At 34.9% G+C, this 230,686-nt stretch carries 237 protein-coding genes and 1 pseudogene (1 of these 238 cut by a window edge); 141 read left to right on the plus strand and 97 right to left on the minus strand.

The window, feature by feature from the left end:
* The 7 genes from BUE24_RS12460 to BUE24_RS12490 all read left to right on the plus strand — a co-directional run.
* Positions 1 to 2,480, plus strand: the 3' portion of a protein-coding gene (locus BUE24_RS12460) for a TonB-dependent receptor (RefSeq protein ID WP_073316356.1). 277 nt of this gene lie to the left of the window's left edge; only the last 2,480 of its 2,757 coding nucleotides appear in the window; the start codon falls outside the window, past its left edge; it ends in the stop codon at positions 2,478 to 2,480.
* Positions 2,481 to 2,492: 12 nt separating this feature from the next.
* The gene (locus BUE24_RS12465; RefSeq protein WP_084549510.1) at positions 2,493 to 3,677 is read left to right on the plus strand and encodes a DUF4249 domain-containing protein; all 1,185 of its coding nucleotides are present in this window, start codon (positions 2,493 to 2,495) and stop codon (positions 3,675 to 3,677) included.
* A 64-nt stretch (positions 3,678 to 3,741) separates the two neighbouring features.
* Positions 3,742 to 4,869, plus strand: a complete 1,128-nt coding sequence (locus BUE24_RS12470) for a DUF4249 domain-containing protein (RefSeq protein WP_073316357.1) — start codon at positions 3,742 to 3,744, stop codon at positions 4,867 to 4,869.
* A gap of 16 nt (positions 4,870 to 4,885) precedes the next feature.
* Entirely contained in the window at positions 4,886 to 6,073 is a 1,188-nt protein-coding gene (locus BUE24_RS12475; RefSeq protein WP_170864597.1) for a DUF4249 domain-containing protein, read from the plus strand.
* Positions 6,074 to 6,089: 16 nt separating this feature from the next.
* Entirely contained in the window at positions 6,090 to 7,262 is a 1,173-nt protein-coding gene (locus tag BUE24_RS12480) for a DUF4249 domain-containing protein (RefSeq protein WP_073316359.1), read from the plus strand.
* Between the two features lie 12 nt (positions 7,263 to 7,274).
* Positions 7,275 to 9,017, plus strand: a complete 1,743-nt coding sequence (locus BUE24_RS12485) for a hypothetical protein (protein ID WP_073316360.1) — start codon at positions 7,275 to 7,277, stop codon at positions 9,015 to 9,017.
* A 74-nt stretch (positions 9,018 to 9,091) separates the two neighbouring features.
* Positions 9,092 to 10,630: a YifB family Mg chelatase-like AAA ATPase gene (locus tag BUE24_RS12490; protein WP_073316361.1), complete on the plus strand. Its 1,539-nt coding sequence runs from the start codon at positions 9,092 to 9,094 to the stop codon at positions 10,628 to 10,630.
* Between the two features lie 60 nt (positions 10,631 to 10,690).
* On the opposite strand, the gene BUE24_RS12495 is transcribed toward BUE24_RS12490, so the two are convergent.
* Positions 10,691 to 11,014, minus strand: coding sequence for a winged helix-turn-helix transcriptional regulator (locus BUE24_RS12495; RefSeq protein WP_073316362.1), 324 nt, complete (start codon positions 11,012 to 11,014; stop codon positions 10,691 to 10,693).
* Positions 11,015 to 11,125: 111 nt separating this feature from the next.
* On the opposite strand from BUE24_RS12495, the gene BUE24_RS12500 reads away from it, so the two are divergent.
* From BUE24_RS12500 to BUE24_RS12575, 15 genes are all read left to right on the plus strand, one after another.
* Complete coding sequence (locus tag BUE24_RS12500) at positions 11,126 to 12,007, plus strand: SDR family oxidoreductase (protein ID WP_073316363.1); 882 nt, start codon at positions 11,126 to 11,128, stop codon at positions 12,005 to 12,007.
* A 392-nt stretch (positions 12,008 to 12,399) separates the two neighbouring features.
* Positions 12,400 to 13,551, plus strand: a complete 1,152-nt coding sequence (locus tag BUE24_RS12505; protein ID WP_073316364.1) for a DUF2891 domain-containing protein — start codon at positions 12,400 to 12,402, stop codon at positions 13,549 to 13,551.
* The gene (locus BUE24_RS12510; protein ID WP_073316365.1) at positions 13,552 to 14,775 is read left to right on the plus strand and encodes an Nramp family divalent metal transporter; all 1,224 of its coding nucleotides are present in this window, start codon (positions 13,552 to 13,554) and stop codon (positions 14,773 to 14,775) included. It begins immediately after the preceding gene.
* A 24-nt stretch (positions 14,776 to 14,799) separates the two neighbouring features.
* Positions 14,800 to 15,531, plus strand: a complete 732-nt coding sequence (gene pxpA / locus BUE24_RS12515; RefSeq protein WP_073316366.1) for a 5-oxoprolinase subunit PxpA — start codon at positions 14,800 to 14,802, stop codon at positions 15,529 to 15,531.
* Between the two features lie 5 nt (positions 15,532 to 15,536).
* Positions 15,537 to 16,262, plus strand: a complete 726-nt coding sequence (gene pxpB / locus BUE24_RS12520) for a 5-oxoprolinase subunit PxpB (RefSeq protein WP_073316367.1) — start codon at positions 15,537 to 15,539, stop codon at positions 16,260 to 16,262.
* Entirely contained in the window at positions 16,259 to 17,116 is an 858-nt protein-coding gene (locus BUE24_RS12525) for a 5-oxoprolinase subunit C family protein (protein WP_073316368.1), read from the plus strand. Before pxpB ends, BUE24_RS12525 begins: the two co-directional genes overlap by 4 nt.
* Before the next feature lie 219 nt (positions 17,117 to 17,335).
* On the plus strand, positions 17,336 to 17,725 hold the full coding sequence (locus BUE24_RS12530; RefSeq protein WP_073316369.1) for a hypothetical protein: 390 nt from the start codon (positions 17,336 to 17,338) through the stop codon (positions 17,723 to 17,725).
* 665 nt (positions 17,726 to 18,390) lie between these two features.
* A complete protein-coding gene (locus tag BUE24_RS12540) occupies positions 18,391 to 19,173 on the plus strand; it encodes a sensor histidine kinase (protein WP_073316371.1) in 783 nt (260 codons plus the stop codon).
* Positions 19,174 to 19,190: 17 nt separating this feature from the next.
* A complete protein-coding gene (locus BUE24_RS12545) occupies positions 19,191 to 19,838 on the plus strand; it encodes a response regulator (RefSeq protein WP_073316372.1) in 648 nt (215 codons plus the stop codon).
* Between the two features lie 554 nt (positions 19,839 to 20,392).
* On the plus strand, positions 20,393 to 22,069 hold the full coding sequence (gene ilvD / locus BUE24_RS12550; RefSeq protein ID WP_073316373.1) for a dihydroxy-acid dehydratase: 1,677 nt from the start codon (positions 20,393 to 20,395) through the stop codon (positions 22,067 to 22,069).
* Positions 22,070 to 22,082: 13 nt separating this feature from the next.
* Positions 22,083 to 23,816, plus strand: a complete 1,734-nt coding sequence (gene ilvB, locus BUE24_RS12555) for a biosynthetic-type acetolactate synthase large subunit (RefSeq protein ID WP_073316374.1) — start codon at positions 22,083 to 22,085, stop codon at positions 23,814 to 23,816.
* A gap of 2 nt (positions 23,817 to 23,818) precedes the next feature.
* Positions 23,819 to 24,361, plus strand: a complete 543-nt coding sequence (gene ilvN / locus BUE24_RS12560; protein WP_073316375.1) for an acetolactate synthase small subunit — start codon at positions 23,819 to 23,821, stop codon at positions 24,359 to 24,361.
* 65 nt (positions 24,362 to 24,426) lie between these two features.
* Positions 24,427 to 25,911 (plus strand): ketol-acid reductoisomerase, encoded by a 1,485-nt coding sequence (gene ilvC, locus BUE24_RS12565; RefSeq protein WP_073316376.1) that lies wholly within the window; start codon positions 24,427 to 24,429, stop codon positions 25,909 to 25,911.
* A 117-nt stretch (positions 25,912 to 26,028) separates the two neighbouring features.
* Positions 26,029 to 27,294 (plus strand): threonine ammonia-lyase, encoded by a 1,266-nt coding sequence (gene ilvA, locus BUE24_RS12570; RefSeq protein WP_073316377.1) that lies wholly within the window; start codon positions 26,029 to 26,031, stop codon positions 27,292 to 27,294.
* Between the two features lie 198 nt (positions 27,295 to 27,492).
* Positions 27,493 to 28,050, plus strand: coding sequence for a hypothetical protein (locus tag BUE24_RS12575; RefSeq protein WP_073316378.1), 558 nt, complete (start codon positions 27,493 to 27,495; stop codon positions 28,048 to 28,050).
* A 182-nt stretch (positions 28,051 to 28,232) separates the two neighbouring features.
* Here the strand turns inward: BUE24_RS12575 and BUE24_RS12580 are convergent, their stop codons facing one another.
* From BUE24_RS12580 to BUE24_RS12645, 14 genes are all read right to left on the minus strand, one after another.
* A complete protein-coding gene (locus BUE24_RS12580; protein ID WP_073316379.1) occupies positions 28,233 to 28,919 on the minus strand; it encodes a bifunctional 4-hydroxy-2-oxoglutarate aldolase/2-dehydro-3-deoxy-phosphogluconate aldolase in 687 nt (228 codons plus the stop codon).
* Positions 28,920 to 29,924, minus strand: coding sequence for a sugar kinase (locus BUE24_RS12585; RefSeq protein WP_073316380.1), 1,005 nt, complete (start codon positions 29,922 to 29,924; stop codon positions 28,920 to 28,922). It lies immediately after the preceding gene.
* 38 nt (positions 29,925 to 29,962) lie between these two features.
* Positions 29,963 to 30,724 carry an SDR family NAD(P)-dependent oxidoreductase gene (locus BUE24_RS12590; RefSeq protein WP_073316381.1) on the minus strand — a complete coding sequence of 254 codons (762 nt, stop codon included), beginning with the start codon at positions 30,722 to 30,724 and terminating at the stop codon, positions 29,963 to 29,965.
* Between the two features lie 24 nt (positions 30,725 to 30,748).
* The gene (locus BUE24_RS12595) at positions 30,749 to 32,017 is read right to left on the minus strand and encodes an MFS transporter (RefSeq protein WP_073316382.1); all 1,269 of its coding nucleotides are present in this window, start codon (positions 32,015 to 32,017) and stop codon (positions 30,749 to 30,751) included.
* A 166-nt stretch (positions 32,018 to 32,183) separates the two neighbouring features.
* Entirely contained in the window at positions 32,184 to 32,882 is a 699-nt protein-coding gene (locus BUE24_RS12600) for a FadR/GntR family transcriptional regulator (protein WP_073316383.1), read from the minus strand.
* Positions 32,883 to 33,102: 220 nt separating this feature from the next.
* Positions 33,103 to 34,005 (minus strand): polysaccharide lyase family 7 protein, encoded by a 903-nt coding sequence (locus BUE24_RS12605; protein WP_073316384.1) that lies wholly within the window; start codon positions 34,003 to 34,005, stop codon positions 33,103 to 33,105.
* A gap of 8 nt (positions 34,006 to 34,013) precedes the next feature.
* Positions 34,014 to 35,021: a PKD domain-containing protein gene (locus BUE24_RS12610; protein ID WP_084549515.1), complete on the minus strand. Its 1,008-nt coding sequence runs from the start codon at positions 35,019 to 35,021 to the stop codon at positions 34,014 to 34,016.
* 17 nt (positions 35,022 to 35,038) lie between these two features.
* On the minus strand, positions 35,039 to 36,472 hold the full coding sequence (locus BUE24_RS12615) for a RagB/SusD family nutrient uptake outer membrane protein (RefSeq protein WP_073316620.1): 1,434 nt from the start codon (positions 36,470 to 36,472) through the stop codon (positions 35,039 to 35,041).
* 19 nt (positions 36,473 to 36,491) lie between these two features.
* On the minus strand, positions 36,492 to 39,608 hold the full coding sequence (locus tag BUE24_RS12620) for a SusC/RagA family TonB-linked outer membrane protein (RefSeq protein ID WP_073316385.1): 3,117 nt from the start codon (positions 39,606 to 39,608) through the stop codon (positions 36,492 to 36,494).
* A 492-nt stretch (positions 39,609 to 40,100) separates the two neighbouring features.
* Positions 40,101 to 40,448, minus strand: coding sequence for a cupin domain-containing protein (locus BUE24_RS12625; RefSeq protein WP_073316386.1), 348 nt, complete (start codon positions 40,446 to 40,448; stop codon positions 40,101 to 40,103).
* Positions 40,449 to 40,465: 17 nt separating this feature from the next.
* The gene (locus BUE24_RS12630) at positions 40,466 to 42,733 is read right to left on the minus strand and encodes a heparinase II/III domain-containing protein (protein WP_073316387.1); all 2,268 of its coding nucleotides are present in this window, start codon (positions 42,731 to 42,733) and stop codon (positions 40,466 to 40,468) included.
* Positions 42,734 to 42,751: 18 nt separating this feature from the next.
* Positions 42,752 to 45,085, minus strand: coding sequence for a chondroitinase-B domain-containing protein (locus BUE24_RS12635; RefSeq protein WP_073316388.1), 2,334 nt, complete (start codon positions 45,083 to 45,085; stop codon positions 42,752 to 42,754).
* 172 nt (positions 45,086 to 45,257) lie between these two features.
* On the minus strand, positions 45,258 to 45,971 hold the full coding sequence (locus BUE24_RS12640; protein ID WP_073316389.1) for a FadR/GntR family transcriptional regulator: 714 nt from the start codon (positions 45,969 to 45,971) through the stop codon (positions 45,258 to 45,260).
* A gap of 175 nt (positions 45,972 to 46,146) precedes the next feature.
* Positions 46,147 to 47,427, minus strand: coding sequence for a polysaccharide lyase family 7 protein (locus BUE24_RS12645; protein WP_073316390.1), 1,281 nt, complete (start codon positions 47,425 to 47,427; stop codon positions 46,147 to 46,149).
* A gap of 908 nt (positions 47,428 to 48,335) precedes the next feature.
* Here BUE24_RS12645 and BUE24_RS12650 point away from each other — a divergent pair.
* From BUE24_RS12650 to BUE24_RS12710, 14 genes and pseudogenes are all read left to right on the plus strand, one after another.
* On the plus strand, positions 48,336 to 48,977 hold the full coding sequence (locus BUE24_RS12650; protein WP_073316391.1) for a GNAT family N-acetyltransferase: 642 nt from the start codon (positions 48,336 to 48,338) through the stop codon (positions 48,975 to 48,977).
* Positions 48,965 to 50,155 carry an argininosuccinate synthase gene (locus BUE24_RS12655; protein ID WP_073316392.1) on the plus strand — a complete coding sequence of 397 codons (1,191 nt, stop codon included), beginning with the start codon at positions 48,965 to 48,967 and terminating at the stop codon, positions 50,153 to 50,155. Before BUE24_RS12650 ends, BUE24_RS12655 begins: the two co-directional genes overlap by 13 nt.
* Positions 50,152 to 51,129 (plus strand): N-acetyl-gamma-glutamyl-phosphate reductase, encoded by a 978-nt coding sequence (argC, locus tag BUE24_RS12660; protein WP_073316393.1) that lies wholly within the window; start codon positions 50,152 to 50,154, stop codon positions 51,127 to 51,129. The genes BUE24_RS12655 and argC overlap by 4 nt, the downstream gene beginning before the upstream one ends.
* 2 nt (positions 51,130 to 51,131) lie before the next feature.
* Complete coding sequence (gene proC / locus BUE24_RS12665) at positions 51,132 to 51,926, plus strand: pyrroline-5-carboxylate reductase (RefSeq protein WP_073316394.1); 795 nt, start codon at positions 51,132 to 51,134, stop codon at positions 51,924 to 51,926.
* Positions 51,927 to 51,949: 23 nt separating this feature from the next.
* On the plus strand, positions 51,950 to 53,089 hold the full coding sequence (locus tag BUE24_RS12670) for an aspartate aminotransferase family protein (protein WP_073316395.1): 1,140 nt from the start codon (positions 51,950 to 51,952) through the stop codon (positions 53,087 to 53,089).
* A 2-nt stretch (positions 53,090 to 53,091) separates the two neighbouring features.
* Entirely contained in the window at positions 53,092 to 54,288 is a 1,197-nt protein-coding gene (locus tag BUE24_RS12675; RefSeq protein WP_073316396.1) for a glutamate-5-semialdehyde dehydrogenase, read from the plus strand.
* On the plus strand, positions 54,266 to 55,060 hold the full coding sequence (proB, locus tag BUE24_RS12680) for a glutamate 5-kinase (RefSeq protein WP_073316397.1): 795 nt from the start codon (positions 54,266 to 54,268) through the stop codon (positions 55,058 to 55,060). Before BUE24_RS12675 ends, proB begins: the two co-directional genes overlap by 23 nt.
* Positions 55,053 to 56,009, plus strand: a complete 957-nt coding sequence (locus tag BUE24_RS12685) for an N-acetylornithine carbamoyltransferase (protein ID WP_073316398.1) — start codon at positions 55,053 to 55,055, stop codon at positions 56,007 to 56,009. Before proB ends, BUE24_RS12685 begins: the two co-directional genes overlap by 8 nt.
* The gene (gene argB / locus BUE24_RS12690) at positions 56,006 to 56,782 is read left to right on the plus strand and encodes an acetylglutamate kinase (RefSeq protein WP_073316399.1); all 777 of its coding nucleotides are present in this window, start codon (positions 56,006 to 56,008) and stop codon (positions 56,780 to 56,782) included. Before BUE24_RS12685 ends, argB begins: the two co-directional genes overlap by 4 nt.
* A 31-nt stretch (positions 56,783 to 56,813) precedes the next feature.
* Entirely contained in the window at positions 56,814 to 57,917 is a 1,104-nt protein-coding gene (locus BUE24_RS12695) for a M20 family metallo-hydrolase (RefSeq protein WP_073316400.1), read from the plus strand.
* An 11-nt stretch (positions 57,918 to 57,928) separates the two neighbouring features.
* A complete protein-coding gene (gene argH, locus BUE24_RS12700; protein WP_073316401.1) occupies positions 57,929 to 59,206 on the plus strand; it encodes an argininosuccinate lyase in 1,278 nt (425 codons plus the stop codon).
* 157 nt (positions 59,207 to 59,363) lie between these two features.
* Positions 59,364 to 59,501 (plus strand): annotated as a pseudogene (locus BUE24_RS23725) (sugar porter family MFS transporter); the annotation flags it as partial.
* 127 nt (positions 59,502 to 59,628) lie between these two features.
* A complete protein-coding gene (locus BUE24_RS12705) occupies positions 59,629 to 60,516 on the plus strand; it encodes a carbohydrate kinase family protein (RefSeq protein ID WP_073316402.1) in 888 nt (295 codons plus the stop codon).
* A gap of 35 nt (positions 60,517 to 60,551) precedes the next feature.
* Positions 60,552 to 61,454: a hydroxypyruvate isomerase family protein gene (locus tag BUE24_RS12710; protein WP_073316403.1), complete on the plus strand. Its 903-nt coding sequence runs from the start codon at positions 60,552 to 60,554 to the stop codon at positions 61,452 to 61,454.
* Between the two features lie 3 nt (positions 61,455 to 61,457).
* On the opposite strand, the gene BUE24_RS12715 is transcribed toward BUE24_RS12710, so the two are convergent.
* Complete coding sequence (locus tag BUE24_RS12715; RefSeq protein ID WP_073316404.1) at positions 61,458 to 61,814, minus strand: hypothetical protein; 357 nt, start codon at positions 61,812 to 61,814, stop codon at positions 61,458 to 61,460.
* A gap of 213 nt (positions 61,815 to 62,027) precedes the next feature.
* On the opposite strand from BUE24_RS12715, the gene BUE24_RS12720 reads away from it, so the two are divergent.
* The 10 genes from BUE24_RS12720 (at position 62,028) to BUE24_RS12765 (ending at position 71,974) form a co-directional block, all read left to right on the plus strand.
* On the plus strand, positions 62,028 to 62,447 hold the full coding sequence (locus BUE24_RS12720; protein WP_073316405.1) for a transposase-like zinc-binding domain-containing protein: 420 nt from the start codon (positions 62,028 to 62,030) through the stop codon (positions 62,445 to 62,447).
* Positions 62,448 to 62,557: 110 nt separating this feature from the next.
* Positions 62,558 to 63,790: a hypothetical protein gene (locus BUE24_RS12725; RefSeq protein ID WP_073316406.1), complete on the plus strand. Its 1,233-nt coding sequence runs from the start codon at positions 62,558 to 62,560 to the stop codon at positions 63,788 to 63,790.
* 12 nt (positions 63,791 to 63,802) lie between these two features.
* The gene (locus BUE24_RS12730; RefSeq protein WP_073316407.1) at positions 63,803 to 64,060 is read left to right on the plus strand and encodes a DUF4212 domain-containing protein; all 258 of its coding nucleotides are present in this window, start codon (positions 63,803 to 63,805) and stop codon (positions 64,058 to 64,060) included.
* A 30-nt stretch (positions 64,061 to 64,090) separates the two neighbouring features.
* Positions 64,091 to 65,863, plus strand: a complete 1,773-nt coding sequence (locus BUE24_RS12735; protein WP_073316408.1) for a sodium:solute symporter family protein — start codon at positions 64,091 to 64,093, stop codon at positions 65,861 to 65,863.
* 66 nt (positions 65,864 to 65,929) lie between these two features.
* Entirely contained in the window at positions 65,930 to 66,136 is a 207-nt protein-coding gene (locus BUE24_RS12740; RefSeq protein WP_244548142.1) for a hypothetical protein, read from the plus strand.
* Positions 66,129 to 68,813: a sensor histidine kinase gene (locus tag BUE24_RS12745; RefSeq protein ID WP_073316410.1), complete on the plus strand. Its 2,685-nt coding sequence runs from the start codon at positions 66,129 to 66,131 to the stop codon at positions 68,811 to 68,813. The genes BUE24_RS12740 and BUE24_RS12745 overlap by 8 nt, the downstream gene beginning before the upstream one ends.
* 27 nt (positions 68,814 to 68,840) lie before the next feature.
* Complete coding sequence (locus BUE24_RS12750; RefSeq protein ID WP_073316411.1) at positions 68,841 to 69,203, plus strand: response regulator transcription factor; 363 nt, start codon at positions 68,841 to 68,843, stop codon at positions 69,201 to 69,203.
* Positions 69,204 to 69,499: 296 nt separating this feature from the next.
* A complete protein-coding gene (gene acs / locus BUE24_RS12760) occupies positions 69,500 to 71,407 on the plus strand; it encodes an acetate--CoA ligase (RefSeq protein WP_073316413.1) in 1,908 nt (635 codons plus the stop codon).
* A 47-nt stretch (positions 71,408 to 71,454) separates the two neighbouring features.
* On the plus strand, positions 71,455 to 71,652 hold the full coding sequence (locus BUE24_RS24155; protein WP_211483318.1) for a GNAT family N-acetyltransferase: 198 nt from the start codon (positions 71,455 to 71,457) through the stop codon (positions 71,650 to 71,652).
* The gene (locus BUE24_RS12765; RefSeq protein WP_342039430.1) at positions 71,645 to 71,974 is read left to right on the plus strand and encodes a GNAT family N-acetyltransferase; all 330 of its coding nucleotides are present in this window, start codon (positions 71,645 to 71,647) and stop codon (positions 71,972 to 71,974) included. Before BUE24_RS24155 ends, BUE24_RS12765 begins: the two co-directional genes overlap by 8 nt.
* 99 nt (positions 71,975 to 72,073) lie before the next feature.
* On the opposite strand, the gene BUE24_RS12770 is transcribed toward BUE24_RS12765, so the two are convergent.
* Entirely contained in the window at positions 72,074 to 72,457 is a 384-nt protein-coding gene (locus BUE24_RS12770; RefSeq protein WP_073316414.1) for a hypothetical protein, read from the minus strand.
* A gap of 685 nt (positions 72,458 to 73,142) precedes the next feature.
* Here BUE24_RS12770 and BUE24_RS12775 point away from each other — a divergent pair.
* From BUE24_RS12775 to BUE24_RS12815, 9 genes are all read left to right on the plus strand, one after another.
* Positions 73,143 to 74,363, plus strand: coding sequence for a S8 family serine peptidase (locus BUE24_RS12775; RefSeq protein WP_073316415.1), 1,221 nt, complete (start codon positions 73,143 to 73,145; stop codon positions 74,361 to 74,363).
* Between the two features lie 167 nt (positions 74,364 to 74,530).
* A complete protein-coding gene (locus BUE24_RS12780) occupies positions 74,531 to 75,295 on the plus strand; it encodes a cyclase family protein (protein WP_073316416.1) in 765 nt (254 codons plus the stop codon).
* A gap of 34 nt (positions 75,296 to 75,329) precedes the next feature.
* The gene (locus tag BUE24_RS12785; protein WP_073316417.1) at positions 75,330 to 75,824 is read left to right on the plus strand and encodes a DUF1648 domain-containing protein; all 495 of its coding nucleotides are present in this window, start codon (positions 75,330 to 75,332) and stop codon (positions 75,822 to 75,824) included.
* A 5-nt stretch (positions 75,825 to 75,829) separates the two neighbouring features.
* Positions 75,830 to 76,309 (plus strand): DinB family protein, encoded by a 480-nt coding sequence (locus tag BUE24_RS12790; protein WP_073316418.1) that lies wholly within the window; start codon positions 75,830 to 75,832, stop codon positions 76,307 to 76,309.
* A 22-nt stretch (positions 76,310 to 76,331) separates the two neighbouring features.
* Positions 76,332 to 76,517, plus strand: coding sequence for a hypothetical protein (locus tag BUE24_RS12795; protein WP_073316419.1), 186 nt, complete (start codon positions 76,332 to 76,334; stop codon positions 76,515 to 76,517).
* The gene (locus tag BUE24_RS12800; protein WP_139241990.1) at positions 76,514 to 77,311 is read left to right on the plus strand and encodes a leucine-rich repeat domain-containing protein; all 798 of its coding nucleotides are present in this window, start codon (positions 76,514 to 76,516) and stop codon (positions 77,309 to 77,311) included. The genes BUE24_RS12795 and BUE24_RS12800 overlap by 4 nt, the downstream gene beginning before the upstream one ends.
* A gap of 74 nt (positions 77,312 to 77,385) precedes the next feature.
* Complete coding sequence (locus tag BUE24_RS12805; RefSeq protein ID WP_073316421.1) at positions 77,386 to 77,862, plus strand: SRPBCC family protein; 477 nt, start codon at positions 77,386 to 77,388, stop codon at positions 77,860 to 77,862.
* A gap of 25 nt (positions 77,863 to 77,887) precedes the next feature.
* Positions 77,888 to 78,412 (plus strand): DinB family protein, encoded by a 525-nt coding sequence (locus BUE24_RS12810; protein WP_073316422.1) that lies wholly within the window; start codon positions 77,888 to 77,890, stop codon positions 78,410 to 78,412.
* An 8-nt stretch (positions 78,413 to 78,420) separates the two neighbouring features.
* Positions 78,421 to 78,924, plus strand: a complete 504-nt coding sequence (locus BUE24_RS12815; protein WP_073316423.1) for a hypothetical protein — start codon at positions 78,421 to 78,423, stop codon at positions 78,922 to 78,924.
* A gap of 84 nt (positions 78,925 to 79,008) precedes the next feature.
* On the opposite strand, the gene BUE24_RS12820 is transcribed toward BUE24_RS12815, so the two are convergent.
* From BUE24_RS12820 to BUE24_RS12835, 4 genes are read right to left on the minus strand one after another with little or no spacing between them, the layout of a single operon-like run.
* Positions 79,009 to 79,356, minus strand: a complete 348-nt coding sequence (locus tag BUE24_RS12820) for a hypothetical protein (RefSeq protein WP_073316424.1) — start codon at positions 79,354 to 79,356, stop codon at positions 79,009 to 79,011.
* A complete protein-coding gene (locus tag BUE24_RS12825; RefSeq protein WP_084549517.1) occupies positions 79,353 to 79,919 on the minus strand; it encodes an RNA polymerase sigma factor in 567 nt (188 codons plus the stop codon). Before BUE24_RS12825 ends, BUE24_RS12820 begins: the two co-directional genes overlap by 4 nt.
* Positions 79,909 to 80,238 (minus strand): hypothetical protein, encoded by a 330-nt coding sequence (locus BUE24_RS12830; protein ID WP_073316425.1) that lies wholly within the window; start codon positions 80,236 to 80,238, stop codon positions 79,909 to 79,911. The genes BUE24_RS12825 and BUE24_RS12830 overlap by 11 nt, the downstream gene beginning before the upstream one ends.
* A 19-nt stretch (positions 80,239 to 80,257) precedes the next feature.
* Positions 80,258 to 81,358, minus strand: coding sequence for a serine hydrolase domain-containing protein (locus BUE24_RS12835; protein WP_084549519.1), 1,101 nt, complete (start codon positions 81,356 to 81,358; stop codon positions 80,258 to 80,260).
* Between the two features lie 279 nt (positions 81,359 to 81,637).
* On the opposite strand from BUE24_RS12835, the gene BUE24_RS12840 reads away from it, so the two are divergent.
* From BUE24_RS12840 to BUE24_RS12855, 4 genes are all read left to right on the plus strand, one after another.
* Entirely contained in the window at positions 81,638 to 82,492 is an 855-nt protein-coding gene (locus BUE24_RS12840; RefSeq protein WP_073316426.1) for a helix-turn-helix domain-containing protein, read from the plus strand.
* A 94-nt stretch (positions 82,493 to 82,586) separates the two neighbouring features.
* Positions 82,587 to 82,781, plus strand: coding sequence for a hypothetical protein (locus tag BUE24_RS12845; RefSeq protein WP_073316427.1), 195 nt, complete (start codon positions 82,587 to 82,589; stop codon positions 82,779 to 82,781).
* Between the two features lie 25 nt (positions 82,782 to 82,806).
* On the plus strand, positions 82,807 to 83,301 hold the full coding sequence (locus BUE24_RS12850; RefSeq protein ID WP_073316428.1) for an anthrone oxygenase family protein: 495 nt from the start codon (positions 82,807 to 82,809) through the stop codon (positions 83,299 to 83,301).
* Positions 83,302 to 83,321: 20 nt separating this feature from the next.
* On the plus strand, positions 83,322 to 84,164 hold the full coding sequence (locus BUE24_RS12855; RefSeq protein WP_073316429.1) for an NmrA family NAD(P)-binding protein: 843 nt from the start codon (positions 83,322 to 83,324) through the stop codon (positions 84,162 to 84,164).
* A gap of 96 nt (positions 84,165 to 84,260) precedes the next feature.
* On the opposite strand, the gene BUE24_RS12860 is transcribed toward BUE24_RS12855, so the two are convergent.
* From BUE24_RS12860 to BUE24_RS12880, 5 genes are all read right to left on the minus strand, one after another.
* Complete coding sequence (locus tag BUE24_RS12860) at positions 84,261 to 85,802, minus strand: acyl-CoA carboxylase subunit beta (RefSeq protein ID WP_073316430.1); 1,542 nt, start codon at positions 85,800 to 85,802, stop codon at positions 84,261 to 84,263.
* A gap of 3 nt (positions 85,803 to 85,805) precedes the next feature.
* Positions 85,806 to 87,248 carry an acetyl-CoA carboxylase biotin carboxylase subunit gene (gene accC, locus BUE24_RS12865; RefSeq protein ID WP_073316626.1) on the minus strand — a complete coding sequence of 481 codons (1,443 nt, stop codon included), beginning with the start codon at positions 87,246 to 87,248 and terminating at the stop codon, positions 85,806 to 85,808.
* A 4-nt stretch (positions 87,249 to 87,252) separates the two neighbouring features.
* On the minus strand, positions 87,253 to 87,738 hold the full coding sequence (locus BUE24_RS12870) for an acyl-CoA carboxylase biotin carboxyl carrier protein subunit (RefSeq protein WP_073316431.1): 486 nt from the start codon (positions 87,736 to 87,738) through the stop codon (positions 87,253 to 87,255).
* A 90-nt stretch (positions 87,739 to 87,828) separates the two neighbouring features.
* Positions 87,829 to 88,497, minus strand: a complete 669-nt coding sequence (locus tag BUE24_RS12875) for a 3'-5' exonuclease (protein ID WP_073316432.1) — start codon at positions 88,495 to 88,497, stop codon at positions 87,829 to 87,831.
* Between the two features lie 2 nt (positions 88,498 to 88,499).
* Positions 88,500 to 90,413: a DUF294 nucleotidyltransferase-like domain-containing protein gene (locus BUE24_RS12880; protein ID WP_073316433.1), complete on the minus strand. Its 1,914-nt coding sequence runs from the start codon at positions 90,411 to 90,413 to the stop codon at positions 88,500 to 88,502.
* Positions 90,414 to 90,570: 157 nt separating this feature from the next.
* Between BUE24_RS12880 and BUE24_RS12885 the strand changes: the two genes are divergently transcribed.
* Together BUE24_RS12885 and BUE24_RS12890 are read left to right on the plus strand one after the other, a co-directional pair.
* The gene (locus BUE24_RS12885) at positions 90,571 to 91,170 is read left to right on the plus strand and encodes a LysE family translocator (protein ID WP_073316434.1); all 600 of its coding nucleotides are present in this window, start codon (positions 90,571 to 90,573) and stop codon (positions 91,168 to 91,170) included.
* A 56-nt stretch (positions 91,171 to 91,226) separates the two neighbouring features.
* Positions 91,227 to 91,727 carry a DUF1761 domain-containing protein gene (locus BUE24_RS12890; protein WP_073316435.1) on the plus strand — a complete coding sequence of 167 codons (501 nt, stop codon included), beginning with the start codon at positions 91,227 to 91,229 and terminating at the stop codon, positions 91,725 to 91,727.
* A 46-nt stretch (positions 91,728 to 91,773) separates the two neighbouring features.
* On the opposite strand, the gene BUE24_RS12895 is transcribed toward BUE24_RS12890, so the two are convergent.
* Positions 91,774 to 92,787, minus strand: a complete 1,014-nt coding sequence (locus BUE24_RS12895; protein WP_073316436.1) for a metal-dependent hydrolase — start codon at positions 92,785 to 92,787, stop codon at positions 91,774 to 91,776.
* A gap of 7 nt (positions 92,788 to 92,794) precedes the next feature.
* Positions 92,795 to 93,976, minus strand: coding sequence for a hypothetical protein (locus tag BUE24_RS12900; protein WP_244548144.1), 1,182 nt, complete (start codon positions 93,974 to 93,976; stop codon positions 92,795 to 92,797).
* A 285-nt stretch (positions 93,977 to 94,261) separates the two neighbouring features.
* On the opposite strand from BUE24_RS12900, the gene BUE24_RS12905 reads away from it, so the two are divergent.
* The 4 genes from BUE24_RS12905 to BUE24_RS12920 all read left to right on the plus strand — a co-directional run bounded on the left by BUE24_RS12905 (position 94,262) and on the right by BUE24_RS12920 (position 99,772).
* Positions 94,262 to 94,666 carry a response regulator gene (locus tag BUE24_RS12905; RefSeq protein ID WP_073316438.1) on the plus strand — a complete coding sequence of 135 codons (405 nt, stop codon included), beginning with the start codon at positions 94,262 to 94,264 and terminating at the stop codon, positions 94,664 to 94,666.
* Positions 94,666 to 95,106 carry a response regulator gene (locus BUE24_RS12910; protein ID WP_073316439.1) on the plus strand — a complete coding sequence of 147 codons (441 nt, stop codon included), beginning with the start codon at positions 94,666 to 94,668 and terminating at the stop codon, positions 95,104 to 95,106. The genes BUE24_RS12905 and BUE24_RS12910 overlap by 1 nt, the downstream gene beginning before the upstream one ends.
* A 134-nt stretch (positions 95,107 to 95,240) precedes the next feature.
* Positions 95,241 to 97,952, plus strand: a complete 2,712-nt coding sequence (locus tag BUE24_RS12915) for a TonB-dependent receptor (protein WP_084549521.1) — start codon at positions 95,241 to 95,243, stop codon at positions 97,950 to 97,952.
* A complete protein-coding gene (locus BUE24_RS12920) occupies positions 97,949 to 99,772 on the plus strand; it encodes a YfiR/HmsC family protein (RefSeq protein WP_084549523.1) in 1,824 nt (607 codons plus the stop codon). The genes BUE24_RS12915 and BUE24_RS12920 overlap by 4 nt, the downstream gene beginning before the upstream one ends.
* A gap of 32 nt (positions 99,773 to 99,804) precedes the next feature.
* Here the strand turns inward: BUE24_RS12920 and BUE24_RS12925 are convergent, their stop codons facing one another.
* The 8 genes from BUE24_RS12925 to BUE24_RS12960 are packed head-to-tail and all read right to left on the minus strand — an operon-like array spanning position 99,805 to position 107,968.
* A complete protein-coding gene (locus BUE24_RS12925) occupies positions 99,805 to 100,614 on the minus strand; it encodes a 3-keto-disaccharide hydrolase (RefSeq protein ID WP_073316441.1) in 810 nt (269 codons plus the stop codon).
* A 22-nt stretch (positions 100,615 to 100,636) separates the two neighbouring features.
* The gene (locus BUE24_RS12930) at positions 100,637 to 101,689 is read right to left on the minus strand and encodes a sugar phosphate isomerase/epimerase family protein (RefSeq protein WP_073316630.1); all 1,053 of its coding nucleotides are present in this window, start codon (positions 101,687 to 101,689) and stop codon (positions 100,637 to 100,639) included.
* Positions 101,690 to 101,693: 4 nt separating this feature from the next.
* Positions 101,694 to 102,839 carry a Gfo/Idh/MocA family protein gene (locus tag BUE24_RS12935; RefSeq protein WP_073316442.1) on the minus strand — a complete coding sequence of 382 codons (1,146 nt, stop codon included), beginning with the start codon at positions 102,837 to 102,839 and terminating at the stop codon, positions 101,694 to 101,696.
* A 4-nt stretch (positions 102,840 to 102,843) separates the two neighbouring features.
* A complete protein-coding gene (locus BUE24_RS12940; protein WP_073316443.1) occupies positions 102,844 to 104,073 on the minus strand; it encodes a nucleoside permease in 1,230 nt (409 codons plus the stop codon).
* A 4-nt stretch (positions 104,074 to 104,077) separates the two neighbouring features.
* Positions 104,078 to 105,076: a sugar phosphate isomerase/epimerase family protein gene (locus tag BUE24_RS12945; protein WP_073316444.1), complete on the minus strand. Its 999-nt coding sequence runs from the start codon at positions 105,074 to 105,076 to the stop codon at positions 104,078 to 104,080.
* Positions 105,077 to 105,103: 27 nt separating this feature from the next.
* Positions 105,104 to 105,742, minus strand: coding sequence for a gluconate 2-dehydrogenase subunit 3 family protein (locus tag BUE24_RS12950; RefSeq protein WP_073316445.1), 639 nt, complete (start codon positions 105,740 to 105,742; stop codon positions 105,104 to 105,106).
* Between the two features lie 10 nt (positions 105,743 to 105,752).
* Positions 105,753 to 107,444 carry a GMC oxidoreductase gene (locus BUE24_RS12955; RefSeq protein WP_073316446.1) on the minus strand — a complete coding sequence of 564 codons (1,692 nt, stop codon included), beginning with the start codon at positions 107,442 to 107,444 and terminating at the stop codon, positions 105,753 to 105,755.
* Between the two features lie 32 nt (positions 107,445 to 107,476).
* Positions 107,477 to 107,968 (minus strand): c-type cytochrome, encoded by a 492-nt coding sequence (locus BUE24_RS12960; protein ID WP_073316447.1) that lies wholly within the window; start codon positions 107,966 to 107,968, stop codon positions 107,477 to 107,479.
* 223 nt (positions 107,969 to 108,191) lie between these two features.
* Between BUE24_RS12960 and BUE24_RS12965 the strand changes: the two genes are divergently transcribed.
* The 6 genes from BUE24_RS12965 to BUE24_RS12990 all read left to right on the plus strand — a co-directional run bounded on the left by BUE24_RS12965 (position 108,192) and on the right by BUE24_RS12990 (position 117,044).
* Positions 108,192 to 109,076 (plus strand): AraC family transcriptional regulator, encoded by an 885-nt coding sequence (locus tag BUE24_RS12965; RefSeq protein WP_073316448.1) that lies wholly within the window; start codon positions 108,192 to 108,194, stop codon positions 109,074 to 109,076.
* 52 nt (positions 109,077 to 109,128) lie between these two features.
* Positions 109,129 to 109,545 carry an HYC_CC_PP family protein gene (locus tag BUE24_RS12970; RefSeq protein WP_073316449.1) on the plus strand — a complete coding sequence of 139 codons (417 nt, stop codon included), beginning with the start codon at positions 109,129 to 109,131 and terminating at the stop codon, positions 109,543 to 109,545.
* Between the two features lie 91 nt (positions 109,546 to 109,636).
* Entirely contained in the window at positions 109,637 to 113,383 is a 3,747-nt protein-coding gene (locus tag BUE24_RS12975) for an efflux RND transporter permease subunit (protein WP_073316632.1), read from the plus strand.
* On the plus strand, positions 113,380 to 114,618 hold the full coding sequence (locus tag BUE24_RS12980; protein WP_073316450.1) for a TolC family protein: 1,239 nt from the start codon (positions 113,380 to 113,382) through the stop codon (positions 114,616 to 114,618). The genes BUE24_RS12975 and BUE24_RS12980 overlap by 4 nt, the downstream gene beginning before the upstream one ends.
* A gap of 9 nt (positions 114,619 to 114,627) precedes the next feature.
* A complete protein-coding gene (locus BUE24_RS12985; protein WP_073316451.1) occupies positions 114,628 to 115,341 on the plus strand; it encodes a heavy metal translocating P-type ATPase in 714 nt (237 codons plus the stop codon).
* A gap of 2 nt (positions 115,342 to 115,343) precedes the next feature.
* Positions 115,344 to 117,044: an efflux RND transporter periplasmic adaptor subunit gene (locus BUE24_RS12990; RefSeq protein WP_073316452.1), complete on the plus strand. Its 1,701-nt coding sequence runs from the start codon at positions 115,344 to 115,346 to the stop codon at positions 117,042 to 117,044.
* Between the two features lie 20 nt (positions 117,045 to 117,064).
* Here the strand turns inward: BUE24_RS12990 and BUE24_RS12995 are convergent, their stop codons facing one another.
* Positions 117,065 to 117,496 carry a hypothetical protein gene (locus BUE24_RS12995; protein WP_073316453.1) on the minus strand — a complete coding sequence of 144 codons (432 nt, stop codon included), beginning with the start codon at positions 117,494 to 117,496 and terminating at the stop codon, positions 117,065 to 117,067.
* Positions 117,497 to 117,789: 293 nt separating this feature from the next.
* On the opposite strand from BUE24_RS12995, the gene BUE24_RS13000 reads away from it, so the two are divergent.
* The 5 genes from BUE24_RS13000 (at position 117,790) to BUE24_RS13020 (ending at position 122,657) form a co-directional block, all read left to right on the plus strand.
* Positions 117,790 to 118,248 (plus strand): COG2426 family protein, encoded by a 459-nt coding sequence (locus BUE24_RS13000; RefSeq protein WP_073316454.1) that lies wholly within the window; start codon positions 117,790 to 117,792, stop codon positions 118,246 to 118,248.
* 283 nt (positions 118,249 to 118,531) lie between these two features.
* The gene (locus BUE24_RS13005; protein WP_139241991.1) at positions 118,532 to 119,134 is read left to right on the plus strand and encodes a hypothetical protein; all 603 of its coding nucleotides are present in this window, start codon (positions 118,532 to 118,534) and stop codon (positions 119,132 to 119,134) included.
* 215 nt (positions 119,135 to 119,349) lie between these two features.
* Positions 119,350 to 119,964, plus strand: coding sequence for a hypothetical protein (locus BUE24_RS13010; protein ID WP_073316456.1), 615 nt, complete (start codon positions 119,350 to 119,352; stop codon positions 119,962 to 119,964).
* Between the two features lie 48 nt (positions 119,965 to 120,012).
* Positions 120,013 to 120,501, plus strand: coding sequence for a (2Fe-2S)-binding protein (locus BUE24_RS13015; RefSeq protein WP_073316457.1), 489 nt, complete (start codon positions 120,013 to 120,015; stop codon positions 120,499 to 120,501).
* A gap of 5 nt (positions 120,502 to 120,506) precedes the next feature.
* Positions 120,507 to 122,657 carry a xanthine dehydrogenase family protein molybdopterin-binding subunit gene (locus BUE24_RS13020; RefSeq protein ID WP_073316458.1) on the plus strand — a complete coding sequence of 717 codons (2,151 nt, stop codon included), beginning with the start codon at positions 120,507 to 120,509 and terminating at the stop codon, positions 122,655 to 122,657.
* A gap of 46 nt (positions 122,658 to 122,703) precedes the next feature.
* On the opposite strand, the gene BUE24_RS13025 is transcribed toward BUE24_RS13020, so the two are convergent.
* Together BUE24_RS13025 and BUE24_RS13030 are read right to left on the minus strand one after the other, a co-directional pair.
* Positions 122,704 to 123,546, minus strand: coding sequence for a helix-turn-helix domain-containing protein (locus BUE24_RS13025; RefSeq protein WP_073316459.1), 843 nt, complete (start codon positions 123,544 to 123,546; stop codon positions 122,704 to 122,706).
* A 144-nt stretch (positions 123,547 to 123,690) separates the two neighbouring features.
* Positions 123,691 to 124,092 carry a hypothetical protein gene (locus BUE24_RS13030; RefSeq protein WP_073316460.1) on the minus strand — a complete coding sequence of 134 codons (402 nt, stop codon included), beginning with the start codon at positions 124,090 to 124,092 and terminating at the stop codon, positions 123,691 to 123,693.
* A gap of 952 nt (positions 124,093 to 125,044) precedes the next feature.
* On the opposite strand from BUE24_RS13030, the gene BUE24_RS13035 reads away from it, so the two are divergent.
* The 10 genes from BUE24_RS13035 (at position 125,045) to BUE24_RS13080 (ending at position 132,614) form a co-directional block, all read left to right on the plus strand.
* Positions 125,045 to 126,496 carry an arginine decarboxylase gene (locus BUE24_RS13035; protein WP_073316461.1) on the plus strand — a complete coding sequence of 484 codons (1,452 nt, stop codon included), beginning with the start codon at positions 125,045 to 125,047 and terminating at the stop codon, positions 126,494 to 126,496.
* Between the two features lie 24 nt (positions 126,497 to 126,520).
* Positions 126,521 to 127,465: an agmatinase gene (speB, locus tag BUE24_RS13040; RefSeq protein ID WP_073316462.1), complete on the plus strand. Its 945-nt coding sequence runs from the start codon at positions 126,521 to 126,523 to the stop codon at positions 127,463 to 127,465.
* Complete coding sequence (locus tag BUE24_RS13045) at positions 127,455 to 128,429, plus strand: deoxyhypusine synthase family protein (RefSeq protein WP_073316463.1); 975 nt, start codon at positions 127,455 to 127,457, stop codon at positions 128,427 to 128,429. Before speB ends, BUE24_RS13045 begins: the two co-directional genes overlap by 11 nt.
* A gap of 26 nt (positions 128,430 to 128,455) precedes the next feature.
* Positions 128,456 to 128,737: a hypothetical protein gene (locus BUE24_RS13050; RefSeq protein ID WP_073316646.1), complete on the plus strand. Its 282-nt coding sequence runs from the start codon at positions 128,456 to 128,458 to the stop codon at positions 128,735 to 128,737.
* Positions 128,738 to 128,749: 12 nt separating this feature from the next.
* Positions 128,750 to 129,166, plus strand: coding sequence for a VOC family protein (locus BUE24_RS13055; protein ID WP_073316464.1), 417 nt, complete (start codon positions 128,750 to 128,752; stop codon positions 129,164 to 129,166).
* A gap of 4 nt (positions 129,167 to 129,170) precedes the next feature.
* Positions 129,171 to 129,950 carry an RMD1 family protein gene (locus BUE24_RS13060; RefSeq protein WP_073316465.1) on the plus strand — a complete coding sequence of 260 codons (780 nt, stop codon included), beginning with the start codon at positions 129,171 to 129,173 and terminating at the stop codon, positions 129,948 to 129,950.
* Between the two features lie 15 nt (positions 129,951 to 129,965).
* Positions 129,966 to 131,354 carry a 30S ribosomal protein S6--L-glutamate ligase gene (rimK, locus tag BUE24_RS13065; protein ID WP_244548145.1) on the plus strand — a complete coding sequence of 463 codons (1,389 nt, stop codon included), beginning with the start codon at positions 129,966 to 129,968 and terminating at the stop codon, positions 131,352 to 131,354.
* Between the two features lie 48 nt (positions 131,355 to 131,402).
* Positions 131,403 to 131,819, plus strand: a complete 417-nt coding sequence (locus tag BUE24_RS13070; RefSeq protein ID WP_139241992.1) for an NUDIX hydrolase — start codon at positions 131,403 to 131,405, stop codon at positions 131,817 to 131,819.
* A gap of 5 nt (positions 131,820 to 131,824) precedes the next feature.
* The gene (locus BUE24_RS13075) at positions 131,825 to 132,082 is read left to right on the plus strand and encodes a hypothetical protein (protein WP_073316467.1); all 258 of its coding nucleotides are present in this window, start codon (positions 131,825 to 131,827) and stop codon (positions 132,080 to 132,082) included.
* A 178-nt stretch (positions 132,083 to 132,260) separates the two neighbouring features.
* A complete protein-coding gene (locus BUE24_RS13080) occupies positions 132,261 to 132,614 on the plus strand; it encodes a hypothetical protein (RefSeq protein WP_073316468.1) in 354 nt (117 codons plus the stop codon).
* 165 nt (positions 132,615 to 132,779) lie between these two features.
* Here BUE24_RS13080 and BUE24_RS13085 read toward each other — a convergent pair whose 3' ends face one another.
* From BUE24_RS13085 to BUE24_RS13110, 6 genes are read right to left on the minus strand one after another with little or no spacing between them, the layout of a single operon-like run.
* On the minus strand, positions 132,780 to 133,625 hold the full coding sequence (locus BUE24_RS13085) for a hypothetical protein (RefSeq protein WP_073316469.1): 846 nt from the start codon (positions 133,623 to 133,625) through the stop codon (positions 132,780 to 132,782).
* Positions 133,625 to 134,149, minus strand: a complete 525-nt coding sequence (locus BUE24_RS13090) for a hypothetical protein (RefSeq protein WP_073316470.1) — start codon at positions 134,147 to 134,149, stop codon at positions 133,625 to 133,627. The genes BUE24_RS13085 and BUE24_RS13090 overlap by 1 nt, the downstream gene beginning before the upstream one ends.
* A gap of 17 nt (positions 134,150 to 134,166) precedes the next feature.
* Entirely contained in the window at positions 134,167 to 135,276 is a 1,110-nt protein-coding gene (locus BUE24_RS13095; protein ID WP_073316471.1) for a glycosyltransferase family 4 protein, read from the minus strand.
* Positions 135,276 to 135,674: a hypothetical protein gene (locus tag BUE24_RS13100; protein ID WP_073316472.1), complete on the minus strand. Its 399-nt coding sequence runs from the start codon at positions 135,672 to 135,674 to the stop codon at positions 135,276 to 135,278. Before BUE24_RS13100 ends, BUE24_RS13095 begins: the two co-directional genes overlap by 1 nt.
* Before the next feature lie 11 nt (positions 135,675 to 135,685).
* A complete protein-coding gene (locus BUE24_RS13105; protein WP_073316473.1) occupies positions 135,686 to 136,594 on the minus strand; it encodes a hypothetical protein in 909 nt (302 codons plus the stop codon).
* Positions 136,575 to 137,741, minus strand: a complete 1,167-nt coding sequence (locus BUE24_RS13110) for a glycosyltransferase family 4 protein (RefSeq protein WP_073316474.1) — start codon at positions 137,739 to 137,741, stop codon at positions 136,575 to 136,577. Before BUE24_RS13110 ends, BUE24_RS13105 begins: the two co-directional genes overlap by 20 nt.
* A 247-nt stretch (positions 137,742 to 137,988) precedes the next feature.
* Here BUE24_RS13110 and BUE24_RS13115 point away from each other — a divergent pair, with 247 nt between their 5' ends.
* The gene (locus BUE24_RS13115; RefSeq protein WP_073316475.1) at positions 137,989 to 138,966 is read left to right on the plus strand and encodes an NAD(P)H-dependent flavin oxidoreductase; all 978 of its coding nucleotides are present in this window, start codon (positions 137,989 to 137,991) and stop codon (positions 138,964 to 138,966) included.
* Positions 138,967 to 139,185: 219 nt separating this feature from the next.
* On the opposite strand, the gene BUE24_RS13120 is transcribed toward BUE24_RS13115, so the two are convergent.
* The 4 genes from BUE24_RS13120 to BUE24_RS13135 form a co-directional block, all read right to left on the minus strand.
* Positions 139,186 to 139,509: a hypothetical protein gene (locus tag BUE24_RS13120; protein ID WP_073316649.1), complete on the minus strand. Its 324-nt coding sequence runs from the start codon at positions 139,507 to 139,509 to the stop codon at positions 139,186 to 139,188.
* 4 nt (positions 139,510 to 139,513) lie between these two features.
* Positions 139,514 to 139,954 carry an SRPBCC family protein gene (locus BUE24_RS13125; RefSeq protein ID WP_073316476.1) on the minus strand — a complete coding sequence of 147 codons (441 nt, stop codon included), beginning with the start codon at positions 139,952 to 139,954 and terminating at the stop codon, positions 139,514 to 139,516.
* Between the two features lie 85 nt (positions 139,955 to 140,039).
* Positions 140,040 to 141,128, minus strand: coding sequence for a helix-turn-helix domain-containing protein (locus tag BUE24_RS13130; protein WP_073316477.1), 1,089 nt, complete (start codon positions 141,126 to 141,128; stop codon positions 140,040 to 140,042).
* Between the two features lie 223 nt (positions 141,129 to 141,351).
* Entirely contained in the window at positions 141,352 to 141,852 is a 501-nt protein-coding gene (locus BUE24_RS13135) for a hypothetical protein (protein WP_073316478.1), read from the minus strand.
* 417 nt (positions 141,853 to 142,269) lie between these two features.
* On the opposite strand from BUE24_RS13135, the gene BUE24_RS13145 reads away from it, so the two are divergent.
* The 9 genes from BUE24_RS13145 (at position 142,270) to BUE24_RS13185 (ending at position 151,763) form a co-directional block, all read left to right on the plus strand.
* On the plus strand, positions 142,270 to 145,311 hold the full coding sequence (locus tag BUE24_RS13145) for a leucine-rich repeat protein (protein ID WP_073316480.1): 3,042 nt from the start codon (positions 142,270 to 142,272) through the stop codon (positions 145,309 to 145,311).
* A gap of 169 nt (positions 145,312 to 145,480) precedes the next feature.
* The gene (locus BUE24_RS13150) at positions 145,481 to 146,182 is read left to right on the plus strand and encodes a hypothetical protein (RefSeq protein WP_073316481.1); all 702 of its coding nucleotides are present in this window, start codon (positions 145,481 to 145,483) and stop codon (positions 146,180 to 146,182) included.
* A 1,898-nt stretch (positions 146,183 to 148,080) separates the two neighbouring features.
* The gene (locus tag BUE24_RS13160; RefSeq protein ID WP_073316483.1) at positions 148,081 to 148,275 is read left to right on the plus strand and encodes a cold-shock protein; all 195 of its coding nucleotides are present in this window, start codon (positions 148,081 to 148,083) and stop codon (positions 148,273 to 148,275) included.
* Between the two features lie 195 nt (positions 148,276 to 148,470).
* Positions 148,471 to 148,803: a hypothetical protein gene (locus tag BUE24_RS13165; RefSeq protein ID WP_073316484.1), complete on the plus strand. Its 333-nt coding sequence runs from the start codon at positions 148,471 to 148,473 to the stop codon at positions 148,801 to 148,803.
* A gap of 72 nt (positions 148,804 to 148,875) precedes the next feature.
* Positions 148,876 to 149,442: a helix-turn-helix domain-containing protein gene (locus tag BUE24_RS13170; protein WP_244548146.1), complete on the plus strand. Its 567-nt coding sequence runs from the start codon at positions 148,876 to 148,878 to the stop codon at positions 149,440 to 149,442.
* 368 nt (positions 149,443 to 149,810) lie between these two features.
* Complete coding sequence (locus BUE24_RS13175) at positions 149,811 to 150,161, plus strand: cupin domain-containing protein (protein ID WP_073316486.1); 351 nt, start codon at positions 149,811 to 149,813, stop codon at positions 150,159 to 150,161.
* 18 nt (positions 150,162 to 150,179) lie between these two features.
* On the plus strand, positions 150,180 to 150,347 hold the full coding sequence (locus BUE24_RS23960; protein ID WP_170864598.1) for a hypothetical protein: 168 nt from the start codon (positions 150,180 to 150,182) through the stop codon (positions 150,345 to 150,347).
* Between the two features lie 48 nt (positions 150,348 to 150,395).
* Positions 150,396 to 151,442, plus strand: a complete 1,047-nt coding sequence (locus tag BUE24_RS13180) for a beta-1,6-N-acetylglucosaminyltransferase (RefSeq protein WP_073316487.1) — start codon at positions 150,396 to 150,398, stop codon at positions 151,440 to 151,442.
* Positions 151,443 to 151,451: 9 nt separating this feature from the next.
* Positions 151,452 to 151,763, plus strand: a complete 312-nt coding sequence (locus BUE24_RS13185) for a co-chaperone GroES (protein WP_084549524.1) — start codon at positions 151,452 to 151,454, stop codon at positions 151,761 to 151,763.
* A gap of 71 nt (positions 151,764 to 151,834) precedes the next feature.
* Here the strand turns inward: BUE24_RS13185 and BUE24_RS13190 are convergent, their stop codons facing one another.
* The 12 genes from BUE24_RS13190 to BUE24_RS13245 form a co-directional block, all read right to left on the minus strand.
* On the minus strand, positions 151,835 to 153,628 hold the full coding sequence (locus BUE24_RS13190) for an alanine racemase (RefSeq protein WP_073316488.1): 1,794 nt from the start codon (positions 153,626 to 153,628) through the stop codon (positions 151,835 to 151,837).
* Positions 153,610 to 154,701 (minus strand): N-acetyltransferase DgcN family protein, encoded by a 1,092-nt coding sequence (locus BUE24_RS13195; RefSeq protein WP_073316489.1) that lies wholly within the window; start codon positions 154,699 to 154,701, stop codon positions 153,610 to 153,612. Before BUE24_RS13195 ends, BUE24_RS13190 begins: the two co-directional genes overlap by 19 nt.
* Positions 154,702 to 154,743: 42 nt before the next feature.
* Positions 154,744 to 154,926 carry a hypothetical protein gene (locus tag BUE24_RS13200; protein ID WP_073316490.1) on the minus strand — a complete coding sequence of 61 codons (183 nt, stop codon included), beginning with the start codon at positions 154,924 to 154,926 and terminating at the stop codon, positions 154,744 to 154,746.
* A gap of 1,041 nt (positions 154,927 to 155,967) precedes the next feature.
* Positions 155,968 to 156,393, minus strand: a complete 426-nt coding sequence (locus BUE24_RS13205) for an SRPBCC family protein (RefSeq protein ID WP_073316491.1) — start codon at positions 156,391 to 156,393, stop codon at positions 155,968 to 155,970.
* A gap of 210 nt (positions 156,394 to 156,603) precedes the next feature.
* Complete coding sequence (locus BUE24_RS13210; RefSeq protein WP_084549526.1) at positions 156,604 to 158,013, minus strand: serine hydrolase domain-containing protein; 1,410 nt, start codon at positions 158,011 to 158,013, stop codon at positions 156,604 to 156,606.
* A gap of 49 nt (positions 158,014 to 158,062) precedes the next feature.
* The gene (locus BUE24_RS13215; RefSeq protein WP_244548147.1) at positions 158,063 to 158,854 is read right to left on the minus strand and encodes an AraC family transcriptional regulator; all 792 of its coding nucleotides are present in this window, start codon (positions 158,852 to 158,854) and stop codon (positions 158,063 to 158,065) included.
* A 289-nt stretch (positions 158,855 to 159,143) separates the two neighbouring features.
* On the minus strand, positions 159,144 to 159,818 hold the full coding sequence (locus BUE24_RS13220) for a ZIP family metal transporter (RefSeq protein ID WP_073316493.1): 675 nt from the start codon (positions 159,816 to 159,818) through the stop codon (positions 159,144 to 159,146).
* 41 nt (positions 159,819 to 159,859) lie between these two features.
* Positions 159,860 to 160,243 carry a nuclear transport factor 2 family protein gene (locus BUE24_RS13225; RefSeq protein ID WP_073316494.1) on the minus strand — a complete coding sequence of 128 codons (384 nt, stop codon included), beginning with the start codon at positions 160,241 to 160,243 and terminating at the stop codon, positions 159,860 to 159,862.
* Positions 160,244 to 160,318: 75 nt separating this feature from the next.
* The gene (locus BUE24_RS13230; protein WP_073316495.1) at positions 160,319 to 161,398 is read right to left on the minus strand and encodes a zinc-dependent alcohol dehydrogenase; all 1,080 of its coding nucleotides are present in this window, start codon (positions 161,396 to 161,398) and stop codon (positions 160,319 to 160,321) included.
* A gap of 199 nt (positions 161,399 to 161,597) precedes the next feature.
* Positions 161,598 to 162,173: a Crp/Fnr family transcriptional regulator gene (locus BUE24_RS13235; protein ID WP_073316496.1), complete on the minus strand. Its 576-nt coding sequence runs from the start codon at positions 162,171 to 162,173 to the stop codon at positions 161,598 to 161,600.
* Positions 162,174 to 162,323: 150 nt separating this feature from the next.
* Positions 162,324 to 163,127: a tetratricopeptide repeat protein gene (locus BUE24_RS13240; RefSeq protein ID WP_073316497.1), complete on the minus strand. Its 804-nt coding sequence runs from the start codon at positions 163,125 to 163,127 to the stop codon at positions 162,324 to 162,326.
* Positions 163,128 to 163,132: 5 nt separating this feature from the next.
* Positions 163,133 to 163,630, minus strand: a complete 498-nt coding sequence (locus tag BUE24_RS13245; RefSeq protein WP_073316498.1) for a hypothetical protein — start codon at positions 163,628 to 163,630, stop codon at positions 163,133 to 163,135.
* Between the two features lie 561 nt (positions 163,631 to 164,191).
* Here BUE24_RS13245 and BUE24_RS13250 point away from each other — a divergent pair.
* From BUE24_RS13250 to BUE24_RS13270, 5 genes are all read left to right on the plus strand, one after another.
* Positions 164,192 to 164,698: a hypothetical protein gene (locus BUE24_RS13250; RefSeq protein ID WP_073316499.1), complete on the plus strand. Its 507-nt coding sequence runs from the start codon at positions 164,192 to 164,194 to the stop codon at positions 164,696 to 164,698.
* 19 nt (positions 164,699 to 164,717) lie between these two features.
* On the plus strand, positions 164,718 to 165,005 hold the full coding sequence (locus tag BUE24_RS13255; protein ID WP_073316500.1) for a hypothetical protein: 288 nt from the start codon (positions 164,718 to 164,720) through the stop codon (positions 165,003 to 165,005).
* 2 nt (positions 165,006 to 165,007) lie between these two features.
* The gene (locus BUE24_RS13260; RefSeq protein WP_139241993.1) at positions 165,008 to 165,562 is read left to right on the plus strand and encodes a hypothetical protein; all 555 of its coding nucleotides are present in this window, start codon (positions 165,008 to 165,010) and stop codon (positions 165,560 to 165,562) included.
* A 50-nt stretch (positions 165,563 to 165,612) separates the two neighbouring features.
* Positions 165,613 to 166,038, plus strand: a complete 426-nt coding sequence (locus BUE24_RS13265; RefSeq protein ID WP_139241994.1) for a hypothetical protein — start codon at positions 165,613 to 165,615, stop codon at positions 166,036 to 166,038.
* 98 nt (positions 166,039 to 166,136) lie between these two features.
* Positions 166,137 to 166,343 carry a hypothetical protein gene (locus BUE24_RS13270; protein ID WP_073316503.1) on the plus strand — a complete coding sequence of 69 codons (207 nt, stop codon included), beginning with the start codon at positions 166,137 to 166,139 and terminating at the stop codon, positions 166,341 to 166,343.
* 365 nt (positions 166,344 to 166,708) lie between these two features.
* On the opposite strand, the gene BUE24_RS13275 is transcribed toward BUE24_RS13270, so the two are convergent.
* Positions 166,709 to 167,047, minus strand: a complete 339-nt coding sequence (locus tag BUE24_RS13275) for a winged helix-turn-helix transcriptional regulator (RefSeq protein WP_073316504.1) — start codon at positions 167,045 to 167,047, stop codon at positions 166,709 to 166,711.
* Positions 167,048 to 167,183: 136 nt separating this feature from the next.
* Between BUE24_RS13275 and BUE24_RS13280 the strand changes: the two genes are divergently transcribed.
* The 3 genes from BUE24_RS13280 to BUE24_RS13290 are packed head-to-tail and all read left to right on the plus strand — an operon-like array spanning position 167,184 to position 169,189.
* Entirely contained in the window at positions 167,184 to 168,056 is an 873-nt protein-coding gene (locus BUE24_RS13280; RefSeq protein ID WP_073316505.1) for an SDR family oxidoreductase, read from the plus strand.
* A 55-nt stretch (positions 168,057 to 168,111) separates the two neighbouring features.
* Positions 168,112 to 168,444: an SDR family oxidoreductase gene (locus BUE24_RS13285; RefSeq protein ID WP_280174032.1), complete on the plus strand. Its 333-nt coding sequence runs from the start codon at positions 168,112 to 168,114 to the stop codon at positions 168,442 to 168,444.
* Between the two features lie 10 nt (positions 168,445 to 168,454).
* Positions 168,455 to 169,189 carry a hypothetical protein gene (locus BUE24_RS13290; RefSeq protein WP_073316507.1) on the plus strand — a complete coding sequence of 245 codons (735 nt, stop codon included), beginning with the start codon at positions 168,455 to 168,457 and terminating at the stop codon, positions 169,187 to 169,189.
* 293 nt (positions 169,190 to 169,482) lie between these two features.
* Here the strand turns inward: BUE24_RS13290 and BUE24_RS13295 are convergent, their stop codons facing one another.
* From BUE24_RS13295 to BUE24_RS13310, 3 genes are all read right to left on the minus strand, one after another.
* Positions 169,483 to 170,058: a hypothetical protein gene (locus tag BUE24_RS13295; protein WP_073316508.1), complete on the minus strand. Its 576-nt coding sequence runs from the start codon at positions 170,056 to 170,058 to the stop codon at positions 169,483 to 169,485.
* A 93-nt stretch (positions 170,059 to 170,151) separates the two neighbouring features.
* Positions 170,152 to 170,559 carry a lipocalin family protein gene (locus BUE24_RS13300; protein ID WP_073316509.1) on the minus strand — a complete coding sequence of 136 codons (408 nt, stop codon included), beginning with the start codon at positions 170,557 to 170,559 and terminating at the stop codon, positions 170,152 to 170,154.
* 231 nt (positions 170,560 to 170,790) lie between these two features.
* Positions 170,791 to 171,657 (minus strand): AraC family transcriptional regulator, encoded by an 867-nt coding sequence (locus BUE24_RS13310; protein ID WP_073316511.1) that lies wholly within the window; start codon positions 171,655 to 171,657, stop codon positions 170,791 to 170,793.
* Positions 171,658 to 172,121: 464 nt separating this feature from the next.
* On the opposite strand from BUE24_RS13310, the gene BUE24_RS13315 reads away from it, so the two are divergent.
* The 7 genes from BUE24_RS13315 to BUE24_RS13350 all read left to right on the plus strand — a co-directional run bounded on the left by BUE24_RS13315 (position 172,122) and on the right by BUE24_RS13350 (position 183,608).
* Complete coding sequence (locus BUE24_RS13315) at positions 172,122 to 173,258, plus strand: hypothetical protein (RefSeq protein WP_139241995.1); 1,137 nt, start codon at positions 172,122 to 172,124, stop codon at positions 173,256 to 173,258.
* Between the two features lie 703 nt (positions 173,259 to 173,961).
* Entirely contained in the window at positions 173,962 to 175,419 is a 1,458-nt protein-coding gene (locus BUE24_RS13325) for a CotH kinase family protein (protein WP_073316654.1), read from the plus strand.
* Between the two features lie 183 nt (positions 175,420 to 175,602).
* The gene (locus tag BUE24_RS13330; RefSeq protein WP_139241996.1) at positions 175,603 to 176,175 is read left to right on the plus strand and encodes a hypothetical protein; all 573 of its coding nucleotides are present in this window, start codon (positions 175,603 to 175,605) and stop codon (positions 176,173 to 176,175) included.
* Between the two features lie 49 nt (positions 176,176 to 176,224).
* Positions 176,225 to 177,448 carry a Pycsar system effector family protein gene (locus BUE24_RS13335; protein ID WP_073316515.1) on the plus strand — a complete coding sequence of 408 codons (1,224 nt, stop codon included), beginning with the start codon at positions 176,225 to 176,227 and terminating at the stop codon, positions 177,446 to 177,448.
* Between the two features lie 9 nt (positions 177,449 to 177,457).
* Positions 177,458 to 178,987: a GH3 family acyl-acid amido synthetase gene (locus BUE24_RS13340; RefSeq protein WP_073316516.1), complete on the plus strand. Its 1,530-nt coding sequence runs from the start codon at positions 177,458 to 177,460 to the stop codon at positions 178,985 to 178,987.
* 12 nt (positions 178,988 to 178,999) lie between these two features.
* Positions 179,000 to 182,707 carry a metallophosphoesterase gene (locus BUE24_RS13345; RefSeq protein WP_073316517.1) on the plus strand — a complete coding sequence of 1,236 codons (3,708 nt, stop codon included), beginning with the start codon at positions 179,000 to 179,002 and terminating at the stop codon, positions 182,705 to 182,707.
* 4 nt (positions 182,708 to 182,711) lie between these two features.
* Positions 182,712 to 183,608, plus strand: coding sequence for a DUF6268 family outer membrane beta-barrel protein (locus tag BUE24_RS13350; RefSeq protein ID WP_073316657.1), 897 nt, complete (start codon positions 182,712 to 182,714; stop codon positions 183,606 to 183,608).
* Positions 183,609 to 183,635: 27 nt separating this feature from the next.
* Here BUE24_RS13350 and BUE24_RS13355 read toward each other — a convergent pair whose 3' ends face one another.
* On the minus strand, positions 183,636 to 184,271 hold the full coding sequence (locus BUE24_RS13355; protein ID WP_073316659.1) for an SDR family oxidoreductase: 636 nt from the start codon (positions 184,269 to 184,271) through the stop codon (positions 183,636 to 183,638).
* A gap of 210 nt (positions 184,272 to 184,481) precedes the next feature.
* Here BUE24_RS13355 and BUE24_RS13360 point away from each other — a divergent pair, with 210 nt between their 5' ends.
* Positions 184,482 to 185,222, plus strand: a complete 741-nt coding sequence (locus tag BUE24_RS13360) for an SDR family oxidoreductase (RefSeq protein ID WP_073316661.1) — start codon at positions 184,482 to 184,484, stop codon at positions 185,220 to 185,222.
* A gap of 39 nt (positions 185,223 to 185,261) precedes the next feature.
* The gene (locus BUE24_RS13365; RefSeq protein WP_073316518.1) at positions 185,262 to 186,656 is read left to right on the plus strand and encodes an NAD-dependent succinate-semialdehyde dehydrogenase; all 1,395 of its coding nucleotides are present in this window, start codon (positions 185,262 to 185,264) and stop codon (positions 186,654 to 186,656) included.
* 132 nt (positions 186,657 to 186,788) lie between these two features.
* Here BUE24_RS13365 and BUE24_RS13370 read toward each other — a convergent pair whose 3' ends face one another.
* The 3 genes from BUE24_RS13370 to cls all read right to left on the minus strand — a co-directional run bounded on the left by BUE24_RS13370 (position 186,789) and on the right by cls (position 189,697).
* The gene (locus BUE24_RS13370; protein ID WP_170864599.1) at positions 186,789 to 187,382 is read right to left on the minus strand and encodes a porin family protein; all 594 of its coding nucleotides are present in this window, start codon (positions 187,380 to 187,382) and stop codon (positions 186,789 to 186,791) included.
* A gap of 141 nt (positions 187,383 to 187,523) precedes the next feature.
* Positions 187,524 to 188,129 (minus strand): porin family protein, encoded by a 606-nt coding sequence (locus tag BUE24_RS13375; RefSeq protein ID WP_073316520.1) that lies wholly within the window; start codon positions 188,127 to 188,129, stop codon positions 187,524 to 187,526.
* A gap of 146 nt (positions 188,130 to 188,275) precedes the next feature.
* Complete coding sequence (gene cls / locus BUE24_RS13380; protein WP_073316521.1) at positions 188,276 to 189,697, minus strand: cardiolipin synthase; 1,422 nt, start codon at positions 189,695 to 189,697, stop codon at positions 188,276 to 188,278.
* Positions 189,698 to 189,790: 93 nt separating this feature from the next.
* On the opposite strand from cls, the gene BUE24_RS13385 reads away from it, so the two are divergent.
* The gene (locus BUE24_RS13385; protein WP_073316522.1) at positions 189,791 to 190,201 is read left to right on the plus strand and encodes an arsenate reductase family protein; all 411 of its coding nucleotides are present in this window, start codon (positions 189,791 to 189,793) and stop codon (positions 190,199 to 190,201) included.
* Between the two features lie 11 nt (positions 190,202 to 190,212).
* Here the strand turns inward: BUE24_RS13385 and BUE24_RS24385 are convergent, their stop codons facing one another.
* The 5 genes from BUE24_RS24385 to BUE24_RS13405 form a co-directional block, all read right to left on the minus strand.
* Positions 190,213 to 190,341, minus strand: a complete 129-nt coding sequence (locus tag BUE24_RS24385) for a hypothetical protein (protein ID WP_280174031.1) — start codon at positions 190,339 to 190,341, stop codon at positions 190,213 to 190,215.
* Positions 190,338 to 191,441: an AI-2E family transporter gene (locus BUE24_RS13390; RefSeq protein ID WP_073316523.1), complete on the minus strand. Its 1,104-nt coding sequence runs from the start codon at positions 191,439 to 191,441 to the stop codon at positions 190,338 to 190,340. Before BUE24_RS13390 ends, BUE24_RS24385 begins: the two co-directional genes overlap by 4 nt.
* A gap of 24 nt (positions 191,442 to 191,465) precedes the next feature.
* Complete coding sequence (locus tag BUE24_RS13395; protein ID WP_073316524.1) at positions 191,466 to 191,798, minus strand: hypothetical protein; 333 nt, start codon at positions 191,796 to 191,798, stop codon at positions 191,466 to 191,468.
* Between the two features lie 248 nt (positions 191,799 to 192,046).
* The gene (locus BUE24_RS13400; protein WP_073316525.1) at positions 192,047 to 192,229 is read right to left on the minus strand and encodes a hypothetical protein; all 183 of its coding nucleotides are present in this window, start codon (positions 192,227 to 192,229) and stop codon (positions 192,047 to 192,049) included.
* Positions 192,230 to 192,252: 23 nt separating this feature from the next.
* Positions 192,253 to 192,417, minus strand: coding sequence for a DUF1328 domain-containing protein (locus BUE24_RS13405; RefSeq protein ID WP_073316526.1), 165 nt, complete (start codon positions 192,415 to 192,417; stop codon positions 192,253 to 192,255).
* Positions 192,418 to 192,622: 205 nt separating this feature from the next.
* Between BUE24_RS13405 and BUE24_RS13410 the strand changes: the two genes are divergently transcribed.
* The 3 genes from BUE24_RS13410 to BUE24_RS13420 all read left to right on the plus strand — a co-directional run bounded on the left by BUE24_RS13410 (position 192,623) and on the right by BUE24_RS13420 (position 195,280).
* Positions 192,623 to 193,666: a helix-turn-helix domain-containing protein gene (locus BUE24_RS13410; protein WP_073316527.1), complete on the plus strand. Its 1,044-nt coding sequence runs from the start codon at positions 192,623 to 192,625 to the stop codon at positions 193,664 to 193,666.
* A 168-nt stretch (positions 193,667 to 193,834) separates the two neighbouring features.
* Positions 193,835 to 194,848, plus strand: a complete 1,014-nt coding sequence (locus tag BUE24_RS13415) for an AraC family transcriptional regulator (RefSeq protein WP_073316528.1) — start codon at positions 193,835 to 193,837, stop codon at positions 194,846 to 194,848.
* A gap of 129 nt (positions 194,849 to 194,977) precedes the next feature.
* A complete protein-coding gene (locus BUE24_RS13420; protein WP_073316529.1) occupies positions 194,978 to 195,280 on the plus strand; it encodes a hypothetical protein in 303 nt (100 codons plus the stop codon).
* 17 nt (positions 195,281 to 195,297) lie between these two features.
* Here BUE24_RS13420 and BUE24_RS13425 read toward each other — a convergent pair whose 3' ends face one another.
* Complete coding sequence (locus BUE24_RS13425) at positions 195,298 to 195,999, minus strand: SOS response-associated peptidase (protein WP_073316530.1); 702 nt, start codon at positions 195,997 to 195,999, stop codon at positions 195,298 to 195,300.
* Positions 196,000 to 196,238: 239 nt separating this feature from the next.
* On the opposite strand from BUE24_RS13425, the gene BUE24_RS13430 reads away from it, so the two are divergent.
* The 3 genes from BUE24_RS13430 to BUE24_RS13440 all read left to right on the plus strand — a co-directional run bounded on the left by BUE24_RS13430 (position 196,239) and on the right by BUE24_RS13440 (position 199,172).
* Positions 196,239 to 197,273, plus strand: a complete 1,035-nt coding sequence (locus BUE24_RS13430; protein WP_073316531.1) for a helix-turn-helix transcriptional regulator — start codon at positions 196,239 to 196,241, stop codon at positions 197,271 to 197,273.
* 131 nt (positions 197,274 to 197,404) lie between these two features.
* On the plus strand, positions 197,405 to 197,989 hold the full coding sequence (locus tag BUE24_RS13435; protein ID WP_073316532.1) for a DUF3332 domain-containing protein: 585 nt from the start codon (positions 197,405 to 197,407) through the stop codon (positions 197,987 to 197,989).
* 88 nt (positions 197,990 to 198,077) lie between these two features.
* Complete coding sequence (locus tag BUE24_RS13440) at positions 198,078 to 199,172, plus strand: DUF748 domain-containing protein (protein WP_073316533.1); 1,095 nt, start codon at positions 198,078 to 198,080, stop codon at positions 199,170 to 199,172.
* A gap of 110 nt (positions 199,173 to 199,282) precedes the next feature.
* Here the strand turns inward: BUE24_RS13440 and BUE24_RS13445 are convergent, their stop codons facing one another.
* Positions 199,283 to 199,732, minus strand: coding sequence for a ferritin-like domain-containing protein (locus tag BUE24_RS13445; protein WP_073316534.1), 450 nt, complete (start codon positions 199,730 to 199,732; stop codon positions 199,283 to 199,285).
* Positions 199,733 to 200,137: 405 nt separating this feature from the next.
* Between BUE24_RS13445 and BUE24_RS13450 the strand changes: the two genes are divergently transcribed.
* From BUE24_RS13450 to BUE24_RS13460, 3 genes are read left to right on the plus strand one after another with little or no spacing between them, the layout of a single operon-like run.
* Entirely contained in the window at positions 200,138 to 200,347 is a 210-nt protein-coding gene (locus BUE24_RS13450; RefSeq protein WP_073316535.1) for a hypervirulence associated TUDOR domain-containing protein, read from the plus strand.
* A gap of 27 nt (positions 200,348 to 200,374) precedes the next feature.
* Positions 200,375 to 200,605 (plus strand): hypothetical protein, encoded by a 231-nt coding sequence (locus BUE24_RS13455; protein ID WP_073316536.1) that lies wholly within the window; start codon positions 200,375 to 200,377, stop codon positions 200,603 to 200,605.
* A gap of 57 nt (positions 200,606 to 200,662) precedes the next feature.
* The gene (locus BUE24_RS13460) at positions 200,663 to 201,148 is read left to right on the plus strand and encodes a hypothetical protein (protein WP_073316537.1); all 486 of its coding nucleotides are present in this window, start codon (positions 200,663 to 200,665) and stop codon (positions 201,146 to 201,148) included.
* A gap of 150 nt (positions 201,149 to 201,298) precedes the next feature.
* On the opposite strand, the gene BUE24_RS13465 is transcribed toward BUE24_RS13460, so the two are convergent.
* From BUE24_RS13465 to BUE24_RS13485, 5 genes are all read right to left on the minus strand, one after another.
* Entirely contained in the window at positions 201,299 to 201,628 is a 330-nt protein-coding gene (locus BUE24_RS13465; RefSeq protein WP_073316538.1) for a four-helix bundle copper-binding protein, read from the minus strand.
* 159 nt (positions 201,629 to 201,787) lie between these two features.
* On the minus strand, positions 201,788 to 202,687 hold the full coding sequence (locus BUE24_RS13470; RefSeq protein WP_073316539.1) for a mechanosensitive ion channel family protein: 900 nt from the start codon (positions 202,685 to 202,687) through the stop codon (positions 201,788 to 201,790).
* A gap of 110 nt (positions 202,688 to 202,797) precedes the next feature.
* Positions 202,798 to 203,904, minus strand: coding sequence for a DNA topoisomerase IB (locus BUE24_RS13475; RefSeq protein ID WP_342039429.1), 1,107 nt, complete (start codon positions 203,902 to 203,904; stop codon positions 202,798 to 202,800).
* A 16-nt stretch (positions 203,905 to 203,920) separates the two neighbouring features.
* The gene (locus tag BUE24_RS13480) at positions 203,921 to 204,355 is read right to left on the minus strand and encodes a hemerythrin domain-containing protein (protein ID WP_073316540.1); all 435 of its coding nucleotides are present in this window, start codon (positions 204,353 to 204,355) and stop codon (positions 203,921 to 203,923) included.
* 96 nt (positions 204,356 to 204,451) lie between these two features.
* Positions 204,452 to 205,027, minus strand: a complete 576-nt coding sequence (locus tag BUE24_RS13485) for a hypothetical protein (protein ID WP_073316541.1) — start codon at positions 205,025 to 205,027, stop codon at positions 204,452 to 204,454.
* Between the two features lie 304 nt (positions 205,028 to 205,331).
* Here BUE24_RS13485 and BUE24_RS13490 point away from each other — a divergent pair, with 304 nt between their 5' ends.
* From BUE24_RS13490 to BUE24_RS13515, 6 genes are all read left to right on the plus strand, one after another.
* The gene (locus BUE24_RS13490) at positions 205,332 to 206,051 is read left to right on the plus strand and encodes a flavodoxin family protein (protein WP_139241998.1); all 720 of its coding nucleotides are present in this window, start codon (positions 205,332 to 205,334) and stop codon (positions 206,049 to 206,051) included.
* Positions 206,052 to 206,229: 178 nt separating this feature from the next.
* Positions 206,230 to 207,345 carry a DUF2254 domain-containing protein gene (locus tag BUE24_RS13495; RefSeq protein ID WP_280174033.1) on the plus strand — a complete coding sequence of 372 codons (1,116 nt, stop codon included), beginning with the start codon at positions 206,230 to 206,232 and terminating at the stop codon, positions 207,343 to 207,345.
* Positions 207,346 to 207,363: 18 nt separating this feature from the next.
* A complete protein-coding gene (locus BUE24_RS13500; RefSeq protein ID WP_073316543.1) occupies positions 207,364 to 207,966 on the plus strand; it encodes a DUF2652 domain-containing protein in 603 nt (200 codons plus the stop codon).
* A gap of 158 nt (positions 207,967 to 208,124) precedes the next feature.
* A complete protein-coding gene (locus BUE24_RS13505) occupies positions 208,125 to 208,631 on the plus strand; it encodes a Dps family protein (protein ID WP_073316544.1) in 507 nt (168 codons plus the stop codon).
* Between the two features lie 34 nt (positions 208,632 to 208,665).
* Positions 208,666 to 209,133 (plus strand): hypothetical protein, encoded by a 468-nt coding sequence (locus BUE24_RS13510; protein WP_073316545.1) that lies wholly within the window; start codon positions 208,666 to 208,668, stop codon positions 209,131 to 209,133.
* Positions 209,134 to 209,332: 199 nt separating this feature from the next.
* A complete protein-coding gene (locus BUE24_RS13515; RefSeq protein WP_073316547.1) occupies positions 209,333 to 210,397 on the plus strand; it encodes a helix-turn-helix domain-containing protein in 1,065 nt (354 codons plus the stop codon).
* A 1-nt stretch (position 210,398) separates the two neighbouring features.
* Here the strand turns inward: BUE24_RS13515 and BUE24_RS24260 are convergent, their stop codons facing one another.
* From BUE24_RS24260 to BUE24_RS13530, 3 genes are read right to left on the minus strand one after another with little or no spacing between them, the layout of a single operon-like run.
* Complete coding sequence (locus tag BUE24_RS24260) at positions 210,399 to 210,602, minus strand: DUF6327 family protein (protein WP_073316549.1); 204 nt, start codon at positions 210,600 to 210,602, stop codon at positions 210,399 to 210,401.
* A 7-nt stretch (positions 210,603 to 210,609) separates the two neighbouring features.
* Complete coding sequence (locus tag BUE24_RS13525; protein ID WP_073316550.1) at positions 210,610 to 210,957, minus strand: hypothetical protein; 348 nt, start codon at positions 210,955 to 210,957, stop codon at positions 210,610 to 210,612.
* Positions 210,957 to 211,289, minus strand: coding sequence for a YtxH domain-containing protein (locus BUE24_RS13530; protein ID WP_073316552.1), 333 nt, complete (start codon positions 211,287 to 211,289; stop codon positions 210,957 to 210,959). The genes BUE24_RS13525 and BUE24_RS13530 overlap by 1 nt, the downstream gene beginning before the upstream one ends.
* A gap of 182 nt (positions 211,290 to 211,471) precedes the next feature.
* Between BUE24_RS13530 and BUE24_RS13535 the strand changes: the two genes are divergently transcribed.
* The 8 genes from BUE24_RS13535 to BUE24_RS13565 all read left to right on the plus strand — a co-directional run bounded on the left by BUE24_RS13535 (position 211,472) and on the right by BUE24_RS13565 (position 217,686).
* Positions 211,472 to 212,833: an NAD-dependent succinate-semialdehyde dehydrogenase gene (locus BUE24_RS13535; RefSeq protein ID WP_073316554.1), complete on the plus strand. Its 1,362-nt coding sequence runs from the start codon at positions 211,472 to 211,474 to the stop codon at positions 212,831 to 212,833.
* A gap of 23 nt (positions 212,834 to 212,856) precedes the next feature.
* Positions 212,857 to 213,009, plus strand: coding sequence for a hypothetical protein (locus tag BUE24_RS23965; RefSeq protein WP_170864600.1), 153 nt, complete (start codon positions 212,857 to 212,859; stop codon positions 213,007 to 213,009).
* Positions 213,010 to 213,093: 84 nt separating this feature from the next.
* Positions 213,094 to 213,768, plus strand: a complete 675-nt coding sequence (locus BUE24_RS13540) for a head GIN domain-containing protein (protein WP_073316556.1) — start codon at positions 213,094 to 213,096, stop codon at positions 213,766 to 213,768.
* 129 nt (positions 213,769 to 213,897) lie between these two features.
* Entirely contained in the window at positions 213,898 to 214,362 is a 465-nt protein-coding gene (locus tag BUE24_RS13545) for a hypothetical protein (RefSeq protein WP_073316558.1), read from the plus strand.
* 15 nt (positions 214,363 to 214,377) lie between these two features.
* Entirely contained in the window at positions 214,378 to 216,117 is a 1,740-nt protein-coding gene (locus BUE24_RS13550) for a thiamine pyrophosphate-dependent enzyme (protein ID WP_073316560.1), read from the plus strand.
* A gap of 39 nt (positions 216,118 to 216,156) precedes the next feature.
* Positions 216,157 to 217,014 carry a mechanosensitive ion channel family protein gene (locus tag BUE24_RS13555; protein WP_073316562.1) on the plus strand — a complete coding sequence of 286 codons (858 nt, stop codon included), beginning with the start codon at positions 216,157 to 216,159 and terminating at the stop codon, positions 217,012 to 217,014.
* Positions 217,015 to 217,052: 38 nt separating this feature from the next.
* Positions 217,053 to 217,295 carry a DUF7218 family protein gene (locus BUE24_RS13560; protein WP_073316564.1) on the plus strand — a complete coding sequence of 81 codons (243 nt, stop codon included), beginning with the start codon at positions 217,053 to 217,055 and terminating at the stop codon, positions 217,293 to 217,295.
* A 7-nt stretch (positions 217,296 to 217,302) separates the two neighbouring features.
* Entirely contained in the window at positions 217,303 to 217,686 is a 384-nt protein-coding gene (locus BUE24_RS13565; RefSeq protein ID WP_073316566.1) for a DoxX family protein, read from the plus strand.
* Here the strand turns inward: BUE24_RS13565 and BUE24_RS13570 are convergent.
* Genes BUE24_RS13570 through BUE24_RS13585 form a run of 4 tightly spaced genes read right to left on the minus strand, consistent with a single transcriptional unit; the run spans position 217,683 to position 222,506 of the window.
* Positions 217,683 to 218,276, minus strand: coding sequence for a biliverdin-producing heme oxygenase (locus BUE24_RS13570; protein WP_073316568.1), 594 nt, complete (start codon positions 218,274 to 218,276; stop codon positions 217,683 to 217,685). The genes BUE24_RS13565 and BUE24_RS13570 overlap by 4 nt on opposite strands.
* A 9-nt stretch (positions 218,277 to 218,285) precedes the next feature.
* The gene (locus tag BUE24_RS13575; protein WP_073316570.1) at positions 218,286 to 218,696 is read right to left on the minus strand and encodes a response regulator; all 411 of its coding nucleotides are present in this window, start codon (positions 218,694 to 218,696) and stop codon (positions 218,286 to 218,288) included.
* Positions 218,689 to 220,893, minus strand: a complete 2,205-nt coding sequence (locus tag BUE24_RS13580) for an ATP-binding protein (RefSeq protein WP_073316572.1) — start codon at positions 220,891 to 220,893, stop codon at positions 218,689 to 218,691. The genes BUE24_RS13575 and BUE24_RS13580 overlap by 8 nt, the downstream gene beginning before the upstream one ends.
* 50 nt (positions 220,894 to 220,943) lie before the next feature.
* Positions 220,944 to 222,506: a PAS domain-containing sensor histidine kinase gene (locus BUE24_RS13585; protein WP_073316574.1), complete on the minus strand. Its 1,563-nt coding sequence runs from the start codon at positions 222,504 to 222,506 to the stop codon at positions 220,944 to 220,946.
* Between the two features lie 109 nt (positions 222,507 to 222,615).
* Here BUE24_RS13585 and BUE24_RS13590 point away from each other — a divergent pair, with 109 nt between their 5' ends.
* The 4 genes from BUE24_RS13590 (at position 222,616) to BUE24_RS13600 (ending at position 225,142) form a co-directional block, all read left to right on the plus strand.
* Positions 222,616 to 223,338 carry an AraC family transcriptional regulator gene (locus BUE24_RS13590; RefSeq protein ID WP_244548148.1) on the plus strand — a complete coding sequence of 241 codons (723 nt, stop codon included), beginning with the start codon at positions 222,616 to 222,618 and terminating at the stop codon, positions 223,336 to 223,338.
* A gap of 11 nt (positions 223,339 to 223,349) precedes the next feature.
* Positions 223,350 to 223,796: a response regulator gene (locus BUE24_RS13595; protein WP_073316576.1), complete on the plus strand. Its 447-nt coding sequence runs from the start codon at positions 223,350 to 223,352 to the stop codon at positions 223,794 to 223,796.
* Between the two features lie 123 nt (positions 223,797 to 223,919).
* Positions 223,920 to 224,078: a hypothetical protein gene (locus BUE24_RS23970; RefSeq protein WP_170864601.1), complete on the plus strand. Its 159-nt coding sequence runs from the start codon at positions 223,920 to 223,922 to the stop codon at positions 224,076 to 224,078.
* 47 nt (positions 224,079 to 224,125) lie between these two features.
* On the plus strand, positions 224,126 to 225,142 hold the full coding sequence (locus BUE24_RS13600) for a helix-turn-helix domain-containing protein (RefSeq protein WP_073316578.1): 1,017 nt from the start codon (positions 224,126 to 224,128) through the stop codon (positions 225,140 to 225,142).
* Between the two features lie 95 nt (positions 225,143 to 225,237).
* Here the strand turns inward: BUE24_RS13600 and BUE24_RS13605 are convergent, their stop codons facing one another.
* The 9 genes from BUE24_RS13605 to BUE24_RS13645 form a co-directional block, all read right to left on the minus strand.
* Positions 225,238 to 225,600, minus strand: coding sequence for a DoxX family protein (locus BUE24_RS13605; RefSeq protein WP_073316579.1), 363 nt, complete (start codon positions 225,598 to 225,600; stop codon positions 225,238 to 225,240).
* Positions 225,597 to 225,875: a hypothetical protein gene (locus tag BUE24_RS13610; protein ID WP_073316581.1), complete on the minus strand. Its 279-nt coding sequence runs from the start codon at positions 225,873 to 225,875 to the stop codon at positions 225,597 to 225,599. The genes BUE24_RS13605 and BUE24_RS13610 overlap by 4 nt, the downstream gene beginning before the upstream one ends.
* A gap of 33 nt (positions 225,876 to 225,908) precedes the next feature.
* The gene (locus BUE24_RS13615; RefSeq protein WP_073316583.1) at positions 225,909 to 226,211 is read right to left on the minus strand and encodes an HPF/RaiA family ribosome-associated protein; all 303 of its coding nucleotides are present in this window, start codon (positions 226,209 to 226,211) and stop codon (positions 225,909 to 225,911) included.
* A 33-nt stretch (positions 226,212 to 226,244) separates the two neighbouring features.
* On the minus strand, positions 226,245 to 227,087 hold the full coding sequence (locus BUE24_RS13620; RefSeq protein WP_073316585.1) for a formate/nitrite transporter family protein: 843 nt from the start codon (positions 227,085 to 227,087) through the stop codon (positions 226,245 to 226,247).
* Positions 227,088 to 227,155: 68 nt separating this feature from the next.
* Positions 227,156 to 227,548 carry a hypothetical protein gene (locus BUE24_RS13625; protein WP_073316587.1) on the minus strand — a complete coding sequence of 131 codons (393 nt, stop codon included), beginning with the start codon at positions 227,546 to 227,548 and terminating at the stop codon, positions 227,156 to 227,158.
* A 70-nt stretch (positions 227,549 to 227,618) separates the two neighbouring features.
* Positions 227,619 to 228,290 carry a nitroreductase family protein gene (locus BUE24_RS13630; protein WP_073316589.1) on the minus strand — a complete coding sequence of 224 codons (672 nt, stop codon included), beginning with the start codon at positions 228,288 to 228,290 and terminating at the stop codon, positions 227,619 to 227,621.
* Between the two features lie 303 nt (positions 228,291 to 228,593).
* Positions 228,594 to 229,157: a type 1 glutamine amidotransferase domain-containing protein gene (locus BUE24_RS13635; RefSeq protein ID WP_073316591.1), complete on the minus strand. Its 564-nt coding sequence runs from the start codon at positions 229,155 to 229,157 to the stop codon at positions 228,594 to 228,596.
* A 189-nt stretch (positions 229,158 to 229,346) separates the two neighbouring features.
* The gene (locus BUE24_RS13640) at positions 229,347 to 229,538 is read right to left on the minus strand and encodes a hypothetical protein (RefSeq protein WP_073316593.1); all 192 of its coding nucleotides are present in this window, start codon (positions 229,536 to 229,538) and stop codon (positions 229,347 to 229,349) included.
* Between the two features lie 201 nt (positions 229,539 to 229,739).
* Positions 229,740 to 230,096 carry a hypothetical protein gene (locus BUE24_RS13645; RefSeq protein ID WP_084549537.1) on the minus strand — a complete coding sequence of 119 codons (357 nt, stop codon included), beginning with the start codon at positions 230,094 to 230,096 and terminating at the stop codon, positions 229,740 to 229,742.
* Between the last annotated feature and the right edge of the window lie 590 nt (positions 230,097 to 230,686).

Here is a 230,686-nt window from a genome sequence, read left to right on the forward strand (position 1 = left end):
TACTGATTAGGAACAATGTCATTTATGATGAATTACCCGAAAATTTCTTTGGTAGAGAAAAAGTAGTAGAAAATACGGTTACTAAAAGGAAAAAGAATATCAACCCTTCATTTTATGTGGAGCAAAAATCTTCAACCAGAACAGAAACATTTAGAATTGGTAAAGAAGATATCAATAGTACAAGAGAACGGTATTCTTTAAGTGGATATGTTACCAATTTTAGAACTGGTAGACCTATTGGCAATTTGGCGATAGTAGTTTCAGGGACAAGTATTGGAACACAGACCGACAAGAATGGTTTCTATCAAATAGATTTACCCCCAGGACAAAGTATTTTGGAGACCAGTTCTGTGGGTATACAAGACTCAAGAAAACGAGTTATTATTTATAACGATGGGGAATTGGATTTTGAGCTAGACGAAAGTTTAGAGCAATTGGATGAGGTGATTCTTGAAGGAAAAGTGAGTAAAAATGTTACGGAAACTATTACTGGAGCAGAAAAAATAGATGTTGAAGAATCCAAGAACATTCCATTGGTGTTGGGAGAGCGAGATGTATTTAAGGTAGCAACAGCTTTGCCTGGAATTTCTACTGCTGGTGAAGGTTCTGCTGGATTTAACGTAAGAGGAGGTAAGTCTGATCAAAACCTTATATTGGTAGATGATGCAGTAATCTATAGCCCACAACACTTTTTTGGAATCTTCTCGGCACTTAATCCTTTTTCTATAGAGGATGTAACAGTGTATAAAGGAAGTATTCCTGCTGAGTATGGTGGTCGATTATCTTCGGTTTTTGATATTAAATTAAAAGATGGAGATACCAAAAAATTTGGAGGAGAAGCATCTATAGGGCCTGTTACCGGTAATGTCGTTCTTGACATCCCTGTGATCAAAGACAAATCAGCGCTACAAATTGGAGGTAGAGGAGCCTATGCCAATTACATATTAAGATCTTTGGACGACGAATCTTTAAAAGATAGTGAAGCTTCGTTCTATGATGCGAATGTAAAATATACACATCGATTTAATGATAATAATAAGCTTAGCGCTACGGGGTATATCAGTAGAGACGATTTTAGTATTACCTCAGATTCATTGTATATCTATAACAATAGACTATTATCGTTGAAATGGGATCACACCTTTAATGATAATAATAAAGGTAGTCTGGTTCTTTATAATAGTGAGTATAAGTTCAATATTGAGTTTGATGGCGGAGCAAATAACAACTTCGATTTGGGATTCTCTGTACAGGAAACAGAAGCCAAACTCAAAATGAATCATGCTTTCAATGATAAATATAGTCTGGATTATGGAGTGTCTAGTAAGTTGTATTCCATCGAACCAGGAAGAATAGACCCTTTTGATGAACAGTCTATTGTGACCCCATTAGCTATTCCCGAAGAACGGGCATTAGAATCTGCAGCATTTATTTCCGGTAAGTTGGATTTTACTGAAAAGTTTTCTGTAGATGCGGGATTCCGATTCTCTGTCTTTAACGCGCTGGGAGAAGGAGTGCAACGTATATATGAAGATGGTAGACCTAGGAGTGAAGCCACTTTATTAGAAACGCAGGAGTTTGATAAAAATGAAGTCATTGAAACCTACACCGGACCCGAAGCAAGACTGTCTTTGAGATATCTATTAAGACCTGATCTGTCGATAAAAGCAAGTTTTAATAATACGTTTCAATACATACATCGTTTATCCAATAATACGACCGTATCTCCTATCGATACCTGGAAACTTTCAGATCTAAATATAGAACCACAACAGGCAAATCAATATTCTTTAGGACTCTACAAGAATTTTGAAGATGATTTGTACGAGTTAAGTATCGAAGGGTTCTATAAAGAGTCAGAAAATATTCTAGATTTTAAAACAGGAGCACAGATTTTATTGAATGAAACTATAGAGGCTGAAGTATTGCAAGGAGAGGGCGAGGCCTACGGAGTAGAGTTTCTCTTGAAAAAAACCAAAGGAAAATTAAATGGATGGTTAGGGTACACGTACTCTCGTTCGTTTATCAAGTTGGATAGCCCATTCCCAGAAGAACGGGTAAATAACGGAGACTTCTTTCCTTCCAACTTTGATAAGCCTCATGATTTTAGTATGGTGGCCAACTATAAGTTTACCAAACGATTTAGTCTTTCTGCCAATTTTGTATATCAAACAGGAAGACCGGTTACATTTCCGGTAGGGAATTTCTTTTTTAATGGATCGGAAACCGTAGTGTTTAGTGATCGTAATAGATTTAGAATTCCAGATTTTTATCGTCTGGATTTAGGATTTAATATTGAAGGAAATCATAAAAAGAAAAAATTAGCGCATAGTTTCTGGACCATATCGATTTATAATGTGCTGGGGCGTAACAATCCATTCTCGGTATTTTTTGTTACCGAAGATGGAGAAGTAAAATCCTTGCAAAGTTCAATATTCTCGATACCGGTACCATCGATAACTTACAACTTCAAATTCTGATATTTTTTTGATATGATGGTTAAAAAAATATATCGATTGCTATTGCTGTCCGGGCTTGCCTTGGTATGTAATAACTGTGTCGAAGAATTTGATTTTGGAACACAAAACTTTGAGGATATCTTGGTGGTTGATGCCAGGATAACTGATGAGTTGAAGTTCCAGAAGGTAGCTCTCTCCAGAACTTTTCGACTGGAGAATGAGGGGCCTGCACCCGAGATCGGTGCTTCGGTTAGTGTTACCGATGATCGACAAAACGTATTTCAATTCTCAGAAACAACAGAAGGACAATACATTTCTAATGAAGCTTTTGCTGCAGAGTCAGGAGTGAATTATCAACTTCAAATTACTACACTAAATGGAAAATCATATGCGTCTAGAGCGGTTACTTTACCGCAACCTACGCCGATTGATGAATTGTATGTAGAACGTATCATAAATGATGATGGAGAAGAAGGTGTAGGTTTTTTTGTCGATAGTTTTGATCCTACCGGTAATGCATTCTTTTATCGATATGAATATGAAGAAACCTATCAGATTATACCCCCTTTTTGGTTTGATTTGGATATAAAGGTGATTTCAAGAGACCCTCCAGAAATAGATGTAGTTTCAAGAGAAAGAGAAGAAAGAATATGCTATAAAAATGAATTTTCAAATCGGATAATTATCAATGAAACTACTAGTTTGTCAGAAAATAGGGTAGAACGTTTTATGGTTCAATTTTTAGCCTCTTCAGATTTAAAACTACGAGATCGGTACAGTATTCTGGTAAAGCAATTCGTACAAACACCAGAGGCGCATGAGTTTTTTGATACGTTAAGTAATTTTTCGGATTTAGAGAGTTTGTTTTCGCAATTACAACCGGGCTTTATAGTAGGGAATATATTATCGGTAGAAAATCCGAATGAAAACGTATTAGGTTTTTTTGAGTTGACTCCGATATCCGAAAAGAGAGTTTTTGTCAATAGGAGAGATTTTTTTCCAGAATCAACAAAACCAGATTATCCTGCAAATTGTTCATTTTTTGAAGAATCTGAAGATGAACCATTAAAAGTAATAGATGCAGTAGAAAATAGAGGTTTGAAGCTTATTTCTGTAGGAGCTGGATTTATTTATGATCAATACACATTTACTTTTAAAATTTGTAGCGACTGTAATGTATTAGGAAGTAATGTAAGACCTGATTTTTGGGTGGATTAATGTTTTATGTTTTAAAGTGATATCGAAACAATTTACATATCGTTTGTTAATTCTTACTGTAGTTATGCAAGTGAGCAATAGTTGCGTAGAAGAATTTGAATTCGGTACCCAGAATTTTGAAGATGTTTTGGTGGTGGATTCCAGAATCACAGACGAGCTAAAACCTCAAGAAGTTGGTCTTTCTCGAACATTTCGTTTAGAAAATGAAGAGCCTCAACCCGAACCTGGTGCCACAGTTAGTATTGTTGATGATCAACAAAATGTGTATTCCTTTTCAGAAACAGAAGCAGGAAACTATGTGTCTGATATTGCATTTAGAGCAATGCCCGACGTAAGCTATCAGCTTCAAATCACCACAGATGGTGGAGAATCCTACACCTCCAAACAAGTTCGTCTTCCACAGACTACTCAAATTGATGATTTGTATGCAGAGCCTATTGTTAATGATGATGGTGAAGAAGGCATCGGGATTTTTGTAGATACTTTTGACCCGTCTGGAAATGCTGATTTTTATCGGTATGAGTATGAAGAAACCTTTCAAATTATTGCTCCTTTTTGGAGTAATCAGGATATTAACGTGATTTCTAGAACTCCTCCTGTGTACGAAGTTGTGCAAAGAGAAAGAGAAGAGCGAGTATGCTATAAATCGGAGTTTTCTAATAGAATTATTTTAAACGAAACTACCGGGCTGAATGAAAATAATGTAGAACGCTTTATGGTAAATTTTGTTCCTACCTCAGATTTTAAAATCAGGGATAGGTATAGTATTTTAGTAAAGCAATTTGTGCAGTCCCAGGAGGCTTACGAATTCTTTGAATTGTTAAAAGATTTTTCGGATTTAGAGAGTTTACTATCTCAAATTCAGCCTGGTTTTGTAACAGGAAATTTAACTTCAGTGAATAGACCTGATGATAAGGTATTAGGCTTTTTTGAAGTAACCTCCGTTTCAGAAAAAAGAATTTTTATCAACAGAAGAGAATTGTTTCCTAGAGCAGACCGCCCTGCTTTTCCTTTAAATTGTACGCTTACAAGAATAGATAATGATAATCCCCAACGTATTGTGGATGCTGTAGAGCTTAGAGGTTTGAAGCTAGTTCAGGTAGGAACGAATGGTGTTGTGCTAGTTTTTAAAAGTTGTAGTGATTGCACGGTTTTAGGGAGTAATATAAGACCTGATTTTTGGGAGGATTAAAAGTGTCGTATTTGAAGTGATATCAAGAAAATATACATATCGATTATTGATTCTTACTGGGATAGTTCAGGTAAGCGGGGGCTGCGTAGAAGAGTTTGAGTTTGGCACGCAAAATTTTGAAGATATTTTGGTGGTTGAATCCACAATCACAAACGAACTAAAATCACAAAAAGTATCTATTTCCAGGACTTTTCGCTTAGAGAATGAGGGCCCGGTACCAGAACAAAATGCTAGAGTATCTATTTTGGATAATCAAGGAACAACATATACATTTGTAGAAGAAAATCCTGGAGTGTATTTGTCTTCAAGTACTTTTACGGCAGAATCAGGGAGGTCCTATCAATTGCAAATTACTACGCAAGACGAGAAATCGTATGCATCTCAATTCGTTACTTTACCGCAAGTAACCCAAATAGACAATATCAAGGCAGAGCGTGTTATTAATGACCAGGGGGTGGCAGGAGTTGGAATCCTGGTAGATAGTTTTGATCCAACAGGTAATGCAAATTTCTATCGCTATGAGTTTGAAGAAACGTATCAAATTATACCTCCTTTCTTTTCTTGTATACAATTAGCAATTATCTCAAATGACCCTCCAGTGATAGATATAGCTCCTCGTACACGAGAAGAACGGGTTTGTTACAGAACTGATATCTCTAATTCTATTATCCTGAATACGACAGGAACGCTGGCCGAGAGTAATGTAAAAGACTTTGTGGTTCGTTTTATACCTCCCGATGATGCGGTGCTTCGTAATCGATATAGTATTTTAGTGAAACAGTTTGTACAATCTGCAGAAGCGTATGAGTTTTATGAAACCTTGAGTAATTTTTCAGATTCTGAAAGCCTGTTTACTCAAATTCAGCCAGGATTTATAGAAGGTAATGTGCAATCAGTGGATAATCCAGATGAGAGTGTTTTAGGTTTTTTTGAAGCTGCTTCGGTATCCACGGCAAGAGTTTTTGTGAATCTGAAGGATGTATTACCAGGAGTGTTTCGTCCCGATTTTCAAGTAAGATGTGCTTTATTAAATCAACGAGGGGTAACAGATAACGAAATAAGAGAAATAATTAGATTGGTCGAAGGAGGATTTAGGTTGTTTACTTTTGATGCTACAACAAACGTATATTCCTTAGCGACACCTATATGCACAGATTGTAATGTGTTAGGTACAAATGTTCGTCCCGATTTTTGGGAGGATTAATTTTATGCAGACAATAATGATATTAAAAAGAAAAATAACTTGGTTTTTGGTCTTCATAAGTTTTGGTCTTATGATTGGTAGTTGTGTAGAAGAGTTCGAATTCGGGACTCAAAATTTTGAAGATATCTTGGTGATCGAATCAACAATTACCAACGAGGACAAAGCTCAAGAAGTGTTCTTGTCCAGAACTTTTCGTTTGGAAAGTAATGAACCTGTTCCAGAACAAAATGCAACGGTTACAGTAACTGATGATCAGCAGACTTCCTATACTTTTGTTGAGGAAAGTCCAGGAAGATATGTATCCTCTTCTACATTTGCTGCCATTGCTGGCCGAAATTATCAATTGCAAGTTACAACAGCTGATGGTAGGTCATATGCTTCCCGTTCTGCAACTTTACCACAAACTTCGCAAATTGATAATTTGTTTGCAGAACGTGTTGTTACAGATCAGGGGGTAGAAGGTATTGGTATTCTTGTGGATAGTTTTGATCCTACCGGAAATGCTAATTTTTATCGTTATGAATTTGAAGAGACGTATCAGATCATACCTCCATTTTGGTCAGAGATAGAGTTAGGTATTATTTCTTCGAATCCTCCGGAAGCAGAACTTGTGGCTAGATCAAGAGAAGAACGTGTTTGTTATCGCACACAGTTTTCTAATAATATTATTTTAACCACAACAAGTACATTGGCCGAAAATAGAGTAAGCGGTTTTAGAGTGCATTTTATAGAGCCCGATAATACCGTGCTAAGAAATAGATACAGCATCTTGGTAAGACAGTTTGTCCAGTCTGCGGAGGCGAATCAATTTTTTAATACGCTTAAGGAGTTTTCGGATTCCGAAAGTTTGTTTTCTCAAGTGCAGCCTGGTTTTGTTAGTGGTAATATACTTTCAGTAAACGATCCCGACGAAAATGTTTTAGGTTTTTTTGATGTAGCATCGGTGTCATCGGCAAGAATATTTGTTGAGTTGAAAGATTTTTTCCCGGATGCATTTCGCCCGGATTTTCCAATAGAGTGTATTTCAAATACTGAAACTGATTTAGGAGAGGTTATTCGTAGAGTAGAAGGCGGGTTTAGAGTTTTTGCTTTTGATCCTGATTCAGGTGAATACTTTTTGACTACACAGATTTGTACAGATTGTAATGTTTTAGGAACCAACGTTCGTCCAGATTTTTGGGTGGATTAAAATTTATATTAAATGACTAGAGTTATTGTTTTATTAATTTTCATGGCGTCTTTGTTTGTTCAACAAACAATATATGGTCAATCTTCAGATAATGCGTATCAATCTATCCCAGAGGAACGCGTTTTTGTACATCATAATACTGCTTTTCTTTTTACTGGAGAGTATCTGTATTACAAGGTGTATTGCTTGGATTCCAAATCTAAAAAGCTTAGCAATCTTAGTAAGATGGGGTACGTTGAATTAGTAAATGAAAAGAAGAATGTCATTTTTAGACATAAAATCAAACTAGAAAAAGGACAGGGACAAGGGGATTTCTTTATCCCGGTTTCTTTACCATCTGGTAACTACAAGTTGATTGGGTATACGCAATGGATGAAAAATTTTGGAGTAAGTGTATTCTATCAGGGAGATATAGCGATTGTCAATCCTTATCAAGGCGATCAAAAAGCGGTTTTGGCGGATACTATTTCTGGGCTGGTAACATCTAATAAAGAATCTCTTATACCTAAAAACACGACCGGTTTGGAGTTGGTTACCAACAAAAACGCATTCAATAAAAGGGAGCAGGTGAGTTTGCTAATAAAAAGAAAGAACGGAATGCTGTCTAACGGGAGTTATTCTCTTTCTGTTAGAAAATTAGACACCATTGTTATTCCAAAAAAGAATACAGCATTGGATACTTATCAGGAGTTGTCTAATAATGTTTCCTTAAAAGATGGTTCAGGAGCAATTGTTCTTCCAGAGTTAAGGGGAGAACTAATATGTGGTAGTATTACAGCAAAAGAAGCGAATCACTCTGTAGAAAATCAGAAAATTGGATTTTCTGTTCCTGGTCAAGACTATGATATCAAGGTAACTACAACAGATAAAGATGGAAATTTTTGTTTCAATTTGGATAAACAATATGCAGAGGATAACGGATACATCCAGGTGTTGGGGAATGAAAAACAGTATGATATTAAACTGCAACCCGCTACTTCTTTGGACTACAAAGATTTGAAGTTTGACCGTTTTCAAATCACTAAGGAAATGAAAGATATGATTGTAAAACGTAGTGTTTATAATCAAATCCGAAATAGGTATTTTAGTGTGAAGCCTGATACCTTATATCCTGCCAAAGAAATCGCTCCATTTTATGGTAGTGATGTAGATGTTTATGATCTTGACGCCTATACCCGTTTTCCAACGATTAGAGAAACGTTTGTTGAAGTTGTAGAAAATGTATGGATAAAGAAAATCAACGATGAAAAGTATGTGTTTCAAGTTCGATATAAGCATCCTCCGTATAATGAACCAGAACACTTGCCGTTGGTAATTATGGATGGGATGTTAATCCAGGATCATACAGATTTAGTAGAATTGGATGCTAGAAGAGTGAAAAGAATTTCTGTTTCAAGGGATAAGCATTATCTAGGATCATTACTTTTTCAGGGAATCGTAGATATTGAAACAGAAAAGGGAGATTATTACCAATCCATGTCCAAAAGTTATATACAAAAGGTACCTCTTTTTAAACCGTTACAAAAGAAAAAGTACTTTCAACAAGCCTATAATAATGGCGTGCAGGATAGTCGCACTCGTATTCCAGATTTTAGGAATCAACTCTTATGGCATCCAGAAATAGCACTTCAGGAAGAAGAAACTAAGATCGATTTCTTTACTTCTAATAATACTGGAACTTTCGAAGTTGTCTTAGAAGGGTATTCTGATCAGGGGATACCAGTTTCAGTGAGAGAACGGTTTACCGTTCAATAACGGTAGCGAATTTCACAGTTCCGTTTTTTGAAACTGTCGCGTACTAGTTTTGCTGAAAAGCAAACTATGTACATATGCTGATTAAAGTTTTTGGAAGCGCCGTTTTTGGAGTAGAAGCTACTACGGTTACCGTTGAGGTAAATATTGATAAAGGTATTGGCTATCATTTGGTCGGGTTACCGGATAATGCCATTCGGGAAAGCAGTTATCGTATTGCAGCAGCACTTCAGAATACAGGCTTCAGACTCCCAGGTAAAAAAATCACCATCAATATGGCTCCGGCAGACCTTAGAAAAGAAGGATCAGCTTACGATTTAACTTTGGCGATAGGGATTTTGGCAGCAAGTGATCAGATCAAAGGTGATCGGGTTGCTGATTATATGATTATGGGGGAGCTTTCTCTGGATGGAAATTTACAACCCATCAAAGGTGCTTTGTCCATCGCTATAAAGGCGCGAGAAGAAGGTTTTAAAGGTTTTATTTTACCAAAACAAAATGCAAAGGAGGCAGCTGTGGTTGATAATCTAATGGTCTATGGTGTAGAAAACATAAAGGATGTTATTCGCTTTTTTAATGATGAAGGGGAATTAGAGCCGACTCAACTCGATACAAGAGACGAGTTTTATGCAGCTCTAGACAATCCTGAATATGATTTTGCCGATGTGAAAGGTCAAGAGAGTATCAAACGATGCATGGAGATCGCTGCAGCCGGAGGGCATAATATTATTTTGGTAGGACCACCTGGCAGTGGTAAAACTATGTTGAGTAAACGATTGCCGAGTATTTTGCCTCCGATGTCCTTGCAAGAAGCGCTAGAAACTACCAAAATCCATAGTGTAGCGGGACGTATAAAAGACAATATTGGATTAATGGCACAACGACCCTTTAGGAGTCCTCATCACACTATTTCTGACGTTGCACTGGTAGGAGGTGGGGCTTATCCACAACCTGGTGAAATTTCGTTGTCTCATAATGGTGTTCTTTTTCTCGACGAACTTCCGGAGTTTAAAAGAAGCGTGTTGGAGGTAATGCGCCAACCTTTAGAAGATCGTGAAGTAACTATATCCAGAGCAAAATTTACAGTTACTTATCCGTCCAGTTTTATGTTGGTCGCTAGCATGAATCCAAGTCCTGGGGGGTATTTTAATGATCCCGATTCTCCGGTAACCTCTTCTCCAGCAGAAATGCAACGTTATCTTAGTAAGATTTCTGGTCCATTGTTGGATCGGATAGATATACATATAGAAGTAACTCCTGTTCCTTTTGGTAAATTGAGTGAAGAGAGAAAGGGAGAGCGTAGTATAGAGATTAGAAAAAGAGTTATCGTAGCTAGAGGAATCCAAAGTCAGCGATTTTCCGAGATGAAAGGGATCCATTACAATGCGCAAATGGGGGTAAGGCAAATAAGAGAGTTTTGCAAGTTAAATGCTTCTTCGAAAGACTTGCTGAAAACAGCTATGGAAAGACTTCATCTATCAGCTAGAGCTTATGATAGAATCTTAAAGGTGTCTAGAACAATTGCAGACCTAGAAACGTCTAGAGATATCCAGGAGCATCATATTTCTGAAGCTATCCAATATAGGAGTCTGGACCGCGATGGATGGTTAGGGTAGCTTTTATCCACGATTTGAGGGTGCTTAGTCACTTACTAAAAACTATTGATTCCTGTTTTATCAATTGGTGTCATTTGAAAACTTTTTGATTTCTTCAATGATCGGGAATACTTTTTTCCCTTTTTCCGAAGCATAATATTCAACTCTTGGAGGAATCTCTTTATAAGCTTTTCTGACTATTATTTGATATTCTACCAATGCTTTTAATTCTTGGATTAGCATTTTTTCACTTATTTCAGGAATTAGTCTTTTTAACTCACCAAATCGCCTTTTATCTTCTCCAATTTCATTAATAATTCGCAACCTCCACTTTCCACCAATTATTTTTAAAGTATTACTAACTGGACATTCTTCTAAATTATTTTTATTTTTTTTTGCTTTCAAAACCCCTTTAAATTTAAATTATTTACTTTTTGGTAAGTATTATACTTCAAAGTAAGTACTATAATTTTGGTATGCTAATTTATAATTTTGTATTGAATAAAAACAATAATTATGAATTCAAAAAAAATATTTGTTAGTGGGGTGTCTGGATTTCAAGGAAGGGCGATTACTCAACTGCTGCTGGAGAAAGGGTATAACGTATCTGCTTTAGTGCGAAATTTAGAAAGTAGCAATATTGATAATAGGGTAGAGGCTATTCTCGGAAAGTTCGAAAACATAGATGAGGTATCATCTGCGTTAAGAGATGTAAACGGAGCTGTATTTACATTGCCATTGCTTTTTGATATGGATGAGGCGGTGTCAATAACCAAAAATTTTATCGAAGCTGCCAAAAAAGAAAGTGTGCCTTTGATTGTATTTAATACCAGTTTTGATTTACCAAAAGAGAAAGTAGGTATGCTGGGTGTTGATATCAAAGTGATCTTAAAAAAAGAGTTTGATCAATCCGGGTTAAATGTAATAACAATAAGTCCTGATATTTACTTGGACAATATAGCAGCTCCTTGGTCCATACCTTTGATTGTTGAGAAAGGAATCCTTCCTTACCCTATTAAAAAAGGACAAAAAGTACCATGGATTAGTCATGTAGATCTTGCAAAATATGTAGTTGCAGCAATTGAAAATCCGGAATTAAAGGGGCGAACACTTTTTGTTGGGGGAAATCTTCTTACTGGAGAACAAATAGCAGAGGCTATTGGTGCCAAAATTGATAAACCTGTACACTTTGTTAGTCTATCTCCTGATGAGTTCGAGCAAAACCTTAGTCCTAATTTTGGTTCATTGGCTGCAAAGGAAATTTCAAATTTATATCGTTTTTTAGACAGTAATATCGATAGGATCGTTGCCAAAGATTATGAGGTTTCTCGAGAATTACTTAACGTAGCGCCACAATCATTAGCGGAGTGGATCGAAACCATTCAATGGAATTACTAAAAATAATTAGAGCAGTGATATGTGAAGTTCATCTTGGCTATCTTTATTAAGATAGTCAAGAGAGCACATTATAGATTAAAGCGATTTTGTTTAACTCTCCTAAAGGGTCAAACAAAACTTACTTTATTATGTTTATTGTAATTCCACTCAATACCAGTATTCACGTGGACAACTTCTGGGATAAGTCTTTTGTTTATTAATGATCCGGCTTCCCCAGTTGCCTCTTTTCAGTAGAAGTACCCAGGAATATTATATTTCAGAAGCTATCCAATATAGGAGTCTGGACCGAGATGGTTGGTTAGGATAGATTTTATGAACTATTTAGGGTTGTTATTAACAATCTGATTCGTAACCTTTTCAAAAATGATATTTTTAGAAATAAATGTTCTCCTATGTTACGAATTTCAAAATGGTATCCAATGCTTTTTGTGATTTTAATACTTGCGTCTACGAGTTGCAAAAATGAAAACACACCAAACAATGAATCATCTGATAAGACAGAAGCTATTCCAAAAGAAGATGCAAATCCGATTCAAGCACCATTAGAGCTTACCTTGGATCAAGCAAATACACTTGCAAATTTACCGTTGGATTGCATACAAGTAGAGTATCCGAATAAGCTAAATCAAACCCTGGGCAGTAAAGAAAATTTAGGGGAGCCTAAAGCATTACATCCAGCTTTCTACGGTTGTTTTGATTGGCATTCTTCGGTTCATGGACATTGGTCTTTGGTGAAATTACTGAAAAAATTTCCTGACCTAGAAAAAAGAGAAGAAGCTATTGCAAAATTGCAACAGAATATTTCGAAAGAAAATATCGCTGCAGAAATAGCTTATTTCATGGATAAACATAACAAATCTTATGAGCGAACATATGGTTGGGCCTGGTTACTCAAACTAGCAGAAGAATTGCACAATTGGGACGATCCTGTTGCCAGAAAACTGGAGGCGAATTTACAACCGTTGTCTGATCTTATCGTTCAAAAGTATATTGATTTTTTGCCTAAGTTAAGATACCCGATACGAGTAGGAGAACACACGAACACGGCATTTGGGTTGTCTTTTGCCTGGGATTATGCAAATACTATTAATCACCGAGAACTTAAAGATAGTGTAGAAAAGAAAGCTCGTGAGTTTTATTCAAACGATCAGGAATGTCCGATTACCTGGGAGCCTAGTGGATATGATTTTTTGTCTCCGTGTTTTGAGGAGATTGATATTATGAGGAGAGTGCTTGGAGTCGAAGAATTTGAACAATGGATTTCAAGCTTTATGCCTCAGTTAAAGGAAATAAACTTCAATATTGAAGTAGGGCAGGTTTCGGATCGAACAGATGGAAAACTAGTTCACTTGGACGGGCTTAACTTCAGCCGAGCATGGGTGTTGTATGGCTTGGCAAAACAGTATAAAGAATATGAGCATTTGTTCTATGTGGCAAACACACACATCAACTATTCGTTGCCTAACTTGGTTGGAGATTCGTATGAAGGAGGGCATTGGTTAGGATCATTTGCGATTTATGCACTCGATATTAATTCGAACTAAATGAAGAAATTATTTTCTTTTATAGGACCAGGGACTCTGGTTACGGCTGCTTTTATTGGTCCAGGAACGGTTACCGTCTGTACACTGGCTGGAGTACAATTTGGATTTACCTTATTATGGGCACTTACCCTTTCTGTGATTGCTTGTGTAATACTTCAGGAAATGGCGGCTCGACTAGGAGTGGTAACACAGCAAGGATTGAGCGAAGTGGTAAAAAGTCAATTTGAAGGTGCTCCCATCATTAAATGGGTTTTTATCTCTATTATTATTGCAGCTATTTTTGTTGGAAATGCAGCTTACGAAGCAGGGAACATCAGTGGAGGAGTACTGGGGTTGTCTACCATAATAGAAGAGCCTACGATACAACTAGGAGGCTATGCTTTTAATTACCTCAGTTTGGTAATAGGATTGCTTGCTTTTGTGTTGTTGTTTTTAGGGAATTATAAAGTGCTCGAACGTAGTCTAATCGTGTTGGTGTTGTTCATGAGTTTGGCATTTATTATTACTGCTATTGCTACCAAACCTAGCCTGTCTGCTGTTTTTAAAGGGTTTGTTCCTGATTTTTCTTCAGAAAAATTATTGATGATTATTGGTTTGATAGGTACTACCGTAGTACCTTATAATCTGTTTTTGCATGCCTCTTTGGTAAAGGAAAAGTGGAAAAGTGCAGATCAGCTTCCAATAGCTAGAAAAGACACCATCACGGCAGTCGTTTTGGGTGGTGTTATGTCTATGGCTATAGTGATCTCTGGAGCAGCAATACAAAACACAGAAGTACAAAGTGCAGCAGATCTTGCCAGAGGCTTAGAACCAGTTTTTGGATCGGCTGCAAAATATATTTTATCTCTTGGGCTTTTTGCGGCTGGAATTACTTCGGCCATTACGGCACCATTAGCAGCTGCTTATGTAGTAAAAGGTTGTTTGGGTTGGAAAGATGGAGTGAAAAGTACACGGTTTAGATTGGTATGGATGTTTATCCTGTTTCTGGGAGTATTGTTTTCATCTTTAGGGATCAAATCCATCGAAGTTATTCGTTTTGCACAAGTAACAAATGGATTGTTGTTACCTGTGATAGCTATCTTCTTATTATGGGTAATGAACAAGAAGAATATACTGGGTAAATATGTAAATACCACTACCCAAAATCTGATAGGAATAGTCATTGTTATGGTAACCCTCTTTTTGGGGATACGTAGTATCTGGAAAGTCTTTGAGAATTTGTAAGAAAAATTTTATGAATTTGTAAGAATGAAGCAAATTGTTTTTAATGCAGACGTTGGAGAAGGAGTGGGTAATGATCATCAAATCATGCCTTATATTTCATGGTGTAATATTGCTTGCGGTGCACATGCTGGTGATGAAGGTGAGATTGTAAAAACAATCCAATTAGCATTACAGCATGATGTAAAAATAGGAGCGCACCCCTCATATCCGGATCGTAAAAATTTTGGTAGAAAGAGTATGCAAATGGATTTTGAAGATTTGGTAAGATCGATAACCCAACAAATCCAATTAGTGAAAAATTATGTGGAAGAATTAGGAGGCGAGCTTCATCATGTCAAACCGCATGGCGCACTTTATAATGATGCTTTTGTGAAAAAGGAGGTGAGTAAAGCTATTTTGCAATCTATAAAAAATGTCGACAAAAGTTTAAGGATTGTTACGCTAAAAGATTCTGTTTTGTCATATCTTTGTAAGGATGGTTTTAGGGTTTACTTTGAAGCGTTTGCAGATAGAAATTATAATGATGATATGACCTTGGTTTTCCGTGCAGAAAAAGATGCAATTTTAGAAAATAAACTTGATGTTTTTGAACACGTAAAACGAATGGTGGTCGATGGTAAAATAAAAACAAAAACAGGGAAGGAGCAGACTGTTTTTTTTGATACAATTTGTGTGCATGGAGATAATCAAAATGCTGTGGAAATTATTCGGTATTTACACTCCAATTTTGTAGCGCTAGGATATGATTTGAAGTAAAGTTTATGGAGTATAATTTGAGATTCAGGCAATACTCAGAGAGAGCAATTTTGATCGAATGGCCTCAAAAAATTGATCAAAAGATGCTACAAAATATACTTTTTTGTAAAAAATCCATAGAAGAACATAGAAATGAAGTAATTGTTGAGGTAATCTCATCATATAACTCGTTATTAATTTTTTATCTGTCTACTATAGAAAATGTCTATGATGAGGTTTTGGTGCTAAAATCCCTTTGTAGTATCAGTTTTGAGCCATCAGATCAAAAACAACGCTTATGGAAAATACCGGTTTGTTATGATCCTGCCCTTGCTCCGGATTTGTTGTCTTTTTCTGAGCAAAAGAAACTGAGTATTGATGATGTAATCGATCTCCACACTACCCCGTTGTATCAGGTGTATTTTTTAGGATTTTTGCCTGGATTTTTTTACTTGGGCGGTTTGGATAAAAAATTGTGTTTGCCTAGAAAAGTAACTCCTTCTAGAAATGTAAAAAAAGGGTCTGTGGCTATTGGTGGAGAACAAACTGGAATCTATCCAAAAGATAGTCCAGGTGGATGGCATGTTATTGGTGCTTGCCCTGTTGATTTTTTTGATGTAAATAAGGTCGAGTCATCAAAGATTTTACCTGATGATTTGATTCAGTTTATATCGATATCAGTTTTACAATATGCCGATATGAGTGCTAATAAGGTTTCTCCCAGTTTTGAACTAAAACCTACTTTTTTATGAAAGGGTATGTTACAGTTTTGAAACCAGGGTTATATACAACAATTCAAGATCGCGGTAGATTTGGTTTTGCTAAATATGGAGTTCCACAAAGCGGGGCGATGGATCAGTTTTCTTTTGAGTTTGCAAATTTGTTGTTGGGTAATTATAAAAATGATGCTTGTATAGAATGGGTGATTCAACCTCCAACTTTACAATTTAATTCTGATACAAGAATTTGTTTAACCGGTGCAGAGGTGGATGCGTTCTTAAATAATCAGGAGGTTGAAATGTATCAACAAATTACGGTTAGTAAAAATGACATATTAACCTTAAAAAGTTGTAGGAATAATATATATGGGTATGTAGGAATTAGAAATGGTTTTTTAACTGAAGTGGTGATGGAAAGCCGATCCTTTTATGATTCAATTACCTCTAAACAGAAATTGGTAAAGGGTGATAAATTGGAATACAATTCAAACATAAACTCTGTTGTTTCTTATGCCCATTTGAGTGCTCCAAAGTATGGGAATTCTGGTAGTGCAATAGAGGTGTTTAAGGGACCAGAATTTGATCAACTTTCCAGTAGAGAAAAAGACCTTTTATTAAAGAGTAGGTTTACCATAAACGGAGCTTCAAATCGTATGGCGATTCAATTCATGGAATCTATCTCAAATTCACTTCCTCAAATGTTAACATCTCCGGTATTACCGGGGACTGTTCAACTAACTCCTTCTGGTAAATTAATAGTGTTGATGAGAGATTGTCAAACCACAGGAGGATATCCTAGGGTGTTGCAGCTCACAGAAATCGCTATCAATACACTAGCACAAACTTGGATTAATGAACAAATTCAATTTCAACTCGTTGATTTTTAATACAATATATGGCAGGGGGTAACACCCCTAAGCAAGTAGGGGGAAAATCCCCTGATCTATCTTTTTTTAAGATTTTTTTAGTATACCTAATGGGCTTATTATCAGCAATGTAACATTACGGTTTTCCCGCACTTACTTGTGCGTAATGGTAGTGTGTACTTGCTTTGCATCTTGATTTTTGGATATATTAGCGATTATAACCTAAAATAATCTATTGTTATGGGAAAACCCAAAAAATGTATAAGTGTAGACGAAGCAAAAGAATTGCAAAAAGTATGGTGTGATACTAGAACTCCAGAAATCGATAAATGTCTTGGATTCGTGGATGCACGGGAATTTTGGTGGAGTGTAGAAGATCTATTGGAATATTTGAAATATGTTAAGAAAAAGTCAAGAAAAATGGGAATTGACAATCCTGGTATACGAGTATACCTAGGAGCTTATCCAGAAACTAAATGCAAAAAGCATAAAGGATATTCAACTTTGTTTTTTGCTCCAACTGGTGCTCCGGCAGGAGGCTTAGGAAAAGGAGGGGATACTGCACCGAATAATTATTCCATCGAACCTATGAACATTGGAGAACACGGTAATCCGCCACTAGAATACTAAATGAAGTTATTAAATATAGCATTTCACATTTTGGAGGTATTTGCCGCTTTGGCAGGTACCTTCTTTGTTCTGAAGAATAAAGATAGAGTTGTAAAATACTTTGTATATTATCTTTGGTTGACTGTTTTTGTAGAGACTGTAGGGACCATTCCAAGAATAATTCGTTCTACTGAATATTTGAATTTTCTTAAAGGTACTATATGGATGGAGAATGATTGGCTTTATAATTCATATGTTATAATAACTTTCATAATTTATGCTGTTTTTTTTAGGGCATATATGAAAAATGAGTTCTTTAAAAAGATTTTAAAGAGTTTAATAGTTTTCTTTTTTTTGACGTCAGTTCTTAATTTATTTTTTTCCGATGTTTTCTTTAATGGACTTTCTTCTTATTCTATGATCATGGGATCTATACTATTATTGGTTAGTGTAATGTTGTATTTTTATGAGGTTTTACAGAGTGAATCTATTTTGTCATTTCATAAATCACTACCTTTTTATATTGCTATTGGTGCGCTTGTTTTCTATTTAAGTATGACACCGCTCTTTATTTTTAATAAATATTATAGTTTCAGAAGTAATCCTGAATTTGTAGGAATATATAGGACTATAAGAGAAATAGCGATTATTTTTATGTATACTTGCTTCACAATAGGATTCTTGTTATGCTCGAAAAAGAACAAATCTTACTCATAATATATTTTACCGTTATTATTCTATTTTTTGTAATATTCGGTATCGTCTTTTTTGTTGCTTTCCAAAGACGCAAAAACAAACTACTTTTAGAAAAATTAAAAGCCGAACAGCGTTTCGAGGACGAGATCTTTAAATCTCGAATAGAAATCCAGGAACAAGCGCTTAAAAATGTAAGTTGGGAACTACATGATAATATCGGACAATTGCTTTCCACAGCGGTAATGCAGATCAATATTCTGGGATCTTCGCTCAACGAGAAAACTTCAGAATCTTTACAGGATGTTCGTAAGCTAGTAGGGGATAGTTTGCAAGAGATCCGAAACCTTTCCAAAACCTTAAATCATGAGGTGATCCAAAATATTGGATTGATAAAATCCATCGAAGCCGAATTAAAGCGATTCGAAAAATTAAATTTCCTGGATACCCATTTTGATATCCAGGGAGAAGAGGTACATATCAACCCCAAAGACGAGATTATTTTATATCGCATCATCCAGGAATTTTTTTCAAACACCATAAAACACGCTGAAGCATCTAATATGTATGTTACCCTAATTTATGCACCTGAACTACTCAAAATTACGATCAAAGATGATGGAGTGGGCTTTGATATGAATTCGGTAGAAGCCAACTCGGGATTGTTAAATATGAAAAGCCGAGCTGGATTGGTTAATGCAACATTTGAGTACGATTCTGCTCCAAATAAAGGAGTTTTGCTTACCTTGGCGTATCCAATTAAGCCAATGGGTTGATTTAATGCACAGATCATATGAAAAAGAAGACTATAGTAATTGTTGATGACCATCTGTTATTTGCACAGTCTCTGGAGAGCTTAGTTTCTCAATTAGAAGATTACGAAGTATTAGCCATACTTAAAAACGGTAAAGAGCTTACTCAGTATTACCTACACAAAAGAAAAACACCAGATCTCATTTTATTAGATGTAAAGATGCCTGTCATGGATGGGATACAAACCATGCAATGGCTCAAAGAAAACAAACCAGATCAAAAAGTACTGGCCTTAACTATGGAAGATGATGAAGAAACCATTATCAAAATGTTGAGAGCTGGAGCTAAAGGGTATTTATTAAAAGACATTCACCCAGAGAATTTTGAATTTGCCATGAAAATGGTGATCGAACAGGGGTTTTATTATTCTGGTAAAATTGAAAGTGCTTTACGACACTCTGGTAATTATGAGGATAAGAACTTCCATGAAAAGCTTACCGAAAGAGAATGGGAGTTTTTGAAGTTGGCATGTTCCGAACTAACCTATAGGGATATCGCCAAGGAAATGAATCTGAGTCCAAAAACTATAGAAAATTACAGAGAAACTGTTTTCAAGAAATTGCAAGTAAAAACAAGAGTTGGGTTGGTAATCTACTGTATGAAAAATAAACTTTTTAAAGTAGAGTAGTAAAAACTGAAATTATTTTCTATATATTTGATCCTAGAAATGAACATAGTAACAAAAAATATCATTGTGGTCTCTATTATTGAAGGTATTATTACACTTCGATAAGGGATCTAATGTATATAACCATATAAATTTAAATCCCTTTTCTCAAGAAAAGGGATTTTTTTGTTTGTAACATGAAAAGATTAAACAATAGTATTATTAACGTCATTAGTATCGTTGTGGTGATTTACTCACCATAGGGGAGCACTATTGATATATTTTGATAAAAAAAACTCCCTTCTGGTACCGAAGGGAGTTTTTTTATGAATAATGAGTAATAAAAATAAAAAATTAACAAATAGTGGTTGTAAATGAAAAGTATTTAAAGTATTGAAAATCAGAATGTAAAGATGTTAAAACAACAATTGGATGTTGTAAGGATATTGAATAATGTGTAACAATTTTAGCGTAACGAAATAATTTTATACTAGACACTTTTTATTTGTTGAGAATCTGATAAATAAAAGGTTAAGTTTTTGAATAATTCGCAATAAAATAAGAACTCGGATATAATGAGTATTAATAAATATAGCAAACAGGTCACTCAAGATGACACTCAACCAGCAGCACAAGCGATGTTGCATGCCATTGGTTTAACGGATGAAGATTTTAGTAAACCTTTGGTTGGTATTGCCAGTACAGGTTACGAAGGAAACCCTTGTAATATGCACCTTAATGATCTTGCCAAATTGGTAAAGCAAGGTACGCGTGAAGAGGATGTAGTAGGATTGATATTTAATACGATCGGTGTAAGTGATGGGATTTCTATGGGAACTCCAGGGATGCGTTTTTCACTACCATCCAGAGATGTGATTGCAGATTCTATGGAAACGGTAGTGCAGGCGATGTCTTATGATGGTATGGTAACTGTTGTTGGGTGTGATAAAAATATGCCGGGTGCACTCATGGCGATGCTTCGATTAAATCGTCCCGCAATACTTGTGTACGGTGGTACTATTGCTTCTGGATGTCATGAAGGAAAGAAATTGGATGTGGTGTCGGCATTTGAGGCTTGGGGAGAGAAAGTAGCCGGTACGATTACCCAAACCGAATACAAAAATGTTATTGAAAAAGCTTGCCCTGGCGCAGGTGCATGCGGAGGTATGTATACCGCAAATACCATGGCATCCGCAATAGAAGCTCTTGGGATGTCCTTACCTTATAATTCTTCTAATCCAGCCATAAGTGATGAGAAGAAACAAGAAAGTATTGCCGCAGGACAAGCGATGCGATTGCTTCTGGAAAAAGATATCAAACCAAAAGATATTGTAAATAAGAAAGCATTAGAAAATGCAATTCGTCTCGTTACTGTTCTCGGTGGATCTACCAATGCTGTACTGCACTTTTTGGCCATTGCTCGAGCTGCGGATGTAGAGTTTACACTAGCTGATTTTCAAAGGATCAGTGATGAAACCCCATTCCTGGCAGATTTAAAACCAAGTGGAAAATATTTGATGGAAGATGTGCATGCGGTAGGAGGTATTCCTGCAGTTCTTAAATATCTTCTGAAAAAAGGATTACTGCATGGGGACTGTATGACGGTAACTGGGAAAACATTGGCAGAAAATTTATTAGACGTACCTGATCTTACCGAAGGACAAGATGTGATAAAGCCATTAGAAAGCCCGATTAAGGCTACGGGACATTTACGAATCATGTTTGGTAATCTGGCCGAAGAAGGCTGCGTTGCCAAAATAACCGGAAAAGAAGGGTTAAAGTTTACTGGAAAAGCCAAAGTGTTTGACAGTGAGTATGATGCAAATGATGGTATCAAAGCGGGAAAAGTAAAATCTGGGGAAGTCGTCGTTATTCGGTATGAAGGGCCGAAAGGAGGACCAGGTATGCCAGAAATGCTAAAGCCAACAGCAGCGATAATGGGTGCAGGTCTAGGAAAAGAGGTAGCCTTGATTACCGATGGCAGATTCTCAGGAGGAACCCATGGTTTTGTTGTGGGACATATAACTCCTGAGGCCCAGGAAGGAGGAATGATTGCTTTGGTAGAAGATGGAGATATCATTACCATCGATGCCGAAACAAACACCATAGAAGTAGCAATAGATGAAAATGAACTAGAGAAGAGAAAAGTTGCTTGGAAACAACCTCCATTGAAGTTTAATAGAGGAGTATTATACAAATATGCAAATACGGTTTCGTCTGCATCCAGTGGATGCGTTACAGACGAATTTTAAACAATAAAAGCGTATGGAAACACAAACGCAAACCAGAACCAAAAAAGCCGAAACGGTTACAAAAAGAATGACAGGTGCCGAAGCTGTAATCCGTTGTCTCTTGGCAGAAGACGTAGATCTAATCTATGGATATCCGGGAGGAGCTATTATGCCGGTTTATGATGAATTATATAAATTTCAGGATCAATTGCATCATGTGCTTACTAGACATGAACAGGGAGCAACACATGCGGCTCAAGGATATGCCAGAACGAGTGGTAAGGTAGGGGTGGCCATAGCTACTTCTGGTCCGGGAGCAACTAATTTTGTAACAGGAATTGCCGATGCTCAAATTGATTCGACACCAATGGTATGTATCACAGGACAAGTGGGATCTCATCTTTTGGGATCAGATGCTTTTCAGGAAACTGATATTATTGGAATTTCAACACCAATCACCAAATGGAACCATCAGGTTACCAAAGCAGAAGATATTCCTACGGTATTGGCAAAAGCGTTTTACATTGCAAGATCTGGTCGCCCTGGACCAGTACTAATCGATATTACCAAAGATGCACAGTTTGGAGAGTTGGATTTTGCTTATGAAAAGTGCAAGGGTATACGTAGTTATATGCCAGTTCCCGTGACAGATCCTAAAAGTCTTGAAGAAGCTGCCAAATTAATCAATGAAGCCAAAAAACCAATGGTGGTTTTTGGACAGGGAGTGATTTTGGGAGAAGCCGAAGAAGAGTTAAAGAATTTTATAGAAAAATCTGGTATACCATCTGCCTGGACCATTTTAGGGTTGTCAGCATTACCAACCGCTCACCCTTTGAATGTTGGGATGGTAGGAATGCATGGAAATTATGGTCCTAATAGATTAACCAACGAATGCGATCTTTTGATTGCGATCGGAATGCGTTTTGATGATCGGGTTACCGGAAATTTAGAGACCTATGCGAAACAAGCAAAAATTATCCATTTTGAGATCGACCCTGCTGAAGTTAATAAAAATGTATTGGTAGATGTTGCCGTAATGGGTGATGTAAAGTATACATTGGATCAAATACAACCTTTGATTAACCCTAATACCCATGAATCTTGGGTGCAGGAGTTCAAAGACCATGATGCCATAGAATTTGAAAAAGTCATTAAAGAAGAATTGTACCCTACCAAAGATGGTTTGTCTATGGGAGAGGTATTGCGAAGAATTAATAACGAAACCAAAGGGGATGCAGTGATCGTATCAGATGTAGGGCAACACCAAATGATTGCTTGTAGATATGCAGAATTTGCGCAATCAAAAAGTAATATCACTTCTGGAGGATTAGGAACTATGGGATTTGCACTTCCAGCTGCAATCGGAGCTAAAATGGGTGCGCCAGAAAGAGAAGTGGTAGCAATCATCGGAGACGGAGGGTATCAAATGACGATACAGGAGTTAGGTACCATTTTTCAGACCAGAGTACCTGTTAAGATTGTGGTGCTTAATAACGACTTTTTAGGAATGGTACGTCAATGGCAGCAGCTATTTTTTGATAAGCGTTACGCATCTACAGAAATGGTAAATCCTGATTTTGTAAAAATTGCAGAAGGATATCATATCCAGTCCAAAAGAGTTACCAAAAGAGAGGATTTGCAAGAAGCAATTGCAGAAATGATTGCGAGTAAAGATCCGTACTTCTTAGAGGTTTGCGTAGAAAAAGAAAATAACGTGTTCCCGATGATTCCAACAGGAGCTTCGGTTTCAGATATAAGATTAGAGTAGTTATGGAGAAGGAGAATTTTACAATTTCGGTATATACCGAAAACAATATCGGTTTATTAAATAGGATATCTGCGATTTTTTTAAAGCGCCATATCAATTTGGATAGTATGACAGCCTCGCAGTCTGAGATCAAAGATGTGTTTCGCTTTACGATTGCGGTAAAGGTTACCGAAGAGCAGGTAAAAAAGATCGTAGGACAAATCGAAAAGCAGATCGAAGTCATCAAAGCCTTTTATCATAAAGAGGAACAGATTATTTATCAGGAAACTGCACTTTTCAAGGTGTCTTCAAAATTACTCTTTGAAGAACGTTCGATTCAGAACGTCATCAAGAATAGCAATGCAAATATCGTCACGGTGACTCCCGAGTTTTTTGTAATCGAAAAGACAGGAAGAAGAAGAGAGGTAGAAGCATTATATAGAAAACTAGAGCCGTATGGATTAATGCAGTTCACGAGATCTGGAAGGATAGCGGTTACCAAAGAGAAGATGCACATATCGTCTATTTTGGAAAGCTTTGCTACAGAAGAGGCGGTGTCAGTATAGTATAAACAGGAATCAAAATCAAATCAAAATTTCCGAAAGGAACATACAACTAATTACGAAGTAAAATGGCAAATTATTTTAATACGCTATCATTAAGAGATCAACTAACACAGTTAGGAAAATGCAGATTTATGGACGCCTCAGAGTTTGAGGATGGAGTATCTGCATTAGAAGGAAAAAAAGTGGTCATTGTAGGCTGCGGGGCTCAGGGACTTAATCAAGGGCTAAACATGAGAGATTCCGGATTGGATATCTCATATGCTTTAAGAGCGTCTGCGATAGAGCAGCAAAGGCAGTCTTATAAAAATGCTACAGAGAATAATTTTACTGTGGGGACGTACGAGGAGTTGGTTCCTCAAGCGGATATGGTAATCAATCTGACTCCAGATAAACAACATACCCAGGTAGTAAATACAGTAATGCCCTTAATGAAAAAAGGAGCAACATTATCGTATTCTCATGGGTTCAATATTGTAGAAGAAGGGATGAAGGTACGTGACGATCTAACGGTGATCATGGTAGCACCAAAATGCCCAGGTTCTGAAGTACGAGAAGAATACAAAAGAGGGTTTGGAGTTCCTACTTTGATAGCTGTACATCCAGAAAATGATCCTCAGGCTCATGGTTTTGAACAGGCAAAGGCTTATGCTGCTGCTACAGGAGGACATAGAGCAGGAGTTTTGGAATCTTCATTTGTAGCCGAAGTAAAGTCGGATTTAATGGGAGAGCAAACCATTCTTTGTGGGTTGTTACAAACAGGGTCTATTCTATGCTTCGATAAGATGGTAGAAAAAGGAATTGATCCTGGTTATGCTTCAAAATTGATTCAATATGGTTGGGAAACCATTACTGAGGGAATGAAATACGGTGGTATTACTAATATGATGGATCGATTACCAAATATTTCAAAGCTTAAAGCTTTTGATCTTTCAGAAGAGTTGAAAACCATCATGCGCCCACTTTTCCGTAAACACATGGATGACATCATCACTGGGCATTTCTCCAAAACAATGATGGAGGACTGGGCAAATGATGATCATAATCTATTGTCATGGAGAGCCGCAACCGGAGAAACTGCTTTTGAAAAGACGCCAGCAGGTGATGTAGAGATTACAGAGCAGGAGTTTTATGACCATGGGGTGTTAATGATCGCTTTTGTAAGAGCAGGAGTAGAACTAGCTTTCGAAGCGATGACCGAATCTGGAATTATTGAAGAATCTGCATACTATGAATCTTTGCATGAAACACCACTGATAGCAAATACGATTGCCAGAAAAAAATTATTCGAAATGAATCGTGTAATTTCAGATACGGCAGAATACGGGTGCTATCTTTTTGACCATGCGTGTAAGCCATTACTAGCTGATTTTATGAAAAACATCGATACCGATGTAATTGGTAAAGCATATCATGCAGGAAAGGTGAATGGAGTGCATAACTCCAAATTAGTAGAAGTAAATGCTACGCTAAGAAATCACCCTATAGAAATTGTAGGAGCTAGATTAAGAGCTTCTATGACTGCTATGAAACCAATAGTGGAAACCAACTAAAACTATAACCAACCATTTTTTGTACGGCCGGATCTGTTGAGGTATTTTGAGATGTGTATTGTGTGACCTTTGATGGGTCCTGGCTGACAAAAAGATTAAGAACGTACAAAAGGAATTATGAGTACAATAACCACCACATATTTTCCTGAATTAGAAGATATTCAAAAAGCAGCGACAGTTATTAAAGAAGTGGCTATGGTCACACCTTTAATGAATAGTATACGCTATTCTAAAAGATATGATGCTAATATTCTGCTGAAGCGAGAAGATCTTCAGCGTGTACGTTCCTATAAAATTAGAGGCGCTTTTAATAAAATCAGCTCACTTTCTAAAGAGGAGTTAGATAGAGGAGTAGTTTGTGCAAGTGCGGGCAATCATGCTCAAGGAGTCGCTTTTGCCTGTAACCATTTGGGAATAAATGGTACTATTTACATGCCAGCGGTTACTCCAAAACAAAAAGTAGAGCAAACGCAAATGTTTGGTGGCGAACATGTAAAAATTGTACTGGAAGGAGATACCTTTGATGATTCTTCCAAAGCTGCAAAAGCCATTTGTAAATCCGAGGGTAAAACATTTGTTCATCCTTTTGAAGATCCTAAAACCATCGAAGGACAAGGAACTATAGGACTTGAGATTTTTAAACAAAGTGATGTGCCTATAGACTATATTTTTGTTGCCATAGGAGGGGGAGGGCTCGCATCTGGTTTATGTGGCGCCATGAAATCCTTATCTCCAAAAACAAAAATCATAGGAGTAGAGCCACAAGGAGCTCCTTCAATGTTAACCTCAATCAGAAACAATAAAAATACTGAGATTTTTGATATCGATAAATTCATAGATGGAGCTGCGGTGCAAAAGGTAGGTGATCTTAATTTTAATATTTGCAAAGAGTACCTTTCAGATATGTACACCGTGCACGAAGGCCAGGTATGTCAAACCATCTTGGATTTATATAATAGAGATGCCATCGTAGTAGAACCTGCGGGAGCATTAACGTTGGCGGCGCTAGAGGCATACAAAGAACAAATCAAAGGTAAAAATGTGGTTTGTATTGTAAGTGGTAGTAACAACGATATCACAAGAACGGCTGAAATCAAAGAAAGAGCATTGTTATATGCAGATTTGAAACATTACTTTATTATTCGTTTTCCGCAAAGAGCAGGGGCTTTAAAACAATTTTTGGGAGAAGTTTTGGGGCCTAATGATGATATTACCCATTTTGAATACTCTAAAAAATCGAGTAGAGAAAATGGTCCGGCTGTAGTAGGGATCGAACTAAAGAACAAGGAAGATCTACAACCCTTAATTTCCAGAATGAAACAATATAACTTCTTTGGAGATTATCTAAATGATAAACCCCATTTGTTTCAATTTTTAGTTTGAAAAATACAATTTAGGCTTCTGAAATAGGAATAATAGATACGAAATTCCCCTATAATTAGTACATGTAATAGTGGCCAAATCAATTGATTTGGGTTCGGTATTTTATCAAATGAAATGAAAAAACTTTCAAAATAATTTGTTAAAATCAACTTTTTATCGATATATTGTGCACTTAAACGATAAAAACCTAAATCTATTATGAAAAAAACTCTATTATTTATCGCAGTAGCATTATTTGGATTTACAGCTACAAACGCACAAGTTAAACTTGGTTTTGGTGTTGGTTACGCAGTACCGTCTGGAGATGTTGCAGATTTTACCGATGGAGGTATAGCTGCTCACTTTGAACTAGGATATGGCATTACAGAGAATATCGACGTTTCTTTCCTATATGCCGGAGATTTCTTAGTTGGAGCGGATATCGTAGCTGTAGCGGGACAAACAGCGGCAGAAATTGGAAATGTAGCTGTTGGAAGTTACTTGCTTAATGGTCGTTACTATTTTACCGACACTGCTTTCAAACCTTATGGTGGTCTTGGTATTGGTCTAGCTACTATCGGAGCTATCGAAGTTGATGGAACCTCTGCAGAATTAGCAGCTAGTACTTCTAATTTTGCTATTCGCCCAGCTTTGGGATTCAAGTATGGAGTACTTAATGTGCACGCTGCTTATTTGAGTGCGGGTAAGACAGGAGATGCTTCAGTAGGAGATATTTCTTTTAACCTAGGACTGTTATTTACTTTCGGAGGAAACTAAAATTCCATATATAAAAAATAAGTTTACAAAGTACGATCTTCTGGGTCGTACTTTTTTATTCAGGTCTTCTTAAAAAGAAAAACCCTTGCACTAATTGTACAAGGGTATTGACAAGCGAAAACTAAGATGTCAATCATAATCTAATTCATGCTTTAAACTTACATAACTACACAACATTAGATTTATCTTTGATTTATGGATACTTTGGTTTTATGAATAATAGAAATAGATGTTTTGGTGAGTTCTGTTATTTTTTGATAGTCAAAAGTACCATCCTGATTTTTTATGATCAATTTGGACCCCATTCCTACACAAAACACACCTGATTGAAACCATTCACTTAGGTTTTTTTCGTCAGGTGCTACTCCACCACTAGCCATAATACTGGTCCAGGGACATGGTGCTTTCACGCTTTTTACAAAACCCGGTCCACCAACTTGACTAGCTGGAAATATTTTTACAATTTCTGCTCCAAGTTCTTCGGCATAATTGATTTCAGATAAGGTAGCACAACCGGGTAACCAGGATACCTTTTGTCGGTTACATGTTTTTGCAATTTCTGGGTTTAAAATAGGGGAAACGATAAAGTTTGCCCCTTTTAAAATATACAGAGATGCTGTGGCCGGATCTACAATAGAACCAATGCCTAATATCATCTCTGGTAATTCTTTTTTGATCCAGGAGGATATCCCAGAAAAAACTTCATAGGCAGCTTCTCCTCTGTTGGTAAATTCGAACACTCTGGCACCGCCATCGTAGCAGGCCTGTATTACCTGTTTTACAGTATCTATGTCTTCATGATAAAATAAAGGAACCAGTCCTGTATTTTCTATGGTTTGTACAACTTCTATTCGGGTATATCTAGCCATTTACCTTAATATTCTTCCGTTTACGTTACCTTTTACTATGTTCTTTATTTCTGTTTCTGAAACTAAATTAGCATCTCCTTCTATAGTATGTTTCAAAGCACAAGCAGCATTTGCAAATTCAAGCGCTTCATAATCGTCATAATGAAGCAGTCCATGGATTAGGCCTGCGGCAAAAGCATCTCCTGTACCTATTCGATCCACTACATGGGTGATTTCTAACTCTCTCGTTTCTGCAAACTCTACTCCATTCCATGTTCTGGCTTTTATTTTATGCCAATTTACATTACGAGAAGATCTTGTTTTATCAAAAACTTTCTGTAATCCTTTATGACGATCCATTACCGTAGAACTCGCTTCAATAAATTGCTCTATTTCATTAGAATAAGAGGTGTCTAATAGCTCATTAATTTCATTTGGACCTCCGATAAAAATATTAGACAGTCCTACTAACTCATTTAGCGTTGCTTTGGCATCTCTACCGTACTTCCATAAATTACTTCTATAGGCTGGATCTGCCGATATTGTAATGCCTAATTCATTGGCAACTACTAATCCATCTTTTAGTGCCTGATAAGCATTTTCTGATAGGGCAGGAGTGATTCCTGTCCAATGAAACCAATTTGCGTTTTCCAGAATAGCATACCAATCAATAATTTTTGGATCGATATTACAAAAGGCAGAATGTGCGCGATTATAACTTATGGTAGTAGATCGCATCACAGCTCCGGTTTCCATAAAGTATACACCGAGAGGATGAGATGAATCCTGAATAGCTGAGGTATTTACTCCATTTTGTTGCAAGTAACCTTTGACAGCTTCTCCCAAAAAATCATTCGATACTGCACCAACGTGTTGTGTGCTATTTCCCAATTGTGCAAGAGAAATGGCTACGTTGGCTTCTGTTCCACCAAAGTAATATTCTAATTGGTTAGACTGTTTTAATTTTTTATTTCCTAAAGGAGCAATTCTCATTAAAACTTCTCCAAAGGTTACTATTGTGTTCATTATACTCTATTATTTCAGCTATAATTTAATCTTTATTTTTAAATTCCTAGTGCTTGCCCTCCACCAATTTGAATAGTTTCTGCAGTGATAAATGCGGAATCATCACTCGCTAGAAAAGAAACCACTGAAGCAACATCTTCTGGCTGTCCTAGTCTGCCTAATAAAATATTGTTTTTCCATGAGGCAAAAACTTCAGGTTTTGTGGATTTAATCTGTGAGTGAAAGGGAGTGTCAATCGTTCCTGGAGATACCGCATTTACTCGAATTCCGTACTCTGCCAAGTCTTTTGCTAACGCTCTGGTAATAGCATGAACGGCTGCTTTTGAGGTTCCGTAAATTCCTGCACCAGGTCCACCTGCGGTCCATCCTGCATTAGAAGAATAATTAATAATAGACGCACCTTCAGCTTTCTTTAGGTAAGGAATGGCTGCTCTTGAAGCAAAAAAGGTAGAATCTAGATTCAGAGCCATTACACCTCTATAGAATTCTGTTGTCATTTCTTCAAATCTGGATCTTCCTCCCAATCCACCTGCATTATTTACCAGGACATTAATTTTACCATATTTTTCTCCAATTGCTTTAATATTTGTATTTACAGCCTCCTCATCGGTTACATCAAAACCAAAGTATTCTGCAGTGATCCCTTCAGCTTTAAGCTCGGCAACTCTTTCTGCTCCTTTATCATCTTCGATACCGTTTAGAATAACAGTAAATCCATCTTTACCTAGTCTTTTAGCTACGCCGAAACCGATACCACCGGTAGCTCCGGTTACGATAGCAACTTTTCCGTTTAAGTTCATTTTTATAGTTTTATTTTAGTTGTTTTATTTTTCTTCTTTTAAGGGTTTTATCTCTTTGATTAGTACAAAAATTGATAAAACAGATAGTGGTGCTAAAACTGCCAGAATGATAAATGCAGGCGTATATGACACCGTTGTTATTTTGGGAATTACAAAATTCATGATGGCTACCGAAATGGCTCCGATAGTACCAGCAAGTCCAGCGAGGGCTCCAACAGATTTACTCTTTAAAAGATCACTGGATAAGGTCTGTATATTACTGATCGAAAATTGGAAACCAAATAGCACGATAAATACAAAAGACACAAACTTGATGGGTGTATCTGCAAATAGAATAGCTCCTAGTATGGCCAAGAAAATAATTGCTCCTCCTAATGCGATTACCCGCTTTCGTGCTTTGTCTAGACTTAACGACTTCATGAGTCGTTGTACATACCACCCTCCGGCAATACTTCCTATGGCGGCACCTACGTAAGGGAACCATGCGTAAAGACCAATTTCTTTTACATTAAACCCATATTCTTTATTAAGATAAATCGGCATCCAGAATACAAACAACCACCAAATGGGTTCTATAAAAAAACGGGAAGCCAATATACCCCATGCTTCTTTAAAGCTTAATATTTTTAGTAGGGGTAACCTTTTTTCTTGTTTACCATCTTCTTTAGTTGATTCCTGATCAGATAGGATATATTCTTTTTCCTGATCAGTAATCCAAGGATGTTGTTTTGGTTGTTTCTTATTGAAAATCAACCACGGAATGATCCATACAAAACCGATAACTCCTATAATGATAAATGTCCATCTCCACCCATAAGCGCCAAACAACTCAGCAATTGTTGGTGCAGCTACTATCGAACCAATAGCAGCACCAGCATTAAAAATACCTTGGGCTACAGCTCGCTCTTTGATAGGAAACCATTCTGCATTGTTTTTTACTGCTCCGGGCCAATTTCCGGCTTCAGAAACTCCTAAAATTCCTCGGTATAAACCTAAAGAGGCTAAACCTCTGGCGAAGAAATGAAGTAAGGAAGCCAGCGACCAGAAAAATATAGATAATACAAATCCGATTTTGGTTCCTACTTTGTCATAAACCCAACCAGAAATAAACTTACCTGCAGCATAAGTGATCGTAAAAATGTTGATGATCCAGGCATAGTCTTCTTCAGTTAGCCCCAGATCTTTTTTCATTTCGGGCCACATGATACCTAATGCAGATCGATCTATATAATTGATAATTGTGGCTAGGCAAACCAGGCCAATAATCCACCATCGTAATCCTTTAATTTTCATAGTCTATTTTGGTTCTAGATAGGGTAAAAGAGGTTCTTAGTGATACTCCGATTACCGTAACAGTTTGTAAAACCATTGTTGAAATTGAATACTTGGTTGTAATAACCAACACATTCGGTTGAATGATTTTAAGAGTGTTATGTTTGTTAATTAGTGCTTTACGTTTTTATTGATTATAGCAGTATTGATATAAAATTTTAAAATGCGCTTTCATCTTTTCTTTAGCTAGTTTAGGGTCCTGAGAGCGGATAGCTGCATAAATATCAGTATGCTCTTGTATCCCTAAAAAAGCTTGGTTTTTATCACATACGTGATACTTCTCAAAATTGGTGATGATTCCTGGCGTTATAATAAGCATGAACGTATTCATCGAACTGTTTCTACTGGCTTTTGCAATAGCAAGATGAAATAGTAAATCTTCTTGTACGGCATCTTCACCATTGATTACCTTTTCAGAATAGGCATCTAGTGCTTCTTTAATTGCTTGTAAATCTTCTTCAGTTCTTCGTATGGCTGCTAATTGGGCCGTTTTTAGTTCTAAAAGAATTCTGGTTTCTACCAAAGATTTAAAATCAGGTTCTTCTAGCCGCAGAATATCTTCTATCATTCCATTAAGTGCTGTAATACCAATATTGGCTACAAATGTGCCACTTTGTGGAATGGATTCCAGAAGTCCATAAAACTCCAGTTTTTGAATCGCTTCACGGATGTTTCCTCTACTTACTTCAAACTTTTCAGATAAAGTTCTTTCTGAAGGAAGTTTATCACCAGGCTCTAAATTTTTGTGGTTAATCAAATCGCGAATTGCAGAAATGATCTTTTTCTGAATGTCGTGATTTTCATTATTTAAAATTTCTAATTTCATAGTTCAAATGAGTGTTGAGAAAACTGGTTAACCAGATTGGTTATCCAAATTTATAAAATTATCAAATACTACAAAAGCATATCTATCATCAATATTATTTTTTTTCTGAAATAACTATCCGGGTTTATTATCCAAGGATAGTACTGGGTAATAAACCCGGTGTTATGGCTATCTCAAAAAACTGTTCTCATACGGTTGTGGTTTCTAGTTGGTTTACTGGTTAATGAGAAACTTCTAGGTCATAAAATTTAACTTTGGCAAAAGCTTTTGGAGTTTTGGTGGCTAGGTAATTTCCAGCTTTGAAATAGTTTTCAAAAACTCCCCATCTTTTCATATCGTATCCTCTATACACTTTGCGGTATTTGTCATTAAGGATCACCTCCATTTTACCTTCGGAGGCTATGATTTCGACGGTAAATTTTTCGAAACCAACCTTCTTTGGGAAATTATACCCTTCATCATCTCCCCAGGCATCTTTACGCAGTACTTCCTTATCTGTAGCATCAGGATTTTTTAAGAATTTTGATTTTAATCTAATTCTACCATTATTCCAGTATACTTTCATAATAGGAGGGGCGTCATTATCTTTTTTTCCAATTAATTCTTTCTGTTCATTAGATAATCTACCGTGAATCTGTAGCACAATTACTTTATCGTGCTTCCCTTTTTTGTTTTTCGAAATCTCATCGATTGCAATAGTAGCTTTCATTCTACCCCCATCCTTAAAACTCCAATTCACATTGTTTTTACCAGGAACAAGCTGTTCTCTGAGTTCACATCGAGAATATTTGGTGTTTGTAGTGGTTGCACCTGGTGTTGCATAAAACACCAGGGAACCATCTTTGGGGTCATCATACATATACTTTTGTAAAGTAGGATGATTTGCGTAATCCAAAATTTCAGGAGGAGAAACGTTAATTGGTTTTGGGCTGCCTATTGGCAACGTAACTTTCCAATGACTCAAATCTATTTTGCCAGATTGTGCTGTCTCTTCTTTATTTCCTTCTGATTCTTCCATAGTACTAGCCTCTGCAACGCTGCCATTTTGTGCTTGACAGGCAGCGCTTGCAGATAGACTTAGTGCTATCAAAAATGAGAATATGTTATTTTGAATGATTTTCATTTTCTCAATTAGTTATTAATTGCTGTAATGGTTACAGAATCTAAACGTACTTCTTCATCACCGCTAGAGTAACCGTATAGTGCAAAGTCAGCAGGGTCTTCAGGTCCAGAGTTACCGATACCGCGTATAAATAACGCTACGCTATCATTGGCTCCTGAGTTAAAGAAGAAAGTAAATAAACGATACTCTGATGTATCAGGATTATCTACAGTTTCTAATAATAGATTGTTAGCTGCGTCTTCGATCTGAGCGATTGAAGTATAACCAAAACCATCCTGTGGAATCTCCACCGTATCTGCATAAGTAGTAGGAGTATATCCATCTACGTAGCCTTCTCCAGCTAGTACTCTTACTTCTAATTGAGTAGGTAGATCTCCAGCTTGATCAGATTCGAAACGAATAGGGATTTCGATTCTATAATCTGAATTTGGAGTTACGGCAAATTCTTGATACGCGTGATCTGGTTCTGCATTATCTAACTTGATGACATCAGAACCGTTACCGCTACTAGACTCACCTTGCTCCCCAACACTTCTGTTGATCCATCCAGAACAGGTACAATCCGATCCTGAAGATTTTGGCAGTCTGTCAAAATCGGGGTTGAGTATTACAGGATCTGGCACATCCGGCACATCTGGCTCGATTAACTCTATAGTTTCAGAGTAGGTAGAGGTTTGTCCTAATGCGTCAGAAACTGTTAAGGTAACAGTAAAAGAACCTTCTCCTGGGTAAACATTTACTGGGTCTATTTCTGTAGAGGTATTCCCATCACCCAAATCCCAACTATAAGAAGTTGCATTATCAGATTGATTGGCAAAAGTTACCCTTGTAAAAGTCTCAATTTCAACTCCATTCGTAAATGTGAAGAATGCCGTTGGAGGTGTCTCATCTGCGATGGAGTTTTCTTCAGGTAATTCGTCTATAAACTCACAAGAGGCAAATACCGTAGCAAAAACCAGAAGCAGCGCTATGCTGGCTTTTGAAAGTATTTGATTGTTTAAAATTATTTTCTTCATAACGTTATGTTTTAACTTTAGTATCCTGGGTTTTGTGTTAGCAATCCTTGACTAATAGAAATCTCTGCTCCAGGAATTGGCAGTAGTAGATCTGTAGCTTGAAATTCAAAACTATTTGCTGCAGAAAAAGCAGACAAAACATCTTGCGCCACTCCGAAACGTTTCAAATCAAGAAAACGATGATTCTCGAAAGCTAACTCTACACGTCTTTCATCCATTAATGCTTGCTTGGTAATATTGGTTACAGGATCCATGATACCGGCTCTTTGTCGTACTGCCTGGAAAGAAGCAATTGCCGCAGGAGCACTAGTTTCTAGACCACCAGCCATAATCGCTTCGACATGAAGTAATAATACATCTGCATATCGGGTTACTATCCAATCATTACCAGCAATTCTAGGGTTAGCCGGTGCCGTAGTAACTCCGACAGTTTCATCTACAATAGGAAGGAATTTTACGGTTTGAAACAACCCTGGATTTCCTGGGTCTTCTCTAAATGTAAATTGTCCTCTATTTCCTCCAAAATTGTTGAAAGCTTCAACTAACTCGGCAGTTGCATAATTTGAACCGGTACCGCGACCTACAGCATCCAAAAATTCTGCAGAAAACCCTTGGCTGTCATTTACAATGGTATCATCAAAACCAATAGAGAATACTGTTTCATCATTAGCTTCGTTATAAAATATATCTAAGAAATTAGGTTCTAGACTATAGTCGCCACTAGCAATCACGTCTTCTAATAAACGCTGTGCTTCCAGGTAATTGGTTCCTAGAGTTAAGTATACTTTTGCAAGAAAAGTTTGTGCAGCGGCTTTTGACGCTCTAGTTCTAAAGCTATTATCTAAATCACTAGCAACTGCAAACTGAAGATCACTTACAATTAGTTCGTAAACTAAACTCTCATCCACTCGGGTAAAAGCAATTTCTGTTTCCTGTGGACCAATTACTCTATCCACTAGAGGAACATCTCCATAAAAACGAACCAGATTAAAGTATGCATATGCTCTAAGAAAACGAGCTTCTGCTTCAAATCTATTGGCATTTTCTTCAGATGCATTTTCTAGATTTTCTAGTACCAGATTTGCTCTAAAAATGATATTGTACATACTTCGGTAATAGGTGATTACCGCAGCAGTTTCTGGAGTTACTGTAAAAGTTTCAAAGTCAAAACCTTGAGGAGATCCACTTTTGGTTCTGGAATTGTCACTTAGCGTTTCTGCCATTTGGTATTCTATCTGTATCGCTAAATGTGGATTGTTAAAACCGCCATCGCCTTCTAATGGATTACTACCTTGTAAACCATCATATATGTTGATGATTCCTGCTGTTATTTCATCATCATCATTAAAGAAATTATCAACGGTAGTCGCCGATTCTGGCACGGTGTCTAAATCACATGACCATAAACAAGCGGCCAGGCAAAACAATGAATATATTTTTATTAGTTTCATAAGTCTTGTTTTAGGGATGTTAAAATTCAACATTTACACCTAGTGTTATAGTTTGTTGTATTGGCGTACCACCTCTTTGATAACCAAAGGTAAGTGGTGTTAGCTCTCGAACATGTTCTGGATTCCAACCTGTATAATCATCAGCTGTGATGAATAGTAAGTTTTGACCAGTAGCATATAGTCTAAGACTAGATAAATTCAAATTATCAAGCACCTGATCTGGGAAATTGAATCCTAAACTTACCGTACGTAGCGCCACGTAACCAGCATTTTGTACCAGCTGACTAGTGAATATACGCTGTACCAAAAATTCTTGATCTGGTGTGATAGATCGATCAAAATCTACCGTATTACTATTGAAGAAATCAAAAATGTATTGATCTCCCAGGTTATATGTTTTTGCCCCGTGACTACCTTGGAAAAGGAAACTAAAATCTACATTTCCAATTTGAATATCGTTACCAAAACTCCAGATTAGGTCTGGATAGGGGTCACCCAAAATAGTTTTATCATCTTCATCGATTAGACCATCACCATTTAAATCTTTTGCGTAGGCAAATTGCGTTCTATTTCCGACTTGTCTAAATGGATCATTTAGAAATTCGAAAGCAATGTCTCTATCAAATACATACCCATAGAATGAAGAAATCGGTTGACCTTCAAGGTTAATCCATTCTACCAAACGGCTACCATCATTAGTATTTACTACCTGCCCGTTTGAATCTCCAAAATCCACTAAAGTATTCTTGTTAAAAGATCCTATTAAGGAGGCAGACCATTTAAATTTTTCTCTATTAATAAATCGAGTTCTTAATTCGACCTCTACACCTTCATTTTCAACTGTTCCTAAGTTTACAAGTGCCGATGTGAAACCAGTAGTTCCAGAAACCGGATTGTCCAGTAGTAACTCATCACTAGTTCTTTTATAATAATCTACAGAACCAGAAATAGCATTATTAAAGAAACCAAAGTCAACTCCTGGGTTAATTTCTTCAGATCTTTCCCATTGTAGTAATGCATTAGGGATATTAACCGGATTAAAACCATTGGTTATAGCTCCGTCGATTACTGCACTAGAAGGCTCCAATAATGCAAGGGAAGGGTAGTTCTCGGTTAAGAAATCTCCATTAAGATCGTTAGTACCTGTAACCCCATAACTTACTCTGAATTTAAGTTGGTTGATCCATTCCACATTTTCCATAAATGCTTCATTAGATACTACCCAACCAGCAGATACCGCAGGGAAGTTACCGTATTTAGTGTCTTGTCCAAAAATTGAACTTCCATCACGACGGATACTTGCATTAAATAAGTACTTGTCGTCATAAGAGTAAATTACACGACCTAAAAAGGCGTTCAAAAAGTTTTCATATTCAAAAGCAGTGGCATCGTTAATAATAGATCCTCCACCAACATTTGGAATTAAGTCTGAGGTAAATCCACTAGCTTCAATCTGTGACTCTTCGAAAAATCTGTTTTCCAAAGAAATACCTGCGATAGCACTAATCTTATGCTTTCCTATGTTTTTGTTAAAACTTAAGATATTGTCAGAAATTAAAGCATATCGACTGCGTGTGTCATAAGATGCCGTTGCAGCTGCTGCTCCATTTCTGGTATTGTTCACCCCACGATAATCGGTGTTAATTCTATTTTCATAAGTGGCAGTAAACGTAGATTTAAAGCTTAAATCATCTGTAAACTTATAATCTGCATATAAGTTTCCGAAGAAATTATATCGGTTTTCAAAACGTTGACGCTCTAATAGCTTGGCTAAAGGATTGATATTACTGGTGTTACTAATATCTACACCACTGGTTACAGGAACTCCTTGAAAGTTCCCAGCTCCGTCAAAAATACTAGTTGCTCCAGTTGGGTATTCGAAATCGTCAAACATTCTTTGCAGAACGTAATCTCCAATTTGTGCATCAGCAAATCGACCACCATCACGTACTCTGTTTACAAAGTTAATGTTGGTTTCATCCAGTCGAGAAGGGACCCATGACGGTTGTCTAACCACGTCATAAAGTCCGGTAGCACTAAATCTTCTTCGTTTTGAGTAAGATGGAGAAAAACTAGCTCCTATTTTAAAGTTGTCCGTAACTTTTGTACTTACCTTAAGTTGTGCTTGATATCTCTCAAAACTATCGGTTAGTAATACTCCATCATCCGAAACATAACTTAAGTTTACGTTGTATTTGGTTTTTTTACTACCACCTCTTACACTAAAACTGTGACTTTGAATTACACCTCCATCCAGGATAATATCTTGCCAGTCGTTATCAGCGTTGATGAGTTGTCTAAATTGACTTCCTAAAGAAAGCCCGCCAGTGATTCGACGTTCTCTGTCTAACTCAGCTTGAAAATCGATATCGTAGGCATCACTTCTTCTTCCTTCTTTAATCCCAGTAAACGTATTATAGGTAAAACGGGCTTTTCCTTCTTTACCTTGTTTTGTGGTAATCTGAATAACTCCATTAGATCCTCTCGAACCAAAAATAGAAGCAGAAGCAGCATCTTTCAGTACTTCAAAAGACTCTACGTTATTCATGTCGATATTAGTCAAAAAATCAGAATCCACCACGGCCCCGTCTACAACAACTAGTGGTCCGTTGTTTGATGTGATCGATCCCACACCTCGAATTCTAATGGTAGGAGCAGAACCTGCTTCCCCTTCAGAGTTTCTGATGTTTACCCCAGAAACCTGACCAATTAATGCTTCGTCAACCCTGGATACTGCAATTTGATCCAGATCTTCATTAACAACTTTGGAAATAGCCCCGGTTAGTAATGATTTCTTTTGTGTTCCATATCCGATTACTACAACCTGTTCGAGTTCTGCCGCATCTTCCTGTAGTACTATATTTAGTGTTGTTTGATCAGAAATGATTACTGTTTGAGTTACATATCCGATATACGAAAATTGTAATACGTCTTTTTCTTTGACCTGTATCTGATAATTACCATCAAAATCTGTAGAGGCCCCTGTATTTGTATTTGTGATGATCACATTTACTCCTGGTATAGGTAATCCCTTTTCATCGCTGACTCTACCAGATAATAAATAGCTCTCCTGGGCCAAGAGTGGTATTTGTGATAAGACCAGGACAATAAAAATTAGTTTGATTTTAAAATTCATTTTAAATATGTTATGTTTCTACAATGAGAGGGATATCGGTAAGGATATCCTAATGAAGAATAATAAAGAAGATGTATTTCCTAATTCCCCTTTGTACTAATCACATAGCTCAAACATAATTGTTAAAATTTTTGTACTTTTGTAGAGCATGTGATGACAAGATCATGTGTTTAACTATTACTTCCCTCCGAAAGAAGTAATTGAAGAAAGGATAGGCGCGCACCTGTCCTTTTTTGTTTTAATTATTTCTGACTGACTTCATAAAATGTATTGAGTTTTTTCTAGTGATTATTTGATTGTTTTTTTGTGGTAAACCAAACTGGATAACCAATTTGGTTTACCAAATATATGTTATTTTAATGTTAAAAAAAAATTATATTGATTTTTATCGTTAAAAAATTGAGTGTTTCTCAATTTGAGGTAGGGGAGAATAAATAAATTCGCAATATGAGAAAGGGCTGCGCTAGGTTTAGTGCAGGTTTTTAAGCCTTGTTATTCCATAAAATCTTCTCGTATTGGACTGAAAGTGTCTATAAGAAAACCTGATTCCAGACAAATCGCTCCATGCATTACATTTGGTGGGATGTAAAATGAATCTCCTGTAGTTAATACCTTTTTTTCTTCACCGATAGTCACCTCAAACTTACCACTTACTACGTAAGTCACTTGAGAATGATAGTGTTGATGCATAACACCAATTCCTCCTTTGTCAAACTTTACGTTTACTAACATGAGTTTGTCATCGTATCCCATGATTTGGCGATGTACACCTTCTCCTACTTGTTCCCATTCAATTTCCTTTCCTGATACAAATTCGTTACTTGAACCAAAACTTTTCATTATTTACCTGTTTTAAATTAGTTTGTTTTTTTATATGTATATGGGCCTTTCCATTCTATGGTATTTCCCATAAATTTTATGGTATGCAAAACCTCTTTTTTGTTATTGGTTAGACATAACAAAAAGGTATGTTTTTGATCTGTTTTTGTAGTAATTGTCCATCCGATATAATTTTTATCGAGGAGTTCAATTTTTTCAACACTTTTGATTGTGCTAGAGGCATTTTTGGCAAGTTCGGTAACAGGGCTGTAGGATCCGTGAGCTTCAATAATAGAAATAAAAGTATCAGATTGAGAGTCTACTTTTCTATGGATAAGTGCGGGATCTTTTCTAAGGTTAAATTTGGGATCATTGGCTCCAATACGAGTAAACAATAATAGATCTTCCGAATTGGTAAGCATAGATATCGTATAGAACTGATGATTTGATAACCAGGTAAATTGAGAAGTTTTTGTGGATAATGCATCACTTTTTCCTTCCAGCCATAAATGCTGGTATCCAAATTCATCACCTAAGGGCTCTAGTTTTTCTGGTTTTTTATACTCAAAATTGGTGGCTATTATTTGTCCGTTATAATAAAAAGGAAGGTCAAATTGATGAGGTTCATCTGATTCGTAATGCATAACATCAATAAGCAGGGGAGTATTGAAATCTTTGTCCTCTAGCAAGATCATAGTTCTATGCAAAGAGGTATTGGGGTAAGCATTTTTTTCTTGTGCACTTACCCATTGAATTTTTGGGTTTGAAATATCGAATAGATAAGGTTCAGAATGGTGTGTACTTCCGATCTCATATTTTCCACCAAAATGAGAGATCTGATCTTGAATGATCGTATTGTGGGCTATAGTTTGTTTGGCCCAGGTTTTATTTTCTTTTAAATATCCACCGCCGTTTTTTTGTTCTATATTTACAAATCGAGCTAAACCATAATCTTGCAGGACTTCTTTTCCATCCTTATAATAAGAATAGGATAATTTGTCATAATGACCATGGCTTAATCCCTGAGATGTATATTTCATAACCAATTCAAATGGATGGTCACTAGATCTTAATATACTAATACCTCCTTGCTCTCCGTTAGCACCATCTTTTAATGTGATTGAGTTTTTTGGGAAAGCTTTTACTTTGTTTTCTTTGATTCCTAAAGCTACATGTAATCCAGCTTCGTCCAGCTGAACTTTATTCTGCTTCTTTGCGATACTTAGTAAGGCTGGATCTTTTTGCCCAAAATAATAAGCAATATCAACTGCAGAAACCAATTCGTTGGATAGATAAGACATTCCTTTTTGAGCATCGTTTAAAGGAAAAAACTCACCATCGCTATCTGTTAAATTCAGCAACGCATAGACCGATTTGATCAATACCTGATCTTTGTATTCAAAAATGTTTAACTCCGGTTTTTTGTTTTGCAACGCCTGAGCGAACACCATAAATGGATACATAGCATATCTTTGGTAATAGGGCCCCTCGGTATAATATCCATCGGGAGAAAATGGAGCATCAAGATTAGCAAGAAATCCGGTTTTTTGTCCATCGACCGATATAAAACCTCCATCATTATCTTTAAGGTTTGGATTAGCTTTTACACCCTGTAAACCATGTAATGCTCTTTGAACAAGTTCCTTATTATCCATTACTAATCCAATCATCCCTACAGCGACATTTCCCCAGGTACTGTGATTATGAATGCGATTGAAAAATTGAGGAGTTTCTTTGGATAAAAAATCTGCGTAAGGAATAAAAAGTTGTTGCTCTAGAAACTTTCTATCCTTTTTTGATAAATATTCATAAATGCAGTCATAAGCTTGACTAACATATACCAACCAGTTAGCATCATTTAAACATTGCCAGAAAATTTTCCCCCGTGCATATGATCTTTCCTGAGGATGCAGCGGCAAAGTAGGATACATTTTGGCGTATGCTTTTAGTACCTCATGAACGTATGATGCATATTTTTCATCTTGTAATATCTGATATAATACCCCTGCTTTTTGAAGCGTTTTCCAGTTTTTTTTATGCTGATCATGCGTATATCCTCCTGCCATATCCTTTGGAATTGGCACAAGAATACCTTTTTCCATTTCGATATCAATTTCGGCTTTAACGTTGGCTAGTGTTTGATCAAAAATAGGGACCTGACCAAGATGTTTTCTGATTTCTTGTACTCCTTTTTTTGTTAGGATTAGATTGGGGTGATCTTGAGCATATATAAAGGATATCCCCACAAATAAAATAGGTAGTACGAAGTAATGCCTAATCTTAGTCAAAAATGTTTGTGTGTTCATTTATACGTCCTTTATACCTTATTTAATACGTCCAAGATGAAGTCCGTCGTCTCCCTTGTTTTGAAGTTCAGAATCTTCCTGTAGCGAATAAGTGGTTTTGTTCAAAAATTTGGGATCCAAAGACCATAATGTATTTACTTCATAGTCTTGATCTCCGGTTACGATCACTTTTTCAGAATCAAAGAAATTGTTATGATGTACTTTGGCAATAGGGCCACCTACAACCAAATGCATTTGTATTCCCTTACTGTTGTTGAATATGCTATTTTTAATCTCTGCATTTTGCACACCTACCATGGTTATGGATTTTTTGTTTTTATTTCTTTTTCCATTTCCAACATTATCCAACACATTATGGTCAAAAGTTAGAAAAGGACCAAAAGTACTCTCATCACGACCGTCACGTACCAGATTTAAAACAGCTCCCTGGATGTCTGAAAACACATTGTTTTTGAGAATTACAAATTCTGCATTGAATATCCCATTCTCTCCAATCTCCTTATCCAAAGCCAGTATATCACCGGTAATATTTTTGAAGATAGAATTGGTAATACTAATTGTATCTGCAACTGTGTTTTTATATACTTTGATGGCGTTGTAGGAGTGGTTGATGTTCAAATTTTTAAACTCACAGGCATTGATCAGCAATGTATAGTTTTTATTCATAGAATATTTGCTGGTTCTGATTACCGAATTTCCAGAGTAATCAGGAGCCTCTTTACCATCAAAAATCAACTTATTAAGTTTGAGATTCCCTCCGTTTTGAATATCAAAAAGTGAATTTTTCTCAAAAACAATTGTTGATTTTTCAAGAAATGAGGTAATAGTAATCGGATGATTGATATCGATGGTTTTGGTGACCAGATATCCATGAGGGGAGGTGAGTTGTATGATGTCTCCAGGCGCTGAATTTTTTACCGCATCATAAAGCGTATTATTCCCAGGGGCTACTTGAATAGTTTTACCAGCATCAAATTTGATTTTCTCATTGGTTTTAGGATACCATGAAGGACCTGTGTTTTCTTTAGTAGGAGTATTTTCTCCAATACTGGCTCCGGCTTGGCCGCTTTGAGTAGGAATCAGCAATCCTTGGGCATTTTTCTGAAGAGCTAGTTTTTTGGATACAAATCCCTTTTCTGTGATTGGTTTTGTATTAAGACTGATAATATTATTCTGAAAATCAATACCACTGATATCATCGTATACGGTGAAGGTATCATCTTTTGATTCATTATAAAAAATGTTGTTTTTCATTTCAGAATTGATGGGAGTGGCACTGCGCTCACTATCACTTCCTGCGCATAACTGTATATAGTTGCAGTTTATAAAAGTGTTATTATTTATTTTGGCATCTTCCACTTGAAAATATCTGTTAAGTGGTGAATTAGGTACACCATTCATAACAACCAAGGCTCCGCCAAATCGATATCCGGTAAGTCCAATTCCGTAGTTGTTTTCGACTGTTTGTTTCCCGTTAATCACACGGATACCTCCTGTGCTAGGTATTCCATTACCAATAAATACATTGTTTTTTACCATGGTCTCATTACCATGTCTCATGGTAAGCGTTCCCCTGCATTCATAAAACACATTGTTACGGAAGGTGTTTTGACAAGATTTGTTGGAAATGATTTCAAGCTCCCCGCCACAACGATCAAAATAGTTGTTTTCTACAATGGTGTTTGAATTACTTAAGGAGTGATGGCTTGTTCCTATACGTAATGTTTCCCCACCATTAGAACCAAGGGTTTGTCTTGGACCAAAATAATTATGATCGATTTGGTGATGATTTTCTATAAATTTTTTAGAATTTAAACGAACCGCCATAGTAACTCCCAAATTTCCTTTACCTTCGAAATGGTTGTGGTCGATGCGATTATTTTTTCCGTAGATACCAATCCAATAATCTTGTTCTCTTCGCTCGGGATTACTGTAGTTATCAATCACACATTCGGTAAGACGTGAATGCGAAGCGAAGGTGTTTTTATCTTTTTTAAAAGAGATCACTTCTGAAGTAGGAGTGAAGCCATTTTTAAAAACCAGACCGCTCACTACAAGATATTCGCCCGCTATTCTAAGATTGGAGTTTCCTTCTAGTGTTGTTTTTCCTTTTTCTTCAACAGTTAAGGTAATAGGATTATCTTTTTCCCCTTTGGCTTCAAATAGTAACTCGGTATCTTCCCATACACCAGAAGCTAGGATGATGGAGTCGCCAGGTTTTGCTTGTTGTACAGCATCATTAAATGCATGTAAAGTTGTAATGGCATTGTTCTCCTTTGTAGTATTCGAGGATTGACAAGAGGCTAAAAGTAGTACTAAAAGTGCTGCGGAATATGTTACTATTTTTGTCATATGAAATCTGGTTAACCAATTTGGTTAACCAAAAATAGTAATATAAATCAATTATCAAAGAAGAAAATTTATTTTTTTATTAAAAAATTAATGGATTCCTTACGTAATGTATAAATAAAGAGTGCTATTTCTAATCATTTCTCATTGAGAATTATCATAGTAATAGAGTAGTTTATTGCTCACAATATTTATAAAGTTCTTTAAAATGATCTTTCAAATGTTGAACAGCTTCTTCTGGTTTTTGCTCTTGAATAGCATCCACTATGGCCTGATGCTCTTTGACTAATAAGTAGCTCTCTTCTTTATTACACACTTTATTTGTAATAAAATGAGTAATAATTTCTGGTGTAATAATAAGCATTAAAGAGTTGATCACACTGTTATTGCTTGCTTCAGCAATTTTGATATGAAACATCAAATCCTCTTCAATTGCAGCAATACCTTTCATAGCTTTTTCGCTGTACGCTTTATGCGCTTTTTGGATTTCTTCCATTTGCTGTGTCGTTCTTCGCTTTGCAGCCAGTTGCACAGCATTGGTTTCCAAAATAATCCTGGTTTCAACAAAAGATTTGAAATCAGGTTTTTGTAGTTGTAGAATATCCGACATCATTCCATTTAATGCAGTAACACCAATGTTGGATACCCGTGTGCCGGATTGAGGGAACTTTTTTACAAGACCATAAAACTCAAGTTTTTGTAGTGCCTGTCGAAGCTGATTTCTAGTCACTCCAAATTTCTCAGAAAGTTCGCGTTCTGCAGGAAGTCGATCTCCAGGTTCCAATTGTTTGGAAAGGATGAGTTCTCTTATTTTGGAAATAATAACTTCTTCTTTGCTTTCCTTTTTGTTTTCTGATTTTTTGGTTTTATCGATCGTGTTTATTTTCATAAGGTTTCGGTACTTGACAATTGGGTAATTCCATTTTGGTTTACCACAAAAGATTCTTAAAATTATTAATATAATTTTAAAAACCTTTAAATTTTCTAATAAAAATACGGCTATCCCATAAAAAGAGGAATAGCCGTGTTTTCTTAGATTAATTTATTTCCTTGTTGTCAAGTGTTTAATGAAATACTTCGAGTTTGTTAATACCCACTCTTCCGTAGTCAGAACTCTTGTAGCTTTTTCCTTTCATTGATTGCAAATAGTTTCCTGCTTTAAAGTAGTTTTCTTTTGCTGCAACCGATTTTGAAGTATATATAGTACGTACTCTATTACCACCATTATCCAACTCATACAGTTTCACAATACTGTTCTTGTAAGTGAGTTCAAGATACATTTCTTCTCCCAAATTAAAGTTCCCTACTGTTTTTCCTCCACCTTCGAGGACTTCAGTAACGTAACCGTTAATTCTCATTTTTACAGATCCACTGGTTTGATTAGCGCTTCCTTGACATTGCACTCGAATTACATCATCAAATTTGTCGGTTTTATCATGAATTTGACCAAAACAAACTTTTCCAGAACTAGGTAATCGATCAACTCGTACTCTCCATTTCATACGGTGTTCTGTATTTGTTGTACCATCCCAGAATATATTGCTATTTCCATTGGCGGTTAATTCTCTTAATTCCATTCTAGGGTTTCCAGAACCTGAAGAAGTATCACTTCCTGCCCAAACCTGGAATATTGCCCAATTATTTTGAACAAAGAACCAATCGTCATTAGTGTAGTTTGGTAGATTAGGAATTGCATCAACATATTGGTTATTTGACGGAGTTCCGCTCAGACCATTAAGTTTCCAATTCTGTAAACCAAGAAGAGCGTACGGAGTATTACTAGAGGGTGGTGGTGGTGGATTCACCGATCCGTCTTCTCCATAGATTTCTACTTCCGTAACACTATTCCAATCATTGCTCGAGTTTCCAAAACTGGAAATACGCACATATCTTGCCGTAGTTTCCGAGAAATCATACGTTTCTAATTGACGGGTATTCCCACTGCTTCCTACATTCTTTTTGTCTACCACTGTTGATAAGCTCGAGGTAGAATTACCTACTCGTACTTTAAAAAATGCCTTCCGTTGATCTCCTTTGTACCATGCGATTTTAATCCTGGAGATCTTTTTTGAAGAACCTAAATCAAAAGTGATGTATTTTCCGGTTCTTCCAAAAGAAGACCATCGTGTGTTTAAGTTACCATCCAAAGTATTAGAAGGAACGTTACCGTCATCACCATTGGCCGAAACTGAAACAACAGATAATTCTCTCAAAGATTGTTTTAGATTATTGTTTTCGGTTAGGGATACATCATCCGCAAATTCAATATCCGTGGTGCAATTCGTAAATGTAATTAGAGCTAATGCTACACAAGCATAGTAAGCAGCTTTTCTTAAGTTTTTCATGATCGTTTGTTTGTGTTAAATCAATATAATTCTCTGAATTGGTCGACCAATTTATGCTAATTTGTTGATTTTCACAAATTAAAAATTGATAATTAACAAAATTATTGTTAAAAAAATAGAGGATTGATATTTTCAATAATGGTTTTTGTTTAGTTTGTATTTATTAAAAATGGGGTTATTCACCATTAATTTTTGCCAAACTAATAAATGAAGAAGGGGGAATGTTTTTTTTTTGAAAATTGAGATGTTAGAACTACAGTGTACAGAAATAAACGGTGCGCATGGTATTGATGTGAGTCCTATATAAACAGATACTTTTAAGAAACTGAATATCCTTTGATTTTTTTATTTGTTTTGATAAAGTCATTGGTTTTGTAATACGTATTATTTTAGAAACCTATTTTTGGGTAACCAACACATAAACTGTGGAACACCTTTTTTATTGTTGTCCATTTATCAAAATCATTCATTGCGTACTATTTAATTTTTAATACATTTTTTTGTCATATTCGTATTAATGCTAATTTTTACATAATAATTCACTGTGGTACAAAGTTTTTACTTAATATTGCAGTATTAGTTAACGAAAGGGGCTACGGCCGACGATTTAGAGTTACTATTATGAAAACGGCAACATTTATTTATTCGGAAGTTAAAGTTCAATCTTTGAACACATTAGGTAATATTTTAATTACTCCTGTACGCCGTTTCCGTCGCCCCTTGGGGGTTTAATTTTCTTCTGAAGTAGGTGCGCCCTACTTCCCCGAGAGACATCCAACTTGATTTTAGAACTGTAACGAAGACTATATACTATTATTAGTTTTTGCACTTTTCTATATCGCTTCTTGGATACCATAAAATAAAATCAAAACTAATTATCAAACTTTTGATAAACGCAGCTTACGTTTATGCAAGAAGTACACATTACAATAGCAGACGAAAGTCATTTTCTATACGCTGAAGAAATTTGCAGTGTCATATCGGATTCCGCCAAGGTAAGAGGAACGGGGATCGCTAAGCGAACACCTGATTATGTGCAAACTAAAATGAAAAATGGAGATGCAATCATTGCATTATCCGATGATCAATTTGCAGGTTTTTGTTACATAGAAAGTTGGGGTCATGGCGAGTATGTTGCACATTCAGGTTTAATTGTTCATCCGGATTTTAGAAACCGCGGATTAGCAAAAAAGATTAAAGAATTTACGTTTAATCATTCCTTAAAAAAATACCCAACAGCCAAAGTATTCGGAATCACCACAGGTTTGGCAGTGATGAAAATTAATTCTGAATTGGGATATAAACCAGTAACATTCTCAGAATTAACAGATGATCCGAAGTTTTGGTCAGGCTGTAAGACATGTACAAACTATGAGATTTTGACTTCAAAGGATCATAAAATGTGTTTGTGTACTGGAATGCTGTACGATCCGCTTCGAAAAAAGAAAAAGAAAGAGAAGTGGTTCAATCAAAAAGTATTAAAAAGATTAAAAAAGATCAAGCAAACCATGCTTGCAAATAATAAACCATTGTTATTATGGAAAAAGTAGTATTGGCATATAGTGGAGGGCTAGACACCTCTTATTGTGTAAAATATTTAATTCATGAGAAAAACCTTGAAGTGCATACCATTTTGGTAAACACTGGAGGATTTTCGGAAACAGAATTAGAAGAAACTGAAAAAAGAGCTTATGAACTTGGGAGTTCATCTCATATCAATAAAACCATTGTTGAAGAATTTTACCAAAAAGCAATCAAGTATTTGATTTATGGAAATGTTCTAAAAAACAATACCTATCCGTTGTCGGTAAGTGCAGAAAGAATCTTCCAGGCGATAGAGGTGATCAATTATGCAAAGCAGATTGGTGCAAAATATATAGCTCATGGAAGTACCGGAGCAGGGAATGATCAGATAAGATTTGATGTAATTTTTCAAACCCTGGCACCAGAAATTAAAATCATAACACCGATTAGGGATCTTAAACTTTCAAGACAAGAAGAGGTCGCTTACCTTCAAAGTCATGGAGTGCAGTACAGTTGGGAAAAGGCTCAATATTCTATTAATAAAGGGATTTGGGGAACTAGCGTAGGAGGTAAAGAAACGCTAACTTCTCAAAACCCGTTACCAGATGAAGCGTTCCCAAGCCAACTCCAAAAAGACAAGGAAGAAACCATTACGCTCAATTTTGAAAAAGGAGAACTCGTTGGTTTGGATGGGATAAAAGATACTCCAGTAAATAATATACTGAAGCTTGAAGAGCTGGCAAGCGCCTTTGCTATTGGTAGAGATATTCATGTAGGAGATACGATTATCGGAATAAAAGGAAGAGTAGGATTTGAAGCAGCTGCACCAATTGTGATTATAAAAGCACATCATCTGTTAGAAAAGCATGTGCTGACCAAATGGCAACAATACTGGAAAGAACAATTGGCCAATTGGTATGGAATGCTTTTACATGAAGGCAATTATCTGGATCCAGTAATGCGAAACATAGAAGTGTTTTTGGAAGATTCACAGAAATCAGTGACAGGAGGAGTAAAGGTAAAATTAAAACCGTACCACTTTATGTTAGAAGGAGTAGAATCAGATTTTGATATGATGAAATCCGATTTCGGACAGTATGGAGAGATGAATAACTCCTGGACTGCAGATGATGCCAAAGGTTTTATTAAGATTTATGGTAATGCTAATAAAATTTACCACAACGTAAACCCAGATCAATCATGATAAAAGTTGGAATAATAGGTGGGTCAGGATATACTGCCGGAGAATTACTCAGACTTTTGGTACATCACCCAAAAGCGCAGTTGGATTTTGTGTATAGTACTACCAATGCAGGAATTGCTATAGCTAAACAACATCCGGATTTGGTCGGAGAAATTGATTTAAAATTCACCGATACCGTAAACCCAAACGTAGATGTAGTGTTTTTGTGTCTAGGTCATGGGCGATCTCAGGCTTTTCTAAATGAACATAGTTTTTCTGAAACGACCAAAGTGATTGATCTTGGAAATGATTTCAGATTAAACAAAGATAAAAGCTACCAAAACAGGGATTTTGTATATGGATTGCCTGAATTGCAAAAGGAAAAGATTATAGAAGCAACAAACATTGCTAATCCAGGTTGTTTTGCTACAGCTATTCAATTGGCATTGTTACCCTTGGCATCCATTGATCAATTAAATAGTGCTGTGCATATCAACGCAACAACGGGAAGCACAGGAGCTGGCGTAATACCTGGTAGTACTACTCATTTTAGTTGGAGAGATAATAATTTTTCTAGTTATAAGGTATTTACCCATCAGCATCTAGACGAGATCCAGGAAAGTATTGTACAGTTACAACCCAATTTTGATAGTCCACTGTTCTTTATCCCTAATCGAGGGAATTTCAGCAAAGGGATATACGTAACTCTTTATACCGAATTTGCAGGAACTGAGGAAGAAGCCATTCAACTGTATAAGGATTTTTACAAAGAAGCTCAGTTTACTGTAGTTTCAGATCAGGAAATTCACTTAAAACAGGTAGTGAATACCAACAAATGCATCCTTCATATTAGCAAGAAGAAAGGAATGTTACTCATTACATCCGTAATTGATAATTTAATCAAAGGAGCATCTGGGCAAGCCATTCATAACATGAATTTAATGTTTGGGATTGAAGAAAAAACAGGTTTAGAATTAAAAGCAAGTGCATTTTAGACATGAATAAGATAACCATCATAGGAGGAGGGAACTTAGGGAAATCTATTATTTCAGGATTGGGCAATAGTGACCTTTTTGAAGCAAAACATATTACCGTAGTCGATAAGTCAGAACATAATTTGACCGAAGTAAAAGAGAAGTTGGGAGTGTCAACCTCGCAACATATTATAGAAGCTATTTCTGATGTGAAATGGGTCATTTTGTGTGTGCAACCCAGACAGTTGGATGCAGTTCTGGAAGAAATAAAAGAAGAGCTCATTGCCGACCAAATATTGATTTCAACAGTGACCGGTACATCCATTGCTGAGATTAATGAAGTAGTACCTAAAAACAAGGTGATTCGTGTAATGCCAAATACAGGAGCATCAAAAAAGTTATCGATGACCTGTATTTCTGCAAACGAGGATGTAAAAGAAGAGTTGGTCTTTGTTCAAAAAATGTTTGATACCATCGGAAAAACGTTGATCATTGAAGAGCGACTTATGCAGGCGGCTACCGTATTGGGTGCGAGTGGAATTGCTTTCTTTTTGAGATTTCTTAGAGCAATGATTCAAGGAGGGATACAAATGGGATTTCATCCTCATGAAGCACAGATTATCGCAGTACAAACAGCTATGGGTGCAGCAACTTTGGTTGCAAAAAATGGAACACATCCAGAACGAGAAATCGATAAGGTAACTACACCTCAGGGGTGTACTATCGAAGGTCTTAACGAGATGGAACATCAAGGGCTTAGTTCTTCAGTAATAAAAGGGGTAATGGCCTCTTATGAAAAGATAAATACAATAAAATAAGGAGTATTAAAAAGAATATGAGTATGAAATTGTTTGATGTATATCCATTGTATAATGTAGAACCTGTAAAGGCATTCAATAGCACCATTATTGACAAAAATGGAGTAGCATATTTGGATTTGTACGGGGGTCACGGAGTAATTTCTATAGGGCATTCGCATCCTCACTATACCAAAAAAATAAAAGAACAAATTGATAAAATTGGATTCTATTCTAATGCAGTACAGAACAGTATGCAAACCGAATTGGCACAAAGGCTGGGAGCTTTATCAGGGTATGACACCTATCAATTGTTTTTGTGTAATTCTGGAGCAGAAGCTAATGAAAATGCTTTGAAATTAGCCTCTTTTCATACCGGGAAATCTCGGGTGATTGCTTTTGATAATGCATTTCACGGTAGAACGTCAGCAGCAGTTGCAGTAACGGATAATGCCAAAATCAATGCTCCGCTCAATAAGCAGCAAGAAGTAACTTTTCTGCCTTTGAATGATATTGATGCCGTAACCCAAGAATTAGAAAAAGGAAATGTGTGTGCAGTAATCATTGAGCCTATTCAAGGAGTAGGAGGTCTTGATCAACCGACCACAGCATTTTTCCAGGAATTGCAATTGCTTTGTAAAGAGAATAATGTGGTATTGATTGCCGACGAAATTCAATCTGGATATGGGAGAAGTGGAAAGTTCTTTGCGCATCAGCATCATGGCATTACTCCTGATATTATTTCTGTTGCCAAAGGGATGGGGAACGGTTTTCCTATTGGTGGGATATTAATCGCTCCCCATATTCAACCTAGTTATGGATTGCTTGGAACTACGTTTGGAGGGAATCATTTAGCTTGTGCAGCGGCTCTTGCAGTACTCGAAGTGATTGAGACCGAAAATTTGGTAGATAATGCAGCATCAATTGGAGAGTATTTCTTAACCAAAATTAAAGAACTACCAGGAATTAAAAAATGTAAAGGTAGAGGGCTCATGGTTGGTTTGGAATTTGACTACGAAGTAGGAGAATTGCGTAAAAAGTTGATTTATGATGCGCATATTTTTACTGGTGGATCTATGAATAAAAAGCTGTTAAGAATACTACCACCTCTTACAATCGATAAAAAAGAAATCGATCAGTTTGTAATGGCATTGCAAAATATATTAATCGAAGAAAAAGTATAGCTATGGAAGCAGTACTGAACATAGAACAACGAAATGCAGTTTTGCTAAAGATGGCGGAGTTGATTGCTAAAAATAGGGAAACTTTGATTGCGGCTAATCAAAAAGATTTGAACAGTTACTCTGGAGAAGATAAAGCAATGTACGACCGATTGAAGGTTGATAAGGCTAAAGTACAAGGGATGATTGATGCATTAGAACAATTGGCAAATCTAGAGGATCCTTTAGGAGTAGAGCGTTTTCAATTTACACATGAGAACGGAATGCATGTTTTTAATAAAACAGCTCCTTTTGGTACGGTACTTATCATCTACGAATCAAGACCAGATGTGACCGTTGAGGCGGCTGGAATTGCGTTCAAATCTGGAAACAAAATTTTACTAAAAGGAGGAAAAGAATCCCTAAACTCTAACCTGGAAATAGTAAAGTTGTGGCATAAGGCACTGGCGAGCGTCGAAGCGACTACAGATTGGGTTACTTACTTGAATTATGATCGAGAGAAAACCCAGAAGTTTTTGGAGCATCCAACACAAAGAGTGGATCTTATTGTTCCAAGAGGAGGGGAAAAGCTGATTGCATTTGTAAAGCAGCATGCAACTTGTCCAGTGATCGTTAGCGGTCGAGGGAATAATTTTGTATATGTTCATAATGAAGCGGATAACGCTCTGGCTTTGGATAATATCATTAATGGTAAAACCGACAAAATCTCAGCCTGTAATGCTGTAGATAAGGTTTTGATTGATAAAAACTTACCCAATAAAGAGGATTTTGTAAGAAATCTCATTACGGCACTCAAAGATTATGATGTAGAAATTATTGGCGATTCGTCTTTGGCTAAATATGAGGAGGTAAAGACCATCGAGAATGATAAGATCTGGTTTGAAGAGTTTTTGGATTTCAAAATTGTAATTGGTGAAACCACGAATAACAAAGAAGCCATTGATAAGATTAATGAATATAGTGGAGGACATTCTGCGGCAATCATTACTAGAAATCAGCAGATTGCAGATCAGTTTATGATGTCGGTAGATTGTGCAGCTGTGTATCATAATGCTTCCACTCGATTTACAGATGGGTTTCAGCTAGGATTAGGAGGAGAGCTGGCAATAAGCACAGATAAATTACATCAAAGAGGACCAATTGGTTTACAACATTTGGTAACCAACAAATGGTATATACATGGAGAAGGGCAGATCAGATAAGAAAAGAATTGTACTCAAAATAGGATCCAATACATTGACCAAAGAAACGGATCAGATTTCTAGAGGAAAAATCGAAGATATCGGTAGGCAGATCGTTGCATTACAGGATACTTATGAGTTCGTTATTGTAAGCTCTGGTGCTATAGCTGTAGCCAAACAATTCGTGAATTTGGAGAGTAATGGAAAGGAAATCAATGTAAAACAAGCATTAGCATCCATTGGTCAGCCACACTTAATGCGAATTTTTCAAGAAAGTTTTAGAGACCTTGGTTTGTTGACGTCTCAGTGTTTGTTGTCTTATTCGGATTTTGAAAGAGAGGAATCAAAACAAAATATTGTGAATACGATCAATGTATTGGTAGCCAATAACTATATCCCAATTATCAATGAAAATGACACTGTGGCTACAGACGAAATCCAATTTGGAGATAATGATAAGTTAGCGGGCTTAACAGCCGTATTGCTAGATGCAGATTTACTTGTGGTTGCTACCAATACCAATGGGATTTGTACAAAGGCATCCATTCAAAATAAGACCTACCAAACGATTACCGATGTAGTAGATGTAGAAGAGTTGGAACAAGAGATCGTGAGTGCAGTGTCTTCTCATGGTACTGGTGGGATGCGTTCAAAAATTGAAGCAGCAAAAATAGCCCAGGCTGCTGAGATAGAAACATGGATTGTAAATGGGCTTAACGATAATTTTATTACCGATGTAATTGAGGATAAGATCCCTTTTACCAGAATAACAAAAGCAGTATACAATGAATAATTACTTTTCAATAGCAGATATAGATAATGTTGAAGATTGGGTGGATCAAGCCATAGCACTTAAAAAAGAACCATTACAGGATAAAAAACTGGGAGAGGACAAAACCATAGGGTTGTTGTTTTTTAATCCCAGTCTACGTACTCGATTAAGCACACAAAAGGCCGCACTTAATCTGGGGATGAATGTTATGGTGATGAATTTTACAGGAGAAGGCTGGTCTTTAGAATATGGTGACGGTACCATCATGGATCAGGGAAATTCTGAACATGTTAAGGAAGCAGCACAAGTGGTTTCACAATATTGTGATATACTGGCCATTCGAGTATTTGCACATTTAAAAGATAAAGAAGAGGATTACAGCGAAAAGGTGTTAAAAAGCTTTATGGAATACGCGACCATTCCAGTGGTGAATATGGAAAGTGCCACGGGTCATCCATTACAAGCACTTACAGATGCAATTACTATTACCGAACATAAAAAGAAGGAGAAACCAAAGGTTGTATTATCATGGGCACCGCATCCAAAAGCTTTGCCCCAGGCTGTTGCCAACTCTTTTGTAGAGATGATGCAACGAATGGACGCGCATTTTGTAATTACCCATCCAAAGGGATATGAGTTAGCCAGTCAGATTACTAAAGAGGTGCCCATTGATTACAACCAGGAGAATGCTTTTAAAGATGCAGATTTTATTTATGTCAAAAACTGGAGTGCTTACCAGGACTACGGAAAAGTACTGTCTACGGATGCCGATTGGAAAATTACTGAAGATAAAATGAAACTGACCAATCAGGCCAAATTTATGCATTGTTTGCCAGTAAGACGAAATGTAGTCGTAGATGATGCAGTGATTGAAAGTGAAGATGCAATTGTAATTCAGCAGGCCAACAATAGAACCTATGCAGCACAATTGGTATTGAAAAAAATATTGAAAGGATTGAAGGGGTCATGAAGCAGTTATTAGTAGCAAAAATAGGAGGCAATATTATTGAAGACAAAGATGCGCTAAATCAATTTTTGATAGACTTTTCAAAAATAGAAGGGCCTAAAATTTTGATTCATGGAGGGGGGAAGTCAGCAACACAGCTTTCGGAAAAACTTGGGGTAAAAACCGAAATGATAGATGGCAGAAGGATAACATCTGCTGAAAATTTGGATGTTGTGGTGATGACTTATGCAGGGTTAATCAATAAAAATATTGTAGCTGGGCTGCAAAAACATGGTAGTCCGGCTCTAGGATTAACAGGTGCAGATGCAAATACAATTATGGCAACCAAAAGACCCGCACAGTTTGTAGATTACGGTTTTGTAGGCGATGTAGAGAAGGTAAATGATAAGATGATAAAAGGGATACTGGATATGGGGATCATTCCTGTGTTTTGTGCAATCACTCATGATGGAAATGGGCAATTGTTAAATACCAATGCCGATACGATAGCCTCAGAGATTGCCTCAGCTATGAGCGCCCATTTTGAAGTGTCCTTGTTCTACTGTTTTGAGTTGAAAGGTGTTTTGGAAGATATCAATAACAAGGATTCTGTGATAGAGCATATCGATTTAGAAAAGTATGCAAAGCTTAGAGATGATCAGGTAATAGCCGATGGAATGCTACCTAAATTACAGAATTGTTTTGATGCATTGCAAAAGAATGTAGCAAGCGTGCATATTGCAAACTCCGAATATATAAAAGATAATACAGTAAAGCATACTACCTTGAGTTTATAAATCAAGATAGATAAAAACATTCAATCATAAAATGAGTACTAATTTACATACTGAAGGATTTACAGGTTTCGAGATTTCGACACTTACAGATAATGCTATTGAGTTATTAAAAAAACTAATAGCAACTCCTTCTTTTTCTTCAGAAGAAGAGAGCACCGCTTTGTTAATTGAAGAGTGGTTCAATACCCATAAGATTCCATTTGAAAGAGAGAATAATAATATATGGGCGTACAACTTGCACTTTGATGCTTCAAAACCCACTATTTTGTTGAATTCTCATCACGATACTGTAAAACCAAATGGAAATTACACCAATGATCCTTTCCAGGCATTTGTCGAAGATGGAAAATTATTTGGTTTAGGGAGTAATGATGCTGGAGGTTGTCTGGTTTCTTTGCTGGCAACATTTACGTATTTCTATCATAAAGAAAACCTAGCCTACAATTTGGTGGTAGTTGCATCTGCCGAAGAAGAGAGTAGTGGTCCGTTGGGTCTGAAAAGTGTGCTGAAACACTTTAAAAATGTAGAATTTGCTGTGGTAGGAGAACCTACGCTCATGCAATTGGCAGTAGCCGAAAAAGGATTGTTAGTTCTGGATGTTTCTGTGCAGGGAACATCAAGTCACGCTGCGCATCCCAATGATGATAATTCCATTTATAAGACCTTAGAAGTATTGCAATGGTTTAAAGATTTTACCTTCAAAAAAGAGTCAGAAACTCTGGGCAAAGTTAAAATGACGGTTACCCAAGTAAGTGCAGGGAACCAGCATAATGTGGTTCCTTCTCATTGTGATCTAGTAGTAGACATCCGGGTAAATGATAAATATAAGAACGAAGAAATTTTAACAATGGTAAAAGAAAATATGCCAGCTCATGTTACGGTAACACCAAGATCATTACACTTGGGGTCTTCTTCCATACCCATGGATCATCCTATTGTAAAATCTGGGATTGCTCTGGGAAGAACAACTTATGGATCACCAACGCTATCCGATCAATCGGTATTGAGTTGCCCATCATTGAAATTGGGGCCTGGTGATTCTACGCGATCGCACTCGGCAAATGAGTTTATTTATGTGGATGAGATAAAAGAAGGCGTAGCCTTGTATGTAAAAATTTTAGAGGGAATTTTTTAAGAAAAGAACGTATGAAACTTTGGGACAAGGGATTACCCACAGATGAAAAAATAGATAGATTTACCGTAGGCAACGATAGGCAATTGGATTTGGTTATTGCCAAATACGACGTACGTGCAACGTTAGCTCACGGTAAGATGTTGCACAAGATCGGATTACTTTCGGAAACCGAAATTTCAAGTATAGAAAGGGTGTTGAATGAGCTTAACAAACAAATAGATGAAGGATCCTTTACTATCGAAAATCAGTTTGAAGATGTACATTCAAAAATAGAATACGAGTTAACGCATCGGATAGGAGAGGCAGGTAAAAAAATACATACTGCAAGATCCAGAAATGACCAGGTTTTGGTAGCTATGCATTTATACCTTAAAGATGAGTTGCTTCAAATAAAAAGTCAGGTCAAAGAGCTTTCAAAAGTACTACTATCCAGAGCAAATGAGTTCAAAAATGTGTTGTTGCCAGGATATACGCATTTACAGATTGCAATGCCTTCTTCTTTTGGATTGTGGTTCTCTGCGTATGCAGAGAGTTTTGTAGATGATCTGTTTTTTGTGAACGCCGCTTTACAAGTCGTAGATCAAAATCCGTTAGGGAGTGCTGCAGGTTATGGGAGCTCATTTCCAATCGATAGAGAGTTTACAACACAAGAACTGGGTTTTGCAACTTTGAAATACAATGTGGTAGCTGCTCAAATGAGCAGAGGAAAATCAGAAAAGTCGGTTTCTTTTGCAATCAGTAGTGTAGCGGCAACATTGTCAAAATTAGCAATGGATGTGTGTTTGTATATGAGTCAGAACTTTGATTTTATGAGCATCCCTTCAGAATTAACCACGGGATCTAGTATTATGCCTCATAAAAAGAACCCGGACGTTTTTGAGTTGATTAGAGGGAAATGTAATAAGATACAAGGACTTCCGTATGAGCTTACGTTACTAACGGCAAACCTTCCAAGTGGTTATCATAGAGATCTTCAATTACTAAAAGAGGGAATAGTTCCTGCTATTCAGGATTTAAAAGCTTCGCTGGAGATGTCTGTATATGCATTACAACAAGTAACGGTAAACGAAGGTATTTTGAAAGATCCAAAATATGACTACCTCTTTAGTGTAGATACCTTAAATGCTTTGGTGATGCAAGGCATGACTTTTAGAGAGGCTTATGTAAAAATCGGAAAGGATATAGAAGATGGAAACTATCATCCGGAAAAAAATACCACACATACACATGCGGGTAGTATTAATAATTTATGTCTAAACCAAATAGAAGAGAAACTGGAGCGTGTTTAATTGAGTGTAAGTTGAGTTAGTTTAATTTTTTAGCTTCAGTCTAGACCCCCAAGGAGTTGTTAACCTATGGGGGTTGTTTTTTGGTATACCAGTCTAAAAAAATTACCTTTAGAAAAGAAAATTTACATAAGTTCTCCTGATATGAGCAAGCTTTTTTTTGGCTTTTACTGCGGCATTGGCTGGTTTTTTATTTGGATTTGACACCGTAGTAATTTTTGGGGCGGATCAGAGTTTACAGGAATTATGGAATACTTCGGATGCGTTTCATGGTTCTGTCGTAATGCCCAAGGCTTTATGAGGAACCGTATTAGGAGCTATTTTTGGAGGAATCCCTTTTGTTTGTGATCTTTTTAATGCCAGAAACAAAAGGGATTTCATTAGAAAATGTGAGTCAACAACTAATCAAAGAAAACTAATTACTTATGAAAATAACCTGTTTTGGAGAAGTATTATGGGATATATTTCCTACCCATCGAAAAATAGGTGGCGCTCCACTTAATGTGGCTTTACGATTGCATACTATGGGAATCGATACTTCCCTAATCACCAGGATAGGAAATGATGATTTGGGAAGCGATATCGTAGGGTATTTAGAAAAACAAGGTATGCGTAACAATATCTTTCAAGAAGATATTAAACATATTACTGGCGAAGTGCTGGTTACTCTAGATGGCAGTGGTACAGCATCTTACGAGATTAGTAAACCTGTAGCCTGGGATTTTATTGAATATACCAAAAAGATGGAACAATTAGTAGTAAGTTCAGACGCCTTTGTGTTTGGTAGTCTTGCTAGTAGAAGTGAAGAAAGTAGAAATACACTTTTGAAATTGTTGGAAAAAGCGCTGTACAAAGTGTTGGATGTGAATCTTAGACCTCCTCATTATGATGCTTCCTTATTGTTACAACTGATGAACCAAGCTGATTTTATCAAACTAAACGATGAAGAATTGGAAGAAATTTGTGAACACCTAAACATCCGGGAGAATGCGTTAGAAAACCAGGTAAAAGCACTCGCAAAAGAAACAAAAACTGATCAAATTTGTATTACCAAAGGCGGAAAAGGAGCAGCTCTGTTTTTTGACAATGAGTTTTATAACAACCCTGGATATAAAATACAAGTCGTGGATACTGTAGGGGCAGGAGATTCTTTTTTGGCAACATTGATTTCCAAATTATTGACAAAATCCCAGCCACAAGAAGCCATTGATTATGCTTGTGCAGTAGGAGCAATGGTTGCGGGTAGCAAAGGGGCGAACCCTGTATTTAGTAAAGAAGAAATTGAAGCGTTTATGTATGAAAATGCTAAGTAGTTGTATATACCTGTATCATTAAAATAATTCTGAAAATGAGTAAGTCAAAAGTGAGTCGAAGACAAGTGATAAAAAACATATCACTGGGAATTGGAGCAGTAGGTATGGGTATGCCGGTTATAGCGGGTGAACCAGAAAAGAAATTGGGTAATACCAAGTCGACGCAATCAAAGCTGAAAAGAAATATTAATCATTCGGCTTGTAGATGGTGTTATCAGGATATTCCTTTAGAAGAATTCGCAGAAAAGGGGAAGGATTTAGGATTAGTAGGAATTGATCTTTTAAAACCTGATGAATGGGAAGTAGTCAAGGATAAGGGAGTTAGTTGCTCGTTGGCGACAGACTCTTTTGCAAACATTATTCATGGATTCAACAATTCTAAAAATCATAAAGCATTACAGCAACAATACATGGAGTTGATTTCTAAAGCGGCGGATGCTGGGATACAACAAGTTATTGTCTTTTCTGGGAACCGTCATGGAATATCCGACGAATTGGGGTTAGAAAATTGTGCTCTAGGCTTAGATACATTGGTAAAACATGCTGAAAGGAACAATGTTACTTTGGTTATGGAATTGCTCAATAGTAAAGTAGATCATGCAGATTATCAATGTGATCATACTCCTTGGGGAGTTCGTTTGGTAGATAAAATAGGGTCCGGTAATTTCAAATTGTTGTATGATATCTACCATATGCAAATTATGGAAGGTGATATTATCGCTACTATTACGAAGTACCATAAGTATATTAATCATTATCATACAGGAGGTGTTCCTGGGAGAAATGAAATTAACGACAAACAAGAACTGAATTATCCTACAATCATGCGTGCCATTTTGAGTACAGGTTTTAACGGATATGTGGCTCAGGAGTTTATTCCTACTTACCAAGATAAATTGCAAGCGTTGAAGGAAGCAATTTTAATATGTGATGTATAATTATTAAGGTAATATCGTTTTTAAATCCTTCAGAACGTCGATATTATGCCTCAAACTAGCATACAATACGAATAGGATAAAAACAGCCACTGCAAAGCCGAATAAGGTTCCATTTTTACTAGTAGACATTTTTTTGGAAGTGTCTAGATAAACCTTAGAAAATTTCTTCGTGTATTTGGTAACCAGGGCAAAAGTGGGGGCAAAAATAAGTACTACGATAGCCATATCGATAAGTACCAATAGATACCCTTGTTGATCCACATGTTTTTTTACATACTTAATGATGTGTTCATTGATTAACGCAGCACACAAAACAGCAACGGCGTATATGGCATATTTGGTTAGGTTTTTGTTTTTCATGGGGCATTTATTGTTTCAGGGAGAAAAGCTACTAAATCTATGGTATTAAATCAAAATTAAATAAAGAGAAACTACAGATTTACAGTTTTAGCATGTTTTTATTATTGATGATTGCTTATTGTTTTAAGATTTAAATTGAGATTTTGATATGAAATCAAGAAGTGTTTTGTGATTTTATTGCTAAATTGATATATTTATGCTAAATAAATATATATGAAAATTGAATCCTGTCCTAATTGCGGTTCTGAAGACTATATCAAGAGTGGAGTGGTTAATGATCGTCAACGGTTTAAATGTAAATCTTGTAGCTATTTTTTCTCTGTAAATAAGATAGGTAAGAAAATAGATGATTACTATGTTAATAAGGCTTTACAGTTGTATTTGGAAGGGTTAACCTATCGAGAGATTGAGCGTATCTTGGGAATTTCGCACGTAAGTATTATGAACTGGGTGAAAAAATATAATATCAAGAGACCTTACAATTCTAATTATCATCCTACTTACAAAATTCTAAATGCTTCAGAACTTGCTATTTATTTTAATGATGTACAAAATTTATCAGGAGCGGGGGTAGTAGTAACCGAACTGGGTGATAAGTTTATGCTTATTAAATGGGAGCGTTTTAGAGATTAGCTATATTAAATTAACGAATAACTATATTAGTTTTTTCTTAACTGATGGTTTTTTAGAGATTAGTATCGCGCACAAAATCAATTTATTACTAATCTAATCTTTAAAACTCTATGAGAAAACAGCTAATCATATTGGTAGGTATGCTTCTTCTTACCTGTCATTATACATACTCTCAGGGATCGCCAGATTATACAGGCGGACTTAAGGTGAAATTAAACGAAGACGGTTCAAAATATTTCAGGATTATATCCTGGGCACAGTTCTGGGCAAGATACCAGGATGAGGTTCCAGACGATGTAAGTAATACAAGCATGAGTATTCGAAGAGCTCGTATTCTTACCTATGCACAGATAAACAAAGACTTCTTAATTCTTACGCATTTTGGCCTTAATAGTTTGAATGCAAATAATCAAAGCCCTTTGGGTCGTGGAGAAGAATCTCAACTCTTTTTTCATGACGTATGGGGACAATACAATCTAAATGCCAATCATGCTATTGGAGCTGGGTTACATTATTGGAATGGAATCTCTCGACTCAATAATCAAAGTACGCTTAACATCATGACTTTGGATAATAACCGACAATCATGGGCGACAATAGGACTATCCGATCAGTTTGCCAGGCATATTGGGATTTATGCCAAAGGTAGTTTTGGCAAGCTTCAATATCGGGTATCCATCAATGAATCGGGAACCAACAATCTTCAGGAAGGAACAGATCCGGTTGCAGATGGTCCTGCGGTATATGCAGGGAGAAGGTTATTAGGATCCAAAGATGCTGGAAAGAACTTTGCCGGATATTTTGATTTTCATTTTCTGGATCAGGAATCCAATTTCCTTCCTTACAAAGTGGGAACTTACCTGGGAGGTAAGAAAGTATTTAATGTGGGAGCAGGGTTTTTCTTTCACCCAAAAGGTAGTGTGGTGGCAAATACTGCAGGAGATCTTGAAGGTGAGGATGTGGCCATTTTTGCGGTAGATGCTTTCTATGATGCACCAATAGGAGAAAATGGTTCTGCAATTACAGCCTATGCCACTTATCAGAATAATGATTACGGAGAAAACTTTACCTTAGGGCAAACCTATGAAACAGGTTCGATGATCTATGGGCATGTTGGATATGTTATTCCTAATGATAATAAGAAAACCAAGTTTCAACCCTATGCTTCTTTTAATACAAGATCGATAGATGCGATAGATGATAATGCTACAACTTTTGGAGTAGGAGCTAATGCGTATTTCAGTGGGCATCATTCTAAAATAACTTTAGAATACTTGAATACAAAATACGGGGATAACGATGCGCAAAGCTTTGTTACCCTGCAAGCAATGATATATTTATAAAAATCTATAATTATGACAGATAAAGAAAAAGCGGTGGCTTACTGGAAACAGAACCTAAAGTATTTGGTTATTCTTCTCATTATTTGGTTTCTGGTTTCTTATGGAGCAGGAATTCTTTTTAAAGACGCACTCAACAATATACGATTAGGAGGATTCAAACTAGGATTTTGGTTTGCACAACAGGGTTCGATTTACACCTTTGTCATCCTGATCTTCGTATATGTTCGATTGATGAATAAACTAGATAAAAAATATGGTTACGATGAGTAATCTTAATACTAACCAAAAAAATATAGCATTATGAGCGTTCAAGTATGGACATGGATTTTAGTAGGGATTACTTTTACCCTTTATTTTGGGATTGCCATTTGGGCCAGAGCAGGCTCTACCAAAGATTTTTACGTAGCCGGAGGAGGAGTTTCTCCATTGGCTAATGGGATGGCTACAGCTGCCGATTGGATGAGTGCAGCCTCATTTATTTCTATGGCGGGATTAATCTCTTTTATGGGATATGATGGTTCTGTTTTTCTTATGGGATGGACCGGTGGATATGTATTATTAGCACTTTTGCTAGCCCCATATCTTCGGAAATTTGGAAAGTTTACTGTTCCGGATTTCATCGGAGATCGATATTATTCGAATACCGCAAGAACTGTAGCTGTTATTTGTGCCTTGATTGTTTCTTTCACTTATGTAGCAGGACAAATGCGAGGAGTTGGGATAGTGTTTTCTCAATTCTTGCAAGTAGACATTAACTTAGGTGTTATTATCGGAATGGCAGTGGTTCTGGTATTTGCTTTTCTGGGAGGAATGAAAGGAATCACGTATACGCAGGTTGCTCAATACTGTGTTTTGATTTTTGCATTTATGGTTCCCGCATTTTTTATCTCGATGCAAATGACAGGAAATATCATCCCACAAATAGGAATGGGAGGTACTGTAGAAGATGGAACATATCTTTTAGAAAAACTGGATACGCTACATACGCAATTAGGTTTTAATGAGTATACAGATGGTTCAAAATCTACATGGGATGTATTCGCGATTACTTTGGCTCTTATGGTAGGTACCGCTGGATTACCTCACGTAATCGTTCGCTTTTTTACAGTTCCTAAGGTAAAAGATGCACGTAAATCGGCGGGGTTAGCATTGTTGTTTATTGCTATTTTATATACCACTGCACCAGCGATTGCTGTATTTGCAAGAACCAATTTGATTGAGACGGTAAGTAATAATTCCTATAAAGAAGTACCAGAATGGTTTAAGAACTGGGAAAATACTGGACTAATTGCCTGGTCTGATAAAAATGGAGATGGAAAAATACAATATGTAAATGGAAGTGCTACTGAAGGAAAACCAAAGTATACCGGAGAACGTGGAGTAAATGGAGAACGATTGGTGGCTAATGCAAGTAGTACAGAGAATGAATTATATGTGGATAGAGATATCATGGTATTAGCCAATCCAGAGATTGCCAAATTACCAAACTGGGTAGTAGCATTGGTAGCGGCAGGAGGATTGGCTGCGGCATTATCAACTGCAGCAGGATTACTTTTGGTGATATCCACTTCTATTTCTCATGATCTAATCAAAAAGCAAATTAAGCCCGATATTTCCGAAAAAGGAGAGTTATGGGCAGCACGTATTAGTATTTTGTTTGCTATTATCGTTGCAGGATTGTTTGGGATTTATCCACCTGGGTTTGTCGCCGCCGTCGTCGCACTGGCATTTGGGCTGGCCGCCGCCTCATTCTTTCCGGCGATTATCCTTGGTATTTTTGATAAACGGATGAACAGGCAAGGGGCAGTGGCCGGTATGATTGTCGGGATTACCCTAATGCTAGTATATATGATCGTTTACAAAACCGGACTTATAGGAGTAATGGAACCTCGACCAAAAGAAGAGTGGTGGTTTGGGACATCTCCAGAAGGTTTTGGTACGATTGCTATGATCGTAAATGTTGTTGTATCTGTTATTGTTTCCAGAATGACTTCGGCACCGCCAAGTGAAGTTCAAGATATCGTAGAGGATATCAGAATCCCTAGTGGAGCAGGAGAAGCTACTGGACATTAATTTTTAATTTAGTTGAATACGGTACTATAGTTGGCGATATAGTGCCGTTTTTTCTAAATTTATAGGATGAGTTCAAAAATGAAAAAAAGACACCAGCAAAAACTTATTGTACTATCATTTGTGCTGTTTTTACTATGGAATGTTCCTTTGGTATTGATTTTTGATCAGTCTGGCGAAATTTTTGGTTTCCCGATGATCTATTTCTTTATTTTCCTCATATGGATACTGGCAATTTTCATTTCATATATCATTTTGCATAGACACTATGAATAATTATCTATTGATATCTATCATTATTGTCTATTTGACCTTTTTGTTTTTGGTAGCCTTTTGGGCCGAAAAAAATTCAAAAAGCAAATGGGTGAATAACCCATATATCTATGTATTGTCGTTGGCTGTATACTGTTCGGCCTGGACTTATTATGGAAGTGTTGGGATTGCCTCCCAATCAGGGATAAGTTTTCTTACTATCTATTTGGGGCCAGTAATCTCGATTCCTCTGTGGATATTGGTAATGCGAAGAATTATCCGAATATCCAAACAGCATAAAGTATCGAGTATTGCAGACTTTATATCATTGCGATATGGTAACAATCGTTTTTTGGGAGCTTTGGTTACCATTATCTGTGTGTTTGCCATTGTACCTTATATTTCTCTGCAGCTAAAAGCAATTTCGGAGACTTTTGAGATCATTACAGATGAAACAAGTTATAACTCTACATTGATTGTAGATGACTCTACATTTTATATAGCGGTGTTACTTGCGGTTTTTGTTGCTTTTTTTGGAACACAAGCTGCAGATGCCTCTCAACATCGTAAAGGAATAATGACCACAGTAGCTGTAGAATCCATTCTAAAACTGGCCTTTTTCCTGGTGATAGGAATATATGTTACTTTTTTTATGTTTGATGGAACAGGTGACATATACCAACAGGCTGCTATGCTTGAAAATTTCAAAAAAATAACCTCCTTCAATGGGTTAGAATCTGGTTTTAATTGGATGTTTACCATCATGCTTTCCTTTTTTGCCATATTTCTTTTACCTCGACAGTTTCATGTTGCAGTCGTAGAAAATGATCGGGAACGCTATTTGAAAAAAGCCATTTGGATGTTCCCATTATACCTTCTGTTGTTCAATATCTTTGTGATATTTATTGCTTGGGCAGGGAATCTGAAGGTTTTAGGAGATGTAAATCACGATTATTACACCTTATTGCTTCCGTTGCAAGAAGGAAATATTTTTCTTGCTTTATTGGTTTTTCTTGGGGGATTTTCGGCTGTAATCTCAATGGTCGTAGTTTCTACCTTAGCACTTTCCACAATGGTAAGTAATAACTTGATTATTCCGTACGGATTTCTGGATAAGTTTATCAAAGGGAATCCTGAAAAAAATGCTAAGTATATCAAAAACATAAGGCGCATTTCCATTTTTACGTTAATTATTGCGGCCTATTTTTTCTACATCAACTTTTCTTATGAGTTATCCCTGTTTTCTATTGGTTTAATTTCATTTGCAGTTATTGCCCAATTGGCACCTTCTTTTTTCATAGGCCTTTTCTGGAATAGAGGATCTGCCAAAGCAGTAAAAGTAGGAATGATTGTTGGAGTTTCGGTAGTGATTTATACCTTGATTTTACCACTTATAGTTAATGTGCTTACCGGTAATAATTTGTTTGTAGAAAAAGGATTATTCGGGATAGCATTATTAAAACCATATGCACTGTTTGGATTGGATTTTTTGGGACCAGAAGCACATTCGTTCTTCTGGAGTATGTTTTTTAATACGCTAAGCTTTTTGATCATTTCTTTACTTTCTAAAGGGAATTACCGAGAACGTAATTATGCCGAAATGTTTGTGAATAGTAGTAATTATGCAAATCTGCAGGATGGAGCATTTGTATGGAAAGGAGAAGCCTTTATTTCTGATATTAGAGAAGTATTGAATCGTTTCCTGGGAGAAAAAAGAACAGAAAAAGCACTGAATACTTTTTATTTGAAATACGGAATTTCTAAGGAGGAACAAATGGCCGATGCCAGGTTAATTAAGTTTTCTGAAAAATTACTTACAGGGAGTATAGGTACGGCTTCTGCTAGAATACTGATCAGTAGTGTAGCAAAAGAGGAACCAGTAAGTCTTCTCGAAGTTTTGAAGATATTAGAAGAATCGAAAGAGACTATAGCGGTCAATAAAGCCTTACAAGAAAAATCCCAAGAGCTTACTCAGCTAACAGAGAAACTGAAAACTGCAAATACAGAATTACTAGAGCAAGATCGATTAAAAGATGAATTTTTGGATACCATTGCGCATGAACTTAAAACACCTGTGACCTCTATACGAGCCGCTTCAGAAGTGCTAACAGACGAAGACGATATGCCAGAGGATTTAAAAAGAAAGTTCTTAGAGAATATAGTAATGGATTCTAATCGATTAACACGATTGATTCATAATATTCTGGATCTGGAAAAGCTTTCCATGGGTCAGGAACATTTGGAAATGGAGCATAGAGAAATAGGCCAAACTATTGATAAAGCAATTCATGGTGTAGAACAAATAGCCAAAAATAAAGGAGTTGAGCTGGTTCATGAAAATGATTATGAAATAAAGGCGAATTATGACGAAGATCGAATCATCCAGGTGCTCACCAATCTATTATCAAATGCACTGAAGTTTTCTAGTGAAAACACCGGAAAAATCAAAGTACAGGTTCGACAAAAAAGGCAAATGGTAGAAATTCTTGTAGAGGATAACGGAAAAGGTATCCCAAAAGAGGAAATGAGCTATATTTTTGATAAATTTTACCAGTCAAAAAACCAGAACACCAAAAAACCAATAGGTAGTGGATTAGGTTTGGCGATTAGTAAAAAAATTGTAGAAAGTCATAATGGGAAGATCTGGGTGGATAAAAAATATAAAGAAGGAGCTCGTTTTCTGTTTACTATCCCCAAATAGATAACCTTGAGTCAATGCTAAAAACGTATGAAGAAAATATTAATTGTAGATGATGAACCTAATATTGTAATGTCGTTAGAATATGCCTTCAAAAAGAAAAATTTTGAAGTATATATCGCTAGAGATGGTAGCGAAGCATTGCAGATAGCAAAAGAAAAGACTCCTGATCTAGTGCTCTTAGATATTATGATGCCTAATGTTGATGGATACGAAACACTGAAAGAAATAAAAAATGATAAAAACCTAGAGCATACTAAAGTAGTATTTCTTTCGGCCAAAAATAAAGCCACAGACATCGAAAAAGGATTGAAGCTAGGAGCAGATAAATATTTAACTAAACCTTTTTCGGTAAAAAAACTGGTGGCAGAAATTAATGAATTATTGAATTAACTTTTGATGTTGTGCGCAAACAACGATAGTATAATTTATAAATAGATAACCATGAAATTATCTTTAAAACCTTTAGCATCAGATATCTTTATTGGGGTATATGTTATCGCCTCTTTATATCTGAGGTTTTTGTTTGAGACACAAATTCAGATAAGTGCTATAAATTCTATAGTCATTGGATTGTGTTTCGTTGTGATCCTTTGGGTTTTGATAAAATTGAAATTCCTTAATCCAAATTGGTTTGGGCTTTTTAAACCAAAAAAACAAAATAAATAAGAATATAAAATAGACCAACAATGAGTAATTATCACATAAAACATCTTGAAGAATATTATCAAGTATACCGAAAATCGGTGAGAGACCCAGAAACCTTTTGGGCAGAAGTGGCAGAAGAACACTTTATGTGGAGAGAGAAATGGAAAAATGTATTGAGCTGGGATTTTACAAAGCCAGAGGTTACCTGGTTTGAAGGAGCAAAACTAAATATTACAGAGAATTGTATTGATAGACACCTTCGTCATCGCGGACATAAAACAGCTATTCTTTTTGAACCTAATGACCCGAATGAAGATGCGCAACACATAACATATAAACAATTACATGAACGAGTATGTAAGTTTGCAAATGTGTTGAAGAAAAAAGGAATTCAAAAAGGAGATCGTGTTTGTATCTATCTCCCTATGATCCCTGAGTTGGCTATTTCAGTTTTGGCTTGTGCGCGAATAGGGGCGGTACATTCGGTGGTATTTGCAGGTTTTTCTGCAACAGCGCTATCTACCAGGATTAATGATTGTGATGCAAAAATGGTGATTACTTCTGATGGGTCGTTCCGTGGGGCCAAAACGATAGACCTTAAAGGAATTGTAGATGATGCATTAGACAATTGTCCTGGAGTAGAAACTGTTTTGGTAGCCAAACGTATCGATTCTGATATTGAAATGAAAGCAGATCGTGATTATTGGTTACAACCCTTGTTAGAAGAAGCAAATAAAGAATGTGTTCCTGAAGTTATGGATGCCGAAGACCCTCTTTTTATTTTATATACTTCGGGATCGACTGGGATGCCAAAAGGAATGCTACACACCACTGCAGGATATATGGTGTATACTGCGTATACTTTTAAAAATGTATTTCAATATAAAGAAGATGATATTTATTGGTGTACTGCTGATATAGGATGGATCACAGGTCATTCTTATATTGTATATGGTCCCTTAGCAAATGGAGCAACTACAGTTATGTTTGAAGGGGTACCTTCGTATCCGGACTTTGGCAGATTTTGGGATATTGTACAAAAACATAAAATAACGCAGTTTTATACTGCGCCTACTGCCATACGTGCTTTAGCAAAAGAAAACCTGGATTATGTTACCCAGAGAGATCTATCTAGCATTAAAGTTTTGGGAACAGTGGGGGAACCTATTAATGAAGAAGCCTGGCATTGGTATAACGATCATGTAGGGCAGAAGAAGAGTCCGATTGTAGATACTTGGTGGCAGACAGAAACAGGAGGTATTATGATTTCCCCAATTCCATTTTCGACACCTACCAAACCCACTTATGCGACCTTACCATTACCGGGTATACAACCTACATTGATGGATGAGAATAGTCAGGAAATTAAAGGGAATCAGGTAGATGGTCGATTGTGTATTAAATTTCCTTGGCCATCTATGGCCAGAACGATTTGGGGTAATCATCAACGATATAAAGAAACTTATTTTTCTGCTTTCGAAAACAAATACTTTACAGGGGATGGGGCGTTTAGAGATGAGGTTGGATACTATCGAATTACAGGAAGGGTAGATGATGTTATTATTGTTTCTGGACACAATTTGGGTACTGCGCCTATCGAAGATGCTATCAATGAACACCCGGCCGTAGCAGAATCTGCAATTGTAGGGTTTCCGCATGATATAAAAGGAAATGCACTATACGGATATATCATTTTGAAAGAAACAGGAGAAACCAGAGATCGAAATAACCTGAGTAAAGAAGTAAATCAACAAATCACGGAACGTATAGGGCCAATAGCCAAACTGGATAAAATACAGTTCGTTCCTGGATTGCCAAAGACAAGAAGTGGTAAAATTATGAGGCGTATTTTACGTAAAATAGCGTCAAAAGACACTAGTAATCTTGGCGACACAAGTACATTGTTAAATCCTGAAGTTGTTGAAGAAATCATGGAAAAAGCGCTATAGATTATTGTTGCTTTTGTGTAGAACCCTTTTGTTTTAAAAAAATCGTTTTGAAAGATGAATTTGTTACGTTAAGACCTTTGCTGTCTTCTGATGTTGCATGTTTGACCGCATTGGCGAACAATAAAAAAGTATGGGATAACCTTCGGGATTATTTCCCATCTCCTTATATAAAAAAAGATGCAATAGAATTCGTAGATATGGTGTCTAAGAAGGAACCAACAGGGAGGTTTTGGAATCATTTATAATGAGGAATTATGTGGAGTGATTAGCTTAATCTTTCAAGATGATGTGTACACGAATTCTGCTGAAATTGGTTATTGGATAGGAGAACCATTTTGGGGAAAGGGTATTGCAACCAAGGCTATTGCCTTAATCACTAAGTATGGGTTTGAAAACTTGGGTTTAAGACGAATATTTGCTGGGGTTTTTGAATTCAATGTAATTTCCATGAAGGTTTTGGAGAAGAACGGATATCAAAAAGAGGGAATCTTCAAAAAATCGGTGATTAAAAATGACCGTATTTGGGATGAACATCGGTATTACAGAGTACACCCAGATATAGCTTAAAAAACAGATAGTAATCATTAATAAACCTATATCGCTCTCCCAAGCGATATAGGTTTGTAGTTTTAGGGTAATTAAAATACTGTTGTATTTTGATTACTGTTAGGAAACTAAAGCGTTCTCTGAGGCTTGCCCTGTATTTGATTTGATGTAATCATCTACCTGATCATGAGGTACTTCTTTTACATCTACAACAAAATTACCGTTTGAGGCAGAAATCACAACTTTGGATTGATATTCTCCTTCAAAAGAGTGTTTTACCTTATATGGAGTTGTGCCTTTTCCCAGTGGCCCAGTCCAACCCATAACATCAATTTTTAAACCACCAACAAAGTGCGAATCACGTACTAGGCTAAATCCGGTGGAATAATTGGGTGCGTCTCCTTCAACAGATACGATAAATATACCTGGAGTTCTTAACCCTGTCCACAAATAGGTGACACTACACTTTTCTGGTGTTACTGGTTCTTTTCCGTAAAATCCCATAATATTCAAGTTTTGATTCCTACTCTATTAAGATAGGCTTTTCAGATACCGCCTTTAATGAATTGTATACTTCAAAATTAGGAGGATCGTAGTTCTAATAGAAGAGTAGAATTACCATTTTTTGGTAAATCAGTAGAATTACTGATGTCTCCAAATAGTCCCAAAAACCAAATTAATTGTATAAGTACTTTGTGGTAAAGGTTAAACAAAATGTTAAGTTGAATCTTACAAGATCGTAAGAATTGAATACATAATGTATGATTAAGCAGGTTGTAGGAATTTTTTTGACTTGTTTTAAATGAAAAATAAGAGTAATAGCACTGATTTTATGGTTCATACATTAACATTTGGTCGCTTGAAGATGTTAATTTTGTTAAAATAAAGTTAATTAACAGTGAAAATACGTTAATCGGTTGCTTAGGTTTTTCATGATTGTTTCCATGCATTTTAACAGTATGTTTTTTTTTGTTTAACTCTTTGAAATTCAGTAATGCAACATTATTGCATTACTGAATATTGAGTGAGGTTTTCTCAGACTGAGAAGGAGATAAACCAAATTTAACCTTTATTCAACTACGTTTTTGCCGTATTCACGTGTAAGAATTAATCTCTACTTTTAATCCGCTAATTATGAGATCTCAACTATTTCAACTTTAATTAATTATTTAACACAAATCAAAAATTAATGAAAACTCAACTTAGAATTTTAGGTGTACTTACAGCTTTTTCTTTTCTTTTTTACAGTTGTGAAAAGGATGCTGAAGTTACAGATTTAGAAACAGGAATTGAAACCGACTCTTTCGAAAATATAGGCGCAGATCAAGCGGTGCCTGGACAATATATCGTAGTCTATAAAGGAGATCAATCCTTTAATGGGGAAAAAGCTCAAATACAAGCAAAATCCCAACAAACATTATTAAAATACTCAATTTCGGAAGATAATTTGAAACAAGTATATAGCTCAGCTATTCAGGGTTTTGCAGTATCTAATCTTTCTGCAAAAGAAGCAGAACTGCTTAGCAATGATCCTGCTGTAGCATTTGTAGAACCAGATTATATCCACAAATTGGATATGGATATGGGTAAACCTGTAAGCTCACTTCCTGCAACAGTAGGTGAGAAAGGTGCTACTAAGGATGTTGGACTTCCTAACGGAGAATTTTTACCATGGGGTGTACAACTAGTAGGAAGAGCTAACGGTAGCGGTAGAACTTGCTGGATTATCGATAGTGGTATTGCTCCACATAGCGATCTAAATATTAATACTGGTAGAAGTAGAAGTTTTGTTGGTGGGTCTTGGCAAGATCAAAACGGACATGGAACTCACGTAGCAGGAACTGTTGCAGCGAGAAACAACGGTTCAGGAGTTATAGGAGTTGCCTATGGAGCAACAGTAGTTTCTGTTAGAGTATTAAATGCTCAAGGTAGTGGTGCTACATCAGGGATTCTTTCTGGTGTAGACTATGTAGCTAATAATGCTGGAAATGGAGACACTTGGAATTACAGTGTAGGTTTCCGTAATAGAGCTACTTCTCAGGCTATCGATAATGCTTTCAGAAACCTTGAAAGTAGAGCGATTGGAGCTATGGCAGCAGGAAATAGTAATGACGACACACAGTTTTATTCGCCACAGAGATTACGTACAAATAACTCTTGGTGTATTGGTAATATGACTCGTTCAAGAACTGCCGCAGGTAGTTCTAACTACGGGGCAAGTGTAGATCGTTGGGCTCCTGGTACGGCTGTATGGTCTACTTGGTTAAACGGTCAGTTTAATAGAATTTCTGGTACTTCTATGGCATCGCCACACGTAGCAGGAATATTATTAATGAGAGGAAATCGTACAGGTACAAGTGGATCAGTATCAAAAAGAGGTACAAGTGCTCCGGTTGCTACCTTAAATTAGGAAAAAAAGAGATCATCTCATAGTATTTGCAATAAAGAGGTTGGAATATTCCAACCTCTTTTTTATGTTGAAAACTAATCGACATAATTCTGATGCCATGCCACAAAAAGAAGAGATTTTCTAATGTAAATTTTGTACTTTCAGGATCACTAATTGACCTGACATAAATGAAAATAATAGACCTCTCAAAACCTATTAGGTACAACAAGAATGATCCCTGGTTTATGCGCGTAAAGATTAAGCATAAACCTCATAAAAAAGCAAAATGGCTGATTCGAATTTTTGGCCTTCCTTTCAAATTATTTCCAAAAGGATTTGTGGGGTGGGCAGATGATACCATTCAAAAAATGGGAGTGCATGCCACAACTCATATTGATGCTCCATGGCATTATTCACCCACTACTAATGGAGAGAAATCAAAAACTATAGATGAAATTCCGCTGGATTGGTGTTATGGAGATGGACTAGTTATCGATATGAAACATAAAGAAGATTTTGATGCGATCACCGTCTCGGATATCGAATCTTTTTTGAAAACAAACGACTTAGTTTTACAACCTAACATGATTGTTTTGATTAAAACTGGGCGTGATAAATTTAATGGCACCAAGGATTTTCATAAAGTAGGAACTGGGATGAGCGCTGAAGCTACATCCTGGCTTATTGATCAGGGTATAAAGGTAATGGGTATAGATTCTTGGGGTTGGGATCTTCCGCTTCCGTATTTGGTTAAAAAAGCTAAAGAAACAAATGACCCAGAATTGTTTTGGGAAGCTCATTTGGTGGGGCGGGATAAGGAGTACTGTCATATGGAACAATTGGTAAATTTGGATGCGCTTCCGTATACCGGTTTTAAGATAGCCGTGTTTCCATTAAAAATTGTTGGGGCATCGGCTGCTCCGGCTAGGGTGGTTGCAATGCTCGAAGAATAATTGTGTTAGGGATTATCAAAAACATGTACAATATATGAATACACCAAAAGTAAGGCTAACCTTAGACCGATTTGACATTATTATAGAAATACTCGGTGTTTTAGGGGTAGTATTATTGATCGCACTGCCTATTTTACATTATAATGATTTACCAGAATCTATTCCCCGTCATTATGGAGTTGATGGTGAACCTGATGGCTTTGGTCAAAAAAATGTAATTTGGACCTTACCCCTTGTGGGGATAGCTTTATATATAGGATTGAGTGTTTTAACTCGATATCCTCATTTGTTTAATTATCCAAATGATATCACCGAAGAAAACAAGGTAAGACAATATACCATAGGTGCCAAAATGGTACGAACGATAAAAACCATTATTATGGGTAGTTTTACTTATATCATTTACATCACCATTCAAAATGCTTTATACGGTAAACAGGGGTTAGGAAACTACTTTTTGATCGTTTTTCTTGGATTAATTTTTGGTGCAATAGGTTATTTTATTTTTCAATCTGTAAAGAAACAATAGATAAGATGAGAACAGCATATCAACTTGCCAGGCACTTTAAAGAGGCTTTCTATGGTCCAAATATGACAGGTAGTAATCTCAATCAACAACTCGAAGGTGTTACCTGGCAGCAAGCTACTGTCCAATTATATGATCTAAATACTATTGCTATATTGGTATATCATATTGGTTATTATATAGGGGGTGTGCTTGAAGTGCTGAAAGGAGGGGAGCTTACGATACGAGATAAGTATAGTTTTGATTGCCCTGTCATCGACTCTGAAGAAAGCTGGCAATCCTTATTGGAGAAAACTTGGAGGGAAGTAGATGAATTTACCGAACTTTTAGGTAAACTATCTGAAGAACAATTACAAAAAAGTTTTGTGGATGAAAAATATGGGAGTTACCACCGTAATATGATGGGAATTATAGAACATACCCATTATCATCTTGGACAAATTGCGATGATAAAGAAAATACTTCTGAATGGAAAGATGTTTAAGTAAAGTAAATATAAGCTAACACAGAATGAATATAAAATTATTTCTTATTCTGCTTTTTGTTGGGATTCAAGTGAATTCTCAGGTTTTCAAAAGTTATGAGGAAGCATTAACAAGAGCAGGAGAGGTTGAGCGTTTAATTTTGATGGATAAGAGTTCTAATTCGAATCTAATAGATTATCGAATTCAGGAATTCAGGAATTCAGGAATTTGACAGAATTACATATTAGGTTGGCTTCAAGCCAAAATATACCCTCAGAGATTAATCAATTTACACAATTAAAACACTTATATATTACATTAGATGTTGATACTAATTTTCCTCAAGAAATATTCAAGATAAAGTCATTAAAAACCTTAAATATTTCTTCAAAAGAACTGATTTCTATTCCAGCAGGAATTGGAGAATTGATCAATTTGGAGAGATTAACTATTTCAAGTCCAAAATTGAAATATATCCCAACAGATTTAAATGAATTGGTTAATTTAAAATATCTAGTTGTTTCAGGTACTTCAGACCTTATTTTTCCTAAAAGTCTTGATCAACTATGCAAACTTGAAGAATTTAGTTGGGGAAATGCGGTTAGATTTCCAAAGGAAATATTTCAAATACAGTCATTAAAACGAGTTGCTTTTTCCTCAGCCAAATTTCGGTATTTACCTGAAGGCTTTATAAATTTATATAATCTGGAACACTTAAGTATTAATGGAGGTGCTTTGGATCTTTTATCTGATGACTTTTGTAATTTAAGATCATTAAAAATATTGGATTTACATTCTACAAAACTGAATAAGATACCTTATTGTATTTCTGAATTACCATCTTTAATTTCTATAAACATACAGTTTAATACAGAGTTTCGTGACTATGATAATTTGTTAAGAATAGTGAAAAAATCAAATTCAATAGAATGGATACATATCGATGGAACCAACTATAAAAAAGAAATATTGGATAAGTTAAAAAAAGAGACGGTTAACATTGATGTAATTGATTTGTTAAATTAGATCATAGAGAAAAATGTTGTTCTATATTGAAAGAGAAATAACAAAGAGAAAATTATATAGATAACAGTATAAGAATGAAAGAACCCATTACATCCACAAAGGTTTCTATGATGATTCGGAAACCTGTTACTAAAGTATTTGAAGCCTTTATCGATCCGGCGATTACCACAAAATTCTGGTTTACCCGAAGTTCTGGGAAACTGAAAGAAGGTGAAAAACTGATATGGGGCTGGGATATGTACAATGTAGAGGCACCGGTATTGGTTAGAAAAATTACACCTAATAGAACCATAGAGATCGAATGGGGAGAAGGACAAGACCATTCTCTGGTAACCTGGGGTTTTGATGCGATTACCGAAAAAGATACTTATGTTACCATTACTAATGCTGAATTGAAAGGTCAGGGAGATAAGCTGATTCACCTATTGATCGATACAACGGGAGGATTCACTATGGTGCTAGCGGGACTAAAAGCCTGGTTGGAGCATGGGATACAACTTCATTTGGTAGGAGACAAGTTTCCTAAAGAACTTAGAGATAGACAAAGTTAAAAATGACTAAGCATAGAGATTTTATATGACATTTGACATCGACAAATCAATAGAAATTTTAGAAAGAACACCTCTGGTATTGGAAATGCTATTAGATGGATTATCCGATGAATGGACAAAGAATAATGAAGGACCAAAAAGTTGGAGCCCATATGAAATCGTAGGCCATTTGATTCATGGTGAAAAGACAGATTGGGTAACAAGAGCAAAGGTGATTTTGTCTGAAAGTGAAAACAAAACATTTATACCTTTTGATCGATTTGCGCAATTACAAACCAATCAACAAACCCCTCTTAAAGATTTATTGAAAGCTTTCAAGGAATTAAGAGACAAAAATCTGGAAGAACTCAAAGCGATGCAAATTGATGCCGCCAAATTAAGAATGAAAGGAGTGCATCCAGAGCTAGGAGAGGCCAATTTAAAAGAGCTATTATCTACCTGGGTGGTGCATGATTTAGGCCATATTTCTCAAATTACCAGAGTCATGGCCAAACAGTATAAAAGCGAGGTAGGCCCCTGGGAAGCGTATTTAGGAATACTTAAAAAGTAAAATAATATATGAGAAGTAATACATTACATAGAACATGGAAACCTTTTTTGTGGATTGCAATGGTTTTCTTCACCTTCAATCTAGGATATAGCCAATCGGTAAGCGAAGAGAAAATGGGAAATCTGAGTTTTATGATCGGAGAATGGATTGGTACATCCAGTATTTTTCAAAAAGATAGTATTGTAAAAGTACCCGCATATGAAAAGGTAGCGTACAAACTGGATAAAAATATCATTACTATTGACTTGAAATCTCAGTCACTGCAATTACATACGGTAATCCATTATGATGAAAAGGAAGGATCTTATTATTATACACCATATTCCAAAGGAAGAGGAGGTAAGAAATACAAAGGAATTTATCAGGATGGAAAATTCATTGTTGCTTTTAGCCAAAGTAAAAGAATCGTTTTTGGGTTAACTGAAGAAGGGCATTTTATAGAATATGGAGAACAACTCAAAAACGGAGAGTGGCAAAAATATTTTGAAGACATATTGCAAAAAGCACCATAGCATTTGTATCTATTGAACATTTCTAGTATTATAAGCTACAAAAGGATAAGCATATTAGAATGTTTATCCTTTTTTGTATAGTAATCATGGATTATAATACATCAATTTTTTCTGTTTCGCCTTGAGTAGTTTATGATTTGTTTTTACAATACTGTTGATTCCAAAAAGGAGGATCAAGGTAATCCCTACAAATATTGGACCTTTGGGTACGTTAATTATTCCTTCGGTACCCAAAAAGAACTTGTAAGTAACAAAGGTTGTAATCAACCCAAGAAAGGAACAAGCGATAAGTACACTTTTGAAAGATCCTAAAAAGGATGCTTTTTTCAGTTCTTTTTCCGTGTCAATACGATGCATCAAATGGTTTAAAAAATCATCAGAGGTTGCTACCGTACTTTTGCTGATGATCTTTTTTAGTTCTTCTTCTTTCATAATAAATGTTTTAAATCAGGCCCTAATAATTGTTTTAACTCAAATAACATATTTTCTCTACCACGGTGTAAGTCTACTTTAATTTTGGAAGTCTTAAACCCCGTGATTTTTTCAATTTCTTTGATTTTTAATTCACTTAAATAGAACAAACGCAATAGCAAAGACTCATCTGGTCGTAGTCGTTCTAAAGCAAGGTTGATGTACTTTTTTTGATCTGCTTCATCAATACTACTTTTGTCGACTATTGGTATTTCTGCGGTTTGTTCATCCAGTGCAAAAGTGCTTTTCCGCTTTTTTAATTCATTATAGCTTGTGTTTACCACAATTCTATATAACCAGGTGGTAAAGGAAGATTTGAATTTAAAGGTATGTATTTTATGATACACCTTTACAAATACGTCTTGTAAGACGTCCTCTGCCAAATTGTGATCTTTCAGAATTGAAATAGCAAGAGATAGTGATACATCTTTATGCACATAAACAAGTTGTCTAAATGCCGATGCATCACCATCATTAATTTTACGGATTAACTCGTAATCTCTTTGTACTGGGCTATTTTTCAAGTCGCTTTCTGATAAAGTGTGCCAATACCAATCCACCTGCTGCGAATACCAAAATAGTACCCCATACCAATAAATCCATAGTGTCTTCAGTGATCTTCATCGTGGTAAAGATAGACGAGGTGAGTAGTCCGATACCAAGTCCAAATACAATACAACCAATATCAAGGTATTTGAATTTACTATTTTGTTGTTCTTGATAGATACCATGCTCCATCATGGTTTTTTTGATAAGGTATGTATATCGGGCTATAATAAATATTACAAGGATAATAGCTACTATGATTGATAGGATAGCTAAAAGTTCATTTAAACTGTTCATATTTTTGATTTTTTAATTTTTAAAAGTGTTCTCCTAATAGTTGTTCTATACTTTCTAACAGCGGGAATAAATTATTAGAATTCCCAAAGATTACAAAACCATATTCTTGTTTTGGTATGAACATGGCATATGCCTGAAAATCCTGATTATTCCCTGTATGCAAATGCATCAATCCGTTTGGAGTTGGTTTTTGCGCAAACCCAAGACCCCAACCCGTTTGTCCGGTTTCTTTTAATAATTTGTTGTCCGCTTTAAAATGATTGTGTTCTTTCAGCATTTCATCTCGGGTAGATGTTTGGATGTGTTTAGGATTCATCATTTCGATTAGAAATAGGGCGTAATCATGTGCAGTTGAGTGTAAACTAAACCCTGGACCTACTTTTTTGAATCTATTGATCTCTGGATTGACTTTGCCGTCAATATGCCCAATGGCCATATCTTTTTCGTAGATGGTGTCCCAAGTGTACAAGCTATGGAGCATTCCGATAGGTTTTGCGGCTTCCTTGATAAAAAGACTATCCAGTTTTTTACCCCATCCAAGACCTAATTTGGTACCAAAAGCAGCTCCCAGGTGTTGATACGCCTCACCCGAGTACGAAAATCCCGTTCCAGGTTCAAATGCAATTTTGATGGGTTTACCCTTTACCCAATTAGGGATTCCTGTTCCGTGAGATAGCACAATGCGTGGGGTTAGTTTTGCATAAGCTTCCATAGACTCGGGTGCAACAACGCCTTCAGGAAAAATTGCTTTTAGGTATGGGTAAAAGGGTTCGTCTAGATCTAATCGTTCTGTTTCTGCCATTTGCATCAAAAAATAAGCAAATAGAGGTTTAGACAAAGAAGCTGCTTCAAATACTGTGTTTTTGGTTACGGGCACCTTCGTTTTTAAACTTGTGACTCCAAATGCTTTGTTGTATACAATTTGATTTTGATTCACAATCGCGATAGAAACACCTGGTATACCAATAGAATCCATAGCTTTCTGTAGTTTCTGATCCAATTGTTGAGCTTGGATTTGTCTTCCATCGGGGACCTTAAACGAGGTCAGTTCTGATTGTCCAAAAGAGGAGCAATAACAGAGTACAAAAAGTACTAGAGTATATATTTTTAAAATATTCATGATGTCAAATTTTAATGTGATTAAAAAGTTCTTTGTGAATTCACGATCATTGGACAAAACGGAATTGAAAAAGGTTACAAAATAATTGTTTGCAACTAGATTTGCAGGTTTAATTATTTGTTTTCCAGTGATTAAGGTGTTTTTAAAAATAAAATGGATTAGGTTTTAGTAGAATGTTCTGTTTTATATATTTCGATTTTAATTACCTTTATAACACAAGGGAACTCGGTACTATTGAAATTCAACAACCGAAACCACCAATTGTGATCCAACAATTATATGAACAGGGATTTTATTCATATCAATGATTTTGTCATTTTGGTAGAAGAAGCGAGATCTAAGGTTACGACCGTAGATGCGTGCTATTTTGATGAACCTATAATTGCAGTAGCCTTTTATGGATCAGGTAATGTTGATCTATCGGTTACTTATAAAGAAAACCAAAAGGATTTTGTGTACACCAAAGGGTTGGCACTTTCTTTCTATGCAGATAAATTCGTAGAATTTAAACATACGGTTTCGGCTAACAAGAATTTGGAATGTATTGTGGTCGCCACCGCATTACGTCATCTTGAAAATTTACCAAATCAAGAAGGTGAAATTTTTACCGAGCTTCTTCAGGAATTGGTTCAACCTAAAGATCATTATGTCGAAGGACCAAGCTTTTTTATGACTCCAGAAATGGAACGTATCGTAGATGCTTTTTTTACGAATACCTATACGGGTAAAACAAAAATGATGTTTTATCGAAGCCAGATCACCGCTTTACTTTCTCATTTTTTTGGTCAGCTGGCTTTGCTAAAGGATAAAGAAGCAAAACCCAATCATCGGGATAAATTAAATCGGGTAAGGGATATTTTACGTTCTGACCTAGAGAATCCACCTACACTTACCGAATTATCTAAGCAAATTGGGATCAATACTACCAAACTTAAAAAAGAGTTCAAGGCAGTCTTTGGAGTTCCGGTCTTTAAATATCTTCAAAATGAACGATTAGATGCTGCTCATAAACTAATCAATGACAAAAAAGCTACTGTGCAAGAAGCTGCTTGGCAGGTAGGATATGATAGCTTAAGTTCTTTCTCTAATGCTTTTGCTAAAAAATTTGGGTATCGACCAAGTCAAATCAAGTAATTCACTTTTGGAACAAATCTTACTTCTTTTGGGATAAATAATCCCAGCACTTTCTTCAGAATTTTGCTTCATCGAATCACAAAAACTGTAAACGATGATAGCCGTACTCGAATATTTTCTAGGAACCATCACATTGTTCATGCCTTCTTCGGTTGAGGTTGAAGGCAACGCAACCGTTCAATCTTTTAGTCAAGGCAATTTACAAGTTGTAATTACTTCAGAAGTTGAATCCACCTTTAGGTCAATCACTGGAGAAAATTCTGTCACAATCATCTATAAAAATATCTAATTCAATAACAGCAAAAACTATTCTTATGGACATCACATTCAAATCTTTAGTATTACTCTTAAGTATTTTAGGCGTTGGATTAACGGCGGGACTTTGCTTTACCTGGTCCAATGCTATAACTACTGGCATTGGTCGATTGGATAATCTGGCATTTTTACAATCCTTTCAAGCCATGAACAGAGCCATTATCAACCCAAGCTTTTTGTTGGTCTTTTTTACTCCTTCGTTACTCCTTTTTTTGAACGTATATCTCCATAGAGACATGAATTCAAACATATTTTGGTCTTTTGTTATGGCGGCCTTATTGTTTTTTGTAGGAGTAGGCTTGGTTACCATATTTAAAAATGTACCTCTAAACGAAATGCTTGATAAAACTATTTTAAATCAAGCTTCAGCAAATCAATTAACAGATTTACGAACTGCTTTCGAAAAACCATGGAATCGTTGGCATATGATTCGTACTGTGAGTTCATTTACGGCATTTGCCCTATTACTCACAGGTATTTTATTTCATAAATAGTAATAATTAAAAACAAAAAAATGAAAACAGAAAACATTTTAGTTATCGGAGGAACCGGAAAAACAGGACGAAGAATAGTAAGCTTGTTAGAAGAGTTAGGTCACAATGTACGGATAGGCTCTCGGTCGGCAAATCCTTCTTTTGACTGGCATCAACCTGATAATTGGGCACAGGCGTTACGAGGAATGGAAAAGGTGTATATCACTTATCAACCTGATTTGGCCGTACCTGGAGCATTAAAAGCGATAGAACAATTGGTTCGAGAAGCTAAAAAAGCATCCGTAAAAAAATTGGTGCTTTTGTCAGGTAAAGGAGAACGAGAGGCAGAGTTGTGTGAGCAAGTGGTTATCCACTCTGGATTAGATTATACCATTGTTAGAGCGAGTTGGTTCAATCAAAATTTTAGTGAGAACTTTATATTAGAGCCTATTTTAGATGGGTTTGTTGCACTACCACAAGCTGAGGTTAAAATTCCTTTTGTGGATGCAGATGATATCGCTGAGGTAGCCGTAAAAGCACTTTTGGATAATATTCACAATGGAAATATTTATCAACTTACCGGATCTGAAACACTTACTTTTAAACAGGCGATCGATATGATTTCCAAAACGATTAATCGTCCGATAACTTTTGTTCCCATTACCGTTCAGGAATATGGTGATGGAATGCGTAAAGCCAATTTACCAGAAGACTTTGTTTGGTTGATCGAATATTTGTTTACCGAAGTATTAGGTAATCCAAAAAATGCTGAAATCACTAATGATATTGAAAAAGTATTAGGAAGAAAACCAATACGTTTTGAAGAGTATGTGGCAAATGCTGCAGCTACAGATGTGTGGAATGTAGGAGAACGTGTAGCATAGAACGGATATTAAAATCGGGGATAACTTAAACTAAAGCTATCCCCGATTTGATATGGTGATAAAGTTTTAAATAACGTTTATCTAGTGTTTATGGAATTACAAAGGAATATTCCCATGTTTTCTTTTCGGTTGATCTACCTCTTTGTTTTCAAGCATACTAAACGCTTTAATTAACTTTCTGCGTGTATCTTTTGGTAGAATAACTTCGTCAATAAATCCGCGTTGTGCTGCTCGATAAGGATTGGCAAATTTATCTGCATATTCTGCTTCTTTTTCTGCCAATTTAGCCTCAGGGTCATCTGCCGCTTTAATCTCTTTTCTGAAAATAATTTCACTGGCACCTTTGGCACCCATTACAGCAATCTCAGCCGTTGGCCAGGCAAAGTTAAGGTCAGCTCCAATATGTTTTGAGTTCATCACGTCATAAGCTCCACCGTATGCTTTTCTGGTAATTACAGTAACTCTTGGAACCGTAGCTTCGCTAAGCGCATATAGCAACTTGGCTCCATGAACGATAATTCCATTCCATTCCTGATCCGTACCTGGTAAGAATCCAGGAACATCTTCAAGTACCAAAAGAGGGATATTAAAACAGTCACAAAAACGAGTAAATCTAGCCGCTTTTTTCGAACTGTTTACATCCAACACTCCTGCCAAGAATAAGGGTTGGTTAGCTATAATTCCTATGCTTTTTCCGCCAAGACGTGCAAAACCAACAATGATGTTTTCTGCATAATCCTTGTGGATTTCATAAAATGAATCTTCATCAATAATTCCTTGAATTACATCATGCATGTCATAAGGCTTGTTCGGGTTGTCAGGTACAATAGTACTCAACTCCTCGCGAATCTCTTCTCCCGGTGTAAAAGGTAGTGCTTCTGGAAACTCAGCATTACTCTGTGGTAGATAGCTTAAAAGTTTCTTCACATCTTCGAGACATTCAATGTCGTTTGCAGAAGTCACATGAGCTACTCCAGATTTTGTTGAGTGCGTACTCGCTCCTCCAAGTTCTTCAGAAGTAACCTCTTCATTAGTAACTGTTTTTACGACGTTTGGTCCGGTTACAAACATGTAACTGGTGTCTTCTACCATCATCGTAAAATCTGTCATAGCAGGAGAATATACTGCTCCACCTGCACAAGGACCCATAATGGCAGAGATTTGAGGAATTACTCCAGATGCTTGTACATTGCGATAAAATATATCGGCATATCCACCCAGAGATCTTACTCCTTCTTGAATTCGTGCTCCACCAGAGTCATTCAAACCTATCATAGGTGCTCCTACTTTTACAGCAAGATCCATGATTTTACATATTTTTTCAGCATGAGTTTCAGATAAAGCTCCACCAAAAACGGTAAAATCCTGTGCAAAAACATAAACCAATCTACCGTTTACGGTTCCGTATCCAGTAACCACACCGTCTCCATAATAGATTTCTTTTTCCATTCCGAAATCTGTGGTTCTATGGGTAACGAGAATGCCAATTTCTTCAAAAGATCCTTCGTCCAGTAAATAAGCGATACGTTCTCGAGCGGTTAACTTTTTCTTTGCGTGTTGCTTTTCGATACGTTGTTCACCTCCGCCTAGTTTTGCCAGAGCAACTTTTTCTTGTAATGTTTTAATCTTGTCGTCCATAAATTAATGCGTTGGGATACGTAACGTTTTTTGGTCTTTAATATATTGTTTCATGGCTACGATAGCCGCAATTTTAGCTTCTTGCGCTGCCGCAGCTTCAATCTTGTCTGCCGAATAGTATTTTTTTACAAAGTGGGTGTCGAAGTTACCAGAAGTAAAAGCTTCGTGTTGACAAACAAACTTTCCAAAAGGAAGAGTGGTTTGTACACCTTCTACTTTGTATTCATCAATGGCTCTGATCATCAATTGTATGGCTTCTTCTCGGGTATTGCCATAGGTGATCAATTTTGCCAGCATAGGATCGTAGTAAATAGGAATATCCATGCCTTCTTCAAAACCGTTATCCACTCGGATACCTTCTCCTTCAGGAATTTGATAAACATCTAAATGCCCGACGCTCGGTAAAAAGTCGTTTAGCGGATCTTCGGCATACACTCTTAGTTCCAGTGCATGTCCTGTAATAGTTAGATCTTCTTGGGTGATAGGAAGCTGTTCTCCACGAGCAACTTTAATCTGTAGTTCTACCAGATCAACACCAGTGATCAACTCCGTTACCGGGTGCTCTACCTGAAGACGAGTATTCATTTCCAGGAAATAGAAGTTATGATTTTCATCTAATAAAAACTCTACGGTTCCTGCTCCCAAATAATCACAAGCTTTGGCTACTCGTACAGCCGCTTCTCCCATTTGGGTTCTTAGCTCTGGGCTAAGTACTGCAGATGGAGCTTCTTCTACTACCTTTTGATGACGGCGCTGTACACTACATTCTCTTTCGAATAAGTGAATAACATTACCGTGGCTATCTGCCATTACTTGTATTTCTATATGTCGAGGAGATCCCACGTATTTTTCAATAAAAACTGAACCATCTCCAAATGCAGATGTCGCTTCACTAATAGCTCGCTCCATTTGCGATTCCAGATCTTCTTCTTTTTCTACAACGCGCATTCCTTTTCCTCCACCTCCAGCAGACGCTTTGATCAGGATAGGAAACCCAATATCTTTGGCGATAACTTTTGCTTTTTCAACGTCGGTTATGGCTTCTTCAATACCAGGTACCATTGGGATATCGTATGCTTTTACTGCTTCTTTGGCAGCAAGCTTACTTCCCATCACTTGTATGGCTTTAGATTTTGGACCAATAAAAATCAGCCCATTCTTTTCAACTTCTTCGGCAAAATCTGCATTTTCACTCAAGAACCCATAACCTGGGTGTATGGCGTCTACATTAAGTTCTTTGGCAATTTCAATAATTTTAGATCCTAATAAGTATGATTGGTTAGACGGAGCTTCACCAACACATACCGCTTGATCTGCAAATCTCACATGAGGAGCATTTCTATCTACAGTAGAGTAAACAGCAACGGTTTTAATCCCCATTTTTTTAGCGGTTTTCATCACTCGTAAAGCGATTTCACCTCTATTTGCAACTAGTATTTTTTTCATAAGTTTATTCGAATTCAACTAATAATTGTCCTTTATCTACAGCATCTCCTTTTTGAATAGCTATAGATTTGATAGTACCTTCTCTAGGAGAAAGAATCACATTTTCCATTTTCATGGCTTCCAAAATTAAAAGAGGATCATCTTCTTTTACTTCTTGTCCGGGTTCAACATGGATGTCCAGTAACAAGCCTGGCATTGGTGCTTTGATAGCATTTACCTGTTTTGAAGATCCTAATGAGAACCCCATTGCTGCTATTTGCATATCCAAAGCGTCTGCAATGTTTACCTGGTAATCAGTATGATTCACTCTAACCGTATATGCTTTACGATTAAAATCAGATTCAATAACTTCAGTATGATAAGAAGTGTGATTGTCAATTACATGAAATTTGTTTTCTGTAGAAGACAAGGCATCGGTTGCATCGATGTCTTTTTTGGTAAACTCGAACTCGTGGGTTTGGTTCACCTTAACTTTATAAGTATCGCTCATATAAGGTTTCTTTTTCGGCGTTAAATATAGGTATTTAAAAGAACCATTTCTTAGAACGAATGCAAAATTATTCTCAATTTATTAGGGATATCATAATAAACCCTTTCGATTAGACCTAAAGAATAGGTCTTTGATAAAAAAATGCCTTTTTTGGATCAAATGAGATACGATTTTTAAAAATAGGATTCCGGTAATATAAGCATCTCCTGCAGCAGTATGTCTATCTTGTTTTTTAATGTTAAAAATTGCACTCAATTCGTCAAGAGAATAATGTTTGTTTTTATCAGGACATATTGTAGTTTTTTTGAACAAATCTCCGGTATCCAATACCTTGTTTTTTAACTTGGGTAAACTTAACCTTTTCAGGCAGGTATTAATCATACTGATGTCAAAGGCAGCATGATGAGCAACCAAAATAGCGCCTTTAATAAACTCTAAAAAAAACACTATGGCTTGTTTTTCTTCCACCCTTGTCATACTTCCTTCTTTTAGAATCCCATGAATTTCTGCGGTTTTTGGATTGTAAACATCTTGCTTTACATATAGTTCGAGGGTGTCACCAATATTCATGGTTTGCGAAGTAGCACCAATTGCTCCAATAGATAAAATGCGATCATTTTTGATGTGCAGTCCTGTTGTTTCGGTATCAAAAATTACAAATCGTGTAGTCTGCAAATGAAGTTTCTTTTTCGTGCGAAAATGATTGGCATAGTTCATCCAAAACTCTGGTAAAGATTTTTTCTTAGTCCATGGAAACATGATTATAATATTTGAGATAGATTAAATCGCACTTGTATGAGTTGTTGTATTTCTTTTATGGCCGTAAAACATCGTTTTAGTTTTAGTTTATCTTCTTTTGTGATAGATTTCAAATCAATAAATCGACCAGAAGTATTTTGTTGAAGACCATGAAGGGTTCTAAATTTTGTCAATACTTGAAAAGCAGTAATACAAGATAGATACAAAGTCTTATTTTGAGGTTCTATTTGGGCAAGCTTTTGATATCTTAGTACGGTATTGTTATGCTCTTTAAAATTATGGGATAAGACCAGTAATCGAGCGGCATCCACCAATGGCATTATTGCTCTGGATTTAATGTCAAATTGATCCTTGTGTTCTCCGCTGGACTCCACCAGAAATTGTCTAAAAAAACTTAGTGGAGGAGGGTTTTTTAATGCATCTAATCCGAGGAAATTCAGAAAAATATTATAGTTTTTGATAGATTCGAAAATACTTTCAGAAAGTTCTTTGACCAACGAATTATCTCCATAAACAAAATCATAATCAAAAAAAATCGTGCATAACATAATTTGATCCTTGTCGGGAGTTGTAATCCAATTGTGAAACTGTTGTTTCCATTGAGATACCGACAAACACCATTTCGGATTATTAGCCATCATTTCTGCTGGACAATACTCAAAACCTATCGTATTCAATTTGTGATTTATTTTAAGAGCAAGAGTGAGGAAATAGTTTTTGGTTTCGGTATACTTTTCTTCGGGAACGTCCTTAAAAATTAATGCGTTGTCCTGATCGGTAAGAAGTAGTTGCTCATTTCTACCTTGACTTCCTAATGCCAGGAATGTAAATTCGACTGGAGGGGGAGAATGCATTTCTGCTAAAGAAAGTAAAACTGCTTTTTCTATAACAGCTTTGTTTAGCACAGCAATGATCTTTAAAATGAAGGGAATAGGAATCTGTTGTTGCATGTATCCAAGAAGTAATTCTTGTATACCTTGGCGGATGTACTTTAGTTCTTGATCGGTACTACTGCGCTCTATAGCTTTGATGAGTACGGTAGGAGTATTGCTTTGTAAAACCACAATATCATGCTCTGATAAGATGCCAAGAAGCTTAGAATTAGCTGTACCATCTTCTGTGATACATAAATGCGAAATTTTGTGTTGTAGCATTGCGATTTGGGCTTCTGCTACAGTGATGTCTTTAGCAAATGCAATGACAGGCGAAGACATAATTTGATCAACATTGTCATCAATAGAAAAAGCCCCAGTAGCGACCTTAGTTCGTAAATCTTTATCCGTTACAATACCTAAAGGTTTTTCAGCATCAGTTATAATAATAGAACCAATTTTTTTTGAGCTCATCACCTGGGCTGCTAATTTTATGGTAACATTTGGTAAGCATGTCACCGGATCTTTGGAATATGACACAGAATGAAGTTCGGTAAAATGTGTTTTACTTTGCTGAATGTTCTCTACCTGATTTTCCAGAAAATCAATGTTCTCATGAGCATAAGGATTCCTAATATTGGAGACAAAGCTCGCTAATAAATATTTATTGGCCTTTGCATTGATGGTAATGTTGTTTTCAAGAAGTTCTGAAGAAATACAGTATATGATGCTTTCTTCTATGGCTTCTGCGTTCAATATATAATGCCCTTTTCGTATAAGTGCGCGAAGTCCAAAAATATCACCTTCATCACATTGATCTACCAAGACCTTATCTTTATTTCTAAAAATACCAATAGCACCATCTTTTACTACATAAAAATGATCGTGGACTTCCTCATCGGTAGTAAAAACATTTTCATTCTTTGGGATATATCGTATGGTTACATTTCTCGATATAATTTCCAAATCTTTGCTTTCAAGACAATCAAAGGGTGGAAAATCCTTCAAAAAATCGAAAACTCTTTCAGCTATTGTATTTTTCATGCTATCAATGTATTCAAAAAGCAATGGTCTTTTTATGAGGATTATCATGTTTTGAAGGATAGTTGATCTTACTTCTAATTTCTTGACTCACTGAATTTTGAAAAAGAAAGACTTTAATATTTATATTTACAGATTGTAAATTGTGATTTTATAACTCATGTCAATTCTAGAAGGTTACGTAATCGGTTTGGGAATGGTGATCTTTATAGGTCCTGTTTTCTTTTTGTTACTTAATAGTAGTCTTCAGTCGGGAGTGAAGGCAGGTGTGGCGGTTGCCTTGGGGATCATAGTAAGTGATATCATCTGCGTTGCATTGTGCTATTATGGCCTTTCTTCGGTTATTACTATTGAAAAGAATCAATTCTGGATTGGAGTTGTAGGAAGTATCATTATTCTAATTTTGGGTATAAGCTATTTGCTGAAGAAAGCAGAGATTACTTCTGAAATGACGGCTAGCTCAATGAATCTTAGAGCTTTTTTCTTAAAAGGATTTAGTGTTAATTTCTTCAATCCTTTTGTTTTTGTGGTTTGGATTAGCGCTTTTAATTATGGGAAACATAAGTATCCAGAGCGCTATTCTTTACTATTGTTTATGACTTTTATTTTGTTGGGGATTTTAACTACTGATTTATTAAAAGTGTTTTTATCCAAAAAAGTCAAGCGATTTATTTCACTCAAAAGACTAACTATCTTTTTTAGACTCACTGGTGTTATTCTTATTTTGTTCTCTATCAGATTGCTATACCTGGTTTGGTAAACGGGTACAAATTAGATTTACTTATATTTGAGTAACAACATTTAATACTAATCAATATGGAATTTAATTTTCTGATTACCGCCTTGGCGGCTCTGATCCCCATGATTTTAGGATTTATATGGTATAATCCCAAAGTATTCGGAACAGCATGGATGAATGCATGCGGATTTACCGAAGAAGATTTGAAAGGAGGAAATATGGCACTTATTTTTATCCTTAGTTATGTATTTAGTTTTTTCCTGGCTTCGATACTTTCAGGGATGGTAATACATCAATATAGTTTTTTCTCTAGTCTAATGGCAGATCCTACATGGAATGAAGCAGGTTCCGAAACATATAAGTTTTCACAAACTTATATGGAAAACTACGGACAAAATCACAGGAGTTTTGGCCATGGAGTACTGCATGGTGTAATTGTAGGACTGTTCTTTGTGTTACCGGTTTTAGGAACTAATGCAATGTTTGAAAGAAAAGGGTTTAAATATATAGCAGTGAACGTCGGCTATTGGACAGTATGTTTGGCTATTATGGGTGGCGTTATTTGCCAGTTTGCTTAAAATACATCCAACATAAAAATATAAGCCTGAATTTTTCAGGCTTTTTTTATGATTTGTTTCCAAGGACTCTATCCCATAATTTGCTTAATAATGGAGAGGCTTCTTCAACTTCACGAGCTCGTTCTTTTGCCTGCAAGTTTCCCTCTTTATCATAATAGAGTTCGTAACTAAAAACAAAACGCTCTGCTTGATCACCAATACCCAAGGTTCCAAATCGCAGATCGTTGAAATAGGTTTTGTCATCTCTCTTTTCAATAGTATACCAACCTTCAGAAAGTTTGATCAATCTTGGGATAAGAGGATCATTTTTCATTTCACCAAGTAGATGATGGTTCTTTGGGAATTCTGAAAAGTCAATAATATCATCTTCATCCAATAGTGAATGATAGCCTATCAAAAATGAATCCTGAGTTTCAATATTAGCCGTCCACAAGATGGTGTTAAGTGGAGTAGGGCGTGTTTGAATTTCGTTATACTGAATATGTTGATTTTGCAGACTATTCGAAAAGTTAGCTCTGGCATTTTGCTGAAGCACAAGGGTAGTGAGCATATAGAAACTACTGAGGTACAGTCCCAAATTATTATATCTTTTTCGTTTGGGATGTGTTCTTTTGTAGAACATTGCTATGATCACACAGATTAAAAAAGGGACAGTATATAGGGGATCAGCAACAAAGATATTGTTGAAGGCAACCTTATAATCAAAAGGCCAAAAGAGTTGTGTGCCCCAGGTGGTAAACGCATCTAGGATAGGGTGGGTAAACAATCCCCAGAACATGAGTTTACTCCAATCTTTCCAATCAGCTTCTTTGTTTTTGTATAGTTTGGCAATGATCCACCCAAAAATAGGGGCCATTAGGATACTGAAAAGAATAGAATGCGAGAATCCACGGTGTAATTCATTAGCAGTCACATTGTCCACAAAAAAGTTGGCGATCACATCCAAATCTGGAATGGTTCCTGCAACAGCTCCCCAAAACATGGCTTTGTTTCCTACTTTTTTACCCAGTGTTGCTTCGCCAACTGCTGCGCCCAATACAATTTGAGTTAAAGAATCCATAGTTGGGTTAATCTAATAGAAGTTGTTTAAAAGGATTACGGATTTCGTACTCACTAGGAGAAATTAACTCTACCAAGGGTTTAAGTAAAGTGTTAGAAATGGAGTTTCCATGTCTAACATATAATTTCATCTCCACTGGCTTTGCGCCAACACAACTTTTGATGATCTCGGCTGTTCTTCCCAGTCGAAGTTCCTTTGCCTTGTTCGTTATCGCCAAATCTACATAATCGTACAACATTTTTTGATAGATGTCGTACTCTTTGTTGTATGTGTAATCTATACCTATATGATTGGCATCAAGTACATTTCCAAGCACAAAGGAAGAGGTGAATCCAACTAATTTTTCATTTAGAAAATATCCTCTAAAAATAAATGCATCTTTTAGGTTCTGCTTTAGTTGCTTAAAGGTAGATGCGTTTAATTTTCCAATCTTAAAATCTGCCTTTTCGATTACCGATAGATAGAGTCGGTCGATTTCTTTTTGAAACTGTTCAATATCTTCACTACCGAAATCCCGAATAACAATGTTCTCAGATTTTTTGAACACCTTTTTTGCCCGGGTTCTGAATTTGGTACGCATACTGGATAGATAATCGTCAAATGTACTCCAACTATCTTCTATATGAACTACCATGTTCACATCGATTTTGAATTCCCTAAAATCATGTTCTTTAATATAATCACTCTCGGCAAAGGATTGTGGCCAAAACTCTTTAAGCAAAATAAACGAAGGCTTTTCTGTGTTTTCAGACTTTCTTATTTCTCTTAATGCATTGGATAAGCTTTCAAAAGCTTGTTTTGCGGTAACCTTGTTGGAGTCGTATAGAAAACCATGCTCTCCACAAGAAAATAGATTACCACAAACCAACACTTTTACCTCCAAATTTTTGAATAAAGTGTTTTTAATGGCTTCATTAATCTTACATGGAAATTCTTGAAACTTCAATTCGGCAGAGTTGAATTTTATCAACTGCGCTGCAGCTATCCCTACGGCCGTGGTACCTTCATAAAATACAATATATCTAAACTTTATATTTTCTAAAAGTGTGTCTTCAAGTGTTTGAAGATATGCCAAGGATAAAAAGGTGTTGTTTTTTTTGTTAACCGAATTCCAATCTTCAATAGGTACATCTTCAATACGATCATAACAATCATACTTTAGTACATTGACCTTACATATATTTTTCAACTTTTCTATCATATATCCCTTACAAAAATTCTCTAGTAAGAATCTCGTTTATTCCAAAATTACGTTTATTTTCCTATTACCTTCTGTTAAAGGTTTATCAAAATGAGACGATTATGTCATTATTTTGTTACTGTGGTAATAGCTTTAATTTCATTAAGCATTATTTCTTCTTGTTCATTTAATCGTAAAAATCAATGGTTTAGACGAAAACTATCTCATAAAATTTAGTTTTATGATGGAAAATTGGAATAAGTTTTTTTCCTTTGAGCGTAATTGGAAAGTTTTATGGGTAAATCTGTTAATTGCGTTTTGTTAGTAGACGATGATAAAGCTACTAATTTTTTTAACGAGCGAGTAGTTACCAGACACAATGGTTTTGATCAAGTAAACACAGTTCAAAGTGGTTTAGCTGCTCTAGAATATTTATCTGCCGTCGAAAAGGATGAGGCTACAAAACCAGATCTTATTTTTCTAGATATCAATATGCCCGCCATGAACGGATGGGAGTTTTTGGTGGAATTTGAAAAGTTAGATCATAGCTTCACCAAAGGGATCAAGGTAATTCTTTTGTCTACTTCCTCTAATCCTGATGACGTGTTGGCATCTGCCAAAAATCACAACGTAGAAGACTTCATAAATAAGCCTTTATCTCCAGATTTATTAGATAGTGTATTGAGAAATCATTTTTGATGATGGGAAAATTGAAACAAGTTCTTCTGGTCGATGACAGTAAGGCAACCAATTTTTTTAATAAAACAATTATTGAAAAGTTGAATTGCGCTGAAGAAGTGGTTACGGTTCAAAATGGAGAAGAAGCGTTGAAATGGATACAGTCTAACTCAATACATCCAGAACTTATTTTTTTAGATATTAATATGCCCGTTATGGACGGTTGGGAGTTTCTTTCCGAATATCAAAAATTGGAGGATAAGGATGAAAAAGCAGTCATCGTTTTGATGATCGGAGCTGCTTTGAGTAAGGAAGAGTTAATAAAAGCCAACAGCATCTCTGAGATCAAAGAGTTTAGCGAGAAGATGCTTTCCAAGATTACTGTGGGCAAAATAATCAATCAATATTTTAACGATATAGATATCGAATCCAATTCTTCAGAAAATAACAGAGTTTTATAAATACGTGGGTTGATATTCTCAAAAATATTTGCAATTTTTATCTTCATGTATTAGTTTTATTTACCCCTAACACACAAATTATCAAATTCGAAATCAATAAATATTCAAACTTCATTGTTTTTAATTCTAATCCTATGTTAAAGAAAAGATATTCGCTATATCTTTTGGTGTTTTTCGTGTGTTTTGGGTTAGGTGAAATACATGCTCAATCAAGAGCAGTTATATCCGGTAATGTCTCAGATCAGTTTGGTAATTTACCTGGAGCGAGAATTACGATCGAAGGAACCGAAAAGAGTATCACCACAGATGTAAATGGTAATTATTTGTTCAATGTAGAAGAAGGAGAATATGTAGTCAGCGCAGGTTTTGTGATGTATACCACAGTATCCAAGTCTGTAGTGGTGAAGGTAGGAGATACTGCAGTAGTTGACTTTGTATTAGAAACTGGATTTTCTATGGATCAACCTATTTCTTTAGGGTCTCGAGCTAAACCAACTTCTCTATTACAAAATACAGCTGCCGTTGATATTATTTCTCCTCAACAATTGAGCAATTCATCACAAATAGAATTAAGTCATATTTTACATTATTTAATTCCGTCTTTTCATTCTACGCACCAAACGATCGCCGATGGAACAGATCATATTGATCCTGCTACTTTGAGAGGGCTGGGGCCAGATCAGGTACTTGTTTTGGTCAATGGAAAAAGAAGACATAGTAGTTCTTTATTGAATGTAAATGGAACTATCGGGAGAGGTTCTGTAGGAACTGATTTTAACGCAATTCCGATAGCGTCCATAGAACGAATAGAAGTATTGCGGGATGGGGCCACCTCACAATACGGGTCAGATGCTATTGCGGGGGTGATCAATATCATTCTTAAGAAACAGACGGAAATTATTCAGGTGGATAATAGAGCCGGAATCACCACCGAAGGAGATGGGCTAAGTGTATATTCTTCCGCAAATTTTGGGTTGAAAATAGGAGATGAAGGTTATATTAATGTGACTGCAGAGTATCGAGATCGAGAATCGGTAAATAGAGCGGGAAACTATACGGGAACCGTGTATAATGATGATCCCGCCATTGATAACGTATTGATTGAACAAAATAATTTTTTCGGACAAACAGGATATTCTGGAAGAAGAGTGATGGAGATTGGTAGTGCAGAGACTCAAAATCTAACGCTATCCTTTAATGGGGAGATCAAAATGTCGGATAAGGCTACCTTCTATATGCATGGTGGTAGAAACTATCGCGAAGGGAGATCCAAAGGTTTTTATCGTTTCCCCAAAGATCAGGAAAGGGTAGTTCTAGAATTGTTTCCCAACGGTTTCTCTCCAGAGATTTTAACAGATATTCAAGATGATGCGGTTACAGGTGGTATTCGAGGGGTAAAAAATGAATGGGATGTCGATTTCAGTCATTCTATAGGGATCAATAGATTAGATTATACTGTAAATAACTCTAATAATGCATCCTTAGGAATTGCTTCTCCCAGAACTTTTTACGCGGGTGGTTTTATCTATAAACAAAACACGACAAACTTAGATATTTCCCGAACTTTTGATTGGTTAAGTGGTGTAAACATAGCTTTTGGAGCGGAGTTACGCGTAGAAAACTACCAAATAGTTGCCGGAGAAGAAGCTTCTTATATTGATGGAGGTAGTACTTTCTTTAATGATTTAGGGGAAGAAGTACCCAGAGTAGCAGGAGCACAGGTCTTTCCTGGGTTTCCTCCAGAAAGCGAGTTAAACAGATTTAGAACCAATACCTCTGGATATTTGGATGTCGAGGCGAATCTTACAGATCAATTATTGGTACGAGGTGCATTGCGCTATGAATCCTACAATGATTTTGGAGAACAGTTGATCGGGAAGTTATCTGGTAGATACAGAATCAATGATGATATTAGTGTTAGAGCAGGATTTTCTACGGGATTTAGAGCTCCATCATTACATCAGGTGTATTTCCAGAATATAAGTACACAATTTATTAACGGGGAAAGCCTTCAGGTAGGAACGTTTAATAATGAAAGCGCAATTGTTACGGAAGCATTTCAAATAGGAAATCTAAAACCAGAATTATCAAGTCATTTCAGTGCGGGTATCAGTGGTAAGTTTAGCGATGATTTTACATTTAGTGTAGATTACTATCAGATAGATATTGATGATAGAATTGTACTCTCTGGTAGATTTGCTGAAGGTTATGAAGCGATTTTAGAACCATTTAATGTAGGTGCTGCTCAGTTTTTTACCAATGCGATAGACTCAAAAACAACCGGGGCAGATGCGGTGTTGTTTTATAAAACACCGTTGGCGGAAGGGGAGTTTAATGCATCTTTGGGAGCCAATATCACTAGAACACAAGTCAAAGGGCCTATCAAAGTTTCCCCTGCATTAGTGGGACAAGAAGAGGTGCTTTTTAATAGAGAAGAGATTGCTCGGGTAGAGTATGGGCAACCCAGATATAAAGTAAATTCACTACTATCTTATGAAATAGATAAATTTCGATTTCAATTAGTGAATACATTGTTTGGAGAGGTGAAGTTTATCCATCCCAATGATGGAGACCAGGCCAATTGGGTGTTAAACGAATTTACTGGAAACATAGAAACCAGGGATCAAACTTTTTCTCCAAAATTAGTTACGGATGCCACGATTTCTTATCAAATAAATGATTATGTTCGATGTACTATTGGAGGGAACAATATCTTTAATGTTTTCCCTGATAAGCATACGCATTCTGCAAATACAGATGATGGAAATTTTATGTATAGTAGAAGAGTACAACAATTTGGGGTGAATGGAGCTAATTATTTTGCTAGAGTTTTATTAAGGCTATGATGCAAATATCACTTAGAAGTAAGGAAAGTATAGGGAGTCTTTTGATTGGGCTTTGCTTGTGCTTTTTTTTCTTTTCAAAATCTGTGGCTCAGGAGTTAGGTAACGAAGAAGTGAAGCGTCTGCAACGCGCTATTTTTGTGTTCAATTTTGCACAACAGGTGGGGTGGCCGAATCTTGAAGATCAAGATAGCTTTAAGATTGGTGTTCTTGGCCCGGATAGAACGACCATTGATTTGAGTGCACTAGCGCAGAAACGTAAGATTTTTAATAAACCTGTCGAAATTATTCGATTTCAGCAGGTAAAGGATGTTAAAGAGGTCCATCTACTTTATGTAAATAACAAATACAACTACGAGATCTATTATATCCTAAGCAAGATTAGAGATAAGAATATTCTTTTGGTTACCGAAGATTATAACTTCAATGCTTCTATGATCAATATGGTTAATGTGGGAGATTCGTTTGAGTATGAAATTAACCTTAGTAGAATCCAAAATGAAGGTTTTACGGTTGCACCCAGTCTACGGCGATATGCCATTACCTCTTCAGAAAAATGGAAACGTCTCTATAAGAAAACCGAAAAATCACTCACCGAAGTTCAAGAAGAGAATAAAGAAAAAGAATCTCAATTAGAGGATAAAGATCGTGAAATACAAAGCCAAAAAGATAAGATTAGTAATCAGCTTGATGAGTTAGATACTAAAAAACGTGAAATAAGTACTCAAAACAGGGCGATTAGGGATCTGTATACCGAAAGTCAAATACAGCAAAAGAAATTCGAAGAAAAGGTATTGATAGAAGAAGAACTGGAAAAAAATATTCAGGATCAAATTGATTACATTCAGAATCAGGAAAAACAAATCAATAACAGTCATCAAGAGATTCTAGAGCAAAATAAAGTACTCGAAGAACAAAAAAGACAAATAGAGGATCAGAATAAGATCTTAGAAGAGCAAACTTCTGAGATCGATACACAAAAGAAAATCAACATACTTTTAATAAGTCTGGTTGCGCTTTTTGTAATAGCTGGTTTAATTATTTATAGAGGATACCTGGCTAAGAAACGTTTCAATAAAGAATTACAGGCCAAAAACCTAGCTATTTACGAGCAGTCCCTGGAGTTGGAAGCCAAAAATAAAGAGCTGGAACAGTTTGCATATATTGCTAGTCATGATTTACAGGAACCCTTAAATACTATCTCGAGCTTTATAGGTCTTATTGCCGAAGATTATGGAGATAGTTTTGATGATGTTGGGAAAGAAAGTTTATTCTTCATCAAAGATGCAAGTATACGCATGAAGAAACTGATCGATGCGCTGTTAGAGTATTCACGCCTAGGCAGAAATAGGGATTATGTTGAAATAGATTGTAATAAAGTTCTGGAAGAGCTAAAAGAGGACCTGGGAACTAGAATTAAAACATCCGGGGCTAAAATTATTGCGGATAAACTACCTGTTTTAAGAGGTTCTGAGATTGAATTTAGATTATTATTACAAAACTTAATAAGTAATGGTATTAAGTTTAGGGGTAAGGACACAACTCCCGAAATAAAGATAGAATGTACCAAGATTACAGACCTTAGTGAAGGACAAAAGGATTTATGGAAGTTTTCTGTACAGGACAATGGAATAGGGATACCCGAAGAACACCAAGAACGGATTTTTGCTATTTTCCAACGATTACACTCCCGAGAAGAGTACCAAGGTACAGGAATTGGTTTAGCCCATTGTAAGAAGATAGTAGAATCTCACGGAGGTAAGATTTGGTTAAATTCTGAAGTAGGTAAGGGTAGTACATTTTACTTTACCTTACCGGCATAATTTCCAAAATTATCTTAGAGTATTCTTCCTTTTTATAACTCTCTAATCCAGATGTTACGATATTGAACAGGATTGCTATGATCTTGTAGTTTGATTGGCCCTTTACCATGAGCTGGATTTTTAGGAGGACCGATGTACTCAGTAGTACCTAAAATCTCTACGTGATCCTGTACCAATACTCCGTTGTGGATAACTGTAAAGGTACCAGATTTTGTTTTTTGACCCTGATCATCAAACTCAGGAGCATGGAAAATGATATCATAGGTCTGCCATTGATCCGGAGATTTGGTAGCATTTACCAAAGGAATATGTTGCTTATAGACTGATGTAGCTTGCCCATTACTATAAGTTCGGTTTTGATAACTATCCAAAATTTGTACTTCGTATTTGTTTTGAAAAAATACACCACTATTTCCTCTTCCTTGTCCTTCGCCTTCGATAACATCTGGAGCACTCCATTCCAAATGTAATTGTACACTCCCAAAAGATTGTTTGGTTTGTATATCTCCGGCACCTGGTTTTACGGTCATAGTTTTGTCTGCATTAATAGTCCAACCAGCCTTAGAAATAGAGTCTTTTGCAGAAACCCATTGTTCTAGATTGTTGCCGTCAAACAACACGATGGCGTCAGAAGGCACATTGTTTTCATTAAACGATACTGCTTTTGGTTCTGGCTCCCATATTTCCGTAGCTTTTGGATCCGTAATTTCTTGCTCAGGGACTTCAGGTTTGGTCTCTTCTTCCTGTTGGGTTTCCTCGACCTGTTCTTCGGTAACAGCAGTCTTTTCTTTGCATGAATAGATAAGCCCTATTAGAGACAAAAGTAGAATCGCTTTTTTCATTGTAGTACCGTTGTTTATAGGTTTATAATCCTAATATTTTTTTCAGATGTTCTTTATCAATTTCTGCGCCAGCAAAATCATCAAATGCCTTTTGAGTAGCTTCTATGATATGACTTTGGATGAAAGGAGCTCCCTCTTTAGCTCCTTGCTCAGGAGATTTGATACAGCATTCCCATTCCATTACCGCCCAAACATCACATCCGTATTGAGTAAGTTTTGAAAATATAGTTTTAAAATCAACCTGACCGTCACCAGGAGAACGATATCGACCCGCTCTATCAATCCAATCACTATAACCACCAAAGGCGCCTTTTTTACCATTCGGGTTAAATTCCGAGTCTTTTACATGGAAAGCCTTGATAAATTCGTGATAATGATCTATATATTCGATATAATCTAATTGTTGCAATACAAAATGACTAGGGTCATATAGGATGTTTACTCTTTTATGATTTCCTGTAGCTTCTAGAAAGCGTTCAAAAGTAACTCCATCATGAAGATCCTCTCCAGGATGAATCTCGTAACAAACATCCACACCTTCTTCTTCAAAATGATTGAGTATAGGAAGCCATCGATCTGCAAGTTCTTTAAATCCCATTTCTACCAAGCCAGCAGGGCGTTGCGGCCAGGGGTGCATCGTATGCCAAAGTAGAGCACCAGAAAAAGTAGCGTGGACATTTAGTCCTAATCTTCTACTTGCTGTAGCGGCATTTTTTACCTGTTGTACAGCCCATTTGGTACGCTCCTTAGGATTGTTTTTATATGGGTCGGGAGCAAAGTTGTCAAACATAATATCATAAGCGGGGTGCACTGCCACCAACTGACCTTGCAAATGGGTAGAAAGCTCGGTAATCTCTAATCCATATGATGCTATTTTACCTTTTAACTCTTCGCAATAGGTTTGGCTTTGTGCGGCTTGTTCCAAATCGATTAATCGGGTTTCCCAGGTAGGGATTTGTATGCCTTTGTATCCTAGTTCTGAAGCCCATTTGCATAGCCCATCAAGGGAGTTAAACGGAGCAGAATCGTCCATAAATTGAGCAAGAAATATAGCAGGTCCTTTGATCGTTTTCATATGGTTAGATTTTTGTCCATGAAGCATTATTGTTACTACTCTCTACAGCTGCGTAGATAAATTTCATTCCACGTACACCGTCTTTTACGGTTGGGAAATCTGGAGAAGCTGATTGCGATTGGTTATTTTTTACGTTGAGTAACTCTTGGGCAAAGCTTCTGTACATTGTGGCAAAACCTTCTAGATATCCTTCAGGATGTCCTGCAGGTATACGTACATAATCAGAGGATTCAGGATACCCTCCATTACCTCCTGGGGTGAATATTTGCTTGGTGTTTTCTAACCAACGTACAGTGAGTTCATTTGGATTTTCCTGATACCATTCGATACTTCCTTTGGTACCATATACTTTTACCCCTAAGTTATTTTCCTCACCAGTAGCGATTTGTGAGAAGGTCATCACTCCCTTAGCGCCATTATCAAATCGCAATAAGATATTGCCATCATCGTCCAGTGTCCTGCCTTCTCCAAAAGCAGAAAGATCTGCGGCTAATTCTTCAATTTGTAGTCCTGTGATATATTCAACTAGATTTTCGGCATGAGTGCCGATATCACCCAGAGCGCCTCCGATTCCAGATTTTTTGGGATCCACTCTCCAGGCCGCTTGTTTCTGACCTGTTTTTTCTACAGAGGTGGCTAACCAGCCCTGTAGGTATTGTGCACAAACTTTACGGAGATCTCCCAAATCTCCTTTGGCAATCATCGCTTTGGCCTGCTTTACCATCGGATAGCCGGTATAGTTATGCGTAAGTGCAAAAACTTTTCCTGAAGAATGAACTATTTTCTCTAGTTCCAAAGCTTCATCCAAAGTTAGTGTCATTGGTTTATCACAAATTACATGAAAACCATGTTCCAGTGCCATTTTTGCAGGCGGGAAATGCATATGGTTGGGAGTTACAATAGAGACGAAATCCATTCGTTCTTCTTCAGGAAGTTTGGCTTCTTCAAGAATCATCTCTTCAAAACTACCGTAAGCACGTTCTTTTGGGATTCCTAAAGCCTCGGCAGAAGCTAAGCTTTTTTCGGTACTACTAGAAAAAGCTCCACACACAAGATCAATCATTCCATCAATACTTGCAGCCTTACGATGTACATCTCCTATAAACGAACCAATGCCACCGCCTACCATTCCCATTTTGAGTCGGGTCATATTACTACTCTTTATATTCTATTTTTTCATTTTTAAAAAATACGGCAAATAATACCAATACTACGGCGGCAAATATTGCAGGGAATGTCCAAATACTACTCCAATCATGTTGGCCATCACCGATAACATTGGCATCGGTTATTTTTCCTGCAACGTAAAAACCTACCAGCATTCCTACTCCGTATGTAGCCAGGGTTATTAGTCCTTGCGCAGCACTTTTCACTTTCTCACCGGCTTTACTATCCGTATAGATTTGTCCGGAAACAAAGAAGAAATCATAACAAATACCGTGCATTGCTATTCCTATAATCAGCATAAAAGCCAATTCTCCTGAATTACCATATGCAAACAATAAATATCGAATACCCCAAGCGAGCATTCCTACCAAAAGTGTTTTTTTAAAACCAAACCGTTTAAAGAAAAAGGGAAGTAATAACATAAATAACACTTCTGAGGCCTGTCCAATGGTCATTTTACCCGTTGGATTCGGTACTTTGATCTCACTCAAAAATTGATTGGTATGTTGGTAATAAAAGGCTAACGGAATACAAATCAGGACAGACGATAGGAAAAAGATCAGGAAATTGCGATCCTTGAGTAGTTTAAGTGCGTCTAGTCCTAAAATTTCGGATACGGTTATTTTTTGATCCTTACTTACTTTGGGTGGAGTTTTAGGTAAGGTAAAACTAAAAACGCCCAAGAAAGCTGAGGCTATAGCAGTCATCAAAAACGTATTTTTAAGCATACCGCTAGCTATTCCCTCTTCAGAATCCCAATGAAAAGCGTAGCTTATCAATAGACCAGCCACAATCCATCCAATCGTACCAAAGACACGTACTAATGAGAATTGTTTTGCAGGATCATTCATTTGATGAAAGGAAACCGAATTTACCAAGGCTAAAGTTGGCATATAAGCGATCATATACCCTAATACATAAGGGTAAAAAACACCAAAATCGGTGGCATTGGCCATTTGATACATCAAAAATGCTCCGATCAAATGAAGTACTCCTAATATTTTTTCGGCATTAAAAAAGCGGTCTGCTACCAATCCTATTATAAATGGAGCAATGATTGCGCCCCAGGATTGAGTAGAGTAGGCCATACCCGTTTCTATGTCTGAAGTTTTGAGTGTATTGGGTAAATAACTCCCTAAAGTAACGAACCAACCACCCCAAATGAAGAATTCTAAAAACATCATCAAGGAAAGCTGAAATTGTGTGCTTTTTTTCATGAACTTAGTTTAGCTTAGTTGAAAGATCAGTGAGTAAATCTCTTGTGGCAATAATTCCTTTTTCTTCACTTAATCGGTCTCCTTCATATTCTACCCCGATATACCCATCATATCCAGATTTTTTAATGATCTGAAGCATTTTCTTATAATCAATAGTGGTTTCTGCTCCGGTATCATCAAAATCATAGGATTTTGCGCTTACCGCCTTGGCAAAAGGCATCATTTCTTCTACACCTTGATATTTTGGATACTCTTTTACACATTTAGTTCCCCAGCGTTCGCCTCCTTCACGTTCTAAGCAAAAATTCCCAAAGTCAGGAAGTGTTCCACAATTAGGCATATTCACCTTTTCCATTACTTGAACCAAAAGTTCTGCATTCGAGGACAAATAACCATGATTTTCTACGATAACATTGACATTCTTTGTCGCTGCATACTGTGATAATTTAGTTAATCCATCGACAGCTGCAACCAACCATTTTTCAGTTTCGTTGGTGCCAAATAGATTGACACGAATAGAGTGGCATCCTAAAAACTGAGCTGCATCTACCCATTTTTTATGATTTTCTACGGCTTTATCTCTATCAGCCTCGCTAACCACTGCCAGATCCCCTTCATGATCCACCATGATCATCAAATTTTGCATACCATGCTCATCACTTTTTGCTTTAAGTGCTTCGATAAGATTTTGCAAAGCTTTTTCAGGTTCTGGATCTTTTTTGAGTTCTTCTGTATACAGCTGACTTACATATTCCAAACCTTCAAAACCAAGGTTTTTGGCTTTCTCTGCAAAATCCATAGGACTTAATTCTCCGGATTTAATAGCCTTATGAAGAGACCATTGTGCAAGAGATAATTTGAAAAACGGTTTTGCTTCTTCTTTCATTTCAACTACAGGTTCTTTTTCTTCTTGAGTTGCTACTTTATCATTCGTTTTTTCCTTGCAGGAATATGAAATCACCAAAAGCGAAAATAAGCCTATTCTAAAAATTGATTTGAACATTGTATATCTATTAGGTTTTGTTTTTAGTTATAGTGACCAGGCACGCCCTTGTGTCAATTTATCCAGATCATCACAGCCAACTTGCTCTCCTGGAACTGGCATATATGCCAATACATCTTTTCCGATTTTTGCGCTGGTTTTAAATCCCCAAATGGATAAACCACGAACCCAGGATAGATAGGTGAAAATAAGAGCGTCTTCAGAAACTTTATCCAGATCTTCAGGGCTAGTCATAGTTTCCAACTCCTTTTGGTAAGCCTCCTGTTGGTCTTTGGAAGCTCTAAGATATTTAGAGAGTAAAGCGTCATAAGTTTCTACCTTGATCTTCTTTACTGGATTTTCTTCACTTATTCCCAAGGTATTATTGACGATCCCTGCTATTTTTTTAAACAGCATGGCTTCTTCTTCCTCTGAAGCATTATTCACGTACCGATCTACGAACATCGGAACATTAAGCGCTTTGGCTCCGGGCATGTTTTCCGTTTCCGGAATGATGAGATCTACGAGTTGATCCAGCACTTTTGCTTCATCTTCCGAAAGCAATTCGGGTGTCCAGGTGAGTTGGATCTCTCTGGTACAACTTTGTAGGATACTTAGCATTGTTGGTGTGGCCACCAATACTCCGGCGGATATTCCTATATTTTTTATGGCTTCTCTTCTTTTCATAATAGTAGAATTAAGCGTTTTTCAAGATTTGTTTTGCAGCATGATCTGCAGCTCTGGCGGTAAATGCCATATAGGTCAAAGACGGGTTTACACAACTAGCAGAGGTCATGAAGGAACCATCTGTAACATATACATTAGGTACAGCATGAATTTGATTGTGTTTGTTAAGAACAGAGGTCTTTGGATCGTGTCCCATTCTGGCAGTACCCATTTCATGAATACCTAATCCTATTCCTCCTATATCGTCACGCGGTTCGATGTCTTTAAATCCTGCTTTCTTAAGCATATCCATCGCTTGCTTGATCATATCTTTTCGCATTTCGATTTCATTTTCTTTAAATTCAGCATCAAACGTAACTGTAGGTAATCCCCATTCATCTAGCTTTTCATAATCCAAAGTCATTTTGTTCTCATGATAAGGGAGACATTCACCAAAACCGTTTAATCCCATTCTCCATTTCCCAGGTTTAAGAATTTCCTCTTTCAATTCTTTCCCATATCCTAATTCGGCTACCATATCTTCCCAATCATGTCTGCTGGCACCTCCCTGAAAACCATATCCACGTTTAAAGGTTTCCTGATCGGTCTCTCCGCCAATATTTCTGAAACGAGGAATGTAAATTCCATTGGGTCTTCGTCCTTTATAATATTTGTCTTCAAAACCGTCGAAGGTTCCATAAGCCCCAGCTTTAAAATGGTGATCCATGATATTATGTCCTAGCTCTCCAGAGTCATTTCCCATACCGTTTGGAAATCTTTCAGACTTAGACTGAAGTAAAATACTGGCAGATGCAATTGCCGAAGCACACAAAAAGATGACCTTGGCGGTATATTCAAACTTTTCTTTGGTTTCTGCATCGATTATTCTAACTCCAGTAGCTTTACCTGTTTTATCATCATACATTACTTCGTGAACGATAGAATGCGGTCTAAGGGTGAGGTTACCGGTTCTTTCGGCTGCTGGTAGAGTCGAAGAGTTACTGCTGAAATAGGCTCCAAAAGGACATCCTCTCATACATCGATCCCGGAACTGACAGTTCATTCGACCTTCAAAGGTTTTAGTGCCTGTGATGTGAGCAGATCTACCGATAGTCATTACCCGATCCCCGTAATTATCTGCGATATTTGATTTCAGATGTTCTTCTACACAATTCAACTCCATTGGAGGGAGAAATTGGCCATCTGGTAATTGTTCTAATCCTAATTTCTCTCCGCTTACGCCTATGTATTCTTCAACTTTATCATACCAGGGAGCAATATCTTTGTAACGAACCGGCCAATCTACTGCAATACCTTCTTTTTTGTTTGCTTCAAAATCGATATCGCTCAGTCGATAACTTTGTCTTCCCCACATTAGTGATCTACCGCCTACATGATAGCCACGTATCCAATCAAAACGTTTGGTTTCGTTATAAGGGTGTTTTTTATCGTTTACAAAGAAATGTCGATGTGCTTTTGCAGTAACATATCCTGTTCTATGTTGTTTTTCTTGTTCTTTAATTTCTTCACGGGACGGTTGTCCTTTATAGTCGTAGTCCCACGGATCATCGTTCATGGTGGGGTAATCTTCGATATGACGTACCATTCGTCCTCGTTCTAAGACAAGAGTTTTCAGTCCTTTTTCGCAAAGTTCTTTTGCTGCCCAACCTCCAGTGATTCCTGTCCCTACTACGATTGCATCATATTGTGGTTCTGTTTGCATAGTAAAAGATGATTTTGAGATTAATTAATTTTTTATTTCAAGGTTCTAAACCATTCTGCCATTGCTCTGGCTTCTTCTTCTGGGATATTTTGATTGATCATAAGTGTATTATTGTATTCCTTCAGAAGTGCCTTTGCAACCGGATCTTTTTTTAGCATTTCATCAGGATTCATGATCATGTTCATTACCCATTCTGGGCTTCTTTTTTCATAAATACCTGCCATAGGTGGGCCGATAAATTTTTGAGAAGCTTTATGGCAAGCAACACATTTTGATTTGAATAGTGATTCTCCTTTTGTAGCGAGTTCTTGATTAATATCTTTTTCGAAAGTGATAGATTCAATTGGTCCAACTCCTTTATTGTCTAACATTACGGGAGTTTTTTCGACTTCTTTTTTTACTTCGGTCTTTATATTGTTGTTTTTGGTACCAATGGTAATCGTTTGTTTTTCTTTTTTAGTTTCAGAACAGCTTGCAGCGATCAATAGGAATGCTATTCCTAGACTTCGATAAAATAATTTCATAGTAATTCTTGTTTTCTTTTTACCCCTCTAGCTTATTAGAGAAGGGGATCGATGAAACATAGACAGAATAATTTCTAGATATTTTAGCAATCTTTAGGTTAATGTTGGGTATGTCTGGAGTATTGTCAAATTTATTGTGAAAACTTTACAGTATTTTTAACTTGTTGTGCATTTTTTTGCATTAAATTGTCTTCGATTTTGTTCTTTCAGATAATTTAAGAGTATGAGAAAAGCTGCTTTTGAAAAGGTTGTTCCCCCAAAGGACTCCTCGTTTAAAGTATTCCATTGTAAAGCCTCTTTTGCTTCTTTTGAAGGGCGTTGGCATTTTCATCCTGAATACGAAATTGTATATCTACCCTCGGGAAGAGGCAAGCGTTTTATAGGTACAAGAATCAGTAGGTTTGAAGATGGAGATCTGATTTTATTAGGGCCAAATATTCCTCATAATTGCTTTAATGTAGGGTTTGAATCTGAGGAGTATGAAGAGTACGTCATCCAATTCAATGGAGCAGACATTAAGGAAATGAGCAAGTACTTTAAAGAGTTTGGAGATATAGAGCACTTGTTAATTCAGGCAAATACCGGGTTGACGGTTAATTCTGATAAAAAGCATGAAATAGGCGCTTTGATCAAAGAAATGGTCGATCTTTCTCCGATAGAAAAATTATTACGATTATTTCATGTATTACATCAATTCGCTCAAGTAACTTATCAAAGTTTGGATGCAAGACAATATTTGGCCCTATCTGTTACTACTACCGAAAGAGTAAAGGATATCTACAAAATCATTCAGGAACAATATCAAACTAATATATCAACGAGGCAAGTTGCCAATGAAATAGGAATGACAGAGAGTTCTTTTTGTAGATTTTTTCTCAAAAATACAGGTAAAACTTTTAAGCAAGCCCTAACCGAAGTCAGAGTTCAGAATGCATGCAACTTGTTGGTTAATACAGACAATACTATATCTAATATTGCTTTTGATTGTGGTTTTAATAGCCTTTCCCTTTTTAATAGATTGTTTAAAAGAGTTGTTGATGATACACCAAATAGTTATCGTCAAAAGTATGTCAATCACCTTCAGGTTTCTATTCCTAAAATAGCTTAGCTTCGTTTATAGATTCCTTTACTTTATTATTTTTTGTAATTTTGTACCCTACATGAAGAGTTTTATTCAAAAAATATCGGCTGTTACTTTGGCATTGGTAGTCTTGTGCTCTACAATGTCATTTACGGTGAATATGCATTATTGTGGTAAAACTCTGGTGGATGTATCACTGTATAAAGAAGCCAAAACTTGTGAGATGGATATGATGGCAACATCTAAGCATGAAACAAGTTTGATGAAGAAAATGGGATGCTGTACTGACAAAAAACTGCAAGTAGAAGGTCAGGATGAGCTCAAAACTTCTTTTGATACATTTACATTGGATCAGCAATTATTTATTATTGCTTATTTAGAATCTTACCTGGATCTTTTTGAAGGTTTAGAAGAGCATATCATTCCGTTTAAAGAATATCCACCACCGTTTCTGGTCAAGGATCTTCAGTTATTAAACGAAACTTTCCTTATTTGATGATTAAATAAATGTTCATAATGCTCTACAGTAAAAACTGTTAGAGCTTAAAGTGCTTTGCACAATGTTCAATTTGTTTAATCTTCAATTCATGCTAAATAAAAGCATCAAATTTTTTATAGAAAACAAGCTCGTTGCGGTATTGTTAGTGCTCATTTGCTTAGGAGCAGGACTGGTATACGCGCCATTTGATTGGAAGATAAATGGGATTCCACATGATCCGGTAGCCGTAGATGCTATCCCTGATCTCGGCGAAAATCAACAACTTGTTTTTACGCAATGGGATGGTCGTTCTCCTCAGGATATTGAGGATCAAATTACTTATCCTTTAACCGCAGCCCTGCTAGGTGTGCCTGAGGTGAAAACCATTCGTAGTTCTTCTATGTTTGGGTTCTCTACGATTTATATCATTTTCGAAGAAGATGTAGAATTCTATTGGTCACGAAGTCGTGTTCTGGAAAAACTTAATACGCTTCCTGCTGGACTATTGCCAAGTGGGGTAAATCCATCTCTTGGACCGGATGCCACGGGTCTCGGCCAGATATTTTGGTATACGTTAGAAGGAAGAGATCCAGAAGGCAAGGTGACCGGTGGTTGGGATCTACACGAACTACGAAGTATTCAGGATTATTATATCAAAAATGCCTTGTCTTCGGCAGGAGGAGTTGCAGAAGTTGCTTCAATAGGAGGATATGTTCAGGAATATCAAATCGATATCAATCCTGAACTAATGAAGCAATACGACATCAGTTTGCATCATATCGTAAAAGCGGTTAAACAATCCAATCGAGATATTGGAGCACAAACTTTAGAGATTAATCAGGCAGAATATTTGGTTCGAGGCTTAGGGTATGTAAAATCCATTGCGGATATCGAGAATGCCGTGGTTGATGCGGCAAACTATACTTCGATACGAGTGAAAGATGTAGCCAAAGTACACTTGGGACCTGCTACCCGCAGAGGTATTCTTGATAAAGAAGGTGCAGAGGTTGTTGGGGGAGTGGTGGTAGCTAGGTATGGAACTAATCCGTTGGAGGTCATTAATAACGTGAAAGATCAAATAGCAGAACTCTCTTCGGGTTTACCAACAAAAGTACTGGCAGATGGAACAAGATCACAACTTACTATAGTTCCATTTTACGATCGAACCGAATTGATTCATGAAACATTGGATACTTTACATGATGCCTTAACTATGGAGATCCTCATTACCATATTGGTAATAGTAATGATGGTTTTTAATTTACGTGCGTCTATTTTGATTTCTGGACTATTACCCATAGCTGTTTTGCTGGTGTTTGTGGCCATGAAATTATTTGAGGTTGATGCTAATATTGTTGCTCTTTCCGGTATTGCTATAGCGATAGGAACTATGGTTGATGTGGGTGTCATTCTTTCAGAAAATATTATCAGACATCTGGATGAAAACCAGCAAAAAGACCCCGATAAAAAACAGTCAATCAACACTGTGATCTATAATGCTACAGCAGAGGTTTCGGGAGCAATACTTACGGCGGTTTTGACTACAATCATTAGCTTTATTCCGGTATTTACTATGATTGGCGCAGAAGGCAAGTTATTCCGTCCACTGGCATTCACAAAAACAATGGCCCTAACGTTTTCGATCATTGTAGCCCTGTTTTTCATTCCTCCCTTTGCAGCTTATATATTCAAAAAACGTAATCTAAAGGTATGGTATAAATACTTGATTAATGCAATTTGCATTGTATTCGGTACTCTAGCTATCATTTATGGGTATTGGCTGGGATTAGTGATAATAGGGTTTGGCGTTTTATCCATAGTATTGCTGAGAGGTGTACTTTCTAAAAAGCAATATAACTTTGGTACGATCTGTATATCAGCAATCACCATTGTATTTTTGTTAGCAACATACTGGAGACCTTTAGGATATACTCACAACCTATTTGTCAACTTAATTTTTGTGGCAGCAATTTGCTCAGGTGTTCTTGGAGCGTTTTGGTTATTTAGAAAATACTATGTGCTGATGCTTAGATGGACTTTAGAGCACAAGTTTTTATTTTTATTAATTCCTGCGGTAATCGTAAGTTGCGGATTTCTTATCATGAAAAATTCGGGTAAGGAATTTATGCCTTCTCTGGATGAAGGTTCGTTCTTATTGATGCCTACTTCGTTACCGCATGCGGGTATAGCCGAGAACAAACGCGTATTGCAACAGTTAGATATGGCGGTAGCCAGTATTCCTGAAATTGAAACTGTGGTTGGTAAGGCGGGCCGCACCACTTCTGCGTTAGATCCAGCTCCTTTATCGATGTATGAAAATTTAATACGATATCGATCAGAGTTTGAACAGGATAAAAACGGAAATCCACAGCGATTCAAAATTGATAAAAACGGCCATTTTGAATTGAAAAATGGAAAGTTAGCTATAAATCCTAATTCTGTAGCCGAATCCAATGAAATCTTTAATGCGGTTTCCAACCCATTGGAGATTGACAGAAATCAATTGATATTAGACGAAGACGGAGCATATTTTCGCAATTGGCGTCCCCATATAAAATCCTCAGATGATATTTGGAATGAAATTGTAAGAGTAACCCAATTACCTGGGGTGACATCAGCACCAAAATTACAGCCCATAGAAACCCGATTGATCATGTTGCAAACGGGCATGCGAGCACCCATGGGAATCAAAATTAAAGGTCAAAATTTGCAAGAAATAGAGGCTTTTGGATTGCAATTAGAAAACATTCTAAAAACGGTTGAAGGGGTTAAAAAGGAAGCGGTTTTTGCAGAACGGATTGTAGGTAAGCCGTATCTGTTATTGGATATTGATCGTCAGAAATTAGCACGATATGGAGTTACTGTCGATGATGTGCAAAGTGTCATTTCAATAGCCATTGGAGGAAAGGTTCTAACACAAACTGTGGAAGGAAGAGAACGGTACGGGATTCGGGTTCGATACCCCAGAGAGTTGCGAAAAAATCCAGAGGATTTAAAAAATATTTATGTGCCAGTATCTAATGGAAGTCCTGTACCTTTAAGTGAACTGGTCACCATTCGTTACGAACAAGGTCCGCAAGGAATAAAAAGCGAAGATACTTTCTTGGTAGGATATGTGTTATTTGACAAGTTGAATAGTTTTGCCGAAGTCGATGTGGTAGAAAGTGCTCAAAGGGTCATCCAGGCAAATGTAGATAGTGGGGAGCTTTTGATTCCTAACGGCATTAGTTATACGTTTACCGGAACCTATGAAAATCAATTACGCGCTGAAAAAACACTATCATTTATAGTACCATTGACGCTTGTCATTATCTTTCTGATTTTGTACTTCCAATTTAAAAGTGTGTCTACCACGCTAATGGTTTTTACGGCTATTGCCGTTGCTTTTGCAGGTGGGTTTATCATGATTTGGCTGTATGGTCAGGATTGGTTTTTTAATTTTAGTTTGTTTGGAGAAAATTGGCGTGATCTTTTTCAGATCCATCAGGTGAATCTGAGTGTTGCTGTATGGGTAGGTTTTATTGCCCTCTTTGGAATAGCTACAGATGATGGAGTGGTTATGGCTACCTATCTCACTCAAACTTTTGATAGAAATAAACCAGAAACTCTTAGTGAAATCCGTAATGCTGTTGTCGAGGCAGGAGAGAAGCGCATTAGACCATGTCTGATGACTACTGCAACGACGGTATTGGCATTGCTTCCTATTTTAACATCCAAAGGACGTGGAAGCGACATTATGATTCCTATGGCGATACCCGCTTTTGGAGGAATGTTGGTAGCATTGATATCACTTTTTGTAGTTCCAGTTTTGTTTGGATGGAAAAGAGAAATTAAACTTAAAAAAGAACTGAAATGAGAAATTGGATATGGTATATAGGGTTTATTTTTACTTTTTGTTCTGTACAAGCACAACAGTTACAGGATTTCATACAAGAAGCAGAAGCAAATCACCCAGAAATAGCCGCCTATCAATTGCGATATGAAATCGCACAGGAAAAGGTCGAAGGCTCAAAATGGTTACCTAATACCCAGTTTAGCGTGGGATATTTTGTGAGCGAACCAGAAACCAGAACAGGACCGCAACGCGCTAGATTTTCGGTACGACAGATGTTACCCTGGTTTGGAACCATATCCGCCAGAGAAACATACCAAAATGCCCTGGCCGATACAGAATTTGTAGATATTGCTATTGTCAAAAGGAAACTAGGTTTGTCTGTTGCGCATTCGTATTATGAACTTTATAGTATTGTTGCTAGAAAAGATGCCTTTGAAGAAAATATAGAACTATTAAAAGTTTATGAGCAATTGGCCTTGTCCTCTTTGGAGGTAGGTAATGCTTCAGCGGTGGATGTGCTGCGTTTGCAAATGAGAATTAACGAATTGAATGAGAAGTATGAAGTCTTGAATGAGATGTTGATTTCAGAAAAAAAGGCATTTGTAAAACTATTAAATAGAACATCTGATAATGATGCAATAGAGGTGATACCACTTCAAATTCCAGAACAGGATGTGGTGTTTGAAGACATAGATTTTGATCTACATCCCGAATTGGTAAAATACGATAGACTGTACACTTCAATTGTACAGTCAGAGGAGCTCAATCAAAAGGAAAGTGCTCCACAGTGGGGTATAGGAGTGGATTATATCCCCGTTTCAGAAAGAACAGATCTTAGTTTTAGTGATAACGGAAAGGATGTGTTTATACCTTCTATTTCTTTATCCATACCTGTTTTTACCAAAAAATACAAATCCAAAACCAGAGAAAACGAATTGAAGCAGCAAGAAATAGAGAAACATAAACAAGATCGGATTAATGTTTTGGAAACAAGTTATATACGGGCTGTTTCAAAACGCAGGCAAGCCAGAATACGATATGAAACGATGAATAAGAATTTAAAACAAACCCAAAATGCAAAAGATATTTTGATAAAAAGTTATGAGACGGGAACCATTGATTTTGTGGATATTTTGGACGTTCAGGAATTGGAATTGAAATTTAAGATACAACAAATACAAGCAGTCAAGGATTATTTTAAACAGTCTGCGAACATCAATTATTTAAGTAATTCATATAATAAGCCACAACAATAAAATAAAAAGATGAAATCTATATATAATATATCAGGAATGACCTGCAATGGATGCAGAAGCGGAGTTGAAGAGAAATTAAGTCAGTTAGACGAAGTCACCGAAGTGGTCGTTGATTTAGAAAAAGCAGAAGCAGTTATTACTTCAGATACATCAATCCCTTTGGTTAAGTTACAAGAAGTATTACCTTCCAAATACCAAATCAATACCAAAAGAACCGAAGATCCATTCGTGTTGGCTCCTCAGCCTTCAAAATTGAAGCAGTTACAACCTCTTTTGATCATTTTTGGATACATCATTATAGCCAGCGTACTGCTTCACTATAAAGGATGGAAAACTAGTGAGGCAATGTTAGACTTTATGGGGTTATTTTATATCGTATTCAGCTTCTTTAAAATCTTAGACTTAAAAGGTTTTCCTAAATCTTTTGCAATGTATGACCCTCTGGCCAAAAGCATACCCGCGTATGGTTGGATATATCCTTTTATAGAAGCAGGTTTGGGATTATTGTTTTTGATGCGATTGTATATTCCTGTAGCATTGGTGATCACTTTGGTTATTCTCCCATTGACCACATTCGGAGTGCTAAAAGTATTGTTGGATAAGAAGTCTATACAATGCGCTTGTTTGGGGACAGCTATCAAACTACCTATGACCGAGGCTACTTTGATTGAAAATGTAATCATGATCGTCATGGCAATCCTAATGTTAATCCAAATAGTGTAATCATGAAGAAAAATAGTATTTATATTATCATATCAGTAGCCATTGGATTGTTACTAGGATATTTAATTTTTGGTAAGGAATCCTACTCTCATCAGCATAATCATGCTACAACTTCGGAAGAAGTCTGGACCTGTTCGATGCATCCTCAAATAAGACAATCAGAACCTGGAGAATGCCCAATCTGTGGAATGGACTTAATTCCGGCAGGATCCATATCCGACGGATTGTCTCCAGAACAGTTCAAAATGACGGCTAATGCGCTAGCTTTGGCCAATGTACAAACAACGATTGTCGATGGTGAAACTGAAAGTGATGACCATGTGATTTCATTATCAGGTAAGATCACTTCAAATGAAGAAGGAATCGCTGTACAAACTAGTTATTTTGAAGGAAGAGTTGAACGATTACATATAAACTATGATGGACAACAGGTTCAAAAAGGACAATTGTTGGCTACAATCTATGCTCCCGAACTGGTAGCTGCGCAACAGGAACTTTTGACTGCAATCAACTTAAAAGAATCACAACCAAAATTATATCAGGCAGTCCGTAACAAGTTAAAATTGTGGAAACTGTCAGACAAACAAATTAATAGTATTGAAAACTCTGGTAAGGTAAGAGAAAACTTCCCGATATATGCTACGGTTTCTGGAACAGTTTTAGAATTGATGAGTGCCGAGGGAGATTATTTGAAAGTGGGGCAACCCATTGCAAAAGTCAGCAGTCTAAAAACCGTTTGGGCAGAATTTGACGTGTATGAAAGTCAATTGTCACAATTCAAAAAAGGACAATCTATTGATATTGCTACGAATGCTTATCCCGATAAAACCTTTAAAAGTCAAATTGTTTTTATTGATCCTATTTTGAATGAGGCTACTCGAACTGTCAACATAAGAGCAACCCTAGACAATAGAAATAAATTGTTTAAACCAGGTATGTTTGTTTTTGGAAAGATAACACCAATAGACGATTCGAATATAGCATCAAAACTATTGGTACCTTCTTCTGCAGTGATGTGGACCGGGGAACGTTCTTTGGTTTATGTAAAGGTTAATGCAGATGAATCTGTATTCGAGATGCGTGAGGTGAATTTGGGCAAAAGAGTAGGAGCACAAATTGAAATTCTTTCGGGACTTGAATCTGGAGAAGAAATTGTAACCCAAGGTACATTTACGGTAGATGCTGCGGCGCAGTTACAAGGCAAAAAAAGTATGATGAATAGGATAAGTGCGATAAAAATAGAGACTGATTCCGACAAAAAATACTTGCCTGTAACTTTTCAAAAAACATTTTTAGAAGGGTTGTCTACATACTTTGAAATGAAAGATGCTTTGGTGAACTCAAATCATGAACGAGTAATTTACTTTACCAATCAGCTACTAGAATCATTTGATAAGGCAGATGTTTCCTTGTTAAATGATGAACAAAACCAGCTTTTTACAGATAGTAGAACGATGATTGAGCAGATCGGAAGTAGCAGTACTATAGACATGCAAAGAAAATACTTTATAGCGCTCAACAATTCGATGGTGGATTTGACTTTACAATTACAAAAAGTAGCGCAACCTATTTATGTTCAAAATTGCCCTATGGCTAATGAAAATAACGGAGCAATTTGGTTGAGTCTTCAGCAAGAAGTTAAAAATCCGTATTATGGGAGTATGATGCTAAAATGTGGATCAGTAATCGATGTTATTGAGTAATTTGTTGGGAGTATAAAAGACTAAGCAACAGCTTCTTTTGATTTGGTAAGACTCTTGGCCCAGGCAATTGCTTCGCCAAGATCTTTAAAACTCTTCAACTTATTTCGCATAAAGAGCTTTTCGAGCATGGTGTTTAATATGCCTTTTGGGTTATAACTTACGATAGCATATCCTTTAAGCATATATTGAAATTTGTAGAAGTTTAGCCAATCGCTGGGTACTACGGAGTATGGGTTAATTCTATTGGTAATATAGACCAAGTCCTTCCCGTTTTGATCATACAAATTGGTAAGTTCTTCAACTACAATTTTACCATGATTCTCCCAGGTATACACAACATCTTTATGGACTTCTCCTACAACAAAAGTTTCAAAAAGAAAATAATCTCCAAACGGAAAATTAATTTCCTGAATGGCATCTTGATAAAAAGGAGTGTCTTTTATACTTTTCATACTACAAAAGTGAACAATTAATAATTCATTAAGCTATAGAATCGCCAGAAATTAAGTTCAAAATCGATTAATAGAATTAATGATCGACTAATGGTGGGGGATTTGTCTGAAAAGAAGATTTGAAACCTAAATATACAGATAATATTCTTAATATTTGATAAGGAAAGAAGTAGAATCTCGACATATGTAATGAAGAATATGATCTGCAAAGAACAATTTAACCTTTTTTATGATTAAAAAAGTTTATCAAATGCCGAATAGCATTATCTTTGTAGCCCCTAAAAAAGTAAGCTGTGATTAAGGAATTTATTATCGCCATGTTATGGAGTATATCTCCATTTGGAGAGGCCAAGGTTGGAATACCTTATGGCCTTATCAATGGTTTAAACATATACTGGGTATTTGTTTTATGTTTCTTAGCCAATGTTTTGGTATTTCCTATCATGATATTTTTTCTGGAGAAAATAAACAGCTACTTATTGCGCTGGAATTTTTACAAAAAAGCGGCAATTTTTGTTGCCAGAAGAGCAAAAACAGGCTCTGGTAATAAAATAGAAAAATATGGTTTTTGGGGATTGTTGTTTTTTGTAATGCTTCCGATTCCCGGTACTGGAGTATATGCAGGAAGTATCGCTACTTATTTGTTTAAAATTAAAAAACGTAAGGCGTTTGTAGCGAATAGTGTAGGGATATTCTTGTCTTCGGTTATTGTATGGTCTACTACCTTATTGACTATGCAAGGAGTATCATAATCTTTAATTTTTTATCCTTATTGCTTTTGATACCACAAAGATATTTTAGGTATAAAGTAAAAAAGTATACTTTTTACAGGAAGACGTATACATTTTACAGATTTGGGACTAAAACATTGATTTTTAATGTTTAATAGTGTTTTCTGTGTAGTGTTTTAAGTTGGTACGGTTTTTGGAAAACTATGAATGGAGTATCAAAATGTTAATAAATGAAGATACAACACTTTGAAAACCGATCGTGAAATTATAACTTTGAATTATGAATAGTTACCCCCTTCTACAAATGACAACAAAAATTAAAAAATTAGTATTTATTGTAGCTGCGTTCTGTTTCTTTTCGCAGGCCCATGCTCAAAATGATCATATAGCATTAGAACGCATTAATGCTGAGGAGTTTCGTGTGCGAAGCACCAATGGTATTCCTTTTACCGTAGTTTTGGAAAACAGCAATAATAATGGTCAATATCAGTTAGCTAGTAACACCGAACTAACGTTTAAGTTTGATGATGTTACTAGACAAAGTATGATTAGAATTGTTTTTGATCGTGCGGCATATCAGACTATGGAGGATAAAATCATTCTTCAGTATAGATCCGATGTGGAGTGGATTAAGTCGCAATTAGATATTACAGATGATCAATCGAAATTATTCCCTACACGTCCTATTTTTGACGATAGATCTCTGGAAGCGTTGAAATCAAAAGTATTTCAGTATACCACAACGTCTACCAAGGAGAATGCATTTAATAAATGGATAGAAAGAGTCAATTATTCCTATGGAGCGGTATTGTTCCTTAGAGAGTTATATGCAGCTTCTAATGGAGAAAATAATCCACAAAGTCGTAACTTCGAATCCATTAATGTGTACGAAGCGCTACGCATGTAGAAAAGAATAATAAAGTTTAACAGATCTTATTTGTAAGAGTAATCACGATCCGTTGATTACTCTTTTTTTGTATCCTTTTTTCTAAAGGACTTATTATTTCTTTCGCGAATAGATATACCCTTCTTCTTTTATTCATTTGGGTTTGACGTTTTTAGACAACTAAGGTTTACAATTTAGTAGTATCTTTAAAGGACAATTCACACAATCCTCTGAATATGAATAGAAAAGTCCTTTATTCTTTGGCTTTTGTTTTTTTGGTAGCGGGTATCCTTTTTGCTTCACACTTCGATGCAAATCCCTCCTCATATGTTCTTATTAAACCTGAAGAGCCTATTTCCAATATAAACAAAGAAAATTTTGATAAAATGATGTCGGTTTTAATGCACCAGAGGTGCGTAAATTGTCATCCCAATGATAATATTCCTAAACAAGGTGATGATCGACATCCGCATTATTTTGGAATGTCTCGAGGAGCATCGAATCACGGTTACGAAGCTACCAAATGTGCTACTTGCCATCAAGATGAAAACAACAATTACTCGGGGGTACCTGGTGCTCCCGAATGGAGTTTAGCTCCAGAAAAAATGAAATGGGAAGGACTCACCAGCGTTGAGATAGCAGAATCAATGCTCGACCCAGAAAGAAACGGTGGAAGAAATCACGAAGAAGTAATGCATCATCTTACTGAACACGAATTGGTGTTGTGGGCCTGGGATCCAGGCGTAGATGCCAATGGTGTGCCTAGAGAAAAGCCCCCAGTGGCATTGGATGAATATATAAAAGTCGTCAAAGAGTGGTTTGAAGATGGAGCGGTCATTCCTTCAGAATAATCCAGAACACTTTCCGTGTATCCCTTTTAACTTAAAAAACATTACCTAATGATTATATCTTTCACTGTTAATAATCAACCCCAAAAAGTAGAAATTGAGGATCCTAACACCCCTTTATTATGGGTAGTTAGAGATATTTTGGATTTAAAAGGCACTAAGTTTGGTTGCGGAAAAGCAGCTTGCGGTGCATGTACGTTGCTGGTAGATGGACAGGCCATTAGGTCTTGTTCTTATGCTGTAAAGTTTGCAGAAGGAAAGCAAGTGACTACAATTGAAGGATTGGGAACACCGGAAAATCCTCATCCAGTACAACAGGCATGGATAGAAGAAGTTGTACCTCAATGTGGATATTGTCAACCTGGTTTTATGATGGCTACTGCTGCTCTGTTAAACGAAAATCCTAAACCCACAGATGAGGATATAGATCAAAACATCATTAATATATGCCGTTGTGGTACATATTATCGAATGCGTAAAGCAATTCATCGGGCAGCCGAACTAACAGGAGATACTAATGACTCAACACCTAAACTATAATTATCATGGCAAAAAAGATATCACGTCGTAAGTTTATTGTTAGAGGAGGTTTGGGTACTGTTGGTGTGCTGGCAATTGGAACTTATGTATTTAGAAATCCGTTACGAAGAGCAATGTTAGGAATGGCAGAATCATTAGTCCCTCCGTATTCAGGAACGGGCACAGAACCGAACTTATGGTTCGAGATTACTAAAGAAAATAAGGTAAGAGTACATTCTCCAAAGGTAGAAATGGGGCAGGGTACCTTTACAAGTATTGCTCAAATGGTTGCAGATGAATTTGAAGTACGTATGGATCAAGTTGAAGTAGTAGGAGCAGCTACAGAAACAGGGATTATCGACGGGATGAGTACCGGAGGAAGTTTGTCTGTTGCTCAACTCTGGCAACCTTTGCGAGAAATGGCTGCAACAATGAGAGAGATGCTAAAAATTGAAGCTGCCAAAAAATTGAACACAGATTTGTCGAACCTTACGATGAAAGAAGGTGTAATCAGTGGTAATGGTCAATCACTCCATCTATCAGAAGTTATAAAAGATGTGACCAAATGGGAAGTGCCAGATACTCCAGATTTAAAACCACTTAAAGATTATAAGTATATTGGGAAACCGATTTCACGGGTGGATCTCGATGCAAAAGTATATGGAGACCCAATTTTTGGAATGGATGCGGCAATGCCAGAGATGTTGCATGCTGTAATAGTGAGGCCAGAACATGTTGGTGCTGTTTTTAAAAGTGCTAACATCGGAGATACCGAAAAAAAGTCAGGTGTGGTAAAAGTGGTGCAAAAAGACAATTGGATTGGGATTGTTGCCAATTCTTATCCTGAGGCCTTGGCTGCCAAGTTTGAATTAAGGGTAGATTGGGACATACCCAAAAAGTGGACAGAAGAAGAAATAAGAGAGATCATTACTGTCGGTAATGGTAACGAAATGATGGTACAAAAAGAAGGAAGCGCATTGTCCGATGACGATAATGAGGTAGTTGTTCTTGAGTTTAAAAGTCCTATAGGAGCACATGCCCAAATAGAACCAAATGGAGCTGTGGCACATGTTGCAGATGGAAAAGCTACCGTAATTCTATCTACACAGGTAGTTGGGGTTACCCAAAAACAAGTGGCAGAAGCCTTAGGTTTTGAGTTAGAGAATGTCAACATAATCCCAACCTATTTAGGAGGTGGATTTGGACGTAGGTTAAATACCAGTCATGCTGTAGAAGCAGCACTCTTATCCCAGGAAGTAGGTAAACCTGTGAAGTACTTTTTTACCCGTAAAGAAGAGTTTCAGCATGATATGTTTAGACCTCCTACGCATCATATCATGAAAGGAAAACTTGGAGGAAATGGATTGCTAGAAGGAGTAGAACATCATTTTGCTAGTGGTAATGTGGCTATTGGATCTGTGATCATGCCCGATATGATTCATGGAGTGCTTAATGCAGATATTGGGGCTATACGAGGAGGAAGTATTCAGTATCGTAAAGTTCCCAATTTCAGAGCTGTACAATGGCATAACCCTTTACCATTTGCAACTAGTTGGTGGCGAAGTCTTGGTTTGTTGGCAAATACCTTTGCTATCGAAAGTTTTATAGATGAGATGGCTATTAAAGCAAAAAAGAACCCTGTTCAATTTAGATTAGATCAGATAGAGGATGATGAAGCAGGTCAACGATTGAAGGCTGTAATTAAAAAAGCAGCAGATATGTCTTCATATTCGGATCAGTTAGCAAATGGCCGTGCAATGGGATTTGCAGCCTCTACGGATGCCGGGGCACCTTGTGCACATGTGGCAGAAGTGAGTGTGGAGAATAATGAAATCAAAATTCACAAAGTGACTTGTGTTTTGGACTGTGGAATCGCGGTAAACCCGGATCAGGTCAAGGCCCAGTGTGAAGGATCTATTATTATGGGAATAAGTGCATCCTTACACGAAAAAATGACGCTGAAAGACGGACAACTATATCCTACGATTTATGGACCCTATAATATGGCGCTTATGAAACATGCTCCCAGAGAAATTGAAGTGCATTTAATACAAGGAGCAGATGTACCATTACCTGTGGGAGAACCACCGTTGGGACCTATAGGGGCAGCAGTTGCAAATGCCATCAAAAGGCTTACGAACAAACGATTGACAGAATTGCCATTACGACTTAGTTGAATGTTTAATGAATAAAATAACATTCAAATTTAATTTCAAAGCAGGATTACATCTCTTGAAAACAGTTCTTATAGAATACAGAAGGGGATATCTCAAATTTTTTCTTAAACGTTCTGCTGAAATGAGATAAGTCTTCAAAACCACATTGCAGAAATACTGCTGAAGGTTTCATTTGATCATGTTCCATCAGATGTTTTGCGTGCTCCAAACGTTTGTTTAAGATCCATTTGTGAGGAGTTTCATTAAAAATCACTTTGAAATCTCGATTAAAAGTAGATAAGCTTCTTCCAGACTGTTCTGCTAGAACCTTTAGAGGTACATTATAGAGGTAATTATTAAGAATAAGTTCTTCCAGGTTTGCTTTCTCATTTTGGGAAAACTCTTTAAAAATAATACCAATATCCTTGTTAGCAAGGATAAGAGCTTGTAACGCTTTTCGAGTTTGCTGTTCTACATAAGAAGTGTTCAAATTTTCACCATTATCAATATGCTGGATTAAAGAATCCATGATCTCCTGCAATTGGTCAGTATTGGGAACCTCTAGAAAACATAGATTAGAATTGGAAATAGGTTTGGGTAACTCTATATGATCAATGACTTTTTTGATAAAATCATTAGTAAGAACAAAACCATAGGTTTTTGCAAATTGCTCTTCGGTACTCCAGGTTTTCCGCAATTGAACGGTATGATGTTTCCGAATTAACCCAAAGTTATTTTTGGGGATAAGAAACTCATCGCTACCTATTTTCAAATGAAGTGTTCCCAGTTGTGTAAAAAACAATATGGTACTTGGTAGATATGTACTCATCACATCTCCAACACGATCTTCGCAAGACGCAGCTATTTGTAGTTCATTACAGTAAATAAATTTGATATAATGATTTCCCATAGCTTAAAACTATAGTTTTTTTGTAATAAACACTTGTCTAAAAATGTCATTTTGTACTTGGCAAGATGAAATAGCATAGATAAGAGTACGATCGTTTATATCTGCATTGCCCTAAAAATCATTCATTGTTATGATCGATGCTGCTTAGTTTGAAGAACGCTTTTTTAGTATAGTAAGAAGTGAAAAAAGTAAGAGCAAGAAAGCTACACCAAATCCAAGTAAACCGATATTAATTCCTAAAAGAGTTTTTTCACTTCCATCTAAATATTTCATTGATCCACCGTAAGTATCTTTTATAAAGAATGCAATTAGAAACCCACCCGTGATCAGCATACTTAAGATGGTAGGGAGTAAGACTTCATTCTTCTTCCATATCATCCATAAGCACAAAATCCCAATTCCTGAATTGGTAAGTAGTTGCCACACTTCATGAATTCTGACATGTGGAGTCCAATCTGGGTTAAAAACGTGGGTGTCGTTTATTTCCAGATAGGGGACGGCAAAAGCATATAAGATAACACTAAAGGTAATGGCGAATTTTTGCATGAGCTTCGTTTTGTTTAAGATAATTAAAAAAAATGATTATCAATATTCGCAGTATTTCCGAGGTATGTTATTGACATACTTTTTACTCTTTTACTGCTTTTATCTTTTTACAAAAAAGAAAACAACCAGAACCAAAGAGCGGCTATAAGACTATACACTACAAAATGAATGATCTTGCTGCAAAGTGAATTCGGCCTTTTGCTTTTTATTGTCTTCATAAGATCGGTTTTTACCTTATTAGTATGATATTGATAGAAAAAATCACAAAGCGTTTTTTTGTCAAAACAACAAATCAGAGAAGCGTATCATCAATTTTATTGAGATCCAATTGGCAGATGTATATCATAAAATGTTGCGTAAAAGCTGAAGATACAGGATTATGATTATATCCTGATTGATCCTTTTTAGAAGAGAAATTCCTTATAGTGATAGTAACTTGTTAAAATAAATTGTTGATTTTTAAAGAGTTGTTGAGATGTCTCTTAGTTATTTGTTTTACTTAACTATGGCATTACTTAAGATCAAATAGTAAAAAAATAATTATGTAAAAAAGTTTTTGATATTACTTTTTTGTTACATTTGGTATTAACAATAATGAGTCTGTACAATCAGACGCATTGCCTATACAAAATGGAATCTTTTTTCAGATTCGGGCTTAGGAGAATAAAGAAGTCTACTCCAAAAGCTGCCTTAGGGATAGGGAACCGAATTCTCAGGCTGACTTCTAAAAAGTACACTATCGCACTTCAATTTTTTGAACGGTTTAAATTCGTTCCCTCTACTGTTTTTATTATACGGGTTTGAGAAACTTGGTTAGATGAATTTTATGATTCAGTACCCTTCAGTTCTTTATTTCTAAAATACAGCATAATGGGATCATCTACAGGATATTCTGGCTATAAATGTCAGGGTTTTCAGCGATGAATTCGACTTGCAAAACAACCCAAAACAGATGAAAACTAAATATATTGATCTTATCGATCAAACCTTTTATTTTCCCCAGGAAGAGTTTGACCTGGAAAACAACCAGTTACAATTTCATGGTATCAATTTAATGGCTTTGATAGCTCAATACGGTGCTCCTTTAAAATTTACATACCTCCCCAAAATATCAGAAAATATAAACAGAGCTAAGAATTGGTTTAACAATGCCATTCAAACGAATAATTATGCGGGTACGTATAACTACTGTTACTGTACCAAAAGCTCTCATTTTGAACATGTATTGAATGAGGCACTAAAAAATGATATTCATATAGAAACTTCTTCTGCTTTTGATATGGATATTGTCGAAAATCTAAAAGCTCAAGGTAAAATCAATGATCAGACCTATGTGATCTGTAATGGTTTTAAGAGAGATCAGTACATTCAAAATATTGCGAGATTGATTAATAATGGGCATCAAAACTGTATTCCAATTATTGATAATTATGAGGAATTGTCATTGTTAAGCGATACGATTGACGATAAATTTCAGGTAGGAATTCGTATTGCTTCAGAAGAAGAACCAAAATTTGAATTTTATACTTCTCGATTAGGGATTGGATATCGCAATATAGTTCCGTTTTATAACGATCAGATAAAAGGAAATCCTAAAGTAGAGTTAAAGATGTTACACTTCTTTATCAATACAGGTATCCGTGATACGGCGTACTATTGGAATGAATTGCTAAAATGCCTGAAAGTATATATTAAACTTAAAAAAATATGCCCATCTCTTGATAGTTTAAATATTGGAGGTGGTTTCCCAATAAAAAACTCTTTGGCATTCAATTATGATTATGAGTATATGATCAATGAGATTGTAAATCAGATTCAAATTGCTTGTGAAGGGGCTAGAGTAGATGTGCCTAATATTTTTACCGAATTTGGAAGTTTTACCGTTGGCGAAAGTGGAGGTGCTATTTATGAAGTATTGTATCAAAAACAACAAAACGATCGGGAAAAATGGAATATGATTAACTCTTCATTTATAACCACATTACCAGATACATGGGCTATTAATAAACGATTTATTATGCTTGCTATCAACCGTTGGGATGACGAATATGAACGTGTTTTATTAGGGGGATTAACATGCGATAGCGATGACTATTATAATTCTGAACAACATATGAATGCTATTTATTTGCCAAAATATGACAAAGAAAAACCTTTGTATATAGGGTTTTTTAATACCGGTGCTTATCAGGAAACCATAGGTGGGTTTGGAGGATTACAACATTGTTTGATCCCTCAACCAAAACATATACTCATAGATAGAGACCAAGACGGTAGGTTGGTAACTTCTGTTTTTTCAGAACAACAAACTTCTGATCAATTGTTATCAATACTGGGGTATCAAAACGCAAAAGATAAGAACTTGTCAAAAAATAATAAACGAGAATTAACCACCATTTTTTAAAACCATATTTAATTATTTTCAAAAATGAAAACGAGTAACACATATGCCGGTATTCCTGAAGAATATGCAGGCTATGACAAATCACAAATAGTAGTAATTCCTGTTCCTTATGATGGAACAAGTACCTGGGGTAAGGGAGCGGACAAAGGCCCTGAAGCTTTTTTGCACGCTTCAGAGAATATGGAACTATATGATATTGAAACCGATAGTGAAGTGTATACAAAAGGAATACATTTAATTGATCCTATTACGGTTAATAATACTCCCGAAGCTATGGTAGAGGCGGTGTATAACACCACCAAAAATCATATCAAGAGAAACAAGTTTGTAACATTGTTTGGTGGCGAACATTCTATTTCTATAGGTGCAATAAGAGCCTTTGACGAGTGTTTTAATAATCTTACAGTTTTGCAGATTGATGCACACGCAGATCTTAGAAAAGAATATAATGGTTCTAAGTATAATCATGCTTGCGCCATGCACGAGGCCAATGAGAATACGAATTTAATTCAGGTGGGTATTCGTTCTATGGATGCCTCAGAAAATTTAGTAATAAACGAAGATCAGGTATTTTTTGCTCACCAAATGGTTAATGATGATTATTGGATGGATAATGCCATTGATCTCATGACCGATAATGTGTATATTACATTTGATCTAGACGCTTTAGATCCTTCGATATTACCTGCTACCGGGACCCCAGAACCAGGAGGATTGTTTTGGTATGAAACCTTAGAGTTCTTAAGAAAAGTATTTGCGGATAAGCATGTAGTAGGATTCGATATTGTTGAACTATGTCCTAATTCCACCAGTAAGTCATCAGATTTTGCTGCTGCCAAGTTATTCTATAAAATGCTGAGCTATAAGTTTGAGGATAGCGAAGAAACCTTGGATGATGAAGATGATATCCAAGAAAATGAAACCTTAAAAAAGTTTAAATCTAATTATGAAGAATACGATGAAAGGTAAAGGCGAAATTTCAAAATTTATAGAAAAGTATTTTCTTCATTTTAATGCGGCTACATTAGTAGATGCGGCAAAAGGATACGAATCTCAATTAGCTAATGGCGGTAAAATGTTGGTTTCTCTTGCTGGTGCAATGAGTACTGCAGAGTTGGGAAAAATCTTTGCCGAGATGATCCGTCAGGATAAAGTACATATCATTTCTTGCACAGGGGCGAACCTGGAGGAAGATATTATGAATCTGGTAGCACATAGTCATTATGAAAGAGTACCTAATTATAGAGACCTGACTCCACAACAGGAATGGGAATTACTCGAAAAAGGACTAAATCGTGTTACTGATACATGTATCCCGGAAGAAGAGGCTTTTAGGAGACTACAAAAACATATTTTCAAAATTTGGAAGAACGCTGAAGAAGCTGGAGAACGTTATTTTCCTCACGAATTTATGTATAAGTTATTGCTGTCTGGTCTACTTGAGCAATATTATGAAATTGACATCAAGGATTCCTGGATGTATGCAGCCGCCAGGGCCAATTTACCTATGGTTGTGCCAGGTTGGGAAGACAGTACGATGGGGAATATTTTTGCCAGTTATGTAATGAAAGGTGAACTGCAAGCCAGTACCATGAAATCAGGGATTGAGTATATGACCTTTCTGGCTGATTGGTATACTGACAATTCGGAAACCGGGATTGGATTCTTTCAGATCGGCGGTGGTATTGCAGGTGATTTCCCTATTTGTGTAGTACCTATGTTGTATCAGGATTTAGAAAGAACAGATACCCCTTTTTGGAATTATTTCTGCCAAATAAGTGACTCAACAACAAGTTACGGGTCGTATTCTGGTGCAGTACCTAATGAAAAGATTACCTGGGGTAAATTAGATATTGATACCCCAAAGTTTGTTATAGAAAGTGATGCAACCATTGTAGCTCCATTAATATTTGGCTACTTATTAGATATGTGAAAATGAAAAAACCAAGAAACGCACATTTGAAACGAGTCATTGTAGATTATAAAAAGCTAAACAATGACATATTAGACTTGTTAGTGACCAAATATCCTGATGGATATAATGATGAAGATATTATCACCTTTAGAAATGCTAAAAACGAAATAGTTGAATGTGTAGAGGTGAAAACGGAAGATACGTTGTATTTGGTAAAGGTAAGTAAACGTCTTGTGACGGCTATGGAAGACCATGATGAAGATGATGAGAGCAATAATCAAAAAGAGCAAGATATACCCGACGAATCTGAAATGGAAGAGGAATAAAACAAAAGAGATATGAAAAACGCCGAATTTCATCTGGCTCTTCCTTGCGGAGACCTGGAAAAAACAAAAGATTTTTATACCAACACACTTGGAGCTAAATTAGGAAGGGATACCGATAATTGGGTTGATATCAACTTGCATGGAAATCAAATCACTTTTACAAAAGCAGGAGAGTTTAATTTTGATTTCAAAAACTATCGACTGGGAGATCAGGTATTACCTTCTTTTCACTTCGGAGTCATTATTGATGTGGAGACATGGGGAAAATTATATTCACGTCTGTTCTCAATGGATTTGGAGGTGACCACCGAGGTAACTTTTTTTGAAAACAAAGTAGGAGAACATCTTTCCTTTTTTGTTAAGGACCCTAACGGATATATGGTGGAATTCAAGAGTTTCAAGGACCATAGAGAGATATTTACTACATAGGGAAATGACAAATGAAGCGTATGCGATACAAATTGCAGATGCAATTTCTATAAGAGAGTGTAGGAGAAATTTTGAAGCAGAACTATTATTTCATGATACAGATGAACTCTTTTATGAACAATTTCAGGGACAGTTTATCTATGTTTTTAAATATGGTGTGATTTGTTTTTACAATATAAATAAAGAAAAAGCAAAACAAATCTGTAATGAAATATTATCGTATGCCAAGAATAGCGATAAGGAGTATATTTCAGAAAGTATTAATATCGCCATTGGAGGAACAGCCAATACAGTGTCTTTTGGAACTGTTACTTTGAAGAAATTCGATGAAGAACCTCTTAGACTTATTATGCTGAATGTTTCTCAATCGGTAGCATTAAATAATTATGCCAATATTTCAGAGCAGACATTAGAAGATACCAGATTACATACCACTTATCTTGAAGAAAATGGAAGACTAGATATTAATGGTAAAAAGCTCAAAAAGTATATCGGTCGAGTATTAAATATTAAAAATAAAATCTCTGAAAATCTATATATTTTCGATTCCCCTGATGTGACCTGGGATGATGAAACTTTAAATAAGTTGGATCAGGACCTAAAGCGAGTATTCGATTTAAAAGATAGGTATCGAAGTATTTATGATCGATTAGAGATGATTAAAGAAAATCTAGAGCTCTTTAAGGACATTATGTTTCATAGAGAAAGTAGTAAGTTGGAGTGGATTATTATCATCCTAATTCTGGTAGAAGTGATTGACCTTTTTATTCAAAAATTAACATGATAAGTAACTAGTTAAGTGACAGAAACAATATCAAATAACGAACTAAAAGTAATCGGAAGCGAAGAGTGGTGCGTCTTCAATGAATTTGGCATTCCTGCAATCAAGGCAAGAACAGATTCTGGTGCTAAAACCTCATCTATTCAAGCTAATAATATCAAACTGATTCATAAAGGAACTGAAGAATGGGTGCGTTTTGAGGTAAACCCTATTCAGGATAACAGAAGTATTGTAATTAGATGTGAAACCAAACTTCATGATAAAAGGGTGGTGAAAAGTTCTTCGGGAATTGCAGAAGAACGTTTTGTAATTAAAACACCACTAACTTTGGGAGAAAACACTTTCAATATAGAACTTACACTAGCTAATCGTGATGCGATGGAATATCGTATGCTATTGGGACGAGAAGCATTGATAGGTCGATACATGGTAAATCCATCAATAAGTTTTGCCCAACAAGTTTTTACACATGAAGAAATTCAAATAAAGTATAAACCTTTCCTTAAAGAGAAATCTGGGTTAAAAATTGCATTACTAGCCAGTAACCCAAATTTATATAGTAACAAGCGTATACTGGAAGCAGGTATCGCCAGAGGGCATGAAATGGTATTTCTTAATGTAGAGCAGGCGTATATGAAGCTGGATGCTGCGGAACCCGAAATACGTTACCGAGGAGGGAATATCATTGACGAATTTGATGCCATTATTCCTAGAATAAAACCTTCGGTTACATTCTATGCTTGTTCACTAATTAGACAGTTTGATTCGATGGGCGCTTATTGTTTGAATTCTGCCGAAGCAATTACGCAATCCAGGGATAAGCTATTAGCGACCCAGCTTTTTGCGAAACATGATATTCATATCCCAATTACGGGATTTGCAAAATCTCCTTTAGACACCAAAGATCTGATCAAAATGGTAAATGGTGCCCCTTTGATCATCAAGCTACTTGAAAGTACTCAAGGAAAAGGAGTGGTATTGGCAGAAACTAATAAAGCGGCAGAAAGTGTAATTAATGCTTTTAAAAGTGTGCAAACCAACATTTTGGTACAGGAATTTATTAAAGAAGCGAATGGCCAGGATATCCGATGCTTTGTGGTTAACGGTAAAGTCGTGGCATCGATGCAGCGGCAAGCAGCCAAAGGAGAATTTAGAGCGAATATTCATCAAGGAGGTTCTGCGTCTAAAATTAAAATCACTGCAGAAGAGCGAAAACTGGCAATCAAAGCAGCCAAAATATTGAATTTACCTGTTGCAGGTGTAGATATCATTAGGTCAAACAAAGGTCCACTTTTGCTAGAAGTAAACTCATCTCCAGGTCTTGAAGGTATTGAAAATGCTACTGGATTGGATATCGCCAACATTATGATTGAAGCTATTGAGAAAAAATTGAAGTTTAAGAGATAAAATGATAAAAACTATGTAGCAACGTATTACTCAACTAATACTTAATTGATGAAAATTAAAAAGCATAAACAGAAATCAAGACTGATAGTTTATCAAGGTGATGAACTACTAGTATTTCAAAAAATAAGTAATAAACTTAAATATGGATTAGTTGGTGGGTTTTTAAAAAAAGAAGAAACTCCAGAAGATGCGCTTATTAGAGAAGCTTTTGAAGAGACGGGGGTACAATTTTTAAAAGAAGATCTGGATTATTACAGCTCTTTTACTGTGGACTGGGGGAATAATCAAAAGTTATCCAAACACTATTTTGTTTGTAAGGATCCGAATAAACCATTTTTCCTTAAAGAACCCGATAAGTTTCGGAAAATTGAATGGGTATACTGGAAAGACACCATGGAATATTTAGGTAAATCCGACCGGAAGGTGATCAAATCTCTTTTCAAACCATGTAAGATTAATTATTAAAATCAGTGCATAAAGGTGTAACTATTAATGAAAATGTTGAATATGGAATATTTAAGAAGTATTATGATGGATATTATCAATTCATAATGGATAATGGAGACACCATCGTTTTTGAATCGATATCTCGTTTAGCTGCCAGGAAATTTGACCTTAAATCGGATACGTTTAAAGGTAAGTATTTTGAGATTACGTACTCAGAGCATATTGAAGACGATGATGAAGACTTTGTGTTATTTAAAATTGAAAAATTAGAACTAGCTTAAATTCAAAAAATATAAATAGTATATGTGACTCTCTAAACAAAAATGTGTCATAACTAAAGAAAAAAACAATCAACCCATCACGTGTAAGTATCTAAGAGATGATTTACTAAAAGCGCCAGACTTGAAGTGATAACAATCTGGTTTTTTTAAACAAGGTAAAACGTAAATCTTACATATCATGAAAAATTCAAAAAACGTACTGTTCGTCCTAATAGCACTATTTTATTGCACGCTAACCGTAAAAGCACAAGGATTAGATGAGGAAACCGAAACCATCACTGGAGTATTCGAAGGTTTTGACGGAGAACACTTTAATTTTAACTATACTACAGAAGATGATGAAGAGGATGTGATGTTATTTGCCAAAGCTAACCCAGAAGTACTGGAAAAATTTAATTTAAGTAATTCAAAGTACGTAGGCAAAGTTTTTAATGTTACCTATATTTCAGAAATCGAAACAGAATTGGATGATGATGGGGATGAACAAGAGTATACTGTTCGAACTATAATTGATTTAGAGTTGTCCAACTGATTATTAGTAATCCCTAATTCATAGCAAAAGTACCAGTAGCAAGAGAGTAACTGGTACTTTTTTGTTGGTTTAAGTAAAAAATGAAAATCTATTTGCCCCGAGATTTTACTTCCCAACATGAAAATTTGAAAAAATATTATTCAATAAACAATTGTTGTAGAATGATTACTTAACTTCTGTTTTATAGTTTTTTAACCGGAAAAACTGATCATCGTATAACCTGTCCAGAGGAATAGCAATATGTTTGTCTTGGTACTTTTGTAATTCTTGAATAGCATTAAAACCTGCAGCTGTATAAATAATAGTAGCCTCTTCGTAATAGGGCAAAGCCGGAAATACATTTTTTGAAAAGTAAAATTGAGGGTGTGAGAAATCAACATCTACTTGGGTCAATACTAGTATTTTGAGTGTAGTCCAATTTCGCTCTCTAAGATTATTTGAAACAAATTCACACAGCCGAAGTACGTTTTTTTTTCCTCCGGAGTGCACCAAGAGGCCATAAGGAGTAGAGCAAGAAAAAGGGTTTTTAGTCCCTTTTGTTTCTTGGAGTAGCGATAGCTTCTTTACGTTTTTTGAATTTTTTTTAATCCAGTTTTGGTGTGTTGTGTAAAGGGGTTCTAGTAGCAAAGTTTCTTCAAAACAAAAGTATTTGGGTGTTGGTACCTGAGCTAAATAATTTTCCCATTTTAGTATTCTGGACACATAGTAAAATTTTATATGACTATGGTTTTCATAAATAGAAAGCAATTCACCTTTTAATCCAAACGGAAAAGCATCAATATAAAACCGTTTTATGGAATGTTTTTTTAGTACTTCATCAATGACAGTTGTCCACTGATTTTTTGAATCTTTCCAGTTCAGTTTAACAAATTTGTAGTTTTTGAAATGATGACAAAATTGGGATGGGGTGATAATCAGTACCTCATGATAAGTGAATTGTAAGGTTTGTATCAATTTTTCTGTTCGGGTAAGATGACCCAGTCCTCCACCTTGTACATAAAATAAATACATTAATACCCTTTTCTATTCAATTCTTCTTTAATAATGTTTCTTTGGATTTCAGGAATTTGAGAGATCATATCGACCAAAATGGAAGGTTGATAGGATTCCTTGTTAAGTTTTTTTTCTGTTTCACCTTTTATGTGGAGTAGCTTTTGTGCTGCGTCAAATTGAATTCTGGCGATTTCCGTTTCCTCTTTTACAAGTTTGGCTTCGTATTGATTAATTAGTTTTATTTCGTAGGGGTTCAAGTTTTCTTCATTATCGCTGATCTTAATTTTTGTGTCATACAGTTTTATCTTCCATAATAGATCAGAAGAGGGAGTTCTTAGTTTAAATCCTTCGGGTTTGTATTTTACTTCATAAATGACGTCATCATTTTCATTATAATACTTTCGCTTATCAGATTTTGTCATTTTGGAGTGATAAGCAACTGATATAGAAGTTTCATTATCCGGACTTGCCTGAGACGTTTGTACAGTATTGTTACATCCTAATAGCATTAAGGATAGGATTAAAATTGAAAATATTCTCATGGTTGTTTTTTTATAGATTATATGAATTTAGAAAAAATGCTTAGATAATTTTCGATTTCTTTTTGAGGGGTATATTGTTTTTCTATTAAACGAAATAGTGTTTCTGTTTTTTGTTCTAAGTCACTAGCTGAAGCTTTTACAAAGTTTTCTAACTGATTTAGAAGTTGATCTGTTGATAGCACATCAAAAAGATAGGCATTTTCTGCAGTCAATACATCTTGCAGTCCACCGGCTCTAGAAGCTAAAATAGGTACTTTTAACGCTCCGGCTTCAAATAGTACATTTGGCATACCATCATAAAGAGATGGAATGATAACCGCATCACAAACGAGATAATTGGCAATCAGAGATGTTCTTGAATCAGGTGTCGTTACCGAGTAAGATATTTCATTAGTTTTGATCAACCACTCTAATTCTGGATCTATATCACCTATGATTCTAAAGTGTAATTTTTCTTTTAGATAGGTGTGTTTTATCGTTTCAACTAGAAAAGAAATGCCTTTTTTCGGTTTCAGATAACCAATCAATCCTATGATATGCTTGTCTTTTTGATCAATATCCTGTTTGATCTTGGTAGCTAGCTGTTTGTCAAGATCAGAGGTAGCCCATTCTGAAAGGTCAATCGAGTTATGCGTAAAAAATACATGATCATTTAGTCCTAATTTTTTTACTCTACTTGCTTTTTCTTGGGTAACGCATGCTATCGCATTAGAATGTTGCACTGCATACAATACATCTTGCCTTTTTTGTGAGAAAACAGCATGGTCAAAATCATTTCCTCTAAAACAAGAGAGTAAAGGTTTTTCTAACCATTGAGAAAATAAAGGTATTCCTTTTAAACATAGGTTGCTTCCATAGCTTACCAAGCAGGATGAATTCTTAACCAATTCATCTTTTTCTACAAAACTCCATGCCACGTTTAAGGTAAATAAAAAATCCTCATAAACGGGTAATGCTGTATAACTACCTCCTACTTGTTCTTCTCTCTCGAAGGCTTTTGCTTTATTTGTAAAATGAAATACATGAACGTGGTAATGTTTTCGTAAATTTCTCACGATACGATCACAACTTCTTGCCATACCTCCTTTGTTTGGAGGATAATTTTCTGTGAACCAAATAACTTCCATTAGCTATAGAAGAATGTTTCGTCATTACCCAGATAATCATCTTGGTTGCTGTCTGGCCTAGCAAAACTATCCATATCAGAAGAACTCCATTCTCCGCCGGCACCAGCTCCTCCAAATCCTCCTCCTCCAAAACCTCCCTCAAAACCATCGTCATTACTTTCAGAGTTGATTGGGGTACTTGTGGTAATTATGACATCATCATCATGAAGATCATTATCAGAGCTTTTAGGGTTTGAAAACAGATACACCTCCCAAAAGCAATCTTCACAATACCCTTTTTTTTCTAATATGCGATAATGAGAATTACATACCTGTTTTTGACATCTTGAGCACTCATTTTCCGCTTTTTGACGGCAAGAAATGTTTAAAAACACACCTGATTTTTGTTGGCAATTCATAGAAGATTGTATTAATTTAAGGGTGGAGGGCTAGCTAGAGGTTGAACTATATTTTTTTGATATAAATGTGTCATGATCTGGGTAAAAACAGATTCGTTTGATTTACTTTCGGTACTTACTTTATCCGTTAGATGTAATAGTTTAACCTTGTCTCGTACTTTAATCACAAAATGATTTTGCTCTTCCTTGACCATGATGTTATATGTATGTTCATCTGTAGAGACGTTATTTTGCGAAATCACCCGATATTTGTTTTTATCGAGTTTTAAACTTAAGGAGTAAAACATCTTATGTTTGTACTTTGATTTTGTTTTAATTTTTCCACTACTTCTTCTTTTGGTAGTGCTAACTTTTAGCGAAATCTGATACAATGAAACACTACAAATAGATCCATCTTTAAGTCTAAGGTTGGCTTTGTAACGTTCCATTCCATATGGTTTATAGGTAACTCCCTTTCTTTTGGATAAATTCAACTCTGCTGGAGGTATAGAAAATTTAGCATTTTCTATTCTATTTAAATTCAGAGTTACCTTCATTAGATTTCTATAGATATCACCTTTTATCGCAATAATGAATTTGATGAGTTCGTGGATAGCATCTTTGTGAACAAAATCATGTTTATCGAAAATAGCCAGTGCAGCATAGAGAAAGAAAGAAAAAAAAGCAGCGACTGCAATTGGAGCAATACTCAAGTCATTTATCGATTCTGTGCTCAAGAAAGAAATGAAAAAAACAAGTATCGGAATCAAAAAGACCAAGTGCTTTGGTTGTAGTTTTATTATAAAAGATGATGGACGAAAAATATGATTTTTACTAAAAATCAACCAATATTCACTGGTCCTGGAAGCAGTTATTTGCTTCGTGCTTTTAAACGTTTTTTTATCTTTTTTTAATAATTGGTTAAATACAACTGATTCCATTTACATATATTTCTTTCATTTTTTTTTCCTGAAATTCCCACAAAAAATTACGGATCACATAGTTCTTTGCGTTATCTCCTACACTTTTGAGGGTGGAAGTGTTTTGTACTAAAGTACGTATTTTTCTCCCTAATAATTCAGGACGATCCGGCGGGACCAGAAAACCGGTGTTATTATCATCAATAAATTCATGAACTACGGCAATATCTGAGGCGATTACAGGGGTTCCATATCCCATGGATTCAACAATCTTTAATGGGTTGCACCCTTGCTTTAAATTTCGATTGCATGCCGATAGTGGAGCAATGGTGCATAGTGCATTTTTAATTTTTGAAGCTAAAGAATTCTTGTCTAGTTCAAAATGCCAATCTATTTTATTTTCCACACCAATGTCTTCTGCCAATTTCTTGAGATACAAGGCTTTTTTTTCTGGTACAGCAATACACATCACTAATCTCATATCTAGATCTTTGACCTCTCTCATTGCTTTTAAAAGTGTTTTTAAACCCTGCCATTTTTGAATAGCCCCAAAATACAATATATAAGGGTTGGTACTATTAGTGGTATCACTCTCGTAAATTGTTACCCCATTAGGAATTAAATTTACTTTATTTTCTGAGATAGAAAACCTTTTTTGTATGTAGTCTTTGGTTACTTTAGAAGGTGTAATGATAATATCTGAGTCATGTACACATTGGTTTTCTAAAGATTCGATTTTATGAATAATCCCTTTATGAATCTTTGCATATCTATATGGTAGTTCTATGCTAGGGAACGCATTAATTTCAAAAATTTTTCTGGCGTTTTTAAAGCTTTGTACTGCAGGAACCCCTCCCCAAATATCTCTAAAATGCACTAATTGGATGTCTTGACAGAGGTCGCTCTTCATGAATTTTAAAATGTCTTCGCTAAAAAACTGTGTTCGTTTTAAAAAATTCAGTTCCTTTCGCTTCCATCGATATACATACAAAGATCGTTCTTCGTCAAATTGAAATTGTGGCATTTCATCTGTCCCTAAGCAGATTAATAAACCAACATCAAAAGTGTTTTGTAGCGCTTTTAGGCAATGATTGATATGAGTAGCAGCTCCTTTTGTAGAAGGGAAAACATCAAATGCTATGTATAGATACTTCGGTTGGGACCTCATTAACTTTGTTTAGTATTGCAATTTATGAACTTGTAGTTAATTTAACCTCTAGATCTATAAAAAGAAATATGATAACTAAGAGGAGCCAAGTTCATCTCCAATAGCAAACTTGGTACCTTATACATAATGACAAGAGTCTCATTCTTGCATCTTTATGAATTCTAATTAATAATACTTTCTTGATTTTTCAATTATAGTATTATATTGTAGAAAGAAATTAGAAATCATCTTTAATATATACCATAAAATGAGTAAAGCACCCTTTATAAAAGAATTAACCTTGCCGGCTGTGGCGGCCCCCATGTTTTTAATCTCAGGACCTCAATTGGTTATTGAGTGTTGTAAAAATGGAATTGTAGGTACTTTTCCGGCATTAAACCAACGTACTTCTGAAGGATTCGAAGAATGGTTGATTGAGATTAAAGAAGCACTTTCTGATTATGAAAAGGAAACAGGTAAAAAAGCAGCACCATTTGGTGTAAATCTCATCGTTCATCATTCAAACCCTAGATTAAAAGCGGATCTCGCTTTATGTGTTAAGCATCAAGTGCCATTAATTATCACTTCTTTGGGTGCTGTTTCAGAATTGGTAGATACGGTGCATAGCTACGGGGGATTAGTATTTCATGATGTTATCAAAAAGCGACATGCCGAAAAAGCTAGCGAAGCAGGAGTAGATGGATTAATTTTGGTTGCCGCTGGAGCAGGAGGACATGCAGGAACCTTAAATCCTATGCCATTTATTACTGAAATTAAACAGTTCTTCAAGAAAACCATATTACTTTCCGGTTGTATTAGTACAGGAAGAGATGTAGCCTCTGCTATGCAGATGGGTGCGGATTTGGCGTATATGGGTACTCGTTTTATTAATACTGAAGAGAGCAAAGCTCCAAAAGAATATAGAGAGATGATCATCAATTGTGGAGCAAGTGATATTGTGTATACTGCTGCTATTTCTGGAGTTGCTGCCAATTTTTTAGGCCCGAGTTTACAGGCTATGGGGATTACCGAAGAAATGTTGACTAGAAAAACCAAAGTAGATTTTGGTGAAGAACTAACGGTTGATGAAAATGAAGCTAAAGCCTGGGCTACGATCTGGTCGGCAGGTCAAGGAGTGGCAGCCATTCATGATGCACCTAGCGTAAAAGATTTGATTTCAAATTTGAAGCAGGAATTTAAAACTGCCATTCAACAGCAAAATCAGTTATTAGAAACCTATGGATAGTGATAGTATCAAAGATTAACTCAACATGGTGAACCTTAATACTTCTCGGCCCTGCTATGGGCAGTTTTAACTTTCTATTGGACCATTTTCACAAAGTATTAAACTTTGATACCTAAGTTTGAAACCATCTTACCTAAATTTTAGCTTCTAAGGTCTAATGTTAGACCACTACAACTCATGTACGACTACCCAATGTTTTTTATACCTTGTTGGTGGTAGTTATTTTGGAGGTAAACTCATTACATAATCATAACTTTCATTTAAGTATTCTGATAATTTATCTAAATCTTCCCACATTTTTTCGGGAATCAAAACATAGCCTTCCATAGTAGCATTGTAAGATTTGTAAAGTGTGGTGTCAAATTCTTTTAGATACTTTTTTTGTACTTCTTTAGAAAATCGGATTCCTATTTCTCCCGCTTTGTTAAAAAGCGAAAACATATAACCATTGGTAGATGTATAAGGCATTGTTTTTCCTTTTCTTTCAAATCGCTCGCATTTGTCAATAAGGCTATCGTATATTTTTAATTTGTCTTCCCACATAGTTTTATTGTTTTTCAACAAATTGCTTAAATTGTTGCATCCATTTTTCTCCTTGTTTTCTGTACATTTTTGGAAATAGAATTGCCATTAATTTTGGCATAAACCAGTTAATTCTGGTATACTCATATTCATACTCATATCGGGTTTTCGTATCGCTAATTTCTATGAAAGTACATTTCATAGTATTTTCCATGTGTTTATGGTAGTAATTTGCTTCAAAAGAATCGGGAAGATTGTTTTTGGTAATGGTTTCAATTAAAATCATATCCTTATTACCATACTTATAATACATTTTAGACTTTGCGCCGTTTTGGTTTTTCGTACCACTAATCAATTCTTTTTTTATGAAACCATCCTGATATTCTTTGTTGTAATCCGAATTTATAAATAAATCCGTTACTATTGATCTTGGTTGATTAATCACAAGTGCTCCTTTATGCTTCATAATGTTAGCTATTTAATTTGAGAAGCATAAGTAGCTAATTCTGCTTTAGCACTGGTTACAGAACGGTTTTGTAACCTATATTTTTTTAAGATTTTAAGTTTTTGATGTATTCGGAAGGAGCAATCCCCTCAAATTCTTTGAAGACTCGGTAAAAAGACACTTTATTATTAAAACCAGAATCGTATGCAATTTCAATTAATTTTAGTTTGTTGTCTTTGTCACGTTTTATAATTTCTTTCGCTTCTTTTAGTCGGTATTGATTTACTAATTTTTTAAAAGAGCAATTAAATTTTTGATTGATTATTTCTGAAACATAATTGGAAGGTAACGAAACCGATTCTGAAAAGATTTTAAGATTTAGATTATCGTTCAAATGTATTTTATCAATTTCAAACAAGTTTACAATTCGTATTTGATCATTTTTTCTTTTAGTAAGATTATTCAGATTAGTAGGTTTGCTTGTAAAAATTAATGTTTTGTCTATTAGTTTATAAGCAATGGATTGAATCAAAAAAGTCATTGCTAACATACTTACCTGGTTAAAAACAGCAAAATTGTAATTGCCCAAAGGCTGAAAGATAAAATAGATGAGATGTATGAGTAAAAAAATGGAGTAACTGATAAGTATGGTGTAATACCAGTTTACTAAAACATTATTAGTCACTTGTTTTTTAAATTGTTGTAATTTTTTGATGCCAAAAAACACATAGACTCCTATGTATGCAAAGAAGCTCAAGAAAAAGTAAAATTCAAAACTGGTGTAAGATGGAATTTTGGTCATAAACCTGTTTACGGTTTCTAATTTTTCTGTTCCGCTCAAAAAATAAAACGGAATGTTTAACACTAACATCAAACAAAACACGACGAAATGTAAATAGCTCTTTTTTGATAATTTAAACCCCTGTATAGTTATTGACAACGCCATAAAAAAGAGTAGAGGGGGTTTTAGAAAACTAATTGGGGTAGCGATTCCCAAAAGATGTGGCATAGAATTTATAAGTTCTGTTTCTACTAATAAGCGTTCAAAAAGAATAATTCCTTCTACAATTAGCAGTGTTGCCAGTAATTTTTTGAATGCTGTTCTGTCCGAACTTAGTAAAACATAGGCAATAAAAAATGCCTGACAAGTACCAAAAATGATAAGGATGTTAATTATCAATGAAATTCCTGTCATTGTTTTTTATAGAATTGTTTTTTCAAAGATAATGAGTTTGGTTTTTTATGGAAGTGGTTAACTTTTTTCGTAGTTCAAATTACCGTTACCGGTTTTGTGTATGGAAAGTTGTGTACTTGTGTGCGAGGGTTTCCCAAGGAAAAATCAGACGTAACAAAATAAAAACTGCTCTTGGTTAAGTACTAAACTGCGCAATTTTTATACACGGTGTTAGGTGCAGTTTTTATACTCCACCACCATTTTTTTGATTAATTAATGTTCCGTGCATAATTAGAAAAGCAGGATAATATGAATAAATAACTAACTCTATTAATTCAATCGTAGGTTTTTGTTGATTTAATATCTCACAGCTTATTTCAAAAGTTGAAAAATCACCTTTAGTTTTTTTATATCTTAATAGATGAGTTTTATTTTCATCATAAAGATTAAATTCTTGCTTAAAGGTATTGATTTTCAAAATGAATTTTTCTTCTAAACCATCTTGATTAAAACTAATTATGCTATCAAGAAGCCAATTAAAATTAATTGAACCTATACTTTTTGAATTTTTTATGATATTGTACTTATATTTTTCCCACCATTTGCCTTTTGCTTCAAATTCAATAGTTTCTCCTTTGTACTCAGTTTTTCCAATAGATTCACAATCAGATTGTAATTTGAAAATAGATATTCCATTTTCAATTAATTCAAAGGACTGCTCATTGTAGTCTGTTCTGATAATCATTTTATAGGTTTTGTTTATTAGAACAGAAATATTAACTTTTGTTACAATATTTCAATAAAAATGCTTGAGTCAAATCGCAGATAACGTATGTGTATAGTTACCTCAATCAGATGATATTTCAGAATATAAAAACAATAATCTCCAACAAAAAAGCGATAGCTCGTAAAAATAGAGTTAGCGAAATAGAAAAACAAAAGTGGGGTTTAGTACAGGACCGGACGATAAAAACGGCCCATATCTACCAGAATAGGGACAAACAGATCACCATAGGGGACTGCTAGATTCCCATTGTCCCCAAATCACTATATAACATCCCGTTTTTAACGAGGTTGAGCACCAATTATTGGTTATTTCTATTGTATGGTTCTATTTTGTTATGAAATAATATTCAAAAGTTCATAATAAAAACCTTCCAACATGAAAAAGCAAATACAATTTATACTGTCTACCATCTTTATGGTATCAATAGGCCTTACTGGCTATGGACAGCAACCGCAAATAGATGACTATTTTTATACAGACAACGGTATCGGATATGCAATAACTAGCACTAGCCCTAAGGAGGTAAAGATTTTTGGGCACCCTAAAGGTTTCCCAGCAGGTTCTTTTGTTAGAAAACTAGACATACCTCCAACCGTAACCTGCCCCAATAATGCCTTTAGGCCAACAAACAACGGAACGATAAGGATTGATTGTCCTCAGGGAGAATATAAAGTTACCGGTATTAATAGTGAAGCTTTTGGTTATGAGTATTGGTTGAGTGAGGTCACCATACCGAACACTGTAAGATTTATTGAGCAGCAAGCTTTTGCAGGAAACGAACACGACCCTGACCTCCACGACAAATTGAGAATTGCGTTGGTCATTCCCAATAGTGTGGAAAGGATTGACCTAAGGGCTTTTGGATATAGCGGCTTGACTGGCGTGACCATTAGTCAAAGCATTACCAGTATTGAGAATTCGGTTTTCCAGGGCAATAACTTGGAGAGCGTGGTTATTCCCGATAGAGTGACCACAATTGGTCTTTGGGCCTTTGCACTTAACGAATTGACCAGTGTGACCATTGGTCAAGGCGTTACCCATATTAGGGCTTCTGCTTTTGGCTTTAACAAGTTGACCCATGTAGCCATTCCCGATAATGTGACCACTATTGAGGCTGGAGCTTTTAGGAATAACCCAATTACCACAGTGGTATCAGAGCGCACAGATCCCCCATCAATCCAGACAAACACCTTTACAAACCGTAACCAAATAGATGTTATTGTCCCCAAGGGCGCATATAATAATTATGTACGAGCTTGGACAGGTTTTGGCTTTAAATCTATCAGAGAAAAAGTAGACGTTGGCGACACCTTTACGGCTAAAGGTATCGAATATCAAGTAACGGCGCTCGGTACCCCCAACGAGGTAATGATTATAGGTTACGTGTCTGCAGTTAACAGAGTAGAGATCCCCGAAACTGTAAGCAATGGGGGGAATGACTTTACAGTTACCAGTATTGGAGAAAGTGCTTTTCAGTTCAATAACTTGAAGAGTGTGAACATACCTAACAGTGTGACTAGTATTGAGTTTGGTGCTTTTGCTGGCAACGCCTTGGAAAGTGTGGACATACCTGGTAGTGTGACCAGTATTGGTAGTGGTGCTTTTAATAACAATGCCTTGACCCTTGTGAACATACAGGATGGTGTGAGAATTATTGAGGGTAATGCTTTTTCCGAAAATCCAGACCTTGCCGCAGTGGTGTCAATTGGCACAGATCCTCCATCGATTGAAGTAAGTACCTTTATAAACCGTAACCTAATAGACTTGATAGTGCCTGTAGGCACGAGAAATGATTATGAAAATGCAGGGTGGATGGGCTTTAGATCCATCTCAGAAGGGATTGGGGTTTCAATAGAAGCGCCGGCGAGAATAGCTGATGTATCACCCTTTACGATCACCTTTCGGTTTGATTTGGAAGTGACAGATTTTACGATAGATGACATTAATTTGGACAATGCTACCGCAAACAATTTTACAGGTAGCGGTACTGAATATACCGTAGAGATCACACCAACACTTTGCAATGGTCTCATTACCATTCATGTCCCTGAAAATGCAGCTGTAGCTGGACATCTAAGCAATGTCACCAATTTGCCAGCAAGCGTAGAGGTAAAGGTTAATGCCGTATTTGAACCCGAGGTAAGTAGTTCACTGGTCGAATATTGTGAAGGTGATAACGCCGTTGCATTGATGGCGACCGGAACAAATTTATTATGGTATACTGAGCCAACAGGAGGTACGGGAAGTACCACGGCACCGGTACCAAATACGGGAAGTGCTGGGGACACATCCTATTATGTAAGTCAAACAAACAACGACAACAATTGCGAGAGCGAACGCGTAGAGATAGTAGTTCGTGTCAAACCCCAGCTAGTAGCTCCAATAATAAGTTCAAATACCCCGGTATGTTTTGGTGAAAATGCCATATTTACCATTACAGGAACCCCAGGTGATATGGTAACCTATAGCGGGGCCCTAAGTGGAATGGTAATTATAGAAGCTGGTGGAACGGTAAACGTAGCAGTAAACGGGGCAGACTCGGATACGACCCTGGAACTAACAGAAGTAACCAATGGGGGCTGTAGTATGCCGTTATCGGGAACAGCCACGGTAATCGTTCAGGGTGATCGATTAATAACTATTGCCCAGGATATTACCGTACAACTGGATGTCAGTGAACAGGCGTCCATTACCCCAGCACAAGTAAACAATGGTTCAAGGGGTGGTTGTAACAACTCCGATTCTATCTTCTTAAGTCTGGACAAGACTACTTTTACCTGTGACGATGTGGGGACTCCAGTGATGGTGACCCTTACCGCAGTACAAGGAAGGCAAACGGCTGTGGCAACGGCTTTGATAACAGTAGAAGCGCATGTAAATAACCTTGTGGCAATGGCCCGGGACATGACCGTACAGTTAGATGCCAATGGAGAGGCGACCATCTTGCCAGAGGATATAGACAATGGCTCTACTTATGGCTGCGGCAACACCCCAGAATTGAGCCTGGACATAGATACCTTTACCTGTAATGACATAAATACTCCGCTGATGGTTACCCTTACCGCTACACAGGGTGCCCAAACGTCTACCGCCACTGCTATAGTAACCGTAGAAGCGATTGGCAATTGTGGGACTGGTGAGCCCCTTGCGGATTTCAATAGAGGGTTTTCCCCCAACGGTGATGGCATTGCCGATAATTTGGTGATTCAAGGCCTTGAAAAATATGAGAACAACGTGGTCAAGATATACGATCTAAGCCAACGCTTGTTATTCAGTGCCCATTATGGCGGTCCCGGCGATGCCTGGGATGGCACTTATAAAGGCAGTAGGGTACCTGTAGGTTCTTATGTATGTGTAATCGACTACAACGAACCTGGGTTGGACCACGAAGCAAAAATGATCTATGTTAATTATTGATGTTTTTGTTTCTCCAAATAACCGGGCTTCGAGAGCCTCAGCCCTCGGTAGCGTTCCGAACCCTGCGGACCCTGAGGCTCTCGAAGGGTCGAAGGGAGAGCTACTCCCTATTTCCATAAAATAATCCTCACAACTTATATAAATTATAAACCATAAATATATAATACGAATGTCCAAACAAAATTTTGAAAAGAAACTAACCGAATTAGAAAACATACCACAAGAATTAGTTAAAGCACCATCACAACCGGTAGATGTCACTACACAAGAAGCCGAAGACCTATTTGTTTGGGCGCAAGAAGATAAACAAGTACTAGTTAGTATAGGATTGGATTGGAGCAAATATGTAATCGATCTACCGATACGAACAGGAGCGTGCCGTTATGCACAAGCCATTTGGAACAAAGAGCGCTATAGCCAGGAAGAAGCTGCCAAGGCCTGGAAAGAAGAATCGCCCAAAGCTTATGAGTTTAGAAACGATTTGTTGGCTGATATGCGTTTTGCGTTTAGAAAACGCCCAGATCTATTAGGACGGGTACGCACTATTGCAGGAGGCGATGGCAATGCAGATATGATCCAGGATTTGATGGATATTAGCGTGCTAGGAAAAGGAAATCTTGCCGAATTTGAAGCTATTAAGTATGACCTATCGCGTTTTGATGTTGCTGAACAAAAGTCGGACGGCCTGGCCGAGCTATTAGCCAAAGCGAATGGTACAACTTTAGACAATTCTAAAGCCAAGAACATTCGTGACCGTGCGTTTACACACCTTAAAGAAGCCATGGATGAGATTAGAGATACGGGTAAATACGCCTTTAGAAAAGATCCAGAGCGTTACAAAGGCTATATAAGCCGATACCGACGTAGGTGAGACTTGTTCATAGTTGATGGTTGATGGTTGATGGTTGTCCGAATTGAAAACTTTTTAAGTTCTCATATTTTTTAAAAGCTTACTACCACTGGCCCGCGCACTGGGTTGGGCTCTCCGCGTCACGCGGACGCCTCGCCTTAATGTGCGGGCTTCTTTTTACCCTGTGCGGACGTGTCACCTCATACCGCTGGTCGATACATCTAGTGCGCGGGAGGGTCACCTACCTATACGGAGTAGCTACCGAGTGCCGTTGGTCGATACAACAGTGTAGGGGAGGGTTACCGACTTGTGCGGGTGAGGTTTGGCGCGATGTTGGTCGAGGGAATTTGTGTTATAGATTAAAAAATCTTTTGGGATTAAGGTTTCTGTAATATTTCCTATTGATAAAGTTGTATTTTGAATTTTTACAAACTCACAAATTTCTAAACTAAGTTTCTAATTTTTAAAAAACTTATTGAATGTAACCTAACAATTCGCTTAAACATAAACAACCGAATATTCTAATACAGCAAGTGACAATTCTATTGTTTATAGGGAGTTAGAGAATTTGAGAGACAAACAAGTGACAAATAAAATCTAAATAAAAGAAAAAAAGGAAAATCTAAACCTATTCAAACCTGTAAGAGTGACAAAAAGGGTTTTATTCAAAACTACTAAAAAGTTCTTATTCCAGATTCTAACAAGGCAATTTTTATTCAAGACTATTCTGTAAAACATCAGCTAAAAAAGATATGTTCCAACAACATAACCTAGAATATCTTGAAGATGAATTTGATGCGGTATGTCAGTCGCCGGATAAAATCGTAGAAGTGAATACAGAATTGTGACCTCGTCAAGATTTAGACTACCTTTCTATACCTTGAAGCTTTAGAGTTTAAACTTGTGGATACCAGATTTGATTGAGATACATGAGTTTGTAAAAGAGTATTCAATCAAAAAAGAGTTTTTAATTTCCAACAACTTCAATCCTCTGAGCTCATAACAGGGAAGATGAGGCCATTAAATAGATATCGCGAGGTAGAGGAGTAGGCAGCTCCTCGCACTCATAACCCGAAGGTTGCAGGTTCGAGTCCTGCTTCCGCTACTTTTCAAAAGTTAAAGCATTGCTCTTCATTTCTTTAGTTTTTTTGTTCTCTTCAATTTTTATAATGTTTTTGCCTAATTTAAATTACTAATAATATACCCTCCTTTTAAAAGGATGAACAATTTAACGTATGATTTCGAGATAATACTTAAATTAAAGGTATCTTTGCAATGATAAAATTCGTAAAGCTTCAATTTAATTTTGTTTTTTCAAATTCAACATTCTTTTCTTGCTCTCTTTTTTTCTCGGCAATAGTGCAAAAAACAATTTTAAGTTAAATATTAAGGATAACAACATAGGTTTGAATGTTGTTTTCAGCGTAGAACAAGTCTTCACAATTGAATATTCCTGTTTGTTTCTCCATTAATATTACGTTTATACGTTGTCTCCGAATTATAGGAGGACAGGCTTAAAACAAAAGTTGATAGTATCAAAAATCTAAAATTTTCAAAAAGAACAAACTCTGAGTTTTTAAAACATTGAGAAACAGGGTGAACAATTATTTCAAAACAAATAAAATCGAAAAGCATGCAAATAACAGCATGATCTTTAAAACTATTGTAATGCTTATGGTGTTTTTTGTGCATTAATATTAGTATTGCTGCAGATACAGTTAATGAATATGGAATACCCCTTATCATACAAAAAGAACATTTTTTTCAGCCATTATGGACCATATTAGAATTTTGTGAAAGTTGGAAAAATGCTAATTATACCTATAGAATAAGGATAGAATTTTAAGACAATAAATAAAAGAACTATGAATATTATAAAACAGACATTAAACAGAATAATAAATAATAAATACAAAGTAATGAAAGAAGGAACAGTAAAATTTTTCAATAGTGCCAAAGGGTTTGGCTTTATTACACTCAAAGATTCCGATGAGGATATTTTTGTACACCAAAGCGGCATTATAGATGAAATTCGTGAGAACGATAATGTAAAATTTACGATGGAAAGAGGTCAAAAGGGAATGAACGCAGTCAATGTTGAATTGATTAAATAAGAAGTCCTGTCGCTCTAAGAATATTGAAAAGCCATCTATTAAAGATGGCTTTTTATGCCTTATATCCTATACTGACAATACGCTTAAATTTTGAGTATGCAACATACAATCTCAAATACAATAGAGGTGTTGTGATCGTTTGAGAATGCTTAAAAATATATTCTCAAAGCAAAATTCTATACAAAAAAACAAAAAATGACATTACAGATAAAACTTTTCTTAATAGCACTGATTTCTTTTACCATTGGCTATTCCCAAGAAATAAATCGAATAGAACAACTACAGGGAGTGTATCAAGGACGTGTTGAAGGAGGTTATTCGTTTTGTTGTAAAACCGTATCTGGATTTGATGAGATATTGGTTTTTAATGAAGTTCTGTCTGTTATACTTGAGAAATATCCATTACACACGGATAAACATATTGGAGAAAATTTTATCATCTCGTTTACTAAGGATATAATTATTGAGAAAAAAAAGAGTAGAGAGGTGTCAACCATATTGCGCTTACAAAAGCTTGTACCTGGGTAACATGTTCGAGAATGATATAAATCCTAATTTCTAACGTATAAATAAATACCTTACATATAAACCTTTATAAATATGAGTACAAAACTATTCATAAAATACATGGTTAGTTTGCGATGCAAACTAATGGTCAAAGAAGAGTTAAAAAAACTTGGATTGCATTATGTTGTTTTAGAATTAGGTGTTGTTGAGCTCTTGGAAGATATAACCAAAGACCAATGCCTCGAACTGAGGAAAAATCTAAGTAAATCTGGCTTAGAATTGATGGAAACTAAAAAGAGTATTCTAATTGAAAAAATCAGAAACGTTATTATTGAAATGATTCATTACACAGATGAATTGCCTAAAGTCAATTATTCTGATTACATAAGTAAAAAAGTTGGTTATAATTATACATATTTAGCAAATATATTTTCAGAAGTGAAAGGAATTACCATTCAACAATTTATTATTATCCACAAAATTGAAAGAGTTAAAGAATTGCTTATTTATGACGAACTAAGTCTTACAGAAATCTCTTATAAATTACACTATAGCAGTGTGGCACATTTATCTAATCAATTCAAAAAAATCACGGGTTTAACTCCTACTTTTTATAAAAAACTGAAAGAAAAACGTAAAGAAAACCTAGAAGATTTATAATAGATAAACATCATAGTGTATAGTTTGTTCGATGTTCATAAAACTTAATCCTTAAGAAAAGTGTGATATATGTAATCTAGGTTCGGACTAGTGTAACACATTAAACCTTTAAATGACCGATTTTTGATACATATCAAACTCCTTTTTATACGTGAAGGGGATATTAATAATCTAAAAACAAAAAGTCATGTCAAAAGGAAAAGAAGGTAAATCGAAATCGAGTAAAAAAGCCCCGGCAAAAAGTTTGAAAGAAAAGAGAGCTGCAAAAGCTGCAAAAAGAAAAGAGAAAAGGAGTGAGGAATAAATAGTACTATCAAAATGTAGCTAATGTATTCTAGTTTAGCATTAACCTTCTATAATTTCATTCAATGAAAAATCAAGAATTAGAAAAATCCCTTAAGCATAAATTGGTGGATACTATTGATTATGTGCCTGGATCTGTGGTGATGAAAGCAATTCTAAAGAAAAAAACAGGAATCGTAGCCATATCATCATTTGATAGTGGAGAAGCATTGACTTCTAAAACTTCTCCTTTTGACAATCTTATACAAATTATAGATGGAGAAGCTGAGATTATTATTAATGAACAGTCAAATATCATTGAAACAGGTCACGCAATCATTATCCCTGCTCATACAAGAAATATAGTAATGGCAAATAAACGATTTAAAATGATATCGATTATCATTAAAAGTGGTTATGAAGACGTAAGTATCTAAAATTTGAAAACAAAGTATATGGAAAGGCAAGAAAGTAAATTCAAACCAGGCGATACTGTTTATGCCAAAGTAAACCCTGAAGTTAAATTGATTGTACGATTATATTACCGGAGGATATACTATTGCAAATTTGCCAAAGATCCAGAGAAAAAAGAGGTTGTCTTTTTTGAAAGAGAGCTTTTATAATAGTGGTAATAAAGACAAGAGTTGAGCACTAAACAAGACTCCTACTAAATGACACAACGATTAGATATAACAAAAACTCAAAATCTTCATTTTAGTATTTTAGAAAGAAGACCAAAAATTGCTTATTTTATTAAGGTTCATAGTTGCCCTCAACAGTTTAAGAGATTGTTTAAAGCTATTTATCATCCCGAAAATCATTACTTAATTCATATCAATCAAAAAACTGACAGCAATATAAAAGAAGATATTATTTTTTTTTTGGCAGATTATTCCAACTCTTATTTACTGAAAAGTACAACTATAGAGATAAGAAAATATAATATTGTTCAATCTCAACTTAATGGGATGAAATATCTCCTGAACCGTTGTCTGAAATGGGATTTTTTTATTAATCTAAGCGAACAGGATTTTCCTTTGAAATCCCAAGATGCTATTCTTGATTTCTTACACAGGAATAGAGGGAAAAACTTCATAAAAATGGTTAGTCAAGTTAGAGGCGGGACTGATACGATGAACCGTATTGAAAACTATTTTCAAGGCATTGATATTGGTTTCCTGAGCATACCCTTTAAAAAATCTTTCATGAAAAACGTGATTCCATATGTTGGGGAACAATGGATGATCCTGTCCAGAGCATGTTGTGAATTTATCTGTCATAGCCCTGAAGTTAAAAAATTTGAAGATTTCTATTATAACATACTAAATGCCGACAAATCATTTTTTCAGACCGTACTGATGAATACGTCATTTAAAGAAATAGTTGTAAACAATGATAAAAGAGCTGTTATATGGATAGCTGATGGAGATGTAAAGTTGAAACCAAAAACCTTAACAGAATCTGATTTTGACTTTTTAATGCAAGAAGAAAATTTATTTGCCCGAAAATTTGACACAAAAGTAGATGAATCTATATTACACCTTTTGGAAGAAGCTTTGAAAGCAGATCAAGTAACAAATAATACCAATGGTATAGATTTTAATCTTGTTTCAACAACTGATATGGAGGTAAGGAAAACAAATAAGACTTTAGATCGGGAGACATTTATAAATTCGCCAGCTCAACTACATAGACGACCACTTAACGGAAGTAAATAATTAATAAAGATGATAGGTAAATTTAAAATACAACCGCTTAGAGATTGGGTCTTGATAAAGGAGGATGTAGCACAGGAAAAACCTGAGGCAGGGATTGTCATCTCTGATACAATTAATAGCAATCAAAAATCTCAAAAAGGAATCATACTGGCAACTGGAAAAGGTAAAAAAGATAAGCCTTTGATTGTAAAGGTTGGGGATCTTGTGTTATTTGAAAGGGAGTCCGGAACAGAAGTCTCTATGGAAGGTGTTAAAATGTTTATTATCAAAGAATCAAACATCTTTGGTATTATTCGACCAGCCAATTTGGAAGTCATATAAAAAGATTTAACAGGCTTAGTTTTTAACTACAATGATGAGCCATCCGAGAATTTGAAGATTAATAAATAAACCTAAAGATAAAAAAGTGTTTTATCGAGATGTTGAAAAACAGTTGATTGTATATTCGGTGCTTCTAAAATACCAAAATGAGCGTATTCTTTATTTTTTTCAACAGCCCAGGCAATATTGCCATAGTCAAAATGCCAATACTCTTTATGGTCACATACAAAGTCCTCATCTTCGAAAAGTTTCATAAGAAGCTTTCGATTTTTCTTTGCTTTTTTACTTATATCTGGATGTTTAGGATAACATTTTTCATTTAAATCAATGTGTAATCCATCATTGGTTCCAAAATCAAGCACGTATTCCCTACGCAAATCATAAATCAGAGCATCAACAGCTCCTCCGGTTGCATGGGTAGATTGCATTCTTGGCGCAATGAAGTTTGACACTATTTCATTAATTTCTTCTTTGGTTTTTTCCGGATGTTTCTTTTTAATGAAATGGGTCTTTTGATCTGATAGTTTTTGTTGGTGTTCAAATGATCTCCACGCGGATCTAATAATTAGTTTTTTACCCTGATCGTACAGAAGCTTACTAATTCGCCCTATTTTTTTATATACTTCCTTTCTAACCAAATAGCGATAGTTTTTTTGCGGGGACTTTTCGAATATTAGATTAAAGTCAGAATCCTGAAGACTTATCAATGGCGAATTATCCTCCTTGACAGTCATCATCAAGGTTTTCTTTTTGTGCAACCTATCTTTTTCTTCGACTATAAGACAATACTCTCTTGCGCTTATTGGAGTAATGACATTTTTGAAAATATAAGATGAATTCATAGCAGTAGCTAGTGCACCATACTTTAATGTAAATGAAACATTGCTGCCAATTTTTAATTTTTCTTTTTTGGCATTGATAATAATGTGATCTCCACCAGCTCCCAGAATTTCAATATCTAATTTAGGAGTTAACCCTGTCACCATTACATCTTGGACGCCCATGGCTAGTATAGCTCGCGTTATCATACCCTGATCTTTAAATTTTGGCTTGTTACCAAAGGCATCCAAACCGATTTCACCGTTTGGTACTGATCCTTTGTTTTTTAATTCGATGACTTCAGCTACCAACATAAAAGCGTCTTGGTAAAGTTTCGGAATTGGCTTTCCGGTTAAAGGTTCATAGCCTAAAAATATGGACTCTCCAAGTCTCAAATTATTAATCTTACCTACATCATTTGTAGTAGTAAACCAATTATAATTAGCTGAGTTCCCCCCTGAGATGATAGATAACTTTATGTTAAACTTTTTCTCAATATTAATAGCAATTGCAGATAATGTGTCCATTTTTTCTGCAGTAGGCTTAACTCCTGAAAAACAAGCAAGATTTGTACCTATACCTTCAAGTTTAATACCTTTTAAGGTCAATACTTTTTTGATAGTATTTTCTAACTGTGATGGTAATATACCTTCACGTAAATCCCCTAATTCTACCATAAGTATGATTTTATGGATCTTACGGTGTAGGATAGCAAATTCTGAAAGTTTTTTTATTACAGATAACTCAGAATTTAGACTGATATCAGTATATAATACTACTGATTCTGTTTGACTGATCATTGGGGTTCTAATCAACAAGAAATTTGCTTTAACTCCAGCAATACGCATTTTTTTGATATTTGATATTCTTGAATCGGCAAGAATTTTAACTCCACTCTTCACCAAAATATTAGCAATATGATGATCTGCGCAAACTCCTTTAGTAACAGCAATTATGTCTATACCTTTTGACTGAAAAATAGAGGTTAAAATCTTAGCATTATGAGCAATTTTACTAAGATTGATATCTATTCTTGGGATTGACATAGTAGTGGGTTGACACGAATTAAATCAGGAAATATTTCTTGAAGTTTTTCTACCAACTTACTGCAGTCGTTTTTTAGGACATCAGTAACAGGTAATTGATATTTTTCTTCATAAGCCTTTGTTATAGTTTCAACTTCTTGGTCATTCATATCTTCGTGATTGATTGTTATTGCAATTACCTTGGACCCGGAGAAGGATTCTAACATTTTTATTTCACTCTCAAGTGTTGGCATTAGAATTTCTGGAAAATCACACCTGGTGCGCCTTTTTGGCGGATGCTGAAGGATAATAGCCTTTGGCATAGCACCTCGGAGGATTGCACTTGAAGAAGTAAATGCTGGATGACTAAGGGCTCCTTGCCCCTCTACTACGATTATATCAGGTTGTTCTTTAATGGCTTCTAGAATAGCATTTTCTACTTCTCCTGTAGCAAAGCCAGAACTTAGGACATCTATAGCAATACCATATTTTGAACCTTGAAGCATTCCTGTTTGGCCTGTGGTTATGAAGATAGCGTTTAACCCTTCATTTTTTAGAGCTTCTACCAATTTAAGCGCTGTGGTTCGCTTACCAACAGCACAATCGGTTCCGGATATCTTTATTATTGGTGTTTGAACACCTCTTATTTTGCCTGTAAAGAGATGAAGATTTTCTTTAGGAGGTGGTTTTCTTACATCAAAAATAGATACATTATATTTTTTTGAGAGACGAATACAAACTTCATCATCTGAAAGAAATTCAGGAAGTCCACTTAAAATGTGCATTCCAGCCTTAATGGCAGTGTAAATAATTTTTCTCTCTTCATCATTAAGTAATGGCTGGAGAGGAGCAATTCCATAGATAAAATATTCTGGAATACTATCCAATATTTCGATAGCTTGATTAAAATTCTGGAATATTGGTATCTCATTTTTGATTCCATCCAAATATTCCCCAGCATCAAGACCCGATTTTGTGCTATCAATAACACCAACAATTTTATACTTGTCAGAATGCCGGACAAGACCATTTGCTACTTTACCGTCCAATTTACCAAATTCATTTTCGCAGTAGACAATTGCCGATGTTTTCATAATTTTCGTGATTTAAGATAAAAAATGGATTTCAGAAAGAGTTTAACTTCCTACCAATGCTCTGGCGGTCAAACCTAATTCCCATCTATCAGGGTCATTTTTAAATCCGCAGTAATAAACTCCTCCAATATATCTCCGAACTATCAAGGAAATATTGGGATTTATTTTAGTGAATACTGTATCTCCTATTTTATATTTACCGATTACCTTATTATCAAGTTTCATATTTACTATATTATAATTTTTTAATACTTCATTTAATAAGATTTGATCCTTACGAGTCTTATCCTTAGAATTGTTAAGTTTCTTTAAATTCCGGAGATTACATAAGCACAGAAATAATCGCCGGAACCTAAAGTTTTATTAGTGAATTACTAATAAAAAGAAACAGAAAAATGATTCAAGAGTATTTTCTTGTACAATACCTAATTTACCCCTAAGAATTATTTTTTACTTTTTTTTCGAGTTATAGTCTTTTCGTTGAAAAGGAACTGTATAACAAATCTCTATATAAATTCTTTATCGTTTGAATTTTGAAACAATAAAGTAAATTGTTGAGATAAAGGTCTTTATAATTAACGGATAAGAGGTTGTATAATAAGAGTTGAATGTTACATAAATCACAGGTTTTAGATTTTTAATATGGCTATCCATTATCTTTTATTAAGAACGATGCTGCAAGAGCTGAATAAAATTGTTTTACTAATGATGCAATCCCTAACATGATAATCAAATCGAATCTCGTAAGGATTCTAGGACTCCGGATAAATATAATTTATCGCTTTCTAACTGTAGAACAAAAACGACCAGCGATTATATTGTTTTGTAAGGTATTGTAAAGAATCGTATCGAGAACGCTATAGGCTTTGATGAAACTGAACTTATTAATGATAGTAGCAATGATGTAACTTCTTCAGACGCAAATCATCAACTAAACAAAAGATGTTTTGAATTTAAAATTAGGAGAGCAGAGGTTTTAGAAGTTTAGCTTTTTATTAGTTTTGTGACCCTTTTCTTACTTTACAATACAGTAAGTAACAAAGTTATATTTCATAGGGAATTACAGAGATTCAGGCCTGCTTTTGGTGTGCTAAAACATCTAGAAAACGTAAAAAACATATCGGACCCTTATGAAAGTGACAAAAAGGTTCTTCCAATTATTCACTTTCTTCCATTATGCTTAGAAATCAGCCTTTGATTAATACTTTTATTTTGGGGTGACATAAAACTACAATGAATTATAACCATTGTTAGTGGCAGTATTTCTTAATCTTCTCTTATAAACGGTTGCCCTTTTCCAGTTTCACACAGAGATTTAAGACTATCTAGAAATCTACCCCAATGATGATTACAAAATCCAAAGAACTCACTCTCTTCAGCCCAGTTCAAGTGTGAGAATTTAAGATAAGTCATGCCTTCTTTTTCTTCCAGTTCAAAAGTTAATTTAGTCCCAATCCATTCCTTGTCGCCATCTACACATTCCCATTGAACTTCATTTGGTGAATCCAATTTCAAAACTTTCATTTTATTGAAGTATTCATCACCGAATACGAAATGATTTATATTCCCTTCTTCTGGTTTTGCAGTTGCTTCATTTGTCCACCAACCTTTTAGACCTTTTTCAAGTGTAATTGAGTCATATAATTGTTTAATAGGTGCTTCAATCATTAAGTTGTGTCTAAGATTTGCCATTTGTTTATTATTTTTTCTATTGGACTAATTCAAAGTGAAAAATTGGACATAAAATCTGCCTTTTATTACCACCAACGGTTTTGTGTATAATTAGTTGCGTGTTTTTACAACTAATTTAGCAAATACAAACCGAATAGAAAATCCTTGCGGATTTTCGTAAGTAGACTAGTACTACTAGCAATAAATTATACACGGTGTTACCCGTAGTTTTTATTCCACTTTCTCAAATGCGTTCACATTACCTAAAGACATATACTTGATTTTCCCATCTTCATTTCTCGTAAATCCCATAATTCTTTTCCCATCGTAACTTTTAAATAGTAATGGCTCTGCTTGATAAAATTTTCTGCCAAATCCTGATAATGTGTTATCATCATTTGCTGTAAGTTGATAAGTTGTTTGCTGTTCACTATTGGAACAAGTATAACAATTAGACATCCATTTGTAATCTCCAGCAAATTCGGAAACATCATTACGCATTCTTTCGGGATTGGGATTATATATATTTTCAGTTCCAAAATGCTCTAAAACTTGAGATATAACTTTATTTCTCAAATTTGTATTCTCGTGATGATGAACAACAAAAATCCCTAAATTAATTTCGGGAACTAATGTTATGAAAGAGCTATAGCCTAACATATCTCCTCCGTGATTGTATGCTTTGAGTCCGAATTGATTTTTTTCGTAAAAACCATATGCGAAACCGTAAACTTCTGAATTAACAGAGAGTTGTTGCGTTTGCATAGACAAAGCAGTTTCTGTTTTTAAAATTCTATTATCGTTTAATTTACCGAGATTAAGATGCATTTGCAGATACTTCCCCATATCTGCAGTTGTGCTATTAATTGAGGAAGCCGGATAAGTATGATACCATTCCCAAGGTTGCGGAACGTTTATACCATTTTCATATTCGTAACCTATTGATAAATTATTTTCTTGATTTTTTGGTAATTCTATACTCGTCATTGACATACCAAGCGGTTTCCAAATATTCTTTTTCAAATATTCTTCGAAGGTAAGACCACTAATTTCTTGAACTAATAATCCAGCAAGTGCAATTCCAAAAGTAGAATAAGCTGAGACAATTCCAGGTTTCCTTATTCTTATCAATTTATCATCAAGAAAAGTTTTCAATGGTATTTGTTGTTTTTTATTATAAACAACTCTACCACTCAACTCATCGAATCCAGCACTATGTGTCATTAGGTGAGAAGCAGTTATATTTTCTTTGTATGTCGATGGGACTTTTACCGATTTTAAATACTGATTGACATCTTTGTTTAAGTTAATTAGGTTTCTGTCTTTAAGTTGAAGAAGTGCGGTTGCTGTAAAGGTTTTAGTTATTGAACCAATTCTGAAAATTGTAGAATCGGGATTAACAGGTTTTGAGTTTTTACCTAAAGTCGTATATCCATAACCTTTTTTGAGTAATGTTTTTCCATCTTTAACAATGATATAGGAAGCTCCAACAATGTGTTCGGATTCCATTGTATAAGTAATCAAAGAATCTAGTTTAGTTTCTAAATCTCCATTCGCATATTCTTTTTTTTGCGAGAATGAAATAGTAGTTATTGTTATAAATATAATTGAGAGATAAATTTTCATCTTTTTGATTTTCATTTATACAAATATGAAAATTTAAAAATCGTTTCTATTGTAAAATATTGCACTAAATAGCGTAGAATGCATTTTGAAACTCTAATGGGTTAACGCCAATAAAACGCTTGAAATTTTTGTAAAAATGCGAATTATCGTAAAATCCACAGTCGATAGCAACATCAAATATTGAATTTCCATTTTTCAGCATCGCTTTACTTTGTTCAATTTTTTTTAAGAGAATAAAGTTATTGGGGGTTAATCCCGTCTCTTGTTTGAACAATCGTATGAATTTATATTTGCTCATTCCAAATTGCGAAGCTGTTTTGCTTAATGAAAAAGTATCAAAAGACGTGCTATCTAGAAAATTTTGAAAAAATTTATTGGTATTGTAACTAATTTCTTTTACTGTTGAGTATTTCGAAATTAATTTTTTTAAAGTTGACTTTAATATGTTTTCGAAATGAATATTGTTATCGTTGAAATTAAGTGATAAAAAGTAAAGTTCATTAAATATATTTTGATCATAAATGATTTTGTCTTTGAAAGACACATTTTGATTTTGATTTAGTTTCCTGATTACATCTGAGGAGACATAGAATGTAAAAAATGAATTTCCAATTAAATTGTCGCAAGGCGTAGCGTGAATTTCTTTAGGATTCGTTATGCAGATTGTTCCTACAGGAGCTTGTAAATTTCTATCGGTAAGTTTTGTATTAAATGTATTTTTTAAAATTAGCGAAATATTGAATGTGTCGTGAGCGTGGAATGGAAAGTCAAAGGTACAAGAATTCACATTTAGTAATTCTAATCCGTCAAGAATGGGAAGTCGATGGTATTCATTTATGTTTGTTCTGTTTTTCAAATTTTCTTATTAGTAGTAATACTAGTTCAAATTAATAGGAACGGTTTGTATATGAAAAGTAGCGAGTTTGTTACTTTTTTTTATTCCGATTTGTAAGTTAGTTAAATTGTAGGAAAGTTTATTCTATTAAACAACTGCCGCTATTTTTTATATACGTTGTTGTAGAACGTTTTATTTGAATTATACATAGTATTTTTTTTTAAAGTGATTATTTAACCTGTCTTACTTTCAACAATAATTTAACTTATCATTAGTATTATAATTACCTTGATTATCCTTTTAGGAACTTTTAGATCAAATTAGCCATGAATACACCAAAACATATCACTATCAACTTGGATAAATTAAACTTATGATCTTCACCAGTTTCAAACAAAATAGTTGTAGCAATATGTAAAAAAATTCCGATTACTATCGCATTAACATAATCTAAATGTTCAATAGCTAAGACCACATTATTTGATATAAAAGTACCCAACGGAGTCATAACTGAAAAGACTATTAAGAAGCCAATAATTTGTGTTTTGCTATGGTTAGATTGTAATAAAAAAGTAGTGATTAATGTTGCTATTGGTATTTTATGAATTAATACACCATACACCATATCATTGTGATGGTGAATAGGAAATCCTTCTAATAAACTATGAATACAGAGACTAATAAATAGTACCCAAGGAAATTTTTTATCCTCTTCAAGTTTATGTTCATGACCATGTTCTACTCCTTGTGATAGAAACTCTAAGATAATTTGCAATAAGATACCACACATTATAAAGAACCCTGTACGCTTTGCATCTAAATGATGATACACTTCTGGTAATAAATCAAAAAGTGTTAGCGCCAATAGAAAAGCACCACTAAATGCTAGTAATAGTTTAGTCCCTATTGACTTTTGTTTTTTAGTTACAAAAGCAATAATAACTCCAATAAAAATAGCAAAAACTGGAAATAAATACGTACTCATGATTAGATCATAAAAAATTTACCTGGGTCTACCTATTTTTTCTATTTTTCTAATGTCTTCGCTCTTGTAGAATACGTTTTACTAACGATTTTCCACGCCCCATTAATTTTTAGCAAATGCATAAAATCAATGTAAGAAAAGGTGTCATATTCTAATTCTAACTGAGCATTGGCTGCTTCTCCTGCTATATTAACAGCCAGAATCCTTGTTTTTGTCTTTACAGGTTTATTAGCTTTGACATACGCGCTTAATGCTTCAACTGCATTAACTTCCTCATATTTTTTATCAATCCACTTCATGGTGGCATTGGGATGAAATGCTTTTTCAAAAGATTCTGCGTTGTGCGTTATCATTCCGTCAAAATAATAATTGATTGTATTTTCAATCAATTGTAGATCGCTGTTTTGTGCTTGTATTTTTGTCATAAAAGTTGTTATTAATAAAATTATAAAAATTGTTTTTTTCATGTTAATCTATGTATTTGATTTTAATATTAAACATTAAGGACGTAAAGCCACTTTAAGTGTTCCTGAAGAACGATCACGCATCAAATCATATCCTTTTTTTGCTTCTGATAGTGGTAAAATATCAGTAAAAATCTTGCTAGGGTCAATAACACCTCTTTCTACTATAGGAAGTAATTTTTTCATATATGCAGCTACATTTACAACACCAGTATGAATAGTTATGTTTCTGAACAACGCTGATGAATAGGGTTGTTCAACAGGTTCATAAAGATGTCCAAACCCTAGAACACTTATCGATGCACCGGCCTGAGTCATTTCCATACCTTGTGCAATTGCTGTTTTATTACCCACAGAATCGATAACGGAGTTTGCGCCTCGCCCTTCCGTAAGAGATTTTACAAATGCTACAGGGTCTTCATTTTTAGAATTCACAACATGTGTTGCTCCAATAGTTTTTGCAAGTTCTAATCGACTGTTATGACGTCCTACCAGTATAATAGTAGATGGGCCAAATAATGTAGCTGCCATTACAGCGCTTAAACCTACTGCACCATCGCCAATAACCACTACGGTTTCACCGGTCTTTATATTTGCATTCAGAGCACCATGATAGCCAGTGGCAAAATTATCTCCTAGAGGAAGAACTTTTGTATCATGTTCATCTCCAGTTAAACCTTCTGGGAGTTTGAATAGTGAAGAATTACCATAAGGAACGCGTATAAACTCGGCTTGCCCTCCCTGAATATCATCCCCTCCATGTTGAGCAAATAGGGGAGTTCCAAATAAACCTCCATGGTCACATGCTGAAGGTAAATCGCGTTTGCAATAATAACAATCTCCATCAACAAACATAGCTGAAGCGATTACGCGATCTCCAACTTTTAGAGAATGAATATCTTTACCTACTTGATCTACGATACCAACAAATTCGTGACCTATTCTCATCCCTTTAAATAAACCCATTTCTGGTCCGTTCTGGGTAAACTCTAAATCTGCGCCACAAATACCTGCAAGTGTAATGCGTACAATCACATCATCATCTTTTAAAAGTTGAGGTTTTGGTATCTCTACGACATCAATTTTTGCTCGGTCTTTATACACTACTGCTTTCATACTAAATTATTTACTTTTTAAATTTTTAAAAGAATGCAGCTTAGTTCTATAGAATGAATGTCAAATAAAACTAAAACTAGCATTTGTCAATTATTGACACGACAAAGTTGCGCCATAATTGAAAAAGTAAATATGATGTGCGTTAAGAAAAAAGCTTGACCTTTATCAAGAAATAAGATTGATGTAAATCAATTTTTATTTAAGATCTTGAGCGAATTCTACTTATTGATTCTGGAGAAATGCCTAAGTAAGATGCCAAGACATACTGCGGTACTCTGCTTGCTATTTGAGGGTATTTATTAACATATTCCCAATATCGCTCTTCTGAGGTTTTGCTAATATTAGAAATGGTTCTTTTGTATGAGTAGGCCATAGATCTTTCTGTAAACAACCTAAAATATTGAGATAAAGAATGTATTCTACTACAAAGTTCTTCAACATCTTCATATTTCATTTGTAAAATAAGAGAGTCTTCAAGTGCTTCGGCATAATATTCTGCAGGAGTTCTATGTATGTAACTGTAAAAGTCTGTAAAAAACCAATCCTCAATGGCAATGATTACAGTATGCTCTTTTCCTAAGTCATCTAAATAGAAAACTCTAACTGAGCCTTCTACAATATAATTCCGATATTCAGACACAAACCCTGGTTGAACAATAAATTGTCTTTTCTTTACTCTAGTAGTTTTTAATATTGAAATAAACTCCTTTATTTCACTTTCAGATAATTCAACATATCTAGCTATGTGATTCAATATTCCCTTGTATACATTCATCGACTTATCTTTTTACAATCATCAATAACCTTTAATGATTAGATGACTTTTACATTTTATTTAGGTTTTTCCAATGTGCTACAACGTCCCTTTTATGTTGCGTTTGCCAGCCTAAGGTGGTATATGCAATATACAAATTGTTGTAACCAGTTATTTATTGTTCAGTGTTTGTTTAAGTTCAAGGATCTCAGATAGATAAATTTCGTTAAGGAATTCGTTGTAACTATCATCTCTTTTGTAATTGATATTCTTTTCCGCTTTCAAAATATGTTCTTTTGCCTTTTCAATTTGTCCAAGCTTTTGGTAGGATTTTGCCATTCCGAAATAGGATTCAGGAATGTTTTTGGACTGTTTTAACGCTCGTTTAAACTCATGAATTGATTTTTCGTAATTCCTAAGTTCGTATTCACAAATTCCAAGATAAACGAAAGAATGAATATCAGCCCAACCTTCTTTTTGATTTTTAATACTCCGATTAAATAATACAATAGCCTTTTGATATTCTTTTTTTCCGAAATAACATTCACCTCTTAAAAAGTCAATATCTTCTCCCCAAGGTGAATCCACAAAATTTGGTGTTAAACTATCTAATCTATTAAAATCAGATAACGCATTATCAAAATCCCTTAACTTTCTCAACTTCATCCAACCTCGATAACCCAAATGTGATTTTGAATCAAGTTCAACTGCTTTATTTAATAATTCAAACCCTTTTGCATATTCTCCTCTTTTATTAAATGCTACAGATTTCTCAAAATATACGTCAGAATACTCGGGATGTTGGAATATTAAAATATCAAACATAGTTTGTGAAAGATAAAAACCTTGTGTGTGTTCAGCCATTTTGAATCTTTTTTCTTTAGGTGCTAAAACTGAAATATAGATTATGGCTATTGAAAATAAGAAAAGTAAAATTGTTAAAACCACTTTAACTATTTTGATGAGAATTTTCATAAGTTTTAGAATATATCTACGATTTTATTATTTTGTACTTTAAAGTTTAAAACATAATAACTATCGAGAATTTCATCTTTTCGTTTTCCAGCTTTCCATCCTTTTAAGCTTTCAATTGATTCTTGAATGCGTTTAATATTATCAGAATTAAAAGTGTTTTCCTTTAGGTTGGAATTAACCGTTTTTACGCGGAATCTACCGGTTTTGTTTTTGCAATTAACTACAAATCTGTAAGTTATAAATCCCGAATCATTAAAATTCAGATTATTTATGAGTCCTTTTAGTTCTTTTTTGATTGCCTTTTCTCCGCCTTGATAATTAGTGCCAATAGAATAGTACTGTGTTATTCTATCTTCGTTGCAGGCGTTAAATTCAGAATTGTCAATATTTTTATCAAATGAAATATCACCAACCCTACTAGTTGTTTGATAATAAACCCAAATAGTAAGAATTAAAGCTAAAAAAAAACTTGACAGTAAGAGTATATTCAGTTTATTTTTCAATTCAGTTTTTCGTTTAAGTAGTAATTGGTTACAACGTATGTATATAGTTACTAAAGATAACTATATATCCAAATAGTAAGAAATATAGTTACCTCAATGAGGTTTTCCTTTAGAACATAAAAATAATAATCTCCAGTATAAAAAGTGTGAACTCATAAAAATAGAGGTAGCAAAATAGAAAAAACAAAGGTGGAGTTTAGTACAAGACCGTACATAAAAACTACCTATATCTATCAGAACCGTGACGAACAGGTCATCAAGAGGGATTGCTGGATTTTTATTATCCCTAAAATAGCATATAACATCCCATTTTTATATGAGTTGAGCACTAATTGTTGGATACCTCTTTCATATGATTCTTTTTTGTCTGAATTTATATTTAAGAGTCAATGAAAATACCAATTAAAAGCTGTGATAACGAATTTCAAGGAGTCCCACTTATCTCTTGCTTCGTCACGAATTTCAAGAGCTTCAACACTTTAATTTAGAAGGTTATTTCCCGGACATAAGGAGATAACCTCCTCTGATTTTTACCAAATAATATAATTAAAAAGTAAAGAAATGAAGTTTGATATGAATGTGATGGAAAATAATAACGGCAATAAGTTTATAACAATGCCTGGCGGAAGAGTAATAATGAGCGCACCTTTAATTCCCTTTTGCGCCTACGCTTCTTTTGTAGAGGTCTTTGATGACGAGTATACAATAAAAAAAGAGTTTGAAACTACCTACTTTATCGCAGATAAGTTAGCTAAAGGTAGATATATCGCTTTCACAGTAAAGAATGATAGTATGAATGGAGGGGGATTATATGATACTCCATCCGACTCTCAAGTATTAGGCCGCCAACTTGGAAAACATCTATGGAAAGATGGTTTTAGGTCCACCGACTATGGATGGATTATAGTATGTACAACAGGAATATTTCATAAAGACATATCAAAATTTGATAAGATGACGGGAGACATTGTTTGCTCATCCCGAAATCCTCTCCCAGAATTTCCAAATTTCGAATTGAACTTGAATAACGTGCATTCAATCTACAAAGTAATAAAAAGGTCATTTTAAATAATCAAAACAAACAGTCATGAAAAACACTTTTAACTTATTAATGCTACTTGCCTTATTAGTTATTGCTTGCGCTGCAGATGAAAGTAATCATCTAGAAGAAGTAGAAAATTTTGAAGCATTTGAGGGTGCGCATTTAATTGACGATAAGACTTTTACACTTATAGGCTCTAGAGGAGGTGGACAATATAATTTAACAAGAGGTGATAACAATCATTCTGTTTCAATACATACGCAAAGTAATTCAGGGGCATTACATGATGACAGGTTAAGAGGAATTTCTATTGGAATAAGAGTATATAATTAATCATGAGAGTTTTTTTTACATTATTAACAACGCTAATGCTTTTTTGTTTTAACTCTGCTATAAGTCAAACAATTGCTAAAAACAAAAGAGATGAGTTCAAAGGGTATTCAATTATCAAAACTGATTGGGAAGTATTATTTAAAAAAGGAAGCTCCTGGACAAGCAATTCGACCTCTTTAAAGTATAGGTTTACCAAAATTGATGAAACAATAATGCTCGACATCAAAATGATCTTGTTGGAAGGTAAGGTATTTTCTATAAGTAAGTATAATGAATTGATATTTCTTTTTGATGATGATACTACATTGACGTATAAATCTCTGTACGATGTTGTGGCTAGTGAAGGAGGAGCGGCAACTGGTCTCTGGGGGGCATCTCTATGGGGCTTAATGGCTAGTTATTCAAGTGAGCACGACATAGATTTGAAAGAGTTAGAATCAAAAAAGGTAAAAAAAATTAGAATATATACTGATGAAGGGTTTGTTGAAAAGGAAATTAAATCTAAGCATTCTGATATACTCAAAAAGTGTATAAAACTAATTAAAGAACAGGAATAAATAATCTAAAATCCCTCTCAAGAATATTGTAATAATTTATGAATACAGCTATGAGAAAACTAACAATTTTATTTCTATCAATTCTAACAATTTCTTGCAGTTCTGAAGATGATACGCCAAATTTTGAAGGACATCAATCAGATTTAAAGGGCACATGGTTATTAAGTAAAATCGAATTTGAAGGTACCGACATTATAGATTTTTGCTACAAGAAATCAACAATTACCGTTTCATCAACTGGATATGCATCCTGGGTAACGTTTTCAAAAACCTATAATGTATGTGAAAGTAATACAGGCACTTTCGTTTTTAAAGGGCTAAATGGAAACGTGAACTTTACCATAGAAGGTAATCAGCCTAATATTAGTAATTATTACGGGAGGTTTTACAGCGCAAATAAAATCCAAATAACAAAAAAGCTAAATACTAATGACGAATTGACATCAACAACCATTTACGAATTTCAAAAGCAATGAAGGCAATATTTTTTCAAATCAGTAGCCTTACACCATTACGATACTTCAAAAAAAACACACTGGAATAATTACAAAAGAGGAGATACATCATTAAAATTATGAGACCACCCTACTACACAGAATACAATGTTGATGTTACACAAAGAATAGAAGAAGGTAAAACGATTTTTTTTGAAGGTGTTGACGAAAAGACAAAACGTAAAGCTGAAGCCAAAGCAAAAAGCATCAGAAGGTATATCTACAATGTATTTGCTTATAACAAACACGATAGGCTTGTACTAGTTGGATATGCGGTCCCCAAATAAAAAAAGTCATATGGAACTTAATATTAGCTGAAGATACCCGTTAAAGGTAAAATCGGCCTATCCGAAACGGACAGAAATTATAGAAAAGGAATAATAAAGAGAAGGATTGTAGAAACTCTGGTTGAAGAACTCTTTCTAAGCTTGGGATTTAACGTCTTAAGATACGGGATAGTACAGTTTTCTTTACATTATCTACCAGGGAGGTATAAAACACATAACAACAAAAATAAAAATGGATAGTGTCGTAGCCGTTGCTTATCAGAGGAAAACTCTATCAATTCCTACGCAACCCTTCAAAAAAAAACGTCAATACGAACTGAGCTATTTCATTACAACATTCTGTGTAAAATGAGTCTTAACGCAATTTACATTTTGTTGGCCGAAGTTTTCAAAAGGTCATCTCCGAATACTTTGATTTGATCTAAAATAGGAAGTGTTTGTAAACCTAGTTGAGTTAAAGAATATTCTACTCTAGGTGGTACTTCATGATATGATTTTCTTTCTAAGATTCCGTTTTGCGTTAGAAGCTTTAGTTCTTGGATGAGCATTTTTTCACTAATTTGTGGAATACCCTTTTTCAATTCACCATATCGTTTTTTCTCTTTCCCTATTTCATCTATGACACGTAAAGACCATTTACCTCCAATAACAAGGAGTGCTCTTGTAACAGAGCAGGTTGCTGATAAAAAATCTTCTTTTTTCATAATTATAATTATCTGATAATCAACTTTTATGACAAATAAGTATGTACCTTACTTTTAGGTAGGTACTTGCCAAAAGTACTAGTTTGGATTATCTTTACCAAAAAATAAAATTATTTACAATTAGAAAAGATAAAAAATGAAAGTATTTGTATCAGGAGCTGCAGGTTTTCAAGGAGGAAATATCGCTCATAAAATAATAAAAGCTGGTAATGAAGTAGTTAGTTTACGTAGAAAACCGGAAGATGCAAACTCAGGTATAGAAGGGTTAACTTTTCAAGTTGGTGACTTTAGTGATGTTGTAGCTTTATCATCTGCATTTCAAGGAGTAGATGCAGCAGTATTCACTATGCCATTAGTATTTGATAAGTCTGTATCGTCAGAATATACTGCTAACTTTATAGAAGCTGCCAAAGGAGCAGGTGTTGATTTAATCATCTTTAATACTACCTCAGATCTACCTAAAGAGAATACAGGTTATGCTGTTATTGATATGAAGGTTTCTGCTCAGAAATTATTTGATGAATCTGGATTAAATGTAATCACATTGACTCCAGATATTTATGTAGATAATATGTCTGCACCGTGGTCTATTCCTGTGATTATAGGAGAAGGAGTTTTACCTTATCCAGTTAGTGCTACCGAGAAATCACCTTTTATTAGTCATTCAGATTTAGCAGATTATGTAGTAAGTGCACTTAGTCATCCAGAGTTAGCGGGAAAAGTATTACCAATAGGAGGTAACTTTTGGACTGGAAATGAGATTGCAGCAGCTATCTCCAAACACTTAAATAAAGAAGTACAATTTATTTCAGTTACACCAGATGATTTTCAGGCAGAATTAGCAAAAAGTTTTGGTGAAGTACCTGCTACAGAGATTTCTAATGCCTATCGTAATTTAAATAAAGATTATGATAGAATCATGAATAAAGATTTTTCAGAGACCAATAAATTGTTGGCTATTGAACCTCAAAAACTAGAAGACTGGGTAGCTTCTATTTCATGGCATTAAAACTAGAATCTTAACCGATCAGACTGTTGCGAAAATAAAAAATCTACATGTTATAATTACTGGTGGTAGTTCTGGTATTGGAAAAGAAACAGCCCATGCTTTTATTACTGTGCTCATAACGGGTAGAGATAAAAATAAGTTGAAGGCAGTAGCACTAGAAATTGGTGCTATTCCCTTCCACTTTGATATCTCAGAACTTGAAAGTATTCCTGAAAAAGCCAAAGAACTAATAGCTTTGCTCGATGGAAAGGCGCATACGTTGGTAAGTAATACAGGGCTAGGTATGTTGGTTAGATTTGGGAAGATTCCGTTAGAACATTTCCAGAAAACCTATGATACTAATGTATTTGGCATAGTTGTTGGCTTAAGAATAGAAAATCATCAGTAAATTGCAACCTATGAAATATCTCGTTTTTATTTTTTTTCTTGCACTGCAGCCTTACTATTTATTTGGGCAAGAATCAATAGAAACATTAATTGATTTTGATCAAAAATCATCAAAAAGATATCTTAGGAATAATAGGGTGATAACATTTTTGGTGGATGAAGCAAGTAAGTTCTACTTTACTGATGATCTTACTGTAAGGAGTAAAGAAGTAGTAATTCGTGATATCCAAACAAATTTCACAACTCTCTACTCTAATGGAAGACTTACATTAAAAATTTCGAACATAGCATTATATTATGATTGGTTCAAGGCACATCAGTCATATAGAATGTATGTTTCTATAGATGAAACAAGAGGTATTTACAGATTAGTAGGGTACAGTAAAGGAAATAGTAAACCAAGAATAAAGAAAAAATTTACGAGTAAGGAAAAAATTGAACTTGTTGATTTTACAGATATGGATACATCTGCTCTTAACCCTGAAAATTATGTTGTTGGACCTATAGATCTTTATTCATGTTCTCCACTTTTTTTCAGAAAGCAGGTTACGCTAGACTATCCAACTGACCTTGCGATGAATCCGACCACCTTCATGGGAGTATACAATTTAAAAGAGAGGATATCTGTCAACATGTCCGAAAGAATAATTCAATTATTCAACGGTATGGCTGCTGTAGATAACAGACTTGTTTTAAAAAAAACAGATGGACTTTATAAAATTGTAGGATTTACAAGAAAGAAATGAGGCAACAATTAGTTATTAAATGCAAACAAATACATTGGAGTGGCAAAATGAAGTGTTGCAAATTGATTTTCAAAAACCTCAGAAATGGAATAGAGTATATGTAAGTTTCCCTTACCGTATCAACATTTCTCATAACGGTCTCGTATAAGAATCGTAGCGGATTTTATACGCACTTACTTTTCGGCTAAGTATAAACCTTCTTTATATTTACTTACTTTGGTTTTAGCGATTTTACCGCTATTGTTTTTATACTTTGTTATGCAACCTTTACCGTGTAATGTATTCCTAAACGTTTAAAAGTTAATACCAGCTTCAATAGCAAAACCTAAAGAACGATCCAATACACTAGAATTAGATAGATTACCTATTATTTTGCCTCCTATAACAAGCCCGAAATCTGGAAAAGGAACATATAGCAGGCCTGTGTTAATGTTGCCTCCAATCAAAAACTTCGTGCTTTTCCCTTCTGTAATATGATCAACTGTCTCTAACCCTGGCGAAACCCCAATCCCTAGATTAAAATAAAACCCACTACCCAGATATTCATAGCCATCAAACCCCATTCCGAAAGAATAAGTATCTACATCCTTAATGTTCTTATTCTCTAAAAAATCTTTATTCATATTTGTTTTACCGAAACTTAAAGTAATCGGTATCCGAAACTCTTTCGACCGTTTTTTAAACTCACGGTATTGCACCGACCAGCTTATGTAATGTTTACTGAAAGTATGTTGATAGGTAACCATATGCAATTGCTGTAAATCAAATTCAGATAAATTCAACTCGGGTTTATTTTGAGCTGATAATAGCTGCGAAAGTAGTACAAACAAGAGCGTATAGCCCAAATTTCTTGAAGCAAACAAAGTCATGATTATTGATTTTTAGTTTGAAAAAAACATTCTGCAAATACCATAATTCTTGATTCTTCAAATAATGATATTAATCTTGCAAAACTCGTATGTCTAGTTTTCGAAATGAATGTTTAAATATTTTGCATCTGGCTCGGAATCGTTATCAATAATTACAACAAGTTCATTTGTTTTTATTTTTTTTATAGAAAAAACCAAAACCGCTTTATCTCCTTTTTTTGATAGCGTAATACGTTTGTGTTCTTTTTGTAATTGCCAGGTTCCTTTCTCAAAAATACCTTCGCTAACACTTGTAAAAGTCATATCCGACTTCAGTTTTAAATAGTCGTTCTTTTCTTTATCCGATGGTTCTTCAGAAAACCAACCCACCGAATATTTCGTTAGTTGCCAATTTTTAGAAAGGTTGCTAACGTTTAGTTTTATTTTTTGTGCATTTATATTTGTAAAGCTCATTAAAAACAAACCAATTAAGCAAAAACTAAAATTATGAGTCTTTTTCATTTAGATGTTTTTATAGGTTCTGGAAGAAAGTATAGAAGCCAAGTGAACCACAATAAATTGAGCAGCCCCCAAATGGATTCTTCTCCTTGAAAATAGTTTATGACCTCAGGTAGTTTATAAAATCCTACAATACCCAAGAAGCCTAGATACCAGTTATTGTCAAATTTGTAATTTTTCATACCACAAAAGTAGCTGTGGCTTTGTACTGGTTGTTTGTCCGTTTTGGACAATTTACATTACGGGAATATAGATTTCTGTTATCAAATCCTTTTTATCGATTTTTTCGTGGTGGTTAACATAAAACTCTAAGATTGGCTTGTCGGCAAACTCTAGCTGAATATCTGTTAACCAATTGCCATAGATTTGATTGTAGGTGCTTACTAACTGTTCGTTAGCACCTTTATGAATGAATTTTGCGTATTTTTGAATGTGATGTTTTTTTGTTTGGTACAAATTTTCTATTGCAAAGTTTAGTGGTTCTCTAAGAATTAAAGCCACATTTGTTCTGCATCTAAAATCATCTGTAATTTCGTTATCGTCTATGGCTTCTGAAAAAAATATGCTTTCGTCAGAAAGTAGCTGATTTTTTGTGCAATACTTAATAAATGTGTTCCAGGTTTTTTCAATCGCTTTTAAATCTTGTGTGTTGCCTTTGTGTTCTACATATAATACATCAAATTCAGGAAGTGTTTCTATGGTAAATGGCAACGGTTTTAGTTTATGTTCGTCACTATTTTGTTTGTTTGGCTGAAGAATATTGTTAGTGCTTTTCCTAAATAAAATAGGCGAACAGTTGAATTTGCTTTTGAAAGCCTTACTAAAAGAGGCTACATCAGAAAAACCTACGTTTATTGCAATATCAGAAACTTGCTCTTCGGTATATTTTAAATATTCTGCCGACTTTTCTAGCCGAATCCTCTTAATGTACTTCCCAATCGTTTCTTGATGTAAAGATTGAAAAATACGATTGATGTTCCTGTACGAATAAAGACTTATTTGTTCAATTTTTTCGATGTTTATTTCGTCCTTGAAATTCTCATCTATGAACCTAATTAGTTTTTTATATCGCTCTATTTGTGTAATGTTTTCTAGGTTCATTTTATGTAGCACAACTCATGTATATAGTTGCTAAAGATAACTATATATCCAAATAGTAAGAAATACAGTTAACCCATTGATCCTTTACAATAGAACATAAAAATAATATTCTCTAGTAAAAAAGCGAGGCCTAATAAAAATAGAGGTAGCGAAATGAAAAAACAAAGGTGGAGTTTAGTACAAGACCGGACGATAAAAAGTATCCATATCTACCAGAACCGGGACAAACGGACCACTAAAGGGGGGTATTGGATTCCTGTTATCCCCAAAACAGTATATAACATCCCGTTTTTAACTAGGTTGAGCACTAATTGTTGGATACCTCCTTCAGATGGTTCTTTTTTGTTGGAATTTATATTCAAAAGTCAATGAAAATACTAATTCAAATGAAAAAACAATTACAGTCAATAACATATCATCTGTTTATGATGTTGACAATCTTTGTCGTTTATAGTCAAAATATAATGGCACTAATTTTAAAGAAAATAAGAATGAAAACTTTGGGGATACTTTTTTTGACTGCATTTATTTTATTGTCTTGCAATAGTGATGATGTGCCAGATCAACTTCTGACAAGGGCTGTGGTGGCATTAGAGACTGCCCAACTTAGTCAATTTGATGTAAACACGGATTTAGAAATTTCTATAGAGACTATAAATGGTTTTACTGTTGATCAAATAAATGTTCTTAGAAATAATGAAATAGTTGCAAATGCTATCATATCTGGTAACTCGGCTACGTTTAATAGCTCAAGCTTAATTCCTTTTCAATCCACAATTAATCTGGATCTCGAATACACTGTTTCAAATGGGAACACTTTTAAAATACTTCAGGAAGAGGTGGATATTTTAGATCCTTTTTTCTTCACTCAAGAAATACCAACATTAAGCTTTAGAGATTCATCTGCTATTGAATATGGAAGTTTTACTGTCGGTGCAACTATTGATAATGTAGGTGTAGAATGGAAAGTAGGTAAGAAGGGTACATTTGTAAAAGCTACTCGTGTTTTTGATACTGATTCTGATGCTTTTCCTTTAAGTGCAGATACTTATATAAATCAGTTTGGAGCAAAAAAAGGGGACACTCTATTCGTAAGATTAAATGCAACTAGTGGATCGGTAGCGAAAGAAATTGAAACATCAGTAGTTTTGGTTCCGCAGAGTTTTGGTGTGGATCTCGAGTTGAAAATTGGTTCAATTGATGATATAAACGAAACCAATTTGTTTGATCCCAACGTATTTTCTGATGGAGATGATACTGCAGATGTAGTTTTCACAGATCCTCAAGGCATTTCTGTAAATGAAGGGACTGATATAAGTTTTGTGCGAGTTCATACTGCAGAAGAGCCGGAAGATTTTTATGCAGCATATAATGATGTTGAAGTTGCTAAATCAGATTTCGATGCCGGAACTCCTCAAACCTCCCTTCAAGTAAACGTAGGGGATATATACATTTACAGAGCGATTAGGGACTTAAAAATTGATAGCGATATAGTTGAGAAGACAGAAAACTACGGAATAATTCTGATTACCGAAATAACTGAAACGGTAGAAGACCTTGAAATTGATTTTCTTGTCAAAGAAAACACTATTATCGAATAAATTACTTGCCGATACAGAAAGTAACGAATTTATATTTCATAAGGGTTTACAAAGATTGAGGTGTACTTTTGGTGTACTAAAAAATCTAAAAAACGCAAGAAAACACAAAAAAACTTATCTGAGTCTTATGAAAGTGACAAAAAGATTATTCAAAACAATTCACATTCTATGGACCACTCAGATCATAATGTAGGCTGTTTATTGATACTTCTATCCAAACTATAAAAACACAGAAGTATGATATCATCTATAGCCTTAGGTTCTTATGAAACACATGTTAATTATTTTATCATTACTTTTTCTTGCATTCATGGTTTAGGTGATGTTGCACAACGTTCCAGAAATATAGCAGTTGTAATTAGTATAAAATTGAAATGATAGTGTTTACCATTGAACCCATATTTTTTGCGGTCTTAAATCCAACATTCGTAAACTTTTGTAGCACTTGTCGAGATAATAAGAATACTTCGATCAACCATTAAGATCCCAACTAGTTTATACTTCGTAAAATACTCATTATTTATATTAGAATCCTAATTTTCAGTATTGAAGAAAAGTATAAAAAATAGAATACTAGGCGTCTAAATTTATCTATATTCTCATGTATAAAATTATCTTGTCCTTTAATAAGAAATTATGGATCAAGTCAAGATATATCGGAATAGCGTTATACTTTGCTTTATTTCTAATGCATTTTTGTAACATGAGAAAGTACCTACAGCAAATAACGCTATTATTAATTATATCTATTGTTGTTATAGGTACAGAACAAACTGTGGCCCAAAATTACCATGAAGTTATTCCAAAGACCGAAAGTTACGGGATAGATTACAAGAATAATCTTATCGTTTGGAATGTAGACCTTACTGATTTTGCTTCTCTTTCTTCTAATAAGGACGTCCAAGTACAATTTAATGAAGGGCAGAAGTTTATATTTTCTTTAAAAGAGTTGTCTTACCAGGAAAGGCTTCAAACAAAAAATGCCGAAACCCAGTTTAGGATTTATATAACTCAATTACCAATTATTAAGATAACAATAGATACTATTAAGGATGACCCTAAAACTATTTCAAAATTTTCGTTTGCAGATAGAGATACTATTATAAATGCATCACCTGGAATAGAATATCGAGGTAACATATCTTTAAAATTTCCAAAAAAAACCTATGATCTGGAGTTTTGGGAAGATGATCAAGAAGAATCAGTTGATCTTCAATTTGGTGATATGCGAAATGATGATGATTGGGTATTAGATGGTTTATATAATGAGCCATTGCGATTACGTTCTTTTTTAGCCAATACATTATGGTTGTCGATTCACCAATCGCATTACTTAGATCAAGAAAAAGATGCCAAAAGTGGAGTCGATTTACTTTTTACCGAAGTGTTTCTGAATGAAAACTATATTGGGATTTATGCGCTAATGGAACAAGTAGATAGAAAACTACTACAGCTCAAAAAATATAATAAGAAAAAGATAAAAGGAGAACTGTTTAAAGCATCAAGCTACAATGGAGCTCCATCTTATAAGGCTGCTCCAAAATATAAGAACATCTTTCCGCATTGGGCAGGATACGAAATAGAATATCCATATAAAAACTACAAAGCACAATGGAAAAACATTTATAAATTCACCAGATTTGTTGTTAAATCAAAGGATTCTGTTTTCAAAAAGAAAGTCTCTAAAAAATTCAACCTGGATAATGCAATTGATTATTTTCTATTTGTAAATCTGTTGCGCGCTACAGATAATCTAGGTAAAAACTTTTATGTAGCGCGATACGACAAAAAGACCCCTTATTTTAATATTCCATGGGATTTAGATGGTGTTTTAGGAACAATTCAGGATGGAAAAAGAATATCAACTACAGACGATATTTTAAGTAACGGGTTATTTGATCGTTTGATGAAAACTAATCCTGACAATTTTAGGAGAAGACTCAAAGAAAGATGGAGTAATCTTCGTAGGCAACAACTTAGCAATGACAATTTGTTTGAAATGATCCAAGAACAATATGACTATTTCTTTGATAATAAAGTTTATGAAAGAGAGCAAATGGTATGGTTATCCGGAATTAGTTTACAAGACCATTTTGATTATATGACAACTTGGTTACTTAATCGACTTCAGTATTTGGATAAGTATTTTGATACACTTTAAAAAAAAAAGAGCCTTATTGCCTTTCTTATCGATATTTAATCCATCATAAGAGTTACCCTTTCTATCATATGAATTAAAGATACTGCTATCATAATACTATCTTTCTTAAGTAAAATGTACAGAATCTATATTTCAATAAAACTAATACTTACAGGCTTTTGCATTTTAGCCTCCAACTATATTATGGCAATTTCAAATAACATACATCTAAAAAACAAAATTATACCTGAAGCTCTTATTAACGAGGTAGGTACAGCACTTTCATATTATCCAGAACTGGCTGAAACCAGAATCGAATTTAAGCTCAAACCTTCATTAAAAAAATCTTTCATGAAGGCACAACCAAAATTTTCATCGCTTATTAAGAGTAAAGGGAAAAGAGAGTACGTGATTTTGATCAGCAAAGTTTTTAAAATCGATGGTATGCAATTACCATTAGCTGATATACCAAAAAACGTTTTAATAGGTTGGTTAGGGCATGAATTAGGTCACATAATGGATTATAAAAATAGAAATACCATTAATCTTATTTGGTTTGGTATACGATATTTTTTCTCTCAAAATCATATTAGGGAAGCCGAGAGAATAGCAGATGTATATGCGATAACGCATCAAATGCAACAATACATTGTTGAAACGAAAAGGTTCATTCTGAATAATGGTAATTTCCCTATGGTATATAAAGATCGTATAAGAAAATTATACTTGTCTCCTGACGAAATTTTGTCTCTTGCTAGGGAATTAGAGGGCAATTAGTAGCTGTATATGTTATTCATATTTCGCAACTACTTAAAAATGAATCATAATGGAATCAATACTAGAAAAATCTGAAAAATACATATTTGAACTTTTTAAAAATAAGCTTCCGAAAAAGTACCTCTATCATAATTATTTGCACACGCAAAGAGTTGTAAACTCGGCAAAAGAGATTATGGATAACTCTGAAGTTGAGGAGAAAAATCAAGAAATCGTTTTATTGTCCGCATGGTTTCATGATACAGGTTATATCAAGGGAGAAAAGGATCATGAACTGAAAAGCGCAGAGATTGCTGAGTCTTTTTGTATTGAAAATGGAGTGGACAAGGAAAAAATTATACTAGTTAAGAATTGTATTCTAGCTACTAAATTGGATACAAAACCAAATTCTTTTTTGGAAGAAATACTTAAAGATGCTGATACTTCTCATCTTGCCAAAAATTATTTTAAAGAAGTTAGCCAATTGCTACGCCAAGAGGTACTATTGGCTCAAGGGAGAGAATACTCTGCCAAAGAATGGCGAGAAGAAAATATAAAATTGTTTACCCAAGAGCATCAATATTATACTAGGTATGCTATTGAACATTGGGAACCGGAAAAAAACAAAAACCTACTCGGCATTCTTAAAAAAAAGAAAAAGAGAAGAAAAAAAAGAGAAAAAGAAGATTTAAAAGCAAAATTAAAAGCTAAATACAAACATGAAAGTCCTGAAAGAGGAATACAGACCTTGTATAGGGTAACCTTGCGTAATCATATTAAGTTGAGTGATATCGCAGATACCAAAGCGAATATTCTTCTCTCTGTAAATGCGATTATTATCTCCTTGGCGTTAGCGAACTTAATTCCAAAATTGGACGCTCCGTCCAATCGTCACTTGATGATTCCTAGTTTGATATTAGTGCTATTCAGTGTGGCTGCAATTATACTTTCCATAATGTCTACACAACCAAAAGTTACAGGAGGTGAGTTTACCAAAGAACAAGTAAGGAACCGTAAAGTTAATCTGTTGTTTTTCGGGAATTTTTTTAAGATGTCCTACGAGAGGTATCAAGAGGCGATTGACGAGGTAATTAATGACAAATCATATGTTTATAAAATGCTTACAAAAGATCTGTATCTATTAGGTCTTGTGCTTAAGAAAAAATATACCCTGCTTAAAATTACATATATCGTATTTACCGCAGGGATCATTCTCTCTGTAGTAGCCTTTATCTTGGCGTTTGCCGAAATTGATGTTGCAGGAAAAGTTGTAGAACCTATCATAACAAAATAACAAAATCATATGGAAATTATTGGATCAATAGTAAAAGGAGTAATTAATTTAAAAGGAGCGCTTTCCTCTGAACCTAATCATATAGAAGCTCAGGAGAAAGTTCTTCTTGATTTGCTGAAAAAGGCTAAACATACCGAATTTGGTAAAAAATATGGTTTCGAGTTAATTCTTCAATCCGATGAAATTCAAGAAGATTTTGCAAGAGAAGTTCCTTATTTTGATTATCATCAATTACATAGTTCATGGTGGCGTAGAGTTATTGAAGGAGAAGAAAACATAACCTGGCCAGGAAATCCAGATTATTTTGCGCTCAGTTCTGGAACTACTGGTAAGAAAAGTAAGCGGATACCTGTGACTGAAGATATGATTACAGCGATTAGACAAGCTGGAATTAAACAGGTAGAGGCATTGTCTAATTTTGATCTACCAGCTTCATTTTTTGAAAAAGAAATCATGATGTTAGGTAGTTCTACAGATTTAAAAGAGAAAGATGGGCATTTGGAAGGTGAAATTAGTGGTATTAGCGCTAGCAATATTCCATTTTGGTTTGAAGGGTATTATAAACCAGGAAGTCAAATTGCTCAAATTGACGATTGGGACAAAAGAGTACTACGTATTGCAGAAAAAGCAAAAGATTGGGATATAGGAGCATTGAGTGGTATTCCTTCCTGGATGGAGTTGATGTTACAAAAAGTAATTGATTATCATAATGCGGATACTATTCATGATATATGGCCCAATTTACAAGTATATACTTCGGGAGGAGTCGCTTTTGCTCCCTACGAGAAAAGTTTTAATAAGCTCTTAGCACATCCTATTACGGTTATCGATACCTATCTTGCTTCCGAAGGTTTTATAGCTTATCAAGAAAGACCCGAAACCGACGCAATGAAACTTATAACGGATAATGGGATTTATTTTGAGTTTGTTCCTTTTCAACCGGAATACATTAACCAAGACGGGTCTCTGATGCAAGATGCACCATCTATCACTTTGGCTGATGTTGAGATGGGTCAGGATTATGTGTTGTTGATTAGTACGGTGTCTGGTGCATGGAGATATATTATTGGTGATACTATAGAATTTACTGATATCGAGAGGGCTGAAATTAAAATTACCGGTAGAACTAAGTTTTTTCTAAATGTAGTCGGATCTCAATTATCAGTTAATAAAATGAATGCAGCGTTGAGAGAAATAGAAGAGAAATTTGATACCGAAATCCCGGAATTTACATTGGCTGCTACTCGAATTGATAATGAGTTTTATCACCATTGGTATTTGGGTACCGACACTCTAATTGATGAAGAAACTTTGGCCAATACACTGGATAAAAGCCTTAAAGATGCAAACAAAAACTACAAAGTAGCCAGAAATAAAGCATTGAAGGGAGTAAAGGTTACCAAAGTTCCTGTTGAGCTATTTGCAGAATGGAGCGGAGCGCAAAAGAAAAAAGGAGGGCAGGTAAAAATGGAACGAGTCATGTCTGAAGAAAAATTTTCAGAATGGGAAGCATTTATTTCACAAACTATTTCAAGCTAAAAAAAGATCTTAATGAATTATAAATACATAATGTTCTTATGTGTTGCTCTACTTATATCTAGTTGCGCACTATATGAACCTAAGTACAGAGAAGAATTCAATGAAGCCACACCTAATGAAGGCGAGATTGAGAAAACCTTTTACCTCATTGGAGATGCTGGTTATGCTAAGGCCGAAAAAAGTACTCCTGCCTTAACAATCTTAAAAAAATATCTTTCAGTTCATCCCCAAAAAGGAAACTACACCATTTTTTTGGGAGATAACATATATCCAGATGGAATGCCCAAAAAAGATGCAAAGGATCGTGAGATTGCAGAGCATCGATTGGATGTTCAAATAGAAGCAGTACAAGATTTTGGTGGACAAGTGTATTTTATACCCGGTAATCATGACTGGTATAACGAGGGCTTGAAAGGATTAGAACGAGAAGAAAAGTATTTTGAGGATCGGTTAGACGATAAAAAGCTGTTTAAACCAAAAACGGGATGTGCCCTTGAGAGCATAGAAATCTCAGAAAACATTCAATTAATTATTTTAGACTCTCAGTGGTATCTCGAGGATTGGGATCAGCACCCAACCATTAATGATAATTGTTCAGAGATAAAGACAAGAGAAGCAATGTTCTTGGAGGTGGAAAGTGAATTGAAGAAAAATCAAAATAAAACTATTCTTTTTGCATTACACCATCCTCTTTACACCAATGGAGTACATGGAGGGCAGTACGCTCCGGTCAAACATTTATTTCCTTCACAGAAGAAAATTCCATTACCAATTTTAGGTTCACTTGCTATGCAAATACGTACGGCAGGTGGGATTTCAACACAGGATAATCAGAATAAACAATATAAGTCATTAGTAAAAAGGCTAGAGACTCTAGCAAAGGGAGCAGAAAGAATCATATTTGCTTCAGGACATGAACACTCATTGCAATACATTGAACACGAGGGTATCAAACAAATTGTTTCTGGTGCTGGTGCAAAAAACTCGTATGCGACCTTGAGTAATGACGGACTTTTTGCCTATGGAGGACAAGGTTTCGCAAAATTAGACATCTATAAAAATGGGTCAACATGGGTATCATATTATGGAAATCGAGACAACGAACCATATCTTCTTTACAGTAAGGAAATTTATGGGTCTAACGTTGAGTATGATTTAAACATGCTACCACCTAAGTATCCAGCAACAATTCAAGCTTCGGTCTATGAACCAGAATCCAATGAAAAAACTGATTTTTATGAAAGTATCTGGGGGGATCACTATAGAGATGTGTACGGAACAAAAATCGAGGCCAGGGTAGCTATTTTGGATACACTTTATGGTGGATTAGAGGTAGTTCGGAAAGGAGGAGGGCATCAAACTAGATCACTACGATTAAAGGCCAAAGATGGGCGAGAATACAATATGAGAGCACTTAAAAAAAGCGGAGTTAAATTTTTACAGTCTACTATCTTTAAGGATAATTATGTCGAGGAATCATTAGAAAATACAGTTTCTGAGGATATATTAAAAGACTTTTATACAGCATCTCATCCCTATATTTTTACCGTAATACCAATGTTATCAGATGCTGTTGGGGTGTTCCATACGAATCCAAAGATATATTATGTGCCCAAACAGAAAGCCCTGGGTAAATTTAATATAGATCATGGAGATGAATTATACATGATTGTAGAAAGACCAGAGGAAAACCATAAGAACTTATCTTCCTTTGGAAAACCAGATGATATAGAGAGTACATCAGATGTTTACGAACGATTACGCAGGGACGAAAAATATAAAATTGAGGAATCTTCTTATATCAGAGCAAGATTGTTTGATATGCTAATCGGTGATTGGGACAGGCATGAAGATCAATGGCGCTGGGCAGAGTATGAATTAGAGAATGGAGATCATATCTTTAAACCCATACCACGAGACAGGGATCAGGCTTTTTCGAATTTTGATGGTGGATTCATGGGTGCGCTACGTGGGTTATTTGGCTTTGCCAATCAATTCCAGCGTTATGATGCAGAATTAAAGGATGTAAAATGGTTAAATACTTCTGCTACTCGCCTGGATCGTACCTTGATCAAAAATAGTGGTAGAGGAGAATGGTTAGAGCAAGCAAGATTTATAAAAGAAAACCTATCTGATGAAATTATCGATAAGGCATTCGAGAATATACCTTCAGAAGCAAAGGGAGAAGATCTACAACATATAAAGCACAGTTTAAAAGAAAGAAGAAACAACATCACAGATATTGCTAATCGTTATTATAATTACTTATCAGATTTAGTTATTGTTACAGGAACGGATAAGGATGATTACGTAGATATAGAGCGACAAGAAAATGGGAAGACTAAAATCACAATTTATAGAATTAAGAAGGGAAAAAAAGCGGATATTGTAAGTGATCGCGTTTACCATAAAAAAGATACTAAAGAAATTTGGATTTATGCTTTGGATGATGATGATAGTATCGCAGTTCATGGAAAACCGGAGAATCCTATTAAATTAAGAATTATTGGGGGGCAAAACAATGATATTTATAACATTAAAAAAGGAAGACGTGTAAAAGTATATGATCATAAAAGTAAACCCAATACAGTAGAAAAAAGAGGAGGAGCCACCTTTAAATTTACCGATAATTATAGAATAAACCATTTTAATAAAGATGAAGATGTTTTAAAAACCACTTCGATAATACCAGCTGTCGGATTTAACCCAGATGATGGTTTACGAATCGGACCTACAGGTATTGTTTCTATAAAAGGATTCCAGCAAAATCCTTTTACAGCAACACATAAAATTTCGGGAGGATATTATTTTGCTACACAAGGATTCGATTTAGAGTATAAAGGAGAGTTCTCTGGAGTTTTGGGAGATTACAATTTATTGATAGGAGGAAGATACACTAGTCCCAATTTTGCTGTAAACTTTTTTGGATTTGGAAATGATACAGACAATAATCAAGATGATTTTGATTTCGATTACAATAGGGTGAAATTAAGTACCTACAGAACTCTAATAGGAGCTGTTAAAAATGGTAGATTAGGAAGTTACTTCGAGTATACAGCTTCTTTTGAAGGGATAAAAGTAGACGATACTCCAGATCGTTTTATAACTACCGAAGTTGACTTTGATGATCCCGAAATTTTTGATAGAAAATGGTTTGCAGGTCTTGATGGAACCTATCGATATGAAAGTTATGATGTAAATGTAAACCCTACCAGAGGGATGAAATTCGAAGTTAATGTAGGGGGTAGAATGAATGTTGAAAATACAGAAAGAACCTTTGGATATATTAAACCTCATTTAAGTTTTTATAACGCGTTGTCTCGCAATCGAAAGTGGGTATTAAAAACTGCGGCGCAAGGCCAATTTAATATAGGTCGATTGTATGAGTTTTATCAGTCTGCTCAAATAGGAGGAGAGAATTTGCTTAGGGGATATCGTAATCAACGTTTTTCTGGACAGTCATCACTCGCGGGTAGCGCCGATATAAGATATAGTTTTGATCAATTTAAAACTAGAGTGCTTCCGCTTCAAATAGGGCTTTTTACAGGAGTGGATACAGGAAGAGTATGGCTTGCAGATACCGAAGATCGAAATCAATGGCATAGTGATGTAGGTGGCGGTTTTTGGATAAATAGCGCAGATGCCATCAATAGTACGTTCAACCTGTTCTTTGGAGAAGATGGGGCACGTTTCTCATTTGCATTTGCTTTTAAGTTCTAAGCCTATGAGAAGTAGTATATTAATTCTATTATTTATAATCATAAGTGAAGTACCTATCTTGGCACAGGTTAGTGATTTGGCCAGAATAGAATATACGTATTTTCCGCAAAAAGACAGCGATAACTCTTTTAGAAGATTTAGAGCTTTGGCTAATTTTCCCATAAAACTAAATAATAAAGGAAGTTATCTGGTACCCGGATTGGAGTATAGAAACATCAATTTTATATATCGTGATCAAACAACTTTTAATACTGATAATCTAGAAAGATTTAGTTCTTTTGAGGTGAATATAGGAATTACCTTTACATTAAAAAACAATTGGAGATTTGCTACAAGAGCAGGTATGATTGCTGCTTCAAATTTTGAGCAAGACAAACTTATTACAGATGATCTTTTGTTTACAGGTTCATTTTATTTTGTTAAAAATAAAATGAAAGATGATCTTTTGAAACCTTGGCGTTTAATTCTAGGGTTAAGATATTCTACTACTGCTGGTAGACCTTTTCCGCTTCCTTTTGTGAATTATTTTAGGCAATTTCATCCTTCCTGGTCTTTTGTTTTGGGAGTTCCCAAAACGAATGTTAAATATTATTTTAATCAAAGCAATATACTTCAGGGATTTGTGACCCTTGATGGTTTTTTCGCTAACCTTCAGAATAATCAAGTATTTTTCAATCAACAGGAGCAGGAAGTCAAAAACGCCGCGAATATATCAATGACAACTGCATTGGTTGGAGTTGGATATGAACACTATTTTACGAAGCATCTTTTATTCTATACCTATACAGGAGTAACATTGATTAATGATATTAGATTGCGTAATGAAAATAGAGAGGATGTTTTAACAATAAACGATCAAAATAGTTTTTACCTTAGAGGAGGGATAAAGTTAAAAATATGATTTTGGGAAGAATAAATTTCTTCAGTATTACATCGTTTTTGTTTTAGCTATTTCTGAAGCAATTAAATGATCACCCTCCAGGATTTCGAAAATGACATTATTTGCTACATTGCTAGGTAGCGACTCCACCAATGCTTGTGCTACATCCTCTCTACTAATTTTTCCAGATTCTTTCAGCTTTTTGTCTAAAACAATCCTACCTGTGCCAGATTTATCAGTTAAACTCCCTGGTCTTACGATAGTAAAATTTACATTACTATTCTTTAAATGTTCATCGGCATTATGTTTTGCCAATAAATATTCTTTTAGTCTATCTGCATCTTGAGGTGAGTCTGCCCCCATAGAACTGAGCATAATAAATTTTTTGACCCCCGTTTCACTAGATTGATCAATAAGCTTTTTTGCACCCTCTTGATCCACAGTCACTACTTTTTTTCCTCCTGAACCTGCTGCAAAAATTACTTTATCAATGCCTGTAGTAACCCCTGAAATATCACCCTCTAAGTCTGCTAATACAGTTGCTATGTTTCTACGTTCAAATTGTTCTTTTTGATCGTTCTTTCTGATCATTGCTACAGGAGTATAAAGTGGGGAGTGTTCTAAAATTTTCACGATTTTTTTTCCAACAGCTCCATTGGCTCCTGCTATAAGTATGCGTTCCATAATTATTTTTTTTAGGAGGTAAAGTTCTTTTTTTTCTTCCATTATGTGTAATGCAAATCATTTAATAATTATCTCATACGAAATTGTGCTGTTTTTACTTACTACATTTTGTTTTGAGATGGGTTAATAATGGTTTGGATCACGACAAGAACTATCCTTATGATAATGCATCTTTGGGTAAATACATGTAATAATCTTAAATTAATAATTATGAAATTAGATAATAGTGTTTTTATCATAACAGGAGCTTCAAGCGGTATAGGAAAAGCCACAGCTTTAAAACTTGCAAAAAATAATGTTAGCGTTGTTTTAACAGCTAGAAGAGAGGAAAAGTTAGAAAAACTGAAGGACGAAATAGAGAGAAACGGAGGGAAAGCACTTGTGGTTACAGCTGATGTTACCAAAAAAGAAGATTTCGAAAAGGTTGTGTCTAAAACTCTGGAAGAATATAAAACGATTAACGGGATCATCAATAATGCCGGTTTAATGCCATTATCGTACATAAAGAATTTGAAAACCGATGAGTGGGAAACGATGGTCGATGTCAATATTAAAGGTGTACTTAATGGGGTCGCAGCGATACTACCAACACTTATAAAAAATAAAGGAGGGCATATTGTTAATATATCTTCGACTGCAGCTTATAAATACTTCCCTGGAGGAGCTGTTTATTGCGCAACAAAAGCAGCGGTTAAAATGTTTTCGGAAGGATTACGACAAGAGCTAGCTCCTAAATATGGAATAAACGTAACTTCCATCGAGCCAGGTGCAGTTTCTACAGAGCTTTTGGACACGATTACCGATAAAGAAATTTTGGAGAAAATGTCAGTGATGAAAGAGATGACTACATTAGAATCAGAAGATATAGCTGATGCAATTTATTATGCTATCACTCAACCTGAGCGGGTAAATATTAATGATGTTTATATCATGCCTAGTGAGCAACAATAGAAAGAAACTAATTTTTTAAAATCAAGTAATTAAATAATAATGGAAACTACAACTGAAGAACATATTATCACCACTATAAATCCAGCTACTGGAGAGGAACTTGCAAGTCATCAGTATATCACAGACGAACAATTGACCGACAGCATAGAAAATTGTAATAAGGCTTTCTTACAATGGAGAAATACCTCTTTAGAAGAAAGAGCTAATGCTATACTAAGCATCGGTAAAAGCTTAAAGATTCATAAAAGCGAACTTGCTAAGATGATGACAAGTGAAATGGGTAAGCTGTTATCACAAAGCGAACAAGAAATTGATTTGTGTATAGCAATTTGTGAGTATACCGCAGAAAACGGACCTAGTGCACTTCAAAATCAAGAGAGAAAACTTTTAAATGGCGGCAGAGGAATAGTTACCTACAGTCCTTTAGGTGTAATTTATGGAATACAACCGTGGAATTATCCTTCTTATCAAGTAATTAGATATGCAGTTGCAAGCATTATGGCAGGAAATGGTGTATTACTAAAGCACGCTTCAAACGTGACAGGATCTGCTAAAATTTTAGAAAAAGTATTTAACGATTCCGATCTTCCAAAAAGTCTGTTTACACTATTAATTATTGACCATGAACAATCAGATTATGTAATAAAAAATAATCTAGTGAAAGGTGTTACATTGACAGGAAGTTCAATAGCAGGTAAAGAAATAGGAAAAAAAGCTGGAGTCCAGTTAAAAAAAACAGTACTAGAATTAGGAAGTAATGATGCCTATCTTGTTCTTGAGGATGCGAATATAGAGCTAGCGGTAAAAATGTGTGTTAAAGGTCGTATTTATAATAACGGAGAAACTTGCATCGCTGCAAAGCGGTTTATAGTAGTAGACTCAGTTTATGAATCCTTTAAAGATAACTTTGTTGCTGCCATGAAAGCTATTCGAATTGGAGATCCCTTTTCTGATCAAAGTGATATGGGACCAATAGCTAGAGAAGATTTACGGGATAAACTGCATGATCAAGTAGTAGAAAGTGTATCAAAAGGAGCAGAAATCTTGTGTGGAGGAAAAATTCCTGAAGGTGCTGGATTCTATTATCCTGCAACTGTTTTAGAATTGGTAGAGCCCGGTCAACCTGCATATGATGATGAATTATTTGGACCTGTGGCATCACTAATCAAAGCTAAAGATGATGAAGATGCCTTTCGCATCGCAAATGACAGCAGGTTCGGATTAGGGGGAGGAATATTTTCCGAGGATATTGAAAAAGCAATTAAATTAGCAGAAAACAATTTTGATACAGGAATGATATTTATTAATTCATTTGGATTGGCAGAGCCAAATATGCCCTTTGGAGGAGTTAAAGACTCAGGTTTTGGGAGAGAACATGGTGGTTTTGGGGTTAAAGAGTTCGTTAATGTGAAATCTATTATGATTAGAGACTAGAAGTATTAGAAAAATGTTAGTTATAAAAAGAACTCAGATTTAAAAGTAAAAAAACAAAACATGGAATAATTGAAAAAGCTTGTCTAATACAGACAAGCTTTTTATTTTAAATAAACTTATTTATATAATTGATTAAAACATAAATCCTATACCAGTAGAAAATATCGAACTGTGAGCACCTGAACTTTCTATTATTTCAGACAAACCGTAACTGTATCTAGCTTGAATAAAAAAACCTGTTTTTAAAAGATATTCTAAACCAGAGACTAATTGAAGGTCAAAATTATTGATGGGTCTCATATTTAAGTCAGGAAAAAATTCTTTATTTATTTTATCTCCGATTTTAAAACCCATTTGCAATCCTATTTGCACATTGAAACTTTTACTCAAATAAGCTTTAGTAAGTATAGGTACCTGGATATAGTCTATTTTTATCGTGGATTTGTGATTAGCAGCATTCTCTTTAAGTTCAAATCCTTGTCGAGCGTATATTGCCTCTACATTGATCCCAAACTTTTCGTTTATCATTCCTTCAAATACCAAACCAATATAATAACCTGTTCTAGACCGAGTATTATCAAACTCCTCTGATGAAGACACAATGTTTGTGAAATTGACTCCGGCTTTAGTGCCTACTCGACTAGATGAGAATAGGTAATCGTAATCTTGTGAAATCACACCAAATGAATTGATAATTAGAAAGAGCAAAAAGATCTTCTTTTTCATGATATAAGTTTTGACATCTGCAATAGGAAAAGTAATTGTTATCATCTACATTTTTTAACCCTAAACAGATAGTTATTAACGCAAAAAAGCTTGCCTCAAAAAGACAAGCTTTTAATTAGTTCATCATTACTTTATATGCTTTTAAAACATAAATCCAATACCCGCAGAAAATACAGAATTATGGGCATCTGAATCTTCTACTACCTCAGAAAAACCGTAACTGTATCGAGCTTGGATAAAGAATCCAGAAGTTAGTTTAAATTCTGCTCCAGCCGCTAATTGGAAATCAAAATCTTTGATTTGATCAGTGTCAAAATCACCACCGTCTCCGGTAGGATCCGTGTCTACTTCTTCGTTTATTTTGAATCCGAATTGCGGACCCGCATGAACGTTTAAGCCTTCAATAAGATAGATCTTTGCCAAAAGAGGAACTTGAATATAATCGACTTGAAATTCTGCTGATGGAGTAACGGTGACACCGGCAAAAGAGGTTTCTTCTATATCAAATCCTTGCCCCGAATAAAAAGCCTCAGCTTGTAATGAAAATTTTTCTGCTATAAAAGCTTCTGCAACAAGACCCGCATAAAAACTTGTTCTCGATTTTGGGTCTTCAAAATCACTTCCAGTAATCGTAGAAAAGTTAACACCTCCGCGAGCACCAAATTGGACTTTATTATCGGTGTCTTGTTGGGCATTAGCTAAAGTTGTGCATAACATGAAGGCTAATAGTACTGTAATTTTTTTCATTTTTTTTTGAGTTTTTATTTATTACTGGTTTCAAAATTACCCAGATTAAGTACCCTGTACGAACTCAAATGACAGAGTCTTTAACTCAAAAGAATGTTTAACAAAAATTAAGAAGATATGCTTTTTTGTTTTGGATTTACTCTTGCTTATAGAAGAGGACTAAAGAATCTTGCTATACCTTCGGATAATTTCCTGTGTAATGCCCTCTTTTTATAACTTTCATAATTTAGAATAACGCTTTCTTCACAATCTTTGATGAAGTTTTGGCAAACATTTTCGGCTATATTTTGGTCGTAAATAAGGGCGTTGGTTTCGAAGTTATGCTCAAAGCTTCTATGATCAAAGTTACCAGATCCAATAGAAGCAATTTTACCATCCATTACAATGACTTTACTGTGTAAGAAATCGTCTTTTTGTTGGTAAATTTCTATTCCCAAAAAAAGTAACTCTTCAAAAAATGACAACATACTGTGTTTTGCTAACCAAGAATCTGATTTTCTAGGAACAAGCAATTTTATAGTCACGCCACTTAAAGCCGCAATTCTTAAGGCTTCTAGCATAGCACTGTTTGGTATGAAATATGGGTTCGATATGTAAATATAATCTTCTGCAAGATTAATCATGGCTATGTATTGTTGCATAATAGCAGGATGATCTGCATCTGGAGCGCCAGCAACAATTTGTGCAGTAATTGTACCTTCTTCTTTAATTTCCGGGAGATATTCTTCTTGCAATAGGAGTTTTTCATTGCTAGCAAAATAATAATCCTTTATAAAAACTCGATGTAGGCTATCTATAACGGGACCCTTAAGATATAGGTGAGTGTCGTCCCAAATACCAAGTTCTGAATTTGGTTTGATGTATTTATCCGATATGTTGACCCCTCCGGTAAAACCTACTGTTCCATCGATAATAATAATTTTACGGTGATTCCTATAGTTCAATGTATAAAGAATACTGCCAAAATGAAGAGGTAAGATAGGGTATACCTTGGCTCCGATACTTCTAAATTTTTTTTTCATTTTTTTCCGAGTACCATAACTACCTATGGCATCGTATAAAATGCGAACTTCTACACCTTGCTTTATTTTTTCCTCGAATAACTTGTATAATCTATCAAGGAGATCTCCTTCTTCAAAAATGTAGTATTGTAGATGTATAAATTTTTCAGCTTTCTGTAAAGCTCCAAAAATAGTATCAAATGTCTTTTTTCCATTGTATAATACCTTTACATGATTTCCTGGTTGAGCATCGAAATAGGAGCTATTTTTTAAGAGTTTGGCTAATTTTTCACCTTGTTTATTCTCAAATTCTAGTTCTGATTCTTTTGTTTTATGATTACGAAACGTGTCATCATAAAGTCGGCGTCTAACTGTTTGTTTGAGTTTATAAATTTTTATTCTCCTTCTATTGATCCCAAATACAATATATAGTAGTATACCTATAAAAGGAAATATTAATACAATAAGCAACCAACTTAGAGACTTTACAGGTCTAGAACCAAATAAAATAATATGGAAAAAAGCAAGCAGAGTAAGGATTGCGTATATGATAATTAAAAAAGTCATACATCTTTTTTATTAAATGCGTTAAAATTTAGTTGAATTGCATCTTGATCCTGTTATAGTACATCCTATTTTTACTAAAAATACGAAATCATTATGGGAATTTTTTCAACGGATAACAAACAACTTACATTAATTTATAACTCTAATACTTCTATAGGAAAACAAACCTATGCGTATATTACTGAATCCAAAAAGAAAGTTAGAAGTATCGATACTGCAAAAACAAAGGTAACGGCCACGCAGTGGGTAGAAATCGCAGACGAATTAAATGTTGAAATTAAAAAACTGGTGAATAGAAAACACCCAGATTTTACGGAAATCTATGCGGATGATATTCATCTCAACGATCATGATTGGCTGAAAGTATTAGAAACCCATCCTCATTTAGTTCAATTTTCTATTCTGATTCAAAATACAGAATTTCATTTGTTACATACCCCAGCAGACTTTTTAAAATTTATGGCTCCAGATAGTGCAGGAGTACCCAAAAACCCGGAAAAATGAATTCAGAGTTTTTACTTTTTTGTTTTTTGATCTTTTTGCATAGCTTCTTTGGTTTCCTCAAAAGAAGCTTTTTTTTTGGGCATTTCTAACTGACTGGAAAGTTTTTCTTTTTTCTCTTTGTTCAAACTTTTTTTATTCATTCTTCTAGTTTTTGAGGTTCAAATTTTTTATTTATATATTTTTCTTCTCCTTTTACTTCTACGGAGTAATCTCCTAGTATGTCTTCGATATATACCATTTTTATTACAACCATAATGATGGCGACTACGGGTACTGCGAGTATTAATCCCAATACACCTGTAAAAATCCCTAGAACAACCTGGGCAATCAAAATCATAGCTAATGGGAATGAGATCATCTTCCTTTGAATGATAGGAGTGATGATGTTACTCTCTACGGCTTGTATAAATGCATATAAAATACAGACGTAAATAGCATGATCTACCCCTTTCGTAAATGCGAGTAAAAATGCAGGAATTAAGGCTATAATTGGTCCAAAATTTGGTATAAAAGTGATAAGTGCAGCAAAAATGGCTAAAGTTAATGCCAGAGGCACCCCGAGTATTGCTAATCCTATACCTGTAAGAACACCTACAACTATCATAGACAATAATTTTCCCAACAACCATTTCTTTAATGTATAACCCATGGTCAAAACTACCTGGTGGGCTCTTTCTCTTTTGGGTTTAGGAAATAATAAGATAATTCCTCGACTATACATTTTTGGTTGGATCATAAAGAAAAACCCAAGAAAGAAAATGATATAGATATCGGCTAATCCTCCAAAAAATGAACTGAAAAATAGTGTGAGTTTTTCACTATCTCGTTCATACTTTTTTTTGTAAATACGTATTTGTTGTATAACCCAATAACCCACTGGGCTGGATTCTATTTTTTGCTGCGCTTCTTTAGCAGCTAGAGGTAATTCTTTATCCAATATTTGCATTTGCGATGAAACTCTAGGTGCTATACCAATTAAGGTTAATGAAAATACTGTTACCACTAATAGTACTGATGCGAATAAAGATAAACCACTGTTGAAGGGGAGTTTCGATTCTATTGCAGAGGCTATTCCACGAAAAAAAGTAGCAAATAAAACACCTGCCAAAATAAGCAATAAAACTTTAAAACCTTTAAGAATCAAAAAAGTACACAGTATCATAATGATGACGATACTAGTGGATTTTATAATTTTTTTGCTGAAATCACTAATGTTAAAAATAGACTCTTTTTTTTTCAAAACTTTTGATTTAATAAGATAGGATCAAATAATATAAGCTTTATTAGAAATGTTTTGTTCTGGGACATGGTTAAAAAACTCAATTATAGCTTGATTAGCGGCGGCGCCATATGAAACCAAAAAACTGCCTTTGTAACCGTCACTATCTTCCATAATATAAAGTATGGATAGGTTGGCAGGATTTCTAATACCCTCGAAGCGATGTTGCGCTACGATGCTAATATCCTTCGGCTTGTGCGCGCATTTTGTCAAACTATTGACTATTTTATTTTTCTCAAAATAAAAATTAGTCGCGTATCCTATATCGGCGTACTTTTTTATGTAATATTTTTCGTTTTTTGGAAGATTTGCTTTCATAAAATGAAATAGTTTAGCCCACAACTGTTTCAAAAATTATTAAGAAATAAATACACATTACAATAAAAGAAGCTATAAATAGTGGAACAACTAGTTTTACCACTTTTTGAGGATTTAGGTTTTGAAAGTATTTGCCTGAGTTTTTTTTCATATGTCATGGTTGTTTATTTTACATAATAATAAACGGGTAAAAAATCTACCCCAGATATTACCCGTTTATTCATCCTCAACAATTTTTCTATACGTTTTTAGTTCCCATCAGTTGCATCATCAACTTCATCCTTTACTTCTTCGGCTGCTTCTTCAATGCCTTCTCCAACTTCTTCTACTCCGTCTTTTATTTTTTCTCCTGTACTTTTCTTTTCTCTACAACTTGTTAATATAGTTGCAACAAAAACAAAAGAAAACAAGGTTATTATAACTTTTTTCATGATATGTTTAATTTTAAATTTAATTATGCCTTAAATCTTTTTCCAAAAATTAACGATACTATAAATAATACGATAAAAATGAAAAATAAAACTTTGGCAATACTAGCTGCACCTGCAGCAATACCTCCAAATCCAAATATTCCCGCTACTAGTGCTAGGATTATAAAAATGACTGTCCAACGTAACATAATAATTGTGTTTTTTAGTTAATATTATTGTCTTAGTACTTAAAGGATCTTTAAGAACTTGTGTAACAAAGATCATGAGATATCAGACAAAAGCTTTGCTGTATCACTAGTATTGTTAACTCCATTGCAAATAGGGATTCTGAAAGTATGCTTCTTACCTTAAAATGCAGTATCTTTAGCTATATTCAGTTTCTAATCCTATTTAATGAGAAAAAAAATAAGTATACAAGACCATAGCGTTCATAAGGTCGTAATTGATTTAGCCACTAGCTTGGGAGTAGATTATGAACAAACTCATCATGAATGCTGTGTTCGATTACCCGACGAAATGGGTTCTGGATATGTTAGGTCTTTTCAGTTTGATTTTGGAGTAGGTGTGGTAGAAACGGATTATTTACTTAATAAGGAATTTAGATTCGAATTGGAAAAGGGTACGATTCATCCTCTAAAGGTTATTTTCAATAGAGAATCAAGTTTTTTTCATGGTTTTGAAGAAGGTAAAGAATTACATGAGGTTCGAAGATTGGAAAATACGATGGTAGCAAGTACTCCCACCAACAACCACATTTTTAAAATTCCTGCGAATGTACCAATATGCATTTTTAGTTTAGAGATCAACAGAAAATTGTTTGAAGAAAAAATAGAGTCTTTCCTTCCTAATATGAATACCGATTTGATTGATCTTTTCAGGGATGTAAATGGAATCAAACAATTTTATTACAAAAATTATTACAGTCTTGAAATATCAAAATTTATTTCTGAATTTACAGAATGTGAGCTTACCGGTTTTATGCGACAGGTGTATCTTGAAGGGAAGGCTTATGAGATTTTAACGTTTCAACTCAAACAATATCTTGATGATTTAAATGAACCTGATAAGCGTTTGATTTTAAGGCAATCTACAGTAGAGTCTATACAAAAAGCAACATCCATTATAAGAGACGAAATAGAAAGTATGGATAACGTCGTAAATCTGGCAAAACGCGTTGGATTAAACCAAAATACACTTCAGAACGGATTTCAACAATTATATAAAACTTCGGTTAACGAGTATATCAGAAATTATAGAATTGAAAAGGCTAAAGAATTTTTAGAGTCGTCTGATCTCAATATAACTCAAATCACTTACAAAGTTGGGATCAATTCTAGAAGCTATTTTTCAAAACTTTTCAAAAAAAAATATGGTGTTAGTCCTAAGCAATATTTGGATCAGATTAGAAATCAGAAAGATGATTCTCGATCTGCATAAAATTAATCTTCTGAAGTACTCCCGTTCTCTCTTTTTTGAATAAATTTTTGACAAAAAATTACCGCCTTAACAGACCAATAGTGTTATTATAAGTTTCAAAATTGTTAACCTGTTTAACGTAAATCCGATTTCTTTGTACAATTCAAAAAAAGACTTAGAAGTACAGGAATGCGCGTAATCGAGATCAAAAGTATAGAGGGAGCAGAAATCCTCGAACAACTCAAAATATATTTGCAAGGTAGTTTAAAAGAACAATGGGGAGAATATGTTTTGGAGTTTGATAATGAATTGGGCAAGGGGATGATACGTAGTATCGCCTTTGATTGGGGTGTTTCTCTGGTTGATTACGATGTTAATTTTACAGAAGACATCAAGATTGTTTTTAATATAGCTGATGCTAATCCTATAGAATTCATCTTTGTTTCTGAGGGAAGTCTAGAGTATTCTAATGATTCTGACCCTCGACCAAGAAGTTTTGAGCGTTATCAGAATATTATTATTTCTTCCAGGAAAAATTCTATTGAAACTTACATTTTTCCAAAAAAAGTAGCTATCAAAGTAAATTTTATTTACGTGTTGAGAAAGGAGTATTCAAAGAAAAGAAATAATAATTTATCTTTTCTAAGCAAGAGTTTACTTGATGTTTTTCAAGACGGGAATTCTGAAACTCGATATAGTCATTTTGGAAATTTTAATCTTAAAATTGCAGATCAGATACGACAGTTACAGGAAAGCTATGAGAGCGGTATTGTGCGTACTTTGTCTATAGAAGGTCAACTTAATTTGATTTTGGCTATGCAAATGTTAGAGCATAGCAATCACGAAAGTGGGATGGTATTGCCAGAATCCCTATCCAAATCAGATATCAAAAAGATTCATAAACTGTCTGAGTATATTATAGATAATATCTCCGAACCTTTATCGGTTGATATTTTGGCCACCAGAGCAGGACTTAGCACAAAAAAATTACAACTTGGTTTTAGGGTCTTATATTCCAAATCTGTAAATGAATATATTAGGCAGTTAAAACTAGAAATATCCAGAGATTATATCAAAAATACGGATGATTCTATATCCGAAATTGTCTATAAAATAGGCTTTAAAAGTAGAAGCTATTTTTCTAAGATATTTTTTGAGAAATATGGGATTTTACCTGCCGAATACCGCAAAAAAATAAGATAAAATATTAGAAATTCACAATGGTACTGTCGTCTGAATAAATGCCTATTATTACCCCAAAATAAATTTGATTCATATCTTATTATTTAGTATGAAACGTAACAGTCTAATCTTAAAAACCTACTATATTAGATGCAAGGTGAGAGAACAATTGTACATTTAAAATTTCAATCCACATTAACAGAATTAGAATTAAAAAAAATTGTAGAAAATAGAAAAGAAAAGGTTAGGGAGATTAAAGGTCTATTCTCTTTTTATTGTCACTACAATGATGAAACCAAAACTTTGGGAGCCACCTATATTTTTGAAAATATTGATCTTGCGAGAGCATATATCGGTAACTTTATGATCAACGGACTCGGTCCAAAATATGGGATTATACCCATGACTCTAAAAATTGATATGGCTCAAATTAAAAAAGAATTTCAATTTTAGACAGAAGATACTTATGACTAGGGAATCGGGATGTTTTTGTAGTACACCGGATCTAACATAGAGGTATATGCAATATCATTCTTGAAGAATTCTTTGGCAATAGGGTGCGACCTAAATTTTGGAACTGATGTATGATCTAGTATGGTATCGAGCTTGTCCCTAGGGGCTTTTGAATCCAGCCATGTTTGATAAAATTCTTTTGGGATTACAAGAGGCATAGTGTTATTTAAATTCTGAATTTTACTGATTATTCCTTTAGACTCTGTTAATAGAATAGAACTTGTAATAAAGCCATCGGATAATGTATTGTATATGCCTCCCATACAAAAGGGTTGTTGATTTTCTAAATATACATAGTAAGGATGTAAAGACCCTTGGTAAAGGTGATAAATAAAAAAGCCTGTTACCACTACTAGACATCTTCTTTGTTGGTAGGGTTGTTCAAAAAAGTAATCAGAACTTAGTTTATCTTTAGTAGTAGTAATTGTTTGCAGGACTTTTTGAAAATCCTTCCAATCATCATAATAATCAAAAGGTAAGATCCCCCAAATAGCAAAAGAAATGTAGTCGGGATTGTCTAAGGTAATAACTGATAAAGTAGATTCATAGTTTCCGTCAATTACAGGGTTCGGAACATAAAGTTTAGGGTATTTGAAAGGCACGCCCATTTCATTTTCTAAACGTTCTCTATTTGCAATATTTGAAACTTGTTTTAACATTCAACTTATATCTGTACGCAAGTAAATAAAAATACGCAGCGTAAATTACCTTGTTTCATTTAATTACTAACGCATATGATAAAATATAACGTATAAATTTAACGAATGTTTAGTTTGTGAATCGATAGAGTCATAGAAAAATCTAAAAACGTTAAACAAAGCAAGTTTATTACGTTACATTTGGGTGTAAGTTTCTGATAATTAATATTATATATGCTCAAGGTGTAATGGTGAAGACGATGAGCTCATTTCGTAATGATATACCTCCTGAATTTTTTCAATTCCAGGAGTTGTTAGAGGGTGTTCTTGAAAAAAAGTACGATACTTATAGTATTATACCAAATAAACAAGTTGGTACTGGAAAGGTGAGATTTATTAATCTTCAATATGGGCTACAATCGTTTGATTTTGATTTAACTCCATCTCAGGATTTAGAAATTCCAATTAAATGCATTACGTTTACTTCTCTTCAATTTTTATATTGTTTAGAAGGGTCTTGTTCACATCAGTTTGATGATTTGGATAAAGTACATACGATAGAACAATTTCAAACTGCAGTCATACATACTGAGCAAGGGTTGGTTAATCGAATTTTTGTAAAGGCAGGGGAACGTTTAGTGCTTAACATATTGGTAGTCAATAAAAAGGAATATTTTGCCAAGTTTGATGCGGATTCCAACAAGTTTGAAAGAAGAATTCAGGATCTTCTTAGGAAGATTGGTACTAGAAAAAGGTATTATCATTCCGGAGGACATAGTTTAAAAATTGCAGAACAATTAAAATTACTTATCGGTATAGAATATGCCAATGAAATTTCCGAAATGTTGTCGCAAAGAGGAAGATACTATTTGGTATTAGCCAGACACATAGAAAAATTTTGTCAGGAGGTTGGTAATAATCAAAATACTAGCGGTTTATTGAAAAATGAATTGAAAGAGATAACCATTACAAGTGACTACATCAAAACACGACCAGAGGATCAACATACTATAAAAACATTGTGTGCTAGATCTGGTCTTTCTCCCGCAAAATTACAAGAGGGTTTTAAATTTATGTTTAATAGGACAGTTTCTGATTTTATTAGAAATGTGCGCTTAGAACAGGCAGAAAAACTTATTCGCACTACCGATTTAACCATTTCAGAAGTTACTTACTCTGTTGGGCTCACCAGTAGAAGCTATTTTTGCAAAATTTTTAAAAAGAGGTATAATTATAGTCCAAAAGAATATAAAATCAAATGCCTAAGGTATCTTAAAGAATCGACTCAAGAATAATTTTTTATCTACATATAATCAAAAATGCTCTTTTGTTTCTAAGAATTCGTATTGAGTTAGTTAAATTTTCTTTTGAGTCAATCTTAACAAGTGTAGATGTTAATTTTGAAATAGTAAATAAAATTTAAATTATGAAAAAAACAACAATATGCATTGCACTATCGACATCTATTCTTTTCTCAAGTTGCTTGGGATCATTTAGTGCATTTAACGGACTTAAAGATTGGAATCAAGATCTTACCGATAGTAGATTTGTAAATAACTTGGTCTTTTGGGGGTTAAATATCATACCGGTATATGGTTTATTCTTTTTGGGAGATACATTGATTTTTAACGTGATTGAATTTTGGAGTGGATCAAACCCTCTTGCAATGAATGAAGGTGAAAGCGAAACACAAATTGTAGAGCGAGATGGAAATACTTACAAAATGACAGCTTCCAAAAATAGACTACAAATTCATATTGTAGAGGGAATACGAAAAGGAGAAAAATTGGATTTGGTTTACAGCCCTTCTCACAAAACTTGGAGTGCAATAAAAGCTAATGGAGAACTTATTAAACTCTCTTCTTTTAAAGATGGTTTTTATGTAGTACATCTGCCTGATGGGGGAAAAGTAAAAATAAATCCAAGTGAATCTAACGATAAAGGATTGGCACTATTACATCATAAAATTATTTCGTTTCAGGATTGTCTGTTAACAGAAAATGACCAATAATTAGTATTGTCTGCAGATATTCGTAAAGAGATTGTTCTTAGAGCAATCTCTTTTTTGATTTAAGAATTAATTATTCTATTTTGAAAATATGATGAAAAGTAAGAAAAAGGCTTTTACGAAAAGAAAACTAGTGGTTATAACAGTTATAATAGCGGTAATTCTAATTGTGGGTAGACTTTTACTGCCTTTTTATGTCAAAGAATACGTGAATGAAGTCTTGGCCGATATTCCTGGATATCACGGCCAGGTTGAGGGTATAAATATTTGTTTACTTCGGGGGGCTTATGAAATCGAATATTTGTCATTACAAAAAATACAAGCCGACTCTAAAGTTCCATTTCTAGACTTCAAAAGAACTAACATTTCAATAGAGTGGACTGCTCTCTTCAAAGGAAAGATCGTAAGTGAAATTGTAATGACTGAACCAAAATTAAATTATGTTTTTGAAGATCAAGGGACTGGTGATTCAGAATCACCTGTGTTAAATGATTGGACCAAAGCGTTAACAGATTTGGTTCCTATTGATATTAATAGATTAGAAATTATTAACGGAAAAGCTTCTTTTATCCAGCTATCCACGAGTCCTACCATTGACCTCTATTTTGATCAGATTAGTTTGGAGGCAAAAAATTTAAAAAACGTAGCACGGGAAAATTTAGAGTTGCCCTCTACGATAAGAGCCAATGCAGTTTCAATAGGACAGGGAAATGTTCAATTAGAGGGAAAACTTGACCTGATAAAAACAATTCCAGATATGGATATTTCGTTTTCATTAGAAAAAACAAATATGAAGTCGTTAAATGATTTTACTCATCATTATACCGGACTAGATTTTGAAGAAGGCGATCTAAGTATTTATAGTGAAGTGGTTATAGTAGACAGCTATTTAAAAGGATACATCAAACCAATACTTACAAATGCCAAGTTAATCGGTAATGACGATGGTTTTTTAGATACTTTGTGGGAGGGTTTTGTGGGATTTTTCAAATTTCTTCTAAAAAATCATAAGAAAGATTCCCTGGCGACTAAGGTCCCTTTACAGGGAAATTTAAATAATGTAAAAACAAGTAGTTGGAATGCGATATTAAATATTTTTAAAAATGCTTGGATTAAAGCTTTTGAGAATGTGACAGATGATTCTATTAATTTCGAAAATGTTCAAAAAGAAATGGATAAAAAATGATCAAGATCATTTGATTTAAAGACTTCTTAAAAACACTCATCACAGTCTTTTCGAGGCTGTTACACCTATCAAATAATCTTGATCCTTGAAAATAGAATTAATAGAAATTATTAATTTAAGTCTTCTAATCTTCTGATAGAAGATAATCCATTCATGATTTTGTTCTTTTGTTGAGTAAGAATGGTTTGTGTACTTGGCGGCAATGTCGTCTCAGAAAGCACATCATTATATTCCTCAACAGTTGCTTCTTCTCCTCTTATGGCTTCTTCTAGCATGGATTCTTCGTTATCTTTTGATAAAACGGACTTTACATCCATCCATGCTCTATGCATTGTTCCAGTAATACTTCCTCCATTGTCCACTGGCTGACCAAAAGATTTAATTTCCGCTTTTAAAGCGTATCCAAAATCATGGCGTTCTTGCGCTTTTTGGTTAAAATAATTTTTGAGTCCACTGTGTTTAACGTTGTCTGCAGCTTTTTTAAACCCTTTTTCTGCATCATAGGTTTTTTCTAAAAGGTCATTTAATTTACCTCCTACTTTTTCAGAATACGTTGTCATAATAACAATTTATTTATTATTAGCGATAACATTATTTAGAGATGCTTATCGGTTAACATCTATCTATTAGGTTGTATAGATATCTTTTTGGTTTGCTATACGTTGGTTAATTTCTTTTCCGTTTTTTGGAGTTTCCTGCGGTAATAGTGATGATAATACCGGATGCTATTCCACTTATAAATATGAGTAAAAACTGAAGTCCCATAAATGATGATTTTAAGATATACTTCAAAAATAGCTAGGTGTTTGAGGTGTTGGTTGCTCAAAAAATGTAATTGTTAACTCATTTAGAATTTAACTTTTTGTTTAGTAAGTAATTGTTCTATAGATGATTTGAGTTAATATTTGAACGGATTAGACAAATGTGAAATTGAATAGTTTAAGATCTTTTGAAAAAATATAATTATGATAAGAAAAGGTACAGAAGTAAAATGGAATTGGGGAAATGGGTACGCTACGGGTAAAGTAGAAGAAACATATTCAAAAAAAATTACCAAAACGATAAAAGGCACCGAGGTTACCAGAAATGGGGAGAACAATAACAAGGCATTATACATAAAGTTAGATGACGGTAATTATGCTTTAAAAAGTGAAAGCGAAGTAGAACGGATGTAGCATCAATTCATCAAAGATTTAAAAATAATGATAAGAAAAGGTAATAAAGTGAAATGGAAAGAAAACAATACAGTTCGGAGTGGTATTGTAGAGGAGACATATGCTTATAAACAACAAAAAACGATAAGAAAGAGAAGTAAGACTTCATGCTTTAGTCGAGCCGTAAAAGCTTTATATATTAGGTTGAAAAATGGAAAACACGTACTCAAAAACGATAATGAGGTTTTTCTAGAAACATCCAATAATAAGTCAGAGTAACAAGTATATAAACATACTGCTCAATATTTATTGATAGAAAACTAAATAACAATAACTATGGAAATTGAAAAAGAAATGCAAAAATTACTTGAAATGATTTTTGAAGCGGAGAAAATGTACTTTGAGGCTGCACAAGAAGTTCAGTTGGTTGAATTTACAAGATTTTTAAATTTTCAAAGCTCGAAGAGGAATAAATTTGCTAACGAAATTGTTGAAGTTTTAACTTCACACAACATGGTTGCAACCATGTTGTATATAGAAAAGGGCATACGGTCTGAAAATCAAGAAACATCGCTCTTAGGTAGAGAAAAATATATACATTTAATGATTAAATGTTTAAATTTTGATGGGGAACTGATAGATACGATTACAGAACTTTTGAACAAACCCTCCTTGTCAATAGAAATCGCTGAGGTAATAACTCGTGTAATGACGTTTCTTATCTTTCAACATGTAAGAGGTGCAGAGATGATCAAAAGACTTAATAAAGAAAGGGAAATAAATATAAAAGAATCCAAAATTGTTAGACTTCAAAGCTATTGATAACGTATCTATTTGTTTATTTGATAAAAGAACTACCTGATAGACACGATCATTATTCGGGATTCTTTCGTATTATAAACGCTTACGTTCGAAAGAAAATACTATGCAAGGAATAAAGTGTGTAAGTTATTAGATTTGTTAAGCAATGGCTTATTGTGTGGATTCAGATAAAGCACTTATAGTTCTTTTACAAATCGCACAACATTCTTTGCAATAGTCCAGTTGATGATGGTTGTATGCATCGAAACAAGATAAAAGTTGTTCTTCACATTGTTTTAATAAGTGATTTGTTTCTTTTTTAGAAATTGAAGTGTTCAAAACTTTTGCGGTAAATTCACAGACTTCTGCAGTTAATACAGAAATTTCGATACACTTTTTAAATCTATCGATGTTTTGTTCTTTAAGACATAAAAACCCAAAGTTTCTAATTTCTATAGCGCAGCTCACAAGTTCTTTTATTAATTTCTCATTATTTTTCATTCTAAGTTATATTTAATTTCTCTCTGCAAATACTTTTTGTAGGGTGGAGGTTATTGTAATTATTGATTCCGCTTAAGCATATAATTGGTTGTTAGAAAAAACGACATTTTCCAATGGAGAATATGATCAAGTAATATGAGATCTGGTTGATATCGCTCTTTATTTTTCAGATGCTCTTTCATGAGTTTCTAATAACGATTTTAATTCTTCAGGTAAATCAAGAGTTCTAATAGGGAATGGGATATTGATATTATTATCATCATAAGCTTCCTTTAACAACATCATAGTTTCACTTTTGGCTTTGGCTACTTCTAAAGCAGAAGTTGAATTGATCCAGAAACGCAATTCATAGTTGATAGCACTATCTCCAAATCCCCTCCACAAAAATAATACATCGTCTTTTTTTTCTACTGCTTCAAAGTTTTCTACCACGGTTTGAATAGTGAGTTTTTTTACAAAACGTAAATCTGACTCATACCCAACTCCACATTCTAGTATAACTCTTGATTGAGCCGTTGTAGAGTAATTTTTAATAGGATTCTCTACGACAAGCTTGTTTGGAATATACACCAGGTTATTATCGACCTGTTTCAATGTGAGTGCTCTAAGACTGATATCAACAACTTCGCCTTCGTAGTCATTGGTTTCTATCCAATCTCCAAACTTTAAATTTTTGATATACGAAAGTATGATTCCTGAGTAGGTGTTTGCAAGTGCCCCTTGTAATGCAAGACCTACTGCCAAACCGGCTACTCCGGCACCCGCCAGGATGGTATTTAATGCTTTGCTAAGATTTAATATTCCCAGTATTAGAAATAGACCTATCAAAATCACTAATATTGATACCAATTTAGAAATCAACTTTTTCATTGCCCGTTGTAAACGACTTCTTTCCAGAAGTTTAAGGACAAGTTTGCTTATATATTTTGAAGCGATAATAGCGATTATAAAAACAAGAATCGCAATGATTAGATTTGGTAAGTTTACCACAATACTGTCTAGCCATGACTCTAGTTTCTCCATCATCTTATTCCAGGCATTAATCAATTGTTCTTTCATTATTTTATCTTTTTATTTATTTAATTCTTAAAATAGATGCTATCCCCATGGTTATTTTGGGTTGTGGGTATCATAATTTTTTTGAGGCTTATTCAAACAATTTACTTATTTTAATTTTTAATGTTTTCCAAAAATGCAGGGGTATAGCTTCCGATTAATTCCAAAATACCTTGTTCTGAAGGCGAAAAATAGGAAACAGAAGACGAGATGTAATTATCTATATTGTCAAAAGTTTTTTGAATAGAACCGTCTAGGTATGCTCTTTCTATGGCTGGATGTACATAGTATTTTCTACAAACATTTCTGGTATTACCAAGACCTTTAGCTGCAGCATCAAAGGCTTGTAGTACGTTCTTTTGTCTTTTTTGATCAGAATTACCGATTTTTAGATCCTTTAGCGTCTCGAAGAAAATAGAAGTTGCGGCCCAAGTTCTAAAGTCCTTTGCGGTAAATAAATCCCCACAAATTTGGTGAATATAATGATTAATCATACCACTGTCTACACTATGCTTATCCCCATTAATATCATAGTACTGAAACAATTCCCATCCTGGTATTTCCTCGCATTGGTTGACTAGACGAATCAATTTTTTATTACGCAAAGTGACCGAGTGTTTTTTTCCTCTTTTACCAATGAAATCGAATTTCATTTTATTGTTTTCTAAGGATACATGCCGTGTGCGCATTGTAGAGAGACCAAAGGTTTTGTTTCGTTTAGCATATTGTTCGTTTCCAACTCGAATATGTGTCTCTTCCATTAAACGAATTATCAATGCCAAAACCTTTGACTTTGGCCAACCCCTCTGTTCAAGGTCAAGGTCAACTCTTTTACGTATTTTGGGGAGTTGTTTTCCAAAATCCGTCATCTTATAGAATTTAGTTTGATTACGAATGGTCTTCCACAGAGAATGATACCGATATTGTTTTCTATTTTTTAAATCTCTACCTACAGCTTGTAGATGACCATTCTCTAAAGTAGTGATTTTCACTTTTTGCCATGCAGGGGGAATAACTAACTTCTGGATTCTTTTAATGTCTTTTTCATTACTAATTAGCTTATTGTCTAATAGGTAACAAAAATTATTCTCTTTTTTTTGTCTTATTATTTTTAATTGGTTTTCATCTACATACACCAAATCCAGTTGATCAATTACGGTTTCAGGTGTAGTAATGATCTGCTTTAAAAATTTAGGGTTTGTGCGTTCCATATTCATCATCACAAATAATTTTTAGTTATCTGTTATTATCGAGATAAGACAAATAATCTTTTGCTAAATTATTTTTTTGTTCTTGAGTGAATACTTTTCCTGCCATTTGAAACACTTCATGTTCCTCTTCATCGAGATGGTGTTCGACTTTTTCTTTGAGCTGTTTTGCTATTTTGAGCCAAGCAGATGAAGAATATTCGGTGTTTTCTAGCTCTTCGATTAGCTCATCAATTTCATGATGTTCTGCAATACCATGTCTGGCTTTTTCTTGAGTCCGATCACTAGTGATAAGAGGAACATAAAAATGTCTTTCTTCTGCGTCGGCATGAACCGAAAGTTCTTTTTTTATTTTTTTGAAAATCTGCACTCTTTCGCTAGAATCACCAGAGGTTTCTATTAGTTCTTTTAGTAAATTTCGTTGTAGTGTATGATCTTCTCTTAATGCTTCAAAAATATTCATTGTTTCAAGTTTTAGGATTTGATAAAAATAGCCTCTTAAATATACTTAAGAGGCTATTTTAGCAACTAACCATATCTATCCTGGAATCTGGATATATTATTTGGTGAAAATCACCTTTGAATTTTTAAGGTTTGATTTAAAATCTGCTATGTCGGTTACATATTTATATTCATCATTAAAAACACGATTAGGTTTTTCTCCTATGATGATGTGTTTAACATTAAGATCCGGAGCATTCAAAATAACCTGATCTGAGATTCTTAATTTTTTGTCTTCCAGACTTTGTGCTTTTTCTTCTAATTCCGAAATCACATATAGATTTTTGCCAGTGGCAATAATTTCCTTTATATCAATAGTATGTTCTTTATCTTCTACTTCGGCTTCTACTCTTAGAGTAAGTTCTTCTTTGTCTCCAGAATTAGGCATATCTACATCAATGTAAGGAACCTCTATTTCCTCTTCTTCCATCACAACGACAACTTTAGGGATTGTAACTGTTTTAGTTTTTGTTCCAACATTCACATCAGCCCAATCCACGTCAAAGGTTGGTAACTGACCAGGTTCGGTCTCTACCTCAACATCTACATCAGGTAGCTTTGCCTCTTTTTTTTGTTGTACATCACAACTACTTAATAAAATAATAATGATTGCTATTCCTATAAAATTTTTCATAAATAAATGGTTTAAGGTTAAAATGACAAGGGCTACCTAGTTGATTTACACATTACATTTGCCCTAATGATGTATTTCGTTTTTACGTTTTTCGGGAGCCCTTGATTAAAATGTTTTATCAAAACTACGGGCAATCTCTATTTTTTTTGTGCGCATTTACAATTTTGATTAACTGTTTTGCAAATAAATTTCACATCGATCATTTGAGATCTCAAAAACTTTGGATAGCGTTAATAATCGAAGCAATTAAGCACAACTTTCTTGTAGTAAATGATGAGTTTTAAAGCTGCAAAATCATCTTGATATGAAAAATATAAATAGACCTAGCTTTTCCAATTTGAAAGCACTTTACATTAATTGTACTTTGAAAAATTCTGGGGAACAAAGTCATACCGAAGGGTTGATGGAAGTATCAATAAAAATAATGAAATCAGAAAACGTTTCTGTTGAATATTTACGACTGGTAGATTATGATATAGCTTATGGTCTGATGCCGGATATGAAAGAGCAGGGAAAAGATAAAGATCAATGGCCAGATATATACCAAAAAGTAATAGACGCAGATATTTTAATTATTGGGACACCCATCTGGCTTGGTGAGAAATCATCTATTGCAACCAAGCTTATAGAACGTCTATATGGGATGAGTGGAGAAACCAATCAAAAGGGACAGTATGTGTATTACGGTAAAGTTGGTGGATGTGTGGTGACAGGAAACGAGGATGGTATAAAGCATTGTGCCATGGGCATTTTATACGCTTTACAGCACTTAGGTTATAGTATTCCTCCACAAGCAGATTGTGGATGGATAGGAGAAGCCGGACCTGGGCCTAGTTACTTGGATAAAGAATCTGGAGCTAAAAATAATGAGTTTACTAATAGAAATACCACTTTTATGACATACAATATGCTTCATTTAGCAAAGATGTTAAAAACCAATAATGGGTATAATTCCTACGGGAATTCAAGGAATGATTGGGACGATGGAACTCGATGGAATTTTGAGAATCCAGAATATAGATAGTTCTTGAATATATGAAAGCTGCGCTAAAGTTTTTGAAGAAATTAAAAAGTACTATTTTTCATAGTATTGCTTTTTACCCGGTGTTGATTAGCGTAGCTTTTTTTTTCTTAGCCATTACGCTTTTATTTGTAGAAAATTTGGAAGTTGTTCATGCTTTTAAAAGAAGATACCTTTTTTAATTGTAAAGGATCATGAAACTGCTAGAACTATCCTGTCCACTTTATTCGGAGGTATTCTATCATTAACAGTTTTTAGCTTTACTATGGTAATGGTAGTGCTTAATCAGGCGTCTACTAATTTTTCTCCACGTTTACTACCTGGACTTATCTCTAATAAAAGACATCAAATTATTTTAGGATTTTATATTGGTACGCTTTTATTCAATATCATCGTATTAATGTCTCTTGGAGCTTATGGGCCTTCCAAAAATGCTGTTGGATTTTCTGTTATGATATCCGCCATTTTAGGCGCTTTTTGCGTTGGTTTGTTTGTCTATTTTATTCATAGTATTTCTCAAGCAATACAAATACAAAATATCATTGATAAAATTTTTTATAAGAGTGACAAACTTCTAGATGCTGAAAAGAGAAGACAGGAAGAATCTGCAGATATACCAAGTCCAGAGAATTCTACAGAAGATTGGAAAATAATCCAAAGCGGTAAAAGCGGATATTATAGATCTTTTGATGTTTCTCTTCTAGGAGATTCATTTAAACAGCAAGAAAAAATTATTGAGATCATTCCATATGCTGATCAGCATGTTTGGAAAAATGATCCGATTATGAAGGTTCGAGAGGAATTGTCAACTGATGAGATAGAAGCGCTACAGCTGTCATTGTATATTTTGTCTAATCCTCACGAGGATGATAGTAGTATTAGTGGAATGATTAAATTAACAGAAGTAGTGGTAAAAGCACTTTCCCCGGGAATAAATGATCCAGGGACAGCGATTAACGCTATCTCAAAAATTGGGCAATTATTATCAAAAGCACTCACACTTAAACCAAAAACCCTGGAAAAACGTTCTGACCTTGAAATGCTAATAGTTCATCAAAACATTCCGGCAAGAGAGTTGATGAGAATAATAGTACAGCCTATACGAGAATATGCAAAAATGGATTGTGCTGTAGCCTACGAACTTATGTCTACTTTGATTTATGTTTGGAACACGAAAAATATTTGTACAGATTATATTACTGCTATATCGGATGAAATAAAGGCTTTACAAAGTGATTTAAAAGCGAATATTGGTAATCATAAAGATTTAAAACGTATCTTAGAGTTGGTAGAATAATTCTATAAAATTTAAAACATGGAAGCAGAACCTACCTTGATTTGTATACCTGATATTAGTGGCTTTACTCAGTTTATGAGCTCGACGGATATTGAATTAAGTTCAAAGGTCATCCCATCCTTACTTAACAAAGTTATATATGCAAATAAATTAGAACTTCGTGTATCAGAAATAGAGGGAGATGCGATATTGTTTTATCGAACAGGGCTACTACCTACTTTTACCGAATTGGTATATCAATGTAGATTGTTTTATACCGAGTTTTATAAACAATTAAAACAACTAAAACAGAAGTATAGAAAAGTACCAGGAGGAGAAAAAATACCTGATATTTTGGGGTTAAAAATAGTCCTTCATTATGGTAAACAAATAACAGCTGTTCCTATTGGTAAAAACATCAAATTAATGGGGGAGGATGTAATTATTGCCCATAGACTACTTAAAAATAAAATTCCAATAGAAGAATACATTTTACTCTCTGAAGATCTTTTATCCGAATACAAGGAAACTACCATAGAACGTAATTTTGGTTGGGGTGATCTACATGATCGAGAAACCGAATACCAACACATAGGAGAAGTAAATTACAGCTACATTGATTTGAAACCGTTAATAGAATAAGTCCTCTTTCTCTTATTTTTTCTTCAACTAACAATAGAGTTAAGATAAATAGTAAATGAGCAAAGAACACCTCGCAGCTCATCATATCTTTGTATTGAGCATTAAGAAACACGTTTTAATGTTTGATTTCAATAAAAAATTAATCTTAAAAAATTGCTATGAATTATTTGAATATGAATGAGAAAAAGCTTTTACCTGTATTGCTAGAATTAAATGTTCTACTTGCAGATTACAATCTATATTATCAAAAATTAAGAGGGTTTCACTGGAATATTTTGGGGAAAAACTTCTTTGATCTGCACGAAAAATTTGAAGAGTTATACAATGATGCCAAAGTTAAAATTGATGAAATAGCGGAGCGCATCTTAACATTGCAGCACCATCCGGTAAGTCAGTTCCAAGAATATATCAAAATAGCTACTATAGAAGAGGTTTCTCCGCTTCTAAAAGATACCGAAATGGTAAAAGAACTTTTGGAAGACCACAAAAAATTATTAATCCAAATGCGAGTAGTACTAACGCATGCGGAAGAAGCAGGGGATGAGGGGACCATTGACATGATTGGAGCCTATATTGGAGAACTGGAAAAATTAAGTTGGATGTTGAATGCATGGTATAAGAATACCGCAGATCAACTGGATACAAGCATGGTAGAAAAAGCCTAATTAGAAGTAATAGTAATAATTAAAAAACACAAAAATGAAAACAATAAAATTTTTAGTAAGTACAATTTTAATATTAGCCGTCAACTTTACTTTCGCTCAAAGCGATTCGCAAAAAATGAAAACAACTACGGTAAAAAGTTATGAGTATAAAAAAGATGGTAAAACAGTTCCTTATAAAGTAACCGTTTTTAAGACAAGTACAACACCTTTAAAGTTGGACAAGAAAGATAAAGGTGAGTTAAATCAAGATAGAGAGATTACTCCAGCAAAGGTGACTAAATTGATTTATGTTGATAATGATATGTACGATGACTACGACAAATATATTGTTCTTAGATATTCAAAAGAACCTGAAGATAGTTTTGAATTGAAACCTACCGATAGAGGATTCAAAGTAGTGGTAGATGATAGGTATGTAGAATATATTTTTGGAGAAGGAGTATATTTTGTAAATAATGAGGATAAAGACTTTTTCTTTATTGATGAATTTGATACTATTTAAAATTCTGCACAGATACCAGCAATTAAAAAAGACTTCCATAAGGAAGTCTTTTTTAGGTGGTAGAGTTTAGATATGATATTTTCAAAACGTAGATGTATTTTAACATATAATTGTCGATTTTTCCAATGGTAATTTAACATTTGTTTATTATTTTTATAATCTGATATAACATTTTTGTTTTTCAATTAATTTCGTCATCATGTATTCAGAAGCACCAAATGCAATAGAAATTAAAATAACAGCCCAAAGTACAGAAGGTACCGTACGGCAGATTCAAGAAGTAATAGGGGGAACCATACAAGAAAGATGGGGAGAATATGTTTTAACGGTAAATAATCTTAATGCACATGGTTCTATCAAATTTATAACTTTCGATTGGGGAGTTAACTTACTGGAATATGACATCAAATTTCATAAAGATTATGTATTGGTTATGGATGCTTCAGAATACAACCCCATACATTTTGCATATTGCTTAGAGGGGCATTGTGGTCATCGTTTTGGGTTTCAAACTGAGATTAGATCATTAGAGCAATTTCAATCAGTAATTATTACCAGCAAAGACGGTGGATACAATTATGGATATCTTCCTAAAGAGATAAAGCTAGAGATAAATGTAATTCAGATTGCCAGAAAGAAATATTTAAAGAAACGGTTAAATAATGTATCTCAATTAAATCAAAAGTTATATGAGGTATTCATGGATGAGGACCATGAAAATGCATTTGCATACTTTGGTACATTTAATTTGAAATTGGCTGACAAAATTTCTGCTTTACGGAAGGTAAAACAAAAGGGAATGATTAGAATATTGCAAATTGAAGGTATGGTATATCAGATATTATCCATGCACATTCAACAACATGATAGGGCTGTAAAAGAGGAAGTTTTACCAACTACATTGCTAAAACGAGAATTAAAAATTATACGGAATCTGGCCAAGAAAATAATAAAAAATGTTGCTAAGGATTATACTTTGGAACAATTAGAATTGGAAACGGGTTTGGCCCAGGCAAAACTTCAAGAAGGTTTTAAGTTATTATATGCAAAGACGGTAACCGAATACATTCGACATGTTCGTCTTGAAGCGGCAAGGGACCTAATAGCAACTACAGAAATGAATATTTCTGAAGTAGTTTATACCATTGGGTTTAGCAGTAGGAGTTATTTTTCGAAGATATTTAAAGAAAAATACGACATCAGTCCTAATGAATTCAAAAATAGAGCAGCATTACCAGTAGAGGAAATAGCTGAGGTTGCTTGATTTACTTAAAAATTTTTCTGATTATATATAGTATACCGTATTTTTTTACCGAATTTAATACGGTAATTACCCAATTATAGGGTTGTAGATCTTCTTTTAGTTCGTGTTTCACTAATTTCATTTGCTCAAAAGATATTTTTCTTTGTAAATTCAGTTTGCGAAGATCTTGTTCTATTTCTTTAAAAGAGTTGTATGTTTTTTCCATAATGTATTTAGTCAAAAAATTCTTTAGACATTTTTCTAATGATGTTTTTGTCAATTTGTTTTCTAAATAGGTATCCTATAGCTGTACAGATAAATAATGCAGTTGCCATAAGTAAACAAGCTAATGGAGCACTACCTATTATTTGACTTAACCAGATTGCTCCTGAAACGGTAAGAAATATCAATCCTAAGAAAAGCAAGCTACCTATGATGGCAAGCTTGCTTAAAAAAGAAAATGCTTTCGTTAACTGCTGAAAAGCTTTAAGCTTATAATATTTTTGTGAAAACTTAACATAGCTCTCCCCCCAACTTAAAGCTTTATTCGAAGTTTCATTTATGGATTCTAAAACTTTCATTATGATGTTTTCTGCAGTTTTTTAGTACGAGCTTTTAATCTATCCAATTTCTTTTCCAAAGAGGTAATTAAATCCTCTGCTTGGTGACTAGCATCAGAAACAATGGCTTCTAATTGATCATCTAATGTTTCTTTTTTTGTTGAAAGTGTAGCGGCCATTTGATCTTTCAAAGTAATGGCTTCATCAGCGATACGATCTCTTGTAGCAGATGCTTCTTCTACTATTTTTTTTCTGGTATTTGATCCTTTGTCTGGCGCGAACAAGATACCTAACGTTGCACCAATAGCTGTTCCTGCAAGAACGCCTAATACTGTATTACTATTATTACTCATTATTTTAGTTTTTATGTTAAACTTGATTTATTACAAAGATCTTGAAAAACAGTGGTGTACGTTAACTCAAATCATAGGGAAGTTAACGGAAATGAATTTTTCAAACGCGTTATTATTTATTCGAAAAGGGTTAATCTTTATTATGGAACTTAAATAATTTTGGGTAATTAAAGGAAAGCAACATGTCTGATACAATTATAATTACCTATCCTTTTACAGGAGAAGTTTTACAAGAATTTACAACTTACAGTAAAGAAAAGTTAGAGGATTGTTTAAACCATTCCCAAAGGGTTTTTACTGATTGGAAATTCCAACCTATATCTTATCGTACCCAGCTATTAGAAAGGTTGAGCGTTCTTTTAGAGGAAAATAAAACGGATTATGCTAATCTTATTACTCAAGAAATGGGGAAACCCTATAAAGAAAGCATAGCAGAAATCGAAAAGTGTATTTGGGTAATAGATTTTTATAAAGTAAATGCTGCTAATTTTTTAGCGGATGAGTTAATACAAACGGAAGCACAAGAAAGCTTTATTAGTAAGGATCCATTGGGAACTATTTTAGGGATCATGCCGTGGAATTATCCTTTTTGGCAGGTATTTCGCTTCGCTGTTCCTACATTGACCGCAGGCAATACGATTTTATTAAAACATGCGAATAACGTAACTGGTTGTGCTCTCGCGATACAGAATATATTCGAAGAGGCAGGCTATCCAAAAGGTTGTTTTCAAACTATTATTGCCACTCATCAACAAATAGAACAAATTATAGAAAGTAAAATAGTAAGGGCAGTTAGTCTTACAGGTAGTGAAAAAGCAGGGCGAAAAGTAGCTGAAATAGCAGGAAGAAATCTTAAGAAAGTCATTCTAGAGTTGGGAGGAAACAATCCTTGTATTATACAGAAGGATGCTGATCTGGAAACACATATTAGAACCATAGTTAGGGCAAGAATGCAAAATACCGGTCAAAGCTGTATCGCTGCAAAACGATTTATTGTCGAAGAAGAGATTTATGATGAATTTCTTCAAAAATTTAAAGAAGAAATTAAACGATTAAAGTTTGGAGCACCTCTTGATCCCAAGACTGAAATAAGTACCATGGCAAGAGAAGATCTTGCGATAGAACTGCAACGCCAAGTGGATGCATCTATTGATATGGGAGCAAAAATATTTCTTGGTAATAGACGCGACAAAGCTTTTTTCGAACCGACCATTTTAATAGATGTCCAACCAGGAATGCCTGTGTTTGACGAAGAGGTTTTTGGACCAGTAGCAGCGGTTACAAAAGCAAAAGGTCAGGATCATGCGTTTGAATTAGCGAAAACATCAAATTTTGGCTTGGGTATCATGGTTTTTACACAAGACATTGAAGCAATTAGAAAACGAATTGGAGAAGTAGAAGATGGTGCTTTTTTTATAAACGAAATGGTGAAATCTGATCCTAGATTACCATTTGGAGGCACAAAAAATTCTGGATTTGGAAGAGAATTGTCCAAAGAGGGAATATTGGCATTCGTTAATGAGAAAACTGTTTATGTTAAATAGAAGTAGAATCAAAAAAACATAGAATGAAATTTATTAAAGAGAAAGACGAAGAAAGACAAGATTATATTTTTCAAAAAAATAAAAAAACAAAACTAGGAGCAAAATTTATAGCATTAGTGCTAGTGCTCTTAATTATAGGAGTGATCACATCAGGATTTTTATTAGAGTTTTTTTAGAGCATTCGATATGAATCAATAAAACTAGGTATTGAGATAAAAACCTACAGGAAAGAAAAATAAATTTGAATTAAAAAATAATAAATGATACAGAAATTAATATGGGTGTTATTAATGTCACCATTGGCAATTATAGCGCAAAAAACTACGGTAGAATTAGAAACGTTTAATGAAATTAAGGTCTATGATGCTATTAGCGTCAATTTGATTCGATCAAATCAAAATAAAGCTGTGATAACCGGTGATGATGTGAATCAGGTAGCCATTGTTAATAAAGATGGAAGACTTAAAGTTCGAATGGAAATCGATAATATGTTAGACGGTAAGGACACAAAGGTTACTATTTATCATTCTGAGAAGCTGAATTTAATCGATGCTAATGAAAATGCAACCATAACATCCGAGGATATTATTGACTCAAAATATATCAGCATTCGAGTTCAAGAGGGAGCAAAAATAGCGTTAGAAGTTAAAGCTAGAAAATTAGATGTAAAAGCAGTATCAGGAGGAAAAATAAATGTTTCGGGAACAGTGCCAAATCAAGACGTAGTGGTACGAACTGGAGGTCGATATTATGGTGAGGACCTCAAAACGAAACAAACGGATGTAACTGTATTTGCAGGAGGCGAAGCTTTTATACATAGCGATGAATTTGTAGAAGCTAATGTTACTGCCGGAGGAACAATTGAAATATATGGTAACCCAGAAAACGTAAAGGAGGATAAAACCTTTGGGGGAGCTATTGTAATAAGAAAATGATTTGTTGTGAGTAGATTAGTTTGATTGATTATGCGTGAAGGGGGATGAAGAATATTGTTTTATCCCCTTTTATAGTCTAATCAAATAAGTAGATCCAGAGTATAGGTTTAATCATGTAAAAAAAATCAAATGGCTAAAATAAAACAAGTAACCATAGATAGAATTCCAGAATATGTTGAAGTGGATGACCAAAAGGTAAATAACATCATAGTAAATACGGAAATAGAATTTCATCCCTTGGATGTAATAGGAAATATGGAATACATATTACATCTTTTCGTGTTCGATATTCATGGTACAAAAGACGTTCCGGTACTTTTGTCAAATTGGGATGATTCTAAGATGTTGAGAATTGAATGTGACAAGAGAAAAGATGATTTTTTATGTAAAGAAACTATTCTCTTAAGATCCGAAGAAGTACAGAAAAAAAATACTACCATCAAAACACCTATGGCCTTAAAATTGGGAAAGTTACAAGATAATACCTCGGTATATTCTAGACAATTCAAGGTTTTTGCAACTATTATCCCTGCGATTGATAGGGCTTCTAAATGGTCGGAGTCTTTTGAGTCTCAATTGGTGTTTACTGCATAATTAAAATAAATAAGAATGAATGTTTCGGAACAATTACTAAATATTTTGACGGAAGAAGGTGTTCGGCACATCTTTGGCGTTGCTGGAGATGCTCTCAATCCCTTAGTGGACGCTATTGCTAAACAAGACAAAATACAATGGGTTGGTGTGAACCACGAAGGTAACGGTTCTTATGCGGCTTTTGCGCAGGGGGAACTAAGTAATAACTTTGGAGTCTGTGCCAGTACTGTAGGCCCAGGCGCTCTTCATCTAATCAATGGATTGTATAATGCTAAAAAAGAGAAATCTCCCGTGGTTGCAATTACAGGTCAAATACCGATTGAACATTTGGGGACAAACTATCATCAAGAAGCAGATTTAAAAAAGATATTTGATGATGTTTGTGAGTACCAGGCGATCATCCGCTCTCCAGAAGAGGCTCCTAGAGTCATCCTAAGAGCGATCAAAATAGCTATTAATCATAAATGTGTTTGTAGAATAGAGCTTCCCGCAGATATTGCAAAAATGAAAGCGGAAAACCAACAATTTGTTCATAAAGTGTTTCGATCAAATAGCGTAGTTATTCCTTTAAAAAAGGAACTAGGTGAGGCTGCCAAGTTGATAAACGCGGCAAACAAAATTGGTATTTTGGCTGGAGCAGGTTGTAGAAACGCAAAAAAGGAAGTTTTAGATTTATCGAGATTAATAAAAGCGCCCATTACTCATACTTTAAGAGCTTCAGATATTTTTGATCATGATACAGAAAATGTTGTTGGTCTCACAGGATTAATTGGGAACCCTTCTGGATACAAAGCTGTTATGGATAGTGATTTACTGCTGATGCTGGGAACTGATTTTCCCTACACAGATTTCCTTCCTGAAAAAAGCAAAATCATTCAAATAGATATAGCGCCAGAAAATATTGGAAATCGTTGCCCAATTGATTTAGGGTTGCATGGGGATGTCAAATCAACTGTGGCCTCGTTAGGATTAATTTGCGATAGTAAGCAGGATGATTCCTTTTTGAGTGAATTGAGAGAAGAGTTTAAGAAATGGAAAAAATCTAATGATGCCAAAGCCGATCCTTCGCGCGATATGGAGCCCTTACATCCGCATATTTTTGCAAAAAAGATCAGTGATGTTGCATCAGATGATGCAATTTTTGCTATTGATACAGGAACCGCGGCTATCTGGGCATCTAACTTTATGAATTTTCATTCAGATAGGAGAGCGATCGGTTCATTTAACCACGGTTCTATGGCTGTTGGTCTACCCGCAGCGATAGGCGCTCAGTTACAATATTCTGATCGCGAGGTATGGGGACTTATAGGTGATGGTGCTTTTAATATGTCATTACAGGATTTTTCTACTGCGGTGAAATACAATCTTCCCATAAAAATTATTGTATTTAATAATTCGCAACTGGGATTCGTGAAAATTGAAATGGAAGAAGCAGGTCTAGCTCCAAATTTGGAAGCACTTAAAGTAGATAATTTTAGTTTTTCAGATTATGCAAAACTATGCGGTGGTGATGGAATTAAGGTAACTCATGCAAAAGACATAGTTCCGGCTATAGAAATGGCCAAAAGAGCAACAAAACCTTTTGTAATAGATGCAATTGTTACCAACGCTGAGTTATCCCTACCTCCTAAAATAGGTTGGGAAGAAGCCAAAGGTTTTGGATTATCAAAAATCAAAGAAGTGCTCAGAGCTTTTAACGGAGAGAAAGAACAGTGGGAAAATATAAAACAAGAAATTGAAGCATATTTTGATTAAATTCCTAGTTTGAGAATAAACATAATTAATATAAAACACATGGAAAAACTAGGACTTACTAAAGAAAACTGGGAACGATTTTTAGAATGGGCTTGGGATTTTACGCCAAGCGTACTATCTGCAATTATCATCTTTATGCTCGGTCTATGGATGATACGAATATTTAGTCGAGGACTGAAAAAATTCTTTCAGAAAAAGGATTATGATGAAACGCTTGAACGCTTTCTATATGATTTATTCAATATTGGTCTAAAACTTCTATTGGTTGTTCTTGTGATTACCCAGTTGGGTGTTCAAACTTCATCTCTAGTGGCAATTTTGGGTGCCGCTGGATTGGCCGTTGGTCTTGCCCTTCAGGGATCTTTGTCAAATTTTGCGGGAGGAGTACTTATCCTATTTTTTAAACCATTTAAAATAGGTGATTTTATAGAGGCCCAAGGCATATCCGGTACGGTGAAAGAGATTTCTATTTTTACTACAAAACTAAATACATTTGGAAATCAATTGGCTATTATTCCTAATGGCAAATTATCTAATGATAATATAATTAACTATACCGCTGAAGGGATTAGAAGAAATAAAATTGATATAGGAGTTTCCTATTCTAGTAATATTAAAAAAGCCAAAGATTTACTTCTAGAACTGATCAATGAACAGCAAGGGGTGCTGCAAGATAACCCGCCAGAGGTAGTAGTAACTACTCTGGGAGACAACTCTGTAACACTTTCATTACGCTATTGGGCATCGAATGAGGACTTTTGGGCGATTCACTTTTATACAATAGAAGAAGCAAAAAAGAGATTAGAGGAGAATAATATTTCTATTCCTTTCCCGCAAAGAGAGATCAAATTGTATGATATGCGTGGAGAAGGTAATAAGACTATTGGAGTTTCTTAAAATAGAACAAATAAGAACATATATAAACTGTAAGAACTATGGGAGATCGACCTAGAATAAAAAATGAGGACCAGTATGAAGCCCTTCGCGATAAAGGGTATGGTAAAGAAAAAGCTGCTCGGATTGCTAATACTCCGAATAGCGGAGTAAAAGGAGGCAAGGCATCAAATTATGAAGAGAGAACTAAAGAAGAACTCTATCAGCATGCCAAAAAAATAGGAATAGAAGGAAGGTCAAAAATGAATAAGAAAGAATTAATAAACGCATTACGAAGTAATTAATAAGCATATGAATTATATTCTCATCGGGCTAAAGCTTATCGTTGGTTTAAGTATCTTAAATGTCTGGGTTATTAATCCGAAAAAGGCAACAAAATGGAGAGGAGGTAATGCTACAAATATTGTAGAGGAGTTTCATCTCTATGGCTTACCAACATGGTTTTGTTTTTTTGTTGGATTTCTTAAAATATCGTTAGCAGTATTATTAATAGCCTCTATATGGTTCCCTAGAGTACAGGAAATAGCTAGTTTAGGTTTGGCAGTTTTACTGTTAGGATCAATTATAATGCATTTTAGGGTAAAAGACGCATTGTATAAATCATACCCAGCATTTATTTTTATGATAATGTGTTTGGTTATTGCTTCGAGCACTCATATTTATCTAACTCTCTAAACTTTTTTTTCGGTTTCAGAGAAAACTCGAATAAAATATTCAAAGGTTTTTTTTGCTGACAAAACAGATTGTCTAACTTCACTTTCGGTAAATGAGCTTTTAAGGAGCGTATCGCAAAATTGATTCCACCTTAGCCGGACAGCTTTGGAGTCATCTCCAAAAAAAAACTGCTCTGGAATACCCTGTAAGGATTGGCATTTCTGGATATGATGCTTAATGACCTGTCCGCCGAGCATGGATCCTTCAATGACATACATAATACCTATGACAGATGCAAAGCTATCAGAAAAACTTATTGCAAGTGATTTTGTGTCTTCCCAAAAAACATTAAGGTTTGAAAGATCTTTTTTTAAGGCTTCACTTTTTTTGTTAGATACAAACTTTTGATAAGGTTCAGGTAAAAGTTCTTTGTTACAGATTAATTGATCTTCCAAGGTTTTGTACAAGGTATAGTTCTGTTTGATAAGGGCAATATATTGCTCAAGTGTGATCGAATTTTCGATGATATACTTGGCAAGGTTTTTTTCTTCTGCAGTTTTGTGTAGCAATGAAGTTTCTTGTTTCAGTACTTGTAATATTGATGTACTCATTTAATTTCATTATTTGTTATATGTTAACCAATAGGAGATGATCTTAGGTAGTTTATCTTTAAGGTCAGTGTAGTTTTTTGGTTTTTCAATATAGCTGTTTCCTCCTAAGGCATAAGTTTCTTCAATTTCGTCTGATCGATTTGAAGAGCTCAAAATAATCACTGGAACATTTTTTACACCTTTCTTATTTCTTAGATAATTTAGTACTTCCAACCCATTCATTTTAGGCAACTTTATGTCCATTAAAATACATTTTGGGGGGTAGTCTCTAAATTTAGCAGATTCAAAGAATTGAATTGCGGATTCTCCATCTTCAACATACTCTACTTCACAATCTTTCATCTCTTTTTCTACTACACGTTTCATTAAGTCAATATCGGTTCGGTTGTCTTCAACCGAGACTATGTATGGTCTATTCATTTTTGTTTGTATTTAGATTAAAATAGAAACTGGCTCCTTTTCCCAGTTGAGCCTCTGTCCATATTTGTCCATTGTGTTTTTCGATAACTCTCTTGGCAATAGCAAGACCAATGCCTGAACCTTCATATTCATCATTAACTAACCTGCTAAAAATACCAAAGATTCTGTCTTCATGCTTGGCGTTAAAACCAATACCATTGTCTTTTACATAAAAACTTGAAGCATTACATCCTATTTCAACAATTGGATTTTTGGCCTTTGAAGAGTATTTGAAGGCATTACTTATTAAATTACTCATTAATTGAAAAATCATGGTCTTATCTCCAATAATCTGGGGTAAATAATTAATTTCGAGTTTGGTGTTTGGATGTAAATTTGAAACTTGTAAATATTGTAGCACTTCTTCAACTAAAATATTCATATTTACTTCTTTAAATTCAGTACTCTTTTTACCAAGACTTGAGAAAGATAAAATATCGTCAATTAAAACATTCATCTTTTGTGTAGAAGAAATTATAGTATTTACTGCTTGTTTACCGTAAGAGTCGAGACTGTCAAAATAATCTTCTTTTATAATTTGTGCAAAACCATCAATCCCTCGTAGAGGAGATCTAAGATCGTGTGATACGCTGTAACTAAATGTTTCCAGTTCTTTATAAGCTTTTTTTAGTTGATCATTTAGATTTTTCATCTTGTCATATTTTTCGATGATCACCTCGGCAATATGATCTTTTAACGCAATAGCAGCGGCAATTTCGTAATCTTGCCATGGTAAACTATAACCTTCTTTTTCCTCAGACCATTTCTCGAATGATTTGCGTGGGGAAATTTGATTATTATCTTTTACAACTGATTTATTTGGATTTCCTCCCCAGGATACAGTTTGTATAATTTCTGGTTTAAACCATATTAGAGCATTTTTCTTTTTTGGTGAAATGAACATACATAGAACGCCAGAAGTAAATTTTTTGATAGATTTAAATTGTTTATAATCTATACTAAGACTGCTAGTTTTGTAAATTCCAGATTGTTGTAGGTTATGACAAACTTCAATAATTTCATGAATTATATGATTATTTGGAGCTTGCCCCAAGACTTTAATTTTTCCATCTATATAAATCGCTCCACCAATTGCTTCTGTGACATCTAAAAAAGTTTGTTTCCCAGCAGTAAGTCCCTCAATGATATTCCAATCTTGACTCATTTGTTCAATTAGTAAAGATCTGGTTTCGTTAGAAAGGTTGGTTTTTTCTAATAACCAATTTGTATTGCGAAGACCAAGTTGTGTAGCGAAAACCTGTGTGATAAATTTACAAGATAGTCTAAGATGATAATTTGAGTAACGAGGGGTGTAGTGATGACAAGCAATTAGCCCCCACAGATTTCCTTGAAAAATTATAGCAGCGGTAAGGGTAGCCTTAACTCCCATATTCCTTAAATATTCTATATGAATTGGAGAAACGCTCCTTAATTCTGATTTTGAAAGATCCAATGAAACAGACGTTTTCCTGTTTGCCGGTAGAATGGGAATTGGTTCTGAAGAAACATCTTCAATAATTCGCACTCCTTGCTTCAAAAAGAGTTTTCTTGCCTGTTGAGGTATATCGGATGCAGGATAATGTAAGCCCAGCCAACTTTCGAGATGAGATTCTTTTTGCTCAGCGATGACCTCACCGTTCCAATCTTGGTCAAATTTATAAATCATTACCCTGTCATAGTCAAAGATATCTTTAATGAGTTCAGCAGCAGTATTACACATAGCCAGGGGCGTGCTAGCTGTACTAAAGACTTCTATGATATTCGTGAGTTGTTCTTGAAACAATAATGTGTCTATTTGATTTTCGTCTTTTTCTATTTCCAGAATTAGATGAGTATCATTTCGATGTGATATAATCAGATAGTTTTCTTCAGATAAAGTAGCTTTTATATGGATTTTGTAATCGGTATTTAAGCTTTCTTTGACGCGATTTACGTATTGTTCTGGAATCAAATCATTCAAAGAAAATGTTTCTATTTCCTCTTTAGTTTTATCAAAAAAGGCGAGACAGTTTTCACTGTAAAACGCAATACGATCTGTTTTTAGATCCGAAGCCAATAATACTCCAAACCCTTGAATGTTTCCAATTAAATGAATGGGTTCTTTATCACAATTGGTTAGAGTGACTTTTTTTGGATATAATGTTGAAGGGCTTTCCATAAATTAATTTTGTAGTATTGTTTTATTAAGCGCTTTTTTGTTGAGTAATTTTAATTAGTTATACCCAAATGTTTCACGATCGGGAAGTACATTTTAAATTCAGATCCATTATTTGGTTCAGAATTAGCAGTGATAAACCCGTTGTGGCTATCCATAATTTTTTTACAAATGGCTAGACCTATCCCTGTACCGTGATATTCAGTTTTTTCATGTAATCTATTAAAGAGTTTAAAGATGGACGTTTTGTGTTTAGGGTCAAAACCAATACCGTTGTCTTCAATGGTTACTTCATGAAAGTTGCCGTTTTCTGATGTTTCACCTGGCAAATTTATTATTGTGTAAAAAATTGATACCTTATGAGGTGTATTTGTTTTTCTGAACTTTATAGCGTTAGAGATCAGGTTGATAAATAATTGTTTAACTAAGAATGGAATTCCAGTTATATCTGGTAGTCGTTGTATCTTTAAATCTATATTTTCTTTTTGGATATCTTCTTCAAACTCTATTAAGGATTCTTTTAGTATATGGTCTAAGCTTAGTTTTTCAAATGGTATTAACTTTTTACCTATTCGAGAATAGGTAAGGAGATGAAGTATGAGCTCTTGCATTCGGGTAGCCGATAAATTGATCTTTTCCAGATATTTTAAGGAATCCTTAGGAAAAGAGGTAGCATCCATTCCTTGAATTCTTGAAATAAACATTCTAATTTTTCTCAAAGGTTCTTGAAGATCATGACTGGCAATATGGTTGAAAGAGTCGAGTTCTTCATTAATCTTTAAAAGTTCTTCATTTTTTTGTCTTAATAATTGTTGGGATTCTATAATCTCGGTAACATCTTGTACGACTCCTAACATCATTTGCCCGTCCTTCGAAGGAATGAAATGCGCAGTCAGATAAAAGGAGCGTATCTTTTTAATCTTAGATTCAATAGAGAACTCGAAAGGAGGTAGTACATCTTCGTATTGCAAAGCATTTATTTTGGCTTTTAATTCTCTTTTTTTGTGGTCATTCAAAAAGTTAAAAAAACCATCCGTTTTAAATTGATCAGAATCTTGATCATAATCGAACAACCTATTTATATTATCAGAAAACATCCAAATATTCTTTTTGATGTTCCACCTAAAACTTGCAGTTTTGGAAATGGACTCAGAGTCATTAAGAATTGTATTTTGGAACTCTAAGTTTTTTAAAGAATCTCTTAGCTTACTTTCCGTTGATTTAAGTTGAGTAATATCTTTTGATGTTACTGTAATACCATTTCCTTGTTTAATAGCTTTGCTTTCGAACCACACTTTTTTATTCCCAAAGTTGAATTCACGCTCATATGTGATTTCAAAACCTTCTTTGTAAAAGCAAGCCTGATAAATTTCAAAAATTCCGTTTTCAAAAATAATGGGGAATACCGTTGATACTAGTTTATTTGTTATAGTATCGACATGATCATTTATATACTTGTCGAAATTAGCTGTAATATAGTCTAGATTGAAATCAACAATTTGATTTGTTTCAAAAATTGGAGTAAAATAGCTTATTATACTATCCGAGCGTTCAATCAACGATTTTAAGAATTCTGCAGAATCTAAATGAGAGGATATATTATTTCTGAAAGCCAATAGCGATTAATTTGAAAATGGGTTATTAAACTAAAGATGTTTTTGCGTATTCAAATAATTGTTTTAATAAATTTCAGAGTCATAAGATTTACTTTAAACGAAACACAAATTGTATTTAAATATAATCGTTTCCGGCGCAAAATTAGATTTTGATCCAATAGTGCTAAAGAAATCCCTGATAGTGTTAAATATTACATCAAATGGACAAAAATCATTACCTATTTTTGCTTTACATAGAATTATGAATTTTGGGAGTTTGTCAATGAAGGTTTACCTTAAATATGATATGAATGTCATTTTCAAAAAGACATTAGAACAGCAATTGGATCAATTAAAGATCGATTATAAAATTAATGGAGTGGGAGAAGTGGAGTTTTTGCATGCTTTAAGTATAGATAAAATTAAAGAACTTACAACATTACTATCTGTTTACGGTATACAAATAATTAACGATCATAAAACAGAGGTTGTTCAACGAATAAAGGATACAGTTTCTGAGATGGTTTTAGATATTTCTTCAGAAAAGAATCATAAGATATCAACATATTTACCCGAAAAATTAGGGTACTCATATACGTACCTATCTAGTCTTTTTTCTGAAAGCACCTATACTTCTATAGAAAATTTTTTAATCATAAAGCGTATTGATAGGGTTAAGCAGATGCTAATACAAGATCACTTTACTTTAAAACAAATTGCTTTTGAGTTAGGCTACAGCAGTACTGCGCATTTGTCAGCACAGTTTAAAAAAGTAACTGGACTTACACCCACAAGTTTTCAGAAAATTATAACAAAGCGCTCTGAATTCACAGAAACCCCTAAGAAATCCTAATTTCCTAAACAATGAATTTAGATAGATTACAAGTAGTACTAGTAGATGATGATGAAGATGATAGAATGTTTTTTAAAGATGCTATTGAAGAAGTAGATCTAAAGACCAATCTATCCCTTTTTGGAAATGGACAGGAATTTTTGGACTATATCTTACTTCCTGGTCAATCTTTACCTCATTTGGTGTTCTTAGATCTTAATATGCCAATTAAGAATGGTGTTGAGTGTTTGGAAGAATTAAGGGAATACGAACGATTTAAGGACTTATCAATAGCCATATATTCTACTTCCTCTTCTGACGAGGATATTGAGGATACTTTTGTAAAAGGGGCAAATGTCTATATCAATAAACCGAACGATTTTAATCAGTTAAAATCTGTAATAAAACGAGTTTTAAAAATAAATTGGCAATATCAAACCTCTAATCTTAGTAGAGAAAATTTCCTCTTAAGAGTATAAACCATACTCGAACTATAATAAATCCATCTCTTCTCTGAAAATTCTATAACGTTTTCTGAAAATTCTGTAATGTGTTTCACTTCGTTGTTTACGAAATTTACTAAAAAGTTAAACGCACGAATTATGAAAACGAAACATCACGCCAGAATAGGTAGAGTCTTCAACGATTTAAAAAACTATCCAGGGGGGTCAAAAAATCGTTCTAACCAAACATCGCTGGTAGGTTTCAATACTTCTTTAAAAACGAATCACAGTAGTGAAAGTAGTTTCTCTGAAAGATAGTCCTTCGTAGATGCAAAACACGTTAACATTTAATGATTTAAGAAATTATGAAAGTATTAGAAAGTACATTTAAACCGTCTTTTGACCGTGGCTTTTATGAGCAGCTTTTATCAAAGTTAAAGGTCAAAAACTTTTCAGTGTCAGAAGAATATGTTTTACCTATCAGTAATGAGCTTGCTGAAGGGCACATTAAAGTAATTCCATCTGGTAAATACAAATGGTATACAGAAATTAATTTAAAGTGTTTTTCAAATGTAAAATTACCTTTTCTTACAAAAGAAACGGATTTGATACACTTTATCTATTGTTGTAAAGGACAAGGGATTCATCAAATGAATGGCAAGGAAACTGTTATTGATGAATTTCAAACTGCTATTATAATTGACAAGGAGTCAGCGGATTTGATTTTAAAAAAAGGCGAAACGGTAAAAATTGCCATTATATCTGTAGAAAAACCAAAGGAAATGATCACCAGTGTAGTTTCTGAAATTTTCAGAATATTTGAAGAAAAACTGGAAAATAAGAAGTTTGCATATTATGGATCTTCTAATCTCAAAATATCAGATCAAATAGGAAAAATATCAAGTACTGAGAAAAATGGAGTGGTAAAGAAATTATTTGTCGAAGGAGTGATACAATTAATCTTAGCAATGGAAATTCAACATCACCATAAAGATATTTCGTCGATTAGTGACGTAAACGGGTTATTAACTTTAAAAGAGCAAAAAATCATCAAGGATATTGCTGAAGAAATTCAAAACAATTGCGATTATCCTTTTTCTATAAAATACTTAATAGAGAAAACCGGATTGTCGGCCGCAAAATTACAAGAAGGTTTTAAGCTATTGTATAGTAGAACAGTAACAGATTACATAAAAAATGTAAGGATTGAAAAAGCCGAAAACTTGTTAAAAACGACAGACCTCAATATTTCTGAGATTGTCTATGCTATTGGATTTACTAGTCGAAGCTATTTTTCAAAAATATTTAAAGAAAGATATAACTGCAGTCCTCGTTATTATCAAGAGAAATCCCGCATCTATTCTCTTGCGTTTACCGCCTGAGATTCTATATATATATTGTGAAAAGTGATTGCTTTGATTGGCAATCACTTTTATTTAATTACTATTATTATACATTCCATTAATTAAAGAAATGTTTAATTATTTAGAGCGTAAATTGTAGTTGAGTAATAGAAACTAAGGAATATATTAAGGAACCCAAAAATAAGAGCAGGAAATGATAAAAGCATGTTATCTCCTACAGATATTCTCACTCCAAACCCCATGAACATTAGAATACCCAAACCTAACGCCGATAAAGCTGTAAGCAATGGCGAAACATATAGGCCGATTACAAGACCAAACCCACCTATGAGCTGAAGCGTACCGGTAAGTGTTCTCCATTTTTGTAGCCCAAATCGAATAAATTCAGACTTCATTTTAGGCTTTACAAGACAATTAATTCCATAAAAAATAAAGGAAATCGCTGACAAATAGGTTAGAATAATAATAGTACTCATTTTTTGCGATATTGTAACGATTGTTGATTGTGACGTAATAATAGTGACTTGTCATAGAAGTAAGCTTTCAAAAGTCTTATAATTTCCTTTCGTTGTTCTAAAGATAAATGCTTGTATGCAAGCCTTAAAATAACCGTATCCCATTTTGTGCTAGCCATGTTATCCAAAGCTATTCTTAGATAACAATGATTATCGAAAGATAGCTCTGGATATTTTTCTGCAAGCTTTTCTGGAAGCATTTCATAAACATCATAATATTGTTCGGAATATTTCATTTATAGAATATCACAGAATGTTATTGAACCGTTTTAAAACGTTTTCATTTTTTCTTTTCTTTTTCTCAGTTGATCGTCTAAGTCTCTAATAGTTTCCGTGATTGCCTCTGCGAAACTAGCTTCACTAGATTCTGCATATAACCTAGGGCCAGGAGCGCTCAATCTGATTCCACAATGATGTCCTTTTTCATCTGATGTAGTGTTCTCTTTCTTAAAAAAAATATCCCCTCTGAGAATAAAGGAATATTTTGTTTTTAGGTTATTTAATTTCTCGATGGCTATACTCTCTAATCGAGGACTAGCACTTACGTTTGTATATTCAAAAATTGTTTTCATTTTTATTTTTATTTAAATGTAATTTGTTTTATTTCAGTGTTTACCATCAAAAGCAAAAGCTTTGTACTTTAAAAGAGCTACAAAAACGACCCCTCCTAGAGCATTTCCCAAAATAGCAATGGTCTGAAAAAGTAAATAATCTCTTAGAGTAATTTCGTTAGAAGTTATAAGACCAGAAAAGACTTCGATATTACCAACAATGCTGTGGTGTAATCCCATAGCTCCAATTACCGCTGTGATAATATAGATGATAAGAATTCTGCTTATTGTACTATCGGATGAAGTAAGTAACCATGATAAAAGTCCCATAAGCCAACCTGCCAAAATTGCACTAACCCATATAACTACTAGATTGTCATGAATAACATGAATTGAAATTTTTTCTATTGTTTCAGCGCTAAAAATGTGAAGTCTGGGACCTATCCAAACTGCAATTATACTGATTAGCATTCCTCCCAAAATATTGCCTACCAGGACTAAACTCCAGAGTCTAAAAAGATCTGATAAGTTAGATTTTTTGTTTAAGACTGGTAGAAATAAAAGAGAGGTTTGTTCGGTAAAAAGTATTGATTTACCTAATACTACTAGAATAAAACCAACAGGGTAAACCAAGGCATTTATTTTCCAGATGGCTTCTTGGGTAATGCTACCCATTAAAAAATCTGACATTACACAAATAAGAAGAAAACTAAAACCAATTTCAAGCCCTGCGGTAAACGAACTAAGAAAAATACTCGAATTGGTTTTGTCATAAATATCTAATGCTTCAGAAATTTGTTCTCTTAAAATTTCTGAGTGTGACATTGGTGCGTTTTCTTGAATACTAAGGTCACGATTATCGATATTTGACTTTTGTTCAGTTTCTGTTTTCGCCATATGGCTTTTGATTCCTCTGTTGTTTTTTCTTTTTTCAGTACTTTCTTTTTTATAAAGTAGAGAAATGTTTAGTTTTTAACATTTTTTACTTCACCGACTACGACAGAATCAATAGATTGATATTGCGGTTTGATCTTCTTATAAAGATCATACTGTATTCGTGTTAATATATTGCTCATAGCGGATGTTTCTTTATTCAAGTTGATTTTAAGCGCCTTTATCTTTTCTTTGATATTCAAGTTACTATCCCTTATTTTCTTTTCATTTATCATATACTCCTCAACTTTTATTTCAAATTGTAATAATTGATCTTCTGTCATTCCGAGTTGTTGATCGTATTCCTTAGCCAACTCTTTTGCTTCTTCTTTAATCTTTAGATTATCAGATTTTTGAGTAAAAGGGTTTTGGCCGGTAACAATGGTAAAGGAAAGTATTGCCAATGTTGTTAGAATTTTTTTCATAACTCTTTTCTTACATTATTTGTTGTTAAATTTCAGGCAAACCGGAAAAGTAAAATTTGCATAATTAATGTTATTCGCCATTTATCTTTTTCATAATTTGTTCTTTATCAGTTTTTTTAACTTCCTCTGTAGAGTTTTTATCGTTGTTATTCATATAATTACCATTAAAGGTAAATTCTCTTTGCATTAACCGACTTCTATTTTCTGGATTTTCTTGTTCTCTTAAATCTTCTGGAAGCTTGTTTAAATCCCCACCATAATAGCCTAGAGCTACTGCTGTAGCGACATGATAATCTTCAGGGAATCCAAATTCTGTAAGCGCTGTTTTGTAATTAACTCCTGCCATTTGGTGTAGTGCAATCCCAAGGTGTTGAGCTTGAGCGGTAACATTACCCATGAATAGACCTAAGTCATGAAGCGCATGAAAGTTATCTTCTCCTTCTTCAGTTGTTTTTTTATAAGCATTTAACCAAAGGACTGGAGCGTTGGCTGCCCATGATTTATTAAAGTCACTTAGACAATCAAATATTCTGTCATAAGTCTTACTTCCTCTTATTCCCCATATTATTCTCCAGGGTTGTCTGTTGTAGGAGCTTGGAGCCCATCTTCCTGCCTCAAATAATGTTCTAAGTTCAACTTCGGTAAGAGGAGTGTCTGCAAAGACTCTAGGCGAATAGCGTTTCTTGAGAATAGGTAAAATATTAAATTTGGTAACTTTTTCTTTAGCAATTTTATTTCCCATAATCATTAATTTTGTTTCAGATAATATTCTATTAATTAGTTAAGTAACTTGTTGCCAGAAGCCCTTATTAACCTTCTATGTTTCAAGAAAATATATTTACTATCCATCGGTAAATCCGAACATGAATTATCAAAGTAGAAATTACCGATTTGGAATTGGATTTTTCTTTTCCAACACGACTTACAAAAAATTAGTTACTATTTTTCGCAAGATGTTGATGTGACTTCTGGCAGTTAAAGAATTTCAAAAGTGTAGTGTTAGATATATTGTGTGAAATTCATGACAAGTTTTGCACTGAATTGATTATGCATTCACTACTTGGTCTTCATGCTTCCCTTCACATAATTCTTCTATCACTTTTTCTATGAAAGCTGGTAAATCGTTTGGATTTCTGCTTGTAGTCAAGCCGCTATCAACAACTACTTCTTGATCAACCCATTTTGCACCTGCGTTAATCACGTCATCTTTGATCGTATGGTATGATGTTACCTCGCGATTTTCAATTACACCTGCACTAATAAGTAACCAAGGAGCATGGCATATCGCTGCTACTGGCTTACCACTTTTGAAAAATGCTTGTATGAATGATAAAGCTTTATCATTTGCTCGAAGTGTATCTGGATTTATAACTCCACCAGGCAAGATTACCGTATGATAATCGGACTCATTGGCGTCTTGTAGTGTTTTATCGACATTTATAGTTTTACCCCAATTCCCATCTTCCCAGCTTTTAATTTCTCCAAGAGATTCGGATATAATGTGCACTTCAGCACCTTCTTTCTTTACCGCATCGAGTGGAGAAAATAACTCAGAAGCTTCAAATCCATTCGTGGCTAGGATTGCAATGTTTTTTCCTTTTAATTTCATAACCTTTATAATTTTTTAAGTAAATATTCTTACATAAAATTACATTGAATAAAGGTTATATTGGTGCTGAAAAAAGATATTGATTAACTCATATCATATTCTAATTTGGTATTCACTTATTAACGGTATTAGTATCACATAAATTTAAATATTTATGATGCCGGTTCTTAGAAAAAAAGCTTTAAAAGATTAAGCTTCTAATATGCAATCTGAACAACTTTTTACTTTACCATAATAGGTTTTTCTATATTTATGAATAGTCTGAACAGGAAGTCCTAAGCAATATTTTTGGATATACGTTACTTGTGTAATAAGTCTTCCCATTTTTTGACTATATCTGTTTTCGGTTTTGGTTTTTCGCTTAATTTGAATAAAAGACATAAATTTTTTATAATATTATTATTGATTTTAAAGTGCAGAGTTCGTGGATACTACCTCCCAATAGGACATTTTGGAAAATTGCTTGCATGTTCTTTGGTTTCTTTTATTTTTCCAATAATTTATTTCGGTTCTCAAATCTTGGGCTGTTTTATCTTTGTTACTTATTCCGTTTTTGTTAGACATTTTTATTGATTGTTTGATTTAGATTGAATGTATTTCTGCATTAATATTATGACGCTCTACGAGCCTTTTGGTAAAAGCTTTGTGACCACTTGGTGCTAAAAGATGTAGTTTCCCCCGTTTCATAGCTGCCATATAGCTCAAAACTTTCCATTTAATAACTAATTTTTTTGCATTTTTCTTTTTCAAAGCGATGTCTGAAAAATGCTTTGCTCCTCCATATGTGGTGAATGATAAATCAGCTTTAATTTTTTCATTAGTAGATTTGCTCAAAAATGTTTTAGGTTCATCAAAGCCCGGAGCAATCGATTTGATCGCCGTAGTAGGTCTTTTATTCACCCAGTTGAGTGCTCTTTCTATGTACTTTTTTTTATTCATAATATTGATTATTGTTTTTTTGTGTAAGAATCTTATGATTTAACTCATGCTATTGGATGGACATAATTTGCCATTTTAAATAATCATAATAGCCAATAGCGCTAATCCATAAACTAATACGGCACCAGACACTAGAAAAACTAATGATTTTATTATTTTTTTCTTGAATTTTACTTTTGGTTTCATTTCTTAGATTTTTTAATGTCTTTTCCTTTAAAATCAGTTTTTAATAAAATAATTCTTTCAAAAGGTATATGAACATGATGGTGATGAGTTGATCATCTAAGCATTAACTTCTATTTAGAATTTAGAATCTTTTCATTCATTTATCCTTATACTATGGTTACTGCTAGGGCTATAATGAAGGCAAAAACCGACATAATAGTTAATAGAATTAAGGACTTTTTAGTATCATTTTTCAAAACGATTGGTTTTAATTTGACTTCATTATTTCTTTAGATATATAAAGATGGAGCACCTTTTGGGAGCCTGAATCCTTGGATCATATAAAAAACTATATGCTTAATCTCAAAAGAAAAGTATGGTCATCAACAACTAAAACTGGATGCGAGTCGGCATCAGAAAAGATT

Origin of the sequence: Aquimarina spongiae (genome assembly GCF_900141785.1) — a bacterium.
Taxonomy (GTDB): Bacteria; Bacteroidota; Bacteroidia; order Flavobacteriales; family Flavobacteriaceae; genus Aquimarina; species Aquimarina spongiae.

Bases quoted from the DNA above. Each gene is read 5' to 3' on its own strand.
- ilvA (WP_073316377.1), top strand. From the start codon at position 26,029: ATGAGTACAATAACCACCACATATTTTCCTGAATTAGAAGATATTCAA.
- BUE24_RS13605 (WP_073316579.1), bottom strand. From the start codon at position 225,600: ATGAGTACTATTATTATTCTAACCTATTTGTCAGCGATTTCCTTTATT.
- BUE24_RS13385 (WP_073316522.1), top strand. From the start codon at position 189,791: ATGGGAATTTTTTCAACGGATAACAAACAACTTACATTAATTTATAAC.
- BUE24_RS13125 (WP_073316476.1), bottom strand. From the start codon at position 139,954: ATGAAGCATAAAGGAGCACTTGTGATTAATCAACCAAGATCAATAGTA.
- BUE24_RS13260 (WP_139241993.1), top strand. From the start codon at position 165,008: ATGAGAGTTTTTTTTACATTATTAACAACGCTAATGCTTTTTTGTTTT.
- BUE24_RS12720 (WP_073316405.1), top strand. From the start codon at position 62,028: ATGAAAATTGAATCCTGTCCTAATTGCGGTTCTGAAGACTATATCAAG.
- BUE24_RS13625 (WP_073316587.1), bottom strand. From the start codon at position 227,548: ATGAAAAAAATTCTAACAACATTGGCAATACTTTCCTTTACCATTGTT.
- BUE24_RS12910 (WP_073316439.1), top strand. From the start codon at position 94,666: ATGATGGGAAAATTGAAACAAGTTCTTCTGGTCGATGACAGTAAGGCA.
- BUE24_RS13165 (WP_073316484.1), top strand. From the start codon at position 148,471: ATGACATTACAGATAAAACTTTTCTTAATAGCACTGATTTCTTTTACC.
- BUE24_RS13300 (WP_073316509.1), bottom strand. From the start codon at position 170,559: ATGAAAAAGACTCATAATTTTAGTTTTTGCTTAATTGGTTTGTTTTTA.
- BUE24_RS13250 (WP_073316499.1), top strand. From the start codon at position 164,192: ATGAAGTTTGATATGAATGTGATGGAAAATAATAACGGCAATAAGTTT.
- BUE24_RS13200 (WP_073316490.1), bottom strand. From the start codon at position 154,926: ATGAAACTTGATAATAAGGTAATCGGTAAATATAAAATAGGAGATACA.
- BUE24_RS13060 (WP_073316465.1), top strand. From the start codon at position 129,171: ATGACAAATGAAGCGTATGCGATACAAATTGCAGATGCAATTTCTATA.
- BUE24_RS13240 (WP_073316497.1), bottom strand. From the start codon at position 163,127: ATGAAAATTCTCATCAAAATAGTTAAAGTGGTTTTAACAATTTTACTT.
- BUE24_RS12670 (WP_073316395.1), top strand. From the start codon at position 51,950: ATGAAATTGTTTGATGTATATCCATTGTATAATGTAGAACCTGTAAAG.
- BUE24_RS12990 (WP_073316452.1), top strand. From the start codon at position 115,344: ATGAAGAAAAATAGTATTTATATTATCATATCAGTAGCCATTGGATTG.
- BUE24_RS12905 (WP_073316438.1), top strand. From the start codon at position 94,262: ATGGGTAAATCTGTTAATTGCGTTTTGTTAGTAGACGATGATAAAGCT.
- BUE24_RS12880 (WP_073316433.1), bottom strand. From the start codon at position 90,413: ATGAAAAATACAATAGCTGAAAGAGTTTTCGATTTTTTGAAGGATTTT.
- BUE24_RS23965 (WP_170864600.1), top strand. From the start codon at position 212,857: ATGAAATTTATTAAAGAGAAAGACGAAGAAAGACAAGATTATATTTTT.
- BUE24_RS13030 (WP_073316460.1), bottom strand. From the start codon at position 124,092: ATGCAAAAATTCGCCATTACCTTTAGTGTTATCTTATATGCTTTTGCC.
- BUE24_RS13180 (WP_073316487.1), top strand. From the start codon at position 150,396: ATGACACAACGATTAGATATAACAAAAACTCAAAATCTTCATTTTAGT.
- BUE24_RS13095 (WP_073316471.1), bottom strand. From the start codon at position 135,276: ATGGAAGTTATTTGGTTCACAGAAAATTATCCTCCAAACAAAGGAGGT.
- BUE24_RS13530 (WP_073316552.1), bottom strand. From the start codon at position 211,289: ATGAGTAATAATAGTAATACAGTATTAGGCGTTCTTGCAGGAACAGCT.
- BUE24_RS13175 (WP_073316486.1), top strand. From the start codon at position 149,811: ATGAAAAATCAAGAATTAGAAAAATCCCTTAAGCATAAATTGGTGGAT.
- BUE24_RS12485 (WP_073316360.1), top strand. From the start codon at position 7,275: ATGACTAGAGTTATTGTTTTATTAATTTTCATGGCGTCTTTGTTTGTT.
- BUE24_RS13340 (WP_073316516.1), top strand. From the start codon at position 177,458: ATGGAAATTATTGGATCAATAGTAAAAGGAGTAATTAATTTAAAAGGA.
- BUE24_RS12820 (WP_073316424.1), bottom strand. From the start codon at position 79,356: ATGAAAGAAGAAGAACTAAAAAAGATCATCAGCAAAAGTACGGTAGCA.
- BUE24_RS13290 (WP_073316507.1), top strand. From the start codon at position 168,455: ATGAAATATCTCGTTTTTATTTTTTTTCTTGCACTGCAGCCTTACTAT.
- BUE24_RS12580 (WP_073316379.1), bottom strand. From the start codon at position 28,919: ATGGCTAGATATACCCGAATAGAAGTTGTACAAACCATAGAAAATACA.
- BUE24_RS13090 (WP_073316470.1), bottom strand. From the start codon at position 134,149: ATGAGAATATTTTCAATTTTAATCCTATCCTTAATGCTATTAGGATGT.
- BUE24_RS12790 (WP_073316418.1), top strand. From the start codon at position 75,830: ATGAGAACAGCATATCAACTTGCCAGGCACTTTAAAGAGGCTTTCTAT.
- BUE24_RS13600 (WP_073316578.1), top strand. From the start codon at position 224,126: ATGAAAGTATTAGAAAGTACATTTAAACCGTCTTTTGACCGTGGCTTT.
- BUE24_RS13270 (WP_073316503.1), top strand. From the start codon at position 166,137: ATGAGACCACCCTACTACACAGAATACAATGTTGATGTTACACAAAGA.
- BUE24_RS13375 (WP_073316520.1), bottom strand. From the start codon at position 188,129: ATGAAAAAAATTACAGTACTATTAGCCTTCATGTTATGCACAACTTTA.
- BUE24_RS13080 (WP_073316468.1), top strand. From the start codon at position 132,261: ATGAAAAATTCAAAAAACGTACTGTTCGTCCTAATAGCACTATTTTAT.
- BUE24_RS13500 (WP_073316543.1), top strand. From the start codon at position 207,364: ATGGAAGCAGAACCTACCTTGATTTGTATACCTGATATTAGTGGCTTT.
- BUE24_RS13025 (WP_073316459.1), bottom strand. From the start codon at position 123,546: ATGGGAAATCATTATATCAAATTTATTTACTGTAATGAACTACAAATA.
- BUE24_RS12640 (WP_073316389.1), bottom strand. From the start codon at position 45,971: ATGAAAATAAACACGATCGATAAAACCAAAAAATCAGAAAACAAAAAG.
- BUE24_RS13355 (WP_073316659.1), bottom strand. From the start codon at position 184,271: ATGGAACGCATACTTATAGCAGGAGCCAATGGAGCTGTTGGAAAAAAA.
- BUE24_RS12885 (WP_073316434.1), top strand. From the start codon at position 90,571: ATGTCAATTCTAGAAGGTTACGTAATCGGTTTGGGAATGGTGATCTTT.
- BUE24_RS13440 (WP_073316533.1), top strand. From the start codon at position 198,078: ATGATGAAAAGTAAGAAAAAGGCTTTTACGAAAAGAAAACTAGTGGTT.
- BUE24_RS12600 (WP_073316383.1), bottom strand. From the start codon at position 32,882: ATGAAATTAGAAATTTTAAATAATGAAAATCACGACATTCAGAAAAAG.
- BUE24_RS13550 (WP_073316560.1), top strand. From the start codon at position 214,378: ATGAATGTTTCGGAACAATTACTAAATATTTTGACGGAAGAAGGTGTT.
- BUE24_RS13635 (WP_073316591.1), bottom strand. From the start codon at position 229,157: ATGAAATTAAAAGGAAAAAACATTGCAATCCTAGCCACGAATGGATTT.
- BUE24_RS13565 (WP_073316566.1), top strand. From the start codon at position 217,303: ATGAATTATATTCTCATCGGGCTAAAGCTTATCGTTGGTTTAAGTATC.
- BUE24_RS12975 (WP_073316632.1), top strand. From the start codon at position 109,637: ATGCTAAATAAAAGCATCAAATTTTTTATAGAAAACAAGCTCGTTGCG.
- BUE24_RS12710 (WP_073316403.1), top strand. From the start codon at position 60,552: ATGAGTAAGTCAAAAGTGAGTCGAAGACAAGTGATAAAAAACATATCA.
- BUE24_RS13310 (WP_073316511.1), bottom strand. From the start codon at position 171,657: ATGAACCTAGAAAACATTACACAAATAGAGCGATATAAAAAACTAATT.
- BUE24_RS13020 (WP_073316458.1), top strand. From the start codon at position 120,507: ATGGCAAAAAAGATATCACGTCGTAAGTTTATTGTTAGAGGAGGTTTG.
- BUE24_RS13620 (WP_073316585.1), bottom strand. From the start codon at position 227,087: ATGGCGAAAACAGAAACTGAACAAAAGTCAAATATCGATAATCGTGAC.
- BUE24_RS13105 (WP_073316473.1), bottom strand. From the start codon at position 136,594: ATGGAATCAGTTGTATTTAACCAATTATTAAAAAAAGATAAAAAAACG.
- BUE24_RS13280 (WP_073316505.1), top strand. From the start codon at position 167,184: ATGAAAGTATTTGTATCAGGAGCTGCAGGTTTTCAAGGAGGAAATATC.
- BUE24_RS12625 (WP_073316386.1), bottom strand. From the start codon at position 40,448: ATGAAAAGTTTTGGTTCAAGTAACGAATTTGTATCAGGAAAGGAAATT.
- cls (WP_073316521.1), bottom strand. From the start codon at position 189,697: ATGACTTTTTTAATTATCATATACGCAATCCTTACTCTGCTTGCTTTT.
- BUE24_RS12920 (WP_084549523.1), top strand. From the start codon at position 97,949: ATGATGCAAATATCACTTAGAAGTAAGGAAAGTATAGGGAGTCTTTTG.
- BUE24_RS13490 (WP_139241998.1), top strand. From the start codon at position 205,332: ATGAAAAATATAAATAGACCTAGCTTTTCCAATTTGAAAGCACTTTAC.
- BUE24_RS13295 (WP_073316508.1), bottom strand. From the start codon at position 170,058: ATGACTTTGTTTGCTTCAAGAAATTTGGGCTATACGCTCTTGTTTGTA.
- BUE24_RS12500 (WP_073316363.1), top strand. From the start codon at position 11,126: ATGAATTCAAAAAAAATATTTGTTAGTGGGGTGTCTGGATTTCAAGGA.
- BUE24_RS13545 (WP_073316558.1), top strand. From the start codon at position 213,898: ATGGCTAAAATAAAACAAGTAACCATAGATAGAATTCCAGAATATGTT.
- BUE24_RS12740 (WP_244548142.1), top strand. From the start codon at position 65,930: ATGAGTTCAAAAATGAAAAAAAGACACCAGCAAAAACTTATTGTACTA.
- BUE24_RS12505 (WP_073316364.1), top strand. From the start codon at position 12,400: ATGTTACGAATTTCAAAATGGTATCCAATGCTTTTTGTGATTTTAATA.
- BUE24_RS13345 (WP_073316517.1), top strand. From the start codon at position 179,000: ATGAATTATAAATACATAATGTTCTTATGTGTTGCTCTACTTATATCT.
- BUE24_RS12645 (WP_073316390.1), bottom strand. From the start codon at position 47,427: ATGAAAAACTTAAGAAAAGCTGCTTACTATGCTTGTGTAGCATTAGCT.
- BUE24_RS13580 (WP_073316572.1), bottom strand. From the start codon at position 220,893: ATGGAAAGCCCTTCAACATTATATCCAAAAAAAGTCACTCTAACCAAT.
- BUE24_RS12750 (WP_073316411.1), top strand. From the start codon at position 68,841: ATGAAGAAAATATTAATTGTAGATGATGAACCTAATATTGTAATGTCG.
- argB (WP_073316399.1), top strand. From the start codon at position 56,006: ATGAAGCAGTTATTAGTAGCAAAAATAGGAGGCAATATTATTGAAGAC.
- BUE24_RS12770 (WP_073316414.1), bottom strand. From the start codon at position 72,457: ATGGGATTTTACGGAAAAGAACCAGTAACACCAGAAAAGTGTAGTGTC.
- BUE24_RS13535 (WP_073316554.1), top strand. From the start codon at position 211,472: ATGTCTGATACAATTATAATTACCTATCCTTTTACAGGAGAAGTTTTA.
- BUE24_RS12575 (WP_073316378.1), top strand. From the start codon at position 27,493: ATGAAAAAAACTCTATTATTTATCGCAGTAGCATTATTTGGATTTACA.
- BUE24_RS12545 (WP_073316372.1), top strand. From the start codon at position 19,191: ATGAAAAAGAAGACTATAGTAATTGTTGATGACCATCTGTTATTTGCA.
- BUE24_RS13370 (WP_170864599.1), bottom strand. From the start codon at position 187,382: ATGAAAAAGAAGATCTTTTTGCTCTTTCTAATTATCAATTCATTTGGT.
- BUE24_RS13220 (WP_073316493.1), bottom strand. From the start codon at position 159,818: ATGAGTACGTATTTATTTCCAGTTTTTGCTATTTTTATTGGAGTTATT.
- BUE24_RS13130 (WP_073316477.1), bottom strand. From the start codon at position 141,128: ATGACAGGAATTTCATTGATAATTAACATCCTTATCATTTTTGGTACT.
- BUE24_RS13445 (WP_073316534.1), bottom strand. From the start codon at position 199,732: ATGACAACGTATTCTGAAAAAGTAGGAGGTAAATTAAATGACCTTTTA.
- BUE24_RS13450 (WP_073316535.1), top strand. From the start codon at position 200,138: ATGATAAGAAAAGGTACAGAAGTAAAATGGAATTGGGGAAATGGGTAC.
- BUE24_RS12995 (WP_073316453.1), bottom strand. From the start codon at position 117,496: ATGAAAAGTATAAAAGACACTCCTTTTTATCAAGATGCCATTCAGGAA.
- BUE24_RS12695 (WP_073316400.1), top strand. From the start codon at position 56,814: ATGAGTACTAATTTACATACTGAAGGATTTACAGGTTTCGAGATTTCG.
- BUE24_RS13035 (WP_073316461.1), top strand. From the start codon at position 125,045: ATGAAAACTAAATATATTGATCTTATCGATCAAACCTTTTATTTTCCC.
- BUE24_RS12655 (WP_073316392.1), top strand. From the start codon at position 48,965: ATGGAAAAAGTAGTATTGGCATATAGTGGAGGGCTAGACACCTCTTAT.
- BUE24_RS13420 (WP_073316529.1), top strand. From the start codon at position 194,978: ATGCAAGGTGAGAGAACAATTGTACATTTAAAATTTCAATCCACATTA.
- BUE24_RS12650 (WP_073316391.1), top strand. From the start codon at position 48,336: ATGCAAGAAGTACACATTACAATAGCAGACGAAAGTCATTTTCTATAC.
- BUE24_RS13255 (WP_073316500.1), top strand. From the start codon at position 164,718: ATGAAAAACACTTTTAACTTATTAATGCTACTTGCCTTATTAGTTATT.
- BUE24_RS12540 (WP_073316371.1), top strand. From the start codon at position 18,391: ATGCTCGAAAAAGAACAAATCTTACTCATAATATATTTTACCGTTATT.
- BUE24_RS12960 (WP_073316447.1), bottom strand. From the start codon at position 107,968: ATGAAATTATTTTATCGAAGTCTAGGAATAGCATTCCTATTGATCGCT.
- BUE24_RS12780 (WP_073316416.1), top strand. From the start codon at position 74,531: ATGAAAATAATAGACCTCTCAAAACCTATTAGGTACAACAAGAATGAT.
- BUE24_RS12925 (WP_073316441.1), bottom strand. From the start codon at position 100,614: ATGAAAAAAGCGATTCTACTTTTGTCTCTAATAGGGCTTATCTATTCA.
- BUE24_RS12480 (WP_073316359.1), top strand. From the start codon at position 6,090: ATGATATTAAAAAGAAAAATAACTTGGTTTTTGGTCTTCATAAGTTTT.
- BUE24_RS13395 (WP_073316524.1), bottom strand. From the start codon at position 191,798: ATGAAAGCAAATCTTCCAAAAAACGAAAAATATTACATAAAAAAGTAC.
- BUE24_RS23970 (WP_170864601.1), top strand. From the start codon at position 223,920: ATGAAAACGAAACATCACGCCAGAATAGGTAGAGTCTTCAACGATTTA.
- BUE24_RS12730 (WP_073316407.1), top strand. From the start codon at position 63,803: ATGACAGATAAAGAAAAAGCGGTGGCTTACTGGAAACAGAACCTAAAG.
- pxpA (WP_073316366.1), top strand. From the start codon at position 14,800: ATGAAGCAAATTGTTTTTAATGCAGACGTTGGAGAAGGAGTGGGTAAT.
- BUE24_RS12945 (WP_073316444.1), bottom strand. From the start codon at position 105,076: ATGTTCAAATCAATTTTTAGAATAGGCTTATTTTCGCTTTTGGTGATT.
- BUE24_RS12935 (WP_073316442.1), bottom strand. From the start codon at position 102,839: ATGACCCGACTCAAAATGGGAATGGTAGGCGGTGGCATTGGTTCGTTT.
- BUE24_RS13085 (WP_073316469.1), bottom strand. From the start codon at position 133,625: ATGTATTTATTTTATGTACAAGGTGGAGGACTGGGTCATCTTACCCGA.
- BUE24_RS13275 (WP_073316504.1), bottom strand. From the start codon at position 167,047: ATGAAAAAAGAAGATTTTTTATCAGCAACCTGCTCTGTTACAAGAGCA.
- BUE24_RS12850 (WP_073316428.1), top strand. From the start codon at position 82,807: ATGGACATCACATTCAAATCTTTAGTATTACTCTTAAGTATTTTAGGC.
- BUE24_RS12615 (WP_073316620.1), bottom strand. From the start codon at position 36,472: ATGAAACTAATAAAAATATATTCATTGTTTTGCCTGGCCGCTTGTTTA.
- BUE24_RS13555 (WP_073316562.1), top strand. From the start codon at position 216,157: ATGGAAAAACTAGGACTTACTAAAGAAAACTGGGAACGATTTTTAGAA.
- BUE24_RS13190 (WP_073316488.1), bottom strand. From the start codon at position 153,628: ATGTCAATCCCAAGAATAGATATCAATCTTAGTAAAATTGCTCATAAT.
- BUE24_RS12815 (WP_073316423.1), top strand. From the start codon at position 78,421: ATGAGAAGTAATACATTACATAGAACATGGAAACCTTTTTTGTGGATT.
- BUE24_RS12735 (WP_073316408.1), top strand. From the start codon at position 64,091: ATGAGCGTTCAAGTATGGACATGGATTTTAGTAGGGATTACTTTTACC.
- BUE24_RS13630 (WP_073316589.1), bottom strand. From the start codon at position 228,290: ATGGGAAATAAAATTGCTAAAGAAAAAGTTACCAAATTTAATATTTTA.
- BUE24_RS13405 (WP_073316526.1), bottom strand. From the start codon at position 192,417: ATGTTACGTTGGACAGTCATTTTTATAATCCTAGCACTAGTAGCGGGA.
- BUE24_RS12465 (WP_084549510.1), top strand. From the start codon at position 2,493: ATGATGGTTAAAAAAATATATCGATTGCTATTGCTGTCCGGGCTTGCC.
- BUE24_RS12795 (WP_073316419.1), top strand. From the start codon at position 76,332: ATGAATATAAAATTATTTCTTATTCTGCTTTTTGTTGGGATTCAAGTG.
- BUE24_RS13160 (WP_073316483.1), top strand. From the start codon at position 148,081: ATGAAAGAAGGAACAGTAAAATTTTTCAATAGTGCCAAAGGGTTTGGC.
- BUE24_RS13230 (WP_073316495.1), bottom strand. From the start codon at position 161,398: ATGAAAGCAGTAGTGTATAAAGACCGAGCAAAAATTGATGTCGTAGAG.
- BUE24_RS13115 (WP_073316475.1), top strand. From the start codon at position 137,989: ATGAGTAAAGCACCCTTTATAAAAGAATTAACCTTGCCGGCTGTGGCG.
- ilvN (WP_073316375.1), top strand. From the start codon at position 23,819: ATGGAGAAGGAGAATTTTACAATTTCGGTATATACCGAAAACAATATC.
- BUE24_RS13410 (WP_073316527.1), top strand. From the start codon at position 192,623: ATGAGAAAAAAAATAAGTATACAAGACCATAGCGTTCATAAGGTCGTA.
- BUE24_RS24260 (WP_073316549.1), bottom strand. From the start codon at position 210,602: ATGGAAAAAACATACAACTCTTTTAAAGAAATAGAACAAGATCTTCGC.
- BUE24_RS13640 (WP_073316593.1), bottom strand. From the start codon at position 229,538: ATGTCTTTTATTCAAATTAAGCGAAAAACCAAAACCGAAAACAGATAT.
- BUE24_RS12725 (WP_073316406.1), top strand. From the start codon at position 62,558: ATGAGAAAACAGCTAATCATATTGGTAGGTATGCTTCTTCTTACCTGT.
- BUE24_RS13415 (WP_073316528.1), top strand. From the start codon at position 193,835: ATGCGCGTAATCGAGATCAAAAGTATAGAGGGAGCAGAAATCCTCGAA.
- BUE24_RS13365 (WP_073316518.1), top strand. From the start codon at position 185,262: ATGGAAACTACAACTGAAGAACATATTATCACCACTATAAATCCAGCT.
- BUE24_RS13010 (WP_073316456.1), top strand. From the start codon at position 119,350: ATGAATAGAAAAGTCCTTTATTCTTTGGCTTTTGTTTTTTTGGTAGCG.
- BUE24_RS13560 (WP_073316564.1), top strand. From the start codon at position 217,053: ATGGGAGATCGACCTAGAATAAAAAATGAGGACCAGTATGAAGCCCTT.
- BUE24_RS13100 (WP_073316472.1), bottom strand. From the start codon at position 135,674: ATGAATTGCCAACAAAAATCAGGTGTGTTTTTAAACATTTCTTGCCGT.
- BUE24_RS12605 (WP_073316384.1), bottom strand. From the start codon at position 34,005: ATGAAAATCATTCAAAATAACATATTCTCATTTTTGATAGCACTAAGT.
- BUE24_RS12610 (WP_084549515.1), bottom strand. From the start codon at position 35,021: ATGAAGAAAATAATTTTAAACAATCAAATACTTTCAAAAGCCAGCATA.
- BUE24_RS13470 (WP_073316539.1), bottom strand. From the start codon at position 202,687: ATGAAAGAACAATTGATTAATGCCTGGAATAAGATGATGGAGAAACTA.
- BUE24_RS12970 (WP_073316449.1), top strand. From the start codon at position 109,129: ATGAAGAGTTTTATTCAAAAAATATCGGCTGTTACTTTGGCATTGGTA.
- BUE24_RS13045 (WP_073316463.1), top strand. From the start codon at position 127,455: ATGAAAGGTAAAGGCGAAATTTCAAAATTTATAGAAAAGTATTTTCTT.
- BUE24_RS13330 (WP_139241996.1), top strand. From the start codon at position 175,603: ATGGCAATTTCAAATAACATACATCTAAAAAACAAAATTATACCTGAA.
- BUE24_RS13110 (WP_073316474.1), bottom strand. From the start codon at position 137,741: ATGAGGTCCCAACCGAAGTATCTATACATAGCATTTGATGTTTTCCCT.
- BUE24_RS12805 (WP_073316421.1), top strand. From the start codon at position 77,386: ATGAAAGAACCCATTACATCCACAAAGGTTTCTATGATGATTCGGAAA.
- BUE24_RS12585 (WP_073316380.1), bottom strand. From the start codon at position 29,924: ATGAACACAATAGTAACCTTTGGAGAAGTTTTAATGAGAATTGCTCCT.
- BUE24_RS13485 (WP_073316541.1), bottom strand. From the start codon at position 205,027: ATGAAAAATTTTATAGGAATAGCAATCATTATTATTTTATTAAGTAGT.
- BUE24_RS13315 (WP_139241995.1), top strand. From the start codon at position 172,122: ATGGCACTAATTTTAAAGAAAATAAGAATGAAAACTTTGGGGATACTT.
- BUE24_RS13205 (WP_073316491.1), bottom strand. From the start codon at position 156,393: ATGGCAAATCTTAGACACAACTTAATGATTGAAGCACCTATTAAACAA.
- BUE24_RS12675 (WP_073316396.1), top strand. From the start codon at position 53,092: ATGGAAGCAGTACTGAACATAGAACAACGAAATGCAGTTTTGCTAAAG.
- BUE24_RS13235 (WP_073316496.1), bottom strand. From the start codon at position 162,173: ATGAATGTATACAAGGGAATATTGAATCACATAGCTAGATATGTTGAA.
- BUE24_RS12950 (WP_073316445.1), bottom strand. From the start codon at position 105,742: ATGAAAAGAAGAGAAGCCATAAAAAATATAGGAATATCCGCCGGAGTA.
- BUE24_RS13185 (WP_084549524.1), top strand. From the start codon at position 151,452: ATGATAGGTAAATTTAAAATACAACCGCTTAGAGATTGGGTCTTGATA.
- proB (WP_073316397.1), top strand. From the start codon at position 54,266: ATGGAGAAGGGCAGATCAGATAAGAAAAGAATTGTACTCAAAATAGGA.
- BUE24_RS13120 (WP_073316649.1), bottom strand. From the start codon at position 139,509: ATGTGGGAAGACAAATTAAAAATATACGATAGCCTTATTGACAAATGC.
- BUE24_RS12785 (WP_073316417.1), top strand. From the start codon at position 75,330: ATGAATACACCAAAAGTAAGGCTAACCTTAGACCGATTTGACATTATT.
- BUE24_RS13005 (WP_139241991.1), top strand. From the start codon at position 118,532: ATGACAACAAAAATTAAAAAATTAGTATTTATTGTAGCTGCGTTCTGT.
- BUE24_RS13195 (WP_073316489.1), bottom strand. From the start codon at position 154,701: ATGAAAACATCGGCAATTGTCTACTGCGAAAATGAATTTGGTAAATTG.
- BUE24_RS12915 (WP_084549521.1), top strand. From the start codon at position 95,241: ATGTTAAAGAAAAGATATTCGCTATATCTTTTGGTGTTTTTCGTGTGT.
- BUE24_RS13225 (WP_073316494.1), bottom strand. From the start codon at position 160,243: ATGACAAAAATACAAGCACAAAACAGCGATCTACAATTGATTGAAAAT.
- BUE24_RS13145 (WP_073316480.1), top strand. From the start codon at position 142,270: ATGAAAAAGCAAATACAATTTATACTGTCTACCATCTTTATGGTATCA.
- BUE24_RS13610 (WP_073316581.1), bottom strand. From the start codon at position 225,875: ATGAAATATTCCGAACAATATTATGATGTTTATGAAATGCTTCCAGAA.
- BUE24_RS12745 (WP_073316410.1), top strand. From the start codon at position 66,129: ATGAATAATTATCTATTGATATCTATCATTATTGTCTATTTGACCTTT.
- BUE24_RS12955 (WP_073316446.1), bottom strand. From the start codon at position 107,444: ATGCAAACAGAACCACAATATGATGCAATCGTAGTAGGGACAGGAATC.
- BUE24_RS12840 (WP_073316426.1), top strand. From the start codon at position 81,638: ATGAACAGGGATTTTATTCATATCAATGATTTTGTCATTTTGGTAGAA.
- BUE24_RS12870 (WP_073316431.1), bottom strand. From the start codon at position 87,738: ATGAGCGATACTTATAAAGTTAAGGTGAACCAAACCCACGAGTTCGAG.
- BUE24_RS12630 (WP_073316387.1), bottom strand. From the start codon at position 42,733: ATGAACACACAAACATTTTTGACTAAGATTAGGCATTACTTCGTACTA.
- BUE24_RS13615 (WP_073316583.1), bottom strand. From the start codon at position 226,211: ATGAAAACAATTTTTGAATATACAAACGTAAGTGCTAGTCCTCGATTA.
- speB (WP_073316462.1), top strand. From the start codon at position 126,521: ATGAAAACGAGTAACACATATGCCGGTATTCCTGAAGAATATGCAGGC.
- BUE24_RS13170 (WP_244548146.1), top strand. From the start codon at position 148,876: ATGAGTACAAAACTATTCATAAAATACATGGTTAGTTTGCGATGCAAA.
- BUE24_RS13460 (WP_073316537.1), top strand. From the start codon at position 200,663: ATGGAAATTGAAAAAGAAATGCAAAAATTACTTGAAATGATTTTTGAA.
- BUE24_RS12985 (WP_073316451.1), top strand. From the start codon at position 114,628: ATGAAATCTATATATAATATATCAGGAATGACCTGCAATGGATGCAGA.
- BUE24_RS12595 (WP_073316382.1), bottom strand. From the start codon at position 32,017: ATGAAAATTAAAGGATTACGATGGTGGATTATTGGCCTGGTTTGCCTA.
- BUE24_RS12525 (WP_073316368.1), top strand. From the start codon at position 16,259: ATGAAAGGGTATGTTACAGTTTTGAAACCAGGGTTATATACAACAATT.
- ilvB (WP_073316374.1), top strand. From the start codon at position 22,083: ATGGAAACACAAACGCAAACCAGAACCAAAAAAGCCGAAACGGTTACA.
- BUE24_RS23960 (WP_170864598.1), top strand. From the start codon at position 150,180: ATGGAAAGGCAAGAAAGTAAATTCAAACCAGGCGATACTGTTTATGCC.
- BUE24_RS12685 (WP_073316398.1), top strand. From the start codon at position 55,053: ATGAATAATTACTTTTCAATAGCAGATATAGATAATGTTGAAGATTGG.
- BUE24_RS13015 (WP_073316457.1), top strand. From the start codon at position 120,013: ATGATTATATCTTTCACTGTTAATAATCAACCCCAAAAAGTAGAAATT.
- ilvD (WP_073316373.1), top strand. From the start codon at position 20,393: ATGAGTATTAATAAATATAGCAAACAGGTCACTCAAGATGACACTCAA.
- BUE24_RS13505 (WP_073316544.1), top strand. From the start codon at position 208,125: ATGAATTATTTGAATATGAATGAGAAAAAGCTTTTACCTGTATTGCTA.
- ilvC (WP_073316376.1), top strand. From the start codon at position 24,427: ATGGCAAATTATTTTAATACGCTATCATTAAGAGATCAACTAACACAG.
- BUE24_RS12980 (WP_073316450.1), top strand. From the start codon at position 113,380: ATGAGAAATTGGATATGGTATATAGGGTTTATTTTTACTTTTTGTTCT.
- BUE24_RS13150 (WP_073316481.1), top strand. From the start codon at position 145,481: ATGTCCAAACAAAATTTTGAAAAGAAACTAACCGAATTAGAAAACATA.
- BUE24_RS13350 (WP_073316657.1), top strand. From the start codon at position 182,712: ATGAGAAGTAGTATATTAATTCTATTATTTATAATCATAAGTGAAGTA.
- BUE24_RS12705 (WP_073316402.1), top strand. From the start codon at position 59,629: ATGAAAATAACCTGTTTTGGAGAAGTATTATGGGATATATTTCCTACC.
- BUE24_RS12875 (WP_073316432.1), bottom strand. From the start codon at position 88,497: ATGTTTCCATGGACTAAGAAAAAATCTTTACCAGAGTTTTGGATGAAC.
- BUE24_RS13055 (WP_073316464.1), top strand. From the start codon at position 128,750: ATGAAAAACGCCGAATTTCATCTGGCTCTTCCTTGCGGAGACCTGGAA.
- BUE24_RS13480 (WP_073316540.1), bottom strand. From the start codon at position 204,355: ATGAATATTTTTGAAGCATTAAGAGAAGATCATACACTACAACGAAAT.
- BUE24_RS13435 (WP_073316532.1), top strand. From the start codon at position 197,405: ATGAAAAAAACAACAATATGCATTGCACTATCGACATCTATTCTTTTC.
- BUE24_RS12470 (WP_073316357.1), top strand. From the start codon at position 3,742: ATGCAAGTGAGCAATAGTTGCGTAGAAGAATTTGAATTCGGTACCCAG.
- BUE24_RS12895 (WP_073316436.1), bottom strand. From the start codon at position 92,787: ATGGATTCTTTAACTCAAATTGTATTGGGCGCAGCAGTTGGCGAAGCA.
- BUE24_RS13465 (WP_073316538.1), bottom strand. From the start codon at position 201,628: ATGAAAAATAATGAGAAATTAATAAAAGAACTTGTGAGCTGCGCTATA.
- BUE24_RS13325 (WP_073316654.1), top strand. From the start codon at position 173,962: ATGAGAAAGTACCTACAGCAAATAACGCTATTATTAATTATATCTATT.
- BUE24_RS12590 (WP_073316381.1), bottom strand. From the start codon at position 30,724: ATGAACTTAAACGGAAAAGTTGCTATCGTAACCGGAGCTACCGGTGGT.
- argH (WP_073316401.1), top strand. From the start codon at position 57,929: ATGAAACTTTGGGACAAGGGATTACCCACAGATGAAAAAATAGATAGA.
- acs (WP_073316413.1), top strand. From the start codon at position 69,500: ATGAGTAATTATCACATAAAACATCTTGAAGAATATTATCAAGTATAC.
- BUE24_RS13645 (WP_084549537.1), bottom strand. From the start codon at position 230,096: ATGAATAAAAAAAAGTACATAGAAAGAGCACTCAACTGGGTGAATAAA.
- BUE24_RS13570 (WP_073316568.1), bottom strand. From the start codon at position 218,276: ATGAGTACATCAATATTACAAGTACTGAAACAAGAAACTTCATTGCTA.
- BUE24_RS13210 (WP_084549526.1), bottom strand. From the start codon at position 158,013: ATGAAAATCAAAAAGATGAAAATTTATCTCTCAATTATATTTATAACA.
- BUE24_RS12490 (WP_073316361.1), top strand. From the start codon at position 9,092: ATGCTGATTAAAGTTTTTGGAAGCGCCGTTTTTGGAGTAGAAGCTACT.
- BUE24_RS13475 (WP_342039429.1), bottom strand. From the start codon at position 203,904: ATGATGAATATGGAACGCACAAACCCTAAATTTTTAAAGCAGATCATT.
- BUE24_RS13135 (WP_073316478.1), bottom strand. From the start codon at position 141,852: ATGATTATCAGAACAGACTACAATGAGCAGTCCTTTGAATTAATTGAA.
- BUE24_RS13515 (WP_073316547.1), top strand. From the start codon at position 209,333: ATGTATTCAGAAGCACCAAATGCAATAGAAATTAAAATAACAGCCCAA.
- BUE24_RS12810 (WP_073316422.1), top strand. From the start codon at position 77,888: ATGACATTTGACATCGACAAATCAATAGAAATTTTAGAAAGAACACCT.
- BUE24_RS12510 (WP_073316365.1), top strand. From the start codon at position 13,552: ATGAAGAAATTATTTTCTTTTATAGGACCAGGGACTCTGGTTACGGCT.
- accC (WP_073316626.1), bottom strand. From the start codon at position 87,248: ATGAAAAAAATACTAGTTGCAAATAGAGGTGAAATCGCTTTACGAGTG.
- BUE24_RS13540 (WP_073316556.1), top strand. From the start codon at position 213,094: ATGATACAGAAATTAATATGGGTGTTATTAATGTCACCATTGGCAATT.
- BUE24_RS13265 (WP_139241994.1), top strand. From the start codon at position 165,613: ATGAGAAAACTAACAATTTTATTTCTATCAATTCTAACAATTTCTTGC.
- BUE24_RS24385 (WP_280174031.1), bottom strand. From the start codon at position 190,341: ATGAATAAAAAAAGTTTGAACAAAGAGAAAAAAGAAAAACTTTCCAGT.
- BUE24_RS13430 (WP_073316531.1), top strand. From the start codon at position 196,239: ATGAGCTCATTTCGTAATGATATACCTCCTGAATTTTTTCAATTCCAG.
- BUE24_RS12715 (WP_073316404.1), bottom strand. From the start codon at position 61,814: ATGAAAAACAAAAACCTAACCAAATATGCCATATACGCCGTTGCTGTT.
- BUE24_RS12965 (WP_073316448.1), top strand. From the start codon at position 108,192: ATGAGAAAAGCTGCTTTTGAAAAGGTTGTTCCCCCAAAGGACTCCTCG.
- BUE24_RS12930 (WP_073316630.1), bottom strand. From the start codon at position 101,689: ATGAAAACGATCAAAGGACCTGCTATATTTCTTGCTCAATTTATGGAC.
- BUE24_RS12775 (WP_073316415.1), top strand. From the start codon at position 73,143: ATGAAAACTCAACTTAGAATTTTAGGTGTACTTACAGCTTTTTCTTTT.
- argC (WP_073316393.1), top strand. From the start codon at position 50,152: ATGATAAAAGTTGGAATAATAGGTGGGTCAGGATATACTGCCGGAGAA.
- BUE24_RS12620 (WP_073316385.1), bottom strand. From the start codon at position 39,608: ATGAATTTTAAAATCAAACTAATTTTTATTGTCCTGGTCTTATCACAA.
- BUE24_RS12635 (WP_073316388.1), bottom strand. From the start codon at position 45,085: ATGACAAAAATAGTAACATATTCCGCAGCACTTTTAGTACTACTTTTA.
- BUE24_RS13335 (WP_073316515.1), top strand. From the start codon at position 176,225: ATGGAATCAATACTAGAAAAATCTGAAAAATACATATTTGAACTTTTT.
- BUE24_RS12830 (WP_073316425.1), bottom strand. From the start codon at position 80,238: ATGAACAGTTTAAATGAACTTTTAGCTATCCTATCAATCATAGTAGCT.
- BUE24_RS12530 (WP_073316369.1), top strand. From the start codon at position 17,336: ATGGGAAAACCCAAAAAATGTATAAGTGTAGACGAAGCAAAAGAATTG.
- BUE24_RS12845 (WP_073316427.1), top strand. From the start codon at position 82,587: ATGATAGCCGTACTCGAATATTTTCTAGGAACCATCACATTGTTCATG.
- proC (WP_073316394.1), top strand. From the start codon at position 51,132: ATGAATAAGATAACCATCATAGGAGGAGGGAACTTAGGGAAATCTATT.
- BUE24_RS12940 (WP_073316443.1), bottom strand. From the start codon at position 104,073: ATGAAAAAAAGCACACAATTTCAGCTTTCCTTGATGATGTTTTTAGAA.
- BUE24_RS13070 (WP_139241992.1), top strand. From the start codon at position 131,403: ATGAAAATTAAAAAGCATAAACAGAAATCAAGACTGATAGTTTATCAA.
- BUE24_RS13400 (WP_073316525.1), bottom strand. From the start codon at position 192,229: ATGAAAAAAGTTATAATAACCTTGTTTTCTTTTGTTTTTGTTGCAACT.
- pxpB (WP_073316367.1), top strand. From the start codon at position 15,537: ATGGAGTATAATTTGAGATTCAGGCAATACTCAGAGAGAGCAATTTTG.
- BUE24_RS13510 (WP_073316545.1), top strand. From the start codon at position 208,666: ATGAAAACAATAAAATTTTTAGTAAGTACAATTTTAATATTAGCCGTC.
- BUE24_RS13455 (WP_073316536.1), top strand. From the start codon at position 200,375: ATGATAAGAAAAGGTAATAAAGTGAAATGGAAAGAAAACAATACAGTT.
- BUE24_RS12835 (WP_084549519.1), bottom strand. From the start codon at position 81,358: ATGAATATTTTAAAAATATATACTCTAGTACTTTTTGTACTCTGTTAT.
- BUE24_RS13595 (WP_073316576.1), top strand. From the start codon at position 223,350: ATGAATTTAGATAGATTACAAGTAGTACTAGTAGATGATGATGAAGAT.
- BUE24_RS13360 (WP_073316661.1), top strand. From the start codon at position 184,482: ATGAAATTAGATAATAGTGTTTTTATCATAACAGGAGCTTCAAGCGGT.
- BUE24_RS12860 (WP_073316430.1), bottom strand. From the start codon at position 85,802: ATGGACGACAAGATTAAAACATTACAAGAAAAAGTTGCTCTGGCAAAA.
- BUE24_RS13525 (WP_073316550.1), bottom strand. From the start codon at position 210,957: ATGAAAGTTTTAGAATCCATAAATGAAACTTCGAATAAAGCTTTAAGT.
- BUE24_RS13425 (WP_073316530.1), bottom strand. From the start codon at position 195,999: ATGTTAAAACAAGTTTCAAATATTGCAAATAGAGAACGTTTAGAAAAT.
- BUE24_RS12855 (WP_073316429.1), top strand. From the start codon at position 83,322: ATGAAAACAGAAAACATTTTAGTTATCGGAGGAACCGGAAAAACAGGA.
- BUE24_RS12890 (WP_073316435.1), top strand. From the start codon at position 91,227: ATGGAATTTAATTTTCTGATTACCGCCTTGGCGGCTCTGATCCCCATG.
- BUE24_RS13575 (WP_073316570.1), bottom strand. From the start codon at position 218,696: ATGAATAGACCATACATAGTCTCGGTTGAAGACAACCGAACCGATATT.